This window comes from Candidatus Nitrosopumilus sp. (genome assembly GCF_965262695.1).
GTDB lineage: Archaea > Thermoproteota > Nitrososphaeria > Nitrososphaerales > Nitrosopumilaceae > Nitrosopumilus.
In genome coordinates this window covers 835014-1061573 of the sequence record NZ_OZ253550.1, presented here as the reverse complement: position 1 = coordinate 1061573, position 226560 = coordinate 835014, and the positions used below count along the sequence as shown (strand labels likewise).

Sequence of the window (226560 nt, the reverse complement as noted above, 5' to 3'; positions counted from 1 at the left end):
AAGGTGTCGAAAATGGATCATGGGTATACTTTGTACACTCGTATAGAGCAAATCCTACAACACAGGATGTTATAGTTGCTGAATCTGATTATGACATTAAAGTTCCAGCTATTGTTCAAAAAGATAATTACTTTGGAACTCAATTTCACCCAGAAAAATCAGGTGATGTTGGTGCTCTAATGTTAAAGAATTTTTTGCGAGAGTGCTCTAAATGAAAATAATCCCTGCAATTGATTTGATGGAGGGACAAGTAGTTAGACTATACAAAGGAGATCCTAAACAAAAAACCGTATACAGCGATGATCCCATGTCTGTTGCCAAAAAATGGCAAGAAGCAGGAGCTGATATGTTGCATATTGTTGATTTGGATGCTACAATTGGTACTGGAAGTAATTTGGACTTGATTGAGAAAATTACAAACGAATTATCCATCCCTGTTGAAGTAGCTGGTGGTTTACGTAATGAAGAAATCATTGATAAAGCAATTTCTTTTTCTGATAGAGTTGTAATTGGTACTTTGGCATTCAAAGATAAAGAACTACTACAACGTATTGCTAAAAAATATAATTTTTCAAAAATTGTAATATCTGTTGATCACATTGATGGATTTATTGTTACACATGGTTGGCAAGAGAGCACAAAAACACCTTTGCTTGATGCAATAAATGAATTTGTGAGCATGGGATTTACAGAATTCTTACTCACAAATGTAAGTAAAGATGGAACCCTGGAAGGACCTGATTTGGAATATTTGGAAAAAGCATGTGATATACAAAATACAAATGTTATTGCGAGTGGTGGAATTTCAAACATTGATGATGTGTTTGATGTACAAACAAAAAATGCATTTGCCGTAATTCTAGGCAAAGCATTGTATGAAAATAAAATTTCGATTAAGGAGGCAAAGCAACTTGTTAACTAAACGAATTATTCCATGTTTGGATGTTGATAATGGACGAGTGGTAAAGGGATTAAACTTTGAATCAATTAAAGATGCAGGAGATCCTGTGGAACTTGCTGCCAAATACAGTAAAGATGGAGCAGATGAATTGGTATTTTTAGATATTACTGCATCTCAAGAGAAAAGAAAAACAATCAAAGAACTAGTATCTAATGTTGCTAAAGTAATTGATATTCCATTTACTGTTGGTGGTGGTGTTAACAGTATGGATGATGCAAGAAATATTTTACTTAGCGGTGCTGATAAAGTTGGAGTAAACACTGGAGCTGTAAAAAATCCTGAATTACTAACAGAACTCATGACAATATTTGGAAAACAATGTGTTGTAATTGCTATAGATGCAAAAAGAAAATATTCTGAGGATTCTACTAAAACAATGTTTGAAGAAAATGGAAAAAAATTCTGGTTTGAAGTTTTCATTTATGGTGGGAAACAAGGAACTGGACTTGATGCAATTCGATGGGCTAAAAAAGCAACAGAACTTGGTGCAGGAGAAGTGCTTCTAACCAGTATTGATAAAGATGGAACTAAAGATGGATATGATATCTTGCTTACCAAAAAAATAGTTGATACTGTTTCTGTACCTGTTGTTGCTTCAGGCGGTTGCGGAAAACCTGAAGATATGTCTGAAATCTTTGTAAAATCCGATGTCGATGCTGCTTTGGCAGCCTCAATCTTTCACTATGAGAATCAATCAGTTAATCAAGTCAAAGAAATTCTCAGAAAGAAAAACATCTCTGTACGATTATAAGTAAATTTTGTAATGAATAACCATGAATAAAACAATTGATGATATTGATTTTGAAAAAAGTGGTGGTCTTGTACCCGTAATTGTTCAAGATGCAAATACTAAAGAAGTTCTCACTCTTGCATATTCAAATAAAGAATCTTTAGAACTTGCAAAGAAAACTGGAAAATCTTGGTTTTACAGTCGTTCAAGAAATAAGCTGTGGATGAAAGGAGAAGAGTCTGGTAATACTCAAGAGATTAAAGAAATTCTTGTTGATTGTGATTCTGATGCTGTTATTTATTTAGTTGAACCCTCAGGACCAGCTTGTCATACTGGTGAAAGAGTTTGTTTTCATCATAATTTAGAATAATAATTAACAAACAGGTTCAAAATCACCTTCATCTCCTGGAAGTATTTGATCTGTTATTTTGAATTGTAGATTTTCATAATTTGTCCCTCTAAACACAATTGTCCAAGTTCCGATAAACTCTTCTGCAGTACATAATCCTTTTTGTACTGAAAGTTGTGGTTGTAAGTAATAGTTGAATACTGATTTGTCAGAACCATCAAATGGTATGGTAAAGTATATTGTAGAATGTGTATTGTTTTGTGGTCTGTAAAATGCTACTTGTCCTTTTTCATTTTCTTGCAATCCTCCAATGATTAAGAAAATTTTTTCTCCTAACACATATTCACTTCGATCGATTTGAAATGGTCCTGAGGTTATCCATTCTCTTGGTTTAGGATTGTATTCATTTTCAAGATTTATTTTCTCAATCTCATCTAATTTTTCTTGAATTTCTGGAGTTAGTTCTTCATCTGGTCTTAGCTCTCTATCCATTGTATCTTCAACTTCCATTGTGTTTGATTGTTCAAAATTTATTGTAAATATCGCAATTATTGCTACAGTTACAATTATTGCAGATATGGGAATAACCTTGTTCACAACAAAATTCTACTAAAAATCAGTAAAAACTTTACTCATAATTAAAAAATACATGAAAAATTGATTTTTCTTGTTTTTTTCTATTAAATTGATATTTTTTACTGTTATTTTTGAATACATTTTATTTTTTTTAGTATATTTTTTTGTTTGAAAAATTAAGTATTACTTAATTTCATATTAGGATTTTTTATCTATATAATTTTGAGAAAAAGAGATCTTGACTAGAACTTCATTACAATGTAGAGAGTGTAAAAAAGAGTATGAAACTGATTTTAAGTATATTTGTGATGATTGCTTTGGACCGCTGGATGTAAAATATAATTTTCCAACAGTCACAAAAGATACATTTTCTAATCGTGAGCACACTTACTGGAGATATTTTGAATTACTTCCAATAGAAGACAAATCAAATATTGTGTCAATTGATGCAGGACTTACTCCTCTAACAAAAGCTGAAAATTTAGGTAAAGTACTTGGTCTTAACAATCTCTATATCAAAAATGATTCTGTAAATCCAACGTTTTCATTTAAGGATAGACCTGCTGGAGTTGCAATCTCAAAAGCAAAAGAATTTGGATTGTCTGCAGTTGGTTGTGCATCAACTGGTAATTTGGCATCTGCAACTGCAGCACACGCTGCAAAAGGTGGTTTTCCATGTCATGTATTTGCACCAAGTAATATTGAGATGGCAAAGATTGCTCAAGCATTATCTTATGGTGCAAATTATGTTGCAGTTGATGGAACATATGATGATGCAAATAGAATTGCAGCACAGATTGGTGATTCTAAGGGAATTGGAATTGTAAATATTAACATGCGTTCACATTATGTTGAAGGTTCTAAAACTTTGGCATATGAAGTTGCAGAACAATTAGATTGGAATGTTCCTGATCAATTAATAGTTCCAGTTGGAAGTGGTGCAATGCTTAATGCAATATGTAAAGGATTTGAAGAATTACAACATGTTTCATTGCTAGGTAATGTATCTAACATGCATATGATTGCAGCACAACCACATGGATGCGCTCCAGTTGTTGATGCATTTAAGAAAAATTCCAAAGACGTAATTCCTGTTGAAAATCCTGATACTGTTGCAAAAAGTTTGGCAATAGGTGATCCTGGAGATGGAAGATATGTTCTAAAACGATTAGAACAATACAATGGATTTGCAGAAGAATGTAATAACAAAGAAATTTTAGATGCAATAATTCTATTGGCAAAAACTGAAGGAATTTTTACAGAACCAGCTGGAGGCGTTTCAATTTCTGTATTACAGAAGATGGTCGAACAAGGTAAGATTGACAAAAATGATAAAGTTGTATGTTATGTTACTGGAAATGGTCTTAAAGCAACTGAATCAATCATGGAAGTATTAGAAAAACCAAAAGTACTCAAAGCAGACATTTCAGAAATTTCGGCGGTAGTAAACTAATGGCAAATATCACATTTACAATTCCTTCAGTTCTCAATCAAAGCGGTGGAGAAAAAAAAATAGACATTTTAGCTGATTCCTTACAAGATGCTTTTACAAAAATCTCAGAACAAATGGGTGATGATTTTAAGAGAAGAGTATTGGAAGGCGATGGAACTCCGCGTTCTTTAATTAATATCTATATCAATGGCAAAAATGCAAAGTTTTCTTCTGGTATGGAAACTACTTTGAAAGATGGAGATGAGATTTACATTCTACCTGCAGTTGCCGGTGGCTCTGAAGAGCTTTCTCCAAAAGAATTAGACAAGTTTTCTCGTCAAGTAATGCTTGAAGAAATTGGATATGCTGGACAGCTAAAACTAAAGAATGCCAAAGTTTGTGTTGTTGGAACTGGAGGTTTAGGACATCCTATAATTTCTAGATTAGCTACAATGGGAGTTGGAAATTTACGAATTATTGATAGAGATGTAATTGAATTATCAAACTTACATAGACAAATAATGTTTGATGAAGAAGATGTTGGTCAAGTTAAAGTTGAAGTTGCTGCAAAAAAGTTACAAAAACTAAATCCTGAATGTAAAATTGAAGCTCTAGCTGTTTCAATAAATGATTATACTGCATTAGAAGTTGTTGAAGGATGTGATGTTGTAATTGATGCACTTGATAGTGTTAATGCTAGATATGCATTAAACAAAGCATGTGTAAAATATAACATTCCATTTGTTACGGGTGCTGCAGTTGGAACCTCTGGACAAGCTTTTACTATATTGCCAAAAAAATCTGCATGTTATTTTTGCATGTTTCCTGAATTAAACGAAGATACAATGCCAACATGCAGTATTGAAGGCGTTCATCCTCCTATACTTTCTATTGTTGGTGCAATTGAAGTTGCAGAAGCTGTAAAAATAATTCTTGGAAAAAAACCAAATCTCTCTGAAAGAATTTTACATGTTGATTTAGAAAATCTTGATTTCAATAGTACTAGAACATTTAGAGCTGAAGAATGCCCAATTTGTGGAACAGGAAAACTAGAAGTTGTACAAAAAGAAGAATTGATTTTAGAAGAACTATGTGGACGAAACAGGGGAAAGAGAACTTATTCTATTACCCCTACTGATACTTTTGATCTTGATGTTGATGCAGTTACTAATATTGCAAAAGAAAAAGGATTTCTAGTTGAGAATCAGGGTGATTTGGGATTGTCGATGAGAACTAATGATCTATCTGTTAGTTTTATGAAGAAAGGCTCTGCAGTTGTAGTTGGACCAAAAGATGAATCTGATGCGATATCTCTATACAAGTCACTTTTAGGAAGAGAAATCAAGGCATAAAACAGCCTATAAAAATTTCATAAATTTTACAAAAAATTAAAAAATATGACGATCAATCTCTCAATTAGAGAATAAAGTATAATTTTTATAACATGAAATTATAGAATTTATATCAAAATTGAATAATTAATATAATAATTTCAAAAATATGAACAATTGTGGACAATTTGTCCATTAGGCTTAAATACTAACTTTGAAGAAAAATGTCAATAACATGAATAACGAAATAGGACGTAAAATAACTAGTCTTACATTAATGACAATTATGGTTGCCGGTGGACTGACCTTTGCAATTCCAGGTGTAATGCCTGAAGCAATGGCCGCCAACGCCAACCTCTTTGTATCCGCAGAAAACTCACAGTTTGATAACTATATGTCAGGACCTCAAGTAATTGAGGTCGTTGTAATCGATAGTGATATTGATGATACTGATGAAGGAAAGGGTGAACCAGACGTTACAGTAAACGGTAAGATCCTGAGAATGGCTCAAGCCGTAGATGGTAACTGGTATGGTTACTTTGCAGACAGAGACCAAGCACAAATTGCCGACTCTACTGCATCAAACGGAATTGGTTTAGACTTTGGATCATTTTGTAGTTCAACAACCGCAAATAGAGTATTGGGAGTTACACTTACTGATACTGACGGTGTTGCAATTGCAAACGCATCAAGAGCTCACGGTGGTGACCTAATTGGTTCTACCACTGGTGGTGCAATCACAGCATCTTGTGCTGGTGGTAATGTAGCCGCTAACGCCGTTGTTGAAAACAACGTAGTTAGAGAGTTCAAACAACTAAACGAAAATGCAGCCGCAGGTTCCGTTGCTGGTCAAATTGGTGTTAACGCATCAAGCGCTGATCACAGCGTAGTTGACTGGCCTTTCATTCAACTCTATCAACTAAACCCAACTGGTAACGTTGTCGTACAGTACAACAAAGGTGGTGGTGTTCAATCAACAACACTTACTTTTGATACTGTTGACCAATTTGCCGGTGCAAGTTTAGATAGAACAGTATACCCAACAGGTGCACAAGTTCACGTAACTGTCACCGACCTTTGGTTAAACATCGACCCAACAGATGAGGACTCTTGGACCTGGACAACTTTAGCAAGTAACAGCTCAGCTTATTATCAATTATTTGATGAAAACGGCAACAAAGCCGGCGATGGAAACATCGGAGATGTCAGTAATTTTGATATTGTTGGAAATGCTACTGCTTTAATGTGTGAAGACAACTGTATTCTAAAATTAAATACCGATCAACAGGGAAGTGGTACCGCTGTCGTTGACTTAAATGACAACGATGATGTTGTGGCAACAGCAACTGGTGCAACTAGCAGCCTTTCAGCTGCAAGTCAGCCAATTACTTTGACAGAACAAGGTCCAAACACTGGTGTATTTGGTACTTATGATGAATCAGATGTCTCAATCGTACAAGTTACCGATGGTGCACTAAGAGGCACATCTGCCACTATTGACTATAATGAAACTCCCGCAACTGTTCTTGTAGGATTTGACTTTGCTACAATTGACATCCAACCAGTTGATGACTTGTGGAACTCTGGTGAAGAGATTCCTGTAGTCTTGACTGATGGCGATGCCAACAAAAACAGCAGAGCAGATGAAGACTTAGACCTAAATGTTAACGGTACAACATTGATTCCATCACTATCAACTGGTGATCCATTCACCATTGGTGAAAACTCCACTGGAGTAGATGCAATGTTTGCCACAATTACTGCAGCTAGTTTAACCGGCACTCATAACAACATTGGTGTCGAAGATGCTAACTTCAGTTTTGTAAAGAACAACAATAGAACTGCAATCAACTTCCCAGTTGATTCATTCAGCCAAAGAGCATTATTCTTCAACAATACTGCACAGACATCTGCTGCAGTAGACGCCTTGGTCATTGACTTGAACCAAGATATTGAAGACTTGCAAGACTCTGTCGGTGATACCCGACCTGGTGCAACTAACAGACTACACGGATTTAACTATCTGAACATAGATGTTAGAAGTATCACAACTGGTACCGTAGATGTCTATTTGCTGAACAGTACTAATGGTCTAGACATTCAATCAATCAAATCATCAAGTTTGACAACTGCTATTCAATTAGTAAATGATGTTGCCCCACAATCATTAACCAACCTTAACAACACCAGAATCAATGAACAAATCTTTGATGCACAAAACGCTGGTGCTGATATTGGTTTGATGGTTGTTACAAACGCAACATTCACAGATGACACCACAACAGACCCATTGGTTATAGACTTCTTCTCCTTTGGTTTCGTAAATGATGGTCTTGAAGCTGGCGATAGAGTCGCTAACCAAATCATCAGATTAGAACTAGAGGAAACCGGTGATAACACAAGTACCTTTGAAGGTTCACTTGAGTATGTCATGGTTAACCAGCTAAACATCTTGAACGCAGATACCTATGACGGTCTATCTACAATTGCCGATGATCCTGGATTTATCGTCATTGAAGATTTGACTGACGAGGATGCTCCAAGAGTCAATTACCTTGACTTAGGTGCAGACGGTGTATCTACTCAAATAGCTGATCAAGAAGAAGCACCAAGTCACTCTGGTGTTGTATCATTTGATTCAAACACATACAAGAATGCTGACACAGTTACAATTACACTTGAAGACCAAGACCTTAACGTCGACTCAGATCTTATTGAAATTTACACCACAGTAACAACTGCCGGTGACACTAACCGTGATGCGGTTGGTTCTGCACAAGTACAAAACGGTGGAACCTCCATTACATTAAGTAATGGTGATGAACTCGGTAGATTACTTGATGTAACCTTTGATGATCAAAAATGGACTACTCCAACTGGTGCATGCTTAACAGCATTAACCGCATTGACATCTGATACTGGATTAGGTGCAACTGGATTCTCTCTAGTTGAAACTGGTTCAGACTCTGGTGTCTTTGTTGGAGACTTCCAAATCCCAACTGCATGGTGTAGAAGTGGTTCAACAACCACAGAAACTGCAACCGGTCTCGATATTGAAGTCAACTATGTTGACTTTAGAGATGCATCTGGTGAAGTCATCGAAGTAGGTGACAGTGCAGGCGTTCGCGCCAACACTGGTTCAGTAAGTCTTGACAGAACTGTCTACCCAGTACCATTTGGTGTTGAGTCAGACTTTACTGCAGATGCCACTAATGAAACCCCAAGTGGTAGAGCCTTGTTCCCAATCCACCAAAGTGGAATGAACACTGCTGGAACTGACCGTTCCGGTGAGGGTCTACAATCTGGTGAATTCATTAACGGTGGTGATCTTACTATCCACGTTAGAGTTAACGATCCAGACTTTGACATATCCGCAAGTGGTGAAGATAGCATCAACCAAAACAGTACAGCCTCTAGAGGACCTGTAAAGATCTCTGTTATCAGAGGTTCTTCCGCAGTGATTCTAGGTTATGCTGGTGGCCCTGACGCTCTCAAAGGTACTATTGATACTGATGGTACTAACACCGAGTCAACAAGAGCATTTGGTCCAATGACCGAAATTGCTCCTGATGCAGGAATATTCGAGTCTGATATTGTAGTTAGATACACTGACGGCCCAGCAAGTACCAAATGTCCAAGTGTCACTGATACATGGACTAACATACTTGATGCCGCAGGTACCACAGAAACAGACAGATTTGATGTTGCCGCAGCAACTGGTGATTACTGTATCTTACAAGGAGACATTCTCCAAGTAGAATACACTGATCCAGCTGATGCATCTGGTGATGTCAACACTGTAACTGATTCTGCTACATTTGATCTTAGAAACGGTGTATTGCAATCCGACAAATCTGTTTACATTATTGGATCTGACATGATCTTAACCCTCATTGAGCCAGACTTCGATCTAGACAATGACCAGGCTGAGACATATGACTTGGACTTAATTGAATGGGACTCTGATGCCGCAACCATCACCATGGGTGATGCTGACGGTGAAGGAGCAACATTTGACCCAGAACCATTAAACTTTAGAGAAACAGGTGACTCTACTGGTATCTTCCAGATTGTCATCGAAATTCCAGAAACTCTAGCAGGTGACAAACTTGAAAGAGGTGAGGAAGCAGTTCTCGAGTATACTGACTGGGGTCCATCCGGATCTGACTATGTAGGTGAAGAAGAAGAAGATGTCAACTTGACAATCTTTACTTCAAACTTCGGAGCAACTGTAGAGCTTGACCAAAAAGTTTACACATGGACTGATAAAGTATACATTACTATTGTCGCACCAGATCACAACTTCGACAGTGACTTAGTTGATGAAATTGGAAACACTAGTGACGACCCAATAAAGGTTGCAACTAGAGGATTCAACATTGACGAGTATAAACTAGTCGAGACTGGTACTGACACAGGTATCTTTACTGGTGAGGTTATCCTTACCGGATTTACACACGATGCTGACGGTAACACCGGAACCGGTGATGCCAACGGTAACGATGTTGTACAAGGTACAGCAACAGGTAGTGGTCCAACTGATGGTACAATCCCAACTGATGACGATGACGGACTTACAATCTCCTTTGAATTCTCAGAGGATGAAACTGTAGTCGGTTCTGCACTTATCAGATGGAACATCGGTGAAGTTCAGTGGCTTGAAGCAAGCTATCCAGCTAGCGGTACAGGTGTTGTAAGAATTATTGATCCAGACATGAACTTAGATCCAGAAGCAGTCGACAACTTCGATGTCGATGTGTGGTCTGACTCCGATGCCGGAGGTATTGACCTTACTGTAACTGAGACTAATGAGGCAACCGGAATCTTTGAAGGTACAGTGTTCTTCACTGTTACTGACGAATCTTCAGGTCACAGACTCAGAGTCGCAGAAGGTGACACTGTCACTGCAGAATATGAGGACAATACACTACCTGATCCATACACAACTGCAGATGAACTTGATATTACTGCCACTTCACTAATCGGTACTGTTGTACCACCTCTCGAGAGAGCACCAGCTGCTAACTTGAGAACAGTTGATGCATTCGGTAACAGCTTAGATTCTGTTTCCGTTGACCAACAGGTACAAATCAGCGCTGACTTAGCAAATGGTCAGGATAGAGAGCAATCATTCGCATACTTGGTACAGATTCAGGATGCAAACGGTGTTACAGTCTCACTAGCATGGATTACAGGTTCACTATCAAGTGGTCAATCATTCAGCCCAGCATTATCATGGATTCCAACTGAAGCAGGAACATACACTGCTACTGCATTCGTTTGGGAGTCTGTTGATAATCCAACGGCATTATCACCACCAGTTAGTACAACTGTCAACGTAAGCTAAAACTAGTTCACATTATCCTTTTTTTCTTTTTTTTGAATCCTACTTAACGAAAGTTATAGACAATTTTTCCAGAAGTAATATCTAGGAGAACATTAACAATCAATTAAATTGAAATTTCAAATTTTCTTTCTGATTTTTTCTATATTACTGATAATGCCAATTCATTATTCTTATGCGCAATCTGACACCATAAACGAGGAATTTGCTGGGCTTAGTTTGTTTACAAATAGTAAAGTCTATGCACCATCTCATAATCTTCAAATCTATGGAACTGGTTTGCCTGAAGAAAATTTAATTTTAAGATTATTTGCTCCTGATGAAACTATTGCAAAGTTTGATCAGTTGACAACTAATGCTGATGGTTCCTTCAACTATTCTTTATTGACATGGCCGCAACCTTCATCTAATTTTCCTTATGGTACATACACTGTAGAAGTAATTAGTACTGCCCAAAATGGAATTTCAAAAACAATTGATGTAAAATTTTCATCCACCACTGATCTAGTTGATGTTCCTGTTGAAAGACATATCAACACATTGGTTTTTGCACCTGAAACTGCTGCTATAAACCAGCCAATTCGAGTATTTGTGCAAACAACAAGTGATGGATTGTTGATAGGAAACGAAGCAGGCATTAAAGAATTATTGGGAACCACACATGTTCATCTACCTTCAGGGATGACTGTAACATTAACTAATTCATTCAAAGCTCTACATCAAGGGCTGTATTATGTAGATTATACGCCAATTGAAGAAGGAACTCATGTCTTTCATGTAATAGCATTTAGTCAGGGAACCACATCTCATGGTTCTGCTGCAACAAATGTTCTTAGCCAAGATTTAGGTGGAATATCTGAACAGATAATTAGATTAAACACAATTTTAGATGATACATCCAAAGAACTGGATGTTTTAAAATCTGAAATTGAAGGATTTGATAATACGCTAGAAACTGCAAGTGAAAAAATTGATGAAAGTACGGGAACAATTTCAACATCTGTTGAATTCATTAGTGAGGCATCTTCTCAACTAAACTCTCTATTATTCCCAATTATTGCATCTATAGGAATCATTGTTGCATTACAGATTGCAATTTTGGCACGAAGAAGATAGTTATATAATGTAAGAAACAAAAATTCTTTGATGCCCAAAGCGGCTATTCTCTTTTCAATCCTTCTTTTATCCTCTGTAATAACAAATTCTTATGCATTTACTGGAGATGATGTGCAATTTCAGGGAAACTCAGAAAAAATAGAATTTACTTCTCAAATAATTGACATTGACCCAAATTTTTTTGTTGAAAACAATTTCAAACGTTATTTGATTTTTGGAACAAATTTTCAAAATTCTGATCACTTAAAAAATAATTCAATTTATGGAGCACAATCTGATAATGGATTTTTTTATGTTTCACTTTTATCTGAAAAATCAGCTTCATTATTGGCAAGTCAAGGCATTCATGTAATTGAAGATTCTAAATTAGATTTTCATTCAGCAAATAATGAAATTGTTGATGCGTCAAGAATTGGTGAGATTACTGGTTCAGATAATGCAAAACAAAATTACAATGCATCAGGAAATGGAACTGTTATTGCAATTATAGATACTGGAGTTGATTTTTCAAATCCCGATATCCAACACTCTCTTGCTAGAAATGAGATTAATCATCCCATCATGCTTGACCCTGATGGACAAGGAATTGTTCTAACAAATTCAACTTTTTTTGCATACATTGATGAAAATGAAATTATACGAAATTACAGTAGACCCATTCCTGAACATATGACTTCTTCTGCATATGTTACTAAAGAAGGAGTATTTCTTGATCTTTCTCAAGGGGGAAAGGGAAGTGATATCCAAATTTATAATTCATTTTTTCCACAAATTGGTCCATCCCCAATTTTTAAAGGAACATTAGATAAGGATATGAAAATCGGGCAAGATAACAGAAACTACATAAAATCCCAAAGTGGAGAATATCGTCTTGGTGTTATGTATCAAGGTGGATTAAGTGGACCTCTTGCAAAAGTTCAAGTCGTACCTGTTCTTGTGGTAGATTCTTTTGTTTCTGGTGTGTACGATACAATTATTCCTGATATGAGTACTTCTTGGGAAGACTATACTAGATTCAGCTTGCCTCCTGGACAACAACCAAACTATGATTTTGATTTTACTGATGAAAAACCAATTGTTTTAGGAAGTGGTAAAGAATTTCTTGTTTATGATTCAAACAATGATGGAAAAATAGATTATAGTGCTGGAACAATTGGAGCACAAGTTTTAGATGTTTATGGTGTTATTAGAAATAATTCTACCGAAATTGATGATACATTAAATGCGATTAATGGAACTCTTTTACCTGCATTAGATTCTAATGGTGAATTTTTTGGTGTAATGACTGATTTTATGGGGCATGGTACTTCTAGTGCTGCATCAATTACTTCCCGTGGACAAGAAACATACGATATTTACAATGACACAAAAAAATATTCTATAACGGGAGTTGCTCCTGATGCAAAAATTTTACCTGTAAAGGCATTGTGGTTTGGTGATACTGTTTATGCATGGTTATGGTCTGCAGGATTTGAAAATCAAAATAATACCTGGAAGTTTACTGGCAAACCTAGAGTAGATATAATTTCTAACAGCTGGGGAATTTCAAATTTTCCATCCTACAAATCTGCACCTGGAATGGATGTGTTATCATTAATTCAAAGTATACTTGCAACCCCTCATTCCCTTGATGATGATTATCCTGGAGTTGTAATGGTATCTAGTGCTGGAAACTCTGGTCATGGATATGGCACAATTGGATTACCTAATGCATCTCCATTTGGAATTGCAGTTGGAGCCACTACCAACAATGTTTTTGTTGGATATGGACCATTCAAAGACCAACCAAGATTTGGAAATTCAACTAATCACTATAATCATGTAGTTGATTTCTCAAGTAGAGGACCATCATCAATTGGTGATCCAAAACCTGACGTCATGAGTATTGGTGCTCATGGATTTGTTCCATCAAATATGATAAAAACTAAAAAAGATTCAAAGGATGAATCCTTTTCATTATTTGGTGGAACCAGTATGGCTGCACCTCTAGTTTCTGGAAGTGCTGCAATTCTGATTGAAGAGATGACTAAACAATCTCAAAATTATGACTCATTCATGATAAAAAATATCTTGATGTCAACTGCAGTGGACATGAATAATGATCCTTTTACACAAGGTTCGGGGTTGGCAAATGTTAATTCTGCTTTGGATTATGTTCATGGAAAAAATGGTGTATTTATGGTAACTAATGAAAATTCTTATGAAAACATCAAAAAAATTCTTGAACCTTCAATTGAAAACTTTGATTATGCTGCAGTAGGTTTTGAACAATTTAAATTCCCTTCACACTCTCTCCCTATGACTAGTTGGTTTGCAGGACAATTAACTGCAGGAGATCGAACTACTGTAACTTTTACCATTACTAATCCTACAGATGATGAATTATTTGTTGATGTAAAACCAAAAACCTTGTCTCTTATCAAACATACTCAATTTAATGGGACAACATTTCCTAGACAACAAGATTCAATTCTGAATAAAACTGATACATTTATTCCAAATTATGTAAAATTATCTGATGTAAAACCCCATGAAGACCTAGAAGATTTCTTTGATGATGAAAACCCCATCCCTGATGAATCATCTTTATTGATTTTGAATGTGAATTTTCCTTTTGCCCAATTTATGAATAGCACTTCTGATGTCTATGCTGATGACCTCAAAATTTCTTCATTATACTTGTATGATTGGCTTGATAACAACAATGACACAAAAATTACTAGTGATGAAATATCTCTAGTTAACAGAGGCGGTTCTTGGGGAACTGTTCAAGAAATTCGAGTTTCAGAACCAAATGAAAAATTTGACGGTGTTCCATTAGTTGGTGTTTATCCAGTTCCTACACGATACTCTTATTGGTTAGGAAACACAAATCAAAATTCCACTTCAATGGATTATACCATATCTGCAAGTTATTATCAAAATGATAAATGGTCTATGTTGTGGCCTGAATCTGAAACAATCACTGTTCCTTCTAATGATGTTTCAACAGTAGATGTAACTTTGGTTACTCCAATTGATTTGGAAACAGGCGTGTATCAAGGATTTTTGAATTTTCAAAGTGATGTGCATGAAGTAAATGCACCCGTATCATTTGTAATTAAAGAACCTGTAACCGAAAATGATTCAACGATAATAATTCATGGAACACAAAGTGATGATGTTATTTATGGAAATGGATACACCAAAGGAGCATTTGATATGGTTAATCGTTACATGGCAGGTGATTGGCGACAATATTACTTTGATGTACAAAATGAATTTGTAAACTCTGCAGCTATAGAACTTTCTTGGACTCATGATGACACAAATCTAGCCGTATTTGTTATGGATCCATTAGGACAAATTATCCAAACTAATGTTCCCTCTGGAGTGTTTGGACATTTCCTTGGATGGCCATCACTTGATTGGTTAGGAACTGCCCCCTTTAGTCAAGGCGGTGGATTTTTCCCAGTAAAAAACAAAGACGACACATCAACTGTATTGTATGTACCAATTAATCAAACTGGCACTTACACATTGTTGACACACTCTACGTTATTTGGAGGAAATTCTACAACTGAAGCTATTACACTAGCTGCAAAATTCACAAACATTTCTTCTGAAATGATATCTCTAGATTCGGAAATTATGATGGAAGATGAAACATATTCAGACCTAGAAAAAATCACTAAAAATGAAACTATTTCCCCTGAAACAGAATCTAATCCAAAAGAAAACCCCGTTACATCTGATGACTCTGATTCTTTGCTTTTAACAGGAATTGGAATAGGAATCGCTATTGGAATCGCGATCGGAATTGTTTCTATTATTGTACTTAGACAAAAACCTGCAAAGTAACTGAACAAGGTTTATAAGCAATTTGGCGAGTACGTCAGCTTGAATGTCAGAGGTGGGGACGAAAAAGTCTGCCGGATTATCCCGAAGAGACTTTCTAAAGTTAATGGGTGCCGCAGGAACTGGTTTAGCTTTTGCTCCATTTGTCCCATTTGGTAATTTCATGCCAAACCCAAATCAGGCTTCACTTGAAAAAGTGCCTGTGATTTTGCCTGATGGCACTCAAGCTAATGTTAACAATTATCCAATAAATCACGCTGAAGTTATTACATATCCTGCAACAGGTGATGCCGCACTTGATGCTGAAGCATTTCGTAAATGGCAATTCATTAGACTACCTGAAGAATTAGGTGGAGGGAAAAGTGATGTTTCTGCATTTAGAGCTTATAGTATGATCTGTCTTCATCTTTGGTGTTTGTGGAAATATTGGCCTGATGAGGGAAGAAAGAGAGGTGAATGTCCTTGTCATGGCAGTATGTATGATCCACTTACTGGAAGAGCATTTGTTGGTCCTGCATCTGTTCAAGCTTCACCATCTGACACTTTACCTAAACTAACTTTGGAAATTGATTCTGATGGATTAATCTACATTTTACCCCCAAAGTTTAACGCACAAGAAAATGGAGTAATTGGATATGGCCGTTTCGCTTGAGCCAAGAAGAAACGGTGTAGTTGAATTTCTTTATTGGTTATGGGAAGGTGTAGATAGAACTATCTTTACTGCAATCAAGTTTTCATTTCCTGCAAGATTTGTAAGTCCATTTGGATTTTTGGGAATGCTTACATTCATCGTGTTTATTATTCTAGGAATTTCTGGAGCTCTGCTCATGTTTTACTATCAACCGATATTGGATAGAGCATGGGATAGTGTTCAATTCATTAATGATGAAGTTCCATTTGGTTTCCACATTAGAAACATACACTATCATGGTTCTAATGCAATGGTTCTCTTAGCTGTTCTTCACATGTATTACCAATACTTTAGTGGAAGATACAAAATTCGAAATGAAGTCTTATGGATGACTGGTGTTATTTTAGGTGTTGTTACTATCTTAGAAGCATTTACTGGATATGATGTTATATTCTCTGAAAGAGCAGAACTTGCAATTAGTATTGCAGCGTCGTTAACTACGTCAATTCCTATAGCGGGCCCTGTCATACGTGACGCGGCGCTGGGTAGTGGGTTCTCGGACTTTGTATTAAGATTCTATGCTCAACATGTGTTCTTGTTACCAATAGTTATGCTTGGATTAATGGCGGTTCACTTCCCAAGATTCTTGGTATTTGATGTACCAATGGTAATGGCAATTGGTGGTGCTATTTTGATTACTGGAGGTGTGTTCCCAATTGATTTAGGATTCAAGTTTGAGCCTACCGTACCGCCTGGTGTAACCGTTCCTGAATGGTATTTGACTGGAATTTACGCTTTCATGAGAACGCAATATGACAAGTTTGTAACAGGATTGTTATGGCCTTTGATATTCATTATATCGTTTGTATTGATTCCATTCATTGATAGATACAAGAAATTCTCTTGGAGAGAAAGACCAATCATTACTGCATTTGGTATTACTAGTCTTGCACAAATTATGGTGACGACTTATTGGGGATTCTATATCTCTCCAGATATCTCAATTCCATTAGTTGAGCGTTTGGTAATTGATCCTGTATTCTTCTACAGTGTGATGATATTGTTAGTTCCAATGAGCTTTGGATTTACTTACATGATGATCAAACTTGCAAATGAAGCAGAAAGAAAATCAAAATTAGCAAAAAGTACTGGTCCAAAGAAAGTTGCAACATTAAACTTGTCTGAAAAATGGATTAATTGGTTACTTGTTGCATTATTAGCATTCCAAGTATTCCTCAACATTGCAGCATACAATGCAGCAATAACTGGAATGAATAACATCTCGTTGTTCTTCATAGGACTTATCCTAATGGTGTTTGCTGGATTCTTCCATATCTACAGATATGGAATGAGTGAGCAAAAGAATGCTCCCCCACCCCCACCAGCACCTGTATCTGATGAAAAACCAAAACTATCTGAACCTGAAGAATCTTTTCAACTTGAAGGCTCTGGAGAATCTGCAAAACTTCCAGAAGGTGAAACTGCCGCAGAAAAATCTGAAGAGAAACCTATTGCTCCAGAAGTTTCTACACCAAAAACTCAAGCTGACTTGGGAGTTGGTACAGACAATAATCCAAATCTTGGTACTGGTGATCTTAACAAACCATGATCTCAAAAATCACAAACAAGCTTTATAAGAACTTGAGAGGCGAAAAAAAATTATGAGTAGTCCAACATCTAGTCATGCTTATGGTATTGGACTCATTGCATTACTTGTTGGATTATCTGCTTCTGTAGTCTTTTACACTTCATTTTATCTTCCTGAATCTTTAGCAAAACCATCTGTTTCTGATCATATCTTACATCCTGAAGAAGAATTTTTCTTAATTGAAATTGTTCCAGGTGCCGTTATAGATGGAAATGAAAACTATGTTCCAAACAAGCCAACGGTTTTGCTGACGTTTACAAATAATGTGAAGTGGATAAACAATGATGATACTGCTCATACTGTAACTCCTGATCATAGATATGCTGATGGATATAGTGGTGACTTTGGTTCTCCTGGAGTAATCAAACCTGGAGATTCTTATGAGTTCTTATTTACTGAACCAACCGTACTTCATTATTTCTGTCAACCTCATCCATGGATGAAAGGCGAAATTTCAGTAGAGAAGAGTAGATTCTAGACAGAATATTTTGCAAAAATTATCTGACTTTCAATTTCTTTATGTTGTTCGATAATTGATGCCCTAAATTTCACTTCATATTCTTGAGTTGGTTCAAATTTTATTACTGCTGTAAACTCTGCTTTATTCTCTGACATTGTATCTTTATTGATAAACAATCTTGCAACATTATTTGAAATGGTTTTCCCATTGTATGACTTGTAAGTGATATGCTCATTTGAATCCAAAATCTGTGTATTGATAACTACCCCATCATATCTTCCTGGGTATGACACAGAAATTGTTCCTGCGATTTCAGAATTTGGATGAATATCAGTTGAATTTATCTTGAATTCTATATCTTTCACAAAAACACATCTTCTGGTTAGAATAAATAATTTTGTTAAACGGGCCCAAAGGGCTTCGATCCCTTGACCATTGGATTAGAAGTCCAACACTCTATCCATGCTGAGCTATGGGCCCAAAAACCTAGCAATTAATTACCATTTTAAGGGTTTACAGCCACTTTTTTTGGTAATTCTCTCTTTCCATTTTAAAGAGAAATTGCTGTGCATATCCTGCATATTGACCAAAATGGTCTACAATCTTTTCATGTAAGATGTCATATTGTTTTTCTGTAATTGTTTTAGTATCTATTTGAAATTTTTTTGAATAATATTTTTCTAAAATTCTAATCATCCATCTATCTAATGGAAATGCTTCTAATTTATCAAGAGAAAATAATAAAATACAATCTGCAACTTTATTTCCTATTCCTGGTATGATTCGAATTTTCTTTTTTGCATCAAAATAACTACTTGTTTTCAAATCTTCAAGTGTAACTTTTCCAGAAGATATAATTTTTGAAGCATCTTTTATGAATTTTGCACGATATCCAACACCACAATTTTTAATTTCATTAATAGATGCTTTAGAAAGAGTTTTTGCATTAGGAAATAGAAAAAATTCTTGATTTTTGTATTCTATCCTTTCTCCAAATTTTTGTGATATGTTTTCAAGATTAGTTTTAATTTTTTGAATATTGGAATTTGATGATACAATAAATGAAATCAAACATTGAAATGGATCTTGTTTTATAATTCTTAATCCTGGATATTTTTTTACAGCAATTTTTACTGTTTTATCTTTTGAAATTGATTTAATTATCTCATCTAAATTATCTTTATTTCTAAAAAAATCTGTTTTGTAATTTTTTAAAGATTTTATTTTTCCATTTTTGTCTACTTGGAGAATATCCCGTCCATTAACCCCGTACCAAAACTCTTGATTTTTTCTCCAAAGAAAGACTTGACCACTATTTATTGAATTTTCAACATCTACTGATTGGTTAATTTGCATTTTTAGACAGCAATCTCTTCATTGACTGCAGGAGAACTTGCTTCTAATCCAAATTTTTCATGAATCTCTTGTGCAAATAAATCACATGATTCTGAATCCCCATGTACTGTCAATACCTTAGGATTTCCTTTAATTTTCTTGATCATATCAAACAATTCATTCCTATCTGCATGGCCTGAAAATTGAAACTGCTTTACTTGGGCAGTTACATTGAGGTCTTTTCCTCTAGTTGATACTGTTCCTGTTTCTAGCAATTTTTTACCTGGAGTACCTTCTCCTTGGTAGGAAACAAGAGCTATTCCGTTTCTATCATCAAATGCTAGATGCTGTAAATAGAAAACTGCATTTCCTCCAACTAACATACCTGCAGGTGAAATAACAACACATGGTTCATCCATCGCACGTTTTCTTTCAGAATGTTCTCTGATTGCAGTTGCTCCTTTGATTGCATCAGAAAATACTTTTGGATCTCGTAAATATTCTGGATGCTTAAACATAATTTCATTTACTTTTAGTGCCATTCCATCCATAATGATTCTGTGTTTGAAATTCGCACTCTTCAAAATACACGCAATCTCTTGAGAACGTTCAACTGAAAATGATGGAATGAACAAAATACCTTTTCTATCCATCACTTCATTTGCAAATTCTATTAGTTCTGCTTCTGACTCCTTTCTTGGTTTTTGTTCTGTCTTTGCGTAGGTACTTTCAGTAATCAACATGTCAATTTCTCCAATATCCAAATCCATTTCTCGAAGCATTCTTGAACCATTTGTTTTGATATCACCTGTATAGAATAGTCGCTTATTCTCAGATTCTACTAGAACTGTACTGCCACCAATCACATGTCCTGATTCTCTTAACTCAAATGTTGCATTACCTTTGGTGATTCTTTGTTTGAATCCAATCTCTTTTGCATTTTTCATCATGTTGTTTAATTCTGGTATGTCAAATGGATGTGAATTTTTTTCAATTTTTAACATATCTTCAATCAATAATTTTGATAAATCAAATGTCGGTGGAGTTGCATAAACATCCGTATTTCCACTCACAAAAAGAGATGGAACGTTTCCAGAATGATCTAGATGAGCATGAGTAATAATTATTCCATCCAAATCCTTAGGCTTTACGTGAAGTGGGTATTGTGGAGGTGTACCTCTTCTACCAAATAATACCCCATAATCAAGCAATAGATTTGTTCCATTACAATTCACCAAAAAGCCTGATCTACCTACCTCGTTGGCAGCTCCTAAAACTTTAACATTCAAGAATTAAAATGATTTTTCATCTACGTTAAAACCTTCTTGAGAAAGACCCGATCATTATGCTTAACATGGAATCTTCAAAAGCTTTAATTAGTGCAAGCTAAGATCCGATCCTCATGGGAAGAAGCTTCCAAGAATGGTTAGGACAACAAGATCAAGCCGTCGTCGCTAAAACACGTGCTGGTGACGAAGCAAACAAACCGCTCCTAAACCAAATTAACTGGATTTGGGTTAACAATCTGATGAATCAGAAAGCAGACCTTAATCCATCTTCTGCAGAATTACTTGACTGGGTTACTTCTGGTCAAATAGACGCAATGAGAAAATAAACGTGATTATCACGTTATCTTTTTGTTTTTTAAATTTTCAATCTAGATTCTGCGCATAATATTTGTCGATCAAATTTCATAACAGGGTTATGGATATCAATCATGGTTTAAATAGTAACCAAGCATTCTTAATTTTGTAATGCCAATAGCAATACTTCCAGACATCGATGAACAAAGATGTATCGGATGTGCACTATGTGTAGAAATCTGTACAACTCTTGGTCCTGATGTCCTTAGAGTAAAACCTGTTGAAGGCTGGAAGAGAGGTAAAGCATTTGTATTTTATCCAGAAAGATGTATTTCTGATGGTGCATGCATCGGTGTATGTCCAACGAAATCAATCTTTTGGATGAGACCAATGAATTACACTGCTGGACAACCAGTACCTCTTCACAAAAACGGTATCTTCATCAACGGTTGGGCAGAAGACGCAGCACTATAAGGCTGAATCTTTTAGCACATTCTTTTTTCTTATTTTTAATTTACAAAAAAGATTTTTTCTTGATATTTTTTGGCAATGTTTTTACAAAATACTTTAGGAATTCATCTTCTTTGTTGTATCGAATTTCTGAAAACTGATTGTTATCAAAAAATATCTTCCATGTTTTTTCAAATTCAGTAAACTCTTTAGGATCAAAATTCATTCTTGATGTTTCATGATGTGCAGCAGGGAAAATATCTGAAATCTCAATTGGAATTAATCCTAGTTGAGGATTGTATTGGCAAATCTGAACTTCTTCAAAATCTTTGAGTTTTTTTGATAGATTCACAAATTGATGTGATAGATAGCCTGGTTTAGTTGATGATTCTTTTGTGATTAGTAGTTTATTTTTCTTTGATTTGAATTTCCTTACTATTTCATGAAATGATTGTACCTCGGGTCTGTATTGATCCTCTTTATCAAATAGAAAAATTGCTCTTTCTTTGAATTTTGGTGTTCCAATTCTTAAAAATTCAGCATTTTCTGTCATTACTTCTACCATCTCAAATAATTTTGGATGTGCTCTTGCTTTTTTAATGACATATTCCCATAATCTGCCTTCATGTATTGCTTGTTTGACCTTATCCACTTCTAGTTTTATTGCATGTAGATTATGGATTGCAAGTTGATTGATTTTCTCAATAGATTCTAACTGTCGTAGTTCATCAGGAGTATACTTTGTGCATATCTCACAATTACATGGAAAAACCACAATATCTGATAAATTCCGTGTTCCATCTTCTGTAATGTACCTATTTTGTTTTGCGTATAGCATGTATGAAGCAGAATCAAATGTATCGCAGCCTAATGCTACTGCAAATGGAATAGTTAGTGGATGTCCTGCGCCAAATAGATGTAAAGGAATGTTATGTGGAATCTGTTTTTTAGCTGCCACAATCATTTGAGCTAATAATTTGTATTCATATGACTCCATAAATTCAACTGGACTTCCCAATGCTAGCATCTTGTATCCCATTTTGAGCAAACCTTTTGTTGATTTTGCAACAAGATCAAAATGTTCTCCTCCTTGAATTGGTCCAATCCAAATCTGGCCATTATCTTTACTATCTTCAATAGTTTGCTTGCACACTTTGAGAGTATGTTTAACATATGCTTCTGCCTTTTTTATCGGAAGTCCAAACCCTGTTGGTTTGTCTAATGGTATTGCAAAATCTGTCATGATACCTTGTTCAAAACTTGCCATCTCTTCTGGTTCTACTGGAACATCTCCATATTCTAACACTTGATATCCGCCAGAGTCTGTCATTATTCCTCTGTCATAATCAATAACTTTGTGAATTCCTTTTTCTACAGCTTTTTCTCCATAATTATTTTTAGTAATGTATGCATTTGTAATTACTAAATCAAATCCAATCTCTTTGATCTTTTTTGAAGGAATTGTTTGTTTTACTGGATGAATAACTGGAACATATGCAGGAGTTTCAATTATTCCGTGGTTGGTTTCTATTTTGCCTACACGGCCCCCCAAATCTGTCTTTGATATTTCAAACAAGTATCTTTTTAAATCAAAAGGCGTTATTTAATCAATCAACAAAAAATTTTTTCAAATCATTATTTTTTGTAACTAAATCAAGCCAATCTACTTCTTCTGAATTCATATCGCCTGAAATTACTGATTTTATTTTATCTACTGTCTCTTGAATACTTCTATCAGTCACATTAATCTGGACAACTTTGTCTTGAAATTGGTTTTTGGCATCATAAGTGATGACTCCTAAAATCTCGCTGCTTGCATTTTCTTTACTTTTTTTATCTGAATAACCTCTTTCATTGTAGACTTTAATCAAATCATATGGACTGCGTCTCAAAACAATGATTTTGGTAATTTTTTCTTTTTCTAAAACATAAGGTGCTAAATGTCCTATAATGATACATCTGTTTGAAATTTTTTCTTTAAGAATTTCTTGGAGTTTTTCCGTATCTACATCATTTGTTTCATCATTTTTCTCAAATAAGCCTGAATTTTTTGCGACCTCGTTAATGTCAATTATGTCTAATTTTGATTTTTGTGCAAGTTCCTTTCCAATCGTATGTTTGCCTACACCTGGAGTTCCAGTTATGACTATTGACATATGATAAATTAGAAAGGTGATGATTAAACGATTTCTGCAATACTAATAAGTAGAATTGAATTTTTGAGATCATTGCAAATTGGTCTTTTAGGTAAAGCAAATGTAGGAAAATCTACATTTTTCTCTGCTGCAACTGAGACTCCTGTAGCTTCAGGAAATTTTCCATTTACCACAATTGAGCCAAATGTTGGAGTTGCATATGTCAAAGCTGATTGTGCTTGTAAGCATTTCAAGATTGAACATCAAAATGATCTTTGTGTTAATGGAACTCGATTTATCCCTGTAAAACTAATTGATATTGCTGGATTAGTTCCAGGAGCTCATGAAGGAAAAGGTTTAGGAAATCAATTTCTTGATGATGCAAGACAAGCTGAAGTCTTGATTCACGTTGTTGATATTGCTGGCACTACTGATATTCAAGGACAACCTGTTCCACCTGGAACTCATAACCCTCTTGAAGATGTAGAGTTTGTTCAAGATGAATTTGATTTATGGTTTGCTGATATTTTAAAACGTGAATGGGATAAAATTACAAGAGAGATTCATCAGAAAAGAGCAAAACTTACAGATGGAATTGCAAAACGATTTACAGGTTTAGGCATCAAAGACTTTCAAGTACAAGATGTATTACAAAAACTAGGTTTTATCTCACGAGATCCAAAAGAATGGGTTGAAAATGATATTGTTGAATTTGCACGAGAACTAAGAAAAAATACAAAACCAATGATTATTGCTGCAAACAAAGCTGATTTATGCCCTGATCTTGCAATTATTAAAAAAATTAATGACAATGTGGTTCCTTGTAGCGCAGAAACTGAATTGTTATTAAGAAAGGCATCAAAAGCTGGAATTGTAAATTATTCGTCTGGAGATGAAGGATTTACAATTGCAGAAGGAAAAGAAATTGCTCCTCCACAACAAAAGGCGCTTGACTTGGTAAAATCTGTCTTTGAGAAAATCCCTTCTACTGGAATTCAGAAAATTCTCAACACTGCGGTTTTTGATTCATTGAATTTCATAGTTGCCTATCCCGTTGAAGATGAAACCAAACTTACCAACAAAGATGGTGTTGTTCTTCCTGATACAAAATTACTTCCTCAAGACTCTACTGCAAAAGATTTAGCTGAATTAATTCATGCTGATATTGCAAAGGGATTTCTACATGCAATTGACTGTAAAACAAAACAAAGAATCAGTGGTGATCAGAAACTAAAAAACGGTGATGTGATTAAAATTGTATCAACACTAAGTAGGGGATAACATGTTAGGATTAGGAATTGAAAGTACTGCTCATACTTTTTCTTGTGCAGTTATAGAAAAAAAAGGAAAAAAAGGAAAAATTTTATCTGATGTTAGGAAAATATACCGTCCTGCTGATGGTGAAGGCATTCATCCTAGAGAGGCTTCAAGACACCACATTGAAAACAGTTCATTAGTATTATCAGAATGTCTTGATGAAGCAAATATCAAAATCAATGATTTAGACATTGTATCTTATGCTGGCGGTCCTGGTTTAGGACCATGTTTGCGTGTTGGAGCTGTAGTTGCAAGATCACTTGCATCATTTTACAAAATTCCAATCTATCCTGTAAATCATGCATTAGGTCATATCGAATTAGGAAAACTATTAACTGGTGCAAGTAATCCTCTAGTTCTTTTAGTATCTGGGGGTCACACAATGCTTTTGGCATTTCTCAATAAACAGTGGAGAGTATTTGGTGAAACTTTGGATATTACTTTAGGGCAACTGCTTGATCAGTTTGGTAGATCAATTGGTTTTGCTTCTCCATGTGGAAAAAATATTGAAGAATTAGCAACAACTTCTTCAAACTATGTTACATTACCATACTCTGTCAAAGGAAACGATGTTTCATTTTCTGGTTTATTATCTGCAACAAAATCTGTAGCCAAAAAAAGTAAAGTTGATGCCTGTTACTCTATTCAAGAAACAGCTTTTGCAATGATTGCAGAAGCTGTAGAACGTGCACTATCTTTTACAAGAAAAAAGGAACTAATGATTGTAGGTGGTGTAGCAGCTAACAAGAGATTATCTGAAATGTTGCAAAATGTGTGTAAACGACATGGTGCAAAATTCTTTGTTGTTCCTTTGAAATATGCTGGAGATTGTGGCAGTCAAATATGTTGGACAGGCCTTTTGGAATCTCAAATCAAAAAAGGTGTTTCACTAAAAGATACTTTTGTTACCCAGTCTTGGAGATTGGACACTGTTAAAGTGAATTATTAATTTTTGTAATTGTCAACTGCATCATCAATATTTTTGAGCCAATTTTTTGTATTAAACACACCAAACTTGTAGGTTTTTTCACCTTCATCTGTCTTTACAATAAAACATACTTTTTTCATAAGTAGTCCTTCTTTCCATGTTTTAGTTACATTGTCTAGTGTTACATCTAAGATGGTGTCTCCCATATGTTTTGAAAAATCCATCATTCTTGCTCTGGTTTTATCAAAAGCTAATCTTTTGTTGGTTAATGTGAGAATTCCTGAACCTAAAACATCTTCACTACAATCTTCTTGTTTTAGTCTTTTTTCACCGTCTTCCATGATTAATTTTTATTGAATTCGTTTGAATATAACGGTAATGAAATTAATCAAAAAGGGTGCAGAAGCTGATATCTATCAAACCAGATGGCAAAATTCTCACGCTATTTTAAAAATTAGGAAGACAAAAAATTATCGAAATTCTTCTCTTGATTCAAAAATACGAAAACAACGAACAATCAAAGAATCTCAAATAATATCACAAGTAAAATCATTTGGTATTCCTGCACCTCTTGTTTATTTTGTGAATTTAAAAAATACGTCAATCATTATGCAAGAAATTCCTGGAAAACCTGTTCATGATTTATCTGAACCAAAAATAATTCAATTATCAAAATCAATTGGAAAATTGGTTGGCATGCTTCACAAAAACGGTATTATGCATGGAGATTTAACCACTTCAAATTTTATTTTTTTCAAAAATAATGTCTTTGTAATTGATTTTGGCTTATCTCAAAATACTATCAAACCTGAAGATCATGCAGTTGATCTTAGATTAATCAAAGAAATATTGAACAGTGCTCACGCAAAAATCATGATTCCTGCTTGGAAAAATTTTCTACTTGGATACAAATCTGTGATAGGTAATGCCAATTATGTGAAAATTACTAAATTAGTATCTGATATAGAAAGTCGTGGTAGGTATGCACAAGTTGTTTGATCTATATTTTGTATCTTCAAACACTCACAAATACAAAGAAGCTAAAAGCATTTTAGATTCATTTGGAATCAACCTAGGTTTTTTTAAATTACATTTGGAAGAGATTCAATCTGATTCACTAAAAGAGATCGCAGAAAAAAAAGCAAAAAATGCTTTTTCAAAATGTAAAAAACCAATAATTATAGAAGATGATGGTTTATTCATAGATTCATTGAATGGTTTTCCTGGTCCTTATTCTTCATATGTATTCAAAACAATTGGTAACAAGGGAATTCTAAAACTTGTTTCATCAAAAAGAAAAGCAAAATTTATTTCAATCATAACTTATTGTGATAAAAAAATTCTTGAATCATTTGATGCAAAATTAGATGGTATTATCTCAAAATCTCAAAAAGGTAAAGGTTGGGGATATGATCCAATATTCATTCCAAAAAATTCTAGAAAAACTTTTGCAGAAATTGATCATAAAAATGAATTATCTCATAGATTCAAAGCACTAAAAAAATTTTCTAATTGGTATTTGAATAAGCTGGAATCCAGCGGTCGATAAACCTTTCATTATTTTGCAAAATTGAAATTCTAGAAACAAAACTTTCATCCATAATTGAAAATATTTGACTTTGTTTTGCAACTTGTTCACTAAATCTTTTCACTTCTTCCATCTCTAACATGTTTGAATGTTCTAATCTATTTGTAGACCTTCCAATATGCATGTAAGATTTTATTTCAATAAAATGTGGACTTGCTTCTCTAAACATTTTGGCAAATGCTGGAATCATATCTATTTGATCATTATAATTTCTAATCAGAGTTATACGTAGAACAGTTCTTGTGTTGAGATGTTTTAACATTCCAAGTGTTCTATTCCATCTTTCCCATGAATCATCATATTTTGGTTTGTTAATTTTTAAAAATGATTCATAATTTGCCGCATTAGTTGATAAATACAATTGTGTGGGAAGCGCATCTTCATCTTGTAGTCTTTGAATCATATCTGGTTCTTGACCATTTGTAACAAGGAAAATTGATTTTGTTGCATCAAGAGAATTTAGATATTTTATCAACTCTGGTAACTTGGGATACATTGTGGGTTCTCCTGAAAGTGAAATTGCATAGTGACTAGGAAGTAATGATTCATCTAATCTTTGTTTATCATTTCTTGAATCCCCATAATACCCATTGATCAGTTTTTTTCTTTCAGCCATTAGTTTGGTTAAAATTTCTTTAGGTTCTGCAACTTGTTCTGGTTTCATTTCTAATGAATCATAAAACTCCATTGGTCTCCAACAATACACACAACGATTTTCACAATGCATTCCTGCTGGAGAAAATTCCATACATCTATGAGTTGAAATTCCATAAAACTTGTGTTTGTAGCAACTACCTTCATGTTTGAATGATTTTTTTGTCCAATGACATAGTTCTACAGTAGAGTGGTCAGAAACACCATACTTTGCTTTTTTTAATTGTTTAGAAATTGCAGGTTTGATCTGAATTAGTTGTTCTTCCCCTTCAACTACTTCTCCTGAACAACTCATTAGTCCAGATCTTGTTTTGGTTTACTTAAATTGATCGAGTTTTTTGTTAAAGATTGAAAATTTTCCCAAAACCCTTGATGTTTTTGGCCGAATTTAGAGTGAGGTTTAATAACTGGATCCTCAGGAATATTTTAGGCATTGAAGAAAATACATACTTTACCATTCCTATTGTTACTATTAACGACTCTAACTAGCATGCCTATCAATCCCGCATTTGCAGAAGGCGACTTGGACAATGACGGTGTTGATGATGCTGTTGATGCATGTCCTAATTTACTTGAAGATTATGAGGGTGCCTTAGATGGTTGCCCATCAAACTTCGTTCCATGGTATGATGAAGACTATGATGGAATAGAAGATCATATTGATCAATGTCCTAATCTAAAAGAACACTATAACAAATTCCAAGATGAAGATGGTTGTCCAGATATTTCTCCTGAAGGTGGAGAAGGAGGATTACCTGACTCTGATGGTGATGGATTTGTTGATACTGTAGACTTGTGTCCCAATCAACCTGAAACTTTTAATGGTATTTTGGATAGAGACGGTTGTCCAGATGACTTTGGTTCTGGTGACCGTGACAGGGATGGAATTCCTGATAATATTGATCAATGTCCATTAAGTCCAGAAACTTATAACAAATTCCAAGATGAAGACGGTTGTGCTGATTCTGCAAACGATTTAGCTTTTGTTGATACTGATAATGATGGAATACAAGATTCTATAGACTTGTGTCCCACAGAACCTGAAGTCTATAATGATTATCTAGATACTGATGGTTGTCCAGATGTTACATTAGATTCTGATTTTGTTGATACTGATGGTGATGGAATTGCAAATCAATTTGATATTTGTCCTACTGATCCTGAAACTTTCAATCGCTTTGCTGATTATGACGGTTGTCCTGATTCTATTCCTTCCTTTGCTGGTTCTCTGAATGATGCAGATGGTGATAGAATAATGGATGTGGATGATGCATGTCCACTAGAACCTGAAAGATACAATGGCTTCCAAGATGAAGACGGTTGTCCTGACATTCCTCCTTATTCTAGTGACAGTGATTCAGATCTTGATGGAATTCCTAACAGTATTGATCAATGTCCTACTGTAAAAGAAACTTACAATATGTTCGAAGACTTGGACGGTTGTCCTGACTTTGTTGCAGATAACAAAGGTTCATCTGATTCTGATAACGATGGTATAATTGATAATAGAGATCATTGTCCAAACCAACCAGAAATTTACAATAGCATCCAAGATAGAGATGGCTGTCCAGATGCTTATGGTTCTGGTGACCGTGATTTAGATGGAATCATTGATGCAAATGATGAATGCCCACTTGCAAAAGAAACTTACAATAATTTCCAAGATGAAGACGGTTGTCCTGATTCTGTCTCTGGACTTTCAGCACTAGACTTTGATGGTGATGGAATTACTGATTTGAATGATCAATGTCCACTAGAACCTGAAACAGTAAATGGATATCAAGATGAAGATGGCTGTCCCGATGTATCTGTTATGGATTCTGATGGTGACGGAATTAGAGATGCTTTAGATCAATGCCCTTCAACAGCTGAAACTTGGAATAGATATCATGATGAAGATGGTTGTCCAGATAATCCATCTGAAGCAGATTCTGACTTTGATGGAATTTTAGATTCAGTAGATGAATGTCCTCTAGATAGAGAAAGATACAATGGCTTCCAAGATGAAGACGGTTGTCCTGATTATCCTGATTATATTACCAGTTTAGATACTGACTTTGATGGAATTTTAGATTCAGTAGATGAATGTCCACTTGTTCCAGAAACTTACAACAAATTCCAAGATTTGGACGGTTGCCCTGATTCTATAGCTGATAACAAAGGCTCACCAGACTCTGACAATGATGGAATCAATGATTACAATGATCATTGTCCAAATCAACCAGAAACCTATAATGGAATTCTTGATCTTGACGGTTGTCCTGATGATTATATCCTTAGTCATGACCGAGACCAAGACGGTATTCCTGATGCAATAGATGCATGTCCAACTGCAAAAGAAACTTGGAATAAATTCCAAGATGATGACGGTTGTCCTGATACTATTTTTGAATCATTTGTAGTAGATTCAGATAATGATGGTATTCCTGATGTTAGTGATGAATGTCCACTAGTTGCAGAAAATTATAATGGCATCCAAGATGAAGACGGTTGTCCTGATATTGATACTACTCAACCTGATTCTGACGGTGACGGTGTACCTGATGTAATGGATATGTGTCCAACTCAAAATGAAACCTGGAATAAATATGTGGATTATGACGGTTGTCCTGACATCCTTCCGGTTGGAAATGTGGTAGTTGATACTGATGAGGATGGAATAAATGATGATGTTGATTTGTGTCCAAATCTTAAAGAATCTTGGAACAAATACCTAGATGCTGATGGGTGCCCAGATATTGCTCCAGAACAATCAAGATACAAACATGATGCTGATTTAGATGATATTATTAACGAAAATGACATGTGCCCACTTGAACCAGAGGATTATGACGGTGACAGAGACACTGACGGTTGTCCAGACTCTTAGGTGTTCATAAAATGAAACAATATCTTTTAGGATTTTTACTTTTACTCACCATGTCTATTGGAATGGCACCAAATGGTGTTTTTGCAAATGAGGCAATTGACACTGACGGTGATGGTGTTCCAAACGCTGTTGATGAATGTCCTCATCTCTTAGAAGACTATGATCCTGAATACGGTAACAACATTGACGGTTGTCCTGCAGACTTTGTTCCTTGGTATGATGCTGATTATGACGGTGTTCAAGACCATGTTGACAACTGTCCTACTGTAAAAGAAACTTACAACAAATTCCAAGATGAAGACGGTTGTCCTGATTTATCTCCTGATGGTGTTACTGGAATCGCTGACACTGACGGTGATGGTTTTCCTGATTATTTAGACTTGTGTCCAACACAACCTGAAACATTTAATGGAATTGATGACACTGACGGTTGCCCTGATGATGATAATTCTGTAATTGATAGTGATCAAGATGGAATCTCTGATAATAAGGACGCATGTCCACTAGAACCTGAAACTTACAATCAATTTCTAGATTCTGACGGTTGCCCTGATTCTGTAGACGGTTCATTATCTGCTTATACATTCCCAGATACTGACGGTGATGGAATTATTGATAGATGGGATGATTGTATTGATGAGCCAGAAAACTTTAATGGATTTCTAGATTCTGACGGTTGCCCTGATATTCCTGGAATAACAAATCCTGAAGCTCCTGATGCTGACTTTGATGGTATTCCTGATAATGTTGATGCATGTCCACTAGACCGTGAAAATTATAATAAATTTGAAGACACTGACGGTTGCCCAGATATAGTTCAACATGTAACCTTTGGTGACTCTGATGGAGATGGAATTCCTGATTTAGTTGATTTATGTCCATTTAGTCCTGAAACTTGGAACAAATATCTAGATTCTGACGGTTGCCCTGATTGGGTTGCTGATAACAAATCTTCCGCTGACACTGACGGTGATGGAATTGTTGATTATCTAGACTTGTGTCCAACACAACCTGAAACATACAATGGTTTCCTAGACTCTGACGGCTGTCCTGATACTTCTGATAACAAACTTGATTCAGATATGGATGGAATCCTCGATATGAATGATGCATGTCCACTAGAACCTGAAACTTACAATTTGTATCAAGACACTGACGGTTGTCCAGATTCTGTAGACGGTTCATTATCTGCTTATACATTCCCAGACACTGACGGTGATGGAATCGAAGATAGATGGGATGATTGTATTGATGAACCAGAAAACTTTAATGGATTTTTAGATTCTGACGGTTGTCCTGATGTCTTAGGTACAACTGCTGGTGATATGGCTGATGCTGACTATGATGGTATTGCTGACCATTTGGACCAATGCCCAACTATTGCTGAAAGATATAACAAATTCCAAGATGAAGACGGTTGTCCTGATAGTATTTTTCATCAAACTGTAGGTGACTCTGATAATGATGGTATCTTTGATGATATTGATGAGTGTCCAACTGCAAAAGAGACTTGGAACAAATATCTAGATTCTGACGGTTGCCCTGATTGGGTTGCTGATAACAAATCTTCCGCTGACACTGACGGTGATGGAATTGTTGATTATCTAGACTTGTGTCCAACACAACCTGAAACATACAATGGTTTCCTAGACTCTGACGGCTGTCCTGATACTTCTGATAACAAACTTGATTCAGATATGGATGGAATCCTCGATATGAATGATGCATGTCCACTAGAACCTGAAACTTACAATTTGTATCAAGACACTGACGGTTGTCCAGATTCTGTAGACGGTTCATTATCTGCTTATACATTCCCAGACACTGACGGTGATGGAATCATTGATAGATGGGACGCTTGTATTGATGAGCCAGAAAACTTTAATGATAATCTAGATTGGGACGGTTGCCCTGATGTATTAGGTGCAGAATCTACCACTCCTGTCTATGCTGACTCTGACGGTGATGGATATCCTGATGCTGTAGATTCTTGTCCAACAGAATCTGAAACTTGGAACAAATACCTTGACACTGATGGATGCCCAGATATTGCTCCAGAACAACAAAGATTTGTCCATGATGATGATCTGGATGATATCATTAATGACGAAGACTTGTGTCCTCTAGATCCTGAAGATTATGATGGTGATAGAGACACTGACGGTTGTCCTGATCCATAAATCTAGTTTCTATATTTTGAAAGAATCTATTTAACGTGAGACTTAATAAATACTTGATAATAGCGGAATCAGGGAACATGAAACAATATCTTTTAGGATTTTTACTTTTACTCACCATGTCTATTGGAATGGCACCAAATGGTGTTTTTGCAAATGAGGCAATTGACACTGACGGTGATGGTGTTCCAAACGCTGTTGATTTCTGTCCTCATCTCTTAGAAGACTATGATCCTGAATACGGTAACAACATTGACGGTTGTCCTGCAGACTTTGTTCCTTGGTATGATGCTGATTATGACGGTATTCAAGATCATCTTGATAGCTGTCCTACTGTAAAAGAAAATTACAATAAATTCCAAGATGAAGACGGTTGCCCTGATTTATCCCCTGATGGCGATGTTGGAATTGTTGACTCTGACGGTGATGGATATCCTGATTATCTGGACTTGTGTCCAACACAACCTGAAACATTTAATGGAATTGATGACACTGACGGTTGCCCTGATGATGTATCTAATTTACTAGATCGTGATCAGGATGGAATCTCTGATAATAAGGACGCATGTCCACTAGAACCTGAAACTTACAACTTGTATCAAGACACTGACGGTTGCCCTGACTCTGTTGATTCTATAGGTTCTGTTTATGAATTCCCAGATACTGACGGTGATGGAATTGATGATAGATGGGATCAATGTTTAAACGAGCCTGAAAATTATAACAACTTTCAAGATCAGGACGGTTGTATTGATATTCCAGGAGTAGACTCTGACGGCTTTATTGATTCTGATTATGATCATATTGGTGATGATGTTGATGCATGTCCACTAGAACCTGAAAATTACAATAAATTCCAAGACTCTGACGGTTGCCCTGATGTTTTACAATTACCAATTTCTGGTGATGCTGACGGTGATGGTCTGTTAAATGAATTTGATAGTTGTCCATACAGTCCTGAAAATTACAATAAATTCCAAGACTCTGACGGTTGCCCTGATTCACTATTTGATGATAGATACTCTTATGATTCAGACGGTGATGGAATTATTGATAATTTAGATTGGTGTCCAAATCAACCAGAAACCTATAACGGATTCCAAGACTCTGACGGTTGTCCCGACAGTTCTGCTTCCACTCTTGATACTGACATGGATGGTATTCCAAATGTTTTAGATATTTGTCCACTAGAACCCGAAACCTATAATCAATTCCAAGATGAAGACGGTTGTCCTGACTCTGTTGATGGTGTCTTGTCAAGTTACATATTCCCAGATACTGACGGTGACGGAATCATTGATAGGTGGGATGCTTGTATTGATGAACCAGAAAACTTTAACGGCTTTTTAGACACTGACGGTTGTCCCGACGTTCCTGGAATATCAAAATCTGCATTACTTGATTCTGATTCTGACGGAATTCCAGATGAAATGGATCTATGTCCTACAATTGGAGAACGTCATAATGGATTTTTAGATGAAGACGGTTGTCCAGATACAATCCCCTATGATTCATCTGGTGATGCTGATTATGATGGAGTAACTGATGATGTTGATCAATGTCCTCAAAGTAGGGAAACTTACAACAAATTCCAAGATTTGGACGGTTGTCCTGATTCTCTTGCAGATGGATTTTCTACATATGATTCAGATGGTGATGGTATAGTCGATAACCTTGACTTGTGTCCAACACAACCTGAAACATACAACGGATTCCAAGACTCTGACGGTTGCCCTGATGATTCTTCCTCTACACGTGATTCAGATATGGATGGAATCCTAGATGTCTCTGATGCATGTCCACTAGAACCTGAAACTTACAATTATTATCAAGATTTGGACGGTTGCCCTGATTCTATAGGTACTGCTACCTCTTCTTACTCTTTCCCAGATACTGATGGTGATGGAATTGATGATAGATGGGATTCCTGTCTTGATGAACAAGAGAACTTTAATGGATACTTGGATTGGGATGGCTGCCCAGACGTATTGGCTGCAGCATCAACCGCCCCAACAAGATTTGACTCTGACGGTGACGGATTCTATGATTCAATTGACTCTTGTCCAACAAATCCTGAAACCTGGAATAAATACAATGATGATGATGGTTGTCCAGACATTGCCCCAGAACAACAAAGATTTGTCCATGATGATGATCTGGATGATATCATTAATGACGAAGACTTGTGTCCTCTAGATCCTGAAGATTTTGACGGCGACAGAGACACTGACGGTTGTCCTGACAACTAATTTTTGAAATAGTAAATATATTCAAATTATTTAGTTTGTTTATGCTTCCAAAATTCTCCAGTCGGGCGTTTTTAGCTCCTATGGCTGGAGTTAGTGATCCTGCTTTGAGATTACAATGCAAAAAGATGGGAGCTGGATTGGTAGTAACTGAATTTACTAGCATTCACAGTATAATTGCAAAAGAACAACAACTTAAAGAAAATCTGAAAACAATTCAAGAGTTTATTGAATTTTCAGAACAAGAAAGACCGATTTCAGTTCAATTGTTTGGCTCTGATCTTTATGCATTAGAAAAGGCTGCAACTATTGTGGAGCCTTATTTTGATATTATTGATTATAACATGGGTTGCCCTGCTCCCCATATTACACAGCAAATGGCAGGAGGAGCTCTATTACAAGAAGTAAACCTCACACAACAAATTTTTAAAACTCTTGTGAATGCTGTGAAAAAACCAGTAACTCTTAAGATTCGTTCCGGTGTTACAGAAGCAAGCAAATTTCTCTTTAAAGAAATTGCAGAAATTGCTGAAGATGAAGGAATTCAAATGATAACTTTTCATCCTAGAACTGTCAGTCAAGGATATTCTGGAAATGCCGATTGGAAATTAATCAAAGAACTAAAAGAAATTTCCAGTATTCCTGTAGTTGGAAATGGAGATATTACTACTCCTGAAGATGCTAAAATGATGCTTGATGAGACTAATTGTGATTATGTCATGATTGGTCGTGGTGCTATGGGTAATCCCTTCTTGTTTGAACAGATAAATGATTATCTTAAGACTGGCTCCTACAAAGAATACTCTTTCAAAGATAGATTAGATTCATTTTTTGATTACCTTCATCTTACCAATCAATACAAAATCAAATTCTCTAATATCAAAAGTCAAGCCATGAGATTTACAAAAGGATTGAAAGGTGGTTCAAAACTTCGTTCCAAAATTACCTTTTCAAAAAATATTGAAGACCTAGAAAAGATCATGTATGAAGCATATTCTATGTCTTAAATTTATTTTTAAATTTAGTAATTTCCTTTACAAATGTTAATAGTTTGACCCAAAATAATGTTGAATTTTTAAGTAAATCGGACTATTCTTATATATTTCAAGATGGCATTTTAATTATGAAAATAGGAGTTAAATCATAATTGGCAACAGCTTATGTTCTCATAAACTGTGAGCTAGGTTCTGAAGAGGCTGTGATATCAGAACTAAAATCTATTGAAGGCGTTGTTGAAGTTCATGGCACATTTGGTGCATATGATATTTTAGCAAAAGTAGAATCTTCTCAAGTAGAAACATTACGTGAAACTATTACTTGGAAGATTAGAAAGATCCCAAAAATCAGATCAACACTAACGCTGATGGGAATTGAAGGACAACAGTGACTTCAAAATCCTTTGCTTTTATACTTAGTTTGTAATAAGACACTATCCCTTCAAAAAACATGTCCTCCAAAAGGATACCTCCTGAGAGGAATTTTCCTCTCAGCAGCTTAATTTCAAAATAAAATTCTGAATTTAATAAAATAAAATGATTAGAGGGCTTCAGAACCCGTCTTTTTAGATGCTATGTTTAGAGCACTTTCTACATTGGTGACTATGATAATTCCATCTCCGCCCTTTCCTGTAAAAGCTGCTTCAGCAATTGCTGAGGATACTTTCTCTAGATCTGAGTCATCTACTACTGTTGTTACTGTTGCAACTTTGTTATATTCTGCAGTGAATGAACCTGTACCTCTTCCTGATCTGATCTCTTGCCTCTTTCCAGAACCTCTACCATTTCCTTCTAAGATGGTATATCCTCCTACTAGATCTTTTATTGCATCAGAAACTGCACTGGTCTTATCTGTTTGAACTGTTGCCTCGATTCGTTTCATTTTCATTTGATTTTCTACTATTGTTTAAAAAAGATCATATGTATTTTTTAGAATTTTGTGATACATTGTTGGTTATTTCATAATCCTCTGAGCTTTTTAGTATAGAAAAGAAGGAAAATTATGAAAAGCGATGAAAAGAGATCTCACAGACTAAACTATCTTCTAAAATGCTATCTAAGCAATCCTCAAGAAAATGCCTTGTATCAAAGGGCAAAACAGATGGGTGTATCTGATTCTACTGCAAAAGACTACATCAGAACTGTCATTATCCAAGCCCAGAAAATCTACTCTAGATAGTCTGAAATCACTCATTTTTAATTAAATCTGAAATTAAGAGAAATTAATCGCAATCTTAAACAAGGAATTCATAAATAATCATTATAGGAGAAAATACTCGTGGATTCATTACTTGATGATGTAAAGGCTCTTTTGGAAAAAGATTTTGGTGATGATCGAATTTTAAAACAAATTCGTCGAGCTTGTGAGAATAATGAAGTAATTAGTAATTTTGAAAGAAACTATGTAAAAAAATTAGCAGAAAAACATCTTGGAAGAAAACCTGAGACTCCTATTGAAAAATCTGAAACTATTGCTTCTATTGAAAAACCTGTAGTTCCAGATGTAGTAATACCTGAAACGTCATCTATTCAAAAAACTCAAACAATTAGAACAACACCACCAAAAATTTCCTCTACATCAAGAAAGAATTCAAAGTTAATGATAGGCATTGGGGTTGTTGCATTTGTAGTAATCATTGCAGTTGCTGCATCATTTACTGGAATTTCTAACGTAACTCCTAATACTGTAAAACCTATTACACAAACAACTACCGAATCGCTAATGATTCAAACCGACTTTGCATCATATAACAATAAAGACATTATTTCAATTAATGGTGTTTCAGATACTGGTAGTTCAATAAATCTGTCTATAGAAAACCAGAAAGGTGAACTTGTTTGGACAGAACAACTTTCACTAAAAAGTGATGGCGGATATTCTACACTTGCAATTGCTGGTGGTCCTGGATGGGAAAATTCTGGTACTTATACTATCCAAGTAGATAATGGTGCTGAAACAAAATCTAGTACGTTTTCATTTACTGCATAATTCTCTCAAATTCTTTCCAATGAGAATCAATAATGTCTCTTAATTTTTCTACACTAATCTCTTCCATATATTCTCGATAAACTATGAACTTGTTTTGTCGATTTGAATCCTCTCCGTAAATATCATTAGTGTTTTTTGGTATTGCATTTGATTTCCACTGATTCATCTCAAAAACCCATATTGTTGCATCAGGATTTGAAAAATCAATATCATCACATCCAACAATGTATAGATAACATTTTGCTGATTGGTTTAGTTTTTCATGCAACTTTTCATATGCAATCATCTGACCTTTTGCAATGTTTATCTTATCATTGTGAAATCCCTTGAATTCTAGAATGACAAATCCTCCTTTGTGCTCAATCAACCAGTCAATATCTGTGCCTCCGGAGGCTATCATTCCATGTACGATGAGGTCTCCTAATACCTCTCTACCACGAGTAAATTCTGATTCATCAAAAATCTGATATTTTGCTTTTTGACTTTTGCGAATAATTTGAGGCTTGTATTCATTTTGTGCAGGCTCGTTTTTTTCGTAAATATTATCAATCAAATCACTAGTTTCATTGACCATAAAATTCTGAGTCAAAAACCTAATGATAAGAGAGTTTGTAAAATATAGTAAAGTTATTCTATTTTTCTGGCTTATCTGCAGAGAAATTCTCCGCCTGCACCTTTATACAAAATAAAATATTCATCAGGATTCTTTCTTTCTTTTTTTGCATTTAGTGCATCTTGATACATTTCAAAATGTTCTACAAGGTACAACTGATTTCCTGGTTCTGAAAAATAATCAATCCCAATCAAATCAAATCCATTATCTGGAGTTAATCTTTTCTTCTCTTCTGCAAAATTATCTTCAGTCAATCTTATTTTTGTAAAATCTATTCGTCATAGATCATTAGATTTTTTTCTTCTAAAACTGAATGTAGGTTGTGAACAGAGCGATACACATCTGATTCTTTTTTAGCTCCAGTACATACTAATTTTCCTGATGCGAATAACAAGATTACAGTTTTTGGGTCAAGCATTCTATGAATGAGTCCTGGAAATTGTTCTGGCTCATACATGCTTCTTGGTAATGTTCTTGCTGCTTTTTCCAGATGTATTTTTCCACCTAGGTTAATTGCTGCAACTATATTTTGTACAGTAATGACTGCATCATTTTTTATTTTGATTTTTCCTTTTCTGAGTTTCTGGACGACAGTGTTTACGGCTTTGATTGCCATCTCTTCTGACTTTGCTCCAGTACATACCATTTTTCCTGTTCTAAAAATCAAAGTTGCAGTTCTTGGACTCTTTAATCTAAAAACCAATCCTGGAAATTGCTCTGGATGATATTCAGTGTCAGGAAATTTTTCTGTAATTTCATTAAGGTCAATTTTTTGATCAACTGATGCAGATGCAACAACATTTTCAACACTCACAATGGGCTTTGTTTGAGGCATAACGAGGGACTTTAAATAGCCCCTTTATATATACTAGTCAAATTTTTTAGGAAAATTTGGGTTTGCTCAATGGTGACCAATCCATTGGTATCTGTATTCTTCATCGATAATGTCTGAAACTATCTCTTTGTTTTTGATTTTTGTTTTAGGTAATTTTACATCAAACAATCCTAACTGTCCTTTGTATGGGATGGGAACTCGAAATGATTTTGCATTTTTTAGTAGGAATCCAAAAGTTCTGTCATGAAAATTTTTTGAAGCAAAATGAAATTTTTGATCTACCTTAACTCGGTTTTGTGAATCATATTTTTTTACATCATAAATTTCGACTTTACCAACAATTGCACCTGTGACAAGTTTTCTGTTAATCTTTAATCTCTTACAGTCTTCTTTTCTAATCTTTATTGGAGCATGTATTAGTAATTCTCCACGAAAATTAGTATTCCATTTGCGTAACTCGATTGTCTTTTTTCCTAAAATAATTAAATCAGCAAATGGTTGAGATACTGAAAGGCATTTCAAATTATTCTCTAGCTACCTGAATGTATTCTCCAGGATTTTTGCCTTGTCCTTCAGGCAAATTAGTTATTCCGCCATTCAAACTCTGAGTGACTATTCCTTTGTTAGCTAGAACTTGTGCAGTCATAAGTGATGTATTTCCTGCCATACACACTAACAATGATTTTCCTTTAGAACCTTCTAGCTCTTTGCTAAGCTCTTCAGGAACTTGTTGTGTTGATAATAGGTTGTTAATAGTAGATGCCTTTGGTACAGTAATCTTTGATTTATCGACCCCTAGTGATTTTGCAATAATTTCAATTCCTTCTTCTTTAGGTGTGTACTGTGTGTGAACCCAAATGATATTGTCATAATCATCTGCAGCAGCAGCTGCATCTTCTACTGATATTTTCATTGGAGGTTTATCTTGTGAAATTTGCTCAAAGTTCTTTCTGTATTTTTCAATTCCATCTGCAATCATGACTACTCCTTTTTTGATTTCTCCCTTGTATACCATTTCTAATGCTGCATAAAGCTCCAATGCACTGCTCTCACCAATATCGTGTCCCTTGTCCACCATAAACTTGAGAAGAAATTTTACATTCTCAAAATCAACTTCGTGCTCTGTATATGATTCAGGATTGTATAGTGTCAAGCCTGCTGCCTTTGATTTTGTTCTAATTCCTGCAACATCTTGGCCTAGTGGTGGAAACACAACGTGAACTGTCTTTTTGTTGTATTTTTCAGACATGTACTTGCTTAGACCGCCTGATGTACCACCAGTTCCAAATGAACAAAAGAGTGCATAATCTTCTAATGAATCACCATTTTCGTGCAACTGCTGATCAATTTCAGGTGCAGTAACTGTATTGTGAATATCAATGTTTAATTCGTTATCATATTGTTTTGGACAAAACATATTGTAAATCTCTGCCAAGAATCTTGCTAGATTAATGATATCTTGTTTTGCTAGTAGTGCTTCAATCTCTCCAAGATTATTATCAAACACTTGAGGATTAAATCCCATCTCAGCTAACTGTGAACGAATGTTTGCAGCAGTTGCTTTTGCGGCCATCTCATCTGCTTTGTTCTCCATTCCAGGAGCTGGACAAATATCCATGTCCAAATCCATAATTTTGATATTTTCATTTCTTAACTCTTTGAATACACCTTCTTGTAATTTCCTTGAAACAAGTGCGACTACAGTTACTCCAAGTTTTGATAAAAGACCTAATGCAATTCCAAAGTTGCCTGATGTGGCTTCAATTACTATTCGTTTACCGTTACATTTACCAGATTTGATTGCCTCATGAATGATGTGTGATGCTGCTCTTACTTTGATAGAACCACTAAGTAATTCTGAATCAAACTTTCCGTAAATTTTGAAATCTTTGTCATCTAGATTTAGTTTAAAGACACTTTTAGCACATTCTTTCAAATCTGCAGTTAGATCAACTAATGGTGTTGCATTTACAATCTTATCCCCTTCTCTGTGTGGGATTTTGTTCCATACCTCGTCTTCAAATTTTTGTAACAATGCAGGATCGTAATTTTGATTTTCTGACAATTTCTAAACCTACTAATTTTTTCTCAATAAAATATCTATAGAAAATTAGTTCAGCCTATTTTCAATTTAGATGTCTAAAATTTTGATGACCTTGTTTGGAATGTCTCTCAAACGGCTTACTGCCATAGTTTTCTCATATCCCAAATGTCTTAGATTATTTGCAATAGTTGTGGCTCTAACCGTATTTGGTCCAAGGCCTAGTGCTGCCATGCTTATGCCTAGCCCTTTCAATGATTTTGTCATGTTTCTGACTGCATCTGGATCTGATGGCTCTCCATCAGTTAATGTCAAGAAAATATCTGGTCGTTTTGATTGTAAAACTGGAAACATCTTATCATATACTTCTGCTAATGGAGTTGAACCATTTGCAACAATCTGGGCTAATCTCTTTGCTGTTACATTGTTCCATTTCATGTTGTCGGGTTTTATAGACCAGCATACTACTGATCTATTCTCTGTACTAAATGCATAAACTGCAAATTTTACTTTGAGATATGCTAAGACTTCACAAAGTGCAAGTGTTGCTTTTTTGTATTCTATTGCATCTGATGAAATGCTTGATGAATGATCTAACAGTATGACAACTTTAGTTTTAATTGATTTTTTTATATCTGTAAAGAATGGCTCATTTCCTTCAATGTAGCTTTCTTCATCAAACTCGTCTCCTGAGCTCAAATGTTGTTCTTTCCAACCTGTTTTCCATTCTTTGAATTTTGTTTTTAATCCGTTTATCAAACTCATGTCGTAGATTGTTGTCTCATCTACATTTCGTGTAGATGGTATCTGAATTCCTATTGCTTCTGGCATCAATCCCTTATTTTCTGTCTTTTTATCTTCATCTAACAAAACATTGTATTCATCAATTACATTATCTCCTTTTAATATTGTAGAAGGATCAACTGAACCAAAATCTCCTTCTTTGTTTTTAGAAACTATCTTCAAAACTCTCAGCAACTCTTCTTCAGACAATGGCATTCCAGCTTTCATAAATGGCAGTGACACTGGAATTGTTAGAAGAGAATCAATTTCTAAAATCTTGATAATCTCACTGACATTTTTTTCTAGCCATTCTGTGTCATGATTTTCTTTGATTGCTTTGTTTACAATTTTTTTAGCAAATGTATCTGCTTTTCTTATTCTCTCAAAATGACTAGACTGGATTTCTCCTTTGATTGCTCCAAACATAAAGTACTGATAAAACGCCTCAACTAACCTTGCTTTTCCATAAACTGTGTGTAATTGTGGCCTGGCAACAAGCATGTAGGCATAATTGAAGATAATCTCGTTGTCCATTCCTCTCCATACCCGTCTGCCTAGTTCCTCTACACGTCTTGTCTCCATTGTGTTTAGAATAAAACCAAATGCATGATCATTGCTGAGTATCTTTTTGCAAAATTTTATTCTCATTGCTTCATACCATAGTGACGTCCTGAATTGTCTGTACTTTTGAAAATCACTTCCAACTCTTTTTTCTAATGGCGTTAAGATTACCTTGTTTTCTTTTAGTCTTGTTCTTGTTTCAACTTTGTCTGAAATCTCTACAATTATGTTGTCTCTTTCTGACCATCTTCTAACAAGAAATGTGGCAATCTCTACTAGTGATTCGTTTTGAAGTTTGACTGATTGCATTTAGTTTCCAAACATTGAGGTAATGATGTCACTTACTTTTTGATATTCTATATCTCCCCACTGTGTGTACACATTTCCAAAAACAAAATTGGCAGCTTCGTTTGCAGCCATTCCCCCGTCTAATAATTTTGCAAAAGCAATTGTCTCCCTTAAACTTGGGGAATAAAATAATTCTTCAACAGCTGCTGCTTGTCTTAATGTGTTTGCTAGTTTGATTGCCTGAACTATTTGGGAATCGTATTCTCCTGATACATGTTTTTTCACAATCTCCAACTCTACTTCTTCAGGAGGATATTCTAATCTGATTCTAACTGGGAATCTGCTTAATAGTTGTGGAGGCAATTCCTTTGTTCCGCTGTGAGTTAATGGGTTGATAGTTGCAACAACAAACCAATTGTCTTTTGCTTTTACTACTTCGCCAGTTGATTCTTTTAATGCAATTTGTCTTCTGTCATCTAGTGCTTCATCTAATCTAAGTAAGACATCAGCTTCTGCAGAATTAATTTCATCCAAGTAAAGTAAACTTCCTTCTCTCATTGATTTTATCAAAACCCCTTCATCAAAACTCACGGTTCCATCAGTGAGTGTTTTTGTTCCAACTAGATGACTCTCTCTTGTTCTGAGGCTAAAATTGATTGATTCTAAGTTAGTTCCTTTGTTTTTTGCAAAATCTCTAACTAGTGATGTCTTGCCTGTACCTTTTGGTCCTATAATGAGCACAAAAAGGCCTGCATCATATGCCTTGTTGAGAGTTTGAATTGAATTATTCCAATCTAGATATTGAACTTCTTCCAAAGTACGTTTCCATTAATTTCAACAATATTTATTGTTAGTTCTATTTTCCAAATGCTTCTACTTTTGCAAAAGCTTCATCCATTCTTCCGTGAAGTGTTTTGTTCCATTCATCAAAACCAGATGGGTCTTTTGGATAATTATTATAGTGCTCTACTAACCATTGGTTTTCTTTTGATGTGTATCTTAATCCGTCTGCAACTGTTTTGTTCATTGCTCCTCGGATTATCATTCCAATCTTTCCTAATCCTGAAAAGTCTGGGTGTTCACCTTTACTGATTGATTCTACATCAAGATTTCCCAAAAAGTGTTTCATGCCATAACTGATTTGCTCATTTGTCATCTGTTGAACTAGTCTTCTAAACAGTTCTAGACCTGCAGTCTTGTAACCATACTCTTTAATGAAATCTAAATTATATTGCCATAGACTTGCTTCTGAAACATCATTTGCTTCAAGAGCTTGTGCAACATTATTTCCTATAATAGTTCCTGCAATTAATGCTGGACCAATTCCTCCTGCATCAATTGGTTTTGGCATCCATGCAGAATCTCCAACCATCATGTATCCTGCTGAAACCATACAATCGTTTTGTCTTCTAACTGAAACTTGGAAAATTCCTGAGTTATTGTTAATGTCTTCAGGGTCTTGGGAAAGTTTTGGATTTTTAATTGCTGTGTTTCTCTCCAAATATTCTTTCATTAAAGATTCGACATTGTCTTTTTTACCTAATCTGTTGTTTCTTCTTTCTAAAAGTGATTTTTCAACTCCTAAACCGATATTGACTTTGTTATCTGCTTTAGGAAATACCCATCCGTATCCGCCTGGGGCAATGTCTTGGTCTAAATGAATAATACAATAATCAGGATCAAACTCTGTTAGATCTTTTTGTCCTGGTTCAAAATACATGATGTATCTGCCAGTTGATTCCAAGTCTCGTCTATCGATTCTTTTTTCTACTTTGGTAGAGTTCTTCAATCCATTTCTAAGCATAGATGCAACACCTGTGGCATCAATGACAATTTTTGCTGTCTTTTTGAATGGCTCATTTGTTTTACTGTCTGTTCCTTGAACACCTACAACTTGTTGACCTTCATAAATTAGACCTGAAAGATTTTTCTCAAACTCAAATTCAATTCCCATTTTTTGACATCTTTCATTTTGAATTTCTGGTAGTTTTTGACGATTTAACATGTATCCTGCACCATCAAATGGAATTGCAGTTTCTTTGTCTGGAGAAAATGCCATGACGCCTTTTACGTCATGTTCGATTTCTGGTCTGGTCCATTGAACCTTGATTCTTTCTGACATGAAATCTACTGCTTCTTTGGAGCATGCATCTCCACATACCCAGCCAGATAATGATTTTCTACCTGGTAATGTTGCAGCATTTCTGTCAACTACCAAAATTTTTGCATTCTGATTAGTATAGTGTGAAATAGCTTGAGCTGTAATTGTACCTGCAAGGCCTCCACCTGCAATTATAACATCATAATCTGCCACGATAAGATGTTCGCCTGTCCGTATTTAAAATAATACCATGAAATTGTCTAAGGAATCGTGTGTTTTTGATTAATTGATCGATTCAAAATTTGGGGTCGGTTCGTCGCGGCGTCTTCAAAGCTTTCGCTCAGACTGGAGCGGCTGTTATCTCCTCATTCCCAATTGATATTGCGGTTTTATTCTATTTAATCTAGTTGGCAATCTGAAAAATTTCTGTAAATGTTTTGATGGTGTCTTTTTTGTTGTAGATGGGTGTGTGAATTTTTAATTTTATAGTGTCTTTTTCGCTTACTGTGATGTTGCCTTTCACTAGTTCTTGTTTGTCTAGTCTCATGTGAAATCTTGAATCAACTGTTCTCTCCTCAATTTCATCTACCAATCCCTCAACTTGTTCTGATGGTAGTAATTCTACTAGTCTTTTTAGGAAATTTAGAGCCTGTTTTTTGACAATTTTTACATTTAGCAAAAGAATTGGATTATCAAAGTGGCCTGTTGTTTCATTGACTGTAAAGTCTTCTTCTTTTAGTTCTAGTATCTCAAAGGATTCAAAAATTTTTGAAATATCTTCAGTTGCATGAACTATGGCATCAATTGTAATCTCTATCTTATCATTCATGGTTCTACTAGAATACGTTTGACTGTTTATGCTTCAAGCAAAACTGTTTCTTTCTCAGCAGTTCTGATGAGTTTAACTTTCTCAAGACCTACGTGTCTTACTCTGATGACTTTCTTGAATGCAGCCATAATGTCTGAGTTGATTTTACTGTAACATGTTGCTTGAACGAATTGCTCAATTGTCATGTCTGGAACTTGTTTGTTAATTACATCTCTTGCAATTAATCGAAGTGCATGTTTTCTAGATGTGTTAAGTTGTCTGTGAGTCAAAGCAATTACTTTGATTCTAAAGATGTATCCGTCTTTTGTTTTGACATCAATAATGAAATTGATTTTTGATGAACCGCGTCTTACAAGACTGCGCAAAAATTCTTTTGAATATTCAAATCTCTTGAAGATTGTTGATGCTTTGTCTCCATCAACTTTGTTAATTTGGAAATAGATTTTGTATTGGTGTTGTGAAGGATCTCCTTTTAGGATATCATAAAGTGTAACTTCTAAAACTCTACCTGCAGCATTTTCGTCATCGGTAATTGGTACATATCCAATTGGTACATTGTTAAATGAATCTGGAGCATTTACAGTAACCCAGCGTTTTTCACGCCACTTGTCCTTTACTCTACCTTTTCTACGTGCCAATTATTATCGACCTTTAAACCCAAAATATAAGGGTATGTCACTAGATCTCTTTCTGATTTCCCATGTAACTCTGTAAAACCTGAGGAATTTTGATGTGACCATCCTTTGTCTGGAAATTCTCCATAATTGAGACTAGAACTCTGGTTGTGGCTACAAGAGTGCTGTTTAATGTGTGCAGATATTGTGTGTCTTCGTTTGTTTTGTCTCTGAATCTGATCTTTAGTCTTCTTGCTTGGTAATCCAAACAGTTTGAACATGATACAATTTCTCTGTAGGAATTCTGTCCTGCCATCCAAGCTTCAATGTCATATGTTTTAGCTGAAATCTTTCCCATATCCCCCGTTGATAACAACATGACTCTGTGTGGGATCTCTAATTTCTGGTAAAACTCTTCAGCTACTGCTAACATCTTTTCATGCTCTTTCCATGAATCCTCTGGTCTTGCATAAACAAACTGTTCAATCTTATCAAATTGGTGTACTCTGAAAATTCCCTTTTGGTCTCGTCCATGTGCTCCAGCTTCTTTTCTAAAGCATGGACTTACTCCTGCATATTTTATTGGAAGATCTTTTCCTTCTATGATTTCTTTTGAGTGCATTGCTGCCATTGCATGCTCTGATGTCCCAATCATGTAGAGGTCTTCTTCTTCTACTTTGTAGATTACCTCTTCAAAATCATCTGCAATCACTGCACCTTCCATTGATGAGCGATTAATCATGTATGGGGGCTGAACCAGCGAATATTCTTTTTCTGTTAGAAAGTCTAATGCAAAATGGATTAGTGATTGGTTTAGTCTTACTAGATCATTTTTCAAATAATAGAATCTGGCACCTGCAACTTTTGCTGCCCTCTCTAAATCAACTAGATCTAAATTCTCAGATATGTCAATGTGATCATTTATCTTAAAATCAAATTCTGGAATTTGGCCCCATTTTCTCATCTCCTTATTGGCAGTTTCGTCTGGTCCAACTGGAACTGAGTCATGAACTAAATTTGGAATTGTAAATGCTAGCTTGGAATACTTGTTTTCAATTTCTTCTTGTTCTGATTCTAATTTTGCAAGTTCTGCTGAAACATTTTTCATCTCTGCTAAAATTGATGATGTGTCTTCTCCTGCCTTCTTTTTTTGAGAAATCTCATTACCAATTTCGTTTCTCCTTTTTTTGAACTCATCAGTCTTGATGATAAACTCTCGTCTTTTTTGGTCAGACTCTACTAGTCCGTCCAAGTCAAAATCTACTACTCTTGCCTTGAGCATATCTCGAATAACTTGAGGCTTTTCTTTGAGTAGTTTTGGGTCTAGCATTACTCTATCACCTTTAGTGCAACCTGAATATGATCCATCACTTCGTCTATTGTTCCAATCAACTGCTTCATGTTCTTCTTACTTTCGAAATTAAAAACTAGTTTGTTATCAACATTTTCAACATTAAGACTCAATCCTTCTGGAAAATCCACATTATCTGGTTCTAGCGCTTTTTTGACAGTTTCTGCCTTTTCTTTTGTAATGTTACTAAGAACTACCTGCACTTGACACGTTAACGACATTTACTTCTAAATAATTGAGAAACTCATCTAATTTGTCTTTAGTTATTTTTGCGCCAGCTGCTGCATCGTGACCTCCTCCAATACCGTCAAATTTCTCAGCACCTGTTCTCATCAAATCACTTAGGTTAATGTCTGATGTGCAACCAAATGATTTTCTTGATGAAAACTTGATTGTGTTCTCTTCTCCCTTTGTTCTCAAAATTACAATTTTTCCTGAATTCTTTGGAGACCCTGCAATTAGAGATGAAATAGTTCCAGTCATTGTTTCAGGGACAATGTCTTCTCCATTGACCATTACACATGTCTCACTTTCTGATATTCTCCATCTCTCATTTGATAGAATATTCATGTATTCTCTGATCATCTTTCTGTAATCAGTTAAAATGGTCTCACCTTCTCTTAGGATCTTGTTTCTGTCTCCCATGCAGATTGCCATTCCAACCCCTGAGCGGTTAATCCTTCCACAAGAGTTTAGCATGGTTGAAAATTCTCTGCCATCTCTTAGGAAACTTCTCCTATCTTCTCTTGGAAATGTGTATGTGTATCCGATTAATTCTGACATTATTTCAGTGGCATTTTTTCCAGATGTAAATTTAGTAATTGACTCGATGACCTGTCTTTTTTCTTCCTCGTCTAGTTCTGCTGGAACCCTCCATCTGCCCTCATCTTTTAGCTGAATGCCAGACGAATTTAGCAGGGAAAGGCATGCATCCCTGTTCCAGGTAAGTCCCTCGATAAATGGCTGTGACGTAAAGGCCAATGCATCCGGAAGTGGTCTTGTCTCTCTTCCAACCAATAATAGGTCTAAATCAATCTCAACTAATCCCTGCTCTTTTGCAGTATTTGCAATCTCAAAGTTCTTTCCTGTAAATGATTTTCTTTCCCCTTGGTCTTGTCTGTCTCCCAGTGCAGATACTACTGCAATTGATGACAAGTCTGAATTTTTTTCATCAAGTGCCATGGATGCAAGATATGCCATACCACCAGCACAAATTTCCAATCCTCCATCAATTCCATATTTCCATGCATTAATCACATTTTGATTATCCATCTCCTCGTCTGGAATCTGATGATGATCCAAAACAATCCAGTTATCCCCTAGTGTCTCATTGAGGTCTTTTCCAAAACCTCCTCCAAGATCAGTTACTATGTGAAAATCTCTGGAATCTGTTTTGAAAGACTCTGCGACATTTTTGCTAAACTCTTTTGATGTTCTAACAGTACAGTTTGCCCCTGCTCTGATTAGGGCTTTGGTAATAATACTTCCAGATGTTAACCCATCACAATCAATATGGGTTGTAACAAAAATTGATTTTTTGGATCTTATACAATCTGAAACCTTATCTTTGAAAAACGAAAGTGACTCATCAAGTGATTTTGTCATTACTCTAATTGAGCTACTACTGATTTATATTTCCAGGTTGCTGGAATTCTGCCAATTTTTTTGTAATAGACTGATAATCTGTGAACTTTGGCTTCAATTAATTCCAAAGATCTAACATTTCTTCTGTCTCCTTTATTGGCTTTGAGGTGCTTTTGAAGACCCACTGCCTTTTTGACAATGTTTTCAAGATCTTCTGGCATCTCTGCTTTCAAATCATTTTCTTCTAAAATCTCTCCAATTGTTTTCTTTGTAATTGGTTTGATTAGTGGGATTGAATGTTGGTCTCTTAGTTTAATTCCAATTTGGCTAGGAGTTAATCCATCTTTGGAATACTTGATAACTAACTCTTCGACTTCTGCAGGACTTTGTGTGATCCATGAAGGTGCACGTAGAGTAGCTGGTCTAATGGAGTGTGATTTTCCATGTCTGTGTGTATGCATTCGTCCCATAATTTGGCTCACTTGAGTACAGAATTAAACGTTACTTATACTGATCTCGTACATTCTTCGAAATTTGGGGCTCAGAATAAAGTTTTAAATAAGTACTATTCGTCCAATCGATTAGGTAAACGGTATGAATACAAAAGTACTCTTAACAGCAACCATGCTATCTGTATTTTTCTTCGGTGCCATCGGTGCAGCTTCTGTTGCATTTGCCCAGTACATGGGTAACGTTGGTGATGCAGGAGAAACCGGATCTTACACATTAGAGGAAGCACTTGAGATTCAAAGAAGAAGAATCGAAGCTGCTGAAGCAAACCCATCATCTGGTTCAGGAACTCCATATCTTGATGCTGGTGGTGTCGTCGGTGCAGCAGTTATTGCAGGTGCCGTCTTTGGTGGTATCGCAGGAGCTTTCTTCATTAGAGGAAGATCTGGCAAATACGCAGCAATGGGTAGAGGATAAAATACCTCACTTTTCTCTTATTTTATTAGCAGACCTTTAGTGTATACTGATCTCGTACTTTATGATAATAAAAGAAATGTATATATCGCAGAAATTGGGCCAAAATATACATGACTCCTATCGTAGGAACTTTCCTTAGCATCCTGTCATCATTAACAGGACAACTAGGACCAAACTATGATCCATTATTCTATGATGTAATGATCTACATCTTCGGAACCATGATGTTCACAGTATTCCTTCTTGGAATTATCTCATTCTGGTTACGTGTTCACGGATGGGCATACAAAGACAACCGTGAGAGATGGGTCGACGAATTGGACAGACACTTTGAAAGAGAAGGTATCGGTCTTATTCCAGACAACGGAAAATACTGGTAGAATCACTACCTTTTTCATTTTCATTATTTTTAATTCTCTAAAACAATCTAGCTCAAAGTCATTTTTTGAAATTTCTTTAAAATTTACAAAGTCTGCAATTGTCTAATTGTCTGGAAGGAAGTCTTTGTCCTTTGACTCATCATATGCCTTTGATGTAAACTCTGCCTTGTAGTGGTATCCGTCTTGTAGTGGGTGGTTAATGAAGTGAGGTGACTCTTTACCATTGACGTAAATCGTTGACTTGCTCTGCTCCATATCTCTTAGAGGGAAATCCCACATCCACAAAAAGTGGCCAATTTGGAATGGAAAGTCTTCTTCCCATTCGGCGTAAATCGTACCATCATTAGTTAGAGTGTACATAGTTCTTTGACATTCTCCATCAAAACCTGAGTTGATGTTTGCAGGAATGTCTGCTGGAATGCCATCAATAACTAACTCTAATGTTGCCTTGATTTTGTAAGGTGTATCCCTGTCATTGATACAAACTTTGAGGGGATCGTCTTGACCCAATTGAGCTTGAATCGTACTACTTGCAACACCTACTGATATTGCAATAACTGCAGTTATGGCTAGAAACTTTAGGGTCTTTTTCCTCTTGTAAGGATCACCAGTTCCTGGCCATATCATAATAGGATAATTCTAGTCAGATTCCTTAAAGTCCTTTCTCTTACTCGTAAGAAATCTCAATTGTATCTAACTGGTCTTGATGATCTGCAATAAAGTAGGTAATCTCATCTGAATCAATCTCCAGCCATTCAGATTCCCCTTTGTATGGCAGGTAGTCCTCTACAAACAGATCTCCTGGACCTGTCATTCTTACAAGGACATTTTCTCTTTTTGGACTTATCTCAAAAGGCAGCTTGAGGACTTTGCCCCTTCTCTGATTCTGTATGTTTACTTTGTATGGGTCTTCTCTAAATTCCACTTTTCCAAAAAAGTAACTTTGAAAAATATCTAATTTTGTGATTTTAAAATTTAGCATCTTCTTTGATTATTTTGTTATTGCAGATAAGACTTGGTTTCTGACTTACGTTAATCGTAAGGATGTTTAGAAAATGAAAAGGAAAAGGTTGGGTGGTTTAGATTACTTGCCAGGGTCGTGTTGCAAACGTAATGACATATCCAACGCCAATCATAATTGATTGATATGCGATGTTGGTATATGGGATTGGTTTGATAATTGGTTCTCCTTCAACGACAACTGTTTGACCTGGACCGAGTCCTGGACCAACTTGGGCTACATTGAGTTGGGTGTGTACGTGGTATACACCTGCTTCAAGTGCTTTTGCAGATAGTGCATAATCTACAACAGAGTTTCCTGGAATGTCAAAGACGTTTCCTGGTGGGTCTCTGGAGAGCATTTCCCATCTGTTACCTGCATTGGTTGACTCTGAGAAAATGGATATCCATCCTCTAAGGTCTCTTTCTACAAGACTGACTAAAGTTCCTTGAAGAATCAAGGTTTCACCAGTTTGCAGGGATTGTCTGTTAAAGGTCTCGTCTTCAATTCTGACGAAACGACTCTGGAGTTGTGCTTGGACACCGTGTGCATCTGCAGTTGGAAGAATTGTTTCAACCCAGTTGAAACCTAAAGTTCCTAGTGCAAGTACGACAGCTAGTCCGAATACGAAAATCTTTTTTTCGACCATAGTTATCCCTAATATTGTGAAAGATAATACACGTCGTTATATGTTTTACCTTCATTGCGAGGATCGATACTAATAGCGATGTTAATCATTGATGTTTAACATTGAAAATAGCAAAAAATACTTGTTATTTTTACAATGTACAAAATATTCAATGAAATTATTTCATAAATCACTTGAAAATCCATTAGAAATTGGAAAAAAAACCACTTGATTTCAATCTCTTACTTTATATTCTCAATATACACCAAGTGTATCATGGCACAGATGCCCGCATTAATCCCAAAAGAAGTTGAGATTCAGAGACTTAAGAAAATCTGGCTCATCGTCATTGCTATGGGATCTACCGCAGCATCAGTCGAAGTAGATAACTTCGTTGATGGTTCTCTACATCAGACATCTATCAGAGATAGTGCATTTACTCCAGCTCACTGGTGGTTATATTCCCACTTTGTAGCACTTCCACTCGGATGGGGTTCAGCAGCAATCTATGATAGAAAAGTTCCAGTTCTCAGAGGTCCAAATAATTCAATGAACACTGGTTTGAAAATGACCATTCTTGGTTACTTAGCAACTATGTTTACAATTGGAGTCAATGAGATGTGGCACTTCTGGTTTGTAGAGGAAATCTTTGCAGTTCCAAATCACTGGATGTTTAACATGGGTGTTGTAGTAGCATTCATGGGTGCACTCGCTTACGTAGTCAGAGTATATGCTAGACTCGTAGAACTAGGTGCAGAAACTCCAGGAGAGAACCCATATGTCGCAGAGATGTACAAGATGGCCTTAGAAGGCAAATTGTACAGTAGATCAATTCCATAGACAAAATGTGCAATCGCACAATTTTTTCTTATTTTATTATTTTTAGAAAAGACGTAGATCGTACCCTTACCAGCAGTTTAAGAAAGACTTAAAAGGATTCTGTAGTTGAATAATTCCAGAATGACTCTTCCAAAAGGATTCGGTTCAGGCGGTAGCGGTGGATCATCCAGTGCTGACGTAGAACGAATGATTGGAAAACGCGTTGAAAATATGACTGGTATGATTACAATTTCATACTGGGCAGCATTAATTGCTACTTTTGGTGGTACTGCAGCAGGATACTTCTATTATCCATGGGCATATCCAACAGCAAGTGGCCACTTTGCATTCATCGTACTTGCAATCATTGAGGCAATAGGTTACATCTTCTGTGTTAAAGTCATGGAAGAAGGTTCCAATAAGAACAGTAATGGTATAGTTGGCGGCAGTATTGCAGCAACCGTAGCATTCGTGCTATTCGTATCATTATATGTCGGTTGGTAATCCGAAGGCAAACCCTTCAGATACACTTCTTTTTCATTTTCATTTTTAGCAAAACTCTATGACTATTTGCCATTCAAAACAACGATCTTCATCACACTCTAAAATTTTATATACTGACCGTTTCTTCAACTTCATATGGTCTGGTTAAGACGATGTACACACTACTTGTTCATAGTAGTGGTTGCAGTTAACTCTACACTGTTAACAATTAATGCAGGAGACTACATCTTCTACACTGACTGGGCTTGGACTTCGTACACGGTATTCTCAATATCGCAAACGTTGATGCTTATTGTAGGTGCAACATATTACCTAACATTTACAGGCGTTCCAGGCACAGCAACGTACTACGCTCTGATTATGACAGTATACACATGGGTAGCCAAAGCCGCATGGTTCTCACTCGGTTATCCATATGACTTCATTGTAACACCAGTTTGGTTACCATCAGCAATGCTGTTGGACTTAGTCTACTGGGCAACAAAGAAGAACAAGCACTCCTTGATACTGTTCGGAGGCGTACTGGTAGGAATGTCTTTACCATTGTTCAACATGGTAAACCTGATAACAGTAGCAGACCCACTTGAAACGGCATTCAAATATCCAAGACCAACATTGCCACCATACATGACACCGATAGAACCCCAAGTTGGTAAGTTCTATAACAGCCCAGTCGCTCTCGGTGCAGGTGCAGGTGCAGTTTTGGGATGTACATTTGCAGCATTAGGTTGTAAATTGAATACATGGACTTACAGATGGATGGCCGCATGGTCAAAGTGGGACTAAAAACCCAACCTTTTCCTTTTCATTTTATTATCTACTACTAGTGTAAACTCTAGATAATTTTTGAAAAAATAATTTTGAAAAAAATTTGTTTTAAAAAATTTAGTAATTTTTGATTAACAATTCAAAGTGACCTGTTCTCTTTTTTGAATTTGAATTGATGGAACGGTTTGCTTGAATCTTGCTTACTTTCCAAGACTTTCCTGAGAACATGTCAGAGACTTGTTTTGAATCTGAATTTGATAGCAGTACTTTGCATCCTTTGGAATCTAGGTTGTTGCATAGTTCTGCAAGTCTTTCCAAGTCCTTGTCTGTAAAGTCCTTGTTAGTATAACTTGTAAAATTGGCAGTATCGCTTACTGGTTGGTATGGGGGGTCAAAGTACACCAAATCATCTTTTTTGGCATCTCTTAGAACTGCCTCAAAATCACGGCATTTGATTGAGACCTTGCTTGACTGTAAAATGGAGCTAACCGAACGTAGATTCTCCTCATTTACGATATTTGGATTTGTATATCTTCCTAGAGGTACGTTGAATTTTCCTTTGCTGTTGACTCTGTACAATCCGTTAAAGCAGGTCCTATTCAAAAAGAGCAATCTTGATGTCTTTTCAATCTCGCTTCTAGGGTTTGATTCTCTAACAGAGTAATAGTATGATTTTGAATCCTTGCGATAATTTCTTTCGTGATTTTTTAGAGATGAGATCAAGTCATCAATTCTATTTCGAATTGTAGTATATGCCAAAACCAAATCAGAGTTCAAATCAGAGATGCTGCATTTTTGACCATCTCTTTCAGTGAGGATGTGGAAGAGCAATGCGCCTCCTCCAATAAATGGCTCATAATAGGTCCCAAAAGTTTTTGGTAAATTCTCATTTAGAACTGGAATTAACTGACGTTTTCCACCTGCCCATTTTACAAATGGTTTTGGGATGACAGTTGATACTTGGGAGTATACTTGTTTCAATAGTTAGTATTGCAGAATTTTTTAACAATTCGGAACATAAAAAAAATTGATCTTGGACTAACTTTTTCCTAGTCTCAGAATAGCTTAAATACAAACTTCGTAAATCGACGAAAAACATATCCTGGAAAAATAACTTTGAAAATTGAAAAAAGCTTCGAACGGGATCCGGACCCGCGACCTTTACCTTACCAAGGTAACGCTCTACCAGGCTGAGCTATCGAAGCACAAATTCACCCTGTAGAAAATCCTTATAATTCTTCATTATCTTGGCAAAATCTGTAAACTGTTAAATTTCACACAGATTTTTACCCTTTTGGAGGAGTAATCAAGCCTGGCCAAAGTAAGCACATCTTGTGCTTTTGGACATGCAGGACTTAAGATCAAATAATGGGTGATCCTGTCTTTCAGGAGTTCGTGGGTTCAAATCCCACCTCCTCCATACAAAACTACTTTGGATTTTTGATTCCTCTAGCGTTTAGAACTTCGTAAACTTCTGGTATGGACCAGACATAACCAACATGTACACAATCCTTTTCGTCACAGAGCTGGCAATACAATTCTCCTTTCTGAACTGCAACTTCGGCGATTCTGTTTTTGATATTATCCTTTAGAATTATTCTATCATCATCGACTGAAATCTTTTCAATCTTTGGAGCATATCTTGCAAAGGTCTTGTCCTTTTGCATCATCTCCTCTAACATGTAAGTAACATAACCTGAGAAACTGTTGACACCTTTCATTGCAAGGTCGTCTTTGCTCTTTTGATAAACTTCTTGGAATTTATCATAGACTGTTTCTGAAACTGTAATTGATTTGAATCCGGCTTTTGGCAATTTACTTTTCCCTTACCGTACTTTAAGGTACCTTCTATATAAGATTTTATTTTAAAAAATAGGTTTTCAAAGTTAATGAAAATTAGTCTTTATACAATACCTTCATGGAATAGCAGTAATGGGAAGAGGATATTCTGAAGAAGAGATTCGCGAAAAACTAATTTCAGTTTTGAAGGATTCCGAATCCGGAATGTCTGGAGTAGAAATTTCTGAGCAGATGAAAGTGAATCGTGTCACCATGACAAAGTATCTCAAGGTCTTTGCAGCTGAAGGACTGGTACGTCAAAAAAATATTGGAAATGTTACGTTGTGGTTTTTAGAGCCAGGACAAGAGTCCTTTAATTTTCCTGATGATTATTTCAAAGTGGCTCCTCTGTTTCTTGATAATTTGGTTAAAGGAAAAGAGGACCAAGTCTATTCTTTGATTAGAAATTCCCTGCATTCAGGAGCTACTGTTTATCGTTTGATAATTGAAGTCATCAACCCTGCAATAGAATCCGTAAAGAATCTCTTTGATGATGGAAAGATTGGAACTGCTGAGCAAAATCTCCTCAGGACCACTATCTCAAAATCCCTTCAGATACTAAACCAAATCCCAATAGTTCCAGATTCCAAAAAGAATATGGTTGTCATTTCAGCTGATTTTCAAAGCAGCTTGGTTGCAGAAGCTGCCTCTGCTGCATTTCATTCAGATGGATGGAAGGTCTCCCATCTTGGAGACATGTCGTCTGCCATCAACGTGCTCTTTGATCTTGATTTTCAAAAACTCGTTTCAAAAATTTGGAAACAAAAACCTGGCGTTTTGGTAGTACTTGTTTTTTCACAAACCGGTGAGGCTTTGAATTTCTTTGCTGACTCTATTAATCCGATAAAATCAAAATCTGGAAAACGTATGAAATTGATACTTTGTGGAAACGCCACAAAAAAGGCCAAGAGTGAATCTGATCTTGTGACCGAGAAACTAGATGAAATTATTCAGTGGTCTCAAACAGTATATCAGAATTTGAAATAATGGGCCCGATGAGATTCGAACTCATGACCTTTCGATTATCAGTCGAACGCTCCAGCCAAGCTGAGCTACGAGCCCACTGGAAAAAGTTTTGCCATGACTCATTTAAGTCTAATTTTCTTTCCACTTGATAGAACAGCCAATTGAAGGGTCAAAGTCTTTTTCAATTTTTTGACCTGAAACTAGTTTATCGATATTGTTGATCATTGTCTTCTCAGTTGCAGCATCGTCAGGCTTCATGGCATTATCAATTCTTCCGTGAAATACTAGCTGTTTTTGGCCATCAAACAAGTATGGGTCTGGAGTACACATTGCCCCGTATTTTTTGGCAATCTCTTGTGTCTCATCAACTAGATAATCAAATTTGAATCCCTTTTCATTTGCAGTCTCTTTCATTGCCTCAAAACTGTCTTCAGGATAATCAGTAGAATCATTACTGTTAATTGCAATCATGGCAACATCATTGCCACATTTTTCATACAACTCGTTGAGTGCATCCACTTTGGCTTTGACATAAGGACAGTGATTGCACATGAAGATTATGAGATATCCTTTGTAATCCTTGTAGTCACCTAATGCATGTTTTTTATCATCAATTCCTAAAAGATCAAAGTCTGGTGCGCTATCTCCTGTCTTTAGCTTGACTTGAGATTCTAAAAGTACCATGAGAAAACACTCCTGCTTTCAAATAAAATTCTTGCCAAGAAGACAACAATTAAAATCTGCAGATAAGCCAAGTCTCGTGTGGGCCGGTAGTATAGCCTGGTAGTATACCCGCCTTGCACGCGGGGGGTCACGGATTCAAATTCCGTCCGGTCCACTTCTTTTATACGCGATCTATGCTGGATTTCAGACTGCTGGATGGATTTAAATAGGAAGAGTTTCCGTTTTTTCTCATGGCAAGCGCAGTAGACGGATGGCCGGTATTCATTCCACTTATTGTTGGATTAGCTCCAGGATTAATTTACTGGTTGGCAATTACCGCAAAGAGAAACTAAATCTTACATCTCTTTTTATTATTTTATTTTTCTAGTGTTAACTGGGTTAAACGATGTTACCTTTCTTGTTCACTATATGATATGTTATAGAAAATTAATCTCTGTGACAAAGAAATCCTGATGTTAAAATTTGTACTTGGCGCATTCTTGGTTTTTCTCTTAATTCCATTTTCTCAATCATTTGCCCAAGAATACTCTGATAATGCCCCCACACTTTCAGTATCCCTAACCAGTGAGGTTCCATATGTCTATCAGGATTCAGATGGCTATACTGTTGTAGTTGGCACCGTGAAAAACGAGAACACTCAGACCCCAGTAACCAATGTTCTGATTCAGGTTAACTTTTTTGATGATTTTGATCCTAGTCCAATAGAAGTTGTCCAGGGAAGAACAACACTTGAGGTCATTCCGCCAAATGGTGAATCTACATTCTCAATAAAGTCTGAGACTCCAAACCCTGCAATTACTGAGGCATCCGTTTCCTTGCTGGGATTTGATTCATCCTCCTCAAAACAAATGGGACTAACAGTATACTCTAGTGAAGTATCCCTTGACAAAACTCTGAGCTTTGAAGGGATTTTGAAAAATAGTGGGGCTCCTAATTCTGACACCAATGTTTACATGGCATTATACGATGGATTTGAGCCTTCTAGAATTCTTGAAGTAATCACTCTGGAACTCGGTGATGTGGAACCTGATGCTGAAGTATCCTTTAATGTTAATAGACAAATTGATGCAAGGGCAGTAGGATTTTTGCTGTTTGCTGAATCTGATATTTTCTCTTCAAACTTTGTTGATGTAGAACTTCCAGAACCTCAATCCTTGACTAAACTAGTTACAATCTCTAGCGTCTCTGTAACTGATCCTAATGGAGTGAAACTTTCTACGATTCCTCTTGATACAGTTGTACATGTGAAAAGTGACACCTGGATACAGTTTGCAGCAGACCAAGCTACTGATGAAACCCCATACACATACTATGTCCAAATCAAAGAGTCTGCAACTGGTAAAGTAGAGTACATTGGAAAAGATGATGGACGCTTTATTGGAGTAGGACCCCAATCATCCATAATAGATTGGATACCAAAAAGCAGTGGACTCTATTTCATTGAGACCTTTGTCTGGGACAGAAATGACGTTCCAATAGCCGATCAGGGCCCCTTTGTACTGATTAATGTCCAGTAGATCACACACCCTTTAAATCCAAAAAGAAATGTGCAGAGTTGGCAATGAAGTTCAACATCCTTTTGATAATTTCTGTAATATCGCTACTTGCAGTAGTTCCTTTGGGTCAAGAGGTTTTTGGTTATGGTGCTGCTCCCGTACAAAGCAGCTCTAACAATTTCACAGTCGATATTCAAACCGACAAAGAATCATATGCACTTGGCGAACATGTAGCATTTTCTGGAAATGTCAACAAATATGATGAGGATAGAAGTTTACGAATCTCAATTTTTGATTCAAAGAATAATCTTGTAGTTACTCAAAAAACACCTGTTAATTCTGATACTACGTTCTCTCATGATGTTTCACTAAATGAAAAATTCTCAGATGGAAAATATGTTATAAAGACACAATACGGTAACTCAAAGGCCACAATTGACATTACTTCCTTTATGATAACTTCTGATTCTGGAACATCCATGACATCAGACAATGCAAAAATTCCTGATTGGATAAAGAGTAATGCTGGATGGTGGGCAGAAGGTCAAATCGATGACAGATCATTTGTTGAAGGAATTCAGTTCATGATCAAAGAAGGTCTGATGAAAATTCCTGTAACTGAACAAGGTTCAAGTTCTAAAGAAAATAACATTCCTGATTGGATAAAGAGTAATGCTGGATGGTGGGCAGAAGGTCAAATCGATGACAGATCATTTGTTGAAGGAATTCAGTTCATGATCAAAGAAGGTCTGATGAACATATCTTCTTAATTTTCAACTAAAAATTACTCAGAAACTAGTAAGTTTATTTTCAAAGAGACTCAATAATTGACATGTCTCAATTTTCTCTAGTTGCAATGGGTGGGACATTTGATATCATCCATAGAGGACACATCACGTTACTATCAAACGCATTTGAAATTTCTGACAAAGTAATCATTGGATTGACCAGTGATGAGTTTGCACAAAAAAGAGGAAAGATGCTTTCTAACAATTATGAAACACGATTGGCAAATCTAACTGAGACACTATTCCAAGAATTTCCAAACTCTTCATTTCAAATCAGCAAACTGGATAATGATTTTGGACCTGCTGTTTTGGAGCCAGAGGTACAAGCACTAGTTGTAAGTGATGAGACAAGCAGTCAAGGGAATGTTCTAAATGAGTTGAGAGCAGAAAAGAACCTCTCTCCAGTCAAGGTCATAACAGTTCCAATGCATTTGGCAAAAGACGGCTCTCGAATTTCTACTACTAGAATCAAAAACTCTGAGATTGATTCGGAAGGAAACTTGTTATCAGTTGACAAGTAGCTTGCACAACTTTGAGTAATTGCAATAAAACAAAATTTCCAGATTCATGCTCATGGCAATCATTCCTCACATGATGAAAAAGATAGACACTGATGTTTCTAATCTAAAGCAGGGACTGCATCCTCAAAACCTGTCATACTGGTATGATAAAATCATCAAAGAGACAATTGAGATGGCGCCACCTTGGCTGCAAGACAAGATCAAGGTTCATCAAGATCCGATATTGTTGATGAAATTTAATCTCGACATTTCAAAACGTGCAGTTCGTTATTTCATGATTGCAGTTGACAATAACTTGGATGACATGCCATATTCAACAAAATTGTATTTTCTAAAGGTCCAAGAAATAATGTCCACTGAAATGGACAAATCTCTAGTTTGATTGCATTTTTTTATTCTAGGCACAAATGAGACCTGTAGGTATCTATAACCAATAGAATCCTCAGAATCATGGATCTTTACAGATCAAAGTACTCTGATAAGAAAAAGTCAGGAGGACGTAGACGCGATGATGCATCACGTTCTTTTAGAAATTCTCGAAACGACAGAGATGACTTTCGCAGAGACGACAGATATTCTAGAGATAGAAGAGAGTCTGCAACAGTAACTTGTGCTGATTGTGGCGATGAATGTGAAGTTCCATTTGTTCCAAGAAATAACAAACCTGTTTACTGTAGTGATTGTTTTAGAAATAACAAGCCACAAGATTCTGGTGATAGATACTCTAGAGATAGAAGAGAACCAAGACGAGATGATAGAAGAGAGTCTCGCAGAGACGACAGATATTCTAGAGATAGAAGAGAGTCTGCAACAGTAACTTGTGCTGATTGTGGCGATGAATGTGAAGTTCCATTTGTTCCAAAAACTGACAGACCTGTTTACTGTAGTGATTGCTTTAGAAAAAATAAACCAGAAGATTCAGGAGATGATAGATCTTTTAGAGATAACAGAAGAGAACCAAGACGAGATGATAGAAGAGAGTCTCGCAGAGACGACAGATACTCTAGAGATAGACGAGAACCTCGCAGAGATAACAGAAGAGAATCTGGTAGAGACAAACCTAGAAAACTAAATGATAGACTTTCCAAAAAACGAGAGAGCTTTTTCAGTAATGGTTCAGATAAATTCTATGCAACAATAAAAGAAAAATTATTTGAAATCTTGGGAGGAAAAGTTTGTTCTAGTTGTGGATTCAAAGATGAAAGGGCTTTGGGATTTAGTCCTGTTTCTGAAAATTCTTCTTTTGATGAGATTGGACGTGGCGGTGCTGCCTCATCATGGGGAAAGTATATCTCAGAACCTGAACTTGCAAGAGAGGAACTAAAGGTATTGTGCTTGAATTGCAATGAAATTAATCAACCTGTAGCAAAACCTAAAGAACAAAAATCACGACCTAAACAGAAAAAAAGTAAATATTTCCCACGATGATCTAAAACCATCTTTGAGAATTTATTAACACTTTAATTATAATAATTTTGAAATTAAATCATGAATGGCGACTTTAAGGCATTAGGGATTTCTCTAATTGCAGTAGTTGGAGTAATTGCACTCTGGACTGCATTTGGTGCATAAATTCAACCTTTGTCAATCTCTACTTGATTCCCAAGAATCTTAGTTGATGTTATTTTGTGTTCTTTGTCAATTATTGACTGAGCAAAATCTGCAAACTGTTCTACATTAGATTCATTCTCAAGTAGAATGCTGTGAGCAGATTTGTCTTTGAGTGAGATTACTAGTTCGTTTTTTACAAGATTTAGAATTCCTGTGATAAATGTCTCGTTTCCGTCTTTGATGTAGATTAGACTGGCTAGCTTCTGAGCCTCGTATTTGTCCTCACAGGTAATTGTTATTTTCATTTATTCTCAAAAAGAAATTCGTCAATCTTGTCTTTTGCTTTTTCACGTTTCTCTTGATGTACTGCTAGAAATGTATTCATCTTTTCAATTAGAATTGCTTTTAGTTCTCCAGAAAGCATTTTTCCGGATTTGTAATCCTCGTAGATTGATTTTAGTTTGTTATCATCTGGCTCAAAGAATATTCTGAGATACTGGTATGATACATCAATGTCTGGGTTTCCTCCAAGCTTTCTGTGTTCCTCCAAACTTGTTTGTCCACCTGAAAATGCATGTTTGTTTATCTTCTTTTTTACAACGTTTGGTGCATCTGTTGTGTAAACAGTACTGTTTTCGTTTGAAGCTGACATCTTTCCTCCAGGTCCTTCTAGTCCTGGAATCATTATGTTGTGAATTAGTGCTGGCTTTGTCTTTCCAATCTTTGGAGCAATGTCTCTTGTTAATCTAAAGTGAGGATCTTGGTCGACTCCCAAAGGAATCAAAACTGGCTTGTCTTCTATGAAGCATGGGGCAGATTGCAGTGATGTGTAAAAGATCATGCCAATATTGGTGTCATTTGTAAATCCGAATGTAGCTTTAGTGTTTGAGAAATTAATCTTCTTTGCAACTTGAGCTGCAATTGGGTACAGTGTTTGAATATTTCTCGTGTTGATGATGATTTTTGTTTTTTCTGGTTTGAAACCTAATGCAATAAAGTCTAGTGCATTTTCATATGCAAAGTTTGTTGTCTCCTCTAATGTCAGATTTTGTTTTGAGAAAAATTTCTCATCATCGGTTAGCTGAAAGTACATGTTGACATCAAACTTTTCTTGTAGCCATTTTGCAAATACCCATGGAACCAAGTGGCCAATATGGGTGTGGCCTGATGGGCCTCGTCCTGTGTATAGGAAGAATTTGTTGCCTTTGTCATAATCATCAAGAATTCTATTCATCTCTCTGTGTGAGAAGAATATTCCCCTTCTGAGCATGAAATGATCTTCGCCAGTAATTTTCATGATTCTTTGCAATAATTCTGGAGAAATCTTTTGAGTGCCAAATTGCTTGATTAGTTTGTCATAATCGATATCTCCCTCGACGTGCCAAGGAGTCACAACAAAATCGTCAGCTGACATTCAAATTGACTTAGGTTAAGGTTTAAAAAGTCTTTTTCGAACTTTTGGTGTTGTCACAGGTTTTTCACGATATTGAAAAAAAAATTATTACATCACTAAAAGACAACCCAAAGCAATCTCCTGAAAATCTGGAAAAATCTACAAAACTTTCACCAGATCAAATCCGACGTGGAATCGAATGGCTAAAACTAAAAGAACTTGCAATCGTTGATGAATCAAAATCAAGCATTGTTAGTCTGGGCAAAAACGGAAAAGAATCACTTGAGAAAGGACTACCTGAAAGAAGACTCTTAGATTTACTGAAAACCAAATCAAAACTATCTGATTTACAAAAGGAATTGGGACCAGTATTTGGGCCTGCTATGGGACTGGCAAGAAAAAACAATTGGGTAGATGCTACAGCAGACACAATTTCTCTAAAGAATCCTCCTGATGTTTTACCTGGAGAAAAATCCCTTAAGCAAATTGGAGAGAACAAACTATCTGTTACTGAACTGGACTCTGATGACTTGTCCGGACTATTGAGGCGTCCAGACTTTGTTGTAGAGGAAATTGTAAAGACTAAACAAATCACTTTATCTGATTCTGCAAAATCAATCAACCTTGATGCATCTTCAGGAGGAATTGATGTGGAGGCCAAAGTCCCTGAAGTCTTTGTTGCCAGAACTCATCCGCTAAAAGACACCATTGATGAGATTCGTGAAATTTTTGTCACTTTGGGTTTTTCAGAAATTTATGGAAACATGACTCAGTCAAGCTTTTGGAACTTTGATGCACTATTCACACCTCAGGATCATCCTGCAAGGGAATTGCAAGACACATTCTATCTTGATGGAATCTCTGCAAAAAAGATTGCAACACCTGAGCAAATCAAAAAAGTTTCAGAATCTCACAAGAAAAACTGGAGATACCAATGGGATATAAACGAGGCACGCAAGATGGTTTTGCGAACTCACACTACTTGTGTAACAATAAAACATCTTGCAGAAGCAAAGCCTGATGAGACACGAGTATTTTCTTTGGGTCGTGTTTTTAGAAATGAAAAAGTCAGCTACAAACATCTTGTAGAATTTAATCAAATTGAAGGTGTTGTTGTTGGAAAAGATGCCAATCTAAGAAACCTGATGGGAATTCAGCGAGAGTTTTACAAAAGAATTGGAATTACAAAAATAAAATTCTGGCCAACCTTCTTCCCATATACAGAACCATCACTTCAAACTATGGTGTACAATGAAAGACTAGGAAAATGGGTTGAGCTATTTGGAATGGGAATATTCAGACCTGAAGTTACAAAACCTCTTGGTATCACAAAACCTGTTTTGGCATGGGGCGGTGGTATTGAAAGAATTGCAATGCTAAAGTATGGTCTTGATGATGTAAGAGAATTTTACAATAACAACCTGAGTTGGTTGAGGAGTGCAACAAAATGCCAGTAGTAGAGTTATCTTATTCGAGTCTTCAAAAACTAATTGGAAAGTCTACAAAAAAACAGATTGCAGATTCACTGCCTTTTCTTGGACTAGACATTGAATCTGAAGACAAGGATTTAGTTAGAATCGAGTACAGTCCAAACAGGCCTGATTACTCCACTGACTTTGGAATTGCACTTGGCATGCAAGGACTGTTGGGAATCAAAACAGGTGCAATAAAACTCAAAATCAAAAAATCAAAACAGTATTCCATCTCTGTAAAACCTGATGTTGCCAAAGTAAGGCCATTTGTGACTGGAATTGTTGCAAAAAATGGCAAAATTGATGATAAAACAATCAAGCAACTCATGGCAATGCAAGAGGACCTGCATTTTGGTATTGGACGAAAGAGAAAGAAATCCTCAATTGGAATCCATGATTTAGATAAAATCCAATTCCCTCTAGTCTACACCACATCTGATAGAAAGCACAAGTTTACTCCTCTAAATTCTGAAAAAGAACTGACAATTAATGAAATTCTTGAGACAACTGAAGTTGGACAAGACTATGGAGGATTACTTGCAAATTCCTCTAAGATGCCTTTGATACTTGATGCAAACAAGAAAACAGTATCCTTTCCTCCTATAATTAATGCAGCAGTAACTACAGTAACTACAAAGACAAAGAATCTCTTTGTTGAGGTTACTGGAATTAACAAAGCCGATGCAGAAGACATGTTGTCTGTAGTTGCAACAATTTTGCAAAGTGCAGGATTCTCTTTAGAGTCAGTCCAGATATCTGGTGCAAAAAACTCTTCACCAAAACTAGCTGACAGAAAGATGACTGTCAGTTCATTACTCATTAATCAAACACTTGGTCTGGATCTCAACACTTCAAAGATTGTTTCATCTCTGAAAAAATCAAGACTAGATGCATCATCTAAAGGAAAAAATATTGTTTGTACAATTCCTGCATATCGTTTTGATATCTTTGGTCCAATGGATTTAGTTGAAGAAGTTGCTTTAGGCTATGGAATACAGAACCTAGAGCCTACACTGTCTCCTTCTCAGACACTTGGCCAGACAAATCCAATCTCACTACAACTAAAATCACTTAGCCAAACTATGATTGGACTTGGATACCTTGAAGCTTTGAATTCTAGTTTGACTAGCAAAAGAGTTCTTTATGAAATGGCAAATAGAGAACCAAAGACAATCATCTCTGTTCGTGATTCAAAAAGTCAAGAGCATACAATCTTGCGTGACTCTATCTTGCCTGGATTATTGGAGAATCTGTCAAAGAACATTCATGAATCATATCCTCAAAAATTATTTGAAACTGGAACTGTATTTTCTTCAGAAAACCCCATCTCTGAAACAACGAATCTTTCTGTAATCAGTGCACATCAAGACGCAAACTTTACTGAAATCAAATCTGTGTTACAGTCATCACTAAAGACAGGATTTGATTTGGAAATTAAAACAAAGACTACAGAGCATCCGACATTTGAGAAAGGTCACTGTGCAGATGTGATAATTAACAACAAGACAGTCGGCGTCATTGGTGAGATAAACTCCAAAATTATTGAAAATTATAAAATTCGTGTTCCTGTGGTTGGTTTTGAAATATCTCTATCTGAATCTATTCTCAAATCGCTTTAGAAAAGATACTGCAAGCAATCCAATTCCTGCAATGAATAATCCAATTCCAACAGTAATCTCAATTTGTAATCTTTGATAGATTGAAAACTGTTCTGGATCTTTTAGATAGTTTGTTCCAGATACCTCTTGATTTTCCAGATACTGAATTTGTGGATAATCAAAAATTATGATTAGTATACCTAAAATCAAAACTATAATTCCTACAAAAAATAGTGTTTGATTTTTGATCTCCATCAATGGTTTTTAGTAGGATAGGTTCTATTAGTAATCGCCCAAGAGCAGGCACGCAGACGGATTAGGATGATGTCGATCGTAATGATACCAATGATTTCTAATTCACCCAGGCGTGCTACATTATGGGCAACCCCGGTTTCAGAACCCAAGGAGGTTTTGGCTAAAATACCAATGATCTTGTGCGAGTCAGAACCGGGGAACAATTTTCATAAACCATAAAACATCCCTTGATGCTACAAAATTTGAAAATGGTAAATTACTGGTTGGCAAAACAAGAACCTAGTGGACCTAGAGGTTACAACTTTGAACAACTAAAAAAAGACAAAACCACAGTTTGGGATGGAGTCCACAACAATCTAGCACTAAAACACATGAGGGAAATGAAACCTGGTGATCTTGTATTTTTTTATCATACCGGTGATGAGAGACAAGCAGTTGGAATTATGCAAGTTACATCAAAACCATATTCCAATCCAAAAGAAGACGTTGAGCGTTTTATTGTAGTTGATGTAAAATACAAAAAAACACTGAAACGTCCTGTAACACTTGATGAGATGAAGAAGAATAAAAAATTCAAAGACTGGGAACTGATACGAATCTCAAGATTATCTGTAATGCCTGTTCCAAAACCAATCTGGGATGAAATTCTAAAGATTTCTCAAGCATGAATGTAATCGGTTTATTGATATAGTCGATTTTCGTAATTATTACATGGCAACAGCTTATGTGTTAATCAACTGTGAACTAGGTTCAGAAGAGGCAATTATCGGCCAACTCAAGGGCCTAGAAGGTGTTAGAGAAGTTCATGGAACTTTCGGTGCATATGATATTTTGGCCAAGATCGAGTCTGATACTGTTGAAAAACTTAGAGAAACAATTACTTGGAAGATCAGAAAAATTGAAAAGATTCGTTCAACACTTACCCTGATGGGTATTGAAGGCCAAACATAACCACTCCTTTTTCTTATTATGATTTTACATTTCATCTTTGTCGTAAAAGAAGAAGACCGCGAAAAGCGTCAGTTTGAGTATGAATATGTCAAGAAGATGGCTCAATTCTTCAAGGTATGGATAAAAGAAAAGTTTGGCAAAGACTATGAGATTCAATGCGATGAGATGATAACAAAACCTACTAGCATTTTGCAAAAACTTGACACACATACTCTAATTCGTGATCATGAGCAAAGAGGAAAAGACATCTATCATTTCTATCTGACTCATTTCAGGCCAATGTGGACTGACTGTACTTGTGAAGGATATCATGCAGAAAACTTTGGAATGGTGTTTTGGGTAAAACCAAAAGAAGAAAATGATGAACTATACTTGGCAGAAAAAAACTGTACAACCGTATCTCATGAAATACTTCATGAGCAGTTACGACAGATGGGACGAAAAAAACATGCAAGAGAAGTTCATGACATTTGGACTAAACATCTCTTTGAGCAACTAGAGTTTGAACAGTATGATGAGAATTTTAAAAGAACTGATGGCAAACCAATGTTTTTAGCTATGGATACTAGAGAACTGAATTTGTAAAACTAACACTTTGTAACAGAGTAAATATTATTTTCAAAGTTTGCTGTCTTGAAATTTAATTCGTTTTCAGCATCATCTTTTCTTGATTTACTCAAGGTTTCTAATTCGACTAGTGCATCTCCTTTGAATCCTACTGAAGAACCGTAAATTGCATCAGTTAGCATAGTTCCGTGATCACCGCTCTTGATGTCATCTACTATATCGTAGAACTTGGTTGCGTCTTTTTTGTTAACTGGATGTCCTGTTGCCTTGTTTTGTGCAACTGCAATGTACATTCCATTGTTTTTGACTGCTACAGGCATCTTGTGATTTTTTCCGGTTTTACCAGGAATTGTTTCATTAACTAGAACCTCACACTTGTGGTACATGCTTGAGACATATGCATAGAATCTGTATTGAGCATATTTTCCTGCCTTGTCTTCTTCGCAACCAACAAAGACTTTGTGCAATAATTCTAAAGCGTCATCATTCATACTTTGTAATCTGTCATCAATTCTTCCCCTTTCAAGCAAGTCTGACTTGCATTCTTTTGCAACTAGAACTAGGATAAAATCAGGTAAATTGTAATTTTTCAGAGCTGCAACAAATGCGCCAGCTTGTGACATGCCAAACTTTGGAAAACCCTTATTGACCATTTTTACACCTCAAAAATCTGCAACTCCCCAACCTGTAATAGAAACCTGCTTTTGGCTTATAATTGTTAAGAATTTACATGCCTAGGGCTTTGTTTTTACAATTTTTTTAATTGTAAATATTAAATTCGGGATGCATTTTTTGCATAATGTGAATATTGATTCTACACCAGAACTTGTTTCAGGTGTTTATGCTAAACTAAAAGAAAATATCGTAAAATTTCGAAATGTTACAGGACGACCACTAACACTTACTGAAAAAATTCTTTCTGGACATTTTAACGAAATTGATGATACAAACTATGCTGGCGGAAAAGACTATGTCTTTCTAAAACCTGACAGAGTCGCATTACAAGACGTTACAGGGCAAATGGTAATGTTGCAGTTTATGCAAGCAGGACTCAAACAAGCAGCATTGCCAACAACTGTTCACTGTGATCACTTGATTCGAGCTGAAGTTCAAGGTGATGTTGACATGAAAGTTTCGTTAGATGAAAACAGCGAGGTGTTCAAATTTTTGCAATCAGCTGCTGCAAAGTATGGATGTGGCTTTTGGAAACCAGGAGCAGGAATTATCCATCAGGTAGTTTTAGAGAACTATGCATTTCCTGGCGGACTGATGATTGGAACTGACTCCCACACACCAAATGCTGGTGGCCTTGGAATGATTGCAATAGGTGTAGGTGGACTGGATGCTGCTGAAACCATGGCTGGAATGCCTTGGGAGTTACTATACCCGAAAAAAATCGGTGTTAAACTAACTGGTGAGTTGAATGGTTGGACTGCACCTAAAGACATTATCCTAAAAGTAGCTGAAGAGCTAACAGTTTCAGGTGGAACAAATTCCATCGTAGAATACTTTGGACCTGGAACAAAATCAATTAGCTGTACTGGTAAAGCTACTATTACTAACATGGGAGCAGAAATTGGCGCAACATGTTCTGTCTTCCCATATGATGAGCGAATGGAGACTTATCTCAAATACACAAACAGAGGTGACATTGCAGAGCTTGCAAACCAAAACAAAGAATCACTTGTTGCTGATCCTGAAGTTGAATCAAATCCTGAAAAGTTCTTTGATAGAGTAATTGAGATTAATCTCTCAGAATTAGAACCACACATTGTAGGACCTCACACTCCTGACTTGGCACGTTCTATTTCTGAATTGTCTGATGATGTAAAGTCAAAAGACTATGTTGATCCAATCTCTGTTGCACTAATTGGAAGTTGTACAAATTCATCTTATGAAGACATGTCAAGAGCTGCCAGTTTGGCAGAGCAAGCAAAACAAAAAGGAATCAAAGCAAAGATTCCGTTACTAGTAACTCCTGGTTCAGAACAAATCAGAGGAACAATTGAACGTGATGGACAGATGGACTCCCTCAAAGACATTGGTGCAACAGTTCTTGCAAATGCATGTGGTCCTTGTATTGGTCAGTGGAACAGACCTGAGCTAGACAATGATGAAAAAAATACCATTGTTACAACCTTTAACAGAAATTTCCCAGGACGAAATGACGGACATAGAAGTACACTAAACTTCATTGGCAGTCCTGAAATGATTATTGCATTATCTTTGGGCGGAAAACTCTCCTTTAACCCTCTAGTTGATGAGTTGACTGCAGCTGATGGAACAAAGTTCAAGCTTGATCCTCCAAAACCAGCTCCTGAAGTTCCTGAGGAAGGATTCATGAGACCAGAAGGAATCTTTGTTGCACCACCCGACAACTCTGATGGCGTAGAAGTAATTATTGATCCTAACAGTAAACGTCTCCAAAAACTAGAGCCATTTGTACAATGGGATGGAAATGACTTTGAAGAACTGCCAATCATGGTAAAGGCCAAAGGAAAGTGTACAACTGATCACATCTCCCCTGCTGGTGCATGGTTGTCCCTTCGTGGACACTTGGATAATCTCAGTGATAACATGCTTCTAGGTGCAGTTAATGCATACAATGACGAAGTTGGAAAAGGCAAGAATGTTCTAAACAATGAACTTGAATCATTTTCAAGCATTGCAAGACAGTACAAGGAAAAACAGATGAGATGGGTAATCATTGGTGATAACAATTACGGTGAAGGAAGCAGCAGAGAACATGCTGCAATGACTCCACGATACTTGGGATGTGCTGCAGTAATTACCAAAAGCCTTGCAAGAATTCATGAAACTAATCTAAAGAAACAAGGACTATTGGCACTAACATTTGGCAATCCAGATGATTATGAAAAAATCTTAGAAGATGATAAAATTAGTCTAGTTGACTTGAATAACTTGCAACCTGGCAAACAAGTCAAGTGTATCATTACTCACAGTGATGGTAACAAAGAAGAGATCATGTTGAATCATTCCTACAATCAAGCTCAGATTGAATGGTTCAAAGCTGGTTCTGCTCTTAATGTTTTGAGAAATAGATAGTGGTGGGCCCAGACGGATTTGAACCGACGACCGATGGTTTTGGAGACCATCGTCCTACCAGGCTAGACTACAGACCCACAAGAATCGACATATTCATCTAGGATTTTAACTTATTTTTGACCAAGATTTATTTGAGATCGACAAGAAACTGTATTTGTTCATAAATTATGGTAAAAAAAATAATGTTTGCACTAGGGGCAATTCCTGTAATCATTGCTTTGTTAATTTCAGTTCCGCTATTAACAAAAAACGAGATTCCAATTTCAGCTGCAAACTCTTTTGACAGAATTGATATCGAATACACAAAACATCAACTAAAGACAATTGATTATGGTGTAACTGAACGTACTGGTGCACAAAAAACCGAAATCCTTTTGATAAAAAATAATGGTGAGGCAAAATATTCAGTAACTGAACAAGGATATCTTCAACCAGACATTCGGAAAAACTTGGATGAAAAACAACTAAACAAAATCAGGGCATTGATTAAGGAAACTGGCTTTATGCAAATTCCGTCTGAATCCTTTCCAATCTTAGAGAATGTAACTGAATTTCAAAAATCAAATGTAAAAATTACTTTGAATGGTCATCCTCAGGAGATTCATTGGCCAGAACAAAATGCAACTAGTGGCTTTATTCCTCCAATTATTACCATGGTCGAAGCTGAACTAGACCATATAATTTCCGAAGTCCGTGAATAGGTACAAATAGCCTTTTTGCAAAAATTATGCTATGCTTCCACTATCTGGAGAACGCAAAGACGCTAAAGGAATAATTTCTGAAAAATCAGAATCAACTGATGTTATTCGCGGTTCTTCAACTCTGAAACGTGGCTTTGCCCACATGCTCAAAAATGGAGTTGTGATGGATGTCACAAATGTAGAGCAAGCAAAAATTGCAGAAGAGGCAGGCGCAGTTTCTGTAATGGTACTAGACAAACTTCCATCTGATGTTAGAAAGGCAGGTGGTGTTGCAAGAACTGCAAGCATTAGAATTATTGAAGATATCATGGATTCAGTTACAATTCCTGTAATGGCAAAATGTAGAATTGGTCATGTTAACGAAGCTTTGGTTTTGCAAGAGACAGACGTTGACATGATTGATGAATCTGAAGTGTTAACTCCAGCTGATGAACTACGTCACATTTGGAAATGGGATATGACAACTCCTGTTGTTAATGGTGCTCGTTCTTTGGCAGAAGCTTTGAGAAGAATTGAAGAAGGAGCTGCAATGATTAGAACAAAAGGTGAACCAGGAACTGGTAATGTTGCTGAAGCCATTACTCATATCAAAAAAGTAAATGATGAATTAAGAACAATAAAATCAATGTATGATTCAGGTGACAATCAAGATCTAGTTAGAATGGCAAGAGAGTTCAAAGTATCTTATGATATTGTAGAGCAGACTGCAAAACTAGGTAGATTACCTGTTGTTAATTTTGCAGCAGGTGGAATTGCAACACCAGCTGATGCAGCTTATTTGATGTCATTAGGCTGTGATGGAATCTTTGTAGGGTCTGGAATTTTTGCAGCTGATGATGCAGCAGAGCGTGCAAGAGCAATCGTTTTGGCTACAACATTTTGGAATGAAGCAGACAAGGTCAAAGAAGCTCAGAAAATGATTGATGAAAGACAGTCAATGTTAGGATTAGATGTTAAAACTCTAGAATTACGTATGCAAGATAGAGGCGGTTCAGCATGAGTGCAAAGATTGGAATTTTGGCCATTCAAGGCGATGTTGCTGAAAACGTATCATCATTGGTAGCATCAATTGCTGACTTGAATCAGGATGCAACTGTTCATATTGTAAAGACTCCTGAGGAGATTTCTGCAATGGATGGATTGGTAATTCCTGGTGGTGAGAGCACTACTATAGGACAATTGTCTTTGGTTAATGGCTCTCAAAAAGTAATCAAGCAAAAAGTAGAGTCTGGCATGCCAGTTCTAGGAATTTGTGCTGGAATGGTACTACTTGCAAGCAATGCTACTGATAGAGTTGTTGGAAAGACAGAACAACCACTATTTGATTTTCTAGATATTGAACTTGAAAGAAACTCTTTTGGTAGACAACGCGAATCATTTGAGGCAAATGTCTCTATGGATTCAATTGGAATTTCAAATTACAATGGAGTATTCATTCGAGCTCCAGCTATATCATCCACGTCTAATGACATTGAAGTTTTAGCAAAATTAAATGAAAAAGTCGTTGCAATCAAAAAAGGAAACATCATTGGAACATCATTTCATCCAGAACTAACTGATGATTTGGCAGTTCACAAATATTTTGTAAATCTAGTTAAAGATTCAAAACAATAATTTCAAAATTAAAAATGGACCCAAAAATTACAGAGAAAGCTTGGAATCCAGAGTTAGAGGCACAGGTCTTAAAGAAATGGCAGGATTCAGACCTTTACAAGTTCACTCCAACTGATGATAATTACACTATAGATACGCCTCCACCATACCCTTCAGGCAGACCTTGGCACATTGGTGCTGCTGCTCACTATTCCCAGATAGACATGATTGCAAGAACTGCACGCATGAATGGCAAAAACGTCTACTTTCCAATTGGAATTGACAGAAACGGTTTGCCTGTAGAGTTCTACACTGAGAAAAAACACAACATCAGAATGAGGGAAACTGACAGAGGAGAGTTCTTGCATTTGTGCCGAGAAGCACTAGATGATTTAGAAGAAGAGATGGTACTGATCATGACAAACCTTGGTTTGAGTGGTGACTTGAAGAACCATTACAGAACAGATTCAGAAGAATATCGTGCACTAACACAATCAACATTCATCAAACTATGGAAAGAAGGAAAGATTGTTCTAGCTACAAGACCAAACAACTATGATTGGGTTTCAGGAACTACAATTGCTGATGCTGAAATTGCATATCAAGACTTGATGACAAAATTAGTTCACATGAAATTTAAGATTAAAGATACTGATAAAGAAATCATCATTGCAAGTACAAGACCAGAACTACTCTGTGCATGTCGAACTATAATTGTAAATCCAGAAGATGAAAGATATGCACCATTTGTTGGAAGTACGGTAGTAGTACCAATTACAGGGGTTGAAGTTGAAATCAAAACCCATCATTCAGCTCAGCAAGACTTTGGTTCAGGAGCTGTAATGGTTTGTAGTTATGGTGATCAAAACGACGTTGCATTGTTTCGAGAGATGGATCTTGAAGAGATTGTTGCAATTGGTTTGGATGGAAGGATGACTGAAGCTGCAGGAGAATATGCAGGACTCAAACCAAAACAAGCTAGAGAGAAAATAATTTCTGATTTGGAAGAAAAAGGATTTGTAGAGAAAATCGAAGAGATTAATCATAGAACACCAGTTTCTGAGCGAAGTAAGATTCCAATTGAGATTATTCCAATGGAGGAGTACTATCTCAAACAGAAAGATTCTATTGAAAAAATGCGAAAATTAGGCTCAGAAATCACGTTTTACCCCTCTATGCACAAGCAGATTCTGATGAATTGGCTTGATTCTATTTCTATAGACTGGCCAATTTCAAGACGAAGATACTATGGAACAGAGATTCCTATCTGGTATTGTTCTAGTTGTAGTGAACCACATGTTCCTGAACCAGGAAAGTACTATCAACCATGGAAGGAAAAATGTCCAATTGAAAAGTGTACAAAGTGTGGTAATGGTGAATTTATTGGTGAGGATAGAACATTTGATACATGGATGGATAGTAGTGTATCTCCATTGTTTGTTACAAAGTATGAAAAGGATTCAGAATTCTTTAAGAAAACTTATCCAACATCACTTAGACCTCAAGCTAAAGATATCGTAAGGACATGGTTGTATTACACACTTCTACGTTGTGACATGTTAACTAGCAAGAAACCATGGACTGAAGCTTGGATTATGGGTTATGGTCTTGATGAAAAAGGAATGAAGATGAGTAAGAGTAAGGGAAATGCAATTGATCCATTACCAGTAATTGAAAAGTTTGGAGCTGATACATTTAGGTTTTGGAGTGCAAGTGAGATTAATCACGGATATGACTTTAGATGCAATGAACAAAAGATAGAGTCAACAAAGAAATTCTTGAGTAAGCTATGGAATGTTTCAAGATTCTTGTCTAGCTTTATGGTAATCAAAGAAGGAAAACCTACTACAGTGGATAAATGGATTTTGTCTGAGCTAAATAATTTAGTTAAAGACTGTAAGAAAGGATATGATGAATACAACTTCTTTGTTCCAGCAATTGCAATTAGAGAATTTACATGGAATTTGTTTGCAGCTCATTACATTGAAATGGTCAAAAAACGAGCCTACGGGGAAGGATTTTCAGAAGAAGAAAGAGATGCTGCCATTTACACTCTACACAAAGTACTATCAACAGTTCTAAAATTATTAGCACCAATTACTCCATTTATCACAGAGCATCTATGGCAGACCTTATACTCTGAGACTAGTATTCACACAGAAAAACAAGCTGAAGCTGAAAGTATAGAAGATTATTCCAAAATTACTGAAGAAGTTGTGCAGTTTAATTCCAAAGTGTGGAATGAGAAAAAGGCAAAGGAATTATCATTAAAGGACTCTATTACAGTTGAAGTTCCTGAGAGTTTAGCAGAGTTTAAGAAAGATTTGCAGTCAATGCATAATCTTGAATAAATTCTGAGACAAAAATATTGTCCTTCAAAGGATCTATTAGTTTTGGTTCAAGACTCTAACTTCCTAAAAAAGAATTTTCAATTTGAGGAATGTTCTAAGACATATTGGAGCACATTATTGACTATCAAAAACTAATTACAATTATGGAATAATAGTTGAAGTGGGAGGATGGCATACTATAGATGAATTAAAGAAGAGTTATGGCCAGATTCCCCCTGAAAAGATCTTAGAAATTATTGAGTAACTACCAAAAGATTCAATATTTGTACTTAGAAATTAAATGTGAACTAAATTGATGAAAATTATTTTTATTTTGATATTTTTCCTTTCTCTCTTTTTAGGTAATGTAGATGTATTTGCTCAAGAAGTAAATGATTATTCTTCCATATTAGAAACAAAAAATTTGCTAGATACATATGATTCCATGTTTGATATTCATATTAGTGCAACCTTAGCTGGTTTGTCTTTGACAGCAGGAGCATTCTTGATGTCTGGTTTATTTGGTATTCGTCAACCTTCTACAGATTTATTAAAAAAATACTTTGAAAGTGATGTTACAAATTTTGAATCATTTTATCAAAAAATGAATGAAGGGCCAAAATTTTTCATAATTGCATTTGTTTTCTTTTTGATAAATTTAGTAACATTGGTAACTGTATTTGATTCATTAGTAGACTCTTCAATTAATTTAGAAATTGAAAAAATGATTGAAGCTAATGTTGAAAGTATTGACATTTTTAACATTAGCATAATTCAAAAAACATTCTCAATTTTAGGAGAAGGAATTCCATTTGGATTGGGATTGTATTTTCTACTTAAAGGTGGAAAAAGAATACTTGATTTTTACACAAAAATGAAGAATTAATTTATTTGGAACTATTCCATGATTTGATAATCTTTGCAAAATCAGGGATGGTTTCAAAATTTAATTGATCAAGAATTTCAGAACGAACAAAAATCTTTTCTCTTCCATTTTTTAATTCTGAAATGTATCCCCTATCAACAAATTCTTTCACATATTTAGTAAGATTTTTTGGGTCTGTTTTAAGAGCTGATGCTAAATCTTGTGGTGAGATTGGATTTTTAGATAAATGAAGTACTGCTACTTTGAGTACTGAGGTTCCAATAATTTTTTTTAAATCATTCACGATAGGTATAGGATTAGCAATTGTGATTATTCGATTAATGTTATGTGTATCACTTTTGATTCTTTCAATATCATTTCGAATATCACGTATGTCTTCCTTTACATCATCACTCATTTTTCATTTCCTCATTTTTCTTTTTTTGATTAGTTTGTTTTTCCATCATTTTTGGCAATAAATCAAAATCTTCAAGGTCAAAACTACGTTTGAAACGTTTTCCTCCTTGTGCAGAAACTGATTCCCCTATCCCGAGTTTTGGCCATTGATTCCAATACTTTGAAACTGACTCTGTAGATGATTTTGCTTTCTTAATGACTTCTGTACTTCCGATTTTTCCATCACTTAATTGATACACAATCTTTTTTGTGTCTGAATCTAAGATTGATTCAAAAAATTTTCTTACTTGTTCATATGATGATACTTTGGTCCATTTGATCAACTCGGTAAGATCATTGTGAATATCATTCAAAGTAATTTCTGGTTCTTCTTTATTCATGTTGATTTTCCTCCATTTGTAGGAATGTCAATTCCAAAATCTTCTAAATTAAAAGTACGCTTAAACCTCACTCCTCCTTTTACTTCTACAGTTTCACCAATTCCTTGAGTTTTCCATTCTTTCCAACAATCCGATACCTTCTGACTGGATGATTGAGCCATCTTTACAACCTGTGTTGTAGGATTATTTCCATCACTAAAATGATAAATCAATTTTTCAGTATCTGTTTTAAGAATTGTAGTTAGGTGTTCTTTAACTGAACTAAGTGATGATACTTTAACCCATTTGAGAATTTCTCTCAAAATTTCAGTTTGTTCATTATTCTCACTCATTATTTTTCTCCTTTTTTAATTTTTTTTCTCCTAGATTTTTTGGTAAAAATTTGTATATTGCATATGTACCCATTCCAGTAATTTTCTCAATATCTCTAATAGATGCTCCAGACAAAACCAATTGAGCAATAAGAAGTTGCTTAATCATTTTTAGTTCTGATTGTTCATTATTCTCATCACTGCCTTCCTTTTCATTTTTATCCTTTTTTGTCATTTTTTGGTATCTCCTTTCTTTCGGTTACCTAAAGGGAATGTATTTCTGATAGTTTTTGCGTTCATTCCTGAAGCTTTTGAAATGAGTTCATCTGAAACTCCTTCATGTCTAAGAAGAAGAACTAATAATTTTTTTATTGCCTCAAGATCCTTATCTTCAGTCATTCTGTATCATTCTCCTCTGCTGATTTATTTCTAGAAGTTTTGTTAGATTCTTTGAGTTTCTTGATCTTACTGCTGGGTAACATTTTTCGTATTACACTGGATTCAAGTTTTAATGCATAACCTATTTCTTCAGACGTTGCTCCCAATTTAATCAAAAGTAACATCAATAGTCTTTTGATATCTTCATAGTCTTTTTTTTCATTAGTCATTTTTACTCTCCTTTGATTTCTTTTCAGAGATTTTCGGTACATCAATTCCTGCTTCTTCAAGTGAAACAAGATGTTTCATTCTACCAACAAATTTTTCAGATTCTTCTACAATTCCTGATTTTGCCCATTTTCTCCAATATGCTGTAATGGTACTTTTAGGAATTCCTGATTGAGTTGAAATTTCACTGGCACTACGAATTCCATTACTTAACTCAAACGCAATTTTTTCTTCATCACTTTTCAAAATTGAAGGAACAATCTGTGAAAATTTTTCTAATCCTTGCAGTTTTGTCCATTTGGAAATCTCATTTAATCTATCCAAAATTTTATCTAGTTTTTCCTCACTCATGATTATCTCCTCAGTCAAGCACCCCTGTTGTTTTGTAAAAGGAACCCTTTGGTGTCTTTTCTGCTATGATAATTCCAATTTTAGTAAGATCTGATATTTTCTTTTTTACATTAATTTCAGATACCTTCAATTCTTTGGCAATCTCTGAAGCAAGAGTAGAATAATTCCTAGTTCCATCACTTAGTTTGATAATACTTGCATTTACAGGATCTTTTGATATTGTTTTCTTGAAGTTATTCAGATTCTCAAAATTGCTGATTTTTAGTATGGCAAAAATACCATCCAACTTTTCTCCAATTTCTTTTAGTGTTGTATCTTGACTCATTTTATTCCCCTTTTGTGCCTATAATTGACCAAATTATTATCATTATAGTATAATATATACACTTATAGTTAATAAACTCTACGATGTTTTTTGTATACTGGTATAGCCAATCGGTAAATTACCGTACTATTTGTATCTGGTTTAGATTAATTATAATAAATGACTGAATTTAGGATCCACTGTATACCAAATATCAATGACTTAATGGCAAATTTCCTTCTTCTTCAACGCTTACCGTGTTATCTGGATTCTCCGTTATGTTTAGTACATAAGGCAAAGCATCTTTAACATCCTCAACATGAGTGATGAGCAATATTTGTCTAAATTTGGTAGTTAATTCATGCAATGCTTGAAGGATACTTGCTTTCCTTCCTTCATCCTGACTGCCAAAAATTTCATCAAGTATTATAATTTGGGTCCCAGACCCTCCAGATCTTTGAGACAATTCTTCAGAAATAGCAATTCGAAGACATAGATTTACAAGATCTGTTTCTCCTCCTGAAAATCGTTTAATATTGTGATTTATTCCATCATCATTAATCTTTAACGTAAAATCATCATCAAAATCAACTGAAGTATATCTACTATTTGTAATTTGTTTGAGAAGAGATGATGTTTTTGCAGCAAGTTGTGGTTTTATTCTAATCATTAAATCTGATTTAAAATCAATCATTAATTTTTTGAGTGTAGTTAATTCTTGTAATGTTGAATAGATTTTTTTGATTTCTTCTTGTTTTTGCTTTTCTTCTTTAATCATATTTTCTTGTTGTTGAATTTGATTTTGGATTTGAAGCAATTCTTGTTCTTCTTTAATTAAATCTTCACGATGAGTTTGATGCTCTATGTTGGCTTCATGTTTTTTATTTTTAACTTTTTGGTATTCTGTTTCATCAAAACTTATTGTAAATAATTCTGTGTTTTTGGAATGTAGTTGTTTAGTTGACATATCAATATTTTTATCAACTGAATCAATTTGAGAATTTAATTTATCAATTTGTTTTACATGTTCATTTAAAGCAATTGAGTTTTGATATATTTTTTCTAGTTTTTGAAATTCAGATATTATTTCGTCATGTTTAGTTTTATTATAATTAACTTCCTTAAAATTAAATAGATTGTCTTGAATAGTTTTTTCTTCATTTTGACATGATTTTAATACCTTTGTGTTTTCTTCTATTTTTGTCAATAAATTGTTTTTAATTTGATTTTGATGTTCAATTCCTTCTTTTTCTTGTTTTTTCAGAGTAATTTGTTTTTCAATACTGTCCGTGTGTTTTAGTATAGTTTTTTGTTCTTTTGTAAAAGAACCAATTTCATTTGTAATAGATTGAATGTTTTGCGTTATAATCCCAACTAATTTTTCTACCGTATCCCCAAGAGGTCTCTTACATTTTGGACATTCACTTTTATCTCCAAGTTCTTGAATTTCAATTAATTCTGCATTTAGCTCATTTTTACGACTAGTTTTCTCAAAGATTTTGCTGTCAATTTGATTTTTCTGTTGATTTTGATTATCCCATTCATCTTCTAATTTTCTTAATTCTTCATTCATAAGATTAATTTTGGAATCTAAATCCCCATGTGGTTTTATTGATTCATGAAACTCTGATATTTTTATTTGAATATCTGATATCTTATTCTTACAATTTTCGAGTTGAGTCTCCAAAGAAGATTTTTCTGTAAATTTTAGTTTTAAAGAGTCTAATTCCGTTTTTGTTTTAGAAATTTTTTTAAATTTGTCTAGTTTTGGTTTTAATTTATTTAATACCTTTTGTGCTTCAAGTGACTCATCAAGTTTTTTTGTTAGTGTAATTTTTTCTTGTTTACGCCCTTGAATTAATCCTTTAAGACCTTCTATTTTTGTATTAATCTCTTGATGTTTTGTATATTTTTCTTCTAATATTGTAAATCTATGTTCGTGCTCTTCTAGTGATTTTTTAAGAGTACTTACTTTCTCTTGATTAATTGTAATTGATTTTTGTTTAATTTGTGCTTGTGTTTGCATGTTTTGTAATTCTTCTTCCAATGTAGATACATCTTTGATGTATTTTTCGATTTGTTGAATTTGAAGTTCATTTTGTTTACTGTCTTCTTTTATCATTTTAATTGCATCTTCAATTTGATCAATTCGTAATAATCTTAGAATTGTTTTTCTTCTTGTAGACCCAGTCATACCTGTTAATCCATCTAAGTCTTTTTGTCGTGCAAAAAGTGATGTGATAAATGCCACATAATCCATTTTAGTTCTATGTGTGATGTAATCGGTAACAGCTGTTGTACCACTTACATGAGGATTAGGATTGCCATTAAGATACAAATTTGCAGATGGAGTGCAGTTTTTTCCGCTTAGAATTCGTTCTATTTTTAAAGCATCAGACTCAAAAGTTAATTCAATAATGACTCTACATTTTTCCCGTTCCTTTGCTTGACTACGTTTGATTTCATCTTGTTTGGTTCGTGCAGCATCAGAACCATAAAGACACCATGCTAGAGCCTCCACCAAAGTCGATTTTCCAACACCATTTCGTCCAACAATTCCTATCAATCCCGTAGGAAATTCAATAATTTCCTCTTTGTAACGCCTAAAATTTTCTAATTCTATGCTATTGATCCGCATTATTCTATCATCTCATCATCCTCAACTTTACTAAGATAGTCCAAACCCATATTTTTCATCAAATCAAATTTTTCATCAGGCAGATCTTGTTTTTTCAGGAATGTTTCAAATTCTTCACTGAGACTACCCATTGAAGAAGTGATAGTTTCCCCATCTGAAATTTCATTTATGAAATTGAAATTATGTTCAACATGAATTGCATCTTTCATTAATTCAGCAATTTTTTGCCGATTAAGATTTGAATATGTCTCTTTAGAAATATTATCAAATTTTAATCGAATAATACTATCTTTTGTTTTTTCGTCAACTAGAGTTTGTACGGATTCAATGATTTGTTCTGGAGTTAATTTTTTACAATCAATATTTTGATAATCAATCATCTGCCGTGTATGTGTAGGAATTTTTTTTACTGACTTGGTATCTAGATCTATTTCAAGAAAACATTTTTCTTGTTTTACTTCATTAAAGCTTAATCGTTCAGGAGATCCACAATAATATGCATTATCCCTGATTTTTTGTAAAGAGTGGAAATGTCCTAACGCAATATAATCAAAACCATATTCAAATACAGAATTTGGAATAATTTGTTCCTTAAATTCTATCCAAGAATTATCACTAATATCTTGAACAGTACCGTGAGTCACAAAAATGTTGTATTTACATTTATTATCAATATCAAGTCGGGATAGATTCTCTTCTAATTCTAACTGCGAATATGTATGAGGAATTGCATGAACGGCACAATCTCCAATGATGTTCTTGCTATACTTTCCACCATATACCGGAAAAACATATGGGATAAAATCAAAAATTCTGAAAATTGTTTCTTTGGTTCTCTGTCGTGGAGTTGAATGATTTCCTGCAATAATTACTGAGGGAATTTTTGCTTCAGATAGTCTATGAAACTGTTGTAGTGCCTCAGAGATTGCTTTATTGGATGGACGCACCATATCAAAAAGATCTCCTGCATGAACAACTAAATCTGGTTTAGATTCTAGTATGTAATCAATTATTTCTCTAAAAACTCGGTAGATGTCAACTTCTCTTTGATTTAATCCTGTTTCGGAATCTATCGCAGTATAATCACTGTGTCCTAGATGTGTGTCTGAGAAATGTATTATTCTCATATTTTAACAATTTTTTTAAATCATTTAAATCACTATGTCTTAATTTCGTGTATGGATATTGAGGAGTTAAGCCTTGACGAAATTAACATATCTGAATTTAATACTAGAAAAGATTTAGGAGCAGGAACCGAAGAAACAAGCTTGGATGATTTAGCAAATAGCATTCAAGAAAAAGGACTTCTAAATCCAATTACGGTAAGAAAAAATAAGGATGGACAATATGATTTGATTGCTGGACAGCGAAGATTTCTTGCTAGTAAAAAAATTGGTTTAAACACAATTCCTGCAATAATTAGATCTGATCTAAATGATACAGACGCAACAATAATTTCACTTATTGAAAATGTTCAACGTGCAGATATGAATCCTATTGATAAAGCCAAGGCCTACAAAACAATTTATGAAAAATACAATGATTACACAAAAGTTGCGCAAGAAACTGGAGTTTCTGTTTCTACAATAAAAAAATATTTGACTCTTCTGAATCTTTCTCCTATATTACAAGATAAACTAACAACATCAGATGGCCCTACAGGAATTGGAGCTTTATCAAAACTTGCAGAGACATTCTCACCTAGTGAACAAACAAAAGCTTACGAGGAAATAGGAGGATTTAAGCAAAGCATTCAACTTGAAATTCTAAAACGAAGTGAAGGCGATTTGAATCAACTTTCTGGATTGCGAAATGAAGCTATGGAGGGTGCTTTTGATACGAGGACATGTACTGAAGGTCTTTGTTTTTCAATGTCTGATGAACTTAAAGAACAGATAAAGAAAATGTTAGAGGAACAAGAAATTATTTCTTTGAAAGAATTGGTAAAAAAATTGAAATGATAAATCAAAAAATATGAATTTAATAGCATCTTTGATTTTTACTTAATCATGGCCATAATCTACGGTCGTGCAGATTCTGAAAAACAACTACTAGATTTGTATCCGAAAAAAGTAAAATCAATTGATGATATTGATCGTGTCCACAAGGAGCTAAAACAAGAATACAAAACCACGGATGATGGATGGTTTGGATTAAAAAAATGGAACAAAAAAAAGCAAATTAAAAATTTTGAGAAAAAGAAAGATGACTCATTCCATGCAGGAGCAAAAGGAGAACTATCTGCACTAGATGTATTATCACAGATTCCAGATGATTTTCACATAATGTGTGGAGTAAATCTTGCATTGCCAAAATATGTTACATACAATGGAAAAAGAAATCTCAAATCAGCTCAAATGGACTTTGTTGTTGTATCTAAGCGTGGAGTTGTACTAATTGAAGTCAAAAACTGGACTGCAAAATATTACATGAACAACCAAAATATCTCACCACACGAGCAGGCTGACCGTGCAGCTAGAGTATTATGGATTTCACTTCAATCATGGCGTGCACCAAAGAAACCTAAAGTAAAGTCTGTAGTATTATCAACTAGGATAAACATGCCATATGATTCCAAATTCAAGTTTGTCTCTGTAAGTAATTTGGAGAAGATTAATTCATTTTTGCAAAACAGAGATGTTGAATTTTCAGATAAGGAAGTGGAGAGATTAGTTGGAAGATTGAAAGGCCATGTAACAAAATAATTTCTAAATCTTCTTTTTGAGATTTTTCATTTGTTTTTCTAATGCAGTAATTCTTTTTTCTAGTTTTGCCACTACTTTGTCATCTTTATCTGCTCTTTTTTCTAATTTGGCTAGTCGTCGATCTTGCTGTTGTTCGTGCTGTTTGTTAGTTAATTTTGCCATGAATAATCTAGGTGAACTATGAAATTAAGAGTTTTGGAAAATAATGAGTTTGATGGAATAATTGATTAATTGCTAGTTTGTTCATATTATATGAAGAATTTTAGTTTATTTTTTGCATGTTGTTTGATACTATTTTCCATATCTCTAATTCCATTATTGCCTGAATCTTTTTCACAGGAATCGGAAATAAATAAATTCGAAAAAGCAGAAAATCTTCTAAAAGAAAAAAATTTTTCAGAACTCTTGGTTTTATCTGAAGATGTTTTAGTTGACAATCCAAATGACATGATTTGGTTATATTACCAAGCTAGATCATATGAAGGATTAGGAGATTACAAAAAAGCTATAGAAATCTTTGAAAATATTTTGAAAGATAATGATATCATAACAAACAAGATAATATTTCATTATGCTGTTTCTCTTTATGAGGAAAAACAGTATGAATTATCCTTACAATATTTTGAAGTAATTGATGAGGAAGATGATTTTTTTACTGACTCACTAAATTTCAAAGGGCTGATCCTGATAAACATTGGACAATACGAAGAAGCATTAGAAACTTTTGAAACACTCATTTCATTAGAACTTACACATACCAGAGGAATTACAAACAAAGCAGCTGCATTATTAAAATTAGAAAGATATGATGAATCACTTGAAACTATAGAAAAATCTTTGTTAATTGAACCAAAAGATTCTGCAGCATTAGCAGTAAAAGGAGACATTTTTTTTCATATGGGTGAATTTGGAAATGCAGAAAAATTTTACACATTATCCATACTTGAAAATCCTGAAAATATAGACACAAAAATCAGAAAAGGGTTGTCTCTTTCTCAGTTAAGTCGTTTTGAAGAAGCACATTCTATTTTTGACAGCATTTTAAACAATAATCCTAATCATGTAGGTGCCTTGGTTAGTAAGGCTAAGGTATTTTTTGAAGAAAAAAAATTTGACGATTCTTCTAATATTTTAGATAGAGTTTTGAAAGTTGAATCTGAAAATATTGACGCATTAAACATGAAGGGTGGAATTTTCTTTGTAAATGAAAACTATGAAACAGCTTTAGAATTTTTTAATAAATCCTTAGAAATTGATGAGAACGATATTGAGGTACTAAATAACAAAGTTCTAGCTTTAGGGCACCTTGGCAATTATGAAGAAGTGCTTGCTACAACTGAACAAATTCTGAGAATAGATCCTGATAATGAGCAAGCGAATCAAAATAGAAAAATTTCAACAGAAAATCTAGAGGTCCAACGTTCTCAAGAATCGAGATTACTGTTACTTGGTATAATTTTGGTATTTTCGATAATCATTTTGACGTTTTCAGTGATTTTGATCTATAAGCGAATTCCTAAAACATCTTCACCTGTCGATTCATCTGTAAAAATCTATGTTGCAATTCTTGTAGCCGTTTGGGTGGTCATTGTGTTACTGGCAATCGTTTACATTGATCTTTACGAAGGAGTTTCAATACTCAATGAAAAAGGCAATGACCTTTCTAATTGGGTTGCTCTGACGGTTTCTGTTGGTTTGGGAATTTCAATAACAATTGGTCTTTTCATATACTCTAGTTCAATACAAAATAGAATCGGAGGAGCTGTTCAACGTATTGATACTGCTGCATCAAATATTGAGACTCAACAGGAAACTATAGGGGAATTAATTGGACAAGTGGCAGAAATAAGTACATCTCAACAAACTGAAAAAGAAAATAGAAGAAATTATTTTGAAAAAATGATCGTTACCGCATTAGGAACTACCAGAGAAAAACTAGCCCGGATTAAGGAACGTATAGGTACTGAACATGGAGTAATAAACCAAGCCATAATTGATGAATGGAATACATTACAAATTCCTGCTGAACGTTTTGAAATGATCATGATGATGGCAGGAGAGTCTTTAAATCATGAGATATCTGATGATGTTGATCAAATTAGGGGAACTTTGAAAAATTCACCAAGTGATGATTCTTCAGGATTATTGTCTCAGATAGATGAAGTTGAAGAATTGATTCTGCCTTTATTGACTGAAAAATTAGATGCTGTACGTAAGAAAGTGCTTGAAGAACATTTGGCTAAAATTGAAAGATTAAGAGAAAAACATCTGTCAGAAGGAAGTCAAAGTAAAAATCAGGATTTGATCAAAAGTAAATTGGACGTTGACGAAAGAATGTACAGAAGAATGTATGGCAAATAATCTTTGTATCTGAATTGCCTATCTTTTTACAATAACTCTTCAAAAAGCAATCAAGATCATAGATTATCTCATAGGGACTTGTTAAATTAATACAATGCCCTTACTTGTATCAGATTTTTCATTCTAAAATATCAGGATCATCAAATTCTTCAGCTTCAAATTTTTCTAATATTTCTTCAGGCCATTGAGATTTTTCACCATATTTTTGGATTAGTCTTTCTTCAATCTTATCTATCTTCTCAATTTCAACTTCAAGTTCTACACGTTTTGTCAGAATTTCCGATAGTTCATCTTCAGTAATATGCCCTCTCATATTTGCAAATTTTACCAAATTGTATGTAAAAGAATAATCTCCTGCAATCGATTTGAAAAAATCTGGTTTTGCTTCAGTTTCTCTGCACAATGATAATCCCTCAATAATCATTTTTTCCAAGAGGCGTTCGGCATGTTTCATGTTGCATTTTGTTTTATGGATGAAATGAAACTTTAACTCGTTTTCTGAATACGTTTTTTTATAATTTTCTTGCATAACCAAATTTCTAATCAGTTCTTTGATTTCACTTTCATCAATCTCAATTGTTGGCTCTGTTGGTTTTTTACTTTGAATCATTTTAAAATAATGCTGGATCAACGCATTATCGATATCTGAGATGGACTTTTCAATTTTGAATTTTGTATCAACATCTGCGTCTTCTAAAAGTTCTAAAAATCTGTCTCGTTGCATTTCTACTTTCTGGATTTGTATTTTCATCTTTGCAGCAAAATCTTGAATGTTAATTTCACTTACAATTTGAGAGCGCCAATATGAAATATCGTCAGTTATGGTATTACGATGTACTCCAAGCAATTTTGCAATTTCTGCAGCATGCTTTTTTTCCTCAAAATATAATTGATAAACCTGAACCCTTCTATGTTCTCGCTCTTTTATGGTGTATCTTCCACCTTTCTTTGTAGGCTCTACTAATGCCATAATTCTATTGCATTTTCATTTCATTTACCGGATCTGTGGAGTAAATTATTGACCTAAAGTCAACACAAAATTAATCTATTTTCAAAAACTGCACAGTTCTGCATAGTTATTGTGCCTGATTTTACAAATTGTCTTTTGAGATGTTGGATATTATGTGGGAACCCTTGTTGTATCCCTCATAAATGTAAACACCTACAGCTTCAACATTTGATGGCATTTTAGGTGCTAGTAATTTGATAAGCTCACTTGAAAGATTCTCTACAGTTGCCTCTCCTTCTAAAAGATAAGTTGTATTCTTTGGAACCTGTAACTCAAACATTCCTTTAGGCCCTTCAAATTGTATAACATAGTGAGAGTCGTCTTCAGATTTCATATACTTTCTATTAATGAAAAACTTGTGATCAAATGCAGTCAAAACTTCTTTAACGATTCTTTTTGCTTCTCCAAAATCTACAAGTAGATTGTCTTTCATCTGTCCTACCAATTCCACCATTACTGATGATGTATGTCCATGTAGAATGGAGCATTTCTCAACTAGTGGCAAGATATGTGCATAATCAAATGCAAATGATCCATCATCTAAAAAGATAGAACCAGTTTGTGGTGTCTTGTCATAAAATACGATATCTTGTAATTCTTTTAGTTGTGCAGCATATTTTCCGTGTCCAATTGCCATAACTTTCTGGTCAGGAAAGTCCTCTTTGATCTGTTTGTACTTTGCAATGTCTTCTTCGTTATCAATAACTTCAATCAATCCTTTTGCAGTTTTGAAATCAACTGTGACTTCTGTTCCACTTTTCAATGTAACCTTGTGATTGTATTGATATTCGTCTTCAAGAAAATCTAGCATCTGGGCTACTGTCAACTCTGTTCGAGTTCTCAGCAAATTTCCTTTCTTGTCGATATACTTGAAATCAGAATCCAATACTGCGGGACTTGTTGCCATGTAAAGTCATCTGCCCCAGAGTCATTATATAAATTCTGAAAATTCCGTGCCTAAAACTATAGGAAATCCCCTTCTTTTCAAAATTAGAGTTCGTTTTTATCCTGTTTGAATATGTTCTAGAATGACTTGGCTGGAAAAGTAAAAAAAATCATAATTATAGTCATCGTTGGAATAATGATTTCTGCATTAATGATGTCTTATTCAGATGTTATTGGCCTAGATAATGCAATGCTGGGAATAATTGCTGTTGTAGCAACAGTAGGCTCTGTCATATACCGTGTCTTTAAACCCAAACCTAGAACATCGTCAAAACAATGATCTGCTTTTAGCCATGATTCGTACTTTCAAAGCCCTTATGGATTCAACATTTTAATGGCAAAAATTTCCACTTTTAAAATTTTTAAAAATTACTTTGTACCTATTCAAGAGTTGCCGGAATGAAATTTCCTAGAGAATGGCGGTCAAATAAGAAATGGCATTGATTAAAAATTAATTTTCACATTCTTCTAGTGCTTTTTTGTATGCATCAAAATCACCTTCAGCAACTGTACTTGCAATCTCCATACACGAAGCTGCATCGGATGTGTTAACATCAACATCGTTTGTAACAGCTTCATTGACTTTTTCTTTCATTGCAGTAGCTGCTTGTGCTTTTTGTGATTTTTCTTCTTGAATGGCATCATATTCGACAAATCTTTTTTCATCACTAATTATTTTCTCAGCTTTTTTAGCTTCATTTTCAGCTAGAAATTGATTATTTGTATGAATAAATGGAATGGCAATTACAGCAAATGCAATGATTATCCAGTATCTTATTTTAAGATTAAACTTCAAAATAATCCCCACATAATATTCCTAATAACATTGAATTTTTATCATATAAGTACTAGATCTAAATAGTTCGTTCTAGCCAAATAGATTCATACTAGAAATGATTAATGAAAAAAATTTGCTTGCTGCACTAGTTGTATTGCATATTCTAGTCGGTAATGATTGATTTTTAGCCATGATTTGTACTTTCAAAGCTTTGTTTGATGTTATACTAGTGAATTTAGGATTCGAGCCAGATTGATATCATTTCTTGTGATGCCGCCTGCATCATGAGTTGTCAGTTCTATTACGAGTTTGTTGTATACGTTAAACCACTCTGGATGGTGATTCATCTTTTCAATCTCCATTGCGGCTCTGGTCATAAACCCAAATGCCTGGTTAAAACTATCAAACTGGATTTCTCTGTGTAGCTTGTCATTTACTATGCTCCATCCTGGCAAATTCTTGAGCTCTTCGGCAATTTCTTCTTGTGATAGTTTCATCATTTTCAGTATTATCTAATTCAATTAATAGTTAAAGAGTTTGATTCATTACCCTTTGTAGAATTTAGAGGGATAATCATGGATGAAAAATATCAAGAACTATTTGATAAAATCAAAACTGCAATCACTCAAACCGTTACAGAGAAAAAAATTGGAATTGCATATTCAGGTGGCGTTGATAGTACACTAATTTCAAAAATTTGCAAAGACATGGATTATGACATTACATTACTTACAATTGGATTTGCAGAATCCCATGATATCTTGTTTGCAAAAGAAGTCAATGAACAATTGAATTACCCTCACCATGTTTTGGAAATTGATCCAAAAGATTTCCCTTCAATACCCTCTAACATTAATGAAAAAATAAAGACTGACAATTTGTCCTGGAATGAAAACTGTATTGCATTTTACTATGTATCAAAACTTGCAAAGAGTTTAGGGATTAGTACGGTAGTTACTGCAAACGGAATTGATGAGCTATTTTGTGGCTATAATGCGTATAGAGAAGCATTTTCAGGCGGAGAATCTAAAATTAACGAAGTCATGGAGGCAAAACTAGACAATGAATTGAAAATGATGAAGGCAGTAAACATGATTGCATCTGAATTTGGAGTACAAATTCTACAACCATTACTTTCTTCTGACTTCGTTGATTACGCAAAGACTGTTCCAATTTCAGATAAAATTACGGATTCTGAAGACATCTATCGTAAACACATGATAAGAAAACTAGCAAGTCAAGTTGGTGTCCCTGAAGTTTCTTGTAACAAAAGAAAGAAAGCACTACAGTATGGCTCTAAGATTCACAAAACTCTGCTAAAGACTAGATGAACTTCTTTATTGTTTTCTGAACCGATTGGTTTACGTTACTGATAATTTTAGGTGATGCACCAAGATGTTTTTCTGGTGCAAATATTGCATCAATCTCTTTTTCAGTTAGCTTTGATGTGAATGCCTTGTCGTTTTTGATTGCATCTTTGTAGAACATTCCCTTGTCATTTGCCAAAAATGCAACTCGCTGAACATCTCTGTATGCAACAAATCTTGGAACACCTTTCTTGATTAGTGCCTCTAGTACAAATTCTGCAAAGATTTGTCCCTTTGTGATGTAGAGGTTGTCCACAATTCTCTTTTCATTTACCAACAAATTTGAAACAATTCTAGTCATGGTTTCTAGCATCTCATCAACTAGTATGGATACTGTAGGAATTACGAATCTCTCATTTGCTGAATTTGATAAATCACGCTCATGCCACAATGGAATATTCTCAAATGATAATGCAACTTGACTGCGAACTAGCTTGGATAATGATGATACGCGCTCACTTTTGATTGGATTTCTCTTTACAGGAACTGCACTGCTTCCCATCTGTCCTTTCTTGAATTGTTCTGCAACCTCACCAATTTCTGTTCTCTGCAGATTTCTAATCTCTATTGCAATTTTTTCTAATGTTGCACCAATCAAAGCAAACTCAAAGACGTATTCTGCATATCTCTCCCTTGGAACTACTTGAGTTGTAACTTCAGCTGGGAATAATTTTAATCGCTTTGCAGCTCGCTTTTGGACTTCAAGTGACTTTGCACCCATTAGAGAACCAGTTCCAACAACACCTAGTGTTTTGCAAATCAGAATTCGTTTCTTAATTTCTTCGATTCTCTCAACGTGTTTTGCCATCTCTGCTGCCCAGTTTGCAAATTTTAATCCAAATGAAATGATACTGGCATGTTGTCCGTGTGTTCTGCCAACTGCTGGAACTTTGGAATGCTTTACTGCTTTTTTTGCTAAAATTGATGCCATCTTTGCAACTTTAGGTTCAATGATTTGCAATGCATCACGCATTTGCATTGAATTGCTAGTATCTACCAAGTCATTACTTGTCAGTCCATAGTGAATCCATGGTCTTGCATTTTTACTGCATTTCTCACTAAGTGATTCTACAAGTGCTGCAGTGTCGTGATCACTTTTTGCTTCAAGCTGCTTGATTCTTTTTGCAGTAATTTTACCTGAAGTTGCAGCTCTGTGAATTTCTTTACCTATACTTTTTGAGATCATTCCGATTTCACTTTGAGAAATTGCAGCAGCACCTTCAATTTCTAATTGATAATTGACTTTTTTTTGCTCACTGAAAATCTCCATCATTTCTTTAGTGCCATAACGACCACTATCGATAGGTAGAATTGCCAATATCTTCACATGAATTTATTGGAAAATAAATCTACTCTTTGCTTAATACCGTGATTTGTTCACTGTAGCAACTTTCTTTTGAGATCTTGCTTCTTTTGTTTTCTGCTTTGATTTGCTTACTTTGCCTTCTGTTTTCATACTTTTTCCACTTCTTCTTGCTGCCCTTGATGCTTTTGCTCTAGTTTTTTGCTCTTCTTTTTGTTTTTCTTTTTCCTCTTCAGTTAGTTTTCCTCTTACCATATTTTCTCAATGCAATTTATCCTAGTTAAGTCCTATCATCATTTTCTGTTTTGAATTTTCAGAAATGATCATTTTACTGAAGATTAAAATTGGAACTTGCAGCTTTTGAAATTGTATGAGTAACGTTACTCCAAAGAAAATTGGAGAAAATCAATACCAAATTGATGCTGATTCTAATTCTGGTATGAAAGTTCCAGTCAAAATTTACGCAAATGAGGCATTACTAGACAAAATGCTTACAGACAGAACCATCATGCAAGCAAGAAACGTCTCATCTATTCCTGGAATTGTAGGACATAGTGTAGTTTTACCTGATGGACATGAAGGGTATGGATTTCCTGTAGGTGGAGTTGCAGCTATGGATGCTGAAGAAGGAATGATAAGTCCTGGTGGTGTTGGTTATGACATTAATTGTGGAGTAAGATTGCTCCGTTCTAATCTAACTGAAGAACTAGTTCGCTCAAAACTCAAAGATATAGTAACTGATCTTTTCAGTTCTATTCCATCTGGTGTTGGCTCTAAAGGTGCAGTAAAGCTTAGTCATTCAGAACTTGATGAAGTTCTAGTTAACGGTGTTAACTGGGCAATTGATCATGGTTATGGTTCATCAAATGATTCAGACGTATGTGAAGAAAACGGTCAGATAAAAAATGCAGACCCTAACAAAGTTTCAGATAAGGCAAGAAAGAGAGGGGCTCCTCAACTTGGTAGTTTAGGCTCAGGAAATCACTTTTTAGAAATTCAAAAGGTTGCAGAAGTGCATGACCAAGAAGCAGCAGAAAAAATGGGAATCAAAGAAGGAACAATTACAGTACTAGTTCATTGCGGTTCAAGAGGATTTGGTCACCAAGTTTGTAGTGATTACTTGCGAGTATCAGAGCAAGCAATGAGCAAATACAACATCACATTACCAGACAGAGAACTTGCATGTGTTCCAAATACTTCTGAGGAAGGAGAGTCTTACAGAAAAGCAATGTTTGCAGCACTTAACTTTGCTTGGAGTAACAGACAGATGATTACTCATTGGACTAGAAAATCTTTTGAACGAGTTTTCAACCAATCAGAGTCTGATCTTGATATGAAACTAGTTTATGATGTTGCACACAATATTGCTAAAGTTGAAAAACACAAAGTAAACGGAGAAGAAAGAAAACTAGTTGTTCACAGAAAAGGAGCAACTAGAGCATTTCCTGCAAACAGAGACGAGATTCCATCCAAATATCGTCATCTTGGCCAACCTGTCTTGGTACCTGGTTCTATGGGTACTGCAAGCTGGATTTTACTTGGCCAACCAAATTCCATGGATCTAAGTTTCGGTTCCACTGCACATGGTGCAGGAAGAACAATGTCTCGCTCAAAAGCTAGACGAAACTATACTGAAGATGACGTTAAAAAATCCCTAAATGACAAGGGCATTTTTATCAAAGCATTGACCAGAGATGGAGTTGTGGAAGAGACACCTCAGGCCTACAAGGACGTGGATGCTGTAGTTAATGTCTCTCACAATCTAGGAATTGCCACTAAAGTAGCAAAATTAGTGCCTATAGGTGTGATAAAAGGTTGAGCGATGAAGATTCAGAACTAGAGAGACTAAAAGCAAAACGACTAGCAGAGATGCAAAAAAACATTGTATCTAAACAAAGTTCAGACAAACCTACAGAACAATCCCAAGAAAAGCCTGCAGAAAACCCAAGAGACTTGCTGCTCAAAGTTTTAGGATTCAGGGGACTGGAAGTTTTAGAAAATGCTGAATCACAATTCCCTAATGAAGCAAAAATGATTGTACAAAAATTATCTGAGCTAATCAAATCAGGAGAACTTAATGAAACAATTGATGGCGGACAACTGTTAACATTGTTTAGAGCAGTTGGACTAAACATTAGGATGGAAACTAAAATCAATGTCGAGCAAGACGGAAAGTTTGTCTCATTAACTGATAAACTTAGCAAAGAATCAAAGGATGATGAATAATGACAATAACTCTAGAAATTTCTACAAAAAATTATTCTGATGATTCATTTAACATCAAAAGATCTCTTTCTCACATGGAATCACTTACTGGTGCATACAATGGTTACATGTTCAGTGAGCCAACAGAAAACTTTGGTTGGACATTTTTTAAAATTGCATTCAGAGATGATTTACAGCAAGGCATTGAAGAAAAGTTTGCTGACATGATTTCAAGATACCGTTCTAGTAAACCAGAAGAAAAGTTTGCAGACTTTATGCATGATTATTTTGCTTCTAAGAACTGTGAAGTGAAAATTAAAGTCGTCTAGACTCTTCTTCCTCTCTTTCCACCCTTCTTTCTAGTGGTGTCATGAGGAATAGGTGTAACATCATCAATTCTTCCAATCTTAAATCCGCCTCTTGCTAGTGCTCTGATTGCAGCTTGTGCACCTGGACCTGGTACTCTAGAACCAACTCCGCCGACTGCGCGAACTCTGATGTGAAATCCTGTGAATCCTTTTGTCTTTGCAGATTCTACAACTGCATTTGCAGCTTTCATTGCAGCAAATGGTGATGATTCGTATCTGTCTGCGTTGACATGAATTCCACCAGAACTGATAGAAACAGTTTCTCCACCAGTTAGATCGGTCATGTGAATGATTGTGTTATTGTAACTACTGTAAATGTGAGCGATACCCCATTTTTCTGGGCCCTCTTTCTTTGCCTCTGGTTGAGCCTTTGTCTCTACTGCTTCAGATTCAACTTCTTGGGCAGGTGCCTCAGTCTCTTCGACTGGTGCTTCTTTGACTTCCTCAACTTTGGCTTCAGTTTCTGACAATGACTACTCACACCTAAAGGGGTTTAAAAAACATTGATTTCCAGATTTTGCTTTGTTTTGGCCACTTGGCTCAAAAACGACCATTCTTCTTATACTGAAAAAAACTCTGAATCATCACATGGGGAATATTTTGTTTCTGGCAATTGGCGTTGCAGTAGCTGCTGCCTTGTTTGGTTCAATGGCAATGCAGTCACTTGCCCCGATCAATGAAATAATTTTGTCACCTCAAGAGAAAAAATGCCAACAGATTGCAAATGAAGGATACAAAATGCATGCACTATACCCTGATGCACACCCTGATGACTTGCCAGAAGATGACAGAAAACGATTACTATACCTTGATGACTTGTGGATGACTGAATGTGTTGCAGTTTTACCTGCTGAATCTGTCTTTAGTATTGTAAACAATGTTGAAAGAGATGTATTTTCAGGTGAATAATTTACCCAAAGTGTTTCCAACCAGAGTCTTTTAGAATGATTTCTCTGTTGTCTCTCTGCAATACTACACCTTTCCCTGCAGTGACATGACCAATCTCAATAATTGGTATTTTGAGTTGTTTTGCATTTTTTAGAATGGTTTGTTTGTGTTTTGGATTAACGGTAAACACAAACTCGTACTCTTCTCCTCCATGAAAAACCAAATTATCTAGATTGAGTTTTTGTAATTTTGCATGCTTTTCCAAATCTTTTTTGTGTGGAGAGTTGGTAATGACAAATTTCTTCTTTGACTGTTTTGCCATCTCATGCAGTGTAGTAGATAGGCCATCACTGGAATCCATTGATGATGAAAAATATTTTTTGTTTTTCAACCCAAAATCTACTCTTGGCTTTGGATGAATAACTGACTGGACAGATTTTTTGACAAAATCACTACTCCCTCTTTTCTTCTCTAGCAGAATGCCCAAACCTGCAGCAGTATAACCAAATGGCCCTGTTGCAAAAATCAAATCCTTGTTCTTGGAACCTCTTCTGGAAACTATTCCTTCAGCGCTCCCAAACAGGCATACATTAAACACAACTTCTCTTCCTGCGTTTGTATCGCCTCCTAGAATGGAAATCCCAAACTCCTTGCATGCCTTTCTAAATCCATTAGCAGCATCCTCAACTTTTGAGCGTGAAATCTTTGAGGGAAAGTTTACTGAAATTATGCCGTATTGAGGCTTGACTCCCTTTGCTACAAAGTCACTTACGCATGCTACTACACTTTTTCTTGCAGCATCTGATAGTTTCATTTTGGGAGGAATGTCTGTGCTCTCAACTAGAGTGTCTGTCTTTGCTATGATGCTTGGTTTGCTTGACTTGAAAATCTCCACGTCTTCAAAGTTCTTGTTTCCAAGTTTCTTTTGAAAAATTTTGATTATCGATGACTCATCTAACTTGCTCATAACTTTGATTCACCAACTCTATTGTGTCTTTGACAATCTTTTTGCATTTTTCTTCATCATTTGATTCAGCTGAAACTCTAATGATATCTTCTGTGTTTGATTTTCTTATCAACACCCAACTGTTCTCATCAATGATTCCCTTAACACCGTCTAGCGTATTGACTTCTGAATATTCTTTAGATAGTTTCGAATGCACATCATCAATTACTTTGTCATGGAACTGTGCATCAATTGCAGTCTTGTCTCTTATTTGGAAATAACTTTCCATAAAATTCAAAACTTCGTTAAACTTTGCAGTTCCAAGCATTGATGAAATCAAACCGCTAGTTAGAATTCCTTCTCTGCAATAATTGAATTCGGGTAAAATGAAACCTCCACTGCTTCCTTCTCCGCCAGCTTGTGCATTGTCTTTTATCATCTGTTCAATGACATTTGCTTCTCCAACTTTGGTTCGCTGAACAGTTCCACCGTTTTCTTTGATGAACTTTTCAACTGAAACACTTGTGTCGATACTTAACACAAAACTCTTGTATCCTAATTCCAATGACTTTGCAACTCCCAATCCTAATGTTACATCAGGTGTCTGTTTCTTTCCGTTTCTAACTACTACCAGTCTATCCCCATCCAAGTCAAACGCAAATCCAATCTCTTTTTGAGATGATGCAGAAACTAGATCGTCCAAATTGTCTGCAGTAGGATCTGGCCCTCTTGTGCAGCCTTGCAAATTCTCATTAATCACCTGAACCTTGCACCCGATGGATTCCAACAGTTCAGGCGCAAATCCTTTTGCAGCCCCGCCTCCAATGTCGACTGCAATTTCAGGCTGATTCTCCAAATCTCCTATTATTTTTCTTGCATCTTCAATGTATGATGATGAAATGTCTTGTTCTGTTCCAATCTTTGATGATTTGATCTCTTGATTCTCAATTATTTGTGGAAGTTCTTTTTCGTTTATTCCTCTTCCCTCAATGATGAATTTCATTCCATTCCACTCTATTGGATTATGCGATGATGATACAACAATTCCTGCACCATACTTTCTTGCTTCTCTAAAAACTACTGGAGTTGGAACAGTCTCTAAATTAAAAACATCAATCCCGTTTTTCATTAGTGCTGCACTGGCAGTATCTTTTATCATATGGCCTGTTGGTCTCGTGTCTTTTCCAATTACACATTTCCCAGATTGTACCAGTGATGAAAAATTATTGCAAAATTCTAGTACGTCTTTTAGATTGAGATCTTCTCCAAATATTCCTCTAATTCCTGAAATTGTTTTTTTCAATCAATCCAACTCAGAAAGGCTTTTTATTAACTCTGATGGCTTTATCCAAACGTGCCTTGGTAGCTCAGCCTGGTAGAGCGAACGCCTCGTAAGCGTTAGGTCGCGGGTTCGTACCCCGTCCGAGGCTTGTAACTTTTTCAAAAAATTTTCTAAATTATTAAGAATTTATTCATCAAGGGTTTCGATGTCTATTTCTAGTTCTTTTCCTAAACCTTCCCACCATTGTTTAGTTTGTTCTGTCATGTTCCCCTCATAACTTCCGTAAAACCATCCTTTATAGATCTGTCGGTTGATCAAATGTTGATCAATTACTAGTGTTTTCTAAAATTATTCTTCAGACTCTTCGTCTTTCTTTCTCTTGAATTTTCTGTACATGATAATGGTTAATGCAGCTCCTGCACATCCCCAGAACAATGGTGATAATCCAGGTTCGATTGTGGGCTGAAAAGCTCCAACAAAACTTGCAAACATAATTGCTATCAAAACTAATCCTCCCAATTCTAGCATTTTTGCCATGTTATCTCTGAGTTTTGGGTATTTTCAAAAAGATATATGGTTTTGTAAATTAAATCCCATCATGGACAAGTATCTTACTGTAGTTTTGATGTTCATGATTGTTACAATAGCAATTGCCTTTTTTGATCCAACTACAGGAGACATGAGATTCATTCCCCATCTGTTCTATGGTGGAATAGCAGGAATTATCATTATCTTCGTTTACAGTTCCTACAAGGAAAAGAAAGCAAGACAAGAAGCAAATGCTAAACGAAAAAGATCTAAAAAATAGGTCTTATAGTTCTAAACCAAATGATTCAGCAATACTTGAAAAGTTTGCATAAGATTCCAAATATTGTCTTCCTTTTGGTGTAATTACAAAAGTGTTCTTTCCGTCAAATTCTATCTTGTTGATTAGGCCTGCACCAGTCAAGTTTTCTAAGAATTTGGATAGTCTAGAATGTGATAGATTGGCCTTTGTTAGAAGTGATGTTGTCTTGATACCTTCCTGTCCTGATTGCTCAGTAACAGTCAACAAATCGGCTACAATTTGCATACTAGTTCTATAGGAAACCATACGTATCTACTCTAAAACTCAGATATAAGGGTATTACCACTAATTCAGATCAGATAAATAATCTCTAGCCTGATTTGCCAACAATGTCTGCAATTCCATGGTTTGATGACTTTGAAGGTGTTGCTTACCGGTATTATGATCTTCGCATGAATGTTGTGCCACTAGTTTCTGACAGAAAAGAGTCTGCCTCTATTTGGCATGATACCATTCGTTACTGGGTGGACCCATCAATTAAGATCAGATTCGTAGAGATTGGTGATCAGTACTGGTTCATCATGGGCGCTGATTCCCAAAAGCCTGATACGAACATGTCTTTTTACAAAGTCTTGCACAAGTCTGAAAATTACGAGCGATTCAAGAAAGGACATGGCGGAGAAGCATATTTGAGATTGGGAACTTATGCACACAAGGAACTTGGTGATGTGAAAAAGGATGCGTTGTGCAATTGTGGTCATGAGGCACGAGATCATGATGAAAATGACAATGATGAATGTCTGTATAACAAATGTGATTGCAAAAAGTTCTCAACGTTTCAAGTAAACTTGCTAAAAAGAAAGAAGACAATTACTGACATTCAATTCCTTGAAGAAAAAGATGTAAAAGATGATCCACTTGTTTGGAATTGTTTTAATGCAAATGATTTTTCAGTATCAGAATAACTAGTCCAAGTGTTTGTTTACTCTAACGTGATCTCCAGGATAATATTCATGAAGCTGTTTTGAATAACAGTCGCCGCAAAGTGTGCCTTCAACTTTCCACTCTTTCATTGGTTTGAAAGGCTGTTCAACTTGTTTACTGCATATTGCACATTTTTCTTTTAGTCCCAAAGTGTTTTCTGCTCTTTTTAGACGATATAAAAAACATTCCCGGTGTTACATGATAATTATGTTAAATACCACTTGTTTTTTATCAAATTCAGGTAGTAGTCTGACCAATGTAAACCTCCTGCAAGATTTTTACTTGGTTGGACTCTGCCTACTAGAATTACAATAAATTGCTAGTTAGTTTTTTTAGCGCCAAGATTTCGTCTTCTTCTTGTCTGATTTTTTTATCAATTACTCGAAGCATCGTATCATTCCAAACATGTTGAGAGAAAAAATTATGCTTTGTGTTTGCCATCTCGATTTCATCATCTACTACCGTATCTTCTAGGAATTTTGTCACAATCACATCTGCAAGCTTCAAAATACGAGAATTGAGTTTGAAACTGCGGAAAATTGGCTCTATTTTCCTAATGTCTCCCTTGTAATCACCTTTTGATTCCAAAATTTTCCTGTGTAAAATTCTAAAGTATACTGCAACATAGAACAATGTCGCGTATCTCTTTGTCTTGTGTCCTCCCTTCTTTCCATACTTTAACGATTTTTTTGCAAATTCTTTTACCAAATATGGATACAACAAGATTCTGTAATCATCTTTTAGATTATCATTGAAGATGTCATCGTACTTGCTGCCTCTTGGAAGAAACTGAGCTGGTGAACTGTATGCTTCAGTTGGTCTCTGTTCAATTCCTGCAACTAGAGATTGGATTGCATCTTTTGCAACAATAACTTTTTTGTGATTGTCAGGAAGATAGTTGTTGTATGTGGTATCTCCTAGATACTCGCATTGTTTTGATTTTGATTTTGTATCAAAAGAACCTGCTTGAATTTCATAAAAATAGCCACAGTTTTTTAATTGTGATTTGACTGACTTGTGAAAGTCCATCAAAGAAACTAAATCCTTTCCTCTGACAGAGTTTTGTGAATTTCTATACTTTGTAATGTTGTTTTGTTCTTGTTCATCGTCTGCCTTGATTATTGTAACTGTCATGGAGCCATCCATGTTCTTTGTTCTCTTTGAATGATCTAAAATTGAATTTGATGTTTGTGCGCCGTTTACAATTTGTGGTGCATGAAGCTCAATCATGTTCTCCCCTAGTTCTGAAAAATCACTTACTACAATAGTAATTCCGTTATTGTAAAAGAAGAATTTGTTAGGGTTACTCTGTAATGTATCTCTTAATCCTTTATTCACTGTGGTCTTGAATTGCATCCACTGCCTGATGTTAGACTCAAAAACATAATCTCTATTCTTGCTTACAAACTCTGTTAATTCACGTAGTTTTAGAATTCCCAGGATAGTATTTTCGTGTCTGAGCATCTTTTCTAGTCGTATTGATGATTTTTTTCCTGCAGCTGGCTTTTTTATCCTGTCCCATAATTTTTGAATAATTTTTTCCTCATCAATCACTTCTACTAGTTCATCATGATAGTCTACTTTTTGATCCGTAACATAGCAGCACTTTACTTTGAGATTCTTTTCTTTTATCTTTGTAACAAGTTGAGCAAGCTCTGGTCTCATCTTTGTAACATCTTTTGTAAGCAGTCTCTTTGCATCTTCTTTGAATTTCGCAATTGCTTCAAGTGAATGAGATGTACCATACTTTGATTGAAATAATCTAACTGTGTTATCTGAAAAATCTACTGGCAAGTATGCATCAATGCCCAGATCGTTTGCACCATCTACAATTGCATCTGCAGCATCGTCTTCTGTAGCCTCAAAAACCCTTGTCAATATCCATTGAAGAAAGTTATTTCCCTTCTCAACGTCGCTTTTAGAGTTCTCAGCGTATTCATGTATGCTTTCTCTGATGTTTTCTTCAAATCCTTCCAGTGGTGGACTGGAATTTTTTTGAACTAGAAGCGTGTGTGAGCCAGGTATGTATTCTAATAACCCGTTTCCGTTTTGAGCCAATCTACTTTTCTAGTATGTTATATATTTAGAGAATTTGGTAATTATGTAATAACTCAGCTTTAGATGTGAAAAGATTTGATAAAAAAAATAGTTGCCTCAAGCATAATTGGAATAGTAATCGTTGTTTCATTGGCTGTTGCTTTCTCAACTTCTGATATGGAACCAGAGCCTGCTCCTGAATCAAATCTAACATATTCCATGCAAGGAGTTTTGCAACCTGATGTCATGACTGGTGGTGATGTCATCATGCCAACCAAAGTTTCCCGACCTGGTTGTGAGGAAACAGACAGATGCTATATTCCATCTGTAATTACAATTAGTTCTGGAGAATCTGTAACATGGGTAAATGAGGATTCAGCATTTCACAGTGTAACGTCTGGATTTTATGATGAGCCACAAACTCTTTTTGATAGCGGACACATGGATCCTTTTGATTCCTACACACTAACTTTTGATGAAGCAGGAACTTTTGATTATTTTTGCACCCTTCATCCTTGGATGGAAGGACAAGTTATTGTAGAGTAAAGGTACCCGAGGGAGTCGAACCCCCTTGTATAGGCTTTGCAGGCCCACGCATAACCGTTCTGCCAGAGTACCGTTTTGAAAAACACAAAATGAACAATTAAACTCTTGTGATGATGTCAAACTGTTTTCATTTGCCTCAATATTGGTCCAATCCCTAAGGATTGAGGTTAATGATTAGAAGTACTTATGAACTTAGTAATTTCAGCCAAAAGTATTGCAAGTATATTTTCGTAAAGAAATTCAGGCTTTTGAATATGTCTCTTTTTCTGAATTAAAATTTAACAGCCAATCTGATTTTTGTTGTGAAAAATTATCAAAATATGTTTCATCAGTAAAATCTTGGAACGGAAAAATTGGAAAGTATTCTATAGTTGAAAAAGAGAATTATGTTCCAATTGATTTTTGCCCTTTCTGTGGGGAAAAAATAGAATATATCTCTGTGACCTGAAAATGAAAACTAGACTTTTAGTAATTACTGGACTTGTTTTACTATTACATCCTGCATTTGCATCTTCTCAAGTGTTTGGACAAATACAAACAATTGAAATCAGATTTGATGAAATAATTGATTTTGATGGTATCCCAATCCATTTTTCTGATATTGATACATCTCGTTGTCCTGTTGATGGAGAATGTAAACGTGAACAGGTAACTGTCATAATCAAAATAGATCGTGGTACATCTAGTAGTACTAGTTACATGATTCTTGAAAAATCTACATCATACGTAAAACCATATGAAATCAGAGTGATGGATATACAACCATGGCCACCACACATAGAAAAATCTGAATATGTCGCAACTTTGGAAATAGCTCCCACTCCTACACCTGAAGATGAACTTGCGTGTGGTAAGGGAAACTATCTGATAGATGGTGTGTGTCATCCTGGAAAACAAACTGGACTTACAAACGAACAACAACTAATCTCTAACCTATTCTACATTTTGTTGGCAGGCATTGGAGCTGGAATTAACATCGGTTTGATTATGCTAGTTACTTCAAATAAACGAAAAACAAAGAATGACAATCAAAATGAATCTTCTATATCAAGCGGGAATTTTATCAAAGAAAAACATCTTAGAATTTCTGCTATATCTGTTGTAATTGCCTTTCCCATACTCATAATGTTGTATGGTATGGTGACTTGTACTGATACTAGATGTGATCCCGCAACTCTATTTGGTACTGTAAAAATTTACTTTCTTGGGCTTTCTGGATATTTTCTTTCTATTGGACTACTTGCAATCCCTCTTAGTATTGTAGCACTAGCTTCAGGCTATCTTACAATCGGAACTGCTCTGATTCATGTTATACCTTGGATAATTTTGACACTGGTTAATCGTTATTCTGAAAAAATGTCTATCTTGAGAATCTTGTATTGGTGGATAATTATGACTTCTATAGCATTTTTGGCGTTTATGATTAAACCTTTTCCGATTGCAGGACCACTATAATCTGTAAAATTGACTCAAATATTTTTGAGAATTCTTTAAATGCTAAAACCTTCTAAGATATACATGGATTCAAGAATTGCACTATTTTCAATACTTGCACTTGCTGCAGTATTTGCAATGGCACTTCCAATGGATTCTGTTTATGCACAAACAACTGATATCATTCCAGATGATGAAGGCAAAGAAGGCGAAGGAAAATCTTGTCCATCTAAGAACAAGACTTCATCAGTTAACACCGGTTTGAATATCTAAATCTAAACTATTGATTAGAATTTGTTAAATGGTTTTGAAGCCAATTTTACATCTTCCCCTTTCACAGTTTTTCTACCTGCATGAGAAGCCATATCTACTGCACTTTTGGCAATACCGTTTGCCACTTCTTCAATAACTCTTCTTAATTCGTCTGCAGATTCATCACTGACTCTTTCGGCACCTGCTTTCTTTAGAATTCTATACATTGCAGATAGACCCAATTCTGATGATTTCATGAATCTTGTTTTAGTTTTTTCCGAAAAAAGATAATGAGTGAAAAAATATCACTAAGGAATCGATTTATACAGACTATTTCAAGAATTGGTAAAGAAATGACTTGGTACTTTGATTCTCATATCCATCTCTCTGATCCTCAATATTCTCCTGACATGGATTTTACTTTACAAGAAATGGATTTTTTAAAAATCAAAGCATGTTGTGTATCAATGGATGCAAAAAATTCCTTAGAAACTTTGGAACTTGCAAAAAAAAGTGAACTTGTTTTACCATTTATTGGAATTCATCCTGAATGTGCAAATGATGATCTAGAAAAAGTTGTTACCATGATAGAAGAGAATCATGACACACTAGCAGGAATTGGAGAGATAGGATTAGATCCTACGTATACAAATAACGACGAAGATACAAAAAGACAGACCCTTGTCTTTGAGACTTTGCTGTCTTGTGCAGAAAAATACAACAAACCAGTATCAATTCATTCAAGAAAGAGCTTGAATGAAGTTTTTGAAGTCATGACCTCGTATAATACCAAACATGCTTTACTTCACTGGTTTGATGGAAGTAAAAAAAACCTTCAAAAGGCAATGGATATGGGCTTTTTTGTTTCGTTTGGACCTGTGATGATTTATGCTAATGACAAGCAGACACTGTTATCAAAAAGTGATGAATCAAAAATTCTAGTAGAAACTGATGGTCCTGTTAGATTTTCTAGATGTTTTGAAATGAAACCTGCTGATATTGGCTTTATTCCTAGTGTAATTTTTAGTGCCTCAAAAGTTCTGGGAAAATCATTTGATGACACTGCATTATTGCTAGAAAAAAACTCAAACGCGTATCTTGGAATATAGGTATAAAATACCCTAATCTTTAGACGAGGCGTGGATAGAATAAAACGTCTTTCATACGAAGTCTTAGATAGTCACAAGTCTAAATTCGGTGAAGATTTTGCTGATAACAAAAAAGTTTTAGACCAAGTTTCAATTGTCCGCTCAAAGGGACTAAAAAACGAAGTTGCAGGTTACATTACAAAATTTATCAAAAAAGAGATTCGTGAAGCAAAAGCAAAACAAGCACAAATTGAATCTTCAAAAGCACTAGAACAAGAAGAAGCTCAATTCAACACTGAAACTACAGAAGCACCTGCTGCAGAAGCAACTCCTGAAACTACAGAGGCCCCAGCAGCAGAAACACCTGAAACTACAGAAGCACCTGCTGCAGAAGCAACTCCTGAAACTACAGAGACCCCAGCAGCAGAAACCACAGAAGCACCTGCTGCAGAAACACCTGAAACCCCAGAAGAAAAATCTGAATAATACATTAAGTATTAATTTCAAACTTTAACAAAATATTCTATGATTACTGTAAAACTTGTTGGCGGTGCCAAGAAATCTTTTTCAACAGACAAACTAGAGGTTGAAAAATCAGACATCTCCATTCAAGAATTACTTGATGAATTATTACAACTACAACCTGATAACTCTCTAAAGTTAGACACTGAAAATATTCTAGTTGCAGTAAATGGAGTTGACTCTTCTGCAATGGACGGAAAGTCAACTGTAATCAAAGACAATGATGTTGTAAGTATAATTCCTGTAATTCATGGCGGTGCTGCAAAAAAACTACTTTACAAAATCTCTTCAAAACAGATACAAATTGTACAAATCAAAGGCCAAAAATCAATTGATGTAAAGTTTCTTGATGAACTCAGAGAGAAATATCCCAAAATCATACTTCAAGCAGTATCAAGTGAGTTTATCTTAAATGGTTCACATCTCAAAAAGATCTTATCTCTTTCCCTAGAATCTCAAAAAAATGATATTCTGCTCTCAAACAAACTTGAAACTGATATCTTGATGCGCTTTGCATTGACAAAACAAATCTCTGCTGCAATAAGACTAGCTGGAATGAAACCAAAAACTGATTTTCTACTAGTTACAATTGGAAACAAAACTAGTTTAGATTCATTATACAAAGAACTCTCATCACTATGTGTTCCATTGTTTTCAAAAAATAATGAATCATTTTTGAAAAAGTCTTTTAAAATTTCTAAAAAACAAATTGATTCTGTTTATTCCAAAACTCCACTAGAAGATATCCTAGTGGAACAGGCAGCAGTTTTACTCTGAGATACTACGCTTGGTCTTCTCTGTACTCAAAATATCCGACTTTTTTAGCACAGAAATCCCCGCCTTGTTTCCCAGAATCTCAATTAAGACAACTTTATCTGGAAATTCAAGTGAAACCTGATTTTTTATCTTGCTTGCAATTTGTTTAATGATTTCCTGGCTGGACATGTCTGAGTTTCTTTTCTCAATTGAAATTCTATACTTTTCATCTTTTGAAATGTTGTTTGATAATTCTTCTACAACTTTTTCTATTTCTTCAATTTTTGTCTCAACAATTCTCTGAATTGGAATTATTCTCAGACAATATCTTACACTCCATGGCTCATCAAGAAGCGTCTCTTTTATTTTTCTGACAACTTCTACTGGATCTAACTTTGTCTCAGCAGTCAGAATCCCTGACATGCTAGTGATTGTAACTTTGGGTTCAGAGTCCCCAAATTCATCCAAAAACCCCCTTAGTTCCTCTTCTGTTTCAGGTTCAAGGTGTCTTGCACATGTTATTATCAGATTCATGTATCCAAAATCTCCTCTTTGCTCAAAGAACCTTCTCTGATGATTTTGATCTCTTCATTTTGTATTTCAATAATGGTGGATTCACCTTTGCTTGTAATTGTTCCCCCATCCACAAAAACATCATAGTTTTCTACATTCTTGATGCATTCTTGGGGATCAAAAAATGATGATTGTCCTGAAACATTTGCACTAGTCCCAACCAGACACTTGCATTTTTCCAGTAACTGTAATGTGCATTTGTGATTTGGAATTCTTAGTGCAATTTTGTCTGCAAGATTAAGTGATTCTTTTAGTTTCATGTCCTTTAGTTTCAAAATAATTGTTAACTGACCTGGCCAAAATTTCTCTACAAGTTTTTTTGAAATCCCATCAAACTCTGCAATCTGCTCAGCTATATCTTTAGAGTACACTAAAACTGGAAATGGTTTTGAAAAGTCCCTTGATTTAATCTCGTAAATTTTTTTTGCAGATTCTTTGTTGTAAGGATTGCATCCAATGCCGTATACAGTATCTGTTGGAAAAACAACTATTCCTCCATTTTCTATAATTTGAGATGCTTTCTCAATTCCTTGCTCATCACAGCTTACTTTCAATGATTTGTCCTAGTTTTTTTGTTTAATTACCATTTTCTTTTGAAAAGTTTTTAACATTACATTTTTTCTAGATACCGTATGTCTAATGCAGATTATGAGGACACTGATTTTGAAGATGACTTTGATGATGATTTAGATGAATTGGATGAAGACTAGATGTTTAATCCAAAATTGTCTGCAAAACTTGTAAACTTGTAATATGCTTGAAGGAACTCTCTTCCTGTTTGGCTAATTCTGTATTTGTTAGAACCTTGACTATCAACTTGTTCCAAAAGACCTTGAGAGACTAGTGTCTTTAGAATTCTTGAAATTCTAGAATGAGAAACATTTGCTTTTCTAATCAGATAAGTTACTGTTGCCCCGTCTTCGTCTTGAAGATCATCTCTGGTAGTAGATAGAATATCTCCGATGATTTTCATATGAGTTCTATACTCTGCCATATCTTACAATTTCTTTTGATAATTTCTATGATAGGACGTTGATATTTTCCAATATACCAAAAAGATAAAAGAATTTGACAAATTTTGCATTTTGAGCCTAGACTGAAAAATTACTCCAGTCCTTCATCAAATTTTATCTTGGTTAGAGGAACCTTGCTTACTGGAATGAATAATGCAATCAGACCGCCAATTTTGATTACCATTGATACTGAATATAGAATTGATTCAGGGAACACAAATGAATACCATCCCAAGAATTCTCCTAGTGCCAGCAACGCCAATCCTATTGAAACTGAGATTGCACCTTTGTTCTTGTTGTCAATGTATGACAGCATTGTTTCAATCGCACCATAAGCAAGCAAGATGAATGATACTGATCTAAAGAGATGCTCTAACTGTACTGATGAAACTAGAAACAATGGTAGTATTCCAACTGATCTAAAGTAACTTGATTTTGGAAAAAATGATTTGATGCTGTGTGAAAACGCAATGAAAAAGTAACCAACTGTCTGGATTGCAATTCCCAAAGTCTGTACCCATCTTTCAATATGTCCTGCTTTGATTGCAAAGTCTTCTGCCATGTATCCTGCCCAAATTACAAAGAATCCTAAACTAATTGAGAAAAATGCAATTGTTAATCTAAATAATGTTGGACTTCCTGTGTTTCTAAATCCAATTAGTGACATTATTCCAATTCCAAGTCCTACCAAAAATCCTATGAGATTAAGTATATTTTCTAATAAAAATTCCAATGATGTTTAGGAACTTGTTAAACTAATTATTTTAATCTGATGAATGATTTTACTATCTTGTTAATCCCATTCATCTAGTGAACCTGCAGTTTGTCCTTCTGTACTGCCTGCATAGTCACCAAGTATGTCTGAATACATTGCTTGATTGTGTGCTACAAATTTGATATACTCTCCATAACTCATATCCAAATCACAAGAACCACATTTTACAAAAGAAAAGTCTGGTGCCAATTCTGCATTCTCTTTGCATTTAGGGCACTTTATCTTCATGAATGATTTGGTCTTTGTTAACTATTATTGCTTTACATTCAATAAAAGATAAAAGGAGTTTCAAATTGCTGTTTTCTATGACTCGTACTTGTACAAAATGCAAGAATGCTATTCCTGATACTGAACAACTAGGTCCAGTTGCAGAAAAATATCCTACATGCAACAAGTGTTGGGCTGAATGGAAAGAATATCAAATCATGGTCATGAATGAAATGAAACTTGACATGTCAATGGCTGATCACAGGAAATTACTAAAAAAACACGAGAAAATCTTTGTAGGTGTAATGTCTCCTGAAGGAGAGGTTATTGATTACACAAATGAGGATAACAGAAAGCCTGACGAACCACAACCAGGCGCTTAAAACTTCAAGTGCTTTTTTGCATTTTCTGGAATAACTAACATTATTCTTCTCTTTTTACCATCATCAAGATTGCTGATTATTTTTTTAACAGACTTTGCCAGTATGTCCCTTTCATTTTCTTCTAGAGTAAGATAGATTTCTAAAATCCCATCTAGATTGAAAGTGATTAGTTTTTGAGGATTTTGTGATACTTCGGTGATGTATGCTGAAAACAATCCATCTCTTTGCTCTTCAGAAAGTGTAGTCAAAATCTTAAGCCATGTTTTGAACAGTTTTGCAAAATTAGGAAATGGGATTGTTGGACCTGCTTCTAATGCATTGTTGATCACCTCGTCTTGATCTGGTTTTGCTAGTGAGAAAAACTCCATCATACGTTTCTTCAAAATTGGATTTCTCAAAAAGTCTGGAAGATTTGCTAAATTAACAATGATGTTTCCTGCAAAATTCTCTCCGACCATCGATCTAGAAAATCCAATCTTGGTTATAAAATGATGTTACAGCACTTTAGCTTAAATAAACCAAGTTCAAGTTCAACATCATGACATCTACTGTTGTAGTTGGTGGATTTTTTGGAGATGAAGGAAAAGGAAAGATCATCTCATATTTGGCAATTAAGGATAATCCAAAAATTATAGTTCGTGGTGGTGCAGGACCAAATGCAGGTCACACCATTAAGGATGGCGACAAAGTTTACAAAGTTCGAATGCTTCCAAGTGGCTTTCTAAATAAAGATGCCAAAGTAATGATTGGTCCAGGAGTTGTAATCAATCCTGAAGTACTGCAAAAGGAGATTGATGACTTTGGTGTTTCAGGACGTTCATTTATTGACAAACACTGCGGAGTTATTGAAGAGACACATCTTACCCGAGACTCTAAAGGTGAATTAAAAGAGAAGATTGGTAGCACTGGTTCAGGAACAGGTCCTGCAAATGCAGATAGAGCAATGAGAGTTTTGAACTTGGCAAAAGACTTTGATTCATTATCTTCACTAATCACAGATGTTCCTGCAGAGATTAATTCTGCCCTAGACAAAAATGAAAATGTTCTAGTTGAGGGAACTCAAGGCACGTTTCTCTCATTGTGGCATGGTACCTATCCATTTGTAACCTCAAAAGATGTTACAGCCTCAGGAATTTGTGCTGACATTGGACTAGGTCCAACCAAAGTAGATGAAGTAATTGTTGTTTTCAAGTCTTATGTTACTCGTGTAGGCACAGGTCCGCTTGACAAAGAACTATCCCTTGAAGAAGCAGAAAAGAAAGGTTGGTCTGAGTTTGGAACCGTTACTGGTCGTCAACGTCGTGCAGCTGATTTTGATTTTGATTTAGCTAGGCGTGCAATCATGCTTAATGGTGCAACACAAATCTCAATTACAAAGTTAGATGTGTTGTTTACAGATTGTGCAGGAAAAACTTTGTATGATGAATTGTCTGAAGATGCAAAAGCATTCATAAAAAATATTGAAGATGAATTAAACACGCCTGTTACAATTATTGGAACCGGTCCAACTGTCAATGATGTCATTGACAGAAGAAGCTAGGCTCCAATTTTTTGGATAAGTTTAATTTGTTAATCGATCGTTAACTTTCGTGGAACAACCATCTCCTTCTCCTGTTGACAAACAACCTCGTTACATTCAAGTTCATTCCACTTTAGAATTCACTAGGCTCGTTTGTGCACTTGAGCGTGCACCCCGTGTGTCTTTCTTGCATGATCATGACGGTAGAAAAATTTTGTCAGTCCAAATGGATGTTCTAAAAGAAAAACCAATCGTATACTTTACACCCCTAGACCATAACGGTCACTATCTTCGTTATGGACTAAAGGGCGGAAAAGAAGAATCTGATATTGTAGATACTACTTCTGATTCTAGTAAACTGTATTCCCCAATTGTTAGAATAAAATCTCTACCAAAAACATTGAAACCTGGAAACGGAACTCTAGACAGATATCAACCAATTGAACTAGAAGACATGTCCAGTCTTGCAAAACTTACATGGGGTTTTGAAGATATACCATTTCCATTATTCCTATTTCCACACAATGACAAGTGGCTTTTAGGTGTCTTCATGAACTTTCATGAAGAAGGAACATCATACTTTTGCCATGTCTTGCTAGACCAAGATCCACAAAAACCATTCCTAAAGTTCTCAACTAGCAATGTCATTGAACCAGTCTTCGTAGATAACCCCGCAGAGCATGGTTATTCATACATCAAAATAATAAAATTAAAAGAGACTCATCCATTAGTTGACTATGCTCACCTTCAAAACTAGACTTTCTCAGATCGCAAAAACAAATGGCAAAGTAATTCTTGCCAATGACTATGATCCATCTGTAAAAAATTTAGAAGTCAAAACTATCTCTAATATCAAAAAACTACATCCACATCTTTGTGCAATCAAATTGAATTTTCATCTGTTACTTCCACTTAGTGAAAAACAAGTTCTAAAAATAAACAAGACAGCTCACAGATATGGTTTGCAAACAATTGCAGATATCAAACTAAATGATATTGGAAACACAAATCGTGTAACTACTGAAAACTTGTGGAAGATGGGATTTGATGCAGTTATTGCAAATCCAATAATGGGATTAGACAGTCTCAAAAATCTCGTAAAATCTGCTCACAAAAATGGAAAAGGTGTCATCACTTTATGCCATATGAGCGCCCCCGAGGCTAGATTGTCTTATGATATGGAGGTAAAACTAAGAAAAAAACAACAACTCTATCAATTGTTTTTGGATTGGGCTCTACAAGCTAAAGTTGATGGAATTGTAGTTGGTGCCACTTTTCCAAAAATTATACAGTACTGCTCTAAAAAAACTGGACGAAAACTCAGTATCTTTTCTCCAGGAGTTGGAACTCAAGGCGGTGATGCAAGTGAGGTTATTTCTTCTGGAACAAACTATCTAATTGTTGGAAGAACTATTCTTAATGCAAAAAAACCAACTGATGTTGCAAAAAACTTGCAGCTAGACAGTCTTGGTAAGTAACATCTGAGCTTTTGTTAAAACGGTCTTTGCATTATCAAAAGTAGTTTTCTCCATTGCAGTGTTGTAATCCATCCATGTATAATCAAGATGTTCATGTGAAATGTTCACTTCTTTGGTTGTGGTTTCAGCTAAAAAGAAAACTACCTTTTTGTGAACTAGTTCCTTTTGATATTGAAAATTATATTCAATCCATTCTTCAAAACCATCTAAAAAATTTACATCTGTTATTCCAGTTTCCTCTTTTGTTTCTCTAATTGCAGTCTCATGTGTAGATTCACCTTTTTCCATTTTACCTTTGACAAAATCCCAGTGTCCTGATGGATAATGTAAAAGTAAAAACAGATTCTTAGAATCCTCTTTTCTAAACAATACTATGCCTGCTGATGTCTCTTCTATCATTTTCCTAATCTTCTTTTTCTTTCTTGAAATGTTCTAATGGCTCGCATCAAATCTATTTTCCTAAACTCTGGCCAAAATATATCCATAAAAACTAATTCACTATATGCACTTTGCCACATCAAAAATCCACTGAGTCTTTTCTCTCCTGATGTGCGCAAAATCATGTCTGGTGATGATTGTGGCAAATGTGATGTGTAAAGATTTGACTCTATCTCTTTTTTTGTAATTTTATCAACGTCTAGTTGACCGTCTTTAATTTTCTCACCTATCTTTTTTACAGCATCAACTAGTTCATACTGTCCCCCGTATGCCAGTGCAATGTTTAGAAAATGATTATCATAATCTTTAGTAGCATCATCTAATTTTTTTAGAATGTCTTTAATAGAATCAGGTAACAACTCAATTCTTCCTATTCCCTTTACTCTCATCTTACATCTATGGATTCGCGGATCGTTGTACAGTTTCTCTAGTCTCATGCGAATCAACTCATAGAGATGATCTAGTTCTTTATCATTTCTATCCAAGTTTTCTGCAGACAACGCATACAATGTTACAATTTTGATGTTAAACTCTTCACACCAATCAAGGAGGTTTTCTACTGCATCAGCTCCCTTCCAGTGCCCTGTCTTTGGAATTGTCAGATGTCTTTTTGCCCATCTTCTATTTCCATCTAAAATTAATGCAACGTGATTTGGAATGTCTCCACTCTGAATTTCATTTTCTAGTCTTTTTCCATAAATCTTGTAGAGTCCTGATAACTGAAAAATCACATCTTTGATCTTGCTAATACCAGTTCACCTTTTGATGACTAGTACACGATTAAAGATATCAGTGTTTTTAAAAAACTCAGGCTAGAAAGACTCTAAATTAATCAGAGACCATCTCTTGGTCTTTGTGTTTTCTATATTTCTTGAATAGAATCGTGGCTGAAACTAGAGTAGCTGCCAGTCCTCCAAGAAGTGGTGGAATTAGAGTAAATGAACTCACATCAGAAATCATAATGTTGGTAAACTGGTAAATTGTTGGATACAAAGCAATCAAAACGATTATTCTTAGAATGTCACTGATTTGTCTTGGCACTCCTCCAATCCAGTTACTAAGTAAAGTTCCTGCAAATATTGCACCAAGTCCTGTCCACAATATTGGTAATACTCCTGCAACAAATTGACCAATAATTACTTGATCAGTTAGCTTAGCAACAAATGTAGTGTCTGCTTCTGCTAATTCTGGATCAATTGATGCAACTCCAGCTGGAACTGATGATAATATCAACAACACTCCTGCAACCATTGTGAACATTCTGATAAAGCCCATCGGCGTCGGCTTTGACCAACTTGACCAAACTCTATCAATATCAAATGCTCTAATCAAAAATGCACCACCTAAAATACTAACAAGCACTGCAAAAATTTCTGCAGTAATTCCAAACACTGATGCAATTCCACCAATTAACAAAAGTATTCCGGGAACTCCTAAGAAAAATTTAGAATATCTTGAATCATATGCAATCATTTTTAGATATTTTCCAAACACTGCATAGGAATACTCTACACTTCTACTTACTTTCATTACAACACGTTGAACTGAAACTACTGGTAAAACATTTTGAATAACTGGAATAACACTTTCATCATCTTCACCATCTGAAACAATAACTGCACCATTTGCTGAGAATCTCTCTAATACTTTTCTTGTTTCTACAAGAATTTTTTCATCAGCTTGCACTCCTCTGTCTTTGACACCTGCAACGGTAACGACTTCAACTTGATACCCTTTGCTTACCAAGTCTTCGTATGTCTTGATTGCTGAAAATATTGAGTTAGAATCTGCATCTTCAGGATCTTCTAATGCTAGTCTCTGTGCTGCTTCAATACATGCATCTCTTCCCACTACTGGCGTAACTATACCTGCCTTTTCCCCTACATCGTTATCTCTATCTACACAAATAACAAGTAATTTGTTGGCAGTAGATGCATTAACATCTTTTTGAACCTTGTCTGAGCGCTGAGACATTCATCTTGTATCGTAGAATTGCTTTTTAACGATTTCCAACAATTATCATTATTAAAATTCGGTTTTGAGGCTAACCTGGTCTAGAGTCATCAGAAATTTTGACTAGTTCCATAGATTCTGCTTTTAATGATTCAATTTTCTCCATTACCTCTGAGATCTCATCTTCAGAACTTTCATTTTCAATTAGATTTGCCAAAACCTTGGTCTCTCCAATGTATGAACTGAATTTCTTCATTGCATCCATGTAGCTAATGTAACTACTTTGCCATTCCTCAGATGGTTTTGATGTGACAAATTCACTGATTTGAGCAGTTGTTTGTGTTGATGTAACATCAGCTGATGCGATGTATTCTTCTGGTGTGATCTCTCCATTTACAAGTTTTTGATATTCAATCTCAGTTGATTTTTGTAAAATTTCATGAATCTCTTTTGTACCGTCTAGATAGTTTTCATAATCTGTAACGATGAATGTAGCTTCGTTCTGTTGAGGTATTGTCCACACAAGAAAACTGGCTCCAGTAATTGCAGCTAAAATGATTATAGTTATTGCAATTCCTTTTTTTGATGCCATTTTTCTTCTCTAAAGTCTGGTAGTTTATAATTGATAATCTTTGAAGAAATTTTCAATTATTAAACAAATATGAGAAAAATTAGTTTTTGGCATAATCTTGACCATTATTTTCTAAAATTTGCTAACATTCGTTAAAATTTTTGAATATCGGCTTTTTTTGAGGCATAAAAAAATTTACCTACATCTAGCCTGTAGTGAAATATTTTTCACAGGCTCTTCCTAAATACCAGCGTGCTTGACAATTTTTAGAATGGTTACAGCATATTGCGTAAAATGCCGCGAAAAAAGGGACATCAAAGATCCCAAAGAAACTAAACTAAAGAATGGACGTCCTGCCGTAAAAGGTACATGTCCTGAATGTGGAACAAACGTTTTCCGTATAGGAAAAATGGAATAATTTAGAAACAATCCACACGACTCTTCTTTTTCAAAACCCATATAGGGTCTAGTCTACACTATTTCTTAGTGACCAAAACAGAATACGAAAGTCTACTCAAAAGGATACAAGACAAACTAGGTGATACTGAAAAGGAATCTACTGCTAGGTTTGAACTTCCTGTTGTGGATGTGATGTGGGAAGGCCAAAAAACTTTCTTGCGTAATTTCTCTGAATTTCCAAAGGTGCTCAGACGTGATCCTGACAAAGTATTACAATATCTCTCAAAGGAATTTGCAGTTCCTGCTGAACGAATCGGTGACAAGGCTATGTTTATTGGAAGACGTGATCCTGATGACTTTACCAGACTGTTTCAAATTTATGTTAAAGATTATCTTGAATGCCCTACTTGCAAAAGCCCAGATACAAAAATACTAAAAGAAAATCGTATATCCTTTTTGATTTGTGAAGCCTGTGGTGCAAAGTCAACTCTAAAAGGTAAATATGCATAATGCCATTTGCAGTACGTCAAACTGATTATCAAAAAAATCAAATGTTAAACATCTGTGATGCAGAACTATTGGGCAAAACAATTGTTGAAGGTGAGCTAAACATGCACATCAGTGAAAATTACTATGGAGAAAGATTTGTAGACAAGGAAGAAGCTGAAATTTTACTAAAAAATTCTGCAATCATTAACATGGTTGGCGATGAAACCATTTCTTTATCTCTTGGATTGGGTGTTGGTTCTGAAAATGGTGTTAAAAAAATTTCTGGAGTTCCTTTTCTTATTGTTTTTAAAATGTGACATGTCATTTCAAAAAAAGAAATTCATTTTATCTAGCGGAGGTATTACAAATTAATGACTGATATTCTAAGTAAAAAATTAGAATCAAAACTAGATAAAAAACTAATTTCAAAATCTAAACGAAAAACTTTGGATGATGGTTTTAAAAAAGGCAAAGTGGTAAATGAAGTATTAGATAAACCAACTGTTATGACTCTATACAAAATGATTACAGATCATGTAATTGCATATGTTAATGGTGCTGTAAGTGCTGGAAAAGAATCCGTTTTGTTTTGGGGAGTTGATGAAAAAAACTCTGATGTTGCATTGAAAATTTATCTTGTTAGTACTTCTAATTTCAAAAAACGAGAGCCATACATTCTTGGTGATCCTAGATTCTCAAGTGTAAAAAAAGGAACAAAAAATCTAGTGTATCTTTGGGCAAAAAAGGAATACCGAAATCTTACTCAGTGTTTTGAGGCTGGAATCCCTGTTCCAAAACCACTCCATGTGACAAATAATGTACTTGCAATGGAATTTGTGGGTGAAAACGGCGCTCCTGCAAAACCATTACTTGAATCACAAGTCGATGAAAATGACTATCATCAGGCAATTCAAATTTTATTCAATATGTATCAAAATGCAAAATTGGTCCATGGAGATTTTTCAGAGTATAATATTTTCAAGACTCAAAATGGATTGGTAGTTTTTGATTTGGGTTCTGCAGTTGATCTAAGACACCCTAATACTCAAGAATTTCTTAAGAGAGACATTAATAACATTACAAGGTTCTTTAAAAAAAGAGGAGTTTCTGTTGAAGATCCGGATGAATTATTTGAGGATATTGTAAAATGAGCTTTGAAAAATTACTCCGTATTCCAAATGATAGAATTGCAGTACTGATTGGAAAATCTGGCAATGTAAAATCCAAAATTGAAAAGGTATGTCATGTCTCTTTAGATATTGATGGTGAGACTGGAGAAGTTCTAATAAAGTCTGATGGAGATGTAGAAAAAATTCAACCATTCAAGGCGATGGAAATTGTTACAGCAATTGGTAGAGGTTTTTCTCCTGAAAATGCTATGACCTTGTTGAAAGGTGAAAACACATTGCACGTTATAGATCTTAGAGAGTTTGCTGGAAAATCTAATGCAAATGTTGAAAGGATAAAAGGGAGAATTATTGGAGAAGGTGGTAGAGCAAGAAGAAATATGGAAAATCTTAGCAGTACTCATATCTCAGTTTATGGAAAAACAGTTTCAATTATTGGTGATGCAAGTAAATTACGATTAGCAGTTGATGCAATATCTTCTATTTCAAATGGAAGTATGCATGGTGCAGTTTATGATAAACTAGAAGCTGCAAACAGAAAAGAAAAGCAAGAAAAAATGAAACTGTGGGAAGATCAAGATGTCTTCTATTAAAGAAAAATTTAATCAAATTTCTCCTAGTGAGTTTTTCTATAGTAATCGTGACTTGGCTGGATTCAGTAATCCTACCCGTTCACTGTACACTGCTGTCCGGGAATTTGTTGAAAATGCCCTTGATGCCTGTGACCAAAAGGGAATACTGCCTGATGTACACCTAACAATCAAGGCTGTCGAGCCTGACAAACCAGACCCAAAACCCTACATCTTGACTGTAAAGGATAATGGACCTGGTGTTGATGCAAAACACATCCCACTTGCATTTGGAACTGTTCTTTATGGTTCCAAATTTGGATTAAAACAAGCAAGAGGTATGTTTGGACTTGGTGCAACAATGGCAATTTTGTATGGTCAGATTACAACAAACAAACCAGTAATTGTAAAAAGTTGTGCTGATGGACAAACTCAAAACCAATTTGAAATTCTACTAGACATTCAAAAAAACAAACCTGTAATTGTAAAACACAATACAAAAGAAGCTTCCAAGAAAGGACTTTCTGTTAGTATTTGTTTAGAAGGTGATTACTCTAAAGCGGGAAATAAAATTAGAGATTATGTCTATGAAACATCATTAATTACTCCTTATGCAACAATTACTTTTGATGATCCTAAAGGACAAAAATTCCAACACCCTAGATTTGTAAAAGAGATACCTCCACCACCAACAATTATCAGACCACATCCACATGGAATTGATGTTGAAAGAATCAGAAGAATGATTGTTGAATCTCAATTTGAAATTCCAACAATTGATGATGTGATGATTGAAAAAGTTAGAAAAGATTTAGGGTTATCAAAACAGAATCTTAGCTTTACTGCAATAATGACAAAAGCAAAAAAGAAATGGAAAAATCTTTCTCGTCAAGTACGTGTAGTGATAGCATTATTATCATTTCTTAAAATGGATTTTGAAAAATTAAGTAAAATTAGAATTGAAGATCTTGATGTTCCAAATAAAAAATTACATTATTGGGACTTTGGAGATTCTCAATCAAAAACAGTTGATATGGATCCTGAAAGTCAATATTACAAACAACTCACTAATACTGTTCAAGGTGAACCATTAACCACATTTCTTACCAAAAGATTTCAGCGTGTAGGACCTACTACTGCAGTAAAATTTGCAGAATTTGCAAAATTCAAACCTGAAAAACGCATGGGCACTCTTACCAATCAAGAACTAGTAAACTTGAGTGACTCTCTTCAGAAATTCGATGATTTCATGGCTCCAGATTCTAGTTGTTTGGCTCCTTTGGGTGAATCCCCACTTGAAAAAGGAATTAAAAAATTCTTTAATCCTGATTTTGTTGCTGTAGTTCAACGACCCGCATCAGCATATTCAGGATTCCCGTTCATCGTTGAGATGGGAATTGCATATGGCGGTGACATAAAGTCTGGCGGTCCTCATGTGTATCGATATGCAAATAGAATTCCCCTACTTTATGATGAGGGCAGTGATGTAGTTCTCAAAGTAGTTAATGATACTGATTGGGGGCGATACAAAGTTAAAGGTGATCCACCATTTATCATAGTATCTCATATTTGCTCAACTAGAATTCCTTACAAGACTGCAGGAAAAGAAAATGTTGCAGACAGACAAGAAATTGAACGAGAACTACGATTGGGACTACAATTCTTATCAAGAAAACTAGCAGCTTTCATGTCAAAGAGAGGCCAAGCAGAAATGGCAAAAAAACGAGCCAATCTTTATGCAAAATATATCCCAATGATCGCAGAATTTTGTACTGAACTAGCTGGAAAGAAAAAAGAACCTAATTACAAGAAAATTTTAGAAGATTTGGAACCTGTTGAAGTTAAAACAGAACAAAAACCAGTAGAGGAGGAAAAACCAATTGAAAGCAAGTGAGAAAAAAGCAAAAGAGATTAGTAAAAAAGCTAAAGAAAAACAAAAGAATATTCTAGAATCTCTAAAAAGTCACGGTGCAAAAATCTATGAAGATTTAGAAAATGGCCAGTTCCCAAAATTCTCAATCCCAAGTCGTTCTGTTAGTAATATCGTATATGACAAAAAACTACGACAATACATTCTAGGAAATTCTACTGCACTAAGAAGTGCAAAGAATTCCGCACAACTCCGTTCATTTACCCAACTTATGTGGCTTGCATTTTTTGCAAATCGTCTAACTCAAGAGAAAAAATCCTCTACATTAAGAGATGTGTATTATTCCTCACAAGCATTTGCAATAGAGTTTGATGACCAATCTGAATCAGATAACATCATTGTGGATTTGGAGGCAGTAACCTCAAGACCTAGAGAGGATTTTCATATCTTCCCTGAGGAGAGAAGCTCTATCTTTGGTGACTTGAACATTGAATATACAATTCCTGGATATGAGGGCAAATCAATGAATTTGTCAAACCATCCTGATGGTTATTCCATTGGACCTAGTTTGACTACAGCTGAACTAGTTGATACTAGTGCTGAAATTGTAATTGCAATTGAGAAAGGTGGTCTTTTTACAAGATTTGTTGAAGAACAAGTTGATAAAAAATTCAAATCTATTATTATTAACACTGGAGGACAAGCTCCACGTTCTACTAGAACTCTACTAAAACGTCTTCATGATGAAATGGGACTACCTGTTATCATCTTGACTGACGGTGATGTGTATGGAGAACATATTGCTATGGTAATCAAGTCTGGTTCTGCAAATGCAGCACATCTAAGGGAACTAACTGTTCCTGATGCAAAATGGGTAGGCGTTTGGGCTACTGATATTGAAAAATACAAACTACCAACAATCCCAATGACTGAATCAGACATTAAGAGATGCTATGATTTGCAAAAAGATCCAAGATACGAATCAGGAATCTGGAAAAAAGAACTTGAAGTATTTTTGAGATTAAAAAGAAAAGCAGAACTGGAGGCATTTGCAAAGTATGGTCTTACCAATATTACTGACAAGTATCTTCCACAGAAATTAGAGCTAGCAAAAAGTCTGTAGCTATTTTATTCTAAGTGTCAAGACACCGTTACGATATTTGAAATCAAATATCTGCATGTCATTTGCACCTTCTATTGGAACTTCTTTTGAAAATCCAGCAGTTCCTCTGATGTAGAGCATTCCATCTACTAGTCTGACTGCAATTTTATCTTCAGGACCTGGGACTTCGGCAACAAAGACAAACTCTCCTTCACCTTTGATTAAATCATATACCCAGTTCTTTTGCTCTTGCTCTCTTGATTGTGTGTAGAGTGGTTTTTGGTCTTTTGTCATCTTTTTCAAGACTCTGACCCAGTAAAACATTGTAATTGCTGCAGCTCCGATTAGAAAGAAACTAACAAATCCTGAATCTGCTCTCTGAGTCATGATATAGATTATTCCTAAAAATAAGATCACAATAATTGGAATTACAAAATTCAATGACTGTTCATTTGAATATGCACCCTTGTAACTAGACACAGTCAAAATTTGGGTTTACCAAATATAAAGTATCTTTGGTTTTTATTACCATTTTTTAAAATTTGAGCTATTGTCTGATGAGAAAAAATCTCCAAAATTAACAAAGCGAGAAATTATACTTCGAGGAAGTATTATGGCTGTAATTACTACTATTCCATCACTTGTTGTATTTTTACTAGTTTGGGTTTTCCTTGATGATGTTATGATTGGAGCAATTGCTGGTGCAATAGTTCATTTTATTGCAATGGGATTTTCTTTAAAGATAGCAAAAAAACTCCTAGTCAAAAAATGACATATACTGTGTTTTACAAAGAAAATAGTTGAAAAATTATGGATTCTAAAATTGAAGATGATCTAATCTCTGAAATTCATTTGAATTCTACTCAAGCCAGAGTGTATCTACTTGTTACTTGTTATGGAAAAATGTCTGCTCAAATAATCTCAGAAAAACTAAAGATTTCTCTAAATGATGCAGAAGCTGCAGCAAAAGATCTAATGAATTTTGGTGCTTTCATAGATGTCTCTGAAACTGAATATGAGGCAATGCACCCAAGATTTACTGTAGTTAACATGTATAGACGAATGTGTGAGCGAGAAAATATCGAGTTTAAACGAAACAAAGTTGTTGATAGTATAGGTGTGATTTTGGAGAAACCCTATGATGATGCAAGAACTAAATAATACTACGATTTTTGAAGACCATTGACCATTGATACTGAGACTTGTAAACATCAACCAGTCTATTTTGGTGTAGTTAACATCAACATTGATGAGAGAACAATTGGTTCAGTTGACGTATGGCGATGTGGAGTCTGCAAGAAAAGATTCTGTGAAGAAAAACAACTGGGAATTGAAGAATTGGCTGATCTTGTAGGGATGCCGAAAATTGATCCTGATGCAAAATGGGGAGTTACGGTTTGTAAATTACAGCAAGGAAAATACAAGTGGAAACTAGTAAAACTAAAAGAAAATGGAGAAATCAAGCACGAATGCCTTGACGAGAAAATAATCCCTTTAACAGTGAAAGACTACAAAGTTGAAGATGACAAGCATTGGAGCTTTTTGATTGATGATAATGTCAACAAAGCAGTGGAAATTTAATCTTTAAAATGGAACTCAAAGTTCACATTAATGATATTCATGGCAGTCAGATGGCTGCAAAGATCAACGGTAAATTTACTATAGACAACAATGACTTTCGTTTTACAGCAATAGCATTTGGAAGAATAGGTGGACAAAATGTTGGAGCAAAACTTTCTAAAGACACTGAAAAAGAATTAGAAAAGTTAGGTTATGATGTTGATGAAGTGATAATGTCTCTTCAAAGAAATCTACTTCAAGGTGACATGTCTTTGCCAGAAGGACTCAAAAAAGAATCCTTTGTTGATGACTAGAATTCTGCTTCTTCTAATGCTTTAGCACAGGTGCAACTTCTAGTTTTTGGTATTTTTTCAATTAATTCTGTTAGAATTTTCTTCGTACCTTCAACATTTTTTGAAAGAGTCTCTAAAACTTCTTTTGCAGTTACTGGTTTTTCTGCCCAAACATCATAATCAGTTACAGTTGAGATTGATGCATAACAAATTTGTGCTTCTCTAGCTAGTTGGCATTCTGGGACTAGAGTCATTCCAATAATATCTGCACCAGTAGATCTATAGAATTTGGATTCAGCTTTTGTAGAAAACCTTGGACCTTCAATGCAGACATATGTGCAATTTTTATGGATGTGTATGTTTTGATTGTCTGTAACTTCTGTAATTGATGATTGCAATTCTGGACAGAATGGGTCTGCTACTGAAATATGAATAACTCTTCCATCTTCTGAAAATGAACCATCTCTTGATTTTGTGAAATCTAGAAACTGTGACGGTAATACAAAATGTCCTGGCGCTAACTCTTCTTTTAGGCTTCCAACTGCTGATGGTGCAATAATTCTTGTGACTCCAAGTTCTTTGAATGCCCAAATGTTTGCTTTAAAATTAATCATGTGTGGTGGAATGGTGTGTTTTTTCCCATGTCTTGGTAGAAAAGCAATCTTTCTTCCTTTGAATGTTCCAACTGTAATTGTATCTGATGGTTTTCCATATGGTGTATCAATATCTACTTCTTTTGCATCTTCAAGTAATCCTGAATCATAAATTCCAGTGCCACCAAAAATTCCAATCTCTACATCTTTTTCCATTAGTATTTCACCAGTGACTTACAATCATATTTGCTAATCCCTTTCATTCCATTAAGGTCTGTTAATTCTATAATGAATGCAAAGCCAACAATTTCTCCACCTACTTTTTCAATTAGCTTTGCAGCTGCCTTAGCGGTTCCACCAGTAGCTAGTAGATCATCGCAAATGAGTACTCTTTGACCTTCTTCAATGATATCTTTTTGAATTTCTATTGTATCTTTACCATATTCAATTGTGTATGATATTTTTGTAGTTTTTCCAGGTAGCTTTCCTGCCTTTCTTATCATCATCATGCCCTTGTTGTATCTTGTTGCTAGAATACATGCAAGAATGAATCCTCTAGATTCTATTCCTGCAAATATATCGATATTTTTTGGATGAAAATACTTTGAAAATTCGTCAGCGATTGATTCCATTGCTGATGGATCTTTTAGGATTGGACTAAAGTCTCTAAATAAAATCCCTTTTTTAGGAAAATTTGGATATTCTGCAATTTTGTCTCTTAGATTCATACTGGCTGCTAAATTTAGGTGAAATAAAATTGTTTGAGATTATTCTATCTCAAAAGTGGTTTCAGCCGAATTAAATGCATCAGACACTTTGATTGTGTATATTCCTGGTTCAGTTTCTTTAGGAATCATCCATGGTTGATTAATTTCTCCTGAACCTGATGCTGGGAATTCTAACTCTTCAATAATCTCTCCATCAGGTGCAATAATTTCAATTGCTACTGTTTGTTGTGCTCCTGCAATGTGGAAATTGATAAAATCATTTACTCCATCTAGTTTTGGTGAATTAGTTACTGATATGATCATTCCCTCTTCTAAAATTCCCAGAACTTCAATTTCTGTAGTATCAAAATTGGAACCACTTTTTGCATTGATCGTCCACATTCCTGGGGATGCGCTGGAAGGAATTCTAAATGATCCCTCTGAAATTTTTCCATTTTTATCTGAGAATGTCTCTATTACTCTTATCTCTTCCTCGTTTTCATCAAATAATGTGAGAGTTAATAGTACATTTGCACCTGTATTTCCTAGTACTAAGATTGAATCACCTGGATTGTAATCTAATTTTGTTGTGTTGATTTCAATATCTCCAGAACCTGTTTGTAGTCCTACTGTAAACACTTCGGAGCTTTGTGCACTTCCTTTACTTATTACAGCTGAATACACTCCTGCTCCGAAACCTGCTAAATCAATTTGATGTTTTCCTGTACCGTCAGGTTGTAATGTTATTGAAGTTGTATCTCCTACTGGTTTATCTGATGGATCAATAAGTAAAATACTGACAATCTCTGAAGGTTGTCCTGTAAGTGCGATATATGCAATATCTCCTGCTTTGTAATTTAATTTATCAAATTCTAAATTAACTGGAATTGTAGGCAATACAGCCATTCCTGCAAAAATAAATTCTTTTTCTATTCCTTGGCTTGCAATAAGCGAATATGTTCCTTTTATGAAATTATGATCAGTTTCTAATTCTAATTCCACAAATCCGGATTCATCCAATTGTATGACATCTGAATAGAGCTCTTTTCCTAATGGATCTTCTAACGTCAATTCAATTTTTTCATTAGGTATTCCTGTTCCATTGAATTGCATTGTTTCTCCTAAATCAAATTTCAATTTTGTAGGAGCGATGACTATTACTTTATCTGTTTGAACTTCCCATGTTTTTAGAAGTTCTTGTCTTCCATCTGTAATGATGGCACTATATTTACCAAATGGAGTATCTAATGGAACGATAATGGACTCTAATACCCAATTTCCTTTAGAATCCACTTCTGCTGTTCTTGAATTAATTATTTCTCCGTCTGGATTTTTTACTTCTGCAGTAACTGCACTGTTAGGATCTGCCGTACCCGCCACTTCTAAAAAGTCTCCTCTGTGAATTACATTTGGAATTCCTTTGACTGTAAGTTTGATATTTTCTTCTGCAATTCTATTATCTATTTCTCCAATTCTTAGACTGATCTTTTTTTCTTCCCCTTCACTATCTTTGACTTTAAAATCTACTCTATCTGCATTTTGATTATCTGGAATCTTCATCGTTGTCATAAAGTGACCATTCTCATCTGTCACAAAACTACCAATTTTTGAATTATCTATGTAAAAATCAAATTCTTCTGAATACCCAAAATTATCTCCAGTAACTCTGATTGATGAACCAACATTGGGCTTTTCTGGAACTATTCTAAAAACTGACTCAGAAAGAACTCCTGTCTTTACAGGTGTTTCTACAGGTGTTTCTACAGGTGTTTCAATATTTTCTACAACTCTAGGTAATTCGTCTGGTAGTACTTTACCCATACCTTGTTCTTCACTTTTTGTATCTACTGCCTTCCAGTTGATTCCTGGATTTTTGTTATCAGTTTTTACACCAAACTTTACTGACTCTCCTTTTTTGATAGGTTCAGAAGTTGTAAAAATGATAACTCCTTGTGGGGTTTTCTCACCTGTCCACCCTTTTTCAGTTTTAAAAGATTTAAAATTAAAATCTGCACCAAGCCAAATTCTAAAAGTATTGATTTCTTTATCTAGTTCATTTGTAAATTCTATGATTGTTGTTTCCTCTAGCCCAATGCTGTTGGCATTAATCTCTTCACCGTACACATTATCTGGAATTGAAATTAATGTTATTGAAAATAATAGTATGATTGAAAGGAAAATTCCTCTTATGGAGGATTTGTTCATTATACTCAAACTAGCCATCTCTCACTTAAACCTTAAATCTTTTTTCCTCTTTTTCTATTTTTAGATTCAGTATTTTTCATGAGCAAACTTCTTAAGCTTTGGCCTTTTGAAATTTATCTAAATCTGATTTTGCGTTGACGTTTTGATATTGTCTGATTCGTTCTGCAATCAACCTGTATAATGATCTGAATTGGTCTTTAGTTTTATCTGATAGAAAACCAGTCTCCTCTAATGCAATTTTTTCACAAATGTATCTAGTAATGTCCTCATTGTTGAATTCCCCCCAATCATCATCACTATGTTCTTGCCAAATCTTCCTTAATTTTTCTAAATTACCTTTACCTTCTTTTGATAACACGTCTTCAGATGCAAGATTTGAGAATCCCTCACGTCTTAATTTGATTTCATAAGTCTGATTTACTGGATGCAAATAATCCTCAAGAACAATATAGTCTTCAATTGACTCAAGTTTCTTTCCTTCTAATTCAAAGAAAATTGTTTGAATTGGTGAAAATTCGTTGGAAACTAGTTGTGCTGAGATTTGTTTAGATTCTTCAGTATTGTCCAATAGAATAAAAGTTCTGTATCCATGATTTCTGTAAAAAATTGCTAAAGGTAAAACTGAATTTTTGTTATGTGCTGCAACCACATTAAGAGGATTCATTGAAATATTAGGATCTTGTAGGAATTTGTCAAATGCATTTAGGTACATTGAATCTGACATTGTCTCTACAATGATTACTGGTCTAGAGTTTGTTCCTATTTCTCTATCTACTATTGATTCTACTTGACCTCTGGATAATCCATACAAAATTGGTGTAAGTGTTTTATCATCTGCATTCCAATAATCATAAAATATTCTACTTAGATGCTTTCGTTTATCCAACTCTACAACAAGCAAATTTCCTGGAGTGTAGTCAAAGATCATAAATGGTGAGTGTGTTGCATACAAAACTTGGTTAGATCCTGCCAAGTTTTTTAGTAAATCTGAAATTCCCATCTGTTGTGTTGGGTGAAGATTTCTTGCAGGCTCATCTAAAAGTAAAATTGCTTCTTTTAGTTCTGCTCTTTGTGTTTCTGCTGCAAAGTTTACAATAAAAGAAAATGTCCATTTGAAACCTTCTGCCCTTCTATTTAGTAATCCTGTATTAGTTACTGTTCCGTCTCTGTGAACATCTGAAATTACAACACTCATGATGTTTCCTGGATTGTATCTCAAGTCTACATGAATTGGATCACCTTTCCATGCTGGATTTAATTTGCTAGTTAGTCGATTACTTGCTGCATTTAGCAATTTGATACATTTTGATGGACTCTCTTTTACTTCATCCAACTCATTCATGTCTAATTCTGCTAGGTAGAAGAGGTTCCTGACCGTCTCAGCTTTGTCAAATTCTTCTATGTACTCGATAGAGTCTGCTCTCTCTCCTTTCTCTTCTCTGAGGTATTCATTGAGATTTATGTTTCCATAGATTTTTTTGTAATCTGAAAAATACACAAATCTTGGATGTAATTCTGATTCTATGAAATTTTGCAGAGCAGTTTTTTCACTTTTTCCACTAAGCAAATTTGAAAATTGATTTTCTGGACTTTCATAGATTTTCTCCCACTCTTCAATTACTTTAGGTTCTTGAATTGCAACAACATGAAATTGATTACTAAACTCTGCCATTCCTCTATCAAATGATTCTTGATTATTTGGAACCTCTCTTTCAAAGAAAGAAGTATCAATTTGAATTCTAAGATGATTTGGAATTGTATCTAAAAACTCAATAATTTGCTTTGAGAAATTTTCCCATGAATTAATTCCCTTATTTTCTTCTTCACCAAGTTCTATGTCATCAAATTCATACTGTACTTTCGGATCTCTGTTTGTTCTAAATAATCTAATTTTTTTCATTTCTGGAATGCCTGGGAATTTTTCTTTTAACATTTCAATCTCATGTTGATTTAGTTCAAATTCCCCCTCTGCTAGTCTAATCTCATCTTTGAGCTCTTCACTCATTTCATCACAAAGATCTAATTCTGAAACTTCTTCATCTCGATTCAAAAGAGTTAATGCTTGAAGAATGGTTGTTTTTCCACTTTCATTTCTTCCAACAAACGCTGCTAAATCTCCAACTGTAATCTCTCCAGAATCATGAATGCAACGATATGCCCTGACTCTGAATTTTCTAAGTCGCATCTAGCGATATTTAGTCGGCTACGATTTAACTCATTCGTCAAATTGATCTGAAGTCAATGGTTTTGCTAAATAGATATAGGGGAAACCACGATTTTAAAACCAAATGGCATCAAAGAGAATTTTTATCGTATTTATTTTACCAGTGATTTTCTCAATTGCTTTTGGTTCTGCTGTTATGGGTGATATTCTTCAAGAACCTGGACGAGAATTAAACATGATGCCTTCGGCACCTTCTTTAGGAAACTCTCATGGTTCTGGAGGAAGTATTCATAGTTCTGATATTGAAATAATTGGGCTCTCAGAATCATATTCAACTTCTGAACCTGTAGAGATATTTGTTCAAGTTTCTGATTCTCATTTTGATTGTGGAGACTTGTATGTGACAATTTATTCTGGAGAGGATGTAATCACTCAAGGCGGATTTCTTGAACAATGTTTTGCTGAAAAAAATGCATTAATTCCAATTGGGGACAAATTCTCTGAGGTTATTGATACTGCTGGTTCCTATGAGGTTGTAGCACAAATGATTTCAAAGGATCTAAAAAACATCTCTACAAGTGAAGAATTTACTGTTAAATAGGAATGACTTATGGAAAATATGAAATTAAATTTAAAAAATAAGGTGATTTGATGGCAAAGAAAAAAGACGAATTAGTTGATGAAGCAAAGAAAATCAAGGCAGAACTTGATGCTTTAAAAAAGAAAAAAGAGGTTCTAGACTCTAAACCAAAAAAATCCAAAACAAAGAAAACAGAAGCAAAACCTGCAAAGAAAACAACAAAGAAAACAGAAGCAAAACCTGCAAAGAAAACAACAAAGAAAACAGAAGCAAAACCTGCAAAGAAAACAACAAAGAAAACAGAAGCAAAACCTGCAAAGAAAACAACAAAGAAAACAGAAGCAAAACCTGCAAAGAAAACAACAAAGAAAACAGAAGCAAAACCTGCAAAGAAAACAACAAAGAAAACAGAAGCAAAACCTGCAAAGAAAACAACAAAGAAAACAGAAGCAAAACCTGAAAAACCTAAAAAATTAACTAAAAAAGAATTAGAAGAACAAAAAAGAATAGAAGAATTAACCCCTGAGGAAGAATTAGAAGAACAATTATCTGATGAAGAAATTGAAAATTTCCAAATCGAAAAAGTAGACATGGAAAGACTCACAAACAAAGTTTGTGATATTTTGGCTGAACGTGAATCTGAAGGAATGTTTCAAAGTGAATTGTGGAAGAAACTCAAACTCACAAGCCGTGATGGTTCACGTCTATCATTAAAACTTGAAAGAATTGGTTTTATTACTAGAGAAAAAATGCTTGAAAAGAATCGTTGGACATACAAATTAATTTTAAAGAAAACTCCAATTAGTACACAATCTATTGAAAACTCTCCATGTTTGGTTTGCCCTGTTGAACAGAAATGCTCACTTGAAGGTGAAATCAGTCCCAGAAACTGTCAGTTCATTGAAGATTGGGTAATTGCTGAAATGAAAAAACCTGCGAAGGCCAAATGAAATTATTAGATGCACGCAAAGATCACTATCGAAAATTAGCACATGAGCAAGGTTTTCGAAGTAGAGCTGCATACAAACTCAAAGAACTAAACCAATCTTATCGTATCATTGGCCCTGGATTTTACGTCCTTGATCTTGGCTGTGCTCCTGGAGGTTGGACCCAAATGGCTGTAAAATTGGCGGGAAATCAAGGCAAAGTGATGGGTATTGATTTGTCTTATGTTGAAGAAATCCCGGGTGCTCATATTCTTCGAGGTGATATTGAGGATGAAAATATAGTTGATGAAGTACTGACTTATTTTGAGCGTAAAGTTAATGCCGTAATATGTGATCTTTCTCCAAAAGTTAGTGGGAATTGGTCAGTTGATCATGCAAAACAAATTTCTTTAAACTATGACTGCACTAAAATCATGGATAAAGTATTGGCACACAAAGGTAATGCTGTCTTCAAAGTATTTGATGGTGAATACTCCATGGAGTTTAGAGATTACATTAAGAAAAAATTTGCAAGAATTAATCTAACAAAACCTAAAGCAAGTAGAAAACAAAGTAGTGAGTTATACTATGTGTGCTTGGGATTTATTGGATAGATTGAAAAATTTCTGTTATTTTGTTAATTTTTGCATCAGTTCTAAATCCTGTTGGATTAAATGATGTAACACTAGCAACAAAATTATTTTCTTTTAATTTTTCTATAACTTCTTCTAGCTTTGGCGGAGATGATTTCATTTTTTTTGCAACTTCATCTAGTGTATAGTATGTTGCAGGCATTTCTGCTTCTTGTAGACATTTGTTTAATATTTTTTCACAGACTTTGTCTACTTGTAAATTTGGAATCTGAATTAACATATTCTCAACAAACTTTTTGTCAAAAATTTTCCCAATCCATAGTGGACCTGCAATTCCAATTTTTGATTTACACAATTCACACTCTTGTTTTTGCTCTAATGAAATTTCCCGATGTCCACAATTTTTACAATGTAAAATATATCCGATGTTTTCCTCTTGATCAGGTCTGTTTCTAACCTTGACGTATGTCCTATAGTAGTGCATATCACTTTCTACAAACATTGGTTCAACTTCAACGCCTAATCTTGCTGCCACCATTCTAAGACAACCAAGCACCAATCTAATTGCCATTTCATTTCCATATTCTACTCTAACTGGAATTCCGCCATATTTTCTCTTACAGGCACTCTGAAAAAGCCCATTTAGCACCTGCAAATCTGTGGCTGCAACAGACAATATTCCTCCATGCATAGTTGCCCTGATTCCACAATCAAAAAATGCTGCTGGAGAGCCAAACGGATCAATATCTACAATTGAGCCTCTTTCTCCTTTTTTTGAAAAATTACTAAAAAACCTGCACACCTCTTTTTCAAAAAACTCCACATTTTTGATTTCATTAATTTTGGCTGAATACTCTGCCATCTTTAATGCAGTTGGGTTTAGATCATTAATCACTAAATTATCGATATGTAATTCATTTGCAACTCGTAATCCTCTAGCACCAATTCCTGATAATCCTTCCAAGAAAATTTTTGGACCTTGAAACTTTTCTAGAAATGCTGCATATGCAATAATTGAAAAATCTCTATTCAGTCTTGCTTTTGGATTAAAAAATGCTGGTTCTTTTGGTGGAACTTTTTCTGTAATTGATCCTTTTGGAACTAGTAACTTCGTTTTTCCTTCAACAATTTCCTGAAGAGATTCGTTTGGTATTTCCAATATTCTTCTATTTTTTCAAAACCTATAACGGTTTAATACTTGTGCTTTAAGACAGAATTCGTGCAAGTTTGTGGAATTGATGATGCGGGACGTGGCTCTATGCTTGGGCCATTAGTAATTTCTGGAATTTCTATTGATAAAAGAAAATTAAGAAAACTTTCTTCATTAGGTGTTAAAGATTCAAAGAAACTTTCTCCAAAAAACCGAGAATTACTTTACAAAAAAATTATTGAATTGGTTGATGATTATTACATTGCTAAAATTCCGCCAAGATCTATTGATGCAAGTGTAAAGCGTCATGGCTTGAATGAATTAGAAGCAAAGTATATGGCAAAAGTTGTTTCAAAACTAGATCCTGATACATCATATGTTGATTCTTGTGATGTAAACCCTACACGATTTGGTAAAGAAATTTCAAAATTATCTGACAATCACAAAATCAAATCATATCATCATGCAGATAGTAGGTTTGTCATAGTATCTGCTGCATCTATTCTAGCAAAAGTTACGCGTGATAGATCAATTGAAAAACTACGAAAAAATCATGATCTGGGAAGCGGATATCCGTCTGACTCAAAAACGGTCAAATTTGTGACTAAATACTACAAAATCAACCATTCTCTACCTACATTTGTGCGTAAAAGCTGGAAGCCTGTCCAGAAAATACTTGATGCTTAACCCATAAATTTTGCAATAACTATTGCATGATCTTTGTCATATGGATGCAAATCAATTGATTGCATTACCTCAAATCTTGATTGCAGTTTTTGTGTTTCTTCCTCTACAATCTTTTTTGGCGATTTTGTTACATCTATACTTCTTGTTTTGATTACTAGAAAGAAATAGCCTCCTTTCTTTAGAAACATTTCACAGTTGTCTATTGCAATTTCTGTTTGATCAGGTTGTGCAATGTCTACATACACTACATCAACTTTCCCAAATACTGAAAAATACTCTCTTGGTTTTCGTGCATCTTGTAGAATTGGCATAATGTTTTTTCTATATGATGCAACTCTGTCTAAAAAATCTCTTGCAACTCTACTTGCATGTTCTACTGCAAATACAATTCCACTTGGTCCTACAATGTCCGAAATATGACTTACAGTGGTTCCAGTTGATGCACCTAGATACAACACTTTGGTTTTGTTTTCAAAAGGAAAAATCTCCAATTCATTCATTATTGCAGCTGCTAGTTTACTTCTAAAAGGATCCCATAATCTGTATTCTATTCCTTTTTTTACAATTAGCTTTTCTTTGTATACTTGATTTCCTGGTACTAAATTTTCAGTAGCTAATTTTTGCTGGCCTTCAGATTTTATCCAGAAAAATGATGGATTATCTTCTTCCAAACTGCTTTCTCTTTTTATTTTTATTTGAACTTGGTCTGTCATCTCTACGTCCGCCTCTGTCATCTCTACGTCCGCCTCTGTCATCTCTACGTCCGCCTCTGTCATCTCTACGTCCGCCTCTGTCATCTCTACGTCCGCCTCTGTCATCTCTACGTCCGCCTCTGTCATCTCTACGTCCGCCTCTGTCATCTCTACGTCCGCCTCTGTCATCTCTACGTCCGCCTCTGTCATCTCTACGTCCGCCTCTATCTCTGAAGTTGCCTCCATCTCGTCTAAATGACTCTGGTCTGCGAGTATCTTTTTCTGTTGGATTTTCGTACTTCTTACCAATTTCATCTACTCTGACATTGAGTTTTTCAAGTAGTGTACTGTTCAATCCTTCTCCGTAGACGTCAACTCTGGCTGCAATGACTGCTTTTGCTGCAATTGCTCTTGCAATCTTTCCTCTTTGCCATCTGGGTGCTGCATGAACCATTGCATGTTGGAATAACAATCCATGTTTTGGTGGTTGAGATCCTGTCTTCAATGATCTAAACAATGCTTTTTCTGCTCCAAGAACTTGAATTGTACTTGCTGGGAGTGATGCTAATCTTTTAAGACTGCCAGCTCTTCCTAAAATTCTGGCACCTACTGCAGTACCAAGTATTGCAGAAAGATTTGGTGCAATTGTTTGCATTTCTGATTCAACATGTTCTTCAAGCTTTTTACGTAAATCATGGAAATCTAAGATTTGTTTTGCAATTGATTGAACAATTGCAAGATTCACATCAGAGATATCCCCACCTCTACTTTTTGCAGAAATCAAAGATAACATTTCAACTTTTGATTCTGGAAAACCTGCATCCTCAAAAATCTGTTTTGTTAATGATTCACGTTTTCCAGCCATAACAATTTGAGCATATCCATTGATACTATCAATAATATTATCTAATTCGGGAAAATGTAATCCATACCACTCTCTTAATCTTGAGCTTAATGCATTTGCAATTTTGTCAATTTCGTCTAGTGAATTAATTGCTTGAATAATATGAAGATCTGGACTTTCAGAAACTTCAGTAACTTTTGAAGATGATAATCCTAAAGCAAATTCTCTTAGCTTTCCTAAAGCATCTTGAGGATTAGATGCAAAACCTGAATCAACAATAATCTGTGGCTTTGATGCTTGAATTCTCTCTAATTCTGAATCTTCCATAATCTGAGAGTCTATGTTATTTTTTTTCAAAATTGCAAGTAATGATTCATCACTTACTGAAACACCTCTCTGAATTGAAGCTAGATAATTGATGAGTTCGTTTAGTTTTGATTCCTTATTTTTTATTTGTAGATATTCTTTAACCGGATTTGAAAATGAAAATGCTTTTTCTAGTTTTTCATCATCAAAAACTGAGATTCCCAATTCTGTCAAAATCACAGAATACATGTCTAGTTCAATCTAAACCACCTTTAAAAAAGGTATTAGAATCACAAATCAACTGTTATATTCGAAACTACCCTCATTAATCAAAGTGGAGCCCAATCTTGCAACTTCAATAGGTCCAATTCATTTAGACCGGCCTGTGATGCTAGCCTCTGGAATTTTAGGAATCTCTTTGGATGTCTTTAATCGTCTTTACCGTTCTGGCGCAGGAGCTGTTGTTACAAAATCACTTAGCACTGAACCTTGGGAGGGATATCCAAACCCTACAATCTTTAGTGTAAAGGGCGGTGGCTGGATAAATGCCGTAGGTCTGTCAAATCCTGGCGCAGAAAATTTTGCAAAAATGATTGAACCAAACCAAGATGTTCCAATTGTTGTAAGTCTTGTTGGTTCTATTCCTGAAGACTTTGAAAAGATGATAAAACAATTTGAAAATTGTAATGTTACAGCATATGAACTGAATTTGTCTTGTCCTCATGTTGCTAAAGTTGGATTAGAGGTAGGCGATGATCCAGAACTAGTAAAGAAAATTGTTACTACTGTTAAAAACTCAACAAATGTGCCTGTTATTGCCAAAGTTGGTTTAGGAACTACTCATTATCTAAACACTGTTGGCACTGCTATTGATTCTGGAATAGATGCAATCACTGCAATTAATACAGTTAGGGCAATGGCAATAGATGTTGAAACCCAACGTCCTATTCTGAGTAACAAATTTGGAGGATTGTCTGGTACTCCAATCAAACCAATTGCATTAAGATGTGTCTATGAAATTTCTTCCAAATATGATATTCCGATTATTGGATGTGGTGGTATTTCTAATTGGGAAGATGCAGTAGAATTTTTCTTGGCAGGGGCTTCTGCTGTACAACTTGGTAGTGCAATAGGCGATAATTGGATAGATGTGTTTAATGAAATCAATACAGGAATATCACAATATATGGAGAAAAAAAATTATTCAAAAATTGAGGAGATGATTGGACTTGCAAAGAAATCATAACCATACAACAATTGTTACAATTGAAAAAGTAATTGATGAAACACCTACTGTTAGAACTTTGGTTTTTTCTGATGAAGTAATGCCAAATGTTCTTCCAGGACAATTTGCAATGGTTTGGATTCCTGGAATTAATGAATTACCCATGAGTGTTATGATTTCAGATGAATCTGGAAAAGCAGCATTTACTGTTAGAAAACATGGTGAATCTTCTACTGGTTTGTTTAATGTAAAAGTGGGAGAACAAATTGGAATTCGTGGACCTTATGGTAACTCCTTTGATCTTAGAGAAGGAAAACTTTTGCTAGTTGGTGGTGGAACTGGTCTTGTTCCAATGATGCGATTATTAACACATGTAAAACCTACAGACGATGTAACCGTCTTGATTGGTGCAAAATCTAAAGATGAAGTATTTTTTGAAGATTTGGCAAACAAACTCTTGGCAAATAACACTCACAAAGTAATTGTATCAACTGATGATGGAAGCTATGGAGAAAAGGGGTTTGTCACTGACTTGGTTGAAAAACACGTAGATCAAACCGAATTTGATGGAGTCTATGTTTGTGGCCCTGAGATAATGATGTACAAAACAGTCCAATCTGCTCATTCTAGAGGCATCTTTGTCCAAGCCAGTCTTGAGAGAATGATGAAGTGTGGTGTTGGAATTTGTGGTAGTTGCTGTGTAGGCGAAGATCTTGTATGTAAGGATGGGACTGTATTTGATGGCCAACACCTATCTCAAAACAAGGAATTTGGTAAATATCACAGAAACAAGGCTGGAATTTTAGAAAATTATTAAATTTGACCAGCAAGGTTTAAAATAAATCACAAAATTAATTTCGTGAAGGGAATGGGAACTCCAAAGATCGTTTTAACTGCTGATCGTACATTAATGTCACCTTATAGAGGATTGTCTCTTGCGACATTTTTTGGATGTGCTCCTGCTATTGACCCTAATAGGGACCCAAAGAGCTTTTGGTACAAGATTCTTGGAAAACAAGTAACTCCAAAAATCTTGTTTGATTTTATCTGTAATTATATTCCTCATACAAATGGTGTTGCAAATTATGCTCCATATGGTCTGAGAAAACTTGAAGCTGGTTTGCTACGAGATGGATTTAGTAGACAAGATGTTGTTGTTGCACATCCAGATCACATTGAAAAATTCATTGGACCTGAAACACTAGTTGTTGGAACATATGAGATGGACCCACTTGGAATGGGACCAGTAACTATGACCTTTACTTATGGTAGAAAACAAACATCATACGATGAATATTACAATACTGAACTACATCATAGAATCAAGGCTGCAAAAGCTAAGACAGGAAGTAAAGCCAAAGTAATTTCTGGTGCATCTGGAACTTGGCAATACAATTATGATCCAGAAAAAATTGAAGAGTTTGGAATTTATGCAATCTTGGAAGGTGAGCTTGGTGGCATTGCTCCTGAAATTGATGGACATGCAGGACGATTCTTTAACTATTTGATTAACGGCGACTTTGAAAATATGGATCCTTTCAGAAAGAGAAGCGATTTCAAAGTTAACATTAAAGAATTTGAGAGAAACGGTAAAAAACTTCATGGAAGATTTGTCAATTTCTGGGATAGACCTGACTTGGAAGAAATCCCAGACATTGTAGAACCAAGTATGCACGGAATGATTGAAGTTATGAGAGGTTGTGGAAGAGGATGCAAGTTCTGTGATGTAACATTAAGATCATTGAGATACTATTCTCCAGAAAAAGTCAAAAAAGAAATTGAAGTTAACATAAAGAAAGGTGGTTCCAAATCTGCATGGGTTCACAGTGATGATATTTTCGTTTACGGTATGGATCCTAGAACTGCAAAAGGAATGGAACCAAACAGAGAAGCACTAGAAGAATTATTCACTGCAATCATGTCAACTGGTGTTGAACATACAAATCCAACACATGGTACATTGGCAGGAGCAATTGCCGATGAAAAATTAATTCCAAATCTATCTAAAATCATGAAAGCAGGACCTGACAACATGATTGGTGTTCAGGCTGGATTTGAGACTGGAAGTTTAAGATTAATTGGAAAATATGCTGATAGAAAACTTGCACCATACTCTCCTGATGAATGGCATTGGGTTGTAAAAGAAGGTGTCAAGACCTTGAACCAAGATTATTGGATCCCAGCATTTACTTTGATTATGGGTCTTGATAATGATGAGCAACCAGAAGATTCTTGGGAAACAATCCGTTTGATCAGTGAACTGGAACGTGAGCAACCAGAATCAATGTTTACAACAACAGCTTTGACATTCGTTCCAATTGGATTACTTGAAAAATCTGACTTCTTTAACATTGGAAATGAAATGACTCCTGCACAACTAGGTGTCCTTTACAAGACATGGCAGCACAATTTCAAATATGGTATTCAAAAATTCATGACCCGAACTGGTTCTAAAGGACCTCAGAGATACTTTTTCAATGCAATTGCACGTTCTCTTGGTGGTGTTCCATTAGGTGCTATGGAGAGATATGCACGTAGGAAGAGCCGTGAACACGAACACGTCATTGAGACTGTAAAGGCAAAGTACCGATAGGATTCCAAATACATAAATTCGTTAATTATTGGTGTAAATCATGGCAACTCACGGTTCGCTTACCAAAGCAGGAAAAGTAAGAGGACAAACTCCAAAGGTAGAAGGACGTAAAATTGTAGGTACTAATTCTAGTCTTAGGAATAAGAGTAATTTCAAAAAGAGATTTGTCTTAGGTAGATTCCCTGGTCAAAACAAACCTGGACAAAGAAGAAAGAGACGTTAGTCATATATCAAAAAATACAATTTTGATCACATTTTGGCTTGTTAATCATAATTCATCATTATTTCTAATTTTTTGGAACTGTCTTGATACTAAATTGAGTTAAAATTATTTTAATTCGCAGACAATATGCCAATATTTTTCAGAACCATGTGGTTCACTTTCATGAATTACATACGTTGTTTGTTCATGTGCATCAACAAACCAATCCAATCCCTGTTCTTCTATTTCTAATATTTCTGGATGTGTATCATAATAATTAAAATTGTGTCCCAATTGCTTCCCAAACATTTTTGCTCTGTTTGGATGCAAAACTACTTCTCCATCTTCATCAAACATAATTGTATTACAAATATTGCTAGAGGAATATCTATTCAAAAAATCCTGCATGTTATAGTTTACAATTAAAAATCCAACTTTATTATTTTCTATATCGTGAATTTTCGTACCCATTCTTATTGTTGGTTTATGAGGAACTTCTACCCTGCCAGATTCCTCATTCAAATCAAGTTGGGATATGTAGATTTCATCTGGTTTTAGTTTTAATACTTCATGAAAATAATATCTATGACTTTTATCTTGTAGTTGTCCGTCTGGAACTACCTCATATTGCCCGTTTTCTTTATTGATTCGAAGAATTTCCATTCCTGTTAAATCTAATATTCTGATTTGATCAATATCTGGATCAAAACTTGCAAAATCTATGAATCTTTTTACAAGATTGTCTTTGATTAATTGCTCATCAACTTCGATATTTTGATATTTTTTCATCTCAAGCATAATTGTAAATGCTTGAAATTCAACAGTATCTGCTAACAATACTACCATATCTGAACGAAAATCTAGTAATGTTTTGAAATGATGCATTTTCCATTCATTTTCAAGAACTGCGTTCATAATCAATTCACCATCTTCTTGTGTTTTAATTTCAATAATTTTTTGTTCTAAAAGGTATTTTATGGCAGAAAGAAACTCGTCTTCTGAAATTTTTCCCTCTGCCCACCATAAAGATATGTTTTTGACCCATTCTGGAACTTGTCCATATGCATTTACTGGAATTAAAAGAAGTAATCCTATAATGAAAAAGAGAAAAAATACTCTCAAGGTTATCTAACACATGTGTGATATTTTAAAAGATTCTAAAGCCCACAGTAGTTATTCTGGATGAAAACATAGGTTAACAGGATTTTGGATAATCATATCGTGATAATATACTCATTTTTATCATTTTTCGATCATTTTCTAAAACAATATCCTTATAAAGTACTGGTACCGTACCATACGGTATGGTAGAAGATTTAAGATTAGATAGTTTAGAGGGCGTAGGTCCTGTAACAACTAGAAAATTATCCGATGCAGGTGTCCACAACGTCATGGATCTCATCGTCAGAGGTCCTGTAGAAATTGCAGAAATAACTGGAATGGAAAAGGACACTGCTGAGAAAATTGTCAATAAAGCACGTCAACATCTAGTTGATGGTGGATTAATTGCTAAACACTTTACAAGTGCAAGTGAAATTTACAAGCACCGTCAAAGTATTGGTAAAATTACAACTGGTACAAACTGTCTTGACACACTATTTGATGGTGGTATTGAGACACAAGCTTTGACAGAAGTTTATGGAGAATTTGGTTGTGGTAAAACACAATTTGCTCATACAATGTCTGTCATGGTTCAAAAAACCAAAGAAGAAGGTGGTCTTGAAGGCAGTGTTTTGTATATTGATACTGAAAATACTTTCAGACCTGAAAGAATTGTATCCATTGCTCAAGCTCATGAGATGGATCCAGAAAAAGTTCTAGATAACATCATTGTTGCACGTGCATACAACAGTGCACATCAAGTATTGATTCTAGAAGAAGCAGGACCAATCATTGAAGAAAACAATGTAAAACTAATTGTTGCAGATTCTGCAGTTGGATTGTTCCGTTCTGAATATCTTGGAAGAGGAACTCTATCAACCAGACAACAAAAATTAAATCACTTTGTTCATCTACTATCCAGAATTGCAGAAACTTACAACTGTGCTGCAATTGCAACAAACCAAGTTATGGCATCACCTGATGTCTTCTTTGGAGATCCAACTCGTCCAATTGGTGGAAACGTAGTTGCACATACTAGTACCTACAGAATCTACTTTAAGAAATCTGGCAAGAAGAGAATTGCTCGAATGGTAGACAGTCCTCATCATCCTGAGGAAGAAGTAATCTTTGCTCTTGGTGAAGCAGGTGTAATTGACCCTGAAGAAGCTGAGAAAAAGACCAAAAAGACTACCAAAAAAACAACTAAAGCAACCACAAAGAAGGCAAAAGAGCCTGAGGTGGAAGCAACAGTGGAAACTCCAGAAGAATCTACAGAAACTCCTGAAGTAGATGCAACTGCTGAAACACCAGAAGTTGAAACTGCACCAGAGGTAGAAACTGTGGAAGCACCTCTAGTAGATGCTGAAGCAGATGATTCAGAACCTGTAGAAGAGTAGAACTCTCTACTTTCCTTTCTTTTGAAATCTATGAATATTCCTTTTTTGTTAATCTCTATATGACTAAAACCAAATGTGTTCTGTTTGATATTGGTGGTGTACTAGTTGACTGGCACATGTCCTGGATTACATCTGAAGTATCAAAACGATTTGGTATCAAAGAAGATTTGATAGTTGATGCATTTGATAAGCATCTATCTAAATTAGATTCTGGAAAAATCCACGAATCTGATTTTTGGTACAATGTTGCAGTTGATACGGAATCTGATTTATTAAAAAACAATAAAGAATCACTTTGGGATACTTATTTTAGAAAAAATGCCATACCAAATCCTGATGTAAAAAAACTCAGTATCAATCTAAAACAAAATGGATTTACTATTGGAATAATTTCTAATATTGAAAAAGTAACTCATACCGTAGTAGACGATTGGGATATGTTGTCTCACTTTGAACACAAATTCATGTCATATCAAATTGGTTTTTCAAAACCCGATCCTAGAATATATGAACATGTAATTCAAAAATTACCTTATTCTGCAGACGAATTGTTATTCATTGATGACAAGCCATCTAATGTGGAATCTGCAAAAAATTGTGGCATGCCCTCTATCCATTTTACAGATTTAGATAATTTACAATCTTCTTTGGAGGAATTTGAGGTAACAATCTAGCCTCCATTTTTGATATCTTTTTGATTAAATTATAATATCAATTGATTAATTCTGTAAATCATGACAGATCTGTATAGATTACTTCCTGAAGAAATGGAAAAATTAGTAATTGATATGGGATATCCTAGATATAGGGCAGACCAAATTTTACTTCCGTTATATTACAAATTCCCAAAAAACATCAACGATATTCCTCAACTACCAAAAAAACTACGAGAAGAATTAACAGAAGCAGGTTATACAATTGGTTCAGCAAAAGAAACCCATCGTGTTGTAAGTGATGATGGTGATACTACAAAATTACTATTACAATTATCTAATGATTCATCAGTTGAAACTGTTCTGATGCAATACAATCCAACAAAGATTGGGGGCCATCCAAGATCAACTATTTGTGTTTCAACACAAATTGGATGTGCAATGGGTTGTGTGTTTTGTGCAACTGGACAAATGGGATTTGAAACAAATCTAAAAGCAGAACATATTGTATCTCAAGTAATTCATTTTGCTGAACTTTTAGAACAACGTGGGGAACATGTTACAAATTTGGTCTTTATGGGAATGGGTGAACCTATGGCAAATTATGACGAGATGATTCGTGCTGTAAAAATTCTAACTCATGATAGAGGTTTTGGATTAGGACAAAGACACATCACAATTTCTACCATTGGTATTGCATCTGGAATTGAAAAACTAGCTGAAGAGAATCTTCAGATTGGCCTTGCTATATCTTTACATGCTCCAAACAATGAGTTAAGAAAAAAACTAGTTCCAACTGCTGGTCCACATTCTGTTGAGGACATTATAGAATCTGGAAGAAATTATTTTAAAAAAACTGGACGTCGTGTGACTTTTGAGTATGCATTAATGGAAGGAATTAATGACTCTCCAGAAATTGCAGAAGAATTAGCCAAACTACTACATGGAAACGGTTCACACGTTAACATTATTCCAATCAATCCTACAGCAGGTGACTTTAAGCGACCCTCTGAGAAAAATGTCTTAGAATTTGAGCGAATTTTACTAAAATCTGGTGTAAATTGTACTGTTCGTGTGGAAAAAGGCACTGAGATCTCTGCTGCTTGTGGACAACTGAGAACCGATATTATTGGCTAATTTTGGCAGAACCATGTTCTAAGTCTTAAAATAGGGCTTTCGAAGGTTTTACACTACATGGCAACTAAGAAATCGTCTGGTCGTTCACATGGATTTAAACACAAATCTAGATCAGTAATGAAGAAAAAAGCCCCTAGAGGCGTTTCATTCTTGCTTCGTGAATACCAAGAAGGTCAACAAGCACTTGTCATTATTGATCCTAGACAGCACAAAGGATTGCCTCACAGAAGATATCACGGCAAAGTCGGTATGATTACCCATGTGGGAAGACGTGCTATCACACTAGATGTAAAATTAGGGGAAAAATCGAAAACCTTAATCACTAGATTGGATCACATAAAACCATTCGGTGTATAGTTATGGAAGAAGTACAAAAGAAACAAGCTATTTCTCTTTCAGAAGTTAAAGAAATCTTAGGCAAAGTTGATCCTGAAGAAATGGATCAAATCCAACGTTGGACCTACGATTATGTTTCAAAATTTGTATCACTTGATCCCAAAGATGCAAAAGATATGAAGAAAAAACTCATCAAGGAATGTGAATTAACAGAAGATGAAGCTGTTGAAATTGTTAACATTAGACCAACAAGTATGGCAGAGTTACGTTCTTTCACCTTTGGTTGGAAAAAATTAATTCTTGCTGAAACTCTAGAAAAAATACTCAAAATAATCAAGGAGCACTCTTAATTTCTCAGGAGTATTTTATTTTGTATAGGGCACAATCCCCACCTAGAAAATATGAGGAATATGCATACGTTCTAGATTTCAATCCTCGAGGAAAATCATCTACTGTTAGAGGAAGAGAAGGGATAATCATTACTGCAATTGGTGAGGACCGATTAACCATTTTGGAAATTCTTGGAATTGCAAATTCTACATTTGAAGTAGGTGAGAAAATCTATATCGGAAAAGAAGGACGAACCAAAGTTCAATCTGTATTAGGCAAGATGGAATATGAAAAAATATCTTCATCTGCTCAAACTGAATTACAAAATGTAGTTGAAAATATTGTAACTGAAAATGAATCAAAATTTGTAGAATATCTAAACAAGGCACAACCTTTGACTCCTAGAATTCACGCCTTAGAGTTGATTCCAGGAATTGGTAAAACTTACATGAAAACAATGCTAGAAGAACGAGAAAAGAAACTATTTGAGAGCTATGAAGATTTACAAGAAAGAGTTGGATTCAAAGAACCAATCAAACACATCACAGAGAGAATCATGGATGAAATTACTGGTGAAAGTAGAATGAATCTCTTTGTAAAGAGATGATAAAGAGAAAACTACTCGGACAACACTTTCTCAACTCACAAACAATTGCAGAATCCATTGTATCTGAGGCTAAAATCACAAAAAATGATGTTGTATTTGAGGTTGGAACTGGGTTGGGTGTATTGACTCCGTTATTATGCAAAAAAGCAAAAAAGGTAATCTCAGTTGATGCTGATGAGAGTCTGATCAAAAAAGCAAGAACAATTTTTTCAGACATTGAGAATCTTGAATTAAAATCAGGTGATGGCTTTAAGAAAAAAGATCTATTTTCAGTTTTTGTATCTAATTTACCTTATTCTAAGAGTAAGGACGCTATAGAATGGTTAGCTCAACGTACTTTTTCTCATGGAGTGATCATGGTCCAAAAAGAGTTTGCAGAAAAACTTGTTGCAAAATCAAAAAACCGAAAGGCAATAAGCATTATCGCTACACATGCATTTGATATAGAAAAAATCTCTAGTGTTAGAAAGAATAATTTCTCTCCTCCCCCAAAAGTTGATTCTATAATCTTAAAAATAACAAAGAAAATTGATATGGATAAAAAACTAATTTCAACAATCAATGAGATTTTTTCATACAGACGAAAGACTGTAAAAAACATTCTAAAACAATTTGGAAAAGAATCTCAAATAGAGAGACGTGTTGATGATTTAACAGGAGATGAAATAGTAAATCTTGCAAAACAAATTCTCAAAAAATGATGAATATCCTCCATCTGAGGATACTTTTTTCATTGCAAACAATATTGAAGATGAAAAAGGAGAATACGCATTAGATATTGGAAGTGGTTCAGGATACCTGACAAAATTACTATCTGAAAATTTCTCTATGGTTGTTGGAACTGACATTAATTGTGATGTATTGCAACATCAGAGTTCTTACAAAACACAGAATTTGATTTGTTGCAATGGTTCAGATGCATTAAAGATAAAATTTGATTTTATTGTATGCAATTTACCGTATTTGGCAACTGATGAAATTTTAGATATTGCTACAGATGGCGGTGCTGAAGGATTTGAAATTCCAAAGAAAATTTTTGATTCTGCAAAAAACAATCTAAAGGAAAATGGCAAGTTTGTCTTTGTTACATCTTCTCTTTCAAACTATCAAAAACTCATAGATTACGCACAAAAACTGGGCTTAAAAACACAAATTGTTGAAAAAAAGAAACTTTTTTTTGAAGAACTAATTCTTGTAGAGGCAATAAACTGATTATTTTCTTAATTTTTCTTTTGCATATGTGACTATTGCGTCAGTCATTTGTGTTGTTGATGCATCGCCACCGATATCCCATGTTACTGCTTTTCCTTCATTGATTACTTGCTCTGTTGCAGCAAAAATTGCATCTCTGATATCTCTTTCACCAAGATAGTCTGCCATCCAAGCTCCTGATAGAACAGTTGCAGTTGGATTTACTTTGTTTTGTCCTGCAAATTGTGGTGCACTGCCATGAGCTGCCTCAAACATTGCATAATTATCTCCAATGTTTGCAGAGTAAATTAATCCAATTGAACCTACAAGTGCTGATGCAAGCTCAGAAATAATATCCATAAACAAATTGGTACTAACTAACACAGAACCATTGAATTGTTCAGTTGCAATTACCATTTGTTGTGCCATGTTGTCAATATAAATTTCAGATAACTCAATACCTGTTCCTTCAACTGCCTTTTGTGTTTCATCCCAGAATATTCCATCAGTTTGTTTTAGGATGTTTCTCTTTGTTACTGCAACCATCTTTTTCATATTGAATTTGTTTGCCCAATCTACTGCTGAATCAATTAATCGTCTACTTCCATGTCTTGTAATTTTTCTAATTGCAATTGCTGCATCATCTGTAATTTTTGCCTCTACTCCTGTGTACAGTCCTTCAGTTGCCTCTCTAAAACAAACACAATCAAGTTTTCTATCTGGAGTAAGTCTATCATAGGTTTTAGTTGGTCTGATATTTGCATAAAGATCAAATTTCTGTCTTAATGTTACTGCAACACTTCTAGGTGCCCCTGGAACTGGGATTGTAGTGGTTGGTCCCTTGAAACAACAGTCTGATTCTTCTAGAATCTTCATGGTTGCATCTGGTATGTATGATGCATCTTTCCTACCATTTTTGTCCCATTGCTCAGAACCAGCCTCACATAGAACCAATTCTGACTGAAAGTTACACTCCTTGAGAACTCTGAGCATTGAATCAACAACTTCAGGTCCAATACCGTCTCCTTTCATCACTGCAGCTTTTTTACTCAAAACTGCAAGTTTTTGAGGAGTTTATTATTTAATTCTACCTTGATTGGAAATGATTTCTACATGTAATCTATAGAGATGATTTAATAGCTATTTTTGCAAAATGAACTTTGATGATAATAGTTCAAATCTCTGATCTACATGTTGGCTCACAATTTCTAGAGGAAAAATTCAACGTGCTAGTTGATGAAGTCAACGAGTTGAATCCTGATGTAATTGTAATTACTGGTGATTTGACAAATGAAGGACTAATGAAAGAATATGAAAAGTGCAAGTCTCTATTAGAGAAATTTAACACAAAAAAAATTATTGCAATTAGCGGAAACCATGATTATAGAAACACTGGTTATCTGTTATTCAAAAAATTCTTTCCATTCCAAACTGTAAATGAATTAGATAATGATGTTGTTTTAGTAACTGTAGGTACTGCAAGGCCTGACCGAAATGAAGGTGAAGTTGGATACCGACAAAATCTGTGGCTTGAGAGAACCATGAAAAAATACAAAGATAAGATAAAGATTGTTGCAATGCATCACCATTTAATTGCGATTCCTGATACTGGTTCTGATCAACTAACTGTAGTTGATGCTGGTGATGTATTAAGAACCGTACTTGATTCAAAAGTTGATGTTGTTTTGTGTGGTCATAAACACAGACCATGGGCTTGGAACTTTAGAACTTTGACCGTTGTAAATGCTGGTACTGCAACATCTGAACGAGTACGTGGATTATTTGAAAATACATACAATATTTTGACAATTGAAAACAAAAAAGTTCAAGTTGACCTAAAAATTGTGGGTGGCAAACGTGTTCCTATTAATGAAATTGTGAATAATTACAGCCAATTTCATGACGAACTAGACAATGTTTAGAGTTGAAAATTTTGTCTAAAGTTTGACTTATTTACAGATTAATTCTAGCCCTCATTATGCGGGGATCGCCTAGCCTGGTAGGGCGTAGGATTGCTAATCCTATGTCCGCAAGGACACGGGGGTTCAAATCCCCCTCCCCGCGCCATTAAAACTTAATAGACCGACTTGGGAACTTTTTTCATGGGACGAAGAAAAACTCAAAAAATTATACGCACAGGTCCTAAAAATGCAACAACTGGAATGTGTCCTATTTGTAAAACCATTGGTAAAATATTCATCCTTGGATCTCCTGGTGAGGAGCGTGCAAAGTGTGAAAAATGTCGTCAAGAGTTTGAATTATAGTCCAAAAAGCTAACCTGTCCATCAAATTATTTACCCATAACTTTTTAAGACAATTTTTTCTTGATAGATAATCATGAGTTCAGAAGCTGAAACCATCTATGAAAGAGTTGCAAAACTTGAAGATGAAATTGCATTACTCAGAAGTGAAGTCGACATCCTCAAAAGAGCATTGAGAAATAAAATTGCACGTCATGAAATCTCAATGATTAAGAAAGGAAACGACATAGATTCTATTATTGATTAATTTTTTGTCTTAATACTTCTAATCAATTCCAAAATAAAATCTACATCTTCTGCATTTGGATTAATCTCCAAATATTTATTCAAATATTTTAATGCCTTATCATAATTTAGTACTCTTTCTTCTAGTATTCCTTTGTCTCTGATGTCTTCAGGTGATTCTGGTTCAATTGCTAAAACCATGTTGACACAACGAAGTGCTTTTTCATAAACAAAAGACTGTACATAGGAATTCTTCAAGTTGCGAGTCATTCTTAACAGAAGCTGTTCCGATTCTATCTCATCTAAGAATTCTGGTTTGAATTCTATCTCTCCTCCATAATTTGTATCAAGAATTTCTTGCAAATCATCAATGTCTAATAATCGTCCATCATAGAATGGATCTAGTATCATTTCTTCGTTGTATTTTACTAAGATGTGACTTGGAAATCCCACAATTTTGAGATCTAGTCCTATGAACTTTGCAATTTCTGCATAAAGAATTGAAATAGTAATTGGCAGTCCTGTCTTTTTGTCTAACACCTCGTTTAGAAAATTATTTTTTGGATTATAGTAATCATCATCATCTCCGCTATATCCTAGATTCTCAAAGAGATGTTCATTTAACATCGATATGAGATATGTTGGATTTTTAACATCATTAATTGACTCTTTAAGAGACATTCCAATACTGCTGATCTTTTCTATGTACTTTTCAATATCTAGATCTGGATATTCTAGAATCTGCGCAAATTTGAGACATTTTTCAACTAGATTGAAATTTGGATTCTTTACAAATGAAACCCATTCTGCAACAAATGGATCAAACTCTTTTTCCAATTATCACTGACTCAACTTGTCAAGGTATAGTTGAGGATCCTTGAGTTCTCTGGTATTTGGAGGAACTTCTATAATTTTTTTGAAAGTATCTGAGCCTAACTTCTGGTATATTACCTTTGTAAAGTCCTTACCCATACTCTTTCTTACCTGGTATGATGAAAAGTCTGTTCCCATGAATGTGGTAAGATAATTCTGAAAGTCTTGGTCATCTTTTAGGATATTTTCAATTGCAAATCCTGCCATGCCTTCCATTGCGGTGAATGCTGCATGGTGATGTTGTATTGGTGCAAGCCATCTCTTGTAAATGTCTAAGAGTTGTGGTATTGCCTCTTTGATTTTTGGGTCCATCTCTACATGTGTAAACGTCATGACATCCGGTCCTATCTGTTCTATTAAGAAATGATCTGGATTCAAAAAGAAAAACAGGTTTGCTCTTTTCGCAAATGGGAAATCATCTGGTACTGTTTGGAGTTGACAATATTCAGCCAACATGTTAACCGTTTCTGAATCTAGTCCTAGGATAATTCCTGCCAACTCTTCATTGATTTTATTTACCTGCATTGCAGCTTCTTTGTTCATTTGATGCAACTTTTCTTGTGTAGAGTGAATTAATTCTTCTAGTACTGCCATTTTTATCCCTCCTGTGTATCCGGAGTTCACATTTTCAAATCTTGATCCGTATGGCTCTCCTTGTTTGTGTAAAATAATTTGTGGATAACGTGACAAGATGAATTTGTTAAGATAGATCACACCATCAAGATAATCTCCATATGTCGTTGTAATTTTTGAAATGTATTGAATTGCATATGTGGAATACACCAAATATTTTGCAGTATCTTGTTTCATTAATTCTGCAATCTTTGCATTGTCTTCTTTTGCAACTGCGTTAAATAATTCTCTAACAAACTCTTTTGATTCGTTATCTGCAAATACCTTTTCCCCTTTGAGTCTCTTTAGATCTTCTAGTTCTGGAAACTCAAACTTTATGCTATCTGATACTTCTATTCCAACAAACTCTTTGATCTTTTCTTTGAATTCTGGTAGTATTTTCTTTGTTATCTCTTCAATATCTTTGAATTCCACTTTGCCTGTCAAGTCCTCTTTAGCTTTGACAGCTAGGCTCGAAATCTCCTTTTCCTCATCAATTTCTACTGATAACTGGCCAAAAAGAGCCTCAGCAAATTCCTCAAACTCTCCCATTTTCAAAACTAATCTTGAATTACTACATTTAACATTATCTTGGTTTTACCTCAAAGAAATATAGTTTACAACAATTAATTTTCCATATGTTGCAATCAAGTCTTGAATTTTTGAAATGTGTGCGATGTGGTGCAAAACTTGATCTTGATGTGTTTGAATCAGACAAAGAAATCATAGAGGGAATGATGCAATGCAAAAAATGTAAATTAGAATTTCCAATTATTCAAAAAATCCCTGTTCTTTGGGATGACTTTTCAAAATATCTCTCTTCTAGGAGGATTCTTGGTGGCAAACTCTACAAACTGACTCATTCATCTAAACTCAAGAGTTTTGTAAAAAAATCTTTGAACAAAAAAGACAATGATCGTAGTCATCTTGAAGAAAAATGGGCTAGAATTTATCAAAACAGCAAAACTTCAAAATTTTATGGGGTTATAAAGAAAAATCTAGACTCTATACCTTCATCAAAACTTGTCTTAGAGCATGGTTGCTCTATTGGAATTATGACAAACCATTTGGCAAATTCTAATGGATTGATATTTGGTGTAGATCGTTCTTTTAGTGCAATACAAGTTGCAAAAAAACAATTCAAAGACAACTTGGATTATTTTGTAGCCGATTCTCTTAGCCCTGTATTTGGCAAATTACAGTTTGACTTAGTTTTAGCACTGAATGTTTTAGAGATGATTGAACCAAAAGTACTACTAAAATCAATATCAAAACAAATCTCAAAAGGATATTTTGTAATCTCTGATCCTTATGATTTTGATAGGGGACCCAATTCTGTGAAAAACCCCGTAGACGCATCTAGTTTACGCACAAATTTGAGTGATTTAGGATTCAAAATTTCAAACCTCACAAAAAACCCATCTTTTATTCCCTGGAATCTAAAACTAAACCCACGTGCAACTCTAAACTACAAAGTAGATTTTATCATTGCACAAAAACCCTAAATCAAATCTTTCCAGATTCCAGTAAACTCATCACTTGGCACTACTGAGAAAATTTTGATCTTACCTAATGGTTCTAGATATTGTCTCTTGTCGTAATAGGTAAACTCTCCTTCTGTCTCTGGAAAAATTGTGATTGTATCTTGTTGTCCTGGTTCTAGCAAGTCTGTTTGGACATTAAATCCATCAATGTATAATCTATGATGTGTTGTTCCATTGTTAATTACAGTCAGAATATATGCAAAAGACGTTCGTGAAATTAGTGTTGGATTGTTTTCTCCTTTGACTCCTTTGATTGCTTTTATCTGAGTCTCTCCATCAATTTCTTGGAAAACTATTGTCTGTTCTACTTTCTCAGTCCAGAATATCTCAACATGTCTGACGTTTCCTTGTCCGATAAAACCAATCATTACTGCAAGGCCTACCATTCCTGCAACTAGTCCTATAATTATCAAAATTTTGTCATTTTGTTTCAACTCTATAATTATTGCACACTTCTCCCTAAAGAATAACTCTTGAAAAATTTGTAAAAATTGTGTGCCGGGGGCGAGTTTTGTCAGATCAGTTTGATGCCGCACCTTATTTGTGCCTAAAAGGAACTGAAATAATCAATAAAACAACGGGTAACTGGTTGGCCTATATGTCAAAACATCAAAAATTAATAGTTAAAATTACAATTCTTAAAGAACTATTTGAATACACTTTTGAAATGTAGACAATGTAACTCTGATTTGGTAGAATCAAAAACACCTGGTGGAAACCCTATGTATCTTTGTAATGACAAATTTTGCAGTTTTTATGGAAAACATGCAGAAGTTGATAAAAATAATGATGTTCAAGACTAACTAGTCTAATTTCCTGATACTAATTCCCAAATAAATTCCAAGAATTCTTTTATCATGATTACTGTTATTAGAAAAAGTAGTTAATTTCATACCTAAACATTCATTGACAAATACTAAAGAAAATCTTATTTTAAATCTGATTTGATGCAATGCTTAGTAAAATGGATGCAATGAATATTGTATCTAAAATAACAAAGATGATTGTAGAATAAATCCAATCTGAAAGTATTTCAAATTCCAATTAATTCTCTGCAACAATAACCACAAAATTTGTGCCTAACTTACGCGATTAAGTATTATTGATAATAACAATGTGAAAGCCAATATGGACATGCTCTTTATCTTGGGATAGAATGGCATAGTCATAGGATGAACAACAGTACATCTAGGAAACACAATTTGGCAGCATTGACTTTCACATTATATACTCTAATTCATTTTGATATTTAGCAATCACTTAACATTGTTAATTTACAAAAAATCTAGGTGTTCTCACAGCATTTTCCTTTGGGGATGGCAAGATCATGGGGACATTTTCTTGGATGTTTTAGCATTGTGCATAATGCATCTGTAAATTGCTCATTCATATGATGCTCAATACCGCACACCATCTCTTCATCAATCTCCATTTTCAAAGAATCTTTCATCAATATCTCTAACAGTCTACTGTTTCTCATCATACTGGTTCCTATGTCCTTGCCTTCTTGAGTTAGACGTACTCCTGACTTGTTGTAAACTACAAGCTTTTTTTCATCTAATTTTTTTAGCATTTGAACTACACTTGGTTGTCTGACATTAAGCATTCTTGCAATTGTGCTTACTTTGGATTGTCCTTCTTTTTCTTTTATGTGCCAAATTGCCTTTAGATACATCTCTGTGTGCTCTAATTCGGCGGTTCCTACAAAAAGAGACTCTGAAATATGATTCATTTTTTTATATCACACTTGGTTTACTTCGTCTTGCCCTAGTTCTAAGTTTTGTCTTGCAACATGGGCATCTAAGGCTATTGGTTTCCATGAAAATTCCACAAAGTGTGCATCTTTTTTGCCCTCTTTCATACTTTTTTGAGTTTACGACTTTTTTTGATTGGATTAAGTAACATGTTCCATTACAAGCATATGCCAATTCTAAGCAAATCTTCTCCTGCCAATCTGAAATTTTTCCAATCTCCACCAATCACTATTTTTCTTTTCAGCAAGATTTTCCCCTTCATCGTTTTTTTCTTTATCACTCATACCATAAATTACAAAAATCTTCTAATAAAATTAAATTAACATTGTTCAGTTTTTGCTAAATACTACATAATACAAGTAATTCCAAATGACTGGCCTAGAAAATTTTAATATCGACTTGTCTGCCAAGAATTTTAGCAAAATGAATAAGACTCGATGTGATTTTAGGAGTGATTATTTTGTCTGATGACAGAAATGATATTATCCGTTCTATGGATGTTTTCATAGAAAAAATTCAGCATATTAGAGGTCTTATGCTTGGAGTTTCATTGTCTGCATTGATTCTGGCTCCCTTGGCAATAGGAATTTCATCGTATCTAATTACCCACCCAAAGTTTCTACATCTGATAGAAAGTGAACGCGATTTTTCATTAATGCTGGTGGTTTTGTTGGTGGTTGTCTTAGTTACCTCTGGAATATGGCTAGTTACAGGACTGCAGCAATTCAGATCCTTGAGTTCATGGAATAAAAGATATTGTAACTATTTAGAAAAGAAAAGAGATTTGGATAATTCGATCTCTGCAAAATATAATCTTGATGAAGAGTAATTTGATTTTCTAGGAATTTTTATTCTTTCTTGGAAATAATTTTTCATAGGGGTCAATAATTTCCTGACAAAAATTCATTCCTTTCTCAGTTACCCTAAATACTGTAATTGTTCTTTTTCCTTCTTTATTTTCTGATCTTTGAATTAATTCATTATTTTCTAAATTATCTAAAATTGATTTGTGTTTTGAAATGTTTAATCCACAAAAACTAAACAATGCAGTCTGATTGAGTTCGCCATATTCAGACAATGTCAATATGATGTCTTTTACGATGTATATTTTATCCCTATATTTTTTTGATATTGCCAATATGGTAATTTTGATTTTTTACTAGTTAAACTGTTGTGGGTTGATTGGCAATGTAACATTGTTAAGCAAGCCATTATAATCTCAAATTTTCCAGTTAGTTATGAAGTCAAAACTTAAAGTTGGAATAAAAAATATTTTCAAAAAAGATGAAAAATTTACTGATACTTGCAGGATTTGCAACCAAAAATTCTCTGATCCTGAACGTACAAAAAGGCACATGATCAAAGCCCATTCCAAGCCTAAACAAGAAAAATAGTCTTGAAAAATTATGGTGAGAACAAAAAAATGTATTGTATGTGGAAGGGAATTTGAGCATTGGTGTGATGATGTCTGCTCTACAGAATGTTCGGGTAAATTAGAGCATTAAAATTATATTTTCTAAGTAGTTTTTCTTAAGATAAACTGCATCAGGGCTTCTTTGGAATAGTCTATTCCATGTTCATTTTCTGTATGTGCTCCAAACTCCTCAAGTACTTTTTCTGCATCCCCTTCTATACTGTAATCACATTCAAACCCATAATCACTACAGTTTAATTTTACCAATTTTGATCTTGTAATGTCATTCTGTGTAATATACTGAACTTAACATTGTTCAGTTTTGTTAAAGTAAGAATTTCTTCCAATCTGCTTGAGATATATGAAACTCAAAATATTTAGAACCGATTCCTAGTTATTGAAATGAGGTCAAACATTTGATTGAAAAAAAGATAAAATTTTTGCTAGTTGTTTTGGGTGTTACAATGACTATTTCTTTTCTATCTTGGTCTGGAATTGCATCCTTTGCAGATATGGATAAAGATGGAGTAATCGACTCATTTGATAACTGTCCTAACATCACTAATCCCGACCAGTTTGATTTTGATGGAGATAAAATAGGCAATGATTGTGATGTTGATGATGATAATGATAATGTTGTAGATGCCATAGATGCCTTTGATACCAATCCTACAGAATGGGCAGATTTTGATAATGATGGCACAGGTAACAATGCAGACATTGATGACGATAATGATAATGTTGTAGATGCCATAGATGCCTTTGATACCAATCCTACAGAATGGGCAGATTTTGATTTTGATGGAATTGGTGAAACACAAGATCCTGATGATGATAATGATGGAATTATAGATTTGAAAGATCCTACTCCTATACCAATTTCACAAAAACTAACTGAGCAATACTTGACCGATATTCAGAGATGTGCAATATTGGATAATGAAACTCCAAAACTATTGTGTTATTCTCAATTATTTTATGATTTAGAAATAAAAGAAGAAAATACCGTTGATACGCTAGAATTAGCATTAACATTAACCAAATTAGGAGCAGTAGGTGATTGTCATTTCACATCTCATGAAATAGGACATGCTGCCTTTGAAGAAAATCCAAATGTTTATGAAAACTTGAGGGATGTGGATGGTTCACTTTGCAGGGGTGGGTTTTATCATGGTGTAATGGCATCATACTTTCATGACTTACAAGAAAATGGCAATGATGTAGGTTCATACAAAACAATCTGTAATGACTTTATTGGAAGTCCAGATTATACAAAATGTGTTCACGGCTTAGGTCATGGATTGGTGCATTATTACCTGGATGATCTGAGCAGTGCCATAAATGCGTGTGATCAGATGTCATTTTATCAAGGTACCATTTGTGTTGGGGGTGTATTTATGCAATATACTGATAATGAGTTGACTCGTTCTACTTTTCTAGAAGAATCTATTCAAGACATGTGTCCAAAATCTGAACTTCGTATTTTTGATTATCAACAATGTCGGGATAATTTAGGACTAAGTATTGCATTTCATACTAATCATAATCTTGAGGAAGGCTCCAATTTGTGTGACTTGATAGATGATGATGTGGGTAGACAATATTGTCATAGAGGACTAGAAAGAGAAATCAACGATGCAAAAGAGTACAAAGTATATGATCCTACAAAAGGAGTTAGAGAACTAGTACAACCAATATGGATAAAGGAAAATGATTCAAACAAATGGATAGTGGACTTTCGCAGTCCTGCCAAAATTTCAGACTTTGCATATGACGAAAAAACAAAAATGATGCAATTTTCTTTTGACAGTCCTTACAGAATAATTATTTACATTTCAACTGATTTGCTTCCAGAAAATCCCACTGTGACAGTTAATGGTCAGATACAAAATAATTTGGAAATAAAACATGGACTGTATGATAACCATTCCATGATCAAAATTCTGCCTGATAATCCAGGTACAGTTGTAATTAATTGAGCAAGTATTTGTACTAAAATAATTGCAAAAAACAAGAATTCTCTAAATTGTTGATTATGCAGAAGCGTGAGGGAAAATATTGTGTCGTTACTATCATGCTGAATCCTTGAAAACTATCATTGATTCTAATATTTTCCACTCAGATAGGAGTGCTTCTGCATAAACAAAATCTACCTTGTCATTATATATTGCAAACTTAACATTGTTCAGTTTTCTTAAAGTATTGATTTTTCTAATTATTACTGTAAGGCAAATGGAAAAACACATGTTTGCTGTTCCTATCGGTTCTATAGTTTCCTTAGTTGTCTTATTTTTCTATCTAGGCAGTATTTGATGACTGTTTATGTTGAAGATGTTGTTTGTATTGAAAAGATGACTGTCAAAATATTTTCTTAACTTCCAAAAAAGAATACTACTGCTGCAATTATTACAAGTGCTCCCACAAAGATCAAAGGTTTTGCTATTGAGTATTTTGTCATGTATAAAATACGTGAATAAGGCATATAATTTTCGATTAACATTGTTAATTTTATGTGTCTGGATAGATTGTCAAAAAACAATTCAAATCCATAATTGGTTCAATCTTTTAGAGATTCAAACTTTTCATTTCGGACATTTTTTTTGTATCTTCATTCCAATTCTTTAGAATCTACATAGAAACTATTGGTGAACCTTATATGTTAAAAAAATTGTATTGGTAACATAAACAAGACTCTAAAATTTTTTGAGCAAAACCTTAGTTGATTAGGCATTAAAAATACATCTCTTATGTTTTAACTAGTTTTGATTTCTCTTCTGCAAGTAATTTTTCTACTTCAATCTTGTGAGGCTTACAGTACAATCCATTTTCTACACATTCAGGACATCTTAGATATTTGTAATAATCAATCACAATGCCACCCGTCTCTCATTTGTTATAATACATTCCACCTGATTCCCCCATACAATGTGGTGTACTTTGATAGGAAAAATAACCAATCTTGTAAATCAATAATAATTAATTGAAAAAAACTAAATTATTTTTACAATCCCATTTCAGATTTAAGTTGAGAACACCATTTTGTGACTCTTTCATCTGTATGCTCTGATTCACTGTCTTCATCAACTGGTAATCCGCAAAATTTTCCATCAATTATACTCTTTGAACCTGTAAACGTGTAACCGTCTGTGCTTACATATCCTACCATTTTTGCACCTGCCTTTTCAAAATACCTGTGTAATTCCTCCATTGCATCAACAAAATTATCAGCATAACCTGCAGCATCTCCCAAGCCACATATTGCAACGGGTTTGCCCTTTAGGTCTAACTCTCCAATTTTTTCTAATAGTTCATCCCATGCAGTACCTGATCTATTTTCTTCCTCGCCAGTATTCCATGTAGGAATGGCACAAATGAGACCATCCATTTCTGAGAATTGACTTGGATCTCCTCCAAGTTCAGAAACATCTTTGGGGTCTGTAACTGAATCTCCCAATTCACTTTTTATTTTGGCACACACCATTTCAGTTTTACCAGTTTGTGAGCCAAAGTAAATTCCAATTGTCATACAGTAATACAATCTTCATTGTATTTAACTCAGCAATAATTTCAAAATAATGATTATTTTATTTTCATTGATCTTTAAATAATTTGCAAAATCTGTTTTTATCATGAATGGAACTAGCTGTGATAGTTGCTTTACAGGATATCGACCTGGTCAGTTAATTGCATGCGATAAATGTGGAGATGAGTTTTGTGATAGTTGTATCAAAAACCACAAACACTGATTCTGAATATTAGTAAATTAAATTATTTTGTTAGCACTATGTTTTTTATTACTTCAAAATTGAAATATCCTAATTTTTTAGATAGGTAAAATGCGAATTTGGGATATCTCTCCATCAAAACTATGTCGTAATCATCTGTTAGGTGAGCATCGAGAACTTCATGCCATGTGGGTTGTTATCACTGAAAACAAGAAAGGATATTCTATGCACCCTGAGACTTTGCGATGGAAAGGTACACTCAAAGCAATGTATCTTCGACACGAAAAATTAGTTGCAGAAATGACTAAACGAGGATATACTCATCATAGTCCTCTTGATAAAAGAAAAGCTACTGGAAAAGCAAAGCAGACCAAATATGTTGATACAATAGCAGTTCAAATCAAAATTCTCAAAAATAAAGGCTGTTCGTGCCAAATCTGACCCTCTTTTAATAGTATGAATAGGTAATCAATACATGTCTTTTAGAAAATGCATTCACTGTGGAAGAGAATACGAAAGTTTAACTGATTATTCCACATGTTCACCAAATTGCGCAAAAGAAGTAGGACAATAAAATAACTTCAAAAAATCTGAAAAATCATTCCTGTAAAAAACTAATTACCTGAAATTAAATCCCAGATGAATTCAAAGAATTCTTTTACCATGTTATTGTTATTAGAAAAAGTAGTTAATTCTCACTCTAAATATAAATTGACAAAATTCTTTACAGTAATTCTCTTGCTTTTGTAATGATTTTGTAATATTCTGCATCTGGTTCTGTACTGATTAGCAAGAGTTCCTTTTTTTCAAGGGGAATTGTAATCATTGTAACTTTGTCATATTCAATTACTGCAGATTTTTCATCGCCTATCTTATAAGATAGGTTTGTGTGTTTTTCAGATCTATCTAAGGTATAATGAATTGACATCATCATCTCGTCTTTGCTTAGGAATTTTTCTTCAGGATTCTTTGAAATACTTGCAATTAGTTCACTCTTTGCATTTGTAATTCCACAGAATCTAACTTTGGAGTCAAAATTTAGAATATCTTTGCATATGTCTTCATAATCCATTTTTTTATCTACTGCAAAATTCTATTAATACTTGATCCTAAAAATTTGGTAAAATTTGATTTTCATCAAACCCTATAAGGTGCATTCTCTAACACATACTATGAAATTAATTTGGATGATAATCCCAATTCTTGTTTTGGGATATTTTGTAATGTCTGAATCTTTTGCCCAAGAAACAACCTCTGATGTAAATTTCTCAATTACTCAACAAGAACTCAAAGTCATGGTTGAAAACTGGATGAATAATCCTGATGACGATGATACAAATCAACGTCTAGAAATTATGAAAGCATATTATGCATTTGAAGAAACAGGACAGCAATTAACACATGATCAAGAAGGATTAGTCTTGATGAATCAAATCAGAAAGATGGTCAGTCTACAGATTCCAGTGGAAGAACTTAATGAATTACGAAACCAAGTTAGGGTCGAACTTGGATTGGAATTGCCATCTGAGGAAAAAATTTTCTATGTTGACTCTAATCTAGTTGATTGTGTTGGAGTGGGACCTATGAAATGCATGCAAATTCGTGAGGATCCTGATTCTAGCTGGCAGAACTTTTATGATTCAATTAATGGGTTTGATTATGCTGAAGGAAAGTCATACAAAATTTTAGTAAAAGTTACTGACGTTGAAAACCCTCCTGCAGATGCATCAAGTAAAAACTATGAATTAATTGAAATCTTGGACCAAAAATCATATGCAAAACACATTCCATACAATGGAGTATGTGCTCCAGGATTTGTTTCCCTTGGAGAAATATGTGTTCTAAATGATAGATGCGGCCCTGGAATCTATCCTGGCAAAGTCTGTATCATGGATGGCGTAAAACAACCATATCTTAGACCATTACATCAGGGCAATGCTGGAATTGCCGCAAATGATGTAGTATGTGCCGATGATTTTAGATTACTTTTCAAACATGATATTACTCCTGCATGTGTAAAGACTTCTTCTGTTGACAAATTTGTAGAGCGTGGTTGGCATTTGGAGCCTCCAGTTGTAGCATGTACGTTGGAATATGCTCCTGTATGTGGTGTAAATGAAAAGACGTATGGAAACATGTGTGCACTAAATGCAGATCATATTGCAATGAAAAGTAAAGGTGAATGTGAAAGTACAATAGATGACACATCTGAAATTTTTAATGATGCTTTGGAGTAATCTTAAAACAAATTCTAAATTCTTGCAACTTCTGTCTTGTATTTTTTGCATCTGGGTCTAGTTCTCAAACGATTGTGACAACAAGGACACATAGATCCATCAAAAAATACCCATTCATTACATTCTTGACATAACTTTTGTCCTAGTTGATATCTTTTTCCAACTTTTGGTCTTTGTGCCTGAAACTCTTTACATTTTCCAATGCATAATGGATATGGTCCAGTATTCCGTGACATCATGCTGCCTCTGGGAATATTGGTCTGTAATTCATATCAACTAATCTGCATATGGAATGAATCTGTTCTTCTGACTCAGAATTACATTTTCGGCAACTAAATTTTAGTGGCTTTTGACAAATAGAACACTTTTGTTTTATCTCCAAAAAAATACCACATTTTCTACAACTATCTATTCTCAATTTACCATTCTCCTATAACCCTAGTGAGAGTATCACTACTGTAATTGTTGCCAAAGCATAGAACCCATAGTACGATTTTTTGTAACGTGGCAATGCAAGTTTCGATTTTTGTTTAGTCTGTAATTTCATGATATGATTACACTATGAATGAAGATATACCATAGTCAGCTAATCAGCTTACTGGTAATCTCTAAGTTTTACCAGACTCTATGTTCTACCAGTCCTAATTATTATCATGAAAACACAACAAATCTCAAACTGGGATAAAATGGTTCACGCTCCATTTAGGAAGGTCGTAAAGTTTGACCTCATCTGCATGGCAATCGGTGCAGTAATGGGAATGGGTGCTGGTGCCTACTTTGTTGCTAGCGGTTTAATCAGCTAGCAACACAACTTCTTTTTTATAATAATTGATATGACTAAAAATATGAAATTCCAAACAATAGAACCATCTTACACTTCAAAGGATGGTTGTAGATTGGTTTGGCAGGGAATTGATGAGGATGACACTGATGTTGTAATATTAAACAAAGAAGAACTAGACAAACTCGTTGAGTTACTAAAACAAGACAAAACTGGTGAAGTAGAACTAGAAGACCAAACAAGCTTTATTCGAATAAATTCTGATGTTATTCAGTTTAGTCTTTCTAATCATAGATTGCTTGAAGCAAAAACCACCACAATTCAAGAACAAGTATTGGAATTTGCAAAAATTCCCCATGACCCTCAGTATGTTTACATTGGAAGCAAAGAGTTCTATCCTTCTGTTTGGATTCGAGATGATTCCAAAGAACAAAGAGATATGCCACAAAAACCAAAACAATCTCTTATCCAGGCAATTTTGTCATCAGAGCCTGAAAAGATTAGGCAAGATCTATCTCCTACTGACTTGTTTCGAGTCTTTGCAACTAGACGTTCTACTAGAAAATTTGATAAAACCAAAGTCGAGGATTGGAAGATTGACAAAATTTTATCAGCTGCTGATGTTGCACCAACTGCTGGTAACTTTCAAGGATTTCAGGTATTTCTGATAAAAAATAAAAAGACCAAAGAAGCACTAGTAGAGGCTGCAAACAAGCAGCCATATGTCAATGCACCTGTTGTTTTAGTATTTTGTACAGATCCTGCCAGAGTGAACCTAAAATTCCCTCCAGATATTTTGGAGAAATTCTCACTACAAGATGCAACTATCGCTGCATCTTTTTCATTGCTTGCAGCATCAGGGGTGGGTCTTAGTACTATTTGGATAGGCATGTTTGATGAAGAAAAAGTAAAAAAGATTCTGGGAACTGACTTGAGACCATCATCTATTCTCTGTATTGGATATCCTGACAAGAAGAAACCTCCAAAGTCAAGAAGAAAACTCAAAGAACTAATCAAAGTAATCGAGTAATTTTCTGTAATCATTTTTATTCAATATTGAGGAATGGTAGCAATGACTGATCTTTTTGATGATACTGCAAACTATGTACTTGATTTGGCCAGTCCTCAAAGACTTCAAATCATATTCAAGTTACTAGAAAAATCTACCACTCCAACAAAACTAGCAAAAGATATTGGTGCAACAAAACAAGAGGTTCATAGAAACTTTACAAGATTAGAAGACAGTGGTTTGATTGAAAAAAAAGTTGATGGAAATTATACATTGACTACATTTGGCAGAACAATTTGTACACAGGTTCCGTCTGTTGTGTTTATCTCCCAAAACAGAAAATATTTTGAAAAACATCACTTTGGTGAGGTTCCACACAAATTCCAAATGCGTTGTGGTCAATTAGCCAATAGTACATACGTCAAAGGAGTATCAAAAGTACTTGAGCAATGGAAGAATATCTACAAAAATTCTGATGAATACATCTATGAGATTTTATCTGAGGTTCCATTGGACTTAATCGAACCTGTAGTAAAACGAATCAAAAAAGGAGTGAAATTCAATTATATCTTTTCAGAGTCTGCAGTTGTTCCCAAAGGAAGAAAGGCATTGCTAAAGAAATTGGGATTTGATAAACTCATGGAAAAAGGTCTAATTGAAAGAAAGATGGAAAAAAATGTTCAGACAGTTATAGTTCTTAATGAAAAGGAGGCTTGTGTTATGTTTCCAACACTTGATGGTGAATCTGATATCAGTGCAATGTTTTACTCTGATGATGCAATGTTTCACGAGTGGTGTCTTGATTATTTTAGATATTGTTGGTATGGCTCAGATGTATTCAAAGAAAGTAAATTAAAAGAATAATTCTGATCCACGTTTATAACTTCATAATGTATTACTAATTAATGACAAAAACAACTATTCTTGCAATTTTTGTAGTTGCTGTTTTATTGACAGGAACCATTGCAGGCCCTATAGGATTGGTACAATCTGTTGATGCTTTAAAGAGTAAAGGAACATCTGCAAGTAACATTAATTCTGAAAAAGTCTGTGGTGATAGGCTATGTTCTGAAATTCCAGAAGAAAAAAAATCTGAGGAAAAAAAGAAAAAGGAACAAGTAAAATCTGAAAAGAAAACAGAATCTGCAGAAAAAGCTAAAGACCATCCAAATAAAGACAAAAAATCTGAAACAATGGAGGCTGCAAAAACAACAATGTCTCAAAAAGTTCCAAAGACAGTTACAGGTGTATTAACTTCTGTACAAGATCCTGGACAAGGACATGAAGGACATCAACTTGCAATCATTTTGCCACCTAGTGAAAAAACATATCGTGGACATTTGACTTATACTGCATCTGAAAATATTCAGCTTGTAGCGTTGCATGGTCCACTAAAAGCAGGTATGGCTAAAGGACAAGCAATTTGGACTATGGATGGAAATACAAAGTTTGGTTTAACATTTGTGGATAAAAATAATTCTGCAGGTGTTTGGCAGTTTTCAGGTAATGCTATAGCAGTACATACAAAGAATTCTGAGCCATTCACTGTAAGCTATTCTGTAACATACACTGAACATTCAACAGATAGCGAAAAAGTATACAAGGGTACCGTGACTTCTAAACAAGATCCTGGTATTGGACATGAAAACCATCAACTTGCATTATTGTTGGCCCCCAGAGATAAAGCGTATTCTGGACATCTAACATATGATGCATCTGAACCTGTTCAGATTGTAACCTTGATTGGCCCCATGTCTCAAGCTGAACTTAGAGGTGTCCCTTCGTGGTCTGCAGATGGTGAAACATTCTATGCATTGGTTTTAGTAGATTCAAAAGCAGCAAATTCAGTAACATTTTCTGGAAATGCATTAGCCCTTCACACAATGAACACTGAGCCATTCACTGTAAGTTACTCACTAGTACTTACAAACCCAACAAAATAAAGAATTGAATAATTCTTTTTTCTTTTTTAGGTAATTCGATAAACCCTCAAACAACTAAAATTCAATTAAAAAACAAATTTCTTATGGGATGTATAGAAGTGGACATGGTGCATTTTTGAATACGGCATCAACTGTACTGTTGTAATACATTTTTTCAGCATGAGTTCCTAACTTTGATTTGCTCATTACTATCAGGTCTACATTTTGTTCTTTTGAATATTCTATAATTGAGCGTGATTCAAGGTCACTTTTGATAATTTTGGAACTAGATGGAATGTCAAACCCGTCTGCTTCTTTTTTCAGTTCTTCGTGATATTTTTGAATCTTTTTTCTTTCCTGCTCGATTTCTTTTTTGTCTGATTTTGTTTTAAAAAACCCAAATGTTGCTTTATCATGTATGCATGACAAAAATATAATTTTAGAATTGTGTTTTTCAATTAGTGGAAATACTTTCTTTACAGCTTTTTTGCTGCTTGGAGTTGCATCATATGGAATCAAAATTTTTTTAATTTTCATATTGTTCATCAATCTTTGATTCTATTTAATGCTTGAAAAAAATCATTCTAGTGCTAATTTTTATAAAATGTTTATCAACATAACTAAATAGTATACAATATGAAACTCGTTTATTGACTGATGATTTTGAAAATACAGCAGGTTATTTTTTAGAGCTTGCAAGTGAACAACGATTAAAAATACTTCATAACTTGTCCATCAAATCTTTTGGTGTTACCCAACTTGCAACAAAACTTGATGTTACTGCTCAAGAAGTCCATAGAAATCTTGACAGATTATCAAAGTCCAATTTTACAAAAAAAGGAATGAATGACAAATACGAAATCACTACTCAGGGAAAAATCATGCTATCTCAAATGTCTCTTGTAAAATTTCTTACAAAAAATGAGAAATTTTTTGAAAATCATAATCTGCAACTAATTCCATCAAAATTTACAAAGAGATTAGGCGTGTTGGGTACATCTGAGCATATTCGAGGAGTTACCAAAGTACTTGAAAAATGGACATCAATTTACAAAAATGCTGATAGCTACATAGCAGATATTGTATCTGAATCCCCACCTGGAATGATCAAACCCCTTGTATCTAGAATCCAGAATGGTGTGGAATACAGGCATATCGTATCTAATAATCTAATAGAGCCTGAAAATAGAGAAGAAATCCTCAAAAAAACTGGCTATTACAAACTGGTCCAAAAGGGAAAGATTCAACGAAAAACTACCAAAACAGTCAGTACGATTGTATTACTTAATGAAAAAGAATCAGCTGTGATATTTCCATCTACAACAAATGAAACTGATCTTAAACATATGTTTTACAGTAAAGATTCAGCATTTCATGAATGGTGTATTGATTACTTTGATTATATCTGGAAAAAATCAAAGACAATGAGAACAAAATCTAACTAGTGTTTTTGTACTTTGATTCATATTCTGATAGTTTCTTTGCAGTAATGCTAATTCTTTTTACAATATCTTGATTTTCTGCACAAATTTTTTGACGTCTTTCTTGAATATTTTTGATTGATTTTTCTGATAATTGCTCTAGTCCTGAAAAAGAAATAATCAAAGTCTGTAGTTTTTTAATATTCTTTTTTAACTCCTCAGAATCTTTTTGCTGAATTTGTTTTTGCATTTTTATTTTTTCTATTATTAGTGAATTTTTTTTGTTATGTGATTTTTTCTTGTTTGTTTTTTGCAATTTTTTTCTAGTTTTTACAGTTCCATGAAGTTTGGATAGATTCTTTTTTCTGACTCTTAGTGGATTCAATTTAGTTTTCTTTCTTTTAGGTACACGTAAGTTGTGTCCAATTTTGATTTTAGGTTTTTTTATATTCATTATTCTAATGTGGGAAATAATTTTTGTTTACAGTATCTTATTGTTTTTAGATCCTAAAAGAAATCATTAGCTAAACTCTTGATATTAAGCTGATTAGCTTATGAGAAGTAATTAGTATTGCAAAATAACATAATTTATGACTAATTTTAAGCACATTCTAGTGCCATATGATGGTTCTAAGAAAGGACTTGACTCAATAAAGGCTGCATCAAAAATTGCAGGTAATTTAGGAGGAAAAATTACTGTGTTGCAATGTGTAGAAAAAAAACTCCCAAAATTTGTCTTCTTTAAGACAAAACAAGACAAGGTTGATGCCGCAAAGGATGTAAATTCTGCTGAAAACAAGACCTCAAAATTTAGAAACATTGCAAAAAAATATGGTGCAAATGTAACAACTAAACTCAAAAAAATAGATGATGATCCTCACCAACATATCATAGACTATGCAAACAATAGTGATGTTGACTTGGTAGTTATGAGTCCCTCAAAAGAAATCAACACTATTGAGATTCATCAAAGTGTTGTTGATAAAATTTCAAAAAACATCAATTGTTCAATGTTGAGGATACAATGACATGCTATCTTCCAGAATGTCACTTGGAAGACCCATGTGATATTTGTAGTAAAAGATTTGGAAAACCTACAAAATTTTACGAAGATTAATTCTACTATGTTTTTTGCAATATTTCTATATGCGAACTATTTCTGACTCTTTTTTATTTTTGTTTGATCTAGTTGAATAACGTACCTTACTATTACAGCATGGACATTTGCTAAATTTTTCTTTGTAATAGTAATCACAATTTCTACAATGACATCCACCTAAATTATAAGCTAATTTTTTAGATGACATTTGAAATTTATTACAAATATTTTTACAACTTCCTAATCCCATTTGGTTGATTTTTAATTTAATTCCCTTCCTATATTGTTATCCTGCAAGAACTTTTTTTTCATAATCTCTGAAGGTTTTTCTTTCCGTATGGTATTTCACCAACTAGGTTTTGCCTACAAACCTTGTGACGGCAAATGATACTTTATTCTTATAAATTTAAACTGTATGAATGATTTATTTTTTAAAATCATCTTAGATCTTTTTTGTTGTAAAACTTCTTTTTTGTAACTGATGCAATAAGCTCACATTGATATGAACAATATGTAATATCTCTTTCAATAGTTCTTCTTCCACAACACAAACATCTATTAAAATCCATTTTTTATGCACCTAAAGCAGTACATGCACATTCTAAAGAACAATAGTTACTTGCACGATTAGAGAATTTTTTAAAACAGTACTTACATGTGTTTTCAAATCTTTGTTCTTGGGTAGATTTTATGGGAGTTTTGTTCATTTTTTTAACAAATAATTATTGTAAATTAAGGTGGTTTCTTTTTGACTTGGTTCTGAATGAAATCAACTAGTTATTCAGTTCTGAATTTTACTCAAAAAATTCCTTGATTATATTCACGAATACATTTGATATGGTATGAAACAAACTTCATCACAAACCAAAGTTTTGCGTAAAAACCAAAATTCTAGAAAAAACCATAATCTTAGTTACCATCATGATAATAGCTTTGTCTATGTAGAATGCCCATATTGTGAATCTCTGGATAGTTTTCTTTTTTGGTCTCAATCAGATACCATTGGACACTGTCAAGATTGCTCTAAGAACTGGATAGAATACCAGGGGATGGTGTGGACATTTTGACTCTGATCAATCAAGATAACTGTACTCATTTTGCATCAGTTAGGATGCCTGGATTGAAGAATAGGCGTGAGTGTATGTTGTGTCACAGATTTTTTGAGGAAAAAAGTAATTGATTTGTGGAAACTGTGGCAATAATGCATCTTGGAGAGATCCTAATTGCAACAAATGTGATGCAAAACTACATCAGAAAAACTGTAAGGGAAAATCTCCTGATTGTAAATGCCATACGATTAATGAGAATCTCTGGATATTGCAAAAAAAGGAGAAAGTACAATGATGACAGTTTCTGCAAAATGTCCTTATTGCATAAATACAAAATCAATCATATCTGATAGAACAGGTTGGTTGACTCATCTATCTAATCATAGAGAAGATATAATTAAACATCTTACAGATACAACATTTTCATGTGTGTTTTGCACATATCCTGAACCGTCTGCAAATCAAAAACACATGTCTTCGCATTATCGATGGTCTCATAAAAAAAGTATCATAATTAATTGGGCATTTGAAAATATGGAGCATCAGTTAGTTGTTTAAGAGATGTTTATTTGTGATGGAGAGAACATAAAACATGCAAGCATATGTTCTTTTGTCATGCAATTCAGGAAATGAAATGAAAATAATTTCAGAATTCAAAGAGGTCTCAGAGATTACTGAAATTAATGGAGTTTGGGGAAAGTATGATATTTTTGTAAAGATTTCATCAACTGATACAAATAAGATAGATCAATTAGTACATAAATTTAGAAATCATCCTGATGTAACTGATACCTATACAATGCATGTATTGTATGGCCAAGGAGGAAGCATAGATGATGATTAGTTTTAAGGATGTGATATAATGGGAATTTTATCTGTTGTAGATGTACAAAATCTAGATCAAGCTTGTGAAGAACTATCAAAAGAAGACAAAGTAAGACATGTTGGAGTGATAAGCAGTCTTGGAAGATTGGTTGCAGGTGGATTCAAGAAAGGAATTACTCCGTTGCTTTCAGATGATAAGATTAGAATGGTCTACATGCAGATGCAGCTTGATTTTAACATGAGACAGGAACTTGATGATGCATTAGGTCCAATTGATTATATTGCTTCAAGAAGAACAAATCAGTTAATCATTAGTGTTCCAATCGGAGAGAATTTAGTGTTGATTGCAGCAGAACCTGACGCCGATGATAAAAAAATTATCAAAATAGCTGAAAAATTGTTTGACGAGATAACAATATCTACAATAGTCTGATGATATGGCAGGCTACCTGGGAGATATGAATTTGAAAATTGTTCATCATCTTGCATGTAAGCAAAAAGAATGTGATATTTACAATATTGAAATGAAGACAAGGCGATATTTTACACCTGATACGCTTGAAATTGCAAAAAATTTGGGATTTATCTCTTGCAAATACTGTATAATCTGAATATCTTCTTTGAATTAAAATAAAAATAAAGAAAAATTAGTTTCCTGAGACTAAATCCCAGATAAATCCAAAGAATTCCTTTATCATGATTATGTCTCTTAGAAAAAGTAGTTAATTTTAAACCTAAACTTTCATTGACAAATGTTATACAATATTTCAATCTGTTAGGCATGCATAAAGTATTCTTCTGCACATTTCTCACAGCAAAAATCACTTGCAAAATATTCAAAATCTTTTCCACAGTTTTTACATTTCACATTCATCATATTTCATTTCCTTAGTTAAAAAAAGAAAAAATGGAAAAGTGATTCCATGTTAATGTCCCTTTCTAGAGATATGACAGCTGCAAAGTTCTAGAAAGAGATTGATGTACAATTATCGTCTTCTTCCTTTTGACTTTGTTGCAGTCTTTCTTTTTGGAGCTGCTTTTCTAGCTGCAGTCTTTCTTTTTGGAGCGGCTTTGCGTTTAGCTGCCTTTCTCTTTGGAGCTGCTTTTTTTGCAGCAGTGCGTTTTGTGGTTTTCTTCACTTTACGTCTTTTTGGTGCTTCTGCTGCGGCTGCTCTTTTTCTTGCTGCTGCTCTACGCTTTCTTAGAACTGCTGCTTTTTCTGCTGCTTCTGCTTTTAACTTTGCATTTCGCTTTCTAGTCCTAGCTGCTTTTTTGGCAGCTGCACTTTTTTGAGCTTTAGTTTGTGCCATGCTAAATCTTCAGAAAAAATCTATGTCTTATAGTGGAGAGGTGTACAGTTTTTACTCAAATGAGTAGCAGTCTGAATACTTTTTTTGTATAAGATCAGTTTTTCTACTAGTTTGAAACTCTAGATGTGTTGAAAGTAGCTTTAATGTATAATAAAAAAAAAATTTCTCCATCTGATGTTATCAACATCTCAGATATTCCTACACAAGAGCACTATTCATCAAAGGCAATTGAGCGAGTTGCAAAAGCATTAGAAAAGGGTAGCCATACTGTAAAGCTAATTGAGGCAAATATGCATGCCATTGATGAGATGCATGATTTTATGCCCAAAGTCATGGATGGTGACAGACCAGGGCTTGTATTTAATATGGCATATGGGTTGCAGGGGCACAACAGATACACGCATGTTCCTGCTTTACTTGAGATGCTTGGGGTTCCATATCTTGGTTCAGGTCCTGAAGCTCATGCTATTGTACAAGACAAGGTAATGACAAAACTTGTTTTACAAAGAAACAACATTCCAACTCCTGGGTTTTGGGTATTTTCAAGTCATGAAGATCAGTTTGATGATTTAATTTTTCCAGTAATTGTAAAACCAAAATCCGAATCAACATCAATGGGAATGAAAGTTGTAGATAATTGGGATGATTTGAGACAAGCTGTTAAAGAAGAAATTGAAAAATATCATCAAGATGCACTAGTTGAACAATTCATTCCAGGAAGAGAGTTTGCAGTAGGATTAATCGGTAATGCAAACAGTGTTGAAGTGTTGCCAATTGTGGAAATTGATTTACAAGGAGATCCAGATAAAATTCAATCAAATGCTGATAAATTAAAAAAACCTCTAGACAAAATTTGTCCAGCAAAACTGACCCACGAACAAGAAGAAGAAATGAAACGTTTGTGTATTTTGGCATTTAAAAAACTTGGAATTAATGATTTTTGCAGAGTTGATTTTAGAATGGACAAAGACGGACACATGTACATTTTAGAATTAAATTCTATGGCAAGTCTGGGATTGCATGGTTCTTTTGTTCATGCTGCAACTGTAGCAGGTTATACTTTTGAATCTCTAATCAACAAACTACTTGATGTTGCAGCAATCAGATATTTTGGAGAATCTCCATCACATGCACCTCAAATGGATGCATCTGAAAACGTACGTAGTCAACCTCTAAGAGTCGCAGCCAGAAGCTATCTTCGTAGCCATCTTAGAACAACAATATCATCGCTCCAGGAAATGTGCACAATTAACACCAGTGTGAGAAATGTTGAAAATGTCAACAGACTAGGTAATTTATTATCAAAAAGATTAACACATCTTGGATTTTCTGAGCACATTCATAATCAATTTGACATTGGTAATATTCGATATTTCACAAATCATGAAGGAGAAACTAATGATGTCCTTCTAATTGCTCATATGGATACACCTTATGCTTCAAGAGAATATGCACAATTTAGAGAAGAAAAATCCAAACTATTTGGCTCAGGAATTGCTGAAAGTAAAGGTGGTATTGCTGTAATGCTTTCTGCACTACAAGCATTAAGATTTTCCAAGAAATTACGAAAAATTAACTGTGGAGTATTGCTAACCACTGATGATTCTTTAGGTGGACAATATGCTAAACCGTTCATAGAGTCATATTCTAAAAATGCCAAATACGTTATTGGATTAAAATGGGGAAAAATTGATGGTGGAATTGTTACTTCTGCATCTGGTCGAGATGAATTCAAAATTAACATAGCAAACATTTCAGATTCTTCACGTCCCACTATATCTGAATTAATTCCTGTTGTATGTAAAAAAATTATTGCAATTAAGAAACACTCCAAAAAAGACAGCGTCATTAGGATTATGTCACTTGATGGACAAACATCTTATGGTAATTCCCCTGATCATGCTTCAATTTCACTTTACACAACATTTGCAAACAAATCTGATGCAAATGAACTAGAGCGACAGATAAAATCAATATTGAAAAAACAAAATGATATGAAACTTGACCTTGAAGTATCAAAAGGTGTTCGTAGAGACCCTTATTCAGAGTCTGCAAACACAAAAAAATTGTATTCTATAGTTGAAGAAATTGCAACAAGACTAGAACAGAAAATAAATCCAGTTCATAGAGACATATCTTCAGATATTAGCCATGTGCCTCCAGAAATTCCATCTTTAGAAGGGTTAGGTCCATTAGGTGCAGAATACCGTTCTCCAAATGAGTATATCGTCAAAGATAGTTTGATTGACAGATCTCTTCTTTTGACATTATTAATTCATAAATTATCTACGGTGGAAAAATAAAATTCGAAATTCAGAGTAATGACATGAAGATTGAAAAAATTGAATCATCATTTGCTCCAACCAAAGACAAAAAGTGTTCTGTTGCAAAAAATGGAATGGTCTCATCTGCATTTCCAGATGCAACAAAAGCAGGAGTTGAAATGCTTAGAAAAGGAGGAAATGCCGTAGATGCTGCATGTGCTTCTGCTCTGGCATTAGGAGTATGTGAGCCTCAGGCATCAGGAATAGGTGGACAATCAATGGCAATTATACATGTTGATGGAAAGACTCTGGCAGTTGATGGTTCGAGTAGAGCCCCATCGCTTGCACATATTTCATTTTTTCAAAAAAAATCTCGTAGATTCATCGGATACAAAGCAACTACAGTCCCAAGTACTGTTGCAACACTAGGGTACCTCAACGAGAAATATGGCAGACTAGATTGGTCTACAATTGTAAAACCATCTATTCGTATTGCAAAACGAGGATACAAAATAACAAAACTGCAACACGAACAACAAAAAAAACATCTAGAAAATTTTTTCAAAGTTAAATCAAAATCTGGGGCAAAATATTTTCTAAAAGATGGAGAAGTGCCATATGATGTTGGTGATCTATTTGTACAAGATGATTTAGCTTACACTCTTGAACAATTAGCAGCGTATGGTTTTCGTTCATTTTACACTGGAATAATTTCAACATTGATTGATAAAGACATGAAACTTAACGGCGGATTTTTAAGAAAAGAAGATCTTGCATTTATTCCAATTCCAATTGAAAGAAAAGTAATTAGTAGAAGATACAGAGGAATTCGTGTTTATACTGTTCCTCCACCTGCAGCTGGTTCTACAATGTTATTGGTATTGATGATGTTGAACAATCTCCCCTCCAAATTTCTTGCTAGAACTCCTAGGTCTTACCATTTTGTATCTGAGACTCATCGAAAGGCATTATTGTATAGGGAACAACGACGATTTAATCCTGAAACATATCATCAAGTAAATGATAAAACTCATCTGAGTAGAAATTTTGCAAAAACGCTTGTAACATCTATTCGAGACACAATTGATCCAAAACTCCCAATAAAAGAATCTCTTGAGACTGAAGATACTACACATCTTTCAGTAATGGATAAGGATGGAAATGCTGCAGGAATCACACAATCAATTGAGTTAGTTTATGGCTCAAAAGCTGCTGCAGATGGACTTGGATTTCTATACAACAATTACATGTCTGCATTTGAGTTTGAAAATCCAAACCACCCGTTCTATTTACGCCCGAATTCTATTCCTTGGACCTCTGTATGTCCTTCAATAATATTTTACAATCATGAACCGTGGATGGTTTTAGGAACTCCAGGCAGTGCACGAATATTTTCAACACTAAGTCATTTTATCTCTAGAGTCATTGATCACAATAATTCAATTGACAAGGCCATGGAGAAACCTCGAATTCATTGTGCAGTAGATGGAAAAATTAGTTTAGAAGCAGATGATTCTTTAGTGGACATAATAAAACATCTTAAAAAAATGGGATACAAAATTGACATTAAAGAACGATATTCTTTCTTTTTAGGTGCAATACATGCAGTTCTAAAACAACAAACAGGAGAAGGATTTCAGGGAGTTGCAGAAGTTAGACGTGATGGAACAGCAGAGGGATTGAATTGACTACATTACCAATATTATTATCCATTCCACATGGGGGAACAAAAAAGCCAGTAGAACTTGATGGACATTTATCCATTACAAACAAAGACTTGTTTGATGATTCTGATCCTTTTGTGGTTGAATTATTTGATTTAGGAGATAAAGTTCAGCGTGTAATTAAAACGACTATTGCACGAGCGTTTGTAGATCTTAATCGTGCTTTAGATGATATGGCTCCAAAAAATCCTGACGGTTTAATAAAAAGTAAAACTTGTTACGACAAACCAATCTACACTAATGGCAAAGAACCTGATGATTCGCTAAAAACAATGCTTGTAGAAATGTACTATCATCCATATCACCGTGCAATTCAACAAAGTATGAGTGAACTTGATTTGAAATTATGCATAGACTGTCATTCAATGGCTGCAACTCCGCCATATTTTTCTCGAGCAAAAAGTAAATCTCCGAGACCGCTATTTTGTATATCTAACAATGATGGACAAGCAGCATCTCAGGAAATGATGGAGTCATTAGCTGATTCTATATCTGAAGGATATTCTATTGATAGGAAAGAAATTCTTCTCAATGACCCTTTTCATGGTGGTCACATCACTAGAACCTATGGAAACAATCCTTTGCCCTGGATTCAGATTGAGATGAATCGTAAAATGTATCTATCAGAACAATGGTTTAACACGGAAACTTTGTCCATTGATATATCACGTTTAGAAGAACTTAACAGAATGTTTGAAAACTCACTTACTTTGTTTACCAATAAATTAGGATGATAAAAGATGGAAGAAAATCAAATTAAAGACATTATTGATTTTATCAATACTCGATATGATGAGGAAGTACCAGGACCTGTAAAATTTGTAATAAGAAGAAAGGCAAAGAAGATTGAAAAATTAGATCCTGCTGAGTTTCCAGAATCTTTTAGAAAATGTACTATTGAAGAATTAATGTTTATTCTAAAAAATGCATATTCTAAAAAACAACTAAAATTTTAAATTATAAAAAAAGAAAAGGTCTGGCAGCTAACCAGGAAAATCACCATTCAAAGGGTTCATCATCAAATAGTTTCTTCTTCCTTCTACCCAACCTTGCACCTCCTCTTAGAACTATCTAAGCAAAAAGGAAGGAGTAATTCCATTCTAAACCAATCCTCCTAACATGGTTCTGTAGGCGTAGAGTTCTTTTCTAAGCTCTTTTTTCTCTTTGATGCTTTTTCCTGACATTTTATTGAGAATCTCATTGTATTTTTCTAATGCTTCGTGTCTTTCAATGAGCTCTGCTCCTAATGTGTTGCCGTCTTTTGCTTTCATTACTGCACCATAGTGAGAACATTCACCTTTCTTGATACTCTTGTTCACTCCAAGCTCTTTTTTGGCAATGTCTGACTTGAGAATCACTGCTGCTACTCCCAAGTTATAATCATCTGCACATACCTTGACTAGGTAAACCCAGTATCCTTGCTTTCCTTTGTATGGCTCTACCTTGGTTTTTGTGATATATTCTTCTACTGAACCATTATGACCATTATAGTAAGTTATTGCATTTCCTGGTTGGTATACAGAAAATAATAGACTTGCAATGGTAAGAGATGCAATTATTGTTGTTAATTTTGCTTTCATATTTTTCACCTATTTGAAATTCTCTAGTAGTTCATCATCAAACTGCAATGCTATTCTCTTCTTTTTGAAGCGGCTTTGAACTACATCCATTGCTTGGTAAAACAAATTATCATTAGGAGTATTCATCTAGAAAACACCTCTCAAGTCTTTCCAAGTAAGAACTTGTGTTCTAATTGGTTCTACATTTACTGAAAGTTTTCTACTTTCTTTTACTGGTATGCTTTCAACCGGGATTTCTCGTGGCTCAAGTTGCCTTGTCTCATTGCGAGACATCATTTGAGTTATGCTCATGAAGAGAAAAAGTAAAATTTTGGTATTAAGGCAGTAGATTTTTGTCTAAATTCTGTTCTAATCAAACCAGTTATTCTAAGCATAAAATTAGTCATTTAGTTGTCTTAACACGCATAAATAGTCAAGTCACTTTGTACCTGTATGGGACTATCTAATCCAAATCTTAATGGATTACGAGTCTTTTCTCCTTCTTCAATCCTTGATAATTCCCTTGGACTCTTTGAATTTTTACGATATGATACAAAAGCCCTAAGAGATGATAGTACTATTCTCAAAGATGATTTTCTAGACTTAATTCCAAAGAGTACAAAAATAAAACAAGCATCAAAACTCAAAAAATCTGAAATTACAAAACAGTTTGAAGAATTTTCAAAGAATTTGGATAGAACACTATTTGTTAAAAATACAAAAGATGAACTCTCTGATATAAAATGGACAAGAATAGATAATTTCTGTAAACTATTACGATTAATTGAAAGAAGTGATGAACGAAAAACACGATGGGCATTATATCATATTTTTGCAACTGGAAAAACAAGAATCTCAAAACAAAATCTAAATGATTTGCTACAAGATTTTAAGATAAAAAATCTAGATAAGGTTCTTGCAAAAATAATCAAAGCTGAAACATTATCCGGTCTAGATGCAACATATGATGGAAAGACCTTTGTCATAAATCATGATTCTGGAGACAAATTAGTTTCGCATTATTTAGCTGATGCAATTGAAGAACCATCAAGACGTTCTCCAGGAGAACTTGAACAAGAAATACTCGAGTTAATTGATGAAGGTTCCTACTCTAACCAAGAAATATCTCAAGCACTATTGCTTGATGAAGGACTAGTCTCAAGAACAATCAGCAAACTACGTGATCAAGATAAAATCACCCTTTCAAGCTTTGGTCAACGAGGAGCAAGATACTTTACTACAAGTTGTGATAACTGTCCATTTGGAACAACAAAGGCATCTTGTAGAAAAGAGGCAATATCTTATATTGCATCTACATTTATGCAAGACTTTGGATTGGATCTTTCTGCAAATGACTTTGATTCTGTTGAGGACAATCAAGCACTTTTGAAAATCAAAAGAATTGTGATGATGGCCAGAAAGGAGAAAAACACCAAACTTGAGCGTAATTTGAGTGAGAATCTTGAGATTCTGCTATCCAAAGTAGTCGACAAATTCACTGAAATTGAGACTCCTAACAAACAACCTTCTACTGTATCTGAAATTAAGATGGAAGTGGTTTCAAACATCTCAAAACTCCCCATGTTGTACCAATTAGGCCTCAAGAAGGGTGCCCGAGGAGGTATTCATCTAATGGATGAGATGCTTCACTTGGCATCAAAATCAATCAAAAAAGAAGACAGGTTGAAAATCAAAAAACATGCGTTGAGTGAATCAAACAAATTCCTCAAAAATATTGGCTTAGATCAAAAAAATTCCAGTTGATTTTGTTCTGAATTAACTCAACCATATATCTTATTCAAAGCTTAACACAAAAATCCTCTGTCTTAATACAAAAATCTACTCTACTATTTTCATGAAATTAAACCAAATCCCAAAAATTAAGAATAATTCCCAGTTGGCAAAAAAGACAATTACTACAAAATACATTTCTTTGCTGGTATTATCTGCGATACTTGCAACTGCGTTGGTATTTTCAAATACTGGTCCCGCCGATGGTGTATTACTTACAGGGGGATCAGAAAAATGGAAAAACTTTCATGAAAAGTCTAAAGTTACAATCAAATCTAACGGTTCAGTACAGATTTCTGGAATTTCTAAAACTTGTCAAGGACAGATACTTTCGTATACTTTTTCAATAAATGGAAATAAGATTGTTTATGACTGGACAAGTGTTGAAAAAACAAAATGTCTCAAAAAATTAAAGAATGGAACTTATGAAATGAGAACGTATGAATGGCATCACGTAGTTATGGAAGTGTGGGAAGGAAAAGCAGACAACATCAAGGACACACATGAAATGATGTATTCTGAAAAAATAAATCCTACAAGACAAATTTCAGACACTTCAAGTTTAATGAAGACAGGTGACAAATTGAATGTGAGGGTCATCTTTGCCTTTGTTGAAGAGGGAAAAATAAACTAAAAACAAGAAATTTGAATAATTCATGAAAACCTATTGCATACTAGGAATCTAACTGACTCCTTTTCTTTACTTTCTTCTAATTCTCAAAAACCATGTTTTTATACAAACACTGTATCAAAATAATAGGTAATGTTTTGAATCGCAAATTTTTACTATTAATCCCAGTTCTAATGTTTGTTGGAGTTGGGTTTTATTCTGTATCTGCTGATTCTTTGGTTCCATCATGGGTGAAAAACACTGCACTCTGGTATGGTGAAGGCTCTATCTCTGAACAAGAATTTTTGGACTCTATCCAATATCTGATTAATAATAATGTCATATTTCTAGACAAGGCAGAAAAAGATGAAGTAATTGATCCTGTCATTGCGTCAGATGATGTTATTGTTACAAAACCAAGAATTAACCAGTGTTCTGTGCTATACCAAGCATACAAGAATGTTGGAAAAGTACAATTTGTTGCAAAATATGAACACATCACATTTATCAACACGTGTGTAAAACTGTACCAAGATCCTATATGGAACTATCATGGAGAGGATAGAGTAGACAAACTCAATGAGAGATTCTTAGAACTTAATCAACCAATCAAAGAGGAACGAGCAAAACTATCTTACACTCCGACTGTTACAATCACCTCTAAAACAGATATTGGCCAGGGAAAGTATAATGTAAAGTTCAATGCATGTGCTGGAGATGAAAGAATAGACAAGGCAAAAATCCTTGTAAAATCAGACATTGAGGCAATTCAAGTAGGTACTAGTAAAGACATTCAAGAGAACTCTTGTAGAACATATGTTACACAACTACACGCAAACAACCCTGCAAACATCAAAGCTAGTATTTTATTGCAAGTTTACGAAGAATAGTTTTTAGTCAGCTAACCTTTTAGGCAATAACAATACTTCAAAAACTGTGAAACCATTTAGTGTTATAGTACTTTTCTTGGGTGTTATTTTAATTTCTGGTACTTTACCTACATCTTCATTTGCTGATGTTATTAGTCCTAGATTACAAATACAGTTAGATTTTACACCTGATCAAGTTATTTGTAATGAAGGTTTTGTCAAATTAATTAAAAAAACTACTGGTGTTGCATCTTGTGTAAAACCTGGTACTGCTGAGAGGTTGGCAGAGTTAGGTTGGTCCAATCCATTATCTGAGAAAAAAATAGATGAAATCTCCACTAAAAAATTAAAGAAAGGTGAATCTGCAGGAATTATCAAAAAAATTGCAACACTAAAACAATCAACCAAAATAATCAAAGGAAGTACAACTACGGGAGTTGCAGCATATGCTTATGTCTTTGATGCTTGTGCTAATTCAAAAGTAGTTCGAGCTCCTGAAATCTTTGTAGAATCTGATAGTGAAACTAAAAGTATAAAGCTTGCAAGTATGCTAGATGCAAATTCCTGTTATACTAGCTCTGTAATTATCAAAGCTGCTGATCCTGTTTCTATCTCTGCAACTCTATTAAACAAAGGGGGAATATCTGAAAAAATCTCTTCATTAGAATCTCAAATTACCAATTTGAAAGAAAGAATCACTGCTGCCAAACAAAAAATTCCACTGGATGGTGAACCTAATCCTGAAAATTTGAGTAATATCACATCTCTTAAAAAAGACTTGAAGAGTTTACAGGATCAACTTAGAAGATATTTGATGGTGTTGTATGTGCCTCCAACCTCTGATCTTTCTGAAATTGAACCTCCAAAAACTCTAACTGGTCAACCTCTAGATACTTTAAGCACTAGTCTTGTTTCTGTAACCGAAAGTGTGTCAAAACCTGAATCAAGTAATGTTGATTTGAATAGATTCAATGTGGTCTTTGAAGCATGTGCTGGAAAATCTGATGTAAGATTACCTGTAATTGATGTAGTATCTGATTCTGATTCTGTTACAGTAAAATTAGTTGATAGAATTATTCCTGAATCCTGTCAAGTAGGAGTTGCAAAAATTAACGCTGTTGATTCTCAATCAATCACAGTTAAAATCACTGGAAACTCACAAATTTCCAAATCAATATCTAATCTGGAAAACAAAATTGATCAACTCGAAAATGACTTAGCAAATAAACGAAGTGATTTGAGTTCGATGTTGGCAAAAAAACTTGATACTGAAACTGAAAAAATAGCTGCTGATCTAACTGTTCAAATTAGTGAGTTACGTTCTGATATTTTAAAAAATAAGGCAAAACTTAATGCCTTAATTTTGACTAGTTGATGATATTTTTTGCACTTGATTTAACTCTCAATAAAGTCAACTAATTACCTTTCTGTGGTTTTATGACAAAAAGTCCCTATCTTATATCTAATTTTCATCTTAGTTGTTTTATGAAAATAACCCAAACTCAAACAGTTGAGGACAAATCATAGGAGGTGGAAAGAAAAAATGAAAACAATCCTTACACTATCTATTATGGCAATCTTGGCAACAGGTGTTACTGCTCCTGCACTACAGGAAGCTTTTGCTTTCAAAGCAAATACTTCTGAAAAACTATCTCCAAAGGCATATGGTCAAAAAACAATCAATGCAAAATGTGGTGAAACAACATGTTTTGTAAAACAAACTGCAAAATCTGAATCCCTCAGCCAAATTGAAAAGAACCTAATGTCTGACCCAAGAATCCAGAAATACATAGCACAATACAATTATGCTCATGGAATTACTCCTTAAATGAGCAACAATCTTATTTTTTAATCCTTATTTTTTACGCATATAACTCATAAATGTAGAGAAAAATCTCTTATTTTATGGCAGAAGATATTGTAAATCTACCACTTCAACCCTTAGGTGAATTATTAAAAAATGACATTCAACTTCAGATTTCATTAATCTTTTTGATTGCAGGAATAATTGCAATTGTTTTGATAAACAGAAAAGTTTCATCCATTATTGATTCTAAAAAATTTAGTTATACTAGACCATTTGCAACAGAATTTGTAAAAAAAATTCTACTGCCGTTATTTGCAACTGCTTTGATTGTATCAGTTTCTGCATACATCCAAGTCTTTGAATTATTTGACACGCAAACTGCAATAGATGCTGCAGTAGCTGATGCTGAACTTACTCCTAGAGAATTATTTGCAAAAATCCTTGATACTTTTGTAATTTTGGTAATTGGGTATACCATCGCACACCTCATTCCAATCCTTCTTGCAAACAATGAAGCAAAAAAAATGGAAAAATATGATTATCAGGAATGGATTCACCAAAGAGGATTTTCAGATGATAAAGCAAATCTATTTCATCAATTATTTGAGTGGACACCTCCAAAACATGGACCTTCTGAAATGCCTGAAGAAGAATACCAGGAAAAACTCAAGACTGTTGAAGGAAAAAAGTTTCTAGAAAATTATTACACATCAAAAGGAGTTCCTATAGGAAGCTTTAAGCAAATAAAGCCAAAAGCATTTGAAATTTGGAAAAAATCTGAAAGAGAAAAATATGCAAAATACTTTGATGATTGTGTTAGTGGTAATAATGAGGCCGGGCAGGTTTTACGAACTGGAGTATTTCCAAAAGAGATCTACACTGTATCTTTATGGCGAGAACAAAAAAGAATTTCAACTTATGAGCCAATAGTTCCTGGAGCACGTCCTCCTGGATGGGCTGAACGTCAAGGTCAGGACACACCAAAATCATTCAAACAAATGATTCCTCTTATCACCTTCGTTGGTGTGCTCATAGGAATTGCCGCCTGGTGGGAAGTCGATTTGGTTGTAGTAGCTACTGCTAGTGGTGGCCTTGCTATTGGCATTGGTTTTGCACTACAAGAAACCATGCAAAACTATTTTGCATATCTTTCAATTAAAAAAGACAAAATATTCGTTGAAGGTGATAGGGTCAAACTCGATAATGACTATGTGGGAATTGTTCACACAATAACTCCTAGAGTGACATACATTAGACATGGACTAAACGAATCCATTGCAATAATTCCAACTAGGCAATTAATTGCAGCAACAATTGTAAACTATTCCAAAGACACTGATTTTATTCCTGCAATCGTTGATGTTGGAGCATCTTATCTTAATGATCCTGAACAAGTAGCATCTGTATTGATGAAAGTAGGGAATCGAGCAATGAATGAAATTACTGATGTTCGAGGACGCCATTTGATTGTACAAGAAAAATGTCCCTACAGAAATCAACACCAACCAAGCTGTGGATGTGACAAAAACATTCTAGTTGACTTAGATCAACCCCGAGTTAGAGTTACTAACTTTAACAGCTCTTCAATTGATTTTGCAGTTTGGGTATTTGTTAGAGATTATGGTTCACAGTTTAAGGTAAAAAGTGACATGAGAATCATGATTATCAAGGAATTCAAGAAACATAACATCACGATTCCGTGGCCAATACAAACAGAATATCATTCTGACATAAATCAAGAACTACAAGAATTAGATAGAACAGATCCCGTCCGACAAAAAACTCTCAAAGAATATGGAACAGGCGATTTGAATTCTTCTGAATAATGTGGTTGTTTATTGGATAAATGACTCTGTTTAGAATAAACACAAGTGGTTTTTAATGCCTAGATTATAATCAATATGTACCAAGGTTAAATGCTATTCTCAAATATTACTCTCATGTTCTCTAAACATAATTCTCACAAATCTCTTGGTAAAAGCGTATACTCAAACCGTAATTTTTCCATGATGTTGATGGCTAATTTTCTTGTAATATTGTTGTTCACCAGTCCTATTACTTCTGTTCCTTTGGCTACTGCTGAAATTGATGATACATCTTTAAAAAAACTTGAGAAAATTGAGCAAGGATTTGAGAAAATTCGTATGGGGATATTGGAACAAAGAACAGATAATGTTTCTTCTATGGCACTTGAATTCCGTTACATAGGAAAAACTCTAGTAGATTTACAACCTTCGTTAGATTCTGATGAATTTAAAAATATAAAATCTGAATATGATTCAGTACTTGGTTCCTACAAAAAACTTGTTACAAAAAATGAACAAGTGTCACAACAATTTTCAGCACATGAAAAGAAATTAATTCAAAAACTATTCAAAGATACACAAAAAATAGACCAGAAATTAAAAAAATTAGAAGACAAACAAAATAGAATAAATTTTGTTAAAAATGACTTGCAAAGACTTGCTGAACAAAAACAGTATAAAGAAATTTTTAATAAATTTCATCAACAAGAATCTAAAGGTGGATTTTTTTCACTCATCTCTGATCGAGTTTTTAGTCTGACTCTAGATGAGTTAATTACATCTGGGAATTTAAAATTACTTCCATATGCATTAGAACACTATGCTCAACAAAATCCCGAAAAAAGCACAACATTGCTTGAATTACGTGATGACGTGCTGGTGGTTATCGATAAACAAAAGAAACGTAATTCATCAATTACTGTAGAACCTGTCCCCACATCTATTCCAACAGAACCTATAGAACCTACAGACCCACCAAAAGAATTAACAAAAAAAGAGAAGCAAGCACTCAACAAACTGAATCTTGCAATACAAAGAGAGGAAAAACAAGAGCAACGATACCAAATTGCAATTGATAAAGTCAATGCAGCAAAAATTGCTATAGATGAGGCTAAACAACGTTTAGAAAATGCTCCTTCTGGAAGTAAAGAAGAAAAAAAAGCCCAGAAATCCCTTGAACGAAAACAAAACACTTTGCTTAAATTTCTAATATTTGAAGAAAAACGTTCTGAAAAGTTAGACATTGCAAAACAAAAGACACAAACTGCTCAAGAACGATTTGATGAAATTACAAATTTACAATCTATTGAGTTTGATTTCAATGATGAACTCCCCTCTCAAGAAACTTTTGATAATGTTGATGAAACAATTTTAGACACTATATCTAAAGAATACACTTCAGATAATTCTTCGATTGAAGTAGATGAAACTGTAGATGAAACTGTAGATGAAACTGTAGATGAAACTGTAGATGAAACTGTAGATGAAACTGTAGATGAAGATCGTAATCATGATACTTCAGATGTTAATGAAGGTGTTGATGTAGAAGAAGATGTGGGTGTTGATGATGTAGATAAAAATACAGATGAAGATTTTTCTGAAGATTACTCCAATGATTCAGATAACAATGATGTTGATGATGACGATGATAACAAACAAGACAAGAAAGACAAAGACGATGATAAACACGATAGAAATGGTGACAAAAAAGATAACGATGACAAAAAAGATAACTGATCACATAGCAAAAAACACACAAATCAGAAATACACAAATTCTTAGATGATGTTTGAATATTGTGGTAAACGATAGTCAAATCGTAGTTCGTGCAAGAGATTTTGAGATTGCTCCTGATGTTGAACATTATGTGGAAACCCTGAAAAAAAACGGAACTTTAGAAAAACTATCTAAAGAAGACAACCTCAATGTGAAATCCATAAAAAATACCTCTTTGAGTAAAATGTGTGATATTTTTACAGAAGAAATAGGTTGCAAACTTGAGGTAAGTGACATAGTTATTTTTGGCGAAACAGGAACTTTTGAAATCTATTCTGGAGGGGGAGGAGATTGAACAAAAAAGAAAAAATGCAAAAAGACATTGAAGACGCACTAAAGCATGAAGAGAATACTCAACATAATGACAATGAAGAACCAGTTACCTATGTTAGTTTAGATGACGTAAAATCCATTGAACATGCAGAAAATGTTGAAAATGATAAAAATAAAGATCCTGTAACATTTGCAGAAGAAACTAAAAATGGTGATTGACTCTTTACATATTTTAAATTAAAAATTATTTCAAATTTTTATTCATGATTTGGTATGTTGAGAAAGCATATTTGCATATGAACTCATCATCTCATGAATAAAATTATCAAATGATTTCATTGATTTGATATTCATTTTGGTGTATTCGTCCAAATACTTTGATGAGTTTTCTATGTTTTGCAAATAAATTTTTTTTATGGCTTCTGAGTTTGTTTTAATTTGCTTTAAAATCTTAGGATCTAGATTTAGTTTGTCAAAGAATTTTTTTTCAGCAATAAAACATGTTCCAAAAACATCATCAAGCATATGAAGATGTTGAGTATATAGATTTGAATAATTTTGAAACATCAATGGGATTTGAGATTCCATCTTCCTAAATACTTCAGATGCATCATCTTTCATTAGTTCACATATTGATAGATTGTTCTCAGATTTTTCCTCAGTCACGATTGTATTTGTACTTGATAATTGCTATTTAAGATAACTTAGACTTCTTTTTCTTGAAAAAATAACTTGCAAACATATTTGATGGGAAAATTATGCGTAAATGGGGCTGAAATAGTGTCTAAAATGGTTGACTACTAGTCGGTCTCTCTGTTTTTGAAAACTCCATTGCGGTGTTAAAGTTATAGTTTGATGCCCTACTTTCATTCCCACATGGGATATTGAACCACTAATCAAATCCCCCGCCATACAAAGGCCGGATTTTTTTGCACCATCACATCCGCCATACCCTTAAGGATTTTTGCAGTAATTTCGATAATCTTAAGTTCATACAAAAAAATCAAAAAACATGAATGTGCTAATCATTTTCGCATTAGTTTTTGCATTTCTTGTTCCTACTACTGCATTTGGTGCTCAAGGATATTTTGAAGGAGATTATGGAAAGCAAGTATCTCAAGCTCCAATTGTGTGTGTGTTTCAACCAAACGATTCTAGAATTGATGAAAGAAAATGGGAGATGTGGTATGCGGATGCCAAAAGAGGAATTGATAATTGGAGAGCAGTATTAGAACAATCAGGAAGCGGGACATGGGATATTACAGTTAAAGAAGTACCATTAAACAAATTAGATCTTCTAAATCGCGATGTTTGTGATATCACTGTAGAATTTGTGGATAGGCCATACATACAAGATGGAAGATATGCAAATGCATTAGGATGGTGGCTCACAAACACCAAGATTACAAAAGTTGTGTATTCTTCTTTTGAATACTGTGGAGTAGAGTATGATCCACAATTCGATATATTTGTAAATTCAATCTGTTTTGATGATAAATTTGAACGCTCAAAGTTTATGGCAAGTGTAGTACAGCATGAATTTGGTCATGCATTAGGATTAGGTCACTACATAGCATACAACAGAATTTCAATGCAAGATTGGTATGATACAGGTACTGGATATCCTTCAATCATGACCCCAATGCCACCAAATGAAGAATTGAAGACAATAACTCAAGAAGACATAGAAAAAGTACGAGAAATATATGGTCCAAAAGGTTTTGGTGAAAGAACAAATTTTACTCCTCTTTTTGATGAAAGAGTAATCCAAGAACCAAAAGTTTACACTTCTGAAAAAACTGGAATTGAAATTTACAAAGACAAACCTAGAACAAAAACCATTCAAGGGGATGTACCAGATAAATTATACAAAAGAGGAGTACTCGTAGATTTAATCATTGAACGACCTGACGGAAAAGTAGATCATAAAGGCCTGTCAGTTTCAAAGACTCTGAAAAAATACAAGACACAATTAACATTTGGAGAATCAGATCCTGCTGGAACATACAAGATAACTCACAAATTTAACGGTAAAGAATTCTACAAAGAAGAAATAATCATTTCAAAATCTAATCCAACCTACAAATCATCAAATACAAATATTTCAAAAAATATAGACAAGGATACGGATAATGATGGAATAAAGGATTCATCAGATTTCTGCAAGACCAAACCCGAGACATACAATGGTTATAGAGATACTGATGGATGTCCGGATAAAAAACAAGTAGTCAAAGCAAAAACACCCATTTTTACCACTCAACAAAAAAACATGATGACACAAAAAATCAACACATCAACTGAATCGTTGTTTAAATTAAAAGAAGGAATGAATATTACATGGAAGTATCTTGATGATGCCAACTCAAAATATACAGATTACCACGCCAAGAAACATGTAGAAAAAGCATGGGACTTGTATAACAAACTGTATGATCAAAGGGTAACCTCTGGAAAATTCCTAGAGCGAACAATTTCTGATTATTTGCATTTACAAGACCAAACTAAGACTTCTGAGTGGAATCATTACAAAGAATTTGTAAGTAAATTTGATAAAATTAACTCGAATATATCAAAAATAGGTTCAGACATGAAGTATGTTTCTCAAGAATTAGACTATGCTGAAAAATCACAAAATAAAATAAAAGAAATATGTGTTTCATGGTGGTGTTAGACAGTTCTTATCTGACATTTGATTTTCAGATTATGTTATCTTTAGATAATCGATGATGCCATCTTTTTTGCATCGATGGAATAAATTTATGCCTACAAAGATTTCATCTATGAAAAAAGATAGGTTAAGAATTTTTTATAAATAAAAATAATTTATAAATTATTTCTTAGGAATCTTTTGAGTATCGATACTTCTTACTTGGGCACAAATTTTTAGTATCTATTGTAAGGTTGGGTAAGAGATACTAAGTTCTTAGTAAGAGATACTAAGTTCTTAGTAAGAGATACTAAGTTCTTACTATCTGTGGAATCGAGGCTAATCTAACAAAAGATAGTATCCATACTAAGATCTTACTAAGAGATAGTAAGATCTTACAAAAGATACCCTATCTATTGAGTATCTTTTTGTAAGGATAAAAAAGATACAATGAATCTGTGCCTACAAAGATTTCATCTTAGAAAAAAGATACAATCAGAATTTTTTATAAATAAAAATAATTTATAAATTATTTCAATTCGTAATACTATTTTCTGGTTTATTTTTTACAAATTCAATTTTATCAAAAATATTTTCAAAGTATTCTTTTAGATATTCATCAACAATTTGTTTCATGTCTTCATGTCCTTTTTGGTTCTTTTCAGATTCTATCTGTCGTTGTTCTAACATCTTAATTTTCTCTTCTAGTTGTTTTCTCTCTATGCTTTCTTGTTCTTCTTTTCTTATTGCAGTCTCAAGGCTAAGCGGTTTGCCGCATTTTGTACATGATGAACTATCAGACGGATTGCTCATTGCGCAAAAGTGACAATTTGTAGGCATTTCAGGCATCTTTTGGTCTTCTTTTTTGATTCCATAGTGCTTGAAAATGGCATCCTCTACATCTGAATTTACCATGTGAACGTATCTTGCAGGCATTTTAGAGTCTGATGACCATCCGTGTCTTTTTCTCATCTGAGCTTCTGTCATGAAATTTGCAGTAGATGTTGCCTCACTATGTCTGAACAAATTAAGATAAACCCGCTTTGAGAGATTTGCAATCTTGCATCTTCTCTGTAGAATTTGTCTTGCAGCAGCATACGTTATTGGACTGCCTTTCTTGTGATGGCTAAGATTTGGCCATAGTGGGTTTTCAGGTTCGTCTTTGTATGGATGAACTGCAATCCATGCAGCCAAGTTTGGAGTGGCCCTGACAATTCTGATTGTTCTGGCCCCTGTCTTTCCATCTACCTGAAGTACAGCACCATGTTTGTCAAAATTCACATGTTTTATCTTCAGATTTAGAATCTCCCCTGGTCTTGTTCCAGCTTCCATGTGGCAATCAATCAGTGCTCTGTCCCTTGCATTTTCACCGCATGCATGTAGTATCTTTATTCTGTCTTTCTCATCTAGCAAGTCTTCTCGTGCAATCTTGTCTCTAACTTTTTTTACCTTGACATTTTTTGTCTCTGGTGGATCCCCCACTTGAACAAATTCTCTAGAACCAAGCTTGTACCATCTAAAGAAAATCTTGAGAATCTTTTTGTGATCATAGGAATAATGTGTCTCCTGACCGTTCTCATCTGCAAATTGGTCCATCACTCGAAAAACTAATTCATCGATATCGTCTTTGGTTACGTCTTTCCAGTTTTTGTTTAACAGTCTTGAGAGTGTAAGTAATGTTCTGAGATGCTTTTGTCTTGTTGCAATGGCAATTGATTGAGATACCATCTCTCTGTCATATTTCTTGATTAATGATGTATTCTCAGATGATAGTTCTCGCTCGATCTGATTATTGACCTGTTTCATACGTGATTTGTAGTCGTGAATGTCAATTCTTTGCCTGGAAATGGACTTTGTATTCAATGACTTTACAATAGGTCGGTGCACGGCTTTAAACTAATTTGTGTGTGCCGGGGGCGAGTTTCGAACTCGCGACCTCCAGATTATGAGTATTGCCTTAGTTGGAGAACCGCTAGAGTTTACCAAGTAACTGGCACTCTAACCAGGCTGAGCTACCCCGGCATAGTATATGCCTGAAAATATGGGAAATTAAATGATTCTAAATTATTTTACATCCTTCCACTTGATATTCTCATTTTTTACCCAGAGGAATTTCTTTTGTAGTGCAGATGTGTATAGTTTCTCCCATTCTGCACCAACTTCATCTGTCCATGCCTTGAAAATACGTGGATCTATGTAATTTCTAAGTGAGGTTCCGATATTGTAATCTCTAGTTTTTTCTGATAAATCTACTTGCAACTTTAATTTTTCAATTCTTTCTTTGTGTTTTTGTTTTTGTTTCTTGATTTGCTCATTTAGTGTCTTGATTCTTTTTTCTTTGTTCTTTTTCTGAGTATCAGTTTTTGGTTCAGTAGATTCTACTTTTTTGAGGGTTTGCTGTGTTTTCTCCCATGCCTTTTCTTTTTCTCTTTTCTTGAGAGTATCCTTCTTTTTTTGTAATGATTGCTCAAACGTCTTTGGGATTGTTCGTTTGTGATTACACATTATTGCAGCTTCAAGATTTGCCAATTTTGCATGGTATAGTTTCTCATTATCTGATTTTCCTTTCATGTTATCATGATTTACCAGATAATTCTTGACTACTGTAGTTGCCTGGTATGTTCTGAACACTTTGGCAGTCACTCCCTTTACAATTCCTGAAAAATACTTGTTTACATCTCTCGATGTTATATTATGGAAAATTTCCTCGTTTGGTCTTTTCTTTTCAATTAATTTTTTGAGATTTTCTTGAAATTGTTTATCGTCTCCTGTTGCCTTGATTGTCTCTTGCCATCTGACACTATCTTTTCCTAAAAAGTCAAACTCTATTGTATCTGAAGTAATTTTGATATGTTCTTTTCTTAATGTTGTAGCACCTACTGTATCAGCTTCATCAGGATCTTTTTCATCACCTACTCTCATTGCAGTTCTATAAATCAAATAACATGCAGTTGCAACATTACTTTTTTTAGAATCTTTCATATCTTTGACCATTGCTTTTCTAATCTTTTCAATTTCTTTTTCAAGCTTGACAGCTTTTTCGTACTTTTCCTTATCTCTGCCCTGTTTTAGATCTGAACTGTCTGCCAGCCAAACATATTTTCTTTTTTGTGTAAGAAAATCCATCCAGCTTGCAAGCCACATTGAATCATTATCATGAATAATTTTACCCCAATCACCTTTCATTGTTTTTTTAGCTTCTTTGTCCATATTCAGAGTGACATCTTTAGAAGTTACACGAGGTTTCCATCTTCCTCTAAGTGGGTGTTCTCCTCTACCGATAAAAATTCCTGGAGGCTCTGCCATATAGTTTCCAACTTCGACTTCTTTTCCATCCATAATTGCAACTCCATATTTTGCTTTGAGTTCTTCACGAAGTTCTTTTCTTTTTGCAGCAATTGCCTTTTTCTCTTCTTTTGTCATCATCTCTTTGAGATCTTTTTCTTTGTCAACTAGTTTGTAAGCATCTGAAAAATCGATATCATCATATGAGATCTTTTTAAATTTAGAATCTAGAGTCTTTGCAAAATCTGCTGTAAAGTTTTTTTGAAAAACCTTGTCTTGTGCATATGGGGTGTCTTTCTTTTTTGCCCACTGGTAAACCATCTCTTCTTGGTCTAAATTGAGATTTACTTTTTCTCCCTTGATCTTTATCTTGATTCCTTGTGCCTCATATGCAGGAGGAAACAAGATTCCGTTGTGTCGTAGAGTTTTCCATTTCATTCTTTTTTCACCTAAAATTGCGGACTTTGACAAAAACTGGGTTCTATGTGTATATCAAGTTAACGTACAAGTTATGTCATCCTGGAAAGAGTTCTTTACTCATGTATTTCTCAAATTCTAGGTCTGTTTTCATCTTTTTTGCCTCCATGAACATGGCAGCATCTGTTCCAACAACATATCTTGGAAGCATCTCCTCATCATGAATTGCCTTGATGATTACTTCTGCTACTTGTGATGGAGCAGTTCCCATCTGGACCATCATCTTCAGTCCAGCTAAAATATGGTCCGTCAATTCTTTGTATTTTGGATCTGTCTTTGAATCTGGGATCTTCATTGATTCAAAAAAGTTTGTCTTGATTACTCCTGGTTCAATTAGTGTAGTCTTTATTCCAAACTGACCTAATTCATATCGCAAACATTCTCCTAATCCTTCTAATGCAAATTTTGAGCTGATGTATGCTGGAGATCCTGGCAATCCCATTCTTCCAGCAACAGAACTAATGTTAATTATATTTCCTGAATTTTGATTTCTCATAATTGGGGCAACTTCTTGAATAATTCTTACAATGCTAAAGAAATTAGTTTCAAACTGTTTTCTAAAATCCTCTACTAAAACATCTTCAGTACATCCAAACTGACCATATCCTGCATTATTCACTAAAACATCTAATCTTCCTTCTGAATCTATCACTTTTTTTATTGCTGACACTATTGATTCTTCTTTATCAACATCAAGCTCTATTACTTCAATTGGAAGGTTGTCTTTTTTTGCAGCATTTTCCAACTCTCCTGCTTTTGACAAATCTCTCATACTGGCAAATGTGTGGTATCCATCTTTTGCAAGTGCTAGTGCTGCTTCTAGTCCAATTCCTGATGAACTTCCAGTTACAAGAGCTACTTTTTCCATAATGTTTCTAATTTTTTGTTATATTTATCCCATTTTGATTATACTAGTGGTCTGTCCCCTTCTGTAGGATCTATTAGTTCTGTTTTCTCGCCATTGTTGATTCTCTCCAAAATCTCTAGTGCAGAGTATTTGTGCAAATATTCATTGTTGTTTCCACATCTGTATGAGAATGTGCATCTTGGACACCCAGCTTCATTTTTGCATGGGCATTCCTTTACAATGAACATGCTTCTCTCAAGTGCTTGCTCAAATCTGTCGTAGAGTGCCTTACTTGCTCCACTTCCACCAATTGCACCATCGTAGATGAAAATCAAGCCTGATGTGCCTAGTGATATGCCTCCCAAATCTTGAGATACCCCTCCTGTAATCATATTACTTCCCTCAATTACTACATGTTCTGTCGCATGATATCCACTAGCTTCAGTATATTCTTCATCCTCAGACTCTTCCATTACTTTGAGAGGTCTTGGTGCATGAAAGACAATTCCCTTTGTAACAAAATCATATTCTAGCGGTGTGTCAAGTAGAACCTTTTCTCCTTGAGTTACTTCTTGCCCAAGTTCGATGTTGACATATCCGTAAACTTTTTTCTCAATATGTAATTTACAAAATGCAACTTCAACTCCATTTGCTACCCTTCTCTCAAAAACTGTCTCAATTGTAGGCCATTCTTCGGTTAATGATTTTGTATAGTACGGATAATCTCTAGGAATTTTTTCAATTTTTGCATAATTTTTTTCTGGATAATCAAACTCTTTTACTTTGTAACGAATACCTGCAAGAAAATAGATTGCATCTTTGTGTAATTCCTCTAACGCAATTGGTAAGATTCTATCTCCAATTTTTTTTCCGTTTAAGAAAATATCAATTGATTTTCCAATTCCTCTGATGCTGTATTCATTGAGAAGAGAATTAATTTTATCAAAATTTGGAATTATTCTATTGTTGAATTCTTTTAGATTCTCTTTGATAATGTGGTGTTCTATTACTTCTTGATGCTCTTTGAGCTCATGTTTTGAAATTGGTCTATCACATGCCATTGCTAATACTTGAAATTCTTCAACAAATGGATTCTTGGGATCAATGTATGTTTTTTCAGTATCTTCAAAATAATCATCAGGATGATTTTTGTAATATTGTGAAATTGGATCGTTTCCCAAAGCCAAAAATGCATATCCTCTCTGACCCTTTCTTGCCGCTCTTCCAATTCTCTGGATTAGTCTATTCACTGGAATGGTTGATGAAATCACACAATCGACATTTCCCACATCTATGCCTAATTCAAGCGTGGGAGTACATGAGATTGCATCAAGCATATCCTCTTTGAACTGTTTTTCAACAAACGTACGATAATTTGCCATCAGTCCTGCTCTGTGAACTTTGATGTTTACTTTTTGCTTTTTTGCCTGGATTGCTAAAAGTTCAGAGTTTAGATGAGAGTTGTTAAAGACCATGGTCTTGTGATTTTTCTCAGTAAGTTTTTTTGTGAGTTCTACCATTAACGCCCTTTGTGTTCGAAGTGATGGGAACAACATTGCAAAGTCTGTCTGGCCTTTTTTTCCTGCACCATGGATTTTTTGCATCTTTTCTCCAAACAGTTTCTCGCAAAACTCTTTTGCATCTTCAAGTGTGGCTGATGCTGCAACAAATTGTAATTTATTTTCACAAATTCTTTTGAGCCTCTTTATGATGTAATGTACATTAGAACCAAAGATTCCAGAATACACATGAGCCTCATCTGTAACTAGAATTCTTGTTGATGATAATATAGATGAGAACTTTGTTTGGTGCCACATGTGGTAATGTAACACATCAAAGTTTGTAACGAGAATTTGAGGTGGGTTTTCAATGATGTCTCTTCTGTCTGTTAGTTTTGTGTCTCCATCAAATACATCTACTTTGACCCCAATTTTTTGCGCAAACTTTTTGATCTTTGGAAATTGATCTCTTGCTAGTGCTTTTGTAGGATAAACAAAAATTGCAAAAACATTACCTTCACTAGAATCTTTTTTTATTCTTTGAATTACTGGAATCAAGAATGCTTCTGTTTTCCCTGAGGCAGTTGGAGCTTCAATTACTACATTTTCTCCATATGCAATTTCTCCTATCGCATCTTCCTGAAATTTGTAAAACTGTTCAATTCCTAATTCCTTTAGATGATCTGTGATTGATTCATCTAATCCTAAATCTTCTACTTTGCAGCCCATTTTAGGCTCAGGATTACTCAAAACCTTGTATTGTGAGACATAATCTTTTTTTGAAAATAGGATTTCCTCAGTTATTTTATCTGGCTTGTTTTTACCAATCATACTTTTGATTTCACTCTCGGCACGAATAATTCCTTCATCTTTGAGACCTTCAGATAGTCCCTTTTCTGTGACTAGCCCCTTGTCATATCTTGAAAGAAACTCTAAAAATACCTCATCAACATTTTTTGAGAACTCTAAAAGATCCTCAATTCCGCAATTACTGCAAGACACATGCATTTTTTTATTGAAAGTCTTTTGAATCTCAATTCTGGACTTGCATTTTGGACATGATAGCTTCAAGATCTATTTGCTAAGAAATGATTAGTGATTTATTGTTACTTCATAGTATTTACCCATGACATTATTATGCTAGGAACTAGTCTTGAATTTCAAAATGAAAAAAATCGAGATTAACAAAATTTACAATCAAAACTGTATAGATGGGATGTGTTCTGTTCCTAAAAATAAAATTGACTTGGTTATCACCGATCCTCCATTTGCCATAAACTTTAAGGCAAAAAAGGCAAATTACAACAGAACCTCATCTCATGTAATTTCTGGGTATAATGAAATCAAACCTGAAGATTACTATGATTTTACATTCGCATGGATGAGTGAAGTCTTTCGAATCCTGAAAGATTCTGGAAGCATGTATGTATTTTCTGGATGGAATAATCTAAAAGATATTTTACGTGCACTAGATGATGTTGGATTTACTACAATTAATCATATCATCTGGAAGTATCAATTTGGTGTAGTTACAAAAAAGAAATTTGTCACATCTCACTATCATTGTCTTTATGTCTGTAAGGATGACAAAAAACGAAAGTTCTTTCCGTTTTCTAGGTTCAAAAAAGAAGATAAAACAAAAGATGGTCGCAGCCTTCACTACAAAGACAAAGAAGATGTGTGGGATATTAAAAGAGAATATTGGACTGGTGATGAAAAAACTCCAACCAAACTTCCTTCTGAATTGATTCAAAAACTTTTGGAATACTCTAGTGAAAAAAAAGACATTGTACTTGATCCTTTTCTTGGTTCAGGACAAGTTGCAGTTGTAAGTAAATCCCTTGGCCGACGATATCTTGGATTTGAAATTGTTCCTGATTATTACAAGTTTGCAAAAAAGAGACTTGACAAAGATCTGTATCGAATAAAAAAATCAAAATAATTACTGATTGTTTTCTGGATCGTCAATTTTCTTTTGACCAATTTTGTCTGAAATGATTTTTCGTAACTCATCATCTGTTTTTCCTTCAACTTTGACCCCTATTGATTTTGCAATTACTTCTAATTTCTGTCTCTCTGATTCCACTGGTCCTGAAATCTTTGGTGCTTCTTCTGTAACTTCTTTCATGCTTTCTTGGATGTCATTTTTTGCTTTGTTGTATTCGTTGACTGCTTTTCCAAGTTTTCTTGCAGCGCCTGGAAGCTTTCCTGTCCCTAAAATCAAAACTAGTGCAACAAAAATTATGATTATCCATTCACTACCTGCTACATTTAGTGAATAATCTATCATGATCTCACATGTCTTATTTTGAAATTAAACGTAATGTTTGAAATTATGCCTAGTAATTTCATACATGAATATCACGAATGAGAAGTAGTTATTGATTTAAATAAATTCAAGATAGTTTACCATTATGAAGAAAATTGAAACAATAGTTCCATCTGGAAAGAAAGATGAAGTTATTGCTGCTATCAAAAAAGTTGGTGTAGGTGGTGTAACTGTCCATCAAGTTCAAGGCCAAGGTGCCCAAGATCCTCCCCTAGTTGGAGAGTTCTTTAGCAGAGACATGATAATCTGTGTAGCTGATGATCCTAAAGTAGATGAAATCATCAATGCAATTGCAAGTGTAGCATGTACCGGAACCAAAGGTGACGGTAAGGTCTTTGTTACTGAAGTTGTTGATGCACTAGATATCTGCACTAAAAAACGCGGAACAATGGATATCTAATACAATACTCTTTGCGGCTCTAGTTTCTTTCTAGTAATGATTGCAAGTAGTGCTACTCCAATTCCTATTATACAAAATATCAGATATGGTGTATCATCTCCTAGAGATTGTGATATTGGACCTCCAAGTGTTGGTCCTATTGCCCAACCCATTCCAAAGACTGTTTCATATGCACCAATGATTTTTCCTGAGATTCCTTTTTTGGTCTTGCTTAGAATTATCTCCAATGTTAGCGGGAAGAAAATACTAAAACCAAATCCCATCAGAACTAATGCTATTCCAAAAGTGATGATTGAATCTGCAACAACTGATATTGCTAGTCCTGCTGATACTGCAAAAACTGCTGCAATCAAGGTCTGACTTGTTTTTCTTGCAAATTTTCCTGCCAATGCAAGTGACACAACCCGTGAAATTCCAAAAACAAAAAACAACAACAAAATATCTGTGTCTGTCATTCCGTTATCATTTAGAAACGCTGGGTAAATTGTCAGAATAATTCCAAATGAAGATGTACAAAATAACAACAAAATTATGACTTCAGGAAACCTCTTCATTTCTTTAATTGATGAAAATGAGAAATGCTCATGATGATTTCTTACACTCTTTCTTGAAACAAGAATTGAAGAAATCAATGCCGTAGCCAAAATGAATGCTGTAATCTGGAATAGGATTCTGTAAGTAGTATCAAGGCCTTCCAAAAACACCGTTCCTAATAGCGGTCCTACCATGAACCCAATCACAAAAAACATTGTAAACCATGAGATGTTTTTTACTCTGTTTTTCTCTGTACTCTCATTTGATATGATGGATTCACATGGTGGCCAGAAAAATGCATGTGCCACACCTGTCAAGATTCTGAATCCCATTATCTCTGGAACTGATTGTGCAATTGATAGGAGGTAGATTGATGCAGAGTTTATTGCAGTTCCCAAAGCCAAAAGATACCCGTTGTTAAATCTGTCAAGAAGAATTCCTACAAACAATGGGATGAACATGTATGGAATGAAATTAGTTAATCCGATTAACCCAAGCTCAGAATATGTTGCTCCTATGACATTTTTTGCAAATACTGGAAGTATTGGTCCGTGTAGTCCGTAAGAAATTCCAATAATTAGACCTGTGATATTAACTAGAATCAGAACTTTGTTCATTTGTATGCTGCAACCATAATTGCTCCACCCATAAGATCTTTCTCAAATTCAACTCTTGAGAATTTTTCCAACAACAAACTTTCTAGCTTTTTGTTTTGTGGCCATCTTTTGAAAGTTCCATAAAGTGTTCCAAACTTTAATCCAAGCTTTCCACCTGCAGAAAATGCAAGAATTGGCAAGATGCATCTGAGATAAAATGCAACGCCTGCTCTGATGAACGGACTATCTGGTTTTCCCAAATCTACAATCACAAATCTTCCTTCCTTTTTCAGAACTCTATGAATTTCAGATATTGCAATTCTCAAGTTTATTGCATCTCTTAGAGAATAACCACATAGTACTGCATCAAATTCTTCGTCTCTAAATGGAATATGTTCAAAAACTCCGTTTGCCATGTCTGGTGTTTTCTCAAAATGAGAGCCTGTGTTTTTTAACATTGGAACTAGAGGATCATAAAGTGTGACTGAAATTTTTCCATCAGTTAGTTTCAATGCTGTCTTTGACATGTTACCAAATCCTGAACCTGCATCAAGTATTTTGTTTCCTGGAACTACTCTTTGTGAAATTCCACGATTACGATGCTCTACATCTTTTCCTAATGATATGATTGAATTTACTTTGTCATAAACTGGAATAATTTCTCGAAGTACTTCGATTACTTCACCCCAATAATTACTTCCTAAACCCATTATCTATCGTCTCATACACTAAAATGAATACCTTTCAAATCTAGGATTCTATTATGGAACAAACTTTGATGCGTTTTGAGAATATTTTTGCAAGTCTGCCTCTGATACTTTTTCAAAGATTTTAGATTCAGTTGAAATCTTTGCCATCTTGATGTCATTGACTCCTTCTTTTTTCTCTGCTTTTAGATTAATTGCTGCGATTGCTAATGCTGCTGCATCTTCCAAACTCAAATCATCTTTGTAATTTTTCTCCAAGAATGCATTTACATCATCTGAACCTGCTCCAATTGCAATTGCTGCAAATTGAACATAAGTTCCGCTAGGATCAGTTACATAGATTGACTCTCCTTTTTGATCAACTCCTGCAATAATCATTGAAACGCCATTTGGACGAACTCCTCCGTATTGGGTAAATTGATGAGCCTGGTCTGCTAGATGTTTTGCAACAGTAGCAACTTCTACTGATTCATCATATGTCATTCTATTTCCCTGTGAGAAGAACCTTGCATTGTCAACTTGAACACGTGCATCTGGAATGTATCCTGCTGCTGCAACTCCAATATGGTAATCTACTTGGAAAATTTTCTGTGTAACATCTGTGCTTTGTAATGTACGAGGTTTTTCCTCAACTGCCATGATGACTCCTTCTTTACTAAGTACACCAATTGCTAAAGTTCCTCTTTTTACAGTCTCAATAGCATATTCCACTTGGTAAATTCTACCGTCTGGAGAATACATGGTAGGTGTCATATCGTAACCCTTTGATGCCATCATGTTATACCGAGTAATTACCGAGTCAATTTAAGGGTAATTGTCGAGCCTGAATATGGAAAAGATCTGGAAATAGGGTTTTAAGCAAAACGAGCATATTTTATTTTAAGAAATATGGCAAATCAATTACTAGAATTCAAAGAAATTCTTAGATCTAGAAAAGTTTCAGAACAAAGGAAACCCGATAAACAAACTAGAAAATTACTATTTTACTTGTTTACAAGTACTCGGGGTGGATTTACTAGACTCCGAATCATCATGAGTCTTCTTGACAGACCTTACAACACTCATCAACTCTCTCAAGAACTTGAACTTGATTACAAAGCCATACAGCATCACATGAAAGTACTAGAGAAAAACAATATGGTGTCAAAAATTGGTGAAAAATATGGTGCAATCTTCCATCTATCGAATTTTCTTGAAATGAATATTTCTGCTCTTGATGAGGCAATAGATAAGCTAGATAGAAAGATAAATCACAAGAAAGTCTATCTTTGATTCACATGTTATGAAACGCGATCAGAAATTTTTAACCAAACTTATATAATTGGAATATTCCTAGATCGATCGTCTTGGTAAAATCTGACCCATTTGCAAATGCAACAAAACAGGTTAACGATGCATGTGATATTCTTGGCATCAAAGATAAAGAATTACGAAATTATTTAGCAACTCCAAATAAAGTTTTGAGAGTAAAGATTCCAGTCAAAATGGACAATGGAAAAATTAGAGTTTTCATGGGTTTTAGAAGTCAACACAATAATGATAGAGGTCCTTACAAAGGCGGCATCCGATACTTCAATCCAGAAGGTGGAGTTGAATACATGGAACGGGAAGTCATGGCACTATCATCATGGATGACTTGGAAATGTGCAATTGTTGATGTTCCACTAGGTGGTGGTAAAGGTGCAATCTATGTTAATCCAAAAACTGAAAAACTCAGTGAAGGTGAACTTGAAAGACTAACTAGAGGATTTGCATACAAGATTTCTGAAATTATTGGTCCAGAAAAAGACATTCCAGCTCCTGATGTTTACACAACAGGAAAAGAGATGACTCAGATTATGGATACATTTAGCAAACTAAACGGAAACAAATACTCTCCAGGTGTTATTACTGGAAAACCAATCTCAATGGGTGGTTCTCTTGCAAGAAATGTTGCAACTGGTTTGGGAGCAGCATACACAGTTAGAGAAGCTGCAAAGGCTTTGAAAATTAATCTTAAAGGTGCAAAAGTTGTATTACAAGGATTTGGCAATGCATCAACATTTGCAGGTGAATATCTTGAGAAGATGGGTTCAAAAGTTATTGCAGTTAGTGACTCTAAAGGTTCCATCTCAATTCCAAAAGGTGCCAAAATCAGTAAAATCCTAGAACACAAACAAAAGAAAGGAAGTGTTGTTGGATTTCCTGGCAGCAAAAAAATTTCTACTGAAGAATTACTTACAACAAAATGTGATATTCTAGTTCCTGGTGCACTTGAAAATCAAATTACTGCTAAAATTGCTAAAAATCTAAAATGTAAAATTATTGCCGAAGCTGCAAACGGCCCAACATTGCCTGAAGCAGACCCAGTAATTCAGCAAAAGAAGATTTTAGTCATTCCTGACATCTTGGCAAACTCTGGTGGTGTATGTATCTCATACCTGGAGTGGGTGCAAAACAACATGGGTTACTATTGGACATTTGACGAGGTTGCAAACAAGATGGAGAAAAATATCACTAAAGGATTCAAAGATGCTTATGCATTATCCAAGAAACACAAAATCGATATGAGAAAGGCAACCATGGTTTTGGCTGTGGAAAGAGTACTTGAGGCCTTTAACACAAAAGGCATCTGGCCTTAGGCAAAATAAGATTCGTAACAAACTAGTTGTTCAATAAACATTATCTTTCCCTTTGTAATTTGTCGCAATTTTCTTTTGTATGAAAGATCTATCTTTGTTCTTCTTTGTAATAGTTGAATTGTTTTTCCTGTAAGGTATCTTCCTTTTTTGTCTCTATCAAATAGAAGAATAATTTTTTTGTATTTTGCAGCTGAGTCTGCAAAATTAATTATTCCGCCAAATTTGTGAAACTCTAAAATTTTTCCTTGATAACCTAATTTTCTTAATGCATTAAAATCCCTCTTCCCCTCAACTACTACAATTCCATCTTTTACAGAATTTAATTGAAAAACAAAATTTTGTAATTCTGAAATCTCTTGTTCTGTAACAAGCACATTTCTAAATTCATTTTAACATATTAAGCACTTTTGCATATAGAAAACATGTCTGATGTATTACTTGTTCAAAACACAAGAATTGAAGGCTCTGGATATCTTGGTGAACTTCTAAAAAATGATGGATTTAACATTACATCAGTTAATGCAAAACATGAAAAACTTCCAAACAAAGATTTTTCCCTTGTTGTAATTTTGGGTGCTCCTGAAAGTGCAAATGATGATTTACCTTATCTTAAAGAAGAACAACAACTAATCAAAAATTTTGTTGAGAAAAATACTCCTGTTTTGGGAATATGTTTGGGTTCTCAACTAATTGCAAAAACATTTGGTGGTGCTGTATACTCTGGACCAAAAAAAGAGATTGGATTCTATAATGACCTGAAAATCTCAAATGATTCTGGATTTTTTTCAGGATTCCAAAACCCCTTTACTGTATTTCATTGGCATGGTGATACCTTTGATTTACCTGAAGGTGCTATCAAACTAGCCTCATCTGAGCACTATCAAAACCAAGCATTTCGATACAAAAGTGCAGTTGGATTGCAATTCCATTTGGAAGTAAATGAAGAGATGGTAAATCTTTGGCTTGATAATACAGAAGAAAAACTACAAAAAATCCCTTACATCGATCCAAAAAAAATCCGTTCTGATATTGATGAAAATATTTCAATTGTAAAATCGAATATGAAGAATTTTTACAATAATTTCAAATCGGAATTTCAACTTTGACCAAAGTTTAATATACTGAGTTTTGATTTCATCGATCGAAAGATGGCTGCAGTTAAGAAAATTTTTGATGAAATTATTGAAACTGATCACAAAGTCATCACTGAAGAATCATCAAAATCTATTCTCAAGACTTATGGCGTTAAAGTACCACCTTATGCATTAGTAACTTCTGCTGAAGAAGCAGCAAAACAAGCAAAGAAGATTGGATTCCCACTTGTAATGAAAGTAGTATCTCCGCAAATCTTACACAAGACTGATGTTGGTGGAGTTAAAGTTGGATTAGACAATATCAATGATGTCAAAAAAACATTCACTGACATGTATGGAAGACTATCAAAAAAGAAAGGAGTCAATGTCAAAGGAATTCTTTTAGAAAAAATGGTTCCAAAAGGTGTTGAACTAATTGTAGGTATTCAAAACGATTCCCAGTTTGGTCCAATCATTATGGTTGGAATGGGTGGTATCATGACAGAAGTTATGAAAGATGTTGCATTCAGAATGCTACCAATTACAACTTCTGATGCAAAATCAATGTTAAACGAACTAAAGGGCTCAAAACTTCTCAAAGGTTTCAGAGGAAGTGAACCAATTGATACTAACATGGTTGCAAAAATGTTGGTAGATATCGGAAAACTAGGCGTAGAAAATGCAGATTACATTAACAGTATTGACTTTAACCCAGTAATCGTATATCCAAAATCTCACTTTGTTGTTGATGCAAAAATCATTCTAAACAAAGAAAAGAAAAAGAATTCTATCTCAAAGGAAAAACCAAACATTACAGACATGGAGACATTCTTTACTCCAAAATCTGTTGCATTAGTTGGCGCTTCTGCTAGTGCAGGAAAGATTGGTAACTCTATTTTAGATAGTTTGGTAAATTATGATTTCAAAGGTAAAGTTTACCCAATTAATCCAAAGGCAGATAAAATCTTTGGACAAAAATGCTATCCTTCAGTAGCTGATATTCCCGGAAAAGTTGATCTGGTTGTTGTTTCAGTTGATTTATCCATGACTCCTCCAGTATTGGAGGACTGTGCAAAGAAAGGAGTTCACAGCGTTGTAATTGTATCTGGTGGTGGAAAAGAACTCGGTGGTGAAAGAGCAGCATATGAAGCTGAAGTAGCAAGATTATCTAAAAAACATAAAATTAGAATTATTGGTCCTAATTGTATCGGAATGTTCAATGCAGCAAATCGTCTTGATTGTGCATTCCAAGGACAAGAAAGAATGCTTCGCTCACAACTAGGTCCTGTTGCATTCTTCTCACAAAGTGGTACAATGGGAATTAGCATGTTAGAAAGTGCTGATGTATTTGGTCTATCTAAGATGATCAGCTTTGGTAACCGTTCTGATGTTGATGAAGCAGATATGATTTGGTATGCTGCAAATGATCCTCAAACTAAAGTAATTGGATTATACGTTGAAGGATTTGGTGATGGTAGAAAATTCATCAATGTCGCAAAACGTGTAATGAAAGAAAAAAAGAAACCAATTGTTATCTGGAAGAGTGGAAGAACCGCAGCAGGTGCAAAACAAGCAGCATCTCACACAGGCTCACTTGGTGGCTCAAATGCAATCATTATGGGTGCATTCAAGCAAGCAGGAATTATTTCAGTTGACAGTTATCAGGAATTAGCCGGAGTTCTAAAGGCACTAGCATGGCAACCGGCTGCCAAGGGCAACAAAGTTGCAATGACAAGTAATGGTGCTGGTCCAATGATTGGTGGAATTGATCAATTAGAAAAGTTCGGTCTAACTATTGGAAAATTATCTCCACAAAACGTTAAAAAAATGAAAGCACATTTCCCTCCAGCAGTACCTATTCACAATGGTAATCCTGCTGATGTTGGTGGTGGTGCTACTGCAGAAGATTACAGATTTGTTATTCAACAATTTATGGATGAAAAAAACATCGATATTGCAATGCCTTGGTTTGTATTCCAAGATGATCCACTAGAAGAAACAATAGTTGATCATTTAGCTGCATTCCAAAAGAAAAGAAAGAAGCCACTTTTGTGTGGAGGTAACGGTGGTCCATATACTGAAAAAATGATAAAATTAATTGAGAAACACAATGTTCCAGTATACCAAGACCTCAGAACTTGGGTTGCAGCAGCATCTGCACTCCATCAATGGGGAAAAATTTCTAAAAAATAGATAACATTTAAGTCTCGCATGGCTTGACAAATTTTCATGTCACTAGTTACCACATCTACTTCTGATGGCATTTGTACTGTCAAAATCAACAGACCTGACAAACTCAATGCTATGAACACTGATGTTGCAAAAGAACTAATCAAAACTTTTGAAGAACTAAATCATAATGATGATGTAAAAGTTATCATTTTGACTGGTGAAGGTGAAAAAGCATTTTCTGCTGGCGCAGACATTGAATACATGTCAAAAATCTCTGCAGATGAATCAGTAGAATATGCAAAGACTGGTCAACTCGTTACTGCAACAGTTGAATTAGTTAAACAACCAACAATTGCAGCCGTAAATGGTTTTGCATTAGGTGGAGGTTGTGAACTTGCAATGTCTTGTGACATTAGAATAGCAGCTGATACTGCTAGACTAGGTCAACCAGAAGTAACAATTGGCGTCCCTCCTGGATGGGGTGGAACACAAAGATTGATGAGAATCGTGGGAATAGCAAAGGCAAAAGAACTTGTTTACACAGGTAAAATGATCAAAGCTGATGAGGCAAAAGAGATTGGTCTTGTAAACCATGTCGTTCCTCTTGCATCATTACAAGAAGAAGCTTTGAAAATGGCACAACAAATTGCTGGAAACTCTACAATGGGTGTACAGATGTCTAAAGTTGCAATCAACAAGGGAAGAAATGCAGACCTTGACACTGGTCTTGGATTAGAAATCCTTGCTTGGAGAAATTGCTTTACACATCCAGACCGACAAGAGAGAATGACTGCATTTGTTAACAAGTCAAAGAAATAGCTATTTCCTATTTCCTTCTTATTTTATTATTTTCTGAGTTATGTTGACTCTATGACACTGTAACTAATCCTACTCTCCAAGGATGGAATGAGCAGTAGTATTTGTAAACACCTTCTTCTTCAAATGTATGTTCAAATCTATCTCCTGTGTTTAGTGGTGGACTGTTAAACAATTGTATGACCTTTCCACTTACATCTATGCTTTGGATGTTGTGAGGCACTGAATCATCATTTACCCATGTTACTGTAGTTCCTATTGGAACCTCTAGATTCAATGGTGAGTAAAATCCTGCACCTGTAACATCAAAGTTTCCATTTGGAATGACAACTTGTGCATCAACTACTTGTGGTGTTGGCTCCTTTATGTTATCTATTACAATCACTTCATTTTCAATCAAGAATTTTATCATGTTGAGAAACTCTCCTTCAGAGACAATTCCTTCACCATACCATAATGCTGTATTTTTTACCCACTCTGGTACTGCTTGTGCACTTGCTACATTAACTGAAAGAGAAACTATTGAAACTGCAAAAACTAAAATCAATATTGTCATTGTTTTAGAACTACGTTTCATACACATTATTGCAAATTCTGGGATTTATAAGATTTGAGTGCACTGCAATGCAATGCGTACTTGATTATTAAATCTGAGAATCACGTATGATAATCATGCAAGAATTAGTACAAACAAGAAAAATAATGGATGATGAAAGAAAGCAAATAATTTTAGAAGTCCTAGCCGACAAATATTGCAAACAGATCCTCCATGATACACTAGAAAAACCAAAATCTGCAATGGAACTATCTAGTGATAAAAAAATCCCTATTAGTACAGTATACCGAAGATTACAAACCCTATATGATGCAAAATTACTTGCAATCTCCGGTTCAATAAACGAAGATGGTAAGAAATACTTTCTCTATAAGAGTAAGGTAAAATCAATATCTCTCAAATGTAATTTGGAAGAAACCACCATTGAAGTCGTTCCTAACTCGTCTAGTACGAGTTAACTATCATTTTATAATCGAGGACCTGTAATATGTTGAAAGAAAAATTGGGTTCAAACAGACAGGTCCACAACCAAAAAAAAGAATCAACACGTAGCATTACTTACCGTCTACCCGAAAAACTAGTCAATGAACTAGAAACTGAAGCTACAATGAAAAGCATATCTCAAAATGTCCTTGTAAAACAGATACTAGAAAAATATGTTCAATGGGATAGATTTGCAAATAAGATAGGGATGATTCCTGTTCCAAAAGGAATATTGGAATCTTTGGGTAGCGAACTCGATGGAAAAGACATTGATGAAATCATTACATTGATTTTTCCAATGATTAAAGACACTGTTTTGTTTATCAAAGGAGGTTATGATTTGAAACGATGTGTTGAAACCTTAGAAGATTACATGAGAGCATCTGGAATGAACTCTGATCATAGAATTGAAGGTGACATGCATATCTTTTTGATTCAACATGAATTGGGATTGAAATGGTCTGTTTTTACAGAACAGTTACTGACACAAGTCTTTCGTAGTTTCTTACCTGATAAAGAATTAAAATTCCAAACAACTGATTCTACAGTAATTCTTACTGTTCAATTGGGTTCTGATTTTAATGAACATGATTATCATGATTGAAATTCAGTAAATCCTTTGAAATATCACTTGACACAATCTTTTACATGAGTTCTGACACGGTCCAACAAAAAACCCCTGTCAAAGAAGTTATGAGCAATTCTGTAATTTCTGTAGATTCTTCTGTTACTGCAACTGATGCTGCAAAAATGATGGAAGATACTGGTGTTGGAGCAATTGCTGTTTTAGAAAATGGTTCCCCTGTTGGAATTGTAACTGATAGAGATTTTGCAATAAAAATCACTGCTCATTCATATCCCATTGATACTCCTATTAGGAGAATAATGTCTGCTCCCCTTATTTCCATTGATCCTGACTCTGATCTTTGGACTGCTTCAGATTTGATGTCTACAAGAAATGTTCGAAAATTACCTGTAATTGTGGATGATAGAATTGTTGGCATAATCACCTCAAGTGATCTAGTCAAACATTTTGCTAGCCTTTAAAACTCGATAAAAAACGACTAATTTCTTGAATTACTAGTGTGTTGGGTTGGAAAAGCTTATTATATTTTGAACCGACTTTTTTGTTCATTATGGCAACTGAACAAACACAAAAGATGATCACAGTTACTGCAAAAGCAGCTGAGAAAATCCAAGAATTCATGAAAGAAGAAGCAGAAGCTCCTGAATACCTTAGGGTATATGTTCAGGGTGGAGGCTGTTCTGGTTTGTCTTACGGAATGGGCTTTGAAAAAGCACCAGAAGAAGATGATATCGTCATGGAAGAAAATGGTGTAAAACTTCTAGTTGACAGTTACAGCGTTGACCATCTACAAGGTGCAAACGTTGACTATATTGAAAGCCTAATGGGTTCTGGATTTAAGATTAACAATCCAAATGTTACAAAATCCTGTTCATGCGGTCATTCATTTAGTACTGAATAAACACACCATCATTTTTCATTTTTCATTATCCAATATTTGCATTGCAGGCAGATTTTTTGAAAAATTCTTGTTTTTTAGTGCAATTTTTTGCGATACCCTCATATATCGAATACAGAGACTCAAAACATGATAATTAAGGAGATGAATAATTTATGCCTCAATCAGGAATTGTCAAATATCATGTTAAACTTTCCTATGAAGTTGATGGGCTCGTTGAAAGGGCAGATATAATCGGAGCCATCTTCGGCCAAACAGAAGGACTGTTAGGCCCTGAGATGAATCTGAATGAACTGCAACGAGTTTCAAAAGTAGGTCGCATTGAAGTAAGTGCTAGAACTACTGCAAATACAACTGCTGGTGATGCATTAATTCCAATGAGTACTGATATTGATACTTGCGCATTGATTGCAGCAGGAATTGAAAGCATTGACAAAGTTGGTCCATTTGATTGTAAATTTACATTAGAAGCAATTGATGATGTACGTGCTGCAAAGAAAGATGACATTGTAAAACGTGCAAAAGAAATCAAGCAAAAATGGGCAACTAAAACTGTTAGTGAAGGAGAAAGTATGCTAAATGACGTACATCAAGGTGATTCTAAAAAATTATCCACATATGGACCATCCAAACTCACATGCAGTTCTGGTCTAGCTGATTCTAACTGGGTAATTCTAGTTGAAGGAAGAGCAGATGTAATCAATCTTCTAAGAGCTGGATATGATAATGCCCTTGCAATTGAAGGTGCAAAAATTGATGAGTCCATCAAAGAGTTATGTAATTCTAAAGATACTGTTGTAGCATTCTTAGATGGTGATAGAGCAGGTGGATTTATTCTCAAAGAACTAAAATCCGTTGTTCCAATTGACTATGAACTAAGAGCAGATAATGATGTTGAAGTTGAAGAATTAACTCCGCAAAGAATTGATGAAATACTCAGTCCTATTGCTGAAGAAATCAAAGGTGGAAAACCAGCAGCACCAGCACTCCAAAACGAAGATGATAAACCTCTTGCAGAAATGGCTACAAAAGTTTTCCCAACTCTAAATGAAACTCTTGAAGCAGTTGCATTAGATGGTGACAATAATGAAATCTTTAAAGTTCCAATCAGTGAAGTTGTAAGTAAACTCTCAACACAATCTGGAATCAAATATCTTCTATTAGATGGAATCATCACTCAGAGACTTTTAGAGGGTGCCAAAAACGCAGGAATTGAATGTGTAGTTGGACACAGAGTAGCAAAATTGTCAAACTCTGATGGAATGACTCTCAAAACATTCGGTGACTTGGGCGTAGCATAGGATCTTAGATGCCTGAACTAAAAATTCAGCACATCCTAACTTTATCTTATCTTCTTTCTAAAGGCGCCAAACACAACTATGTTTCAATAACAACCTCTTCGTTGGGAAAAAATATCAAAAAATCTCAGCAAGCCGCATCAAAACATCTGCTTGAACTAGAACAAAATCAATTCATTGACAGAATAATGAGCGGACGAAATGTTTCTGTAAAGATTACTCCAAAGGGTTTCTCTGAAATGGTAAAATTATCTACAACTCTACAAAAAAGTCTAAACTCTTTTCCCTCTCATGTTGAACTAAAAGGAACTTTGGTATCTGGAATGGGAGAAGGAGCATATTACATGGGATTAAAGGGATACACAAAACAGTTCAAATCAAAAATTGGATATGTCCCATTTCCTGGAACACTAAACGTAAGATTGGACCAAAAAATCCATCAAGAGGCAGTCAAACAATTTGAAACTTTGGATGGAATCAAAATTAAGAGCTTTTCTGATGGAAAGAGAACTTATGGTTGGGTCAAGTGCTTTCCTGCAAAATTAAACAATTCAAATAGTTGTGATATGATTTTGCTTGAACGTACTCATCATGATAATTCTGTTGTTGAATTGATTTCTAAAACATGCTTGCGAAAAACCGCAAAACTCAAAGACGGCTCCAAAATAACAATCAAGATTCCAATTTCTTCCTGACAAAAAATTATTAACAGTAGATTTGTTAGAATTAATGCTTGATTAAACAAATTACCGTTGCAATAATTACCCCAACACACGACAAAAAATCCTTTGAATTGGGATTAGAATTGGCAAAGAAATTAGACTGTTCTCTTTCTGTCGTTGAGTGCTTTTATCAAAAACCACCTACATTTCATTTCTTTGAAACAAAAACTGACAAAATTGCTTTGCAAAAAAGAAAAGATCAAATAAAAAACGAACTCTCAAAATGGGAAAAAGCTGCAGCAAAACAAAATGTTCCAATTAAAACTAAATTTGCATTGACTGATTCAATAGCACATTGGGTAATTGACTATGTTACTGAAAATAAAGTTGATTTGCTCATTGTAGACTATCCGAAACTGTCTATGACTGAATCTACTCTATATGATGATATTATCAATACGATTCATCATAAAGCAAAGTGTCATGTTTTGACAACTAAACAATAGTTTTGAAAAATTAAATTTTTATCATATTTTGAATTAAGGTTGGAATTCTACAAAATAGTAATAAGAATCTAATACACTCATATCTTATTAATGAATAAACTTCTTCTTTTTTCTGTAATTGGGATTTCAATCATAATTGTTCTGGGCGTTGGAATTTTTAATCTACAAACTATGGACATTAACCAAAATCACCATTTTGAATTTACTTCTGATTATGTAGTAGTTCCATTGGATAAAGAAAATCCAATCAAAGTAGGTATTATTCATTCTCTTTCTGGAACAATGGCTGTTAGTGAAAAGTCAGTTGTTGATTCCACACTAATGGCAATTGATGAAATTAATGCAAAGGGTGGAATCTTAGGTAGAGAGATAATACCTATTGTAAAGGATGGCAGTTCTGATTGGGATGTCTTTGCATATGAAGCTGAAAATCTTATAGTAAATGAAGACGTTGATGTTGTATTTGGAGGATGGACATCTGCAAGCAGAAAAACCATGAAACCAATTTTTGAAGAACATGAACATCTATTATTTTATCCAGTTCAATACGAGGGATTAGAAAAATCTCCCAACATAATCTATACAGGAGCTTCTCCTAATCAACAAGTTTTACCTGCAGTAGAATGGGCATTTGTTAATCTTGGAACAAAATTTTTCTTAGTTGGTTCTGATTATGTTTTTCCAAGAAGTGCAAATGAAATTATTAAATCTAAAATTCATGAATTAGGCGGTACTGTTGTAGGAGAAGAATACAGACCATTAGGAGATCAATATTTTAATGATGTTGTAGAAAAAATTTCTGAGTCAAAACCTGACGTGATTCTAAACACCATTAATGGTGATAGTAATGTTGCCTTTTTCAAAGAGCTACGGCAACAAGGAATTGAATCTAATGAAATTCCAACTATTTCATTTAGTATTGCAGAAAATGAGATACACAATTTTGGTGTAGAATATCTACAGGGAGATTATGCTTCTTGGAATTATTTTCAAAGCCTTTCAAATGAAAAAAATAGAGAATTTGTAGATAATTTTAAGAAAAAATATGGTTCAGAACGCGTAGTTGATGACCCCATGGTGGCTGGATATGTTGGGGTGTATCTGTATGCTAAAGCAGTAGAGTCTGTAGGCACCACTGAACCCCCTCAAGTATGTGATGCATTAAGAGGGCTGACGATAAATTCTCCAAAAGGGGCTGTAGGAATTGATCCTGAAACTCAACATCTTTCAAAGGTTGTAAGAATAGGGAAAATTCTACCTGATGGCCAATTTAAAATAGTTTCAAGTTCTGAAAAACCAATCCCTCCTGAACCCTTTCCTGATTATAAAACTGAAGATCAATGGAATTCATTTCTTGAAGATCTCTATTTTGGATGGGATGGAAATTGGGCAAATCCTGTTTTAATTTCTCAAGGAGCTAAAAATGAAATTTGAATTAACTTATTCTAAAAAATTACTTTTTCTATTATTGTTAGTAAGTTTGGCTCCTCTTGTTGTGTTAAGTACATCTTACTATATTGATAAAATAGAAACTGAATCAAATAATTTAAAAAATAACTTATCATTTGTCTCAGAAACCGGTTCAAAAAATATTTCAGAGAAACTATATGAACTAAAAGATAATATTTCTCAAATAGCGCAAACTGAAATCGTTGTAACATCTACTAAAGAATTATCAAATGAAAATCTTGAAAAATCTGAAATGTTCAAAAATCATTACGAATTAGAAAATCAATTTTACATACTTTCTGATTCTTTTCCAGAAGTACAAAGTTTTACAATTAGTAATGCAAAAACTGGAAAAATTTTATTTTATACCGATTTAGTCCCACCTATTGCGGATCTAAAAAATCAAAAACATTTTGAACAATCTATAAAAGAAAATGTGCAAACTAGTGAAGTACTTCTGTCTGAATATCTATTGCCAAATGAATTTGGTGACTATGAATTAAACATTCCAACTTTGTATATTTCATCTCCAATTGAAGGTGAAGCGGGTATAGAAGGAATACTTACTGTCAGAATCAATCTCTTTAAGACAATTTTAATATCTCAATCAGATGACTTTGTTACCTCAAACTCATACTTGGTAACTTCTGAAGGATATTTCCTATCAAAACCAAAATATTTTGATGAGTCAGTTAGTTCTGATTTAATCAATACAAGACCTGAACTAAATTACCGAGTTATTGAGCCAAATACCAATCAATTAACTGAAATTCTCAAAATATCAAGTAATGAAACTAAATTGAATTTAAGTGGATATTCTAATTATTTGGGAGCGATTGTTGTTGGTTCTGTCTCTCCTGTAAAAGAAACTGGTTGGAGTTATGTTGCTGAAGTTGATAAAAATGAAGCATTTCAGAAAATTGTATCTTTCCAAATCTTGACGGTTTCTATTTTTGGTATAGTTTTGATAGGTATGGTAAGCATGGCGCTTTATTTTGCATCCACTTTTACATCCCCCATTAAAAAACTCCAAATTGCTACTGAACAAATTATTCAGGGTAATTTTGATATCAATACTGCAGAAAATTCACGAGACGACATTGGTCAACTAACAAGAAATTTCCAAAATATGATTCAAACTCTAAAGGATACAACTGATGTAAAAGAGCAAATTACCATACAACAGAATCTTAGAAAAGCACTGGAAGAATCGTCTACAGTGAGTATAATCGATAAAAATGGAAAAATAACTTATGTTAACGAGAGATTTTGCAAAGCCTCAAAATACTCAAAAAATGAACTCATAGGAAAACGTCAAGATATTTTGAGATCAAAAATTCATCCCCCTGGATTCTATAAAGATTTATGGACCACGATTTCGAGTGGAAAAATTTGGCATGGTGAGATTTGTAATACTGCTAAAGATGGAACTTTGTTTTGGAATGACACTACAATTATTCCATTCTTAGATAAGGATGGACAAATTTCAGAATATGTTTCAATTAGAAATGACATAACTGAACAAAAAAATCTTACAGATAGATTGATTCGTGCAGAAAGATTCAGCGCTATTGGTGAACTATCTGCTAGAATTTCACATGATATTAGAAATCCCCTGGCAATAATAAAAAGTGAATTTGAATTATTGAACCTTAAAAAACAAATTGATGAAGATGACTTTCGTCGAATTGACACCTCTATTAATCGGATAACGCATCAACTAGATGACGTTTTAGAATATTTGCGTGATACACCTATAGTCTACTCCAAATTCAACCTTACTAAACTTGTAACTGAAGTAATTGATACTTTACAAGTTCCTTCCAATGTAAAAATCACCATCAAAGATGATGAAATTTTTATGATGGGTGATAAAAATAAAATGAATGTCATTTTAGTTAATTTGATTTTTAATTCTATTCAAGCACTTGAAGATGGAGGAAATATTGACATTATTTTGTCTAAAACTGATTCTGAGATTGTTATTCAAATACGAGATTCAGGTACTGGTATCACTATAAAACCAATAGAAGCAATATTTGATCCATTAATTACATCAAAACAAAAAGGAACAGGGTTGGGACTTGCTAGCGTAAAAAATCTTGTGGAGCAACATGATGGTGAAATATCTGTTAAAAATAACCCTACAACTTTTACGATAAAGATTCCACAAAAAGAGGATTAAATCTGAATAAACTACACAATATTTTGATAATCAAATCCCATGGATTGATTCACCGTATTCTTTTTGAATCTTTGAGCTAGAACTGTCTGGAATTGGGGATTGTAGTCTTGCAACTTTTGCATCTAGATTGATTTTTTTACATCCTTCTGTAATGAATTTCTCTTGATGAACTTGGTCGTATCCTAATGCAATTATTTGTGGCCTCACATTGTTTACGGTCTTGAAAATATCATCTTCTTGTCCAATTAGGCAAAGATCCACCATGTATAGTGAGTTAACTAATTCCTGTCTTTGTTCTTGGGAGTGTAATGGTTGTCTTTTTTTCATTTTAACTGCGGTATTATCTGTAGCAACTACTACGGCAAGAACATCGCCTAGTTTCTTTGCAGCATTTAGAGTGTGGATGTGTCCTGGATGAATAATATCAAAAACACCTCCAGCTAAAACAACCTTCAAAGAATTTCGACCTGATTCTGTAAGTGATTTTTTGTCTTCACTGACAAATTGGTTTTTCACCAACTCGTCAATTTCTGAATTTATTTGATCATTTGACAACAATGTTCTTTCTTTGATTTTTTCAATTGGGTCAGTACCCTCAATTTGAGATACGTAAATTGCAGAAAGAATTATCCTTTTACTTGATTCCAACATTTTTCCTATTTTTCTCCCTCTCTTTAATTCATCGCTGAAATTACATTTTGGGATCCAGGCCTTTGGCTAATCTTAATGCATCAACTAGTCCATCTGCATAACCGATACTTAGTATAGCAACCTCATCTTGACCATCTTCCAAAAATTTCTCTGCATCTCTGACATACAACTCTGCATTCTCTAAAATTACTTGAAACTCTTTTTGGTCCTTATAGTAGGGTTCAACCTCTTCTAGTGCTTCTCTGACCATTGGAACGTATTTTTCAATCATTTGAGCAGAAATCTTTCTTGTTTTCTCTGCATTATCGTATGGTTCATCAACACATTCTCCTAAAACCTTCAATGCATCTGATTCTGTAAAATGTAATCTTCCTGGAATTATCACTGTATGTGGTGGTTTTCCAAAATCCCTCTTTTTTAGGCTGGAAATTTTACCTGAAACTATCTCTTGGTCTTTGAATCCTATTCTTGATGCAACTATGGCAAAGGTTGACGAACTGATTACTTTTCTTCTTTGACCTTTCTCAGTTTCTAATAATCCATTCAACGCATCCTTGGGATCTAAAAAGAAATCTTTGTCTTGATTAAATTCCAAAAGAAGTACTGTATGATTTCCTTCTATGACATTTTTGTAAATTACATAGTATGGTGTTGTAAGTGATTTCATTTCACTCATTATAGTTGCAATTCTTCCAACTTTGTAAAAATGCAAACCACATTCTCCAATCATTGAAGTCAACGAAGAAGACGCATGGATGGAATGTGTTTTTATTTTTTCTTTAATTGCTCTTTCTCGTAACTCGATATGTGTTGTAGCTATGTATGGATCTCCATATGACAACAATACAACTTTCTTTTTCTTTGCATTCTCTAAAATCTTGTTTCCGTCTTCTACTAACCATCTTTTTGCAGGTTTGAATTCTCCTTTTGTTGCATTTTTGATTTTGGTTAGATCTGATTTACCAATGGGGCTTGTGAATTGTTCAAGGTATACAATGTCTGCTTTTGCTAAAACATCAATTGCTTCATTAGGAATTGATTTGAATCCTGAAATTCCTAAACCTACAAACCAGAGCATTACTGCATCTTTCTATCATGAAGTCTTTTTAAATGCTGTAGCATCTTCTTGAGAATTTCTATTCCTCTAAGGTATTCCTCGATTGAAACTTTTTCATCAATTGTGTGAGCTTCATGAGGGTCACCTGGACCATATGTTACAACTGGAATACTCCATTGAGTTCCTAACACATTCATGTCTCCAGTACCTGTTTTTCTGATTAGTTTAGGTCTAGAATGCTCTACATCCATAACTCCAAGCGTAAATGCACGCACTAGTGGGGAGTTATGTGCTGCCTCAAATGGCTCTGTTTCATCAAGAATTGAGTAAAATGCTTCTACCTCTCGTTTTTCTGCAATCTCCTTGACTAGATTTGCAATCTTTTGTTCTACAGATTTACAGTTCATGTCAACTGGAATTCTAATGTCAAAGGTTGTCTCACATTCTTTTGGAGTGACATTGTGACTTGTTCCACCTTTGACTTCTGTCATAGTTGCAGTCAACAGCATTCCTTTTGTTCTGTCCTCTTGATTTTCTTCTAGTTTATCTTTTAATTCCCTTGCAAAAATCATAGATTCTAAAATTGCATTTTTTGAAAGCCATGGTGCACTTGCATGTGAACTGTCCTCTACAGTTACTTTGAGATTTATTGCTAAACGTCCTTTGTATGCAATTGTAACTTGTTTGATTCCACTTGGTTCTCCAAAAACTGCATAGTCGACATCCATCTCTTTTTTGACTAGATTTTTGATTCCAGTTGCATTTCCTTCTTCATCAACTGCGCCAACAAAGATTATTGTTCCATTGTTGTTTTGTATTGATGCTGCAGCAAATAACATTGCCATTAATGGTGCCTTTGCATCCGATGCACCTCTACCATAAAGAGAGTCTCCTTCTTTTCTTACCTTGACTTTGCCTGGAACCACATCCATATGTCCACATAACATGATCCTTGGTGAACCTGAACCTTTTTTGGCAATTACATTTCCTACTTCGTCAATTTGAATATCTTCAAATCCTAAATCATCACACTTGTCTGCAAGGAATTCTGCCATTGGTTTTTCACTAAGAGATGGTGTGTACAATCGTAATGCTTTCTCAAGCATCTTTGTTGCAAATCTTGGTGTTACTGTAAAATGAGTGTCCAATTCTTACTTCTCTATCTTTAATGCATAGTCTAACATCAGTGAAGGAATATCTACTTCACATACTCTAACAGTGTTTTTGTATTCTGTTGTATTGTTTACTTCATGAACAACTAATCCTTTCTCTTCACTTTCCATCAAATCTACACCTACAATATCTCCTTGAACTGCTTTTTTTGCCTTAATACACATTTCTTCCATTTCTTGTGTTACCTCGCATGGCTCTGCTACTCCCCCAAGTGCCATGTTTGTTTTCCAGTGCTCAGAGTTACGGTAAATAGCTGCAACAATTTTGTCTCCAACCATAATTGCTCTGATATCTCTAGGTGGTCTTTTTACAAACTCTTCTAGATAGTGAACTTGGTAAATTGGATACATGTTTTCTCTACTTTCAATAATCCCTTCAGCAGAATCTTTATCGTTTAATTTTGAGATTAATCTGCCCCAACTTCCAACTGTTGGTTTGATTACTTTTGGATATCCTTGTGTGTCTAATGCTTGAAGAGCTGCATCCTTTGAGAAAGATACTGTTGCATCTGGTGTTGGAACTCCAGCTTTCTTTAACAACATGTGTGTGAATAGTTTGTTTCCTGCAAAGATTCCTGTGTTAAGACAATTGATTACTTTGACTCCCAACCCTTCAAGAGCTGCAGTTGAATGTAAATTTCTGTAATAACTTACACATCTTTGTATAACAACCCCGTAATCCTCAGGCTTTTTTTCTAAATCTAATGCTATCTTCTTACAATCTACCATCTGTATGTTGATGTTCTTTTTTTTACCTGCTTCTAGTAGACCTTTTTCTTCCCAACGGATGGTATCGTAAAGAATCGTAACGTCAGGACTCACTGTCCCCAATCCTCGCCAACCGTTTGGGCAGGCTTTAGATCGAAACCGTCTGAACCTTTTGCTAATTCAAAACTTGCGCCACATTCCGGACATGTTACAATTTCTCCTTCAAGTGCATCACTTGGTATGGAAATATCTGCATCACATTCTTCACATTTTGACATATTCTCTTCTCCACCTCCTCTCTATTTATCGTTAATTATCTTTTCAAGTCTGTCTTCTAGAGGAATCTCGATCAGATCTCCCATTCTAAGACCCTTTAATCCAGCAGCTACTGCTTTTGCACTTTCATCGTCTTTCTCTAATCCTAATAGTGACATCAAATACGCAGCTCCTGTCTTTCCTGCCAATTCTCCAAATACGATTCTTCTTCTATTCCCTACTGCTCTAGGTGGTATGGGCTCATATGCTGCAGGATTTCTTAGTATTGCTGCAAGGTGAGTTCCTGCTTTGTGTTTGTATGCTGAAGAGCCTACTATTGGTTTTGAATCATAGGGCTTGATTATTGTATAATCTTCAATTAATCTAGACAAATCTAGTAACATGTCTAATCTGAAATCATTTGGTGATTTGTACAAGTATGTTAAGGCAACTGCAACTTCTGCAAGTGGAGGAATTCCTGTTCTTTCTCCAATTCCGTCAATAGTAGTATGAATTTGATCAACTCCTGCATCACATGCTGAAAAAGCATTAGCTACTGCAAATCCAATATCATTGTGAACATGTGCATCTAGTGGAACATCTATTGAATCTCTTACCTTTTTGACAAAATTATACATTCCAATAGGACGAAGTATTCCAACAGTATCTGGTAGGCTTATTCTATCAACACCTGCTTCTTCTATTGCTTTGCAAACTTTGAGCAAGAATTCTGGCTCTGCTCTACTTCCATCTTCTACTGTAAATCTAATTTTTAATCCATGTGACTTTGCATACTCTACAGTTTCCACAGCTCTCTCTAATGCTTCTTCTCTTGTAATGCGAAGTTTATCTTTAAGATGAATATCTGAAATTCCTAGATATGCTGCACACCACTTTGCATCACAATCCAATGATGTATCAATGTCTTGTTTAAGAGCACGTCCATGAGAAACAATGTCTGCCTTTAGTCCTTGTTTGATGATTGTCTTTGTTGCCTCTTTATGATCATTTGATACAACTGGTGAAATTTCAATTTGGTCTACACCAAAATAATCTAACATCCATGCAATTTGGATTCTTTGTTTGTTTGTAAATGAAACACCTGGATGTTGTTCTCCTTCTCTTAGAGTGCTGTCTAATACTCTAATCTTCTTTGGATTCTTTTCATATGCGTTGTACATGTTTGCATAGTGATTCGGATCTTTCATTACAGAATTCGTTGACATAAATTGATGATATAAACATATTCGTACTAGTTTCGTTGGAAATAACTAAAAACGATCCTAAACTAGTTTTGAATTAAAATTTTGAAACGAAAGTCGTTTTAGATGACTTTTCTTAAAATAATTACAGTATTTGTGTCTACCACACCTTGAATTTTTCTTAATGCATCAATACTGTTGTTAATTTCTGCAATGCTTGATGCACTCATAATTGTTGTAATGTCGTATTGTCCTGTAATTTCATAAACTGTCTTTACGCCATCAAGTTTTGCAAGTTTTAGAGAAACTTTTGATGTATCTGTTGCAGAATCAACTGAGACTAGAACAATTGCACTAGTTGCATTTTCTTCCCCTAATTCCAAAGTAAATTTTTTGATTGTTCCATTTCCTACAAGGTTTTTAACACGTCTTCTTACTGCTGATTCGGAAAGTTTTAGTTTCTTTCCAATATCTACAAATGATTCTCTTGAGTCTTCTTTTAGATATCCGATAATCTTTTCATCTACGTTATCCTTGTACATTTCGCTTTTTCTCCTCTTCTGTTAGTATGGTATCTAGAGCATGTAAAACTTTTGTTACATCTTCTTCTGTTATTACTAATGGAGGTAGAATTCTTAGAATGTTTCTTCCAGAATATAACATAAGAACACCTTCTTTGATCAATCCCATCAAAATATCTCTAACCTCGAACTTCATTTCTACACCTATCATGAGTCCTTTACCACGAATTTCTCTAATCATGGTGTGTTTCTCTTTTAATTTCTCTAAACCTTCTCTGAAAATTTTTCCCATTTTTTCAGAATTTTCAATTAGTCCATCTTCTGTAATGGATTTTAGTGCTGCAATACCTGCTGCACATGATATTGGATTTCCGCCAAAAGTTGAAGAGTGTTCCCCCTTACTCATTGAAGCCAAAATATCTGGTCTTACAAGAGTTGCACCCATTGGAACTCCGCCTGCAATTCCTTTTGCTAAACATAAAATGTCTGGTGCTGTGTTCCAATGATCACAAGCCCATAATCGTCCTGTTCTACCTAAACCTGCTTGTATTTCGTCAAAGATTAACAGAATTCCTTTCTCATCACAAAGCTTTCTTACATCTTGCAAGAAACCATCTGGTGCAACAATAATTCCACTTTCTCCTTGAATTGGTTCTAAAATTACAAATGCTGTATCGTCATCAATTGCTTCACGTAGTGATTCAATGTCTCCATAAGATGCAAATGAAACTTTTTCCACAAGTGGTGCAAATGCTTTTTTGTATTTTGGATTAAATGTTATTGATAATGCTCCAAATGATTTGCCGTGATAGGAACCTTTCATTGCAACCATTCCTTTTTTGCCTGTAAATTTTCTTGCAAACTTTATTGCAGCTTCAATTGCTTCTGCACCACTGTTGTTAAGATGAACTTGTGTTAATCCTTCAGGAGCTAACTCAATTAGTGTTTTCAAAAACTCTTCTCTTGTTTTATTGTAAAGTGAACTATGTACTGTAATGATTTTATCAACTTGTTCCTTTATTGCATTGTTAACTCTTTGATTTTGATGTCCTACTAGTGCTACTCCATATCCGCCCATACAATCAATGTATTCTTTACCGTCAACATCCCAAACATGAGCTCCTTTTCCTTTTTCAACTGTAACTGGAAATCTTTGATAGAGATTACCCATGTATTGATCTTCACTCATGTTCAATCACCGTACAATTATCATGTGAAATAGCAGACGAAATTGGATTTTCTTTTTGACCATTTGCAATTAATGCTGTTTTAACTCCCATATCTAATGCTTCAGTTGATGCTAAAATCTTCTTTTCCATCCCTGGTCCAATTTTTGGTCTAATTTCTTTTGCTTCTGCTAATGTCAATTTTGGAACCACTTTGTCATCCATTAAGAGTCCATCAACATTTGTGATGAACAATACTTTGTCACTTCCAACTTTTCCTGCAACATATGCTGCTGCTCTATCGCCATCCACATTGAGAAATTCAGATTCTTCACTTATTGCAATAGGTGAAATCACAGGCGTAAGGCCTTGGTCTAGGAGTGATTTGATAAAAGTAGAGTTCACTTCTCTTATTTTTCCAGTATATCCGCCATCAATTGCTTGTTTTCTTCCCTTTTCATTTACAATGAGGAGTTTCTTTTTTCTGTCTGCTTCTATAACTTTGGCATCAACACCTGATAGTCCGATTGCATTAATGCCATTTTTTTGAAGCATCTGAACTATTGTCTTGTTAATTCTACCTGACATTACCATTGTAAAAATTTCTGCAGTTTCTTTGTCTGTGTATCTGCTTTTGATTCCACTAGGAGATGTTACAAACTTTGGTTCTTTTCCAAGTTGTTCACAAACTTTGGTAACTTCTTTACCTCCACCATGAACTAAAATTACTCCTTCTGATCCTGCAACTTTTTTGATATCTGCAATAGTTGATGGATGTAAATCATCTACTACGCTTCCACCAATTTTGATAGTAATCATTTCTAAACAGGTGTTAGTGGGGTGTATCTTAGTCCGTCCATTTCATCAAAACCACACATTACGTTCATGTTTTGGATGGCAGAACCGGCTGCACCTTTCATCAAGTTATCTGATGCAGATAATGCAATTAATCTATGGTTGTCTTCGTCTAAATCAAATCCTATATCACAAAAGTTTGAACCAACCAAGAATTTTGGATCTGGGAATTTGTATAATCCTTTTTTATCTCGAATTAACCTAACAAATTTCTCTTCACCATAAGTTTGACGATATAATTTCCACAACTCTTTTTCATCAATGTCTTTTTGCATGAATGTGTGGTTTGTACAAAGAATTCCACGGACCACATCTACTGCATGTGGACTCATTGAAACATGAATTTTCTTTCCTGCAATTTCACTTAGCTCTTGTTCAATTTCACCAGTGTGTCTGTGTTTTGCTGGTTTGTATGGTCTGATGACTCCTGCCCTCATTGCGTGTGCAGTTCCTGAACCAGAGCCTGCACCAGAAGAACCAATTTTTGAATCAACCACAATGTGTTCTGTATCAATAATGTTATTTCTAATCAATGGAGCAAGTGCTAGCATTGATGTTACTGCCATACATCCTGGACATGAAACAAGTTGTGCTTTTTTGATTTCTTCTCTGTGAAGTTCTGGTACACCAAAAACTGATTTTGATAGATAATCTGGATGTGGGTGTTCCCAACCATACCATTTGTCATATCCTTCTTGATTATGTAATCTGTAATCTGCACTCAAATCAATAATTTTGACACCTCTATCATACAATGCTTTTACAATTTCTGTTGCAGTTCCATGTGGTACTGCTGTGAAAACTAAATCACATTTGTCAGTTAATTTATCGTAATCTAATTCTGAGAAAGTCAGATCGGTAAAACCCTTCAAACTTGGTTGAACTCTGTGAAGATATTCTCCGACATGTTGTCTTGACGTGACTGTAGTGATCTCAACATCTGGGTGATTGACCAAAAGACGTAGCGTCTCTCCACCTACATATCCTGATGCTCCTACAACACCTACTTTCATGATAAACCTCCTCGTAATGGAGTATAATTTATTTCCTAACGTAGTTTAGAGCAAATTCTACCATTTCTTTTGGTATATTTCGTTGTGCAACTCTTGCTAATCCCTTGAATTCTACTGTATTGTTGACTTCGTGAACCACTAGTCCGTTCTTTTCATCTTCCATCATATCTATTCCTAGTATTCCTCCTCCCATTGCCTTTGATGCTTTTGCTGCCATATCTCCCATCTCTTTTGTGATCTCACAAAGCTCTGGATCGGCACCAAGTGCAATGTTTGTCTTAAATCCACCTGAAGACTTTCTGTACATTGCTGCAACAGGCTCATCTCCTACGGTAATAACTCGAATATCTCTAGGTGGTCTCTCTACTAGTTCTTGTAGATAGTAAATTCTATCATGTGGACTATCTGTAATATCTCTGATTTCTGAAATTGCATCCATTGTATCTTTGTCTTTAATTGGCATAACTCCTCTTCCCCAACTACCAATTACTGGTTTGATCACTAGTGGGTATCCAACTTTTTCTAAATTCTCAGCTGCACTTTCACTTGTAAATGAAAAATATGTTTTTGGTGTTGGTACTCCAGCTTTTTTCAAAAGCAATGTCATGAACATTTTGTTTCCACAAACACTTGCAACATCAAATTTGTTTAAAACAGGAATGTCCATAAACTCAAGACTGGCAGTAAAGTGCAGTCCTCTAAAGTAACTTACACATCTTTCTAAAACAACATCTCCCAAATCAAAATCTTCTTTCTTGCTATCTGTGTTGACTTGAGTAATCTTTGCATCTAGCATCACCGTATCGTGTCCTAGTTCAGCTGCTTCTTTTTGAAGCATCTTTTCTTCGGCTCTTAGGCGATCAAACACAATACAGACTTTTGACATTACTCTCCCCAGTCTTCGCCTACGCTTTCTGCTTGTTTAAGCTCAACATTTGATCCGTCTTTTTTTGCGATTTCAAAGTCAGCTCCACAATCAGGACAGGAAACAATTTCTCCTACTGCGGCATCATCTGGGATGTTTAGTGTTGCGTCACATTCTGGGCAGTTCATATTTTTTTTGACCTTTTCTTTTGTAATTTATTAGCTTCTGTTGATTGCATTCCCCATAATTCTACAAATCCTTTGGCCAATTTTTGGTCAAATGTGGACTCTGTACCATAAGTAGCAATTTCATGGCTGTAAAGTGAGTTCTTGGATTTTCTTCCAACTACCCTTAGGCTTCCTTTGTACATCTTTAGTTTGACTGTTCCTGAAACAGGTTTTTGGGATGCCTCGATAAATCCGTCTAAATCTGCTTTTAGTGGGTCTTGCCATAATCCTGAATATGCTAGGTATGCCCATTCATCATCAATTATTGACTTGAACTTGTTTTCATGTTTGGTGTGAACCATTTTTTCTAAATCTGAATGTGCTTCAATCAAGCAAGTAGCAGCTGGTGTCTCATAGACTTCTCTTGACTTTATTCCAACAACCCTGTCTTCTATATGATCAACAATTCCAACTCCTGCAGCTCCTGCCTTTTTGTTGATGTATTCAATTAACTTTTGATCATCCATTGTTTTACCATCTACTCCAACAGGAATTCCTTTTTCAAATTTGATTTCCAAGTATGTTGGTTTGTCTGGTAAATTTTTTGTCTTAACCCAAATGAATGCATCATCTGGTGGTTCGTTGTATGGATCTTCTAGTACACCGCCTTCAATTGCACGACCCCACAAGTTTTGATCAATGCTGAATTTTTTTGCTACAGTGTCAATCTGAATTCCATGTTTTTTTGCAAACTTTAATTCTGTTACTCTGTCTAAATTCTTATCTCGAATTGGTGCAATGATTGGTAAATTGGAACCAGAACGTAATGTAATGTCAAAACGTACTTGGTCGTTTCCTTTTCCTGAACAACCATGTGCTAGAGATGTAACTTTTTCTTTTTTTGCAATCTCTAAAACTTTTTCAGCAATTAGTGGTCTTGCAAGAGCTGTTGCTAGACAGTACTTCTTTTGATAAAGTGCATTTGCTTTAATTGATGGAAAAATGTAATCTTTGACAAATTCTTTTCTTGCATCTATGTTGTAATGTTTTTTTACTCCCAATTTTTTTGCTTTTGCTGCAATTTTTTTATTGTCTTCCCCTTGTCCAACATCTACTGTAACTGTGACAACATCCATGTCATGTTCATCTTGTAGATACTTTACAACAACTGAAGTATCTAGTCCTCCCGAAAATGCAAGAATTCCTTTTTGAGTCATAAAACATCTTTTCCGTCGTATTTTGGAATTTATCTTTTGTGATAGGCTTGCAAATCAATTTTTTTGCAAAAAACTTCTGGCTAGCTTGAGCTAAAATTCGATGATTATTTAACCGCCAAATATAACGCTGTTTTATGAAAATTCGTTCGGCAATTGCTGCAGGAATTGGAGCAATTGTGGTATTTTCTGCACTTGGAGTTGCTCTTAGCTCTAGTGATACTTCACATGAGAACAAACTTCGAATTGCATACTTTCCAAACATTGGGCATGCCATTCCAATTGTAGGAATGGAGAAAGGATTCTTTGAAGAACATCTTGGTGATGACGTTAAAATTGAAACCAAAGTATTTGACAGTGGACCTCAAGCAATAGAGGCTCTGTTTGCAAACTCAGTTGATATTGCCTATGTGGGACCTGGTCCTGCAATTAATGGATTTTTAAATTCTGAAAATAACAATGTAAAGATACTTGCAGGTGCTGCAAGTGGAGGTGCTAGCTTTATTGTACATCCTGATTCTGAAATAAATTCTGCATCTGACTTTGCAGGCAAAAAAATCGCTGCTCCACAAATTGGTAACACACAAGATGTTTCATTGCGTCACTTTTTGACTGAAAACCAACTAAAAACAGCTGAGAAAGGAGGTAGTGTTGTTGTTTACAATATTCCAAACCCTGATATCTACACATTATTTGTAAAAGGTGACATTGATGGTGCATGGGTTGCAGAACCTTGGGCTACAATTTTAGAAACTGAACTTGATGGAAAAAGATTGTTCCATGAAGAAGAACTTTGGCCTGACAAAGAGTTTGCATCTGTTCTGTTAATTGGAAATGTAAATTACGTTGACAAAAACCGTGCAGTCTGGGGTGACTTTATACGTGCACACCATGAAACAGTAATTTGGATTCAGACAAATCCTACAGACACTAGAATTGTTTTCAATGATTTTCTAGACTCATACCTTGGACAATCACTTTCTGATGATGTTGTAGATATTGCATTATCAAATATTATGATAACAGCAGATCCTAAACCAAACTCTGTCTTCTCTTTTGCTGAAAAAGCCAATGCATTAGGATATCTTGGAAGAAATGGATATGATTTGTCTGGAATTTTTTACAGCTTTGATACAAATTCTCTAAAGGAGGCTAACCCTCAATGACCAAACTCGAGGCCAAAAACATTGTCAAATACTTTAGCCATGATTCTCATAAACTCAAGGCTCTAGGTGGGATTGACCTCAAAGTAGAGTCTGGTGACTTTGTATGTTTGATAGGGCCTTCTGGATGTGGAAAATCTACCTTTTTGCGCATAGTTGCAGGCTTGGAAAAGCCTGATGATGGTCAGATCCTCTTTGATGGCCGCCCTGTAACTGAGACTGGACCTGAAAGGATTATGGTCTTTCAAGAGGGTGCTTTGTTTCCATGGCTTACAGTCCAAGATAATGTAGAGTTTGGATTAAAGATGGCAGGTATTCCAAAAGAAGAACGTGCCAAAATATCTCACAGATATCTTGACATGATGCAATTAACAAAGTTCACTGATTCGTATACTTATCAGCTTTCAACAGGAATGAAACAACGTGTAGCAATAGCTAGAGCTCTTGTAATGGATCCTGATGTGTTATTAATGGATGAACCATTTGCAGCACTTGATGCACAAACCCGTGATTTGTTGTTAGTTGAGATGCAATTAATTTGGGAAAAAACAAAGAAGACTATTCTATTTGTAACCCACAGTGTTGCAGAAGCTGCAGTTCTTGGAACCAAAGTTGCAGTATTTAGTAATCGTCCATCAACAATCAAAAAAGAAGTTGACAATGATTTTCCAAGACCTAGAGTTTCTGAAGATGAATCATTGTTAAAATTCCAACAAGACTTGCTATCTGAACTAAGACCTGAGGTAAAGAAAAACAAACAGTGATTATTATGGCAAAAAATTACACTCCTCACCGAATTGCTTTTTACATCGGCATCATTGTTGTTTGGCAAATAACTGCAATGACTGGACTTTGGCCTGATAATGTTTTTCCATCACCCTACGAAGTAGCTGAAGACTTGGCTTATGGTGCAGCTGATACAAGTCTGTTTTATGGCATTGTAACTAGTATGTGGCGATTGGCAGTAGGACTTGCAATTGCAATTGCTGGTGGTATTGTTTTAGGAATTTTCATGGCAAGAGTTGAAGTTGTGAATCAAACTGTTGGTTCTTTGGTATTGGGATTGCAATCAATTCCATCTATTGCATGGGTGCCACTTGCAATTCTTTGGTTTGGTTTGACTGATGGTGGAATTATCTTTGTCACTGCAATTGGTGCAATCTTTGCTGTAACAATTAACACCTACACTGGCGTCAAAAACATCAATCCCCACTTTATCGAGGCTGCAAGAAACATGGGTGCAAAGGGCAGTCAACTTGTAACTGCCGTGCTTATTCCAGCAGCATTTCCGTACATGATTTCAGGCTTTAAGCAAGGCTGGGCCTTTGCCT

General features: G+C 34.8%; 266 protein-coding genes, 9 tRNA genes and 1 pseudogene (2 of these 276 running past the window's edge). 151 read left to right on the top strand and 125 right to left on the bottom strand.

Annotation, left to right across the window (positions count from 1 at the left end):
* The 4 genes in view from hisH to hisI are tightly spaced (at most 22 nt apart) and all read left to right on the top strand, a layout consistent with a single transcriptional unit that may run on beyond the window.
* Positions 1-215, top strand: partial view of an imidazole glycerol phosphate synthase subunit HisH gene (hisH, locus tag ACQY2P_RS06485; RefSeq protein ID WP_428325853.1) — the final stretch only. It extends 388 nt beyond the left edge of the window; only the last 215 of its 603 coding nucleotides appear in the window; the start codon falls outside the window, past its left edge; it ends in the stop codon at positions 213-215.
* Complete coding sequence (gene hisA, locus ACQY2P_RS06480; RefSeq protein ID WP_428325852.1) at positions 212-922, top strand: 1-(5-phosphoribosyl)-5-[(5-phosphoribosylamino)methylideneamino]imidazole-4-carboxamide isomerase; 711 nt, start codon at positions 212-214, stop codon at positions 920-922. The genes hisH and hisA overlap by 4 nt, the downstream gene beginning before the upstream one ends.
* Positions 912-1712 (top strand): imidazole glycerol phosphate synthase subunit HisF, encoded by an 801-nt coding sequence (gene hisF, locus ACQY2P_RS06475; RefSeq protein ID WP_428325851.1) that lies wholly within the window; start codon positions 912-914, stop codon positions 1710-1712. The genes hisA and hisF overlap by 11 nt, the downstream gene beginning before the upstream one ends.
* A gap of 22 nt (positions 1713-1734) precedes the next feature.
* Entirely contained in the window at positions 1735-2061 is a 327-nt protein-coding gene (hisI, locus tag ACQY2P_RS06470; RefSeq protein ID WP_428325850.1) for a phosphoribosyl-AMP cyclohydrolase, read from the top strand.
* 3 nt (positions 2062-2064) lie between these two features.
* Here hisI and ACQY2P_RS06465 read toward each other — a convergent pair whose 3' ends face one another.
* Complete coding sequence (locus tag ACQY2P_RS06465) at positions 2065-2637, bottom strand: hypothetical protein (protein ID WP_428325849.1); 573 nt, start codon at positions 2635-2637, stop codon at positions 2065-2067.
* Positions 2638-2854: 217 nt separating this feature from the next.
* Here ACQY2P_RS06465 and thrC point away from each other — a divergent pair, with 217 nt between their 5' ends.
* The 8 genes from thrC (at position 2855) to ACQY2P_RS06425 (ending at position 18433) form a co-directional block, all read left to right on the top strand.
* Entirely contained in the window at positions 2855-4069 is a 1215-nt protein-coding gene (gene thrC, locus ACQY2P_RS06460; RefSeq protein WP_428325848.1) for a threonine synthase, read from the top strand.
* Positions 4069-5400: a ThiF family adenylyltransferase gene (locus ACQY2P_RS06455; protein WP_428325847.1), complete on the top strand. Its 1332-nt coding sequence runs from the start codon at positions 4069-4071 to the stop codon at positions 5398-5400. The genes thrC and ACQY2P_RS06455 overlap by 1 nt, the downstream gene beginning before the upstream one ends.
* Before the next feature lie 214 nt (positions 5401-5614).
* Positions 5615-10726, top strand: a complete 5112-nt coding sequence (locus ACQY2P_RS06450) for a hypothetical protein (protein ID WP_428325846.1) — start codon at positions 5615-5617, stop codon at positions 10724-10726.
* Positions 10727-10879: 153 nt separating this feature from the next.
* Positions 10880-11839, top strand: a complete 960-nt coding sequence (locus tag ACQY2P_RS06445) for a methyl-accepting chemotaxis protein (RefSeq protein ID WP_428325845.1) — start codon at positions 10880-10882, stop codon at positions 11837-11839.
* 30 nt (positions 11840-11869) lie between these two features.
* Positions 11870-15679, top strand: a complete 3810-nt coding sequence (locus ACQY2P_RS06440; protein WP_428325844.1) for a S8 family serine peptidase — start codon at positions 11870-11872, stop codon at positions 15677-15679.
* Positions 15680-15722: 43 nt separating this feature from the next.
* Positions 15723-16328 (top strand): ubiquinol-cytochrome c reductase iron-sulfur subunit, encoded by a 606-nt coding sequence (locus tag ACQY2P_RS06435; RefSeq protein WP_428325843.1) that lies wholly within the window; start codon positions 15723-15725, stop codon positions 16326-16328.
* Positions 16312-17916, top strand: a complete 1605-nt coding sequence (locus tag ACQY2P_RS06430; protein WP_428325842.1) for a cytochrome b — start codon at positions 16312-16314, stop codon at positions 17914-17916. Before ACQY2P_RS06435 ends, ACQY2P_RS06430 begins: the two co-directional genes overlap by 17 nt.
* Positions 17917-17968: 52 nt before the next feature.
* Positions 17969-18433 (top strand): cupredoxin domain-containing protein, encoded by a 465-nt coding sequence (locus ACQY2P_RS06425; protein ID WP_428325841.1) that lies wholly within the window; start codon positions 17969-17971, stop codon positions 18431-18433.
* Here the strand turns inward: ACQY2P_RS06425 and ACQY2P_RS06420 are convergent.
* From ACQY2P_RS06420 to ACQY2P_RS06405, 4 genes are all read right to left on the bottom strand, one after another.
* Positions 18430-18780, bottom strand: a complete 351-nt coding sequence (locus ACQY2P_RS06420) for a hypothetical protein (RefSeq protein ID WP_428325840.1) — start codon at positions 18778-18780, stop codon at positions 18430-18432. The genes ACQY2P_RS06425 and ACQY2P_RS06420 overlap by 4 nt on opposite strands.
* A 40-nt stretch (positions 18781-18820) precedes the next feature.
* A tRNA-Arg gene (locus tag ACQY2P_RS06415) sits at positions 18821-18895 on the bottom strand.
* A gap of 33 nt (positions 18896-18928) precedes the next feature.
* Positions 18929-19771 carry a DNA-3-methyladenine glycosylase family protein gene (locus ACQY2P_RS06410; protein WP_428325839.1) on the bottom strand — a complete coding sequence of 281 codons (843 nt, stop codon included), beginning with the start codon at positions 19769-19771 and terminating at the stop codon, positions 18929-18931.
* 2 nt (positions 19772-19773) lie between these two features.
* Positions 19774-21039: an MBL fold metallo-hydrolase gene (locus tag ACQY2P_RS06405; protein ID WP_428325838.1), complete on the bottom strand. Its 1266-nt coding sequence runs from the start codon at positions 21037-21039 to the stop codon at positions 19774-19776.
* 113 nt (positions 21040-21152) lie between these two features.
* Between ACQY2P_RS06405 and ACQY2P_RS06400 the strand changes: the two genes are divergently transcribed.
* Positions 21153-21365 (top strand): hypothetical protein, encoded by a 213-nt coding sequence (locus ACQY2P_RS06400; protein ID WP_012215921.1) that lies wholly within the window; start codon positions 21153-21155, stop codon positions 21363-21365.
* 139 nt (positions 21366-21504) lie between these two features.
* Positions 21505-21807 (top strand): ATP-binding protein, encoded by a 303-nt coding sequence (locus tag ACQY2P_RS06395; protein ID WP_012215920.1) that lies wholly within the window; start codon positions 21505-21507, stop codon positions 21805-21807.
* A gap of 40 nt (positions 21808-21847) precedes the next feature.
* Here ACQY2P_RS06395 and tgtA read toward each other — a convergent pair whose 3' ends face one another.
* Positions 21848-23359, bottom strand: coding sequence for a tRNA guanosine(15) transglycosylase TgtA (gene tgtA, locus ACQY2P_RS06390; RefSeq protein ID WP_428325837.1), 1512 nt, complete (start codon positions 23357-23359; stop codon positions 21848-21850).
* Between the two features lie 31 nt (positions 23360-23390).
* On the bottom strand, positions 23391-23939 hold the full coding sequence (locus ACQY2P_RS06385; protein WP_428325836.1) for an adenylate kinase family protein: 549 nt from the start codon (positions 23937-23939) through the stop codon (positions 23391-23393).
* Between the two features lie 72 nt (positions 23940-24011).
* On the opposite strand from ACQY2P_RS06385, the gene ACQY2P_RS06380 reads away from it, so the two are divergent.
* Together ACQY2P_RS06380 and kae1 are read left to right on the top strand one after the other, a co-directional pair.
* Positions 24012-25199 (top strand): redox-regulated ATPase YchF, encoded by a 1188-nt coding sequence (locus ACQY2P_RS06380; RefSeq protein WP_428325835.1) that lies wholly within the window; start codon positions 24012-24014, stop codon positions 25197-25199.
* Position 25200: 1 nt separating this feature from the next.
* Positions 25201-26184 carry a KEOPS complex N(6)-L-threonylcarbamoyladenine synthase Kae1 gene (gene kae1 / locus ACQY2P_RS06375; RefSeq protein ID WP_428325834.1) on the top strand — a complete coding sequence of 328 codons (984 nt, stop codon included), beginning with the start codon at positions 25201-25203 and terminating at the stop codon, positions 26182-26184.
* Here kae1 and ACQY2P_RS06370 read toward each other — a convergent pair.
* Positions 26181-26504 (bottom strand): hypothetical protein, encoded by a 324-nt coding sequence (locus ACQY2P_RS06370; protein ID WP_428325833.1) that lies wholly within the window; start codon positions 26502-26504, stop codon positions 26181-26183. The two genes, kae1 and ACQY2P_RS06370, sit on opposite strands and share 4 nt — an antisense overlap.
* A gap of 37 nt (positions 26505-26541) precedes the next feature.
* On the opposite strand from ACQY2P_RS06370, the gene ACQY2P_RS06365 reads away from it, so the two are divergent.
* On the top strand, positions 26542-27162 hold the full coding sequence (locus ACQY2P_RS06365) for a KEOPS complex kinase/ATPase Bud32 (protein WP_428325832.1): 621 nt from the start codon (positions 26542-26544) through the stop codon (positions 27160-27162).
* On the top strand, positions 27146-27712 hold the full coding sequence (gene rdgB, locus ACQY2P_RS06360) for an RdgB/HAM1 family non-canonical purine NTP pyrophosphatase (protein ID WP_428325831.1): 567 nt from the start codon (positions 27146-27148) through the stop codon (positions 27710-27712). Before ACQY2P_RS06365 ends, rdgB begins: the two co-directional genes overlap by 17 nt.
* Here rdgB and twy1 read toward each other — a convergent pair.
* Positions 27672-28700, bottom strand: coding sequence for a 4-demethylwyosine synthase TYW1 (twy1, locus tag ACQY2P_RS06355; RefSeq protein ID WP_428325830.1), 1029 nt, complete (start codon positions 28698-28700; stop codon positions 27672-27674). The genes rdgB and twy1 overlap by 41 nt on opposite strands.
* A gap of 195 nt (positions 28701-28895) precedes the next feature.
* Here twy1 and ACQY2P_RS06350 point away from each other — a divergent pair, with 195 nt between their 5' ends.
* The 5 genes from ACQY2P_RS06350 to ACQY2P_RS06330 all read left to right on the top strand — a co-directional run bounded on the left by ACQY2P_RS06350 (position 28896) and on the right by ACQY2P_RS06330 (position 37084).
* Positions 28896-31274, top strand: coding sequence for a thrombospondin type 3 repeat-containing protein (locus ACQY2P_RS06350; RefSeq protein WP_428325829.1), 2379 nt, complete (start codon positions 28896-28898; stop codon positions 31272-31274).
* A gap of 11 nt (positions 31275-31285) precedes the next feature.
* On the top strand, positions 31286-33454 hold the full coding sequence (locus ACQY2P_RS06345; RefSeq protein WP_428325828.1) for a thrombospondin type 3 repeat-containing protein: 2169 nt from the start codon (positions 31286-31288) through the stop codon (positions 33452-33454).
* Positions 33455-33531: 77 nt separating this feature from the next.
* Positions 33532-35700, top strand: coding sequence for a thrombospondin type 3 repeat-containing protein (locus ACQY2P_RS06340; protein WP_428325827.1), 2169 nt, complete (start codon positions 33532-33534; stop codon positions 35698-35700).
* A 41-nt stretch (positions 35701-35741) separates the two neighbouring features.
* Positions 35742-36704 carry a tRNA dihydrouridine synthase DusB gene (dusB, locus tag ACQY2P_RS06335; protein ID WP_428325826.1) on the top strand — a complete coding sequence of 321 codons (963 nt, stop codon included), beginning with the start codon at positions 35742-35744 and terminating at the stop codon, positions 36702-36704.
* A 140-nt stretch (positions 36705-36844) separates the two neighbouring features.
* Positions 36845-37084 (top strand): Lrp/AsnC family transcriptional regulator, encoded by a 240-nt coding sequence (locus ACQY2P_RS06330; RefSeq protein ID WP_428325825.1) that lies wholly within the window; start codon positions 36845-36847, stop codon positions 37082-37084.
* A gap of 149 nt (positions 37085-37233) precedes the next feature.
* Here the strand turns inward: ACQY2P_RS06330 and ACQY2P_RS06325 are convergent, their stop codons facing one another.
* Positions 37234-37575, bottom strand: a complete 342-nt coding sequence (locus ACQY2P_RS06325) for a P-II family nitrogen regulator (RefSeq protein ID WP_428325824.1) — start codon at positions 37573-37575, stop codon at positions 37234-37236.
* 120 nt (positions 37576-37695) lie between these two features.
* On the opposite strand from ACQY2P_RS06325, the gene ACQY2P_RS06320 reads away from it, so the two are divergent.
* Positions 37696-37872: a hypothetical protein gene (locus tag ACQY2P_RS06320; RefSeq protein ID WP_428325823.1), complete on the top strand. Its 177-nt coding sequence runs from the start codon at positions 37696-37698 to the stop codon at positions 37870-37872.
* 99 nt (positions 37873-37971) lie between these two features.
* Positions 37972-38682 (top strand): hypothetical protein, encoded by a 711-nt coding sequence (locus tag ACQY2P_RS06315; protein ID WP_428325822.1) that lies wholly within the window; start codon positions 37972-37974, stop codon positions 38680-38682.
* On the opposite strand, the gene ACQY2P_RS06310 is transcribed toward ACQY2P_RS06315, so the two are convergent.
* The 14 genes from ACQY2P_RS06310 to ACQY2P_RS06245 all read right to left on the bottom strand — a co-directional run bounded on the left by ACQY2P_RS06310 (position 38672) and on the right by ACQY2P_RS06245 (position 50752).
* Positions 38672-39256, bottom strand: a complete 585-nt coding sequence (locus ACQY2P_RS06310; protein ID WP_428325821.1) for a hypothetical protein — start codon at positions 39254-39256, stop codon at positions 38672-38674. The two genes, ACQY2P_RS06315 and ACQY2P_RS06310, sit on opposite strands and share 11 nt — an antisense overlap.
* Before the next feature lie 71 nt (positions 39257-39327).
* Positions 39328-39549 (bottom strand): hypothetical protein, encoded by a 222-nt coding sequence (locus ACQY2P_RS06305; protein WP_428325820.1) that lies wholly within the window; start codon positions 39547-39549, stop codon positions 39328-39330.
* A gap of 17 nt (positions 39550-39566) precedes the next feature.
* Positions 39567-40130 carry a TATA-box-binding protein gene (locus tag ACQY2P_RS06300; RefSeq protein ID WP_428325819.1) on the bottom strand — a complete coding sequence of 188 codons (564 nt, stop codon included), beginning with the start codon at positions 40128-40130 and terminating at the stop codon, positions 39567-39569.
* Between the two features lie 66 nt (positions 40131-40196).
* The gene (locus ACQY2P_RS06295; RefSeq protein WP_428325818.1) at positions 40197-40652 is read right to left on the bottom strand and encodes an ASCH domain-containing protein; all 456 of its coding nucleotides are present in this window, start codon (positions 40650-40652) and stop codon (positions 40197-40199) included.
* Between the two features lies 1 nt (position 40653).
* Positions 40654-42195, bottom strand: coding sequence for a pyridoxal-phosphate dependent enzyme (locus ACQY2P_RS06290; protein ID WP_428325817.1), 1542 nt, complete (start codon positions 42193-42195; stop codon positions 40654-40656).
* 66 nt (positions 42196-42261) lie between these two features.
* On the bottom strand, positions 42262-43824 hold the full coding sequence (locus ACQY2P_RS06285; RefSeq protein WP_428325816.1) for a VWA domain-containing protein: 1563 nt from the start codon (positions 43822-43824) through the stop codon (positions 42262-42264).
* Positions 43825-44619 (bottom strand): AAA family ATPase, encoded by a 795-nt coding sequence (locus ACQY2P_RS06280; protein ID WP_428325815.1) that lies wholly within the window; start codon positions 44617-44619, stop codon positions 43825-43827. It abuts the gene before it with no gap.
* A gap of 40 nt (positions 44620-44659) precedes the next feature.
* Entirely contained in the window at positions 44660-46117 is a 1458-nt protein-coding gene (locus tag ACQY2P_RS06275; RefSeq protein ID WP_428325814.1) for an NAD(P)/FAD-dependent oxidoreductase, read from the bottom strand.
* A 190-nt stretch (positions 46118-46307) separates the two neighbouring features.
* Positions 46308-46733, bottom strand: coding sequence for an RNA-binding domain-containing protein (locus tag ACQY2P_RS06270; RefSeq protein WP_428325813.1), 426 nt, complete (start codon positions 46731-46733; stop codon positions 46308-46310).
* Positions 46734-46759: 26 nt separating this feature from the next.
* On the bottom strand, positions 46760-47371 hold the full coding sequence (locus ACQY2P_RS06265; protein ID WP_428325812.1) for a 30S ribosomal protein S3ae: 612 nt from the start codon (positions 47369-47371) through the stop codon (positions 46760-46762).
* Positions 47372-47411: 40 nt separating this feature from the next.
* On the bottom strand, positions 47412-48677 hold the full coding sequence (gene serS / locus ACQY2P_RS06260; protein WP_428325811.1) for a serine--tRNA ligase: 1266 nt from the start codon (positions 48675-48677) through the stop codon (positions 47412-47414).
* Complete coding sequence (locus ACQY2P_RS06255) at positions 48677-48919, bottom strand: KEOPS complex subunit Pcc1 (RefSeq protein WP_428325810.1); 243 nt, start codon at positions 48917-48919, stop codon at positions 48677-48679. The genes serS and ACQY2P_RS06255 overlap by 1 nt, the downstream gene beginning before the upstream one ends.
* The gene (locus ACQY2P_RS06250) at positions 48885-50303 is read right to left on the bottom strand and encodes a DHHA1 domain-containing protein (protein ID WP_428325809.1); all 1419 of its coding nucleotides are present in this window, start codon (positions 50301-50303) and stop codon (positions 48885-48887) included. The genes ACQY2P_RS06255 and ACQY2P_RS06250 overlap by 35 nt, the downstream gene beginning before the upstream one ends.
* The gene (locus tag ACQY2P_RS06245) at positions 50303-50752 is read right to left on the bottom strand and encodes a 30S ribosomal protein S15 (protein WP_428325808.1); all 450 of its coding nucleotides are present in this window, start codon (positions 50750-50752) and stop codon (positions 50303-50305) included. The genes ACQY2P_RS06250 and ACQY2P_RS06245 overlap by 1 nt, the downstream gene beginning before the upstream one ends.
* A 124-nt stretch (positions 50753-50876) precedes the next feature.
* Here ACQY2P_RS06245 and ACQY2P_RS06240 point away from each other — a divergent pair, with 124 nt between their 5' ends.
* Both ACQY2P_RS06240 and ACQY2P_RS06235 read left to right on the top strand, forming a co-directional pair.
* Positions 50877-51209 (top strand): hypothetical protein, encoded by a 333-nt coding sequence (locus ACQY2P_RS06240; protein WP_428325807.1) that lies wholly within the window; start codon positions 50877-50879, stop codon positions 51207-51209.
* Positions 51210-51319: 110 nt separating this feature from the next.
* Entirely contained in the window at positions 51320-51589 is a 270-nt protein-coding gene (locus ACQY2P_RS06235) for a hypothetical protein (RefSeq protein ID WP_012215889.1), read from the top strand.
* A gap of 102 nt (positions 51590-51691) precedes the next feature.
* On the opposite strand, the gene ACQY2P_RS06230 is transcribed toward ACQY2P_RS06235, so the two are convergent.
* The 3 genes from ACQY2P_RS06230 to ACQY2P_RS06220 form a co-directional block, all read right to left on the bottom strand.
* Entirely contained in the window at positions 51692-52216 is a 525-nt protein-coding gene (locus ACQY2P_RS06230; protein ID WP_428325806.1) for a hypothetical protein, read from the bottom strand.
* A 40-nt stretch (positions 52217-52256) separates the two neighbouring features.
* Positions 52257-52571: a hypothetical protein gene (locus ACQY2P_RS06225; protein WP_428325805.1), complete on the bottom strand. Its 315-nt coding sequence runs from the start codon at positions 52569-52571 to the stop codon at positions 52257-52259.
* A gap of 97 nt (positions 52572-52668) precedes the next feature.
* Complete coding sequence (locus ACQY2P_RS06220; protein WP_428325804.1) at positions 52669-53238, bottom strand: methane monooxygenase/ammonia monooxygenase subunit B; 570 nt, start codon at positions 53236-53238, stop codon at positions 52669-52671.
* A gap of 255 nt (positions 53239-53493) precedes the next feature.
* Between ACQY2P_RS06220 and ACQY2P_RS06215 the strand changes: the two genes are divergently transcribed.
* From ACQY2P_RS06215 to ACQY2P_RS06205, 3 genes are all read left to right on the top strand, one after another.
* Positions 53494-54057, top strand: coding sequence for a methane monooxygenase/ammonia monooxygenase subunit C (locus tag ACQY2P_RS06215; RefSeq protein ID WP_016939485.1), 564 nt, complete (start codon positions 53494-53496; stop codon positions 54055-54057).
* Between the two features lie 120 nt (positions 54058-54177).
* Complete coding sequence (locus tag ACQY2P_RS06210) at positions 54178-54540, top strand: hypothetical protein (RefSeq protein WP_141977516.1); 363 nt, start codon at positions 54178-54180, stop codon at positions 54538-54540.
* Between the two features lie 135 nt (positions 54541-54675).
* Positions 54676-55326, top strand: a complete 651-nt coding sequence (locus tag ACQY2P_RS06205) for an ammonia monooxygenase (protein ID WP_048079293.1) — start codon at positions 54676-54678, stop codon at positions 55324-55326.
* 99 nt (positions 55327-55425) lie between these two features.
* Here the strand turns inward: ACQY2P_RS06205 and ACQY2P_RS06200 are convergent, their stop codons facing one another.
* Both ACQY2P_RS06200 and ACQY2P_RS06195 read right to left on the bottom strand, forming a co-directional pair.
* The gene (locus ACQY2P_RS06200; RefSeq protein WP_428325803.1) at positions 55426-56289 is read right to left on the bottom strand and encodes a DNA adenine methylase; all 864 of its coding nucleotides are present in this window, start codon (positions 56287-56289) and stop codon (positions 55426-55428) included.
* Between the two features lie 150 nt (positions 56290-56439).
* A tRNA-Thr gene (locus ACQY2P_RS06195) sits at positions 56440-56513 on the bottom strand.
* Between the two features lie 91 nt (positions 56514-56604).
* Here ACQY2P_RS06195 and ACQY2P_RS06190 point away from each other — a divergent pair.
* Positions 56605-56728, top strand: a tRNA-Leu gene (locus ACQY2P_RS06190).
* Between the two features lie 7 nt (positions 56729-56735).
* Here ACQY2P_RS06190 and ACQY2P_RS06185 read toward each other — a convergent pair.
* Positions 56736-57122, bottom strand: coding sequence for a hypothetical protein (locus ACQY2P_RS06185; RefSeq protein WP_428325380.1), 387 nt, complete (start codon positions 57120-57122; stop codon positions 56736-56738).
* Positions 57123-57240: 118 nt separating this feature from the next.
* Between ACQY2P_RS06185 and ACQY2P_RS06180 the strand changes: the two genes are divergently transcribed.
* A complete protein-coding gene (locus tag ACQY2P_RS06180) occupies positions 57241-58134 on the top strand; it encodes an ArsR family transcriptional regulator (RefSeq protein WP_428325802.1) in 894 nt (297 codons plus the stop codon).
* On the opposite strand, the gene ACQY2P_RS06175 is transcribed toward ACQY2P_RS06180, so the two are convergent.
* Positions 58135-58209: transfer RNA gene (locus ACQY2P_RS06175), tRNA-Ile, on the bottom strand.
* 33 nt (positions 58210-58242) lie between these two features.
* Positions 58243-58797, bottom strand: coding sequence for a thioredoxin family protein (locus tag ACQY2P_RS06170; RefSeq protein ID WP_428325801.1), 555 nt, complete (start codon positions 58795-58797; stop codon positions 58243-58245).
* 80 nt (positions 58798-58877) lie between these two features.
* Between ACQY2P_RS06170 and ACQY2P_RS06165 the strand changes: the two genes are divergently transcribed.
* From ACQY2P_RS06165 to ACQY2P_RS06140, 6 genes and pseudogenes are all read left to right on the top strand, one after another.
* Positions 58878-58951 (top strand) — tRNA-Ala (locus ACQY2P_RS06165).
* Positions 58952-59249: 298 nt separating this feature from the next.
* Positions 59250-60314 (top strand): hypothetical protein, encoded by a 1065-nt coding sequence (locus ACQY2P_RS06160; protein ID WP_428325800.1) that lies wholly within the window; start codon positions 59250-59252, stop codon positions 60312-60314.
* 473 nt (positions 60315-60787) lie between these two features.
* Positions 60788-61063 (top strand): annotated as a pseudogene (locus tag ACQY2P_RS06155) (hypothetical protein); the annotation flags it as partial.
* 62 nt (positions 61064-61125) lie between these two features.
* The gene (locus tag ACQY2P_RS06150) at positions 61126-61602 is read left to right on the top strand and encodes a phosphopantetheine adenylyltransferase (protein ID WP_428325799.1); all 477 of its coding nucleotides are present in this window, start codon (positions 61126-61128) and stop codon (positions 61600-61602) included.
* A gap of 52 nt (positions 61603-61654) precedes the next feature.
* A complete protein-coding gene (locus tag ACQY2P_RS06145; protein ID WP_428325798.1) occupies positions 61655-61984 on the top strand; it encodes a hypothetical protein in 330 nt (109 codons plus the stop codon).
* 68 nt (positions 61985-62052) lie between these two features.
* Positions 62053-63030 carry a CxxC-x17-CxxC domain-containing protein gene (locus ACQY2P_RS06140; protein WP_428325797.1) on the top strand — a complete coding sequence of 326 codons (978 nt, stop codon included), beginning with the start codon at positions 62053-62055 and terminating at the stop codon, positions 63028-63030.
* Positions 63031-63176: 146 nt separating this feature from the next.
* Here the strand turns inward: ACQY2P_RS06140 and ACQY2P_RS06135 are convergent, their stop codons facing one another.
* Positions 63177-63458, bottom strand: a complete 282-nt coding sequence (locus ACQY2P_RS06135) for a hypothetical protein (RefSeq protein ID WP_428325796.1) — start codon at positions 63456-63458, stop codon at positions 63177-63179.
* Positions 63455-64567, bottom strand: coding sequence for a tryptophan--tRNA ligase (locus ACQY2P_RS06130; protein ID WP_428325795.1), 1113 nt, complete (start codon positions 64565-64567; stop codon positions 63455-63457). Before ACQY2P_RS06130 ends, ACQY2P_RS06135 begins: the two co-directional genes overlap by 4 nt.
* Positions 64568-64617: 50 nt before the next feature.
* Between ACQY2P_RS06130 and ACQY2P_RS06125 the strand changes: the two genes are divergently transcribed.
* Together ACQY2P_RS06125 and pheT are read left to right on the top strand one after the other, a co-directional pair.
* A complete protein-coding gene (locus ACQY2P_RS06125; protein WP_428325794.1) occupies positions 64618-66003 on the top strand; it encodes a phenylalanine--tRNA ligase subunit alpha in 1386 nt (461 codons plus the stop codon).
* The gene (gene pheT / locus ACQY2P_RS06120; protein ID WP_428325793.1) at positions 65994-67637 is read left to right on the top strand and encodes a phenylalanine--tRNA ligase subunit beta; all 1644 of its coding nucleotides are present in this window, start codon (positions 65994-65996) and stop codon (positions 67635-67637) included. Before ACQY2P_RS06125 ends, pheT begins: the two co-directional genes overlap by 10 nt.
* Here the strand turns inward: pheT and ACQY2P_RS06115 are convergent.
* Positions 67608-67871 (bottom strand): hypothetical protein, encoded by a 264-nt coding sequence (locus tag ACQY2P_RS06115; protein WP_428325792.1) that lies wholly within the window; start codon positions 67869-67871, stop codon positions 67608-67610. The two genes, pheT and ACQY2P_RS06115, sit on opposite strands and share 30 nt — an antisense overlap.
* A 248-nt stretch (positions 67872-68119) precedes the next feature.
* On the opposite strand from ACQY2P_RS06115, the gene ACQY2P_RS06110 reads away from it, so the two are divergent.
* From ACQY2P_RS06110 to ACQY2P_RS06100, 3 genes are read left to right on the top strand one after another with little or no spacing between them, the layout of a single operon-like run.
* Positions 68120-68539 carry an EVE domain-containing protein gene (locus tag ACQY2P_RS06110; RefSeq protein WP_428325791.1) on the top strand — a complete coding sequence of 140 codons (420 nt, stop codon included), beginning with the start codon at positions 68120-68122 and terminating at the stop codon, positions 68537-68539.
* 43 nt (positions 68540-68582) lie between these two features.
* Complete coding sequence (locus tag ACQY2P_RS06105; RefSeq protein ID WP_048079305.1) at positions 68583-68822, top strand: Lrp/AsnC ligand binding domain-containing protein; 240 nt, start codon at positions 68583-68585, stop codon at positions 68820-68822.
* Positions 68823-68840: 18 nt separating this feature from the next.
* Positions 68841-69407 carry a hypothetical protein gene (locus ACQY2P_RS06100; RefSeq protein WP_428325790.1) on the top strand — a complete coding sequence of 189 codons (567 nt, stop codon included), beginning with the start codon at positions 68841-68843 and terminating at the stop codon, positions 69405-69407.
* Between the two features lie 2 nt (positions 69408-69409).
* Here ACQY2P_RS06100 and ACQY2P_RS06095 read toward each other — a convergent pair whose 3' ends face one another.
* Positions 69410-70042 (bottom strand): hypothetical protein, encoded by a 633-nt coding sequence (locus ACQY2P_RS06095; RefSeq protein ID WP_428325789.1) that lies wholly within the window; start codon positions 70040-70042, stop codon positions 69410-69412.
* A gap of 130 nt (positions 70043-70172) precedes the next feature.
* On the opposite strand from ACQY2P_RS06095, the gene ACQY2P_RS06090 reads away from it, so the two are divergent.
* A complete protein-coding gene (locus ACQY2P_RS06090) occupies positions 70173-72455 on the top strand; it encodes an aconitate hydratase (RefSeq protein ID WP_428325788.1) in 2283 nt (760 codons plus the stop codon).
* On the opposite strand, the gene ACQY2P_RS06085 is transcribed toward ACQY2P_RS06090, so the two are convergent.
* A tRNA-Trp gene (locus ACQY2P_RS06085) sits at positions 72456-72532 on the bottom strand.
* A 90-nt stretch (positions 72533-72622) separates the two neighbouring features.
* Between ACQY2P_RS06085 and ACQY2P_RS06080 the strand changes: the two genes are divergently transcribed.
* The 5 genes from ACQY2P_RS06080 to ACQY2P_RS06060 all read left to right on the top strand — a co-directional run bounded on the left by ACQY2P_RS06080 (position 72623) and on the right by ACQY2P_RS06060 (position 77965).
* Positions 72623-73156, top strand: coding sequence for a hypothetical protein (locus tag ACQY2P_RS06080; protein WP_428325787.1), 534 nt, complete (start codon positions 72623-72625; stop codon positions 73154-73156).
* Positions 73157-73187: 31 nt separating this feature from the next.
* A complete protein-coding gene (gene pdxS / locus ACQY2P_RS06075; RefSeq protein WP_428325786.1) occupies positions 73188-74156 on the top strand; it encodes a pyridoxal 5'-phosphate synthase lyase subunit PdxS in 969 nt (322 codons plus the stop codon).
* The gene (pdxT, locus tag ACQY2P_RS06070; RefSeq protein ID WP_428325785.1) at positions 74153-74770 is read left to right on the top strand and encodes a pyridoxal 5'-phosphate synthase glutaminase subunit PdxT; all 618 of its coding nucleotides are present in this window, start codon (positions 74153-74155) and stop codon (positions 74768-74770) included. Before pdxS ends, pdxT begins: the two co-directional genes overlap by 4 nt.
* 14 nt (positions 74771-74784) lie before the next feature.
* Positions 74785-77100, top strand: coding sequence for a valine--tRNA ligase (locus tag ACQY2P_RS06065; protein WP_428325784.1), 2316 nt, complete (start codon positions 74785-74787; stop codon positions 77098-77100).
* A gap of 295 nt (positions 77101-77395) precedes the next feature.
* Positions 77396-77965 (top strand): hypothetical protein, encoded by a 570-nt coding sequence (locus tag ACQY2P_RS06060; RefSeq protein ID WP_428325783.1) that lies wholly within the window; start codon positions 77396-77398, stop codon positions 77963-77965.
* Position 77966: 1 nt separating this feature from the next.
* Here ACQY2P_RS06060 and ACQY2P_RS06055 read toward each other — a convergent pair whose 3' ends face one another.
* The 10 genes from ACQY2P_RS06055 to ACQY2P_RS06010 all read right to left on the bottom strand — a co-directional run bounded on the left by ACQY2P_RS06055 (position 77967) and on the right by ACQY2P_RS06010 (position 84078).
* Positions 77967-78362, bottom strand: a complete 396-nt coding sequence (locus tag ACQY2P_RS06055) for a hypothetical protein (protein ID WP_428325782.1) — start codon at positions 78360-78362, stop codon at positions 77967-77969.
* Positions 78355-78741, bottom strand: coding sequence for a hypothetical protein (locus ACQY2P_RS06050; RefSeq protein WP_428325781.1), 387 nt, complete (start codon positions 78739-78741; stop codon positions 78355-78357). Before ACQY2P_RS06050 ends, ACQY2P_RS06055 begins: the two co-directional genes overlap by 8 nt.
* A complete protein-coding gene (locus ACQY2P_RS06045; protein WP_428325780.1) occupies positions 78738-79073 on the bottom strand; it encodes a hypothetical protein in 336 nt (111 codons plus the stop codon). The genes ACQY2P_RS06050 and ACQY2P_RS06045 overlap by 4 nt, the downstream gene beginning before the upstream one ends.
* Entirely contained in the window at positions 79066-79287 is a 222-nt protein-coding gene (locus tag ACQY2P_RS06040) for a hypothetical protein (RefSeq protein ID WP_428325779.1), read from the bottom strand. The genes ACQY2P_RS06045 and ACQY2P_RS06040 overlap by 8 nt, the downstream gene beginning before the upstream one ends.
* Entirely contained in the window at positions 79284-79451 is a 168-nt protein-coding gene (locus ACQY2P_RS06035) for a hypothetical protein (protein WP_428325778.1), read from the bottom strand. Before ACQY2P_RS06035 ends, ACQY2P_RS06040 begins: the two co-directional genes overlap by 4 nt.
* A complete protein-coding gene (locus ACQY2P_RS06030; protein ID WP_428325777.1) occupies positions 79448-79660 on the bottom strand; it encodes a hypothetical protein in 213 nt (70 codons plus the stop codon). Before ACQY2P_RS06030 ends, ACQY2P_RS06035 begins: the two co-directional genes overlap by 4 nt.
* Positions 79653-80009, bottom strand: a complete 357-nt coding sequence (locus ACQY2P_RS06025) for a hypothetical protein (protein ID WP_428325776.1) — start codon at positions 80007-80009, stop codon at positions 79653-79655. Before ACQY2P_RS06025 ends, ACQY2P_RS06030 begins: the two co-directional genes overlap by 8 nt.
* A 10-nt stretch (positions 80010-80019) precedes the next feature.
* A complete protein-coding gene (locus tag ACQY2P_RS06020; RefSeq protein ID WP_428325775.1) occupies positions 80020-80334 on the bottom strand; it encodes a hypothetical protein in 315 nt (104 codons plus the stop codon).
* Between the two features lie 193 nt (positions 80335-80527).
* A complete protein-coding gene (locus ACQY2P_RS06015; RefSeq protein WP_428325774.1) occupies positions 80528-82951 on the bottom strand; it encodes an AAA family ATPase in 2424 nt (807 codons plus the stop codon).
* The gene (locus ACQY2P_RS06010) at positions 82951-84078 is read right to left on the bottom strand and encodes a metallophosphoesterase family protein (RefSeq protein WP_428325773.1); all 1128 of its coding nucleotides are present in this window, start codon (positions 84076-84078) and stop codon (positions 82951-82953) included. Before ACQY2P_RS06010 ends, ACQY2P_RS06015 begins: the two co-directional genes overlap by 1 nt.
* A gap of 51 nt (positions 84079-84129) precedes the next feature.
* Between ACQY2P_RS06010 and ACQY2P_RS06005 the strand changes: the two genes are divergently transcribed.
* Positions 84130-84912 carry a ParB/RepB/Spo0J family partition protein gene (locus tag ACQY2P_RS06005; protein ID WP_428325772.1) on the top strand — a complete coding sequence of 261 codons (783 nt, stop codon included), beginning with the start codon at positions 84130-84132 and terminating at the stop codon, positions 84910-84912.
* Positions 84913-84960: 48 nt separating this feature from the next.
* Positions 84961-85656 (top strand): nuclease-related domain-containing protein, encoded by a 696-nt coding sequence (locus tag ACQY2P_RS06000; protein WP_428325771.1) that lies wholly within the window; start codon positions 84961-84963, stop codon positions 85654-85656.
* A gap of 3 nt (positions 85657-85659) precedes the next feature.
* Here the strand turns inward: ACQY2P_RS06000 and ACQY2P_RS05995 are convergent, their stop codons facing one another.
* Complete coding sequence (locus tag ACQY2P_RS05995) at positions 85660-85818, bottom strand: hypothetical protein (protein WP_428325770.1); 159 nt, start codon at positions 85816-85818, stop codon at positions 85660-85662.
* Between the two features lie 243 nt (positions 85819-86061).
* Here ACQY2P_RS05995 and ACQY2P_RS05990 point away from each other — a divergent pair, with 243 nt between their 5' ends.
* On the top strand, positions 86062-88017 hold the full coding sequence (locus tag ACQY2P_RS05990; protein ID WP_428325769.1) for a tetratricopeptide repeat protein: 1956 nt from the start codon (positions 86062-86064) through the stop codon (positions 88015-88017).
* Between the two features lie 118 nt (positions 88018-88135).
* Here the strand turns inward: ACQY2P_RS05990 and ACQY2P_RS05985 are convergent, their stop codons facing one another.
* Together ACQY2P_RS05985 and ACQY2P_RS05980 are read right to left on the bottom strand one after the other, a co-directional pair.
* Positions 88136-88987, bottom strand: a complete 852-nt coding sequence (locus ACQY2P_RS05985) for a hypothetical protein (protein ID WP_428325768.1) — start codon at positions 88985-88987, stop codon at positions 88136-88138.
* 121 nt (positions 88988-89108) lie between these two features.
* Complete coding sequence (locus ACQY2P_RS05980) at positions 89109-89933, bottom strand: 6-pyruvoyl trahydropterin synthase family protein (RefSeq protein ID WP_428325767.1); 825 nt, start codon at positions 89931-89933, stop codon at positions 89109-89111.
* 126 nt (positions 89934-90059) lie between these two features.
* Between ACQY2P_RS05980 and ACQY2P_RS05975 the strand changes: the two genes are divergently transcribed.
* Positions 90060-90251: a hypothetical protein gene (locus ACQY2P_RS05975; protein ID WP_428325766.1), complete on the top strand. Its 192-nt coding sequence runs from the start codon at positions 90060-90062 to the stop codon at positions 90249-90251.
* Positions 90252-90422: 171 nt separating this feature from the next.
* On the opposite strand, the gene ACQY2P_RS05970 is transcribed toward ACQY2P_RS05975, so the two are convergent.
* On the bottom strand, positions 90423-90767 hold the full coding sequence (locus tag ACQY2P_RS05970; protein WP_428325765.1) for a hypothetical protein: 345 nt from the start codon (positions 90765-90767) through the stop codon (positions 90423-90425).
* Between the two features lie 203 nt (positions 90768-90970).
* Complete coding sequence (locus tag ACQY2P_RS05965) at positions 90971-91249, bottom strand: 4a-hydroxytetrahydrobiopterin dehydratase (protein ID WP_428325764.1); 279 nt, start codon at positions 91247-91249, stop codon at positions 90971-90973.
* Positions 91250-91324: 75 nt separating this feature from the next.
* Between ACQY2P_RS05965 and ACQY2P_RS05960 the strand changes: the two genes are divergently transcribed.
* Complete coding sequence (locus ACQY2P_RS05960; protein WP_428325763.1) at positions 91325-92080, top strand: asparagine synthase C-terminal domain-containing protein; 756 nt, start codon at positions 91325-91327, stop codon at positions 92078-92080.
* On the opposite strand, the gene purB is transcribed toward ACQY2P_RS05960, so the two are convergent.
* Together purB and ACQY2P_RS05950 are read right to left on the bottom strand one after the other, a co-directional pair.
* Positions 92073-93434: an adenylosuccinate lyase gene (gene purB, locus ACQY2P_RS05955; RefSeq protein ID WP_428325762.1), complete on the bottom strand. Its 1362-nt coding sequence runs from the start codon at positions 93432-93434 to the stop codon at positions 92073-92075. The genes ACQY2P_RS05960 and purB overlap by 8 nt on opposite strands.
* Positions 93435-93476: 42 nt before the next feature.
* Positions 93477-93674 carry a hypothetical protein gene (locus tag ACQY2P_RS05950; protein ID WP_428325761.1) on the bottom strand — a complete coding sequence of 66 codons (198 nt, stop codon included), beginning with the start codon at positions 93672-93674 and terminating at the stop codon, positions 93477-93479.
* Between the two features lie 115 nt (positions 93675-93789).
* On the opposite strand from ACQY2P_RS05950, the gene ACQY2P_RS05945 reads away from it, so the two are divergent.
* The 3 genes from ACQY2P_RS05945 to ACQY2P_RS05935 are packed head-to-tail and all read left to right on the top strand — an operon-like array spanning position 93790 to position 95953.
* On the top strand, positions 93790-95238 hold the full coding sequence (locus tag ACQY2P_RS05945) for an RtcB family protein (RefSeq protein WP_428325760.1): 1449 nt from the start codon (positions 93790-93792) through the stop codon (positions 95236-95238).
* Positions 95235-95645, top strand: a complete 411-nt coding sequence (locus ACQY2P_RS05940; protein ID WP_428325759.1) for a DNA-binding protein — start codon at positions 95235-95237, stop codon at positions 95643-95645. The genes ACQY2P_RS05945 and ACQY2P_RS05940 overlap by 4 nt, the downstream gene beginning before the upstream one ends.
* Positions 95645-95953 (top strand): hypothetical protein, encoded by a 309-nt coding sequence (locus ACQY2P_RS05935; RefSeq protein WP_428325758.1) that lies wholly within the window; start codon positions 95645-95647, stop codon positions 95951-95953. The genes ACQY2P_RS05940 and ACQY2P_RS05935 overlap by 1 nt, the downstream gene beginning before the upstream one ends.
* Here ACQY2P_RS05935 and ACQY2P_RS05930 read toward each other — a convergent pair.
* Positions 95950-96462: a 30S ribosomal protein S11 gene (locus ACQY2P_RS05930; protein WP_428325757.1), complete on the bottom strand. Its 513-nt coding sequence runs from the start codon at positions 96460-96462 to the stop codon at positions 95950-95952. The two genes, ACQY2P_RS05935 and ACQY2P_RS05930, sit on opposite strands and share 4 nt — an antisense overlap.
* Before the next feature lie 130 nt (positions 96463-96592).
* On the opposite strand from ACQY2P_RS05930, the gene ACQY2P_RS05925 reads away from it, so the two are divergent.
* Positions 96593-96901 (top strand): hypothetical protein, encoded by a 309-nt coding sequence (locus ACQY2P_RS05925; protein ID WP_428325756.1) that lies wholly within the window; start codon positions 96593-96595, stop codon positions 96899-96901.
* A 1-nt stretch (position 96902) separates the two neighbouring features.
* Here ACQY2P_RS05925 and thiL read toward each other — a convergent pair whose 3' ends face one another.
* Both thiL and ACQY2P_RS05915 read right to left on the bottom strand, forming a co-directional pair.
* On the bottom strand, positions 96903-97847 hold the full coding sequence (gene thiL / locus ACQY2P_RS05920; RefSeq protein ID WP_428325755.1) for a thiamine-phosphate kinase: 945 nt from the start codon (positions 97845-97847) through the stop codon (positions 96903-96905).
* Entirely contained in the window at positions 97831-99129 is a 1299-nt protein-coding gene (locus tag ACQY2P_RS05915) for a phosphomannomutase (RefSeq protein ID WP_428325754.1), read from the bottom strand. Before ACQY2P_RS05915 ends, thiL begins: the two co-directional genes overlap by 17 nt.
* Positions 99130-99182: 53 nt before the next feature.
* On the opposite strand from ACQY2P_RS05915, the gene ACQY2P_RS05910 reads away from it, so the two are divergent.
* Positions 99183-99256, top strand: a tRNA-Thr gene (locus tag ACQY2P_RS05910).
* Between the two features lie 38 nt (positions 99257-99294).
* On the opposite strand, the gene ACQY2P_RS05905 is transcribed toward ACQY2P_RS05910, so the two are convergent.
* Together ACQY2P_RS05905 and ACQY2P_RS05900 are read right to left on the bottom strand one after the other, a co-directional pair.
* Positions 99295-99426 (bottom strand): hypothetical protein, encoded by a 132-nt coding sequence (locus ACQY2P_RS05905; RefSeq protein WP_428325753.1) that lies wholly within the window; start codon positions 99424-99426, stop codon positions 99295-99297.
* 30 nt (positions 99427-99456) lie between these two features.
* Entirely contained in the window at positions 99457-99645 is a 189-nt protein-coding gene (locus ACQY2P_RS05900) for a hypothetical protein (protein WP_428325752.1), read from the bottom strand.
* Between the two features lie 61 nt (positions 99646-99706).
* Here ACQY2P_RS05900 and ACQY2P_RS05895 point away from each other — a divergent pair, with 61 nt between their 5' ends.
* The gene (locus ACQY2P_RS05895) at positions 99707-99916 is read left to right on the top strand and encodes a hypothetical protein (RefSeq protein ID WP_428325434.1); all 210 of its coding nucleotides are present in this window, start codon (positions 99707-99709) and stop codon (positions 99914-99916) included.
* 3 nt (positions 99917-99919) lie between these two features.
* Here the strand turns inward: ACQY2P_RS05895 and ACQY2P_RS05890 are convergent, their stop codons facing one another.
* The gene (locus ACQY2P_RS05890) at positions 99920-100180 is read right to left on the bottom strand and encodes a winged helix-turn-helix domain-containing protein (protein WP_014963822.1); all 261 of its coding nucleotides are present in this window, start codon (positions 100178-100180) and stop codon (positions 99920-99922) included.
* 104 nt (positions 100181-100284) lie between these two features.
* Here ACQY2P_RS05890 and ACQY2P_RS05885 point away from each other — a divergent pair, with 104 nt between their 5' ends.
* Positions 100285-100860, top strand: coding sequence for a hypothetical protein (locus ACQY2P_RS05885; RefSeq protein ID WP_428325751.1), 576 nt, complete (start codon positions 100285-100287; stop codon positions 100858-100860).
* Here ACQY2P_RS05885 and ACQY2P_RS05880 read toward each other — a convergent pair whose 3' ends face one another.
* Both ACQY2P_RS05880 and ACQY2P_RS05875 read right to left on the bottom strand, forming a co-directional pair.
* On the bottom strand, positions 100861-101028 hold the full coding sequence (locus ACQY2P_RS05880; protein WP_428325750.1) for a hypothetical protein: 168 nt from the start codon (positions 101026-101028) through the stop codon (positions 100861-100863).
* Between the two features lie 157 nt (positions 101029-101185).
* Positions 101186-102937, bottom strand: coding sequence for an AIPR family protein (locus ACQY2P_RS05875; RefSeq protein WP_428325749.1), 1752 nt, complete (start codon positions 102935-102937; stop codon positions 101186-101188).
* A gap of 75 nt (positions 102938-103012) precedes the next feature.
* On the opposite strand from ACQY2P_RS05875, the gene ACQY2P_RS05870 reads away from it, so the two are divergent.
* From ACQY2P_RS05870 to ACQY2P_RS05860, 3 genes are all read left to right on the top strand, one after another.
* Complete coding sequence (locus ACQY2P_RS05870; RefSeq protein WP_428325748.1) at positions 103013-103462, top strand: cupredoxin domain-containing protein; 450 nt, start codon at positions 103013-103015, stop codon at positions 103460-103462.
* Between the two features lie 450 nt (positions 103463-103912).
* Positions 103913-104917, top strand: a complete 1005-nt coding sequence (locus ACQY2P_RS05865) for a hypothetical protein (RefSeq protein WP_428325747.1) — start codon at positions 103913-103915, stop codon at positions 104915-104917.
* A 63-nt stretch (positions 104918-104980) separates the two neighbouring features.
* The gene (locus tag ACQY2P_RS05860; RefSeq protein WP_428325746.1) at positions 104981-105169 is read left to right on the top strand and encodes a hypothetical protein; all 189 of its coding nucleotides are present in this window, start codon (positions 104981-104983) and stop codon (positions 105167-105169) included.
* A gap of 14 nt (positions 105170-105183) precedes the next feature.
* Here the strand turns inward: ACQY2P_RS05860 and ACQY2P_RS05855 are convergent, their stop codons facing one another.
* Positions 105184-105405: a histone family protein gene (locus ACQY2P_RS05855; RefSeq protein WP_048071117.1), complete on the bottom strand. Its 222-nt coding sequence runs from the start codon at positions 105403-105405 to the stop codon at positions 105184-105186.
* Positions 105406-105501: 96 nt separating this feature from the next.
* Between ACQY2P_RS05855 and ACQY2P_RS05850 the strand changes: the two genes are divergently transcribed.
* From ACQY2P_RS05850 to cgi121, 3 genes are read left to right on the top strand one after another with little or no spacing between them, the layout of a single operon-like run.
* Entirely contained in the window at positions 105502-106257 is a 756-nt protein-coding gene (locus ACQY2P_RS05850; protein WP_428325745.1) for a TatD family hydrolase, read from the top strand.
* 30 nt (positions 106258-106287) lie between these two features.
* On the top strand, positions 106288-106722 hold the full coding sequence (locus ACQY2P_RS05845; protein ID WP_428325744.1) for a hypothetical protein: 435 nt from the start codon (positions 106288-106290) through the stop codon (positions 106720-106722).
* A 39-nt stretch (positions 106723-106761) separates the two neighbouring features.
* Complete coding sequence (gene cgi121 / locus ACQY2P_RS05840) at positions 106762-107535, top strand: KEOPS complex subunit Cgi121 (protein ID WP_428325743.1); 774 nt, start codon at positions 106762-106764, stop codon at positions 107533-107535.
* Here cgi121 and ACQY2P_RS05835 read toward each other — a convergent pair.
* The 5 genes from ACQY2P_RS05835 to ACQY2P_RS05815 form a co-directional block, all read right to left on the bottom strand.
* On the bottom strand, positions 107527-108048 hold the full coding sequence (locus ACQY2P_RS05835; protein ID WP_428325742.1) for a THUMP domain-containing protein: 522 nt from the start codon (positions 108046-108048) through the stop codon (positions 107527-107529). The two genes, cgi121 and ACQY2P_RS05835, sit on opposite strands and share 9 nt — an antisense overlap.
* Positions 108045-108641, bottom strand: a complete 597-nt coding sequence (locus tag ACQY2P_RS05830; protein ID WP_428325741.1) for an L-threonylcarbamoyladenylate synthase — start codon at positions 108639-108641, stop codon at positions 108045-108047. Before ACQY2P_RS05830 ends, ACQY2P_RS05835 begins: the two co-directional genes overlap by 4 nt.
* A gap of 152 nt (positions 108642-108793) precedes the next feature.
* The gene (locus ACQY2P_RS05825; protein ID WP_428325740.1) at positions 108794-109081 is read right to left on the bottom strand and encodes a winged helix-turn-helix domain-containing protein; all 288 of its coding nucleotides are present in this window, start codon (positions 109079-109081) and stop codon (positions 108794-108796) included.
* Between the two features lie 110 nt (positions 109082-109191).
* Entirely contained in the window at positions 109192-109833 is a 642-nt protein-coding gene (locus ACQY2P_RS05820) for a hypothetical protein (protein WP_428325739.1), read from the bottom strand.
* Positions 109834-109893: 60 nt separating this feature from the next.
* Positions 109894-110103 (bottom strand): hypothetical protein, encoded by a 210-nt coding sequence (locus tag ACQY2P_RS05815; RefSeq protein WP_428325738.1) that lies wholly within the window; start codon positions 110101-110103, stop codon positions 109894-109896.
* A 77-nt stretch (positions 110104-110180) separates the two neighbouring features.
* Between ACQY2P_RS05815 and ACQY2P_RS05810 the strand changes: the two genes are divergently transcribed.
* Positions 110181-110465: a Fe(2+)-trafficking protein gene (locus ACQY2P_RS05810; RefSeq protein WP_428325737.1), complete on the top strand. Its 285-nt coding sequence runs from the start codon at positions 110181-110183 to the stop codon at positions 110463-110465.
* Here ACQY2P_RS05810 and ACQY2P_RS05805 read toward each other — a convergent pair.
* Positions 110462-110923, bottom strand: a complete 462-nt coding sequence (locus tag ACQY2P_RS05805) for a hypothetical protein (RefSeq protein ID WP_428325736.1) — start codon at positions 110921-110923, stop codon at positions 110462-110464. The genes ACQY2P_RS05810 and ACQY2P_RS05805 overlap by 4 nt on opposite strands.
* A gap of 80 nt (positions 110924-111003) precedes the next feature.
* On the opposite strand from ACQY2P_RS05805, the gene ACQY2P_RS05800 reads away from it, so the two are divergent.
* From ACQY2P_RS05800 to pyrF, 3 genes are read left to right on the top strand one after another with little or no spacing between them, the layout of a single operon-like run.
* Positions 111004-112005 carry an adenylosuccinate synthetase gene (locus ACQY2P_RS05800; protein WP_428325735.1) on the top strand — a complete coding sequence of 334 codons (1002 nt, stop codon included), beginning with the start codon at positions 111004-111006 and terminating at the stop codon, positions 112003-112005.
* 49 nt (positions 112006-112054) lie between these two features.
* On the top strand, positions 112055-112741 hold the full coding sequence (locus ACQY2P_RS05795) for a hypothetical protein (RefSeq protein WP_428325734.1): 687 nt from the start codon (positions 112055-112057) through the stop codon (positions 112739-112741).
* Positions 112722-113462 (top strand): orotidine-5'-phosphate decarboxylase, encoded by a 741-nt coding sequence (gene pyrF, locus ACQY2P_RS05790; RefSeq protein WP_428325733.1) that lies wholly within the window; start codon positions 112722-112724, stop codon positions 113460-113462. Before ACQY2P_RS05795 ends, pyrF begins: the two co-directional genes overlap by 20 nt.
* On the opposite strand, the gene ACQY2P_RS05785 is transcribed toward pyrF, so the two are convergent.
* The 4 genes from ACQY2P_RS05785 to ACQY2P_RS05770 form a co-directional block, all read right to left on the bottom strand.
* Positions 113442-113861 (bottom strand): bis(5'-nucleosyl)-tetraphosphatase, encoded by a 420-nt coding sequence (locus ACQY2P_RS05785; RefSeq protein WP_428325732.1) that lies wholly within the window; start codon positions 113859-113861, stop codon positions 113442-113444. The two genes, pyrF and ACQY2P_RS05785, sit on opposite strands and share 21 nt — an antisense overlap.
* Positions 113858-114631: a polyprenyl diphosphate synthase gene (uppS, locus tag ACQY2P_RS05780; RefSeq protein WP_428325731.1), complete on the bottom strand. Its 774-nt coding sequence runs from the start codon at positions 114629-114631 to the stop codon at positions 113858-113860. Before uppS ends, ACQY2P_RS05785 begins: the two co-directional genes overlap by 4 nt.
* Before the next feature lie 97 nt (positions 114632-114728).
* Entirely contained in the window at positions 114729-115874 is a 1146-nt protein-coding gene (locus ACQY2P_RS05775; RefSeq protein ID WP_428325730.1) for a DUF373 family protein, read from the bottom strand.
* A gap of 70 nt (positions 115875-115944) precedes the next feature.
* Entirely contained in the window at positions 115945-116445 is a 501-nt protein-coding gene (locus ACQY2P_RS05770; protein WP_428325729.1) for a hypothetical protein, read from the bottom strand.
* A 250-nt stretch (positions 116446-116695) separates the two neighbouring features.
* Here ACQY2P_RS05770 and ACQY2P_RS05765 point away from each other — a divergent pair, with 250 nt between their 5' ends.
* From ACQY2P_RS05765 to ACQY2P_RS05735, 7 genes are all read left to right on the top strand, one after another.
* The gene (locus ACQY2P_RS05765; RefSeq protein WP_238523217.1) at positions 116696-116842 is read left to right on the top strand and encodes a DUF5679 domain-containing protein; all 147 of its coding nucleotides are present in this window, start codon (positions 116696-116698) and stop codon (positions 116840-116842) included.
* 68 nt (positions 116843-116910) lie between these two features.
* Complete coding sequence (locus tag ACQY2P_RS05760; protein ID WP_428325728.1) at positions 116911-117333, top strand: translation initiation factor IF-2; 423 nt, start codon at positions 116911-116913, stop codon at positions 117331-117333.
* A complete protein-coding gene (locus ACQY2P_RS05755) occupies positions 117333-117629 on the top strand; it encodes a DUF424 domain-containing protein (RefSeq protein ID WP_428325727.1) in 297 nt (98 codons plus the stop codon). The genes ACQY2P_RS05760 and ACQY2P_RS05755 overlap by 1 nt, the downstream gene beginning before the upstream one ends.
* Before the next feature lie 54 nt (positions 117630-117683).
* Entirely contained in the window at positions 117684-118463 is a 780-nt protein-coding gene (locus ACQY2P_RS05750) for a serine protein kinase RIO (RefSeq protein ID WP_428325726.1), read from the top strand.
* Positions 118460-119032, top strand: coding sequence for a KH domain-containing protein (locus tag ACQY2P_RS05745; protein WP_428325725.1), 573 nt, complete (start codon positions 118460-118462; stop codon positions 119030-119032). The genes ACQY2P_RS05750 and ACQY2P_RS05745 overlap by 4 nt, the downstream gene beginning before the upstream one ends.
* Positions 119019-120902, top strand: coding sequence for a DNA topoisomerase VI subunit B (locus ACQY2P_RS05740; RefSeq protein ID WP_428325724.1), 1884 nt, complete (start codon positions 119019-119021; stop codon positions 120900-120902). Before ACQY2P_RS05745 ends, ACQY2P_RS05740 begins: the two co-directional genes overlap by 14 nt.
* Positions 120889-122001: a DNA topoisomerase IV subunit A gene (locus ACQY2P_RS05735; protein ID WP_428325723.1), complete on the top strand. Its 1113-nt coding sequence runs from the start codon at positions 120889-120891 to the stop codon at positions 121999-122001. Before ACQY2P_RS05740 ends, ACQY2P_RS05735 begins: the two co-directional genes overlap by 14 nt.
* On the opposite strand, the gene ACQY2P_RS05730 is transcribed toward ACQY2P_RS05735, so the two are convergent.
* Complete coding sequence (locus ACQY2P_RS05730) at positions 122002-122460, bottom strand: Hsp20/alpha crystallin family protein (protein WP_428325722.1); 459 nt, start codon at positions 122458-122460, stop codon at positions 122002-122004.
* A gap of 70 nt (positions 122461-122530) precedes the next feature.
* On the opposite strand from ACQY2P_RS05730, the gene ACQY2P_RS05725 reads away from it, so the two are divergent.
* From ACQY2P_RS05725 to ACQY2P_RS05710, 4 genes are read left to right on the top strand one after another with little or no spacing between them, the layout of a single operon-like run.
* The gene (locus ACQY2P_RS05725) at positions 122531-122752 is read left to right on the top strand and encodes a hypothetical protein (protein WP_428325721.1); all 222 of its coding nucleotides are present in this window, start codon (positions 122531-122533) and stop codon (positions 122750-122752) included.
* Between the two features lie 38 nt (positions 122753-122790).
* A complete protein-coding gene (locus tag ACQY2P_RS05720) occupies positions 122791-123141 on the top strand; it encodes a hypothetical protein (protein WP_428325720.1) in 351 nt (116 codons plus the stop codon).
* A gap of 21 nt (positions 123142-123162) precedes the next feature.
* Positions 123163-123561: a hypothetical protein gene (locus ACQY2P_RS05715; protein ID WP_428325719.1), complete on the top strand. Its 399-nt coding sequence runs from the start codon at positions 123163-123165 to the stop codon at positions 123559-123561.
* Between the two features lie 8 nt (positions 123562-123569).
* Positions 123570-123854, top strand: a complete 285-nt coding sequence (locus tag ACQY2P_RS05710) for a hypothetical protein (RefSeq protein ID WP_428325718.1) — start codon at positions 123570-123572, stop codon at positions 123852-123854.
* Here ACQY2P_RS05710 and ACQY2P_RS05705 read toward each other — a convergent pair.
* The 4 genes from ACQY2P_RS05705 to ACQY2P_RS05690 all read right to left on the bottom strand — a co-directional run bounded on the left by ACQY2P_RS05705 (position 123851) and on the right by ACQY2P_RS05690 (position 129523).
* Positions 123851-124642, bottom strand: a complete 792-nt coding sequence (locus tag ACQY2P_RS05705; protein WP_428325717.1) for an S-methyl-5'-thioadenosine phosphorylase — start codon at positions 124640-124642, stop codon at positions 123851-123853. The two genes, ACQY2P_RS05710 and ACQY2P_RS05705, sit on opposite strands and share 4 nt — an antisense overlap.
* Positions 124642-125154: an adenine phosphoribosyltransferase gene (locus ACQY2P_RS05700; RefSeq protein ID WP_428325716.1), complete on the bottom strand. Its 513-nt coding sequence runs from the start codon at positions 125152-125154 to the stop codon at positions 124642-124644. Before ACQY2P_RS05700 ends, ACQY2P_RS05705 begins: the two co-directional genes overlap by 1 nt.
* 39 nt (positions 125155-125193) lie before the next feature.
* Positions 125194-127338 carry a biofilm-associated protein gene (locus ACQY2P_RS05695; RefSeq protein ID WP_428325715.1) on the bottom strand — a complete coding sequence of 715 codons (2145 nt, stop codon included), beginning with the start codon at positions 127336-127338 and terminating at the stop codon, positions 125194-125196.
* A gap of 91 nt (positions 127339-127429) precedes the next feature.
* Positions 127430-129523, bottom strand: a complete 2094-nt coding sequence (locus ACQY2P_RS05690) for an AAA family ATPase (RefSeq protein WP_428325714.1) — start codon at positions 129521-129523, stop codon at positions 127430-127432.
* A gap of 103 nt (positions 129524-129626) precedes the next feature.
* Here ACQY2P_RS05690 and ACQY2P_RS05685 point away from each other — a divergent pair, with 103 nt between their 5' ends.
* Genes ACQY2P_RS05685 through ACQY2P_RS05675 form a run of 3 tightly spaced genes read left to right on the top strand, consistent with a single transcriptional unit; the run spans position 129627 to position 131622 of the window.
* Positions 129627-130103: a hypothetical protein gene (locus ACQY2P_RS05685; RefSeq protein ID WP_428325713.1), complete on the top strand. Its 477-nt coding sequence runs from the start codon at positions 129627-129629 to the stop codon at positions 130101-130103.
* 50 nt (positions 130104-130153) lie between these two features.
* Positions 130154-131032, top strand: coding sequence for a transcriptional regulator (locus ACQY2P_RS05680; protein ID WP_428325712.1), 879 nt, complete (start codon positions 130154-130156; stop codon positions 131030-131032).
* Positions 131029-131622, top strand: coding sequence for an RlmE family RNA methyltransferase (locus tag ACQY2P_RS05675; RefSeq protein WP_428325711.1), 594 nt, complete (start codon positions 131029-131031; stop codon positions 131620-131622). Before ACQY2P_RS05680 ends, ACQY2P_RS05675 begins: the two co-directional genes overlap by 4 nt.
* On the opposite strand, the gene ACQY2P_RS05670 is transcribed toward ACQY2P_RS05675, so the two are convergent.
* The gene (locus ACQY2P_RS05670; protein ID WP_428325710.1) at positions 131612-132760 is read right to left on the bottom strand and encodes a tRNA (guanine(10)-N(2))-dimethyltransferase; all 1149 of its coding nucleotides are present in this window, start codon (positions 132758-132760) and stop codon (positions 131612-131614) included. The two genes, ACQY2P_RS05675 and ACQY2P_RS05670, sit on opposite strands and share 11 nt — an antisense overlap.
* Positions 132761-132820: 60 nt before the next feature.
* On the opposite strand from ACQY2P_RS05670, the gene rnhB reads away from it, so the two are divergent.
* The gene (rnhB, locus tag ACQY2P_RS05665; RefSeq protein ID WP_428325709.1) at positions 132821-133438 is read left to right on the top strand and encodes a ribonuclease HII; all 618 of its coding nucleotides are present in this window, start codon (positions 132821-132823) and stop codon (positions 133436-133438) included.
* Here the strand turns inward: rnhB and ACQY2P_RS05660 are convergent.
* Together ACQY2P_RS05660 and ACQY2P_RS05655 are read right to left on the bottom strand one after the other, a co-directional pair.
* Positions 133435-134151 carry a fibrillarin-like rRNA/tRNA 2'-O-methyltransferase gene (locus ACQY2P_RS05660; RefSeq protein WP_428325708.1) on the bottom strand — a complete coding sequence of 239 codons (717 nt, stop codon included), beginning with the start codon at positions 134149-134151 and terminating at the stop codon, positions 133435-133437. The genes rnhB and ACQY2P_RS05660 overlap by 4 nt on opposite strands.
* The gene (locus tag ACQY2P_RS05655) at positions 134096-135529 is read right to left on the bottom strand and encodes an NOP5/NOP56 family protein (RefSeq protein ID WP_428325707.1); all 1434 of its coding nucleotides are present in this window, start codon (positions 135527-135529) and stop codon (positions 134096-134098) included. Before ACQY2P_RS05655 ends, ACQY2P_RS05660 begins: the two co-directional genes overlap by 56 nt.
* Before the next feature lie 139 nt (positions 135530-135668).
* Here ACQY2P_RS05655 and ACQY2P_RS05650 point away from each other — a divergent pair, with 139 nt between their 5' ends.
* Genes ACQY2P_RS05650 through ACQY2P_RS05635 form a run of 4 tightly spaced genes read left to right on the top strand, consistent with a single transcriptional unit; the run spans position 135669 to position 139321 of the window.
* Positions 135669-136526 carry a dihydroorotate dehydrogenase gene (locus ACQY2P_RS05650; protein WP_428327274.1) on the top strand — a complete coding sequence of 286 codons (858 nt, stop codon included), beginning with the start codon at positions 135669-135671 and terminating at the stop codon, positions 136524-136526.
* Entirely contained in the window at positions 136510-137322 is an 813-nt protein-coding gene (locus tag ACQY2P_RS05645) for a dihydroorotate dehydrogenase electron transfer subunit (protein ID WP_428325706.1), read from the top strand. Before ACQY2P_RS05650 ends, ACQY2P_RS05645 begins: the two co-directional genes overlap by 17 nt.
* A gap of 51 nt (positions 137323-137373) precedes the next feature.
* Positions 137374-139098, top strand: coding sequence for a B12-binding domain-containing radical SAM protein (locus ACQY2P_RS05640; RefSeq protein ID WP_428325705.1), 1725 nt, complete (start codon positions 137374-137376; stop codon positions 139096-139098).
* Positions 139099-139138: 40 nt separating this feature from the next.
* Positions 139139-139321, top strand: coding sequence for a 30S ribosomal protein S30e (locus ACQY2P_RS05635; RefSeq protein ID WP_012215770.1), 183 nt, complete (start codon positions 139139-139141; stop codon positions 139319-139321).
* A gap of 105 nt (positions 139322-139426) precedes the next feature.
* Here the strand turns inward: ACQY2P_RS05635 and ACQY2P_RS05630 are convergent, their stop codons facing one another.
* Positions 139427-140422, bottom strand: a complete 996-nt coding sequence (locus ACQY2P_RS05630) for a cache domain-containing protein (RefSeq protein ID WP_428325704.1) — start codon at positions 140420-140422, stop codon at positions 139427-139429.
* 182 nt (positions 140423-140604) lie between these two features.
* On the opposite strand from ACQY2P_RS05630, the gene radA reads away from it, so the two are divergent.
* From radA to ACQY2P_RS05590, 8 genes are read left to right on the top strand one after another with little or no spacing between them, the layout of a single operon-like run.
* A complete protein-coding gene (radA, locus tag ACQY2P_RS05625) occupies positions 140605-141798 on the top strand; it encodes a DNA repair and recombination protein RadA (protein WP_428325703.1) in 1194 nt (397 codons plus the stop codon).
* 59 nt (positions 141799-141857) lie between these two features.
* Positions 141858-142472, top strand: a complete 615-nt coding sequence (locus ACQY2P_RS05620) for an HAD family hydrolase (protein ID WP_428325702.1) — start codon at positions 141858-141860, stop codon at positions 142470-142472.
* 60 nt (positions 142473-142532) lie between these two features.
* Complete coding sequence (rlmN, locus tag ACQY2P_RS05615; protein ID WP_428325701.1) at positions 142533-143588, top strand: 23S rRNA (adenine(2503)-C(2))-methyltransferase RlmN; 1056 nt, start codon at positions 142533-142535, stop codon at positions 143586-143588.
* 57 nt (positions 143589-143645) lie between these two features.
* Positions 143646-143945: a 50S ribosomal protein L21 gene (locus ACQY2P_RS05610; protein ID WP_428325700.1), complete on the top strand. Its 300-nt coding sequence runs from the start codon at positions 143646-143648 to the stop codon at positions 143943-143945.
* Positions 143946-143947: 2 nt separating this feature from the next.
* Positions 143948-144274: an RNA polymerase Rpb4 gene (locus ACQY2P_RS05605; RefSeq protein ID WP_428325699.1), complete on the top strand. Its 327-nt coding sequence runs from the start codon at positions 143948-143950 to the stop codon at positions 144272-144274.
* 20 nt (positions 144275-144294) lie between these two features.
* Complete coding sequence (locus ACQY2P_RS05600) at positions 144295-144861, top strand: DUF655 domain-containing protein (protein WP_428325698.1); 567 nt, start codon at positions 144295-144297, stop codon at positions 144859-144861.
* Positions 144858-145562, top strand: coding sequence for a ribosomal RNA small subunit methyltransferase A (locus tag ACQY2P_RS05595; protein ID WP_428325697.1), 705 nt, complete (start codon positions 144858-144860; stop codon positions 145560-145562). Before ACQY2P_RS05600 ends, ACQY2P_RS05595 begins: the two co-directional genes overlap by 4 nt.
* Entirely contained in the window at positions 145537-146073 is a 537-nt protein-coding gene (locus ACQY2P_RS05590) for a HemK2/MTQ2 family protein methyltransferase (RefSeq protein WP_428325696.1), read from the top strand. Before ACQY2P_RS05595 ends, ACQY2P_RS05590 begins: the two co-directional genes overlap by 26 nt.
* On the opposite strand, the gene ACQY2P_RS05585 is transcribed toward ACQY2P_RS05590, so the two are convergent.
* Positions 146074-147105, bottom strand: coding sequence for an isocitrate/isopropylmalate dehydrogenase family protein (locus ACQY2P_RS05585; RefSeq protein ID WP_428325695.1), 1032 nt, complete (start codon positions 147103-147105; stop codon positions 146074-146076). It lies immediately after the preceding gene.
* A 110-nt stretch (positions 147106-147215) separates the two neighbouring features.
* Between ACQY2P_RS05585 and ACQY2P_RS05580 the strand changes: the two genes are divergently transcribed.
* The 4 genes from ACQY2P_RS05580 (at position 147216) to ACQY2P_RS05565 (ending at position 148560) form a co-directional block, all read left to right on the top strand.
* On the top strand, positions 147216-147974 hold the full coding sequence (locus ACQY2P_RS05580) for a metallophosphoesterase family protein (protein ID WP_428325694.1): 759 nt from the start codon (positions 147216-147218) through the stop codon (positions 147972-147974).
* 58 nt (positions 147975-148032) lie between these two features.
* Positions 148033-148119: transfer RNA gene (locus ACQY2P_RS05575), tRNA-Ser, on the top strand.
* 35 nt (positions 148120-148154) lie between these two features.
* On the top strand, positions 148155-148316 hold the full coding sequence (locus tag ACQY2P_RS05570; protein ID WP_185736594.1) for a hypothetical protein: 162 nt from the start codon (positions 148155-148157) through the stop codon (positions 148314-148316).
* Positions 148317-148389: 73 nt separating this feature from the next.
* Positions 148390-148560 carry a hypothetical protein gene (locus tag ACQY2P_RS05565; RefSeq protein ID WP_012215752.1) on the top strand — a complete coding sequence of 57 codons (171 nt, stop codon included), beginning with the start codon at positions 148390-148392 and terminating at the stop codon, positions 148558-148560.
* On the opposite strand, the gene ACQY2P_RS05560 is transcribed toward ACQY2P_RS05565, so the two are convergent.
* Both ACQY2P_RS05560 and ACQY2P_RS05555 read right to left on the bottom strand, forming a co-directional pair.
* Complete coding sequence (locus tag ACQY2P_RS05560) at positions 148557-149375, bottom strand: SirB1 family protein (protein ID WP_428325693.1); 819 nt, start codon at positions 149373-149375, stop codon at positions 148557-148559. The two genes, ACQY2P_RS05565 and ACQY2P_RS05560, sit on opposite strands and share 4 nt — an antisense overlap.
* A gap of 3 nt (positions 149376-149378) precedes the next feature.
* Positions 149379-150575 carry a hypothetical protein gene (locus ACQY2P_RS05555; protein ID WP_428325692.1) on the bottom strand — a complete coding sequence of 399 codons (1197 nt, stop codon included), beginning with the start codon at positions 150573-150575 and terminating at the stop codon, positions 149379-149381.
* Between the two features lie 86 nt (positions 150576-150661).
* Between ACQY2P_RS05555 and ACQY2P_RS05550 the strand changes: the two genes are divergently transcribed.
* A complete protein-coding gene (locus tag ACQY2P_RS05550) occupies positions 150662-151528 on the top strand; it encodes a methyltransferase domain-containing protein (protein ID WP_428325691.1) in 867 nt (288 codons plus the stop codon).
* On the opposite strand, the gene ACQY2P_RS05545 is transcribed toward ACQY2P_RS05550, so the two are convergent.
* Positions 151525-152001 carry a hypothetical protein gene (locus tag ACQY2P_RS05545; protein ID WP_428327273.1) on the bottom strand — a complete coding sequence of 159 codons (477 nt, stop codon included), beginning with the start codon at positions 151999-152001 and terminating at the stop codon, positions 151525-151527. The genes ACQY2P_RS05550 and ACQY2P_RS05545 overlap by 4 nt on opposite strands.
* 228 nt (positions 152002-152229) lie before the next feature.
* Here ACQY2P_RS05545 and ACQY2P_RS05540 point away from each other — a divergent pair, with 228 nt between their 5' ends.
* Positions 152230-152370: a hypothetical protein gene (locus tag ACQY2P_RS05540; RefSeq protein ID WP_428325690.1), complete on the top strand. Its 141-nt coding sequence runs from the start codon at positions 152230-152232 to the stop codon at positions 152368-152370.
* A 482-nt stretch (positions 152371-152852) separates the two neighbouring features.
* On the opposite strand, the gene ACQY2P_RS05535 is transcribed toward ACQY2P_RS05540, so the two are convergent.
* Complete coding sequence (locus ACQY2P_RS05535) at positions 152853-153299, bottom strand: metal-dependent transcriptional regulator (RefSeq protein ID WP_428325689.1); 447 nt, start codon at positions 153297-153299, stop codon at positions 152853-152855.
* Positions 153300-153814: 515 nt separating this feature from the next.
* On the opposite strand from ACQY2P_RS05535, the gene ACQY2P_RS05530 reads away from it, so the two are divergent.
* The gene (locus tag ACQY2P_RS05530; RefSeq protein ID WP_428325536.1) at positions 153815-154150 is read left to right on the top strand and encodes a hypothetical protein; all 336 of its coding nucleotides are present in this window, start codon (positions 153815-153817) and stop codon (positions 154148-154150) included.
* Between the two features lie 9 nt (positions 154151-154159).
* On the opposite strand, the gene ACQY2P_RS05525 is transcribed toward ACQY2P_RS05530, so the two are convergent.
* A complete protein-coding gene (locus ACQY2P_RS05525; RefSeq protein ID WP_428325688.1) occupies positions 154160-154459 on the bottom strand; it encodes a winged helix-turn-helix domain-containing protein in 300 nt (99 codons plus the stop codon).
* Between the two features lie 100 nt (positions 154460-154559).
* On the opposite strand from ACQY2P_RS05525, the gene ACQY2P_RS05520 reads away from it, so the two are divergent.
* Positions 154560-154715 carry a hypothetical protein gene (locus ACQY2P_RS05520; protein WP_428325687.1) on the top strand — a complete coding sequence of 52 codons (156 nt, stop codon included), beginning with the start codon at positions 154560-154562 and terminating at the stop codon, positions 154713-154715.
* Positions 154716-154837: 122 nt separating this feature from the next.
* Here the strand turns inward: ACQY2P_RS05520 and ACQY2P_RS05515 are convergent, their stop codons facing one another.
* Positions 154838-155002, bottom strand: coding sequence for a DUF1059 domain-containing protein (locus tag ACQY2P_RS05515; RefSeq protein ID WP_428323962.1), 165 nt, complete (start codon positions 155000-155002; stop codon positions 154838-154840).
* Positions 155003-155199: 197 nt separating this feature from the next.
* Here ACQY2P_RS05515 and ACQY2P_RS05510 point away from each other — a divergent pair, with 197 nt between their 5' ends.
* Positions 155200-156714, top strand: coding sequence for a thrombospondin type 3 repeat-containing protein (locus ACQY2P_RS05510; protein WP_428325686.1), 1515 nt, complete (start codon positions 155200-155202; stop codon positions 156712-156714).
* A 766-nt stretch (positions 156715-157480) separates the two neighbouring features.
* Here the strand turns inward: ACQY2P_RS05510 and ACQY2P_RS05505 are convergent.
* Positions 157481-157606, bottom strand: a complete 126-nt coding sequence (locus ACQY2P_RS05505; protein ID WP_428325685.1) for a hypothetical protein — start codon at positions 157604-157606, stop codon at positions 157481-157483.
* Positions 157607-157736: 130 nt separating this feature from the next.
* Entirely contained in the window at positions 157737-158261 is a 525-nt protein-coding gene (gene fldA, locus ACQY2P_RS05500; RefSeq protein ID WP_428325684.1) for a flavodoxin FldA, read from the bottom strand.
* Positions 158262-158571: 310 nt separating this feature from the next.
* Here fldA and ACQY2P_RS05495 point away from each other — a divergent pair, with 310 nt between their 5' ends.
* On the top strand, positions 158572-158901 hold the full coding sequence (locus ACQY2P_RS05495) for a pyrimidine dimer DNA glycosylase/endonuclease V (RefSeq protein WP_428325683.1): 330 nt from the start codon (positions 158572-158574) through the stop codon (positions 158899-158901).
* A gap of 283 nt (positions 158902-159184) precedes the next feature.
* Here the strand turns inward: ACQY2P_RS05495 and ACQY2P_RS05490 are convergent, their stop codons facing one another.
* The gene (locus tag ACQY2P_RS05490) at positions 159185-159532 is read right to left on the bottom strand and encodes a DUF6659 family protein (protein WP_428325682.1); all 348 of its coding nucleotides are present in this window, start codon (positions 159530-159532) and stop codon (positions 159185-159187) included.
* A gap of 100 nt (positions 159533-159632) precedes the next feature.
* On the opposite strand from ACQY2P_RS05490, the gene ACQY2P_RS05485 reads away from it, so the two are divergent.
* Entirely contained in the window at positions 159633-160697 is a 1065-nt protein-coding gene (locus ACQY2P_RS05485; protein ID WP_428325681.1) for a DUF4377 domain-containing protein, read from the top strand.
* A 14-nt stretch (positions 160698-160711) separates the two neighbouring features.
* Here the strand turns inward: ACQY2P_RS05485 and ACQY2P_RS05480 are convergent, their stop codons facing one another.
* Positions 160712-160936 carry a hypothetical protein gene (locus ACQY2P_RS05480; protein ID WP_428325680.1) on the bottom strand — a complete coding sequence of 75 codons (225 nt, stop codon included), beginning with the start codon at positions 160934-160936 and terminating at the stop codon, positions 160712-160714.
* A 414-nt stretch (positions 160937-161350) separates the two neighbouring features.
* Between ACQY2P_RS05480 and ACQY2P_RS05475 the strand changes: the two genes are divergently transcribed.
* From ACQY2P_RS05475 to ACQY2P_RS05460, 4 genes are read left to right on the top strand one after another with little or no spacing between them, the layout of a single operon-like run.
* Positions 161351-161500, top strand: a complete 150-nt coding sequence (locus ACQY2P_RS05475) for a hypothetical protein (protein WP_428323975.1) — start codon at positions 161351-161353, stop codon at positions 161498-161500.
* A 42-nt stretch (positions 161501-161542) separates the two neighbouring features.
* Positions 161543-162508, top strand: a complete 966-nt coding sequence (locus tag ACQY2P_RS05470) for a nitroreductase family protein (RefSeq protein ID WP_428325679.1) — start codon at positions 161543-161545, stop codon at positions 162506-162508.
* Between the two features lie 42 nt (positions 162509-162550).
* Entirely contained in the window at positions 162551-163351 is an 801-nt protein-coding gene (locus ACQY2P_RS05465; protein ID WP_428325678.1) for a helix-turn-helix transcriptional regulator, read from the top strand.
* Positions 163352-163392: 41 nt separating this feature from the next.
* Positions 163393-164430 (top strand): hypothetical protein, encoded by a 1038-nt coding sequence (locus ACQY2P_RS05460; protein WP_428325677.1) that lies wholly within the window; start codon positions 163393-163395, stop codon positions 164428-164430.
* 81 nt (positions 164431-164511) lie between these two features.
* Here the strand turns inward: ACQY2P_RS05460 and ACQY2P_RS05455 are convergent, their stop codons facing one another.
* On the bottom strand, positions 164512-164946 hold the full coding sequence (locus tag ACQY2P_RS05455) for a universal stress protein (RefSeq protein WP_428325676.1): 435 nt from the start codon (positions 164944-164946) through the stop codon (positions 164512-164514).
* Positions 164947-165059: 113 nt separating this feature from the next.
* On the opposite strand from ACQY2P_RS05455, the gene ACQY2P_RS05450 reads away from it, so the two are divergent.
* A complete protein-coding gene (locus ACQY2P_RS05450) occupies positions 165060-165854 on the top strand; it encodes a helix-turn-helix transcriptional regulator (protein WP_428325675.1) in 795 nt (264 codons plus the stop codon).
* On the opposite strand, the gene ACQY2P_RS05445 is transcribed toward ACQY2P_RS05450, so the two are convergent.
* On the bottom strand, positions 165847-166284 hold the full coding sequence (locus tag ACQY2P_RS05445; RefSeq protein ID WP_428325674.1) for a hypothetical protein: 438 nt from the start codon (positions 166282-166284) through the stop codon (positions 165847-165849). The two genes, ACQY2P_RS05450 and ACQY2P_RS05445, sit on opposite strands and share 8 nt — an antisense overlap.
* Positions 166285-166420: 136 nt before the next feature.
* On the opposite strand from ACQY2P_RS05445, the gene ACQY2P_RS05440 reads away from it, so the two are divergent.
* A complete protein-coding gene (locus ACQY2P_RS05440; protein WP_428325673.1) occupies positions 166421-166858 on the top strand; it encodes a universal stress protein in 438 nt (145 codons plus the stop codon).
* A 508-nt stretch (positions 166859-167366) separates the two neighbouring features.
* Here ACQY2P_RS05440 and ACQY2P_RS05435 read toward each other — a convergent pair.
* Both ACQY2P_RS05435 and ACQY2P_RS05430 read right to left on the bottom strand, forming a co-directional pair.
* A complete protein-coding gene (locus ACQY2P_RS05435; protein ID WP_428323982.1) occupies positions 167367-167498 on the bottom strand; it encodes a hypothetical protein in 132 nt (43 codons plus the stop codon).
* A gap of 3 nt (positions 167499-167501) precedes the next feature.
* The gene (locus ACQY2P_RS05430; protein WP_428325672.1) at positions 167502-167636 is read right to left on the bottom strand and encodes a hypothetical protein; all 135 of its coding nucleotides are present in this window, start codon (positions 167634-167636) and stop codon (positions 167502-167504) included.
* 633 nt (positions 167637-168269) lie between these two features.
* Here ACQY2P_RS05430 and ACQY2P_RS05425 point away from each other — a divergent pair.
* From ACQY2P_RS05425 to ACQY2P_RS05415, 3 genes are read left to right on the top strand one after another with little or no spacing between them, the layout of a single operon-like run.
* On the top strand, positions 168270-168536 hold the full coding sequence (locus tag ACQY2P_RS05425) for a hypothetical protein (protein ID WP_428325671.1): 267 nt from the start codon (positions 168270-168272) through the stop codon (positions 168534-168536).
* Between the two features lie 34 nt (positions 168537-168570).
* The gene (locus tag ACQY2P_RS05420; RefSeq protein WP_428325670.1) at positions 168571-168822 is read left to right on the top strand and encodes an Lrp/AsnC ligand binding domain-containing protein; all 252 of its coding nucleotides are present in this window, start codon (positions 168571-168573) and stop codon (positions 168820-168822) included.
* 18 nt (positions 168823-168840) lie between these two features.
* A complete protein-coding gene (locus ACQY2P_RS05415; RefSeq protein WP_428325669.1) occupies positions 168841-169236 on the top strand; it encodes a DUF6659 family protein in 396 nt (131 codons plus the stop codon).
* Positions 169237-169789: 553 nt separating this feature from the next.
* Here the strand turns inward: ACQY2P_RS05415 and ACQY2P_RS05410 are convergent.
* Positions 169790-170113: a hypothetical protein gene (locus tag ACQY2P_RS05410; protein WP_428325668.1), complete on the bottom strand. Its 324-nt coding sequence runs from the start codon at positions 170111-170113 to the stop codon at positions 169790-169792.
* Between the two features lie 143 nt (positions 170114-170256).
* On the opposite strand from ACQY2P_RS05410, the gene ACQY2P_RS05405 reads away from it, so the two are divergent.
* The 4 genes from ACQY2P_RS05405 to ACQY2P_RS05390 are packed head-to-tail and all read left to right on the top strand — an operon-like array spanning position 170257 to position 175057.
* On the top strand, positions 170257-172416 hold the full coding sequence (locus ACQY2P_RS05405) for a M20/M25/M40 family metallo-hydrolase (RefSeq protein WP_428325667.1): 2160 nt from the start codon (positions 170257-170259) through the stop codon (positions 172414-172416).
* 23 nt (positions 172417-172439) lie between these two features.
* Complete coding sequence (locus ACQY2P_RS05400; RefSeq protein WP_428325666.1) at positions 172440-174065, top strand: gamma-glutamyltransferase family protein; 1626 nt, start codon at positions 172440-172442, stop codon at positions 174063-174065.
* Positions 174062-174835 (top strand): N-formylglutamate amidohydrolase, encoded by a 774-nt coding sequence (locus ACQY2P_RS05395; RefSeq protein WP_428325665.1) that lies wholly within the window; start codon positions 174062-174064, stop codon positions 174833-174835. Before ACQY2P_RS05400 ends, ACQY2P_RS05395 begins: the two co-directional genes overlap by 4 nt.
* A gap of 6 nt (positions 174836-174841) precedes the next feature.
* Positions 174842-175057, top strand: a complete 216-nt coding sequence (locus ACQY2P_RS05390) for a hypothetical protein (protein WP_428325664.1) — start codon at positions 174842-174844, stop codon at positions 175055-175057.
* Between the two features lie 144 nt (positions 175058-175201).
* Here ACQY2P_RS05390 and ACQY2P_RS05385 read toward each other — a convergent pair whose 3' ends face one another.
* Complete coding sequence (locus ACQY2P_RS05385) at positions 175202-175681, bottom strand: hypothetical protein (protein ID WP_428325663.1); 480 nt, start codon at positions 175679-175681, stop codon at positions 175202-175204.
* 126 nt (positions 175682-175807) lie between these two features.
* The gene (locus tag ACQY2P_RS05380) at positions 175808-175972 is read right to left on the bottom strand and encodes a hypothetical protein (protein WP_428325662.1); all 165 of its coding nucleotides are present in this window, start codon (positions 175970-175972) and stop codon (positions 175808-175810) included.
* A gap of 141 nt (positions 175973-176113) precedes the next feature.
* Between ACQY2P_RS05380 and ACQY2P_RS05375 the strand changes: the two genes are divergently transcribed.
* The 9 genes from ACQY2P_RS05375 to ACQY2P_RS05335 all read left to right on the top strand — a co-directional run bounded on the left by ACQY2P_RS05375 (position 176114) and on the right by ACQY2P_RS05335 (position 184810).
* A complete protein-coding gene (locus tag ACQY2P_RS05375) occupies positions 176114-177424 on the top strand; it encodes a hypothetical protein (protein ID WP_428325661.1) in 1311 nt (436 codons plus the stop codon).
* A gap of 91 nt (positions 177425-177515) precedes the next feature.
* The gene (locus ACQY2P_RS05370; protein WP_428325660.1) at positions 177516-178085 is read left to right on the top strand and encodes a hypothetical protein; all 570 of its coding nucleotides are present in this window, start codon (positions 177516-177518) and stop codon (positions 178083-178085) included.
* A 134-nt stretch (positions 178086-178219) separates the two neighbouring features.
* On the top strand, positions 178220-178951 hold the full coding sequence (locus ACQY2P_RS05365) for a plastocyanin (RefSeq protein ID WP_428325659.1): 732 nt from the start codon (positions 178220-178222) through the stop codon (positions 178949-178951).
* Positions 178952-178997: 46 nt separating this feature from the next.
* On the top strand, positions 178998-180305 hold the full coding sequence (locus ACQY2P_RS05360) for a hypothetical protein (RefSeq protein WP_428325658.1): 1308 nt from the start codon (positions 178998-179000) through the stop codon (positions 180303-180305).
* A 168-nt stretch (positions 180306-180473) separates the two neighbouring features.
* Positions 180474-180758 (top strand): hypothetical protein, encoded by a 285-nt coding sequence (locus tag ACQY2P_RS05355; protein ID WP_428325657.1) that lies wholly within the window; start codon positions 180474-180476, stop codon positions 180756-180758.
* 77 nt (positions 180759-180835) lie between these two features.
* Positions 180836-182563 (top strand): mechanosensitive ion channel family protein, encoded by a 1728-nt coding sequence (locus tag ACQY2P_RS05350; RefSeq protein ID WP_428325656.1) that lies wholly within the window; start codon positions 180836-180838, stop codon positions 182561-182563.
* 114 nt (positions 182564-182677) lie between these two features.
* The gene (locus ACQY2P_RS05345; RefSeq protein ID WP_428325655.1) at positions 182678-184279 is read left to right on the top strand and encodes a hypothetical protein; all 1602 of its coding nucleotides are present in this window, start codon (positions 182678-182680) and stop codon (positions 184277-184279) included.
* A 61-nt stretch (positions 184280-184340) separates the two neighbouring features.
* Positions 184341-184613: a hypothetical protein gene (locus ACQY2P_RS05340; protein WP_428325654.1), complete on the top strand. Its 273-nt coding sequence runs from the start codon at positions 184341-184343 to the stop codon at positions 184611-184613.
* Positions 184610-184810, top strand: a complete 201-nt coding sequence (locus ACQY2P_RS05335) for a hypothetical protein (RefSeq protein WP_428325653.1) — start codon at positions 184610-184612, stop codon at positions 184808-184810. Before ACQY2P_RS05340 ends, ACQY2P_RS05335 begins: the two co-directional genes overlap by 4 nt.
* A 42-nt stretch (positions 184811-184852) precedes the next feature.
* On the opposite strand, the gene ACQY2P_RS05330 is transcribed toward ACQY2P_RS05335, so the two are convergent.
* Entirely contained in the window at positions 184853-185257 is a 405-nt protein-coding gene (locus ACQY2P_RS05330) for a hypothetical protein (protein WP_428325652.1), read from the bottom strand.
* A 346-nt stretch (positions 185258-185603) separates the two neighbouring features.
* Between ACQY2P_RS05330 and ACQY2P_RS05325 the strand changes: the two genes are divergently transcribed.
* A complete protein-coding gene (locus tag ACQY2P_RS05325; protein WP_428325651.1) occupies positions 185604-187265 on the top strand; it encodes a hypothetical protein in 1662 nt (553 codons plus the stop codon).
* A 510-nt stretch (positions 187266-187775) separates the two neighbouring features.
* Here the strand turns inward: ACQY2P_RS05325 and ACQY2P_RS05320 are convergent.
* From ACQY2P_RS05320 to ACQY2P_RS05300, 5 genes are all read right to left on the bottom strand, one after another.
* Entirely contained in the window at positions 187776-189047 is a 1272-nt protein-coding gene (locus tag ACQY2P_RS05320) for a tyrosine-type recombinase/integrase (RefSeq protein WP_428325650.1), read from the bottom strand.
* A gap of 102 nt (positions 189048-189149) precedes the next feature.
* Positions 189150-189263, bottom strand: a tRNA-Met gene (locus ACQY2P_RS05315).
* A gap of 42 nt (positions 189264-189305) precedes the next feature.
* Positions 189306-190964, bottom strand: coding sequence for a DNA topoisomerase I (locus ACQY2P_RS05310; RefSeq protein WP_428325649.1), 1659 nt, complete (start codon positions 190962-190964; stop codon positions 189306-189308).
* A gap of 76 nt (positions 190965-191040) precedes the next feature.
* A complete protein-coding gene (locus tag ACQY2P_RS05305) occupies positions 191041-191871 on the bottom strand; it encodes an SDR family oxidoreductase (protein WP_428325648.1) in 831 nt (276 codons plus the stop codon).
* A gap of 38 nt (positions 191872-191909) precedes the next feature.
* Complete coding sequence (locus tag ACQY2P_RS05300) at positions 191910-194420, bottom strand: DEAD/DEAH box helicase (RefSeq protein WP_428325647.1); 2511 nt, start codon at positions 194418-194420, stop codon at positions 191910-191912.
* A gap of 94 nt (positions 194421-194514) precedes the next feature.
* Between ACQY2P_RS05300 and ACQY2P_RS05295 the strand changes: the two genes are divergently transcribed.
* A complete protein-coding gene (locus tag ACQY2P_RS05295) occupies positions 194515-195291 on the top strand; it encodes a DNA-methyltransferase (RefSeq protein ID WP_428325646.1) in 777 nt (258 codons plus the stop codon).
* Here ACQY2P_RS05295 and ACQY2P_RS05290 read toward each other — a convergent pair whose 3' ends face one another.
* On the bottom strand, positions 195292-195639 hold the full coding sequence (locus tag ACQY2P_RS05290; RefSeq protein ID WP_428325645.1) for a Sec-independent protein translocase subunit TatA/TatB: 348 nt from the start codon (positions 195637-195639) through the stop codon (positions 195292-195294).
* A gap of 124 nt (positions 195640-195763) precedes the next feature.
* Here ACQY2P_RS05290 and ACQY2P_RS05285 point away from each other — a divergent pair, with 124 nt between their 5' ends.
* Positions 195764-196078 (top strand): P-II family nitrogen regulator, encoded by a 315-nt coding sequence (locus ACQY2P_RS05285; protein ID WP_428325644.1) that lies wholly within the window; start codon positions 195764-195766, stop codon positions 196076-196078.
* Here ACQY2P_RS05285 and ACQY2P_RS05280 read toward each other — a convergent pair.
* The 3 genes from ACQY2P_RS05280 to ACQY2P_RS05270 are packed head-to-tail and all read right to left on the bottom strand — an operon-like array spanning position 196075 to position 198692.
* Positions 196075-197229, bottom strand: coding sequence for an MFS transporter (locus ACQY2P_RS05280; RefSeq protein WP_428325643.1), 1155 nt, complete (start codon positions 197227-197229; stop codon positions 196075-196077). The two genes, ACQY2P_RS05285 and ACQY2P_RS05280, sit on opposite strands and share 4 nt — an antisense overlap.
* The gene (locus ACQY2P_RS05275; RefSeq protein WP_428325642.1) at positions 197226-197918 is read right to left on the bottom strand and encodes a class I SAM-dependent methyltransferase; all 693 of its coding nucleotides are present in this window, start codon (positions 197916-197918) and stop codon (positions 197226-197228) included. The genes ACQY2P_RS05280 and ACQY2P_RS05275 overlap by 4 nt, the downstream gene beginning before the upstream one ends.
* 51 nt (positions 197919-197969) lie before the next feature.
* Positions 197970-198692: an archaeal proteasome endopeptidase complex subunit alpha gene (locus ACQY2P_RS05270; protein WP_428325641.1), complete on the bottom strand. Its 723-nt coding sequence runs from the start codon at positions 198690-198692 to the stop codon at positions 197970-197972.
* Between the two features lie 111 nt (positions 198693-198803).
* On the opposite strand from ACQY2P_RS05270, the gene ACQY2P_RS05265 reads away from it, so the two are divergent.
* Both ACQY2P_RS05265 and ACQY2P_RS05260 read left to right on the top strand, forming a co-directional pair.
* Positions 198804-199187 carry an ArsR/SmtB family transcription factor gene (locus tag ACQY2P_RS05265; RefSeq protein WP_428325640.1) on the top strand — a complete coding sequence of 128 codons (384 nt, stop codon included), beginning with the start codon at positions 198804-198806 and terminating at the stop codon, positions 199185-199187.
* Positions 199188-199261: 74 nt separating this feature from the next.
* Complete coding sequence (locus ACQY2P_RS05260) at positions 199262-200536, top strand: Glu/Leu/Phe/Val family dehydrogenase (protein WP_428325639.1); 1275 nt, start codon at positions 199262-199264, stop codon at positions 200534-200536.
* Here the strand turns inward: ACQY2P_RS05260 and ACQY2P_RS05255 are convergent.
* Entirely contained in the window at positions 200533-200910 is a 378-nt protein-coding gene (locus tag ACQY2P_RS05255) for a toprim domain-containing protein (RefSeq protein WP_428325638.1), read from the bottom strand. The genes ACQY2P_RS05260 and ACQY2P_RS05255 overlap by 4 nt on opposite strands.
* A 48-nt stretch (positions 200911-200958) precedes the next feature.
* On the opposite strand from ACQY2P_RS05255, the gene ACQY2P_RS05250 reads away from it, so the two are divergent.
* From ACQY2P_RS05250 to ACQY2P_RS05240, 3 genes are read left to right on the top strand one after another with little or no spacing between them, the layout of a single operon-like run.
* The gene (locus ACQY2P_RS05250) at positions 200959-201642 is read left to right on the top strand and encodes a type 1 glutamine amidotransferase (protein ID WP_428325637.1); all 684 of its coding nucleotides are present in this window, start codon (positions 200959-200961) and stop codon (positions 201640-201642) included.
* 42 nt (positions 201643-201684) lie between these two features.
* Positions 201685-203802, top strand: a complete 2118-nt coding sequence (locus ACQY2P_RS05245; RefSeq protein ID WP_428325636.1) for a 3-hydroxypropionate--CoA ligase — start codon at positions 201685-201687, stop codon at positions 203800-203802.
* Positions 203803-203838: 36 nt separating this feature from the next.
* A complete protein-coding gene (locus tag ACQY2P_RS05240) occupies positions 203839-204600 on the top strand; it encodes an enoyl-CoA hydratase/isomerase family protein (RefSeq protein ID WP_428323763.1) in 762 nt (253 codons plus the stop codon).
* Positions 204601-204649: 49 nt separating this feature from the next.
* Here ACQY2P_RS05240 and ACQY2P_RS05235 read toward each other — a convergent pair whose 3' ends face one another.
* Positions 204650-205174, bottom strand: a complete 525-nt coding sequence (locus ACQY2P_RS05235; RefSeq protein ID WP_428325635.1) for a cupredoxin domain-containing protein — start codon at positions 205172-205174, stop codon at positions 204650-204652.
* Between the two features lie 95 nt (positions 205175-205269).
* Here ACQY2P_RS05235 and ACQY2P_RS05230 point away from each other — a divergent pair, with 95 nt between their 5' ends.
* The 9 genes from ACQY2P_RS05230 (at position 205270) to ACQY2P_RS05190 (ending at position 213220) form a co-directional block, all read left to right on the top strand.
* Positions 205270-205611: an ArsR family transcriptional regulator gene (locus ACQY2P_RS05230; protein WP_428325634.1), complete on the top strand. Its 342-nt coding sequence runs from the start codon at positions 205270-205272 to the stop codon at positions 205609-205611.
* Positions 205612-205640: 29 nt separating this feature from the next.
* Positions 205641-206240 (top strand): hypothetical protein, encoded by a 600-nt coding sequence (locus ACQY2P_RS05225; RefSeq protein WP_428325633.1) that lies wholly within the window; start codon positions 205641-205643, stop codon positions 206238-206240.
* A 44-nt stretch (positions 206241-206284) separates the two neighbouring features.
* Positions 206285-206683 carry a CBS domain-containing protein gene (locus tag ACQY2P_RS05220; RefSeq protein WP_428325632.1) on the top strand — a complete coding sequence of 133 codons (399 nt, stop codon included), beginning with the start codon at positions 206285-206287 and terminating at the stop codon, positions 206681-206683.
* Between the two features lie 89 nt (positions 206684-206772).
* The gene (gene erpA / locus ACQY2P_RS05215) at positions 206773-207123 is read left to right on the top strand and encodes an iron-sulfur cluster insertion protein ErpA (protein WP_428325631.1); all 351 of its coding nucleotides are present in this window, start codon (positions 206773-206775) and stop codon (positions 207121-207123) included.
* Between the two features lie 152 nt (positions 207124-207275).
* Positions 207276-208421, top strand: a complete 1146-nt coding sequence (gene dnaG, locus ACQY2P_RS05210; protein WP_428325630.1) for a DNA primase DnaG — start codon at positions 207276-207278, stop codon at positions 208419-208421.
* An 8-nt stretch (positions 208422-208429) separates the two neighbouring features.
* Positions 208430-209113, top strand: coding sequence for a DUF120 domain-containing protein (locus ACQY2P_RS05205; RefSeq protein WP_428325629.1), 684 nt, complete (start codon positions 208430-208432; stop codon positions 209111-209113).
* A gap of 38 nt (positions 209114-209151) precedes the next feature.
* Complete coding sequence (locus ACQY2P_RS05200; RefSeq protein ID WP_428325628.1) at positions 209152-209586, top strand: universal stress protein; 435 nt, start codon at positions 209152-209154, stop codon at positions 209584-209586.
* 90 nt (positions 209587-209676) lie between these two features.
* A complete protein-coding gene (gene urtA / locus ACQY2P_RS05195; RefSeq protein ID WP_428325627.1) occupies positions 209677-211020 on the top strand; it encodes an urea ABC transporter substrate-binding protein in 1344 nt (447 codons plus the stop codon).
* A complete protein-coding gene (locus ACQY2P_RS05190; protein WP_428325626.1) occupies positions 211010-213220 on the top strand; it encodes an ATP-binding protein in 2211 nt (736 codons plus the stop codon). The genes urtA and ACQY2P_RS05190 overlap by 11 nt, the downstream gene beginning before the upstream one ends.
* A 30-nt stretch (positions 213221-213250) precedes the next feature.
* Here the strand turns inward: ACQY2P_RS05190 and ACQY2P_RS05185 are convergent, their stop codons facing one another.
* The 13 genes from ACQY2P_RS05185 to ACQY2P_RS05125 all read right to left on the bottom strand — a co-directional run bounded on the left by ACQY2P_RS05185 (position 213251) and on the right by ACQY2P_RS05125 (position 224069).
* Positions 213251-213871, bottom strand: coding sequence for an adenylyltransferase/cytidyltransferase family protein (locus ACQY2P_RS05185; RefSeq protein WP_428325625.1), 621 nt, complete (start codon positions 213869-213871; stop codon positions 213251-213253).
* A gap of 40 nt (positions 213872-213911) precedes the next feature.
* Positions 213912-214949, bottom strand: coding sequence for a diphthine synthase (gene dph5 / locus ACQY2P_RS05180; RefSeq protein ID WP_428325624.1), 1038 nt, complete (start codon positions 214947-214949; stop codon positions 213912-213914).
* Positions 214949-216076 carry a M20/M25/M40 family metallo-hydrolase gene (locus tag ACQY2P_RS05175; RefSeq protein ID WP_428325623.1) on the bottom strand — a complete coding sequence of 376 codons (1128 nt, stop codon included), beginning with the start codon at positions 216074-216076 and terminating at the stop codon, positions 214949-214951. The genes dph5 and ACQY2P_RS05175 overlap by 1 nt, the downstream gene beginning before the upstream one ends.
* Before the next feature lie 3 nt (positions 216077-216079).
* On the bottom strand, positions 216080-216922 hold the full coding sequence (gene lysX, locus ACQY2P_RS05170) for a lysine biosynthesis protein LysX (protein ID WP_428325622.1): 843 nt from the start codon (positions 216920-216922) through the stop codon (positions 216080-216082).
* Positions 216919-217086 carry an alpha-aminoadipate/glutamate carrier protein LysW gene (gene lysW/argW, locus ACQY2P_RS05165; protein WP_012215677.1) on the bottom strand — a complete coding sequence of 56 codons (168 nt, stop codon included), beginning with the start codon at positions 217084-217086 and terminating at the stop codon, positions 216919-216921. Before lysW/argW (ACQY2P_RS05165) ends, lysX (ACQY2P_RS05170) begins: the two co-directional genes overlap by 4 nt.
* 21 nt (positions 217087-217107) lie before the next feature.
* Positions 217108-218271, bottom strand: a complete 1164-nt coding sequence (locus ACQY2P_RS05160) for a LeuA family protein (protein ID WP_428325621.1) — start codon at positions 218269-218271, stop codon at positions 217108-217110.
* A 116-nt stretch (positions 218272-218387) separates the two neighbouring features.
* A complete protein-coding gene (gene lysM, locus ACQY2P_RS05155; RefSeq protein ID WP_428325620.1) occupies positions 218388-218807 on the bottom strand; it encodes an HTH-type transcriptional regulator LysM in 420 nt (139 codons plus the stop codon).
* Positions 218794-219975, bottom strand: a complete 1182-nt coding sequence (locus tag ACQY2P_RS05150; protein ID WP_428325619.1) for an aspartate aminotransferase family protein — start codon at positions 219973-219975, stop codon at positions 218794-218796. Before ACQY2P_RS05150 ends, lysM begins: the two co-directional genes overlap by 14 nt.
* Positions 219968-220771 (bottom strand): [LysW]-aminoadipate/[LysW]-glutamate kinase, encoded by an 804-nt coding sequence (locus ACQY2P_RS05145; protein WP_428325618.1) that lies wholly within the window; start codon positions 220769-220771, stop codon positions 219968-219970. Before ACQY2P_RS05145 ends, ACQY2P_RS05150 begins: the two co-directional genes overlap by 8 nt.
* Positions 220772-220773: 2 nt before the next feature.
* A complete protein-coding gene (argC, locus tag ACQY2P_RS05140; protein ID WP_428325617.1) occupies positions 220774-221820 on the bottom strand; it encodes an N-acetyl-gamma-glutamyl-phosphate reductase in 1047 nt (348 codons plus the stop codon).
* A gap of 28 nt (positions 221821-221848) precedes the next feature.
* On the bottom strand, positions 221849-222706 hold the full coding sequence (gene lysX / locus ACQY2P_RS05135; protein WP_428325616.1) for a lysine biosynthesis protein LysX: 858 nt from the start codon (positions 222704-222706) through the stop codon (positions 221849-221851).
* Positions 222706-222873, bottom strand: a complete 168-nt coding sequence (lysW/argW, locus tag ACQY2P_RS05130) for an alpha-aminoadipate/glutamate carrier protein LysW (protein WP_012215670.1) — start codon at positions 222871-222873, stop codon at positions 222706-222708. The genes lysX (ACQY2P_RS05135) and lysW/argW (ACQY2P_RS05130) overlap by 1 nt, the downstream gene beginning before the upstream one ends.
* Positions 222870-224069, bottom strand: coding sequence for an argininosuccinate synthase (locus tag ACQY2P_RS05125; protein ID WP_428325615.1), 1200 nt, complete (start codon positions 224067-224069; stop codon positions 222870-222872). Before ACQY2P_RS05125 ends, lysW/argW (ACQY2P_RS05130) begins: the two co-directional genes overlap by 4 nt.
* Before the next feature lie 134 nt (positions 224070-224203).
* Between ACQY2P_RS05125 and ACQY2P_RS05120 the strand changes: the two genes are divergently transcribed.
* The 3 genes in view from ACQY2P_RS05120 to ACQY2P_RS05110 are tightly spaced (at most 5 nt apart) and all read left to right on the top strand, a layout consistent with a single transcriptional unit that may run on beyond the window.
* On the top strand, positions 224204-225232 hold the full coding sequence (locus tag ACQY2P_RS05120) for an ABC transporter substrate-binding protein (protein ID WP_428325614.1): 1029 nt from the start codon (positions 224204-224206) through the stop codon (positions 225230-225232).
* Positions 225229-225993 carry an ABC transporter ATP-binding protein gene (locus tag ACQY2P_RS05115; protein ID WP_428325613.1) on the top strand — a complete coding sequence of 255 codons (765 nt, stop codon included), beginning with the start codon at positions 225229-225231 and terminating at the stop codon, positions 225991-225993. Before ACQY2P_RS05120 ends, ACQY2P_RS05115 begins: the two co-directional genes overlap by 4 nt.
* Positions 225994-225998: 5 nt before the next feature.
* Positions 225999-226560, top strand: the 5' portion of a protein-coding gene (locus tag ACQY2P_RS05110) for an ABC transporter permease (RefSeq protein WP_428325612.1). 197 nt of this gene lie beyond the right edge of the window; the window shows 562 of its 759 coding nt (coding positions 1-562); its start codon is at positions 225999-226001; its stop codon lies beyond the right edge, outside the window.

Bases quoted from the DNA above. Each gene is read 5' to 3' on its own strand.
- hisA (WP_428325852.1), top strand. From the start codon at position 212: ATGAAAATAATCCCTGCAATTGATTTGATGGAGGGACAAGTAGTTAGA.
- hisI (WP_428325850.1), top strand. From the start codon at position 1,735: ATGAATAAAACAATTGATGATATTGATTTTGAAAAAAGTGGTGGTCTT.
- ACQY2P_RS06455 (WP_428325847.1), top strand. From the start codon at position 4,069: ATGGCAAATATCACATTTACAATTCCTTCAGTTCTCAATCAAAGCGGT.
- ACQY2P_RS06450 (WP_428325846.1), top strand. From the start codon at position 5,615: ATGAATAACGAAATAGGACGTAAAATAACTAGTCTTACATTAATGACA.
- ACQY2P_RS06445 (WP_428325845.1), top strand. From the start codon at position 10,880: ATGCCAATTCATTATTCTTATGCGCAATCTGACACCATAAACGAGGAA.
- ACQY2P_RS06440 (WP_428325844.1), top strand. From the start codon at position 11,870: ATGCCCAAAGCGGCTATTCTCTTTTCAATCCTTCTTTTATCCTCTGTA.
- ACQY2P_RS06435 (WP_428325843.1), top strand. From the start codon at position 15,723: ATGTCAGAGGTGGGGACGAAAAAGTCTGCCGGATTATCCCGAAGAGAC.
- ACQY2P_RS06430 (WP_428325842.1), top strand. From the start codon at position 16,312: ATGGCCGTTTCGCTTGAGCCAAGAAGAAACGGTGTAGTTGAATTTCTT.
- ACQY2P_RS06425 (WP_428325841.1), top strand. From the start codon at position 17,969: ATGAGTAGTCCAACATCTAGTCATGCTTATGGTATTGGACTCATTGCA.
- ACQY2P_RS06410 (WP_428325839.1), bottom strand. From the start codon at position 19,771: ATGCAAATTAACCAATCAGTAGATGTTGAAAATTCAATAAATAGTGGT.
- ACQY2P_RS06400 (WP_012215921.1), top strand. From the start codon at position 21,153: ATGGGAAGAAGCTTCCAAGAATGGTTAGGACAACAAGATCAAGCCGTC.
- ACQY2P_RS06395 (WP_012215920.1), top strand. From the start codon at position 21,505: ATGCCAATAGCAATACTTCCAGACATCGATGAACAAAGATGTATCGGA.
- ACQY2P_RS06385 (WP_428325836.1), bottom strand. From the start codon at position 23,939: ATGTCAATAGTCATAACTGGAACTCCAGGTGTAGGCAAACATACGATT.
- kae1 (WP_428325834.1), top strand. From the start codon at position 25,201: ATGTTAGGATTAGGAATTGAAAGTACTGCTCATACTTTTTCTTGTGCA.
- ACQY2P_RS06370 (WP_428325833.1), bottom strand. From the start codon at position 26,504: ATGGAAGACGGTGAAAAAAGACTAAAACAAGAAGATTGTAGTGAAGAT.
- ACQY2P_RS06365 (WP_428325832.1), top strand. From the start codon at position 26,542: ATGAAATTAATCAAAAAGGGTGCAGAAGCTGATATCTATCAAACCAGA.
- rdgB (WP_428325831.1), top strand. From the start codon at position 27,146: ATGCACAAGTTGTTTGATCTATATTTTGTATCTTCAAACACTCACAAA.
- twy1 (WP_428325830.1), bottom strand. From the start codon at position 28,700: ATGAGTTGTTCAGGAGAAGTAGTTGAAGGGGAAGAACAACTAATTCAG.
- ACQY2P_RS06350 (WP_428325829.1), top strand. From the start codon at position 28,896: ATGCCTATCAATCCCGCATTTGCAGAAGGCGACTTGGACAATGACGGT.
- ACQY2P_RS06345 (WP_428325828.1), top strand. From the start codon at position 31,286: ATGAAACAATATCTTTTAGGATTTTTACTTTTACTCACCATGTCTATT.
- ACQY2P_RS06340 (WP_428325827.1), top strand. From the start codon at position 33,532: ATGAAACAATATCTTTTAGGATTTTTACTTTTACTCACCATGTCTATT.
- dusB (WP_428325826.1), top strand. From the start codon at position 35,742: ATGCTTCCAAAATTCTCCAGTCGGGCGTTTTTAGCTCCTATGGCTGGA.
- ACQY2P_RS06325 (WP_428325824.1), bottom strand. From the start codon at position 37,575: ATGAAACGAATCGAGGCAACAGTTCAAACAGATAAGACCAGTGCAGTT.
- ACQY2P_RS06320 (WP_428325823.1), top strand. From the start codon at position 37,696: ATGAAAAGCGATGAAAAGAGATCTCACAGACTAAACTATCTTCTAAAA.
- ACQY2P_RS06310 (WP_428325821.1), bottom strand. From the start codon at position 39,256: ATGGTCAATGAAACTAGTGATTTGATTGATAATATTTACGAAAAAAAC.
- ACQY2P_RS06300 (WP_428325819.1), bottom strand. From the start codon at position 40,130: ATGCCTCAAACAAAGCCCATTGTGAGTGTTGAAAATGTTGTTGCATCT.
- ACQY2P_RS06285 (WP_428325816.1), bottom strand. From the start codon at position 43,824: ATGCAATCAGTCAAACTTCAAAACGAATCACTAGTAGAGATTGCCACA.
- ACQY2P_RS06270 (WP_428325813.1), bottom strand. From the start codon at position 46,733: ATGAATGATAAGATAGAGATTACAATTGATGCCATAGTTCATGCAACT.
- serS (WP_428325811.1), bottom strand. From the start codon at position 48,677: ATGCTAGACCCAAAACTACTCAAAGAAAAGCCTCAAGTTATTCGAGAT.
- ACQY2P_RS06255 (WP_428325810.1), bottom strand. From the start codon at position 48,919: ATGTCGTTAACGTGTCAAGTGCAGGTAGTTCTTAGTAACATTACAAAA.
- ACQY2P_RS06250 (WP_428325809.1), bottom strand. From the start codon at position 50,303: ATGACAAAATCACTTGATGAGTCACTTTCGTTTTTCAAAGATAAGGTT.
- ACQY2P_RS06245 (WP_428325808.1), bottom strand. From the start codon at position 50,752: ATGGGACGAATGCATACACACAGACATGGAAAATCACACTCCATTAGA.
- ACQY2P_RS06240 (WP_428325807.1), top strand. From the start codon at position 50,877: ATGAATACAAAAGTACTCTTAACAGCAACCATGCTATCTGTATTTTTC.
- ACQY2P_RS06235 (WP_012215889.1), top strand. From the start codon at position 51,320: ATGACTCCTATCGTAGGAACTTTCCTTAGCATCCTGTCATCATTAACA.
- ACQY2P_RS06230 (WP_428325806.1), bottom strand. From the start codon at position 52,216: ATGATATGGCCAGGAACTGGTGATCCTTACAAGAGGAAAAAGACCCTA.
- ACQY2P_RS06225 (WP_428325805.1), bottom strand. From the start codon at position 52,571: ATGCTAAATTTTAAAATCACAAAATTAGATATTTTTCAAAGTTACTTT.
- ACQY2P_RS06220 (WP_428325804.1), bottom strand. From the start codon at position 53,238: ATGGTCGAAAAAAAGATTTTCGTATTCGGACTAGCTGTCGTACTTGCA.
- ACQY2P_RS06215 (WP_016939485.1), top strand. From the start codon at position 53,494: ATGGCACAGATGCCCGCATTAATCCCAAAAGAAGTTGAGATTCAGAGA.
- ACQY2P_RS06210 (WP_141977516.1), top strand. From the start codon at position 54,178: ATGACTCTTCCAAAAGGATTCGGTTCAGGCGGTAGCGGTGGATCATCC.
- ACQY2P_RS06205 (WP_048079293.1), top strand. From the start codon at position 54,676: ATGGTCTGGTTAAGACGATGTACACACTACTTGTTCATAGTAGTGGTT.
- ACQY2P_RS06180 (WP_428325802.1), top strand. From the start codon at position 57,241: ATGGGAAGAGGATATTCTGAAGAAGAGATTCGCGAAAAACTAATTTCA.
- ACQY2P_RS06170 (WP_428325801.1), bottom strand. From the start codon at position 58,797: ATGGTACTTTTAGAATCTCAAGTCAAGCTAAAGACAGGAGATAGCGCA.
- ACQY2P_RS06160 (WP_428325800.1), top strand. From the start codon at position 59,250: ATGTTAAAATTTGTACTTGGCGCATTCTTGGTTTTTCTCTTAATTCCA.
- ACQY2P_RS06150 (WP_428325799.1), top strand. From the start codon at position 61,126: ATGTCTCAATTTTCTCTAGTTGCAATGGGTGGGACATTTGATATCATC.
- ACQY2P_RS06145 (WP_428325798.1), top strand. From the start codon at position 61,655: ATGGCAATCATTCCTCACATGATGAAAAAGATAGACACTGATGTTTCT.
- ACQY2P_RS06140 (WP_428325797.1), top strand. From the start codon at position 62,053: ATGGATCTTTACAGATCAAAGTACTCTGATAAGAAAAAGTCAGGAGGA.
- ACQY2P_RS06135 (WP_428325796.1), bottom strand. From the start codon at position 63,458: ATGAAAATAACAATTACCTGTGAGGACAAATACGAGGCTCAGAAGCTA.
- ACQY2P_RS06130 (WP_428325795.1), bottom strand. From the start codon at position 64,567: ATGTCAGCTGACGATTTTGTTGTGACTCCTTGGCACGTCGAGGGAGAT.
- pheT (WP_428325793.1), top strand. From the start codon at position 65,994: ATGCCAGTAGTAGAGTTATCTTATTCGAGTCTTCAAAAACTAATTGGA.
- ACQY2P_RS06115 (WP_428325792.1), bottom strand. From the start codon at position 67,871: ATGGAGATCAAAAATCAAACACTATTTTTTGTAGGAATTATAGTTTTG.
- ACQY2P_RS06110 (WP_428325791.1), top strand. From the start codon at position 68,120: ATGGTAAATTACTGGTTGGCAAAACAAGAACCTAGTGGACCTAGAGGT.
- ACQY2P_RS06105 (WP_048079305.1), top strand. From the start codon at position 68,583: ATGGCAACAGCTTATGTGTTAATCAACTGTGAACTAGGTTCAGAAGAG.
- ACQY2P_RS06100 (WP_428325790.1), top strand. From the start codon at position 68,841: ATGATTTTACATTTCATCTTTGTCGTAAAAGAAGAAGACCGCGAAAAG.
- ACQY2P_RS06095 (WP_428325789.1), bottom strand. From the start codon at position 70,042: ATGGTCAATAAGGGTTTTCCAAAGTTTGGCATGTCACAAGCTGGCGCA.
- ACQY2P_RS06090 (WP_428325788.1), top strand. From the start codon at position 70,173: ATGCATTTTTTGCATAATGTGAATATTGATTCTACACCAGAACTTGTT.
- ACQY2P_RS06080 (WP_428325787.1), top strand. From the start codon at position 72,623: ATGGTAAAAAAAATAATGTTTGCACTAGGGGCAATTCCTGTAATCATT.
- pdxS (WP_428325786.1), top strand. From the start codon at position 73,188: ATGCTTCCACTATCTGGAGAACGCAAAGACGCTAAAGGAATAATTTCT.
- pdxT (WP_428325785.1), top strand. From the start codon at position 74,153: ATGAGTGCAAAGATTGGAATTTTGGCCATTCAAGGCGATGTTGCTGAA.
- ACQY2P_RS06065 (WP_428325784.1), top strand. From the start codon at position 74,785: ATGGACCCAAAAATTACAGAGAAAGCTTGGAATCCAGAGTTAGAGGCA.
- ACQY2P_RS06060 (WP_428325783.1), top strand. From the start codon at position 77,396: ATGAAAATTATTTTTATTTTGATATTTTTCCTTTCTCTCTTTTTAGGT.
- ACQY2P_RS06055 (WP_428325782.1), bottom strand. From the start codon at position 78,362: ATGAGTGATGATGTAAAGGAAGACATACGTGATATTCGAAATGATATT.
- ACQY2P_RS06050 (WP_428325781.1), bottom strand. From the start codon at position 78,741: ATGAATAAAGAAGAACCAGAAATTACTTTGAATGATATTCACAATGAT.
- ACQY2P_RS06045 (WP_428325780.1), bottom strand. From the start codon at position 79,073: ATGAGTGAGAATAATGAACAAACTGAAATTTTGAGAGAAATTCTCAAA.
- ACQY2P_RS06040 (WP_428325779.1), bottom strand. From the start codon at position 79,287: ATGACAAAAAAGGATAAAAATGAAAAGGAAGGCAGTGATGAGAATAAT.
- ACQY2P_RS06035 (WP_428325778.1), bottom strand. From the start codon at position 79,451: ATGACTGAAGATAAGGATCTTGAGGCAATAAAAAAATTATTAGTTCTT.
- ACQY2P_RS06030 (WP_428325777.1), bottom strand. From the start codon at position 79,660: ATGACTAATGAAAAAAAAGACTATGAAGATATCAAAAGACTATTGATG.
- ACQY2P_RS06025 (WP_428325776.1), bottom strand. From the start codon at position 80,009: ATGAGTGAGGAAAAACTAGATAAAATTTTGGATAGATTAAATGAGATT.
- ACQY2P_RS06020 (WP_428325775.1), bottom strand. From the start codon at position 80,334: ATGAGTCAAGATACAACACTAAAAGAAATTGGAGAAAAGTTGGATGGT.
- ACQY2P_RS06015 (WP_428325774.1), bottom strand. From the start codon at position 82,951: ATGCGGATCAATAGCATAGAATTAGAAAATTTTAGGCGTTACAAAGAG.
- ACQY2P_RS06010 (WP_428325773.1), bottom strand. From the start codon at position 84,078: ATGAGAATAATACATTTCTCAGACACACATCTAGGACACAGTGATTAT.
- ACQY2P_RS06005 (WP_428325772.1), top strand. From the start codon at position 84,130: ATGGATATTGAGGAGTTAAGCCTTGACGAAATTAACATATCTGAATTT.
- ACQY2P_RS06000 (WP_428325771.1), top strand. From the start codon at position 84,961: ATGGCCATAATCTACGGTCGTGCAGATTCTGAAAAACAACTACTAGAT.
- ACQY2P_RS05995 (WP_428325770.1), bottom strand. From the start codon at position 85,818: ATGGCAAAATTAACTAACAAACAGCACGAACAACAGCAAGATCGACGA.
- ACQY2P_RS05985 (WP_428325768.1), bottom strand. From the start codon at position 88,987: ATGGCATTAGTAGAGCCTACAAAGAAAGGTGGAAGATACACCATAAAA.
- ACQY2P_RS05980 (WP_428325767.1), bottom strand. From the start codon at position 89,933: ATGGCAACAAGTCCCGCAGTATTGGATTCTGATTTCAAGTATATCGAC.
- ACQY2P_RS05965 (WP_428325764.1), bottom strand. From the start codon at position 91,249: ATGATGAAACTATCACAAGAAGAAATTGCCGAAGAGCTCAAGAATTTG.
- ACQY2P_RS05960 (WP_428325763.1), top strand. From the start codon at position 91,325: ATGGATGAAAAATATCAAGAACTATTTGATAAAATCAAAACTGCAATC.
- ACQY2P_RS05950 (WP_428325761.1), bottom strand. From the start codon at position 93,674: ATGGTAAGAGGAAAACTAACTGAAGAGGAAAAAGAAAAACAAAAAGAA.
- ACQY2P_RS05945 (WP_428325760.1), top strand. From the start codon at position 93,790: ATGAGTAACGTTACTCCAAAGAAAATTGGAGAAAATCAATACCAAATT.
- ACQY2P_RS05935 (WP_428325758.1), top strand. From the start codon at position 95,645: ATGACAATAACTCTAGAAATTTCTACAAAAAATTATTCTGATGATTCA.
- thiL (WP_428325755.1), bottom strand. From the start codon at position 97,847: ATGAGCAAGTTAGATGAGTCATCGATAATCAAAATTTTTCAAAAGAAA.
- ACQY2P_RS05900 (WP_428325752.1), bottom strand. From the start codon at position 99,645: ATGGCAAAAATGCTAGAATTGGGAGGATTAGTTTTGATAGCAATTATG.
- ACQY2P_RS05895 (WP_428325434.1), top strand. From the start codon at position 99,707: ATGGACAAGTATCTTACTGTAGTTTTGATGTTCATGATTGTTACAATA.
- ACQY2P_RS05890 (WP_014963822.1), bottom strand. From the start codon at position 100,180: ATGCAAATTGTAGCCGATTTGTTGACTGTTACTGAGCAATCAGGACAG.
- ACQY2P_RS05885 (WP_428325751.1), top strand. From the start codon at position 100,285: ATGTCTGCAATTCCATGGTTTGATGACTTTGAAGGTGTTGCTTACCGG.
- ACQY2P_RS05865 (WP_428325747.1), top strand. From the start codon at position 103,913: ATGAAAACTAGACTTTTAGTAATTACTGGACTTGTTTTACTATTACAT.
- ACQY2P_RS05860 (WP_428325746.1), top strand. From the start codon at position 104,981: ATGGATTCAAGAATTGCACTATTTTCAATACTTGCACTTGCTGCAGTA.
- ACQY2P_RS05855 (WP_048071117.1), bottom strand. From the start codon at position 105,405: ATGAAATCATCAGAATTGGGTCTATCTGCAATGTATAGAATTCTAAAG.
- ACQY2P_RS05850 (WP_428325745.1), top strand. From the start codon at position 105,502: ATGACTTGGTACTTTGATTCTCATATCCATCTCTCTGATCCTCAATAT.
- cgi121 (WP_428325743.1), top strand. From the start codon at position 106,762: ATGATTACTGTAAAACTTGTTGGCGGTGCCAAGAAATCTTTTTCAACA.
- ACQY2P_RS05835 (WP_428325742.1), bottom strand. From the start codon at position 108,048: ATGAATCTGATAATAACATGTGCAAGACACCTTGAACCTGAAACAGAA.
- ACQY2P_RS05825 (WP_428325740.1), bottom strand. From the start codon at position 109,081: ATGGCAGAGTATAGAACTCATATGAAAATCATCGGAGATATTCTATCT.
- ACQY2P_RS05815 (WP_428325738.1), bottom strand. From the start codon at position 110,103: ATGAAGATAAAGTGCCCTAAATGCAAAGAGAATGCAGAATTGGCACCA.
- ACQY2P_RS05810 (WP_428325737.1), top strand. From the start codon at position 110,181: ATGACTCGTACTTGTACAAAATGCAAGAATGCTATTCCTGATACTGAA.
- ACQY2P_RS05805 (WP_428325736.1), bottom strand. From the start codon at position 110,923: ATGGTCGGAGAGAATTTTGCAGGAAACATCATTGTTAATTTAGCAAAT.
- ACQY2P_RS05800 (WP_428325735.1), top strand. From the start codon at position 111,004: ATGACATCTACTGTTGTAGTTGGTGGATTTTTTGGAGATGAAGGAAAA.
- pyrF (WP_428325733.1), top strand. From the start codon at position 112,722: ATGCTCACCTTCAAAACTAGACTTTCTCAGATCGCAAAAACAAATGGC.
- ACQY2P_RS05785 (WP_428325732.1), bottom strand. From the start codon at position 113,861: ATGATAGAAGAGACATCAGCAGGCATAGTATTGTTTAGAAAAGAGGAT.
- ACQY2P_RS05775 (WP_428325730.1), bottom strand. From the start codon at position 115,874: ATGTCTCAGCGCTCAGACAAGGTTCAAAAAGATGTTAATGCATCTACT.
- ACQY2P_RS05770 (WP_428325729.1), bottom strand. From the start codon at position 116,445: ATGGCATCAAAAAAAGGAATTGCAATAACTATAATCATTTTAGCTGCA.
- ACQY2P_RS05765 (WP_238523217.1), top strand. From the start codon at position 116,696: ATGGTTACAGCATATTGCGTAAAATGCCGCGAAAAAAGGGACATCAAA.
- ACQY2P_RS05755 (WP_428325727.1), top strand. From the start codon at position 117,333: ATGCCATTTGCAGTACGTCAAACTGATTATCAAAAAAATCAAATGTTA.
- ACQY2P_RS05750 (WP_428325726.1), top strand. From the start codon at position 117,684: ATGACTGATATTCTAAGTAAAAAATTAGAATCAAAACTAGATAAAAAA.
- ACQY2P_RS05745 (WP_428325725.1), top strand. From the start codon at position 118,460: ATGAGCTTTGAAAAATTACTCCGTATTCCAAATGATAGAATTGCAGTA.
- ACQY2P_RS05740 (WP_428325724.1), top strand. From the start codon at position 119,019: ATGTCTTCTATTAAAGAAAAATTTAATCAAATTTCTCCTAGTGAGTTT.
- ACQY2P_RS05720 (WP_428325720.1), top strand. From the start codon at position 122,791: ATGGATTCTAAAATTGAAGATGATCTAATCTCTGAAATTCATTTGAAT.
- ACQY2P_RS05710 (WP_428325718.1), top strand. From the start codon at position 123,570: ATGGAACTCAAAGTTCACATTAATGATATTCATGGCAGTCAGATGGCT.
- ACQY2P_RS05705 (WP_428325717.1), bottom strand. From the start codon at position 124,642: ATGGAAAAAGATGTAGAGATTGGAATTTTTGGTGGCACTGGAATTTAT.
- ACQY2P_RS05700 (WP_428325716.1), bottom strand. From the start codon at position 125,154: ATGAATCTAAGAGACAAAATTGCAGAATATCCAAATTTTCCTAAAAAA.
- ACQY2P_RS05695 (WP_428325715.1), bottom strand. From the start codon at position 127,338: ATGAACAAATCCTCCATAAGAGGAATTTTCCTTTCAATCATACTATTA.
- ACQY2P_RS05690 (WP_428325714.1), bottom strand. From the start codon at position 129,523: ATGCGACTTAGAAAATTCAGAGTCAGGGCATATCGTTGCATTCATGAT.
- ACQY2P_RS05685 (WP_428325713.1), top strand. From the start codon at position 129,627: ATGGCATCAAAGAGAATTTTTATCGTATTTATTTTACCAGTGATTTTC.
- ACQY2P_RS05680 (WP_428325712.1), top strand. From the start codon at position 130,154: ATGGCAAAGAAAAAAGACGAATTAGTTGATGAAGCAAAGAAAATCAAG.
- ACQY2P_RS05675 (WP_428325711.1), top strand. From the start codon at position 131,029: ATGAAATTATTAGATGCACGCAAAGATCACTATCGAAAATTAGCACAT.
- ACQY2P_RS05660 (WP_428325708.1), bottom strand. From the start codon at position 134,151: ATGACAGACCAAGTTCAAATAAAAATAAAAAGAGAAAGCAGTTTGGAA.
- ACQY2P_RS05655 (WP_428325707.1), bottom strand. From the start codon at position 135,529: ATGTATTCTGTGATTTTGACAGAATTGGGAATCTCAGTTTTTGATGAT.
- ACQY2P_RS05650 (WP_428327274.1), top strand. From the start codon at position 135,669: ATGCTAGCCTCTGGAATTTTAGGAATCTCTTTGGATGTCTTTAATCGT.
- ACQY2P_RS05640 (WP_428325705.1), top strand. From the start codon at position 137,374: ATGGGAACTCCAAAGATCGTTTTAACTGCTGATCGTACATTAATGTCA.
- ACQY2P_RS05635 (WP_012215770.1), top strand. From the start codon at position 139,139: ATGGCAACTCACGGTTCGCTTACCAAAGCAGGAAAAGTAAGAGGACAA.
- radA (WP_428325703.1), top strand. From the start codon at position 140,605: ATGGTAGAAGATTTAAGATTAGATAGTTTAGAGGGCGTAGGTCCTGTA.
- ACQY2P_RS05620 (WP_428325702.1), top strand. From the start codon at position 141,858: ATGACTAAAACCAAATGTGTTCTGTTTGATATTGGTGGTGTACTAGTT.
- rlmN (WP_428325701.1), top strand. From the start codon at position 142,533: ATGACAGATCTGTATAGATTACTTCCTGAAGAAATGGAAAAATTAGTA.
- ACQY2P_RS05610 (WP_428325700.1), top strand. From the start codon at position 143,646: ATGGCAACTAAGAAATCGTCTGGTCGTTCACATGGATTTAAACACAAA.
- ACQY2P_RS05605 (WP_428325699.1), top strand. From the start codon at position 143,948: ATGGAAGAAGTACAAAAGAAACAAGCTATTTCTCTTTCAGAAGTTAAA.
- ACQY2P_RS05595 (WP_428325697.1), top strand. From the start codon at position 144,858: ATGATAAAGAGAAAACTACTCGGACAACACTTTCTCAACTCACAAACA.
- ACQY2P_RS05580 (WP_428325694.1), top strand. From the start codon at position 147,216: ATGATAATAGTTCAAATCTCTGATCTACATGTTGGCTCACAATTTCTA.
- ACQY2P_RS05570 (WP_185736594.1), top strand. From the start codon at position 148,155: ATGGGACGAAGAAAAACTCAAAAAATTATACGCACAGGTCCTAAAAAT.
- ACQY2P_RS05565 (WP_012215752.1), top strand. From the start codon at position 148,390: ATGAGTTCAGAAGCTGAAACCATCTATGAAAGAGTTGCAAAACTTGAA.
- ACQY2P_RS05555 (WP_428325692.1), bottom strand. From the start codon at position 150,575: ATGGGAGAGTTTGAGGAATTTGCTGAGGCTCTTTTTGGCCAGTTATCA.
- ACQY2P_RS05550 (WP_428325691.1), top strand. From the start codon at position 150,662: ATGTTGCAATCAAGTCTTGAATTTTTGAAATGTGTGCGATGTGGTGCA.
- ACQY2P_RS05535 (WP_428325689.1), bottom strand. From the start codon at position 153,299: ATGAATCATATTTCAGAGTCTCTTTTTGTAGGAACCGCCGAATTAGAG.
- ACQY2P_RS05530 (WP_428325536.1), top strand. From the start codon at position 153,815: ATGGATGTTTTCATAGAAAAAATTCAGCATATTAGAGGTCTTATGCTT.
- ACQY2P_RS05520 (WP_428325687.1), top strand. From the start codon at position 154,560: ATGAAGTCAAAACTTAAAGTTGGAATAAAAAATATTTTCAAAAAAGAT.
- ACQY2P_RS05510 (WP_428325686.1), top strand. From the start codon at position 155,200: ATGACTATTTCTTTTCTATCTTGGTCTGGAATTGCATCCTTTGCAGAT.
- fldA (WP_428325684.1), bottom strand. From the start codon at position 158,261: ATGACAATTGGAATTTACTTTGGCTCACAAACTGGTAAAACTGAAATG.
- ACQY2P_RS05495 (WP_428325683.1), top strand. From the start codon at position 158,572: ATGCGAATTTGGGATATCTCTCCATCAAAACTATGTCGTAATCATCTG.
- ACQY2P_RS05490 (WP_428325682.1), bottom strand. From the start codon at position 159,532: ATGGATTATGAAGACATATGCAAAGATATTCTAAATTTTGACTCCAAA.
- ACQY2P_RS05485 (WP_428325681.1), top strand. From the start codon at position 159,633: ATGAAATTAATTTGGATGATAATCCCAATTCTTGTTTTGGGATATTTT.
- ACQY2P_RS05480 (WP_428325680.1), bottom strand. From the start codon at position 160,936: ATGATGTCACGGAATACTGGACCATATCCATTATGCATTGGAAAATGT.
- ACQY2P_RS05475 (WP_428323975.1), top strand. From the start codon at position 161,351: ATGAAAACACAACAAATCTCAAACTGGGATAAAATGGTTCACGCTCCA.
- ACQY2P_RS05470 (WP_428325679.1), top strand. From the start codon at position 161,543: ATGAAATTCCAAACAATAGAACCATCTTACACTTCAAAGGATGGTTGT.
- ACQY2P_RS05465 (WP_428325678.1), top strand. From the start codon at position 162,551: ATGACTGATCTTTTTGATGATACTGCAAACTATGTACTTGATTTGGCC.
- ACQY2P_RS05460 (WP_428325677.1), top strand. From the start codon at position 163,393: ATGACAAAAACAACTATTCTTGCAATTTTTGTAGTTGCTGTTTTATTG.
- ACQY2P_RS05455 (WP_428325676.1), bottom strand. From the start codon at position 164,946: ATGAAAATTAAAAAAATTTTGATTCCATATGATGCAACTCCAAGCAGC.
- ACQY2P_RS05445 (WP_428325674.1), bottom strand. From the start codon at position 166,284: ATGAATATAAAAAAACCTAAAATCAAAATTGGACACAACTTACGTGTA.
- ACQY2P_RS05440 (WP_428325673.1), top strand. From the start codon at position 166,421: ATGACTAATTTTAAGCACATTCTAGTGCCATATGATGGTTCTAAGAAA.
- ACQY2P_RS05435 (WP_428323982.1), bottom strand. From the start codon at position 167,498: ATGGATTTTAATAGATGTTTGTGTTGTGGAAGAAGAACTATTGAAAGA.
- ACQY2P_RS05430 (WP_428325672.1), bottom strand. From the start codon at position 167,636: ATGAACAAAACTCCCATAAAATCTACCCAAGAACAAAGATTTGAAAAC.
- ACQY2P_RS05425 (WP_428325671.1), top strand. From the start codon at position 168,270: ATGATGACAGTTTCTGCAAAATGTCCTTATTGCATAAATACAAAATCA.
- ACQY2P_RS05420 (WP_428325670.1), top strand. From the start codon at position 168,571: ATGCAAGCATATGTTCTTTTGTCATGCAATTCAGGAAATGAAATGAAA.
- ACQY2P_RS05415 (WP_428325669.1), top strand. From the start codon at position 168,841: ATGGGAATTTTATCTGTTGTAGATGTACAAAATCTAGATCAAGCTTGT.
- ACQY2P_RS05410 (WP_428325668.1), bottom strand. From the start codon at position 170,113: ATGGCACAAACTAAAGCTCAAAAAAGTGCAGCTGCCAAAAAAGCAGCT.
- ACQY2P_RS05405 (WP_428325667.1), top strand. From the start codon at position 170,257: ATGTATAATAAAAAAAAAATTTCTCCATCTGATGTTATCAACATCTCA.
- ACQY2P_RS05400 (WP_428325666.1), top strand. From the start codon at position 172,440: ATGAAGATTGAAAAAATTGAATCATCATTTGCTCCAACCAAAGACAAA.
- ACQY2P_RS05390 (WP_428325664.1), top strand. From the start codon at position 174,842: ATGGAAGAAAATCAAATTAAAGACATTATTGATTTTATCAATACTCGA.
- ACQY2P_RS05385 (WP_428325663.1), bottom strand. From the start codon at position 175,681: ATGAAAGCAAAATTAACAACAATAATTGCATCTCTTACCATTGCAAGT.
- ACQY2P_RS05380 (WP_428325662.1), bottom strand. From the start codon at position 175,972: ATGAGCATAACTCAAATGATGTCTCGCAATGAGACAAGGCAACTTGAG.
- ACQY2P_RS05375 (WP_428325661.1), top strand. From the start codon at position 176,114: ATGGGACTATCTAATCCAAATCTTAATGGATTACGAGTCTTTTCTCCT.
- ACQY2P_RS05370 (WP_428325660.1), top strand. From the start codon at position 177,516: ATGAAATTAAACCAAATCCCAAAAATTAAGAATAATTCCCAGTTGGCA.
- ACQY2P_RS05355 (WP_428325657.1), top strand. From the start codon at position 180,474: ATGAAAACAATCCTTACACTATCTATTATGGCAATCTTGGCAACAGGT.
- ACQY2P_RS05350 (WP_428325656.1), top strand. From the start codon at position 180,836: ATGGCAGAAGATATTGTAAATCTACCACTTCAACCCTTAGGTGAATTA.
- ACQY2P_RS05345 (WP_428325655.1), top strand. From the start codon at position 182,678: ATGTTCTCTAAACATAATTCTCACAAATCTCTTGGTAAAAGCGTATAC.
- ACQY2P_RS05325 (WP_428325651.1), top strand. From the start codon at position 185,604: ATGAATGTGCTAATCATTTTCGCATTAGTTTTTGCATTTCTTGTTCCT.
- ACQY2P_RS05320 (WP_428325650.1), bottom strand. From the start codon at position 189,047: ATGAAACAGGTCAATAATCAGATCGAGCGAGAACTATCATCTGAGAAT.
- ACQY2P_RS05310 (WP_428325649.1), bottom strand. From the start codon at position 190,964: ATGAAATGGAAAACTCTACGACACAACGGAATCTTGTTTCCTCCTGCA.
- ACQY2P_RS05305 (WP_428325648.1), bottom strand. From the start codon at position 191,871: ATGGAAAAAGTAGCTCTTGTAACTGGAAGTTCATCAGGAATTGGACTA.
- ACQY2P_RS05295 (WP_428325646.1), top strand. From the start codon at position 194,515: ATGAAAAAAATCGAGATTAACAAAATTTACAATCAAAACTGTATAGAT.
- ACQY2P_RS05290 (WP_428325645.1), bottom strand. From the start codon at position 195,639: ATGATAGATTATTCACTAAATGTAGCAGGTAGTGAATGGATAATCATA.
- ACQY2P_RS05285 (WP_428325644.1), top strand. From the start codon at position 195,764: ATGAAGAAAATTGAAACAATAGTTCCATCTGGAAAGAAAGATGAAGTT.
- ACQY2P_RS05280 (WP_428325643.1), bottom strand. From the start codon at position 197,229: ATGAACAAAGTTCTGATTCTAGTTAATATCACAGGTCTAATTATTGGA.
- ACQY2P_RS05275 (WP_428325642.1), bottom strand. From the start codon at position 197,918: ATGGGTTTAGGAAGTAATTATTGGGGTGAAGTAATCGAAGTACTTCGA.
- ACQY2P_RS05270 (WP_428325641.1), bottom strand. From the start codon at position 198,692: ATGATGGCATCAAAGGGTTACGATATGACACCTACCATGTATTCTCCA.
- ACQY2P_RS05265 (WP_428325640.1), top strand. From the start codon at position 198,804: ATGGCAAATCAATTACTAGAATTCAAAGAAATTCTTAGATCTAGAAAA.
- ACQY2P_RS05250 (WP_428325637.1), top strand. From the start codon at position 200,959: ATGTCTGATGTATTACTTGTTCAAAACACAAGAATTGAAGGCTCTGGA.
- ACQY2P_RS05245 (WP_428325636.1), top strand. From the start codon at position 201,685: ATGGCTGCAGTTAAGAAAATTTTTGATGAAATTATTGAAACTGATCAC.
- ACQY2P_RS05240 (WP_428323763.1), top strand. From the start codon at position 203,839: ATGTCACTAGTTACCACATCTACTTCTGATGGCATTTGTACTGTCAAA.
- ACQY2P_RS05235 (WP_428325635.1), bottom strand. From the start codon at position 205,174: ATGAAACGTAGTTCTAAAACAATGACAATATTGATTTTAGTTTTTGCA.
- ACQY2P_RS05230 (WP_428325634.1), top strand. From the start codon at position 205,270: ATGCAAGAATTAGTACAAACAAGAAAAATAATGGATGATGAAAGAAAG.
- ACQY2P_RS05225 (WP_428325633.1), top strand. From the start codon at position 205,641: ATGTTGAAAGAAAAATTGGGTTCAAACAGACAGGTCCACAACCAAAAA.
- ACQY2P_RS05220 (WP_428325632.1), top strand. From the start codon at position 206,285: ATGAGTTCTGACACGGTCCAACAAAAAACCCCTGTCAAAGAAGTTATG.
- erpA (WP_428325631.1), top strand. From the start codon at position 206,773: ATGGCAACTGAACAAACACAAAAGATGATCACAGTTACTGCAAAAGCA.
- dnaG (WP_428325630.1), top strand. From the start codon at position 207,276: ATGCCTCAATCAGGAATTGTCAAATATCATGTTAAACTTTCCTATGAA.
- ACQY2P_RS05205 (WP_428325629.1), top strand. From the start codon at position 208,430: ATGCCTGAACTAAAAATTCAGCACATCCTAACTTTATCTTATCTTCTT.
- urtA (WP_428325627.1), top strand. From the start codon at position 209,677: ATGAATAAACTTCTTCTTTTTTCTGTAATTGGGATTTCAATCATAATT.
- ACQY2P_RS05190 (WP_428325626.1), top strand. From the start codon at position 211,010: ATGAAATTTGAATTAACTTATTCTAAAAAATTACTTTTTCTATTATTG.
- ACQY2P_RS05185 (WP_428325625.1), bottom strand. From the start codon at position 213,871: ATGTTGGAATCAAGTAAAAGGATAATTCTTTCTGCAATTTACGTATCT.
- dph5 (WP_428325624.1), bottom strand. From the start codon at position 214,949: ATGCTCTGGTTTGTAGGTTTAGGAATTTCAGGATTCAAATCAATTCCT.
- lysW/argW (WP_012215677.1), bottom strand. From the start codon at position 217,086: ATGTCAAAATGTGAAGAATGTGATGCAGATATTTCCATACCAAGTGAT.
- ACQY2P_RS05160 (WP_428325621.1), bottom strand. From the start codon at position 218,271: ATGAAAGATCCGAATCACTATGCAAACATGTACAACGCATATGAAAAG.
- lysM (WP_428325620.1), bottom strand. From the start codon at position 218,807: ATGTACAAGGATAACGTAGATGAAAAGATTATCGGATATCTAAAAGAA.
- ACQY2P_RS05150 (WP_428325619.1), bottom strand. From the start codon at position 219,975: ATGAGTGAAGATCAATACATGGGTAATCTCTATCAAAGATTTCCAGTT.
- ACQY2P_RS05145 (WP_428325618.1), bottom strand. From the start codon at position 220,771: ATGATTACTATCAAAATTGGTGGAAGCGTAGTAGATGATTTACATCCA.
- argC (WP_428325617.1), bottom strand. From the start codon at position 221,820: ATGAAAGTAGGTGTTGTAGGAGCATCAGGATATGTAGGTGGAGAGACG.
- lysX (WP_428325616.1), bottom strand. From the start codon at position 222,706: ATGTCAAAAGTCTGTATTGTGTTTGATCGCCTAAGAGCCGAAGAAAAG.
- lysW/argW (WP_012215670.1), bottom strand. From the start codon at position 222,873: ATGAACTGCCCAGAATGTGACGCAACACTAAACATCCCAGATGATGCC.
- ACQY2P_RS05125 (WP_428325615.1), bottom strand. From the start codon at position 224,069: ATGACTCAAAAAGGAATTCTTGCATTTTCGGGAGGACTAGATACTTCA.
- ACQY2P_RS05120 (WP_428325614.1), top strand. From the start codon at position 224,204: ATGAAAATTCGTTCGGCAATTGCTGCAGGAATTGGAGCAATTGTGGTA.
- ACQY2P_RS05115 (WP_428325613.1), top strand. From the start codon at position 225,229: ATGACCAAACTCGAGGCCAAAAACATTGTCAAATACTTTAGCCATGAT.